This is a genomic window from Cupriavidus pampae (assembly GCF_914271485.1).
In the GTDB taxonomy this organism is placed as follows: domain Bacteria; phylum Pseudomonadota; class Gammaproteobacteria; order Burkholderiales; family Burkholderiaceae; genus Cupriavidus; species Cupriavidus pampae.
The window spans coordinates 227,724-458,409 of the sequence record NZ_CAJZAG010000003.1; the positions used below are offsets into that span (position 1 = coordinate 227,724).

The window sequence follows — 230,686 nt, forward strand, 5'->3', positions numbered from 1 at the left end:
GCACAACGTTACGATGCCGCCGTGATTCTGGAAGCCTGGCAATCGGTTCTGGCCAGGTGACTCGCGTACAATCTCCGCTTATCAAGATTCGTAAGTGAATAGTCCGCATGACTGATATTGCCACCACGCCCCCAAACAAAGGACAGGTTTCACCGTGGGGGTTATTGAGAAGATCCTCCAAGTTAATACTGGCCTTAGCCGTCGCTGGCGGGCTGCTGGGCGTTGCGGCGTCTCAGGTCATCAAACCAAAGTGGGTCGCCAAGACAACGGTGCAAATCGGCCAATTGGCCAGCTCCAGTTCGCAAGGAATCTCAGTTCGCCTGATTGAAAATCAGTTGACCGCTGCGGACCGCTACAACCTTCCCGCCGCGAGACTTGAGGTGATTCAGGCGATGGGCCTGCCCAGCCCCGATTCGAATCGCGATGCGAAAATCGTTTTCGATACCTTGCGTGCGGCCGCCGGCAAAAGCCCGGACGTGATCAATCTGCAGGTTTCCGGGTATTCACGCGAGTCCGCGCTTGCAGCCATCGAAGCATCGTATGTCACGCTCTCGAACGCCCATCGTCGCCTGTTCGAGCCTTCGTACGATCGGATGAAGCAGGAGCTTGCCGCGATCAATGCAAAGCTGGCCGAGGCGGATCGCGAATACAACACCGCGCTGCAGTCCCTCAAAGGAACCGTCGCGAAGGGTGGCTCCAATTCCGGTCAAGACGTCCTGGTGACCAATCTGACGATGGTGATCAACGAACGTGTGCTGAGTCTGAGAGACCGGGAGAGACAGCTTCAGGAAGCATTGGAAGTGGTTCGTACCTACCCGACTCGCCTGCTCGGTCAGCACTACGTGCCCGAGGAGCCGAGCACGCCAGGCCTGTTGCTGCTGGTGGTCGCCGGCGCAGCGCTCGGCCTTGTCATCGGCGCTCTCGTGGCATTCGTGCGACGACCGGCTGATCAAGAAGCGAACCAGTAGCAGGCGCAGGGGCGGCATGCCCCGCGCCACCTTCTGTCACGACATCGTCGGCATTGGCAAGGTCTCGGCATCGTTCATGGGTTGGCCATATCCGTGAACGTGCTGCGTCAGAATGCTACCGATGGACTCGCGGTCGTTCGCCTCCGCGGCTTGCCTTAGGGCCAGCAAGTCCGCAACCAACGCCTCCCAGGGCACAAAGTCTTCCCGTGCCTTCATGATGCGACGGTGTGCCGTAGTCTCTGGGTTGTCGCCGATGAGCAATTCCTCGTAGAGCTTCTCGCCAGGACGCAGACCGGTAATCTGAATCTCGATGTCACCGGCGGGATGGTTCTCATCACGCACCGACAGGCCCGACAGTTGAACCATGCGCCGGGCCAAATCGACGATCTTCACCGACTGCCCCATGTCCAGCACGAATACCTCGCCGCCGTGTGCCATGGCGCCGGCTTGCAAGACAAGCTGCGCTGCCTCGGGAATTGTCATGAAGTAGCGGGTCACTTCCTCATGCGTGACCGTCAACGGACCGCCACCGGCCAATTGCCGCCGGAACAGTGGCACAACGCTGCCACTACTGCCCAGCACATTGCCAAATCGAACCATTGCGAACACGGTCCGATTAGGCGTCGCCACGCGCGCGCCGCTACCGTCAAGCATCGAGAAGTCGAGCGCGGTTTTCGCGGCCATGGCCTGCAGCGCCAGTTCGGCCATGCGTTTCGATGCGCCCATCACGTTGGTGGGCCGCACAGCCTTGTCCGTCGACACGAGCACAAAGTATTCGACGCCGGACTCCATGGCCGCACGGGCCATGTTGAGCGTGCCAAAGACGTTGTTCATGACTCCTTCCGCCGGATTGCACTCGACCAGCGGCACGTGCTTGTAGGCGGCGGCATGGTAGACGGTCTCAGGACGGTAGAGCTCGCAGATCTCGCGCAGGCGCCTCAGGTTCGCCACGCTCGCGAGCAGAGGAACAACCTCCGTCTGCGAGTGACGCTCGTCCAGCAGACGCTCCAGCTCGTGATGAATCGAGTACAGGCCAAACTCGTTGTGTTCGACCAGAATCAACCGCTTCGGATTCTCGAGCACGATCTGGCGGCATAGTTCGCTGCCGATACTGCCACCCGCACCGGTGACCAATACGGACTTGCCGGCGAGGTTGCGCGCGAGTAACGCGGCATCCGGGGGAACCGGTGCGCGCCCCAGCAAATCCTCGATGTCCAACTCCTGGAAATCCCGGATCGTCACGCGTCCGGAGGCCAGATCGACCATGCCGGGCAGCGTGCGCACATGCACTGGCAGTTCGCGCAGTTTGTCAATGACAGCGTTGCGCTGCGCCCGCGCCATCGACGGGATCGCCAGCAGGATGTCGCTTACACCCATGCGCTCGACCGCATCCGGCACATCGTCCGGGCTCATGATGTCGAGCCCGTTGATCGTGCTGCCGATCTTCGCCGAATCGTCGTCGATAAAGCCCATCAGCCGGTACTGTCGGGTCACGGCCAGTGCGGAAGCGGTCTGCACACCCGCCTCGCCCGCCCCATAGATCAGCAGGCGCCCTTCATGAGCACGCAGCTTTCCCGCAGTGCCCGCCAGCCAGAAGCGCGCCAGCGCCCGGCTCGCCCCAACCATGAGGAGAAACAGCATCGGCTGAATCAGGCCCACGCTGCGCGGGACCCCTTCCAGCTTCAGCACGATCAATGCCGAGAAGAACACGATGCCGTAGAGCGCCACCGCTTTCGCCGTGCTGGCCAGCGCGGCCATTCCGGTGTAACGAAAGATGGCCCGATACAGTCCCAATCGCACGAAGATGGGAAACGCAAACAGCGGCGCCAGCAGATAGACGTAACCCTGCTGAAGGACCGGCAGTCCGGTTTGATCAATGCGCAGGTAGAACGCCACCCAGACCGACACTAGCGCGAGGCAAAAATCCAGCGCGACCACGACCATGCGCTTGGCCGCGCGCGGCAGAGCCAGAAGCGGAACGGAAAGGTTCTTCACAGACTGGCTCGGCCCAGAACGTCAGAAAGCACGCTGCACGTTTTTGCGATTTCCGCATCGGTCAGCGTAGGGTGGACAAGGAACATCACGCTGGTTTCGCCCAATGCGCGCGCAACGGGCAAGCGCTCGGCCGGCTGCCAGCCGGTTCCGTCGAACGCCTTTTCGAGGTAGACCTCGGAACACGACCCTTGATAGCAAGGGACGCCAGCATCCACGATGGTCTGCACGATCCTGTCGCGCGTCCATCCGGGTGCCAGCTTCTCGGGCTGCACGTAGACGTAGCACTTGTAGTTCGCGTGCACGCTATCTGTTTTAGGAGCCGGCGCGCGCACTGCCGGGAACGAGCGGGCAGCGCTGAGGATCGCCTCCGCATGCGCGGCGCGGCGAGCGGCCCAATCCGGCATGCGGCGCAGTTGAATACGACCGATGACGGCCTGCATCTCGAGCATGCGCCAATTGGTGCCAAAGCTTTCGTGCAACCAGCGGAAGCCCGGGGCATGCTCTCGCTCGTAGACCGCCTCGAAGCTCTTGCCATGGTCCTTGTAGGCCCACATGGCGCGCCAGACCGCCTCGTCGTTCGTCGTCACCATGCCGCCCTCGCCACCGGTGGTCATGATCTTGTCCTGGCAGAAGCTCCATGCGCCAACATGCCCGATCGATCCGACACTGCGTCCCTTGTAGCGGGCGCCGTGCGCCTGGGCACAGTCCTCGATGACCTTGAAGCCATGGCGGTCGGCGAGCGCCATGATGGGATCCATATCGCATGGCCACCCGGCAAGATGCACCAGCACCACGGCCTTGGTGCGGGGCGTCAGCACACGCGCGATAGTTTCGGCGGAGAGATTGCCGCTGTCGGCTTCCACCTCTGCAAAGACCGGCGTCGCTCCGGCATTGATCACGCTGGACGCACTGGCGATGAAGGTCCGCGGCGTGACCACTACCTCGTCTCCGGGACCGATGCCCAGGCACTTGAGTGCGACGTCGAGCGCCAGCGTGCCATTTGCCAACGCGACCGCATGACGCGTGCCGACCCACGCCGCGAACTCTCGCTCGAATTCGCGGCACTCGTTGCCTGTCCAGTAATTGACCTTGTTCGACAACAACGTCTGCTGTACGGCATCGGCCTCTTCTTTGGTGAAGCTTGGCCAAGGGGAGAATGGTGTATTCAGCATAGTCTTATCAGATCTTCAGAGTTGCCCCACCGACCCGGTATTTTCTTATTGCCAACCTGTTGCAATACACGGGCCTACTTAATTTGTTCTCGCGCCGGATTCCCGATCATCGTCGCGCCATCGGTCACAGGTTTCACGACGACCGCGCCGGCGCCTACCATGACACCGGCGCCGATCGCGATGCCCTGGCGCACTGCCGCGCCGACGCCGATCCATGACAAGGCGCCGATCTGGACGTTTCCGCTCAGATTGGCACCTGGACTGATATGCACACCGTGCTCGAGCGCACAGTCATGGTCCACGGTTGCCCCTGTGTTGATGATGCAGGCATCCCCAACGGAAGCATCCGCATTGATGACCGCACCCGCCATCACGACGGTGCCGGCGCCCAGCGTGGCAAACCGGCTCACCTGTGCATGCGGGTGGACGACGGTGGCCAACCTCACGCCGGCAGCCACCAGCACGCACTGCTTTTCCCATCGCGCCTGGCCATTGCCGATCGACACCAGCGCCGCATCGAATTCAGCAGCCTGCGCCAACATTGCCGCCAGATCGCCTGCCACCGGCCAGTGCCGGTTATCCTGCCGCCCCGGCCAGGCGTCGTCATAAAAAACGACGTCCTCCCAACCGGCCAGCAGCGCCGCATCGGCGACCACCTTGCCGTGGCCGCTGGCCCCGAACAGTGCGAGCCGCTTGCGCGTCATGGCTTCTTGCCCGTGAACTTCGGCATGGTGGCCTCACCCGATGCGCTGATGCCCTCGCGTACCAGCACCTTCCGCACCGTAAGCCACAGGATACGAATGTCGAGCCATAGGCTTCGATGGTCGACGTACCAGACGTCGAGCGCAAACTTCTCGTCCCAGCTCAGCGCATTTCGACCGTTGACCTGAGCCCACCCGGTGACGCCCGGCCGGACCTCGTGCCGGCGTGCCTGCTCCGGCGAATACAGTGGCAAATATTCCATTAATAATGGGCGCGGGCCTACCAGACTCATGTCGCCCTTGACGACGTTCCAAAGCTCTGGCAACTCGTCCAGGCTCGAAGAGCGCAGGAAGCGGCCGAACGCCGTCAGGCGTTCGGCATCCGGCAACAGTTCGCCGGTCGGGCCCCGTGCATCCGTCATGGTCCGGAACTTCACCATCACAAAGGGCTTGCCATCGCGTCCCGGACGCGTCTGGCGAAAGAACACGGGACTACCGAGCTTGCGCCGCACCATCCAGACAAGAACGAGCAATGGTAGTCCCAGTACGACCAGGGCCATGCACGAAAGAATCAGGTCGAAAAGACGCTTCATCGAATTTCCATCTCACTCAGCATGACGGCGTTCACCTTGTTGACGTCATACTTGTCCTCGGCAATTTCGCGTGCCCGCCGCCCCATCCGTGTGGCAAGGTCGGGGTCGTCAAGGAAGCGGCGCATGGCCACTTCGAGCGCGTCCACGGACTTGACTGGCACCAGAAAGCCGTTATCGCCATCCACGACCGTCTCGCGACAGCCGGGCGCATCCGTGGTGATCACCGCACGGCCCATGGCCATGGCCTCGAGCACCGTGCGCGGCGTGCCCTCTCGATAGGAGGGCAGCACGTATACGGTGCTCTCCGCAATCGCGGGACGCACGTCGCTCAGCTTGCCAAGGTACTCCACGACGCCATCCCTCACCCATGTATCTAGCTCGTCCTGCGCGATCGCGTTGGGGTTCGTGTCGATCCATCCCACCAGCACGAACGTCGCATCCGATCGCTCTGCCCGAACGCGCCGCGCCGCCTCGACAAATTCGCGCACGCCCTTGTCGCCGAGCAAGCGCGCAATCAACAGAAAGCGAGTCGTCTTCCCCGGCAGCGGCGCCACCGAAAAGGCCGAGACATCGACCCCGGAACCGTTGACCACGCAGGACGGTGTGTCCGCCGCGAGAATGCCACGCTCGAGGAACAGGTCGCGATCGTCCGGGTTCTGGAAGAACACCTTTCTCACGCGCTGCAGCGCAGCAGCGTACATACGCTGCACGAGCTCGCGCATGCCGCCGCCCTCCTGCTGGAATGCGTAACCAAGGCCGGTAATCAGCGCGAAACGTCGCGGTACACGCGCCAGCCAGGCTGCCAGCGTGCCGTAAATAACGGGCTTGATAGTGTAGCCCATCACACAATCTGGCCGAATACGCCTCATCAACCGGTACAGCTGTATCGTCGTACCGAGATCCACAAGCGGGTTGGTGCCGACGCGCTGCATTCTGACGTCATGCACAGTCAAACCCTGCGCCTCGAGGCGTGCCCGCACCGGATCTCCGGCCGGCAGCCCCGGAGCCGCAACATGCACGTCAAGTCCGCTCGCCTGCAGGGCAGCAATGAGCGGACCACGAAAGCCAATCAGCGACTCCGCGAAGCTCGCGATCATCAGGAATCTCACGCGACACGCTCCACCAGCCCCGCTGCCGCCGACTCCTGTTCGAGCCAGGCCTGGAACATCAGCACACACCAGAGCGGATGCTGCCAGTTGCGCTGACCGCTGAGGTGCTCTTCCCACTTACGACGGATCGGCCCAGGGTTCAGGAATCCCTCCCGATGCAGCCGAGCGGGGTCGAGCAGTGCTTCCGCCCAATCGCGTAGCGGGCCACGCAGCCAGGTGTCGATCGGCACGCCGAAGCCCATCTTGGGCCGCTCGATAAGTGCCTTGGGCACATGTCGATACAGCACCTGGCGGAGTGCCCACTTCGTCGTGTACCCCGCCTCTTCCTGCCGCAGCTTGTAGGCGAGTGGCAAACGCCATGCGAACTCGACCACACGGTGATCGAGAAACGGGACGCGAGACTCCAGGCTGCGTCCCATCGAGGCGCGATCGACCTTGGTGAGAATGTCGTCTGGCAGATAGGTCAGCATGTCGAGCGCCATCATGCGCTCCACGTCGCCCAGTTCGCCAAATGCGGACGGTGCGGTATCGAGCAACGTCGCCGGTTCGCGTCCGCCGATGACCACCGCACCCGGATCCTGCCATTGCGACACCATGCCGCGATACAACGCCTCGGCCGACTTCGCCGCCATCACACCTGCACCCTTGTGAATCTTCTCGCCGACGTTGGTCCACCGGGCTGCCCCCGGAATACCATTGGCAAGGCTGTTCAGCCGTTGCGGCGAAGGACGCGTCAGTAGCCATGCAACGGCCGAGCGCAATCCGGTTGGCACCGACGACAAGCGATTCCACATGGTCGCCGTGATCTGATACCGGTTATATCCGGAGAACAGTTCGTCGCCGGCGTCGCCCGACAGGGACACTGTCACATGCTCGCGCGCGAGCGCGCTGACCAGATACGTCGGAATCTGCGACGAATCCGCGAACGGCTCGTCATAGAGCGTGGGCAACCTCGGAATGACGTCCAGTGCCTCGTCGGGCGTGACGTAGAGCGCGGTATGTTCGGTGCCGAGGTGCGCGGCGACGGCCTTGGCATGCTCCGCCTCGTTGTACACACCTTCGTGAAAGCCGATGGTGAACGTCTTGACCGGACGCGACGACTCCGCCTGCATCAGCGCGACCACGGTCGAAGAGTCGATCCCCCCCGACAGGAACGCGCCAAGCGGAACATCCGCCATCATCTGCCCGCGAATGGACTTGCGCAGCAGTGCCTCGAGGGCGTCCACGGCCTCCGTGGGACTGCCTGTGAACGGGTCGCGCACGCCTTGCAACGCCACGTCCAGGCCGGACCAGTAGGCGCGTGGCGTGGGCTCACGTTGCGTCAGCGAGATTTCCAGCAGATGACCCGGCGCGAGCTTGCGAATGCCTTGAAAAATCGCGTGCTCGCCCGGTACGTTGTTGTGCCGCATGAACAGGCACAACGCATTGCGGTCGACGTTGCGTTCGAAGGCCGGATGCGCATGCAACGCCTTCAGTTCGGAAGCGAAAAGGAAGGTACGCGCGGCACCTGTGCCCTGCCAGCCGTAATAAAGCGGTTTCTCGCCAAGACGGTCGCGCGCGAGCGTCAGAACCCGCTGCTGACGGTCCCACAGCGCAATGGCGAACATCCCGACGGCTCGCTTCAGCGTGGCTTCGATGCCCCACGCATCAAAGCCAGCGAGCAAAGTTTCCGTATCGGAATGACCACGCCATGCCGGCGCCATGCCCGCGGTCTCCAGCGCCGCCCGCAGGTCCATATGGTTGTAGATCTCGCCGTTGTAGGCGATGACATAACGGCCGCTCGCCGCCGCCATGGGTTGATGGCCGGCCGGCGACAAGTCCACGATCGCAAGCCGCCGATGGCCGAACCCGACCGGCGCGTCGGCGTCGGTCCATGCGCCCCCATCGTCCGGGCCGCGATGTCGAATGCGGTCCGCCATCGCTTCCAGCAACGCCGTTCTCTGCGGTATGCCGGTGACATTGCCACCGAAGAATCCTGTCAATCCACACATATCAACGTGCTCCCACTTGCTTGAGTAAGTGCGCCACTCTCGGCGCAACCTGCTGCACGCAATAGTCCTGCTCCACGCGGCGGCGACCTGCCTGGCCCATTGCCAGGCGCAGCGGCTCATCGCGCAGTAACTCGTCCAGCGATGCCTCCCAGGCCGTCGCTTCGTCGGCGAGGTATCCGTTGACGCCACTTTGGACGATCTGCTGATTGACCCCGACTGGCGAGGCCACGACCGGCAACCCACAGGCCATGTACTGAATGAGCTTGTAGCCACACTTGCCGCGTTCCCACGGCGAATCTCGCAGCGGCATGATGCCAATATCGCAATCGGCGATCGATGCCACTTCGGTCTCCTCGGTCCACGGCACGCATTCCACATCGACGCCGGGTAACGACACCTCCGCGCCGATCACACGCAGGCGAAAGGCGTGTCGTTGTGACAGCCGGCGCAACGGCTCGGCCAGCGCGTCGAGATACGCAGCCGTCGTCGGCGAACCAATCCAGACGATGCGGCGCGTTTCATCGCCCTCCCGTGCCGCGCGCCCCGTTTGGGTGAAATCGGGTTCGGGGTAGCGCTCGAGGTCGATCACGGTCGGCACGATTTCCACCCATTTCGCGCCCGCGTCGCGCGCGCGCTGCGCGAGATACTCGTTGCCTGCCATCACCAGCGCCGCTCCGGCCATCAGATGGTCGATGCGTCGTCCCAGCACGCGCCGGATCAACGGCAATCGATGCAGATCATAATTGTGAAACAGTGCGTCGTCATAATCGAGTACATAGGGAACCCCCCGCAGCATGATGCGCTCGACCGCGGCCGGAAACCACGGCAGCGCTTCTTTCTCGATCCATACCACGCTGACATGCCGGCGCCGTATCAACGAGCGGAGCCGCGCGCCATAGGCGGCGATCATTGCGCCGCGCTGATAGCGCCCGGCGCGGTACTTTCCCGCCAGCATCGCGTCGCCGAGCAGCGCCTGCGACTCGCCCTCCAGCCCGGCCGCGCGCAGCCATGGCAGGAACTGCAGCATCCGCAGACGCGAAGACGCGCCCAGGCGTCCGTAGCGGGTCAATAGCAAGGCCTTCATCGCTTGGACGCCCTCAGGATCTGCGGCAACGATCGGGCCAGCATGCCAAAGCCCCGTAAGGTGTTGCGGATATCCTGCATGCCCCCGCGCGCAGCCGAGAATGCCGTGCGCGACAGTGGCTCCACCACCATGGTCACCGCGACCAACGCCCATGCGCTCGGCAATGAGTAGTGCTTGAAGCCATAAAGAAGCCTGCTACGCAGCGAGTAGAACAGGCGCGTGGCCTTGATCTGACGAGACGTGCCACCCCCGGCGTGAAACGCCTGGGCATCCGCCAGGAACACGATGCGCCCGCCCGCGCGTCGCACGCGTAACGACAGATCGAGATCTTCCAGGTAGACAAAGAACCGCTCGTCGAAGCCTTCGAGCGCTTCGAAAACGTTGCGACGAATCAGGTAGAAAGCACCGATGACGTGATCGACTTCGCGTGTAGTCGTATGGTCCCAATCCGTCATGTGATGCCGGCAATCACGCATCCAGGGCAAACGATCCAGCCCCACGGCGGCAGCTGCGAACATCCCGAGCGTAGGAAAACGCGCGCAGGCTCGCTGAATATGATCGCTTTCGTCGATCAGCTGGATGCCCGTCACCGACACGTTGGCATTCTCCGGACGCTGCATGTAGGCAAGCGGCGTCGCCAGAGACTGCGGATATGCCAGCGTGTCGGGATTCAGGAAAAGAATGAACTCCGCCTGCCCAGTACGTGCACCTTGATTGCAGGCAGCCCCAAAGCCCCGATTCTCCTTGTTTCGTACAAAATGGATCGGGAAATTCCAGTCACTACGTTCCGCGACCAGCTCCAGCGAATTGTCGATGGACGCGTTGTCCACGATGGCAACGGACGCGATCTCCCCGCCCGCGTGCTGCTGCAGACTTTGCATCGCCTCCAGCAACTGCGTGCCGGACGACCAGTTCACGATGACAATATCAATACTTTTCATCCGATTAGTAACGGATCGTAGACCGTCATGGCATAAAGGTTCAGCAGGCCGCTTCCCACGGCAAACACAAGCGCCAGCAATTGAATGACTCTCGACTCGGAAGTGAAAGCCTTGAGGATATAAATCAGAACGAATACGGACAGCAACTCGCGGAACCTGGCTGCCACGATTGGGAATTCCAGCATCGAGAAGTGGATGGCAACACTGAGCAGCATCCCGATCACGGCATATTGCATCGTCACATCGTTCTGCCGCCACAAATAAAGCGCGGCGACCATCAGCGCGATGTCCAACATAAATGGCAACGGCACGATGGTCGAAGACGTCGCCACATCGAGGTAAGTTCCCATCACAGGGAATATCGTCTGAAACGTCGAAAACAGCATCTGTCGAAGCAGCAATCCCGCAACAAAGATGCTGACGATCAATAGCACAGCCACCTTGAAATTCAGGCGTCCCAGCACGTACACCGCCAACAGCACGACGGCGGAATAATGGAAGGTGACCGCCAGACAGAGCAGCAGAAATTCCCACATCTTGAAGCGACGCTCATCCTTCCTCCAGAACACGAAGAAAGCGATCGCGAACGCAATCGAAGCGCGCAGTACGGTCAGCTCGAACAGAATGAAATATCGGCTGATATAGAAAAACACCAGCACCGCGATCAATCCAAGCGTCATCTGCGAAGTCCGTACCGCGGCGCCCTTGATCAGGATACAGAGCGCGCAAATCGTACCGTAGATCGCAATATTCCCCAAACCCAGGCTTGCCAGCGAATAGACCAGCGTGGTGAAACCAAACTCGAAGCGCGTGTCCACGCCGAACAGCCCCTCGCTCGAGCGAACCAGTTCGAAGAATTCGAGATAGTTAGGGTAATCGCGGCTGATGCCCAGGAATTGATGTCCGGCGACAATCCCAAGGATGATGGCCAGCACGCAGAGAAATGCCACCCCGGCCGCGAGCCTGACGTCCTGGTAGGGTTTCTGATTCATCTTGCCTGCCTCGCCAACATCTTCATGCCGATCGCATCGAAGGACATCCGCAAAGACCACGCAACGGCAGCGCCGCTGACACCGAAGGCCTTGGTCAGTCCGACCAGCGCGGCGATATACAGCGGTACTTCCAACAGATGCAACATCGCCGTCGCGCGCGTGCGGCCCTTGGCATGCAGCAGTGCAAAGTACATCGACCCGATCGCATTCGCCAGTACGCCAACGCAGAGGATTCTCCCTACGGCTACCGATGCCGGATCAGCCGGATGCCCGAGCCACAGCGTCAGCAGCTCCGGCAAGATCGCTGCAAGGAGCAGCAGGCCTGCCAGCATGGCGCCGATTACACGCACGAACCAGAGTCGGAACAGGCGTGTTGCACCAGCGGGATCGTCGACCAGCAGCCGACTGATGGCGGGAAATGCCACAGTGGTGACAGCGCTCGACAGTATAAGCGTCTGCACCGTGACCTCGTAAGGAATCACGTAGGTCGTCACGGCCGCAGCACTGATGATCGCGGCGATGAGAAACCGGTCCGCCTGCGTCAGCAAGGGGCTCAGTACGCTGCTGATCGTGAACCATCCGCCAAACTGAAACAGTTGCCTGGCCACCCCGCGCGAATAGGTGCCGTGCCGGCCGTCGGCGGGCAAGCACTGCAACGCAAAAACCCGGTAGAACCACAACGCCAGTGCGCGCGAAATGACAAGACTCGCAATGAGGATGTCAACGCGCGTGGTGAATAGCGAGATCAGATATGGGAGTCCGAAGTTCGCCGCGCCCAGCAGGATGCGCAGCACGCTGATATTCCGAAAGCTCAGATAGGCTTCGTTGACGCCACGATAGGTCGCACTGACGGCCTGCATGGGCAATGCAAGCCCCAGCAACAGGATCGCCGAGCGGACTTCGGACTGCGGCACCTCATTCGCGTGCACCAGATTGCCGACGCCAAGCATGGCAGCCAACAGAATGAGTACCATGCCGATACCACCGGTGACGAGCGTCAGGCGCGTCGCGGTGGTCAGTACATCCGCGATGGACGCTTCGTCGTGCCCATTACGCAGCGCCGCGACGCGCTGCGTCGTGGCGCGACCGATGCCAAGATCCAGTGCGCTCGCATAACCGATCAACCCCCACGCGAGCGCCAGCAAGCCAAAGCGCTGACCACCTAGGCCGGCCAGCAGATGCGGCACGGTCAACGCGGCGATCAGCAACGGCAGGCCAAGCCCAAACAGATTCCAGGAGATGTGTGACGCGCGCATCTAGTGTGTTGTGTGGTGGATCGATCCCCCGAGACGAAACCGCGCTGTGAATATTCGCGATGGCGTGAGCGAGGGCCCGGGGGTTACCCCCCAGAGACGCAGGCCCGAGCGTCAGTCGGCCGTCTGCCTGCGTTGGCGACTCACATACCAACCCATTGCTTCTTCCAGACCATCGCTGATCCGGTGCGTCGGCGCATAGCCGAGCAGCGTGACAGCCTTGCTCACGTCGGCCTGGCTGTGGCGCACGTCGCCGGCACGAAAATCGCGATAGTTCGGCTGCACCGTAGCACTCACCCCATATGGCGCGAGATTGCGGCGCAAGGCATCGAAGAGATCGTTGAGCGTGGTCCGATCGCCCACGGCGACGTTATAGACTTGATTGGTCGCCGCGGTATCGGTTGCGGTGGCGGCAAGCAGGTTCGCCTGCACTGCGTTCGCCACGTAGCAGAAGTCGCGGCTCGTCTCGCCATCGCCGTTGATATGAACGGTCTCGCCGGTCAGCAGCGATGCGGTCCACTTGGGGATCACCGCCGCATAAGCACCCTCCGGATCCTGACGCGGCCCAAAAACATTGAAATAGCGCAGGCCGATGGTCTGGAAGTCGTAGCAACGTGCAAACACGTCCGCGTAGAGCTCGTTGACGTACTTGGTCACGGCGTAGGGACTCAGGGGCTTGCCAATGCGATCCTCGACCTTGGGCAGTCCCGGATGGTCACCGTACGTGCTGCTGCTCGCGGCATAGGTGAAACGCTTCACCTTGGCATCGCGCGCCGCAACCAGCATATTGAGGAAGCCCGTGATATTCGACTCGTTGGTCGCGATCGGATCCTGCAGACTGCGCGGCACCGAACCGAGCGCCGCCTGGTGCAGCACGTAATTCACCGCGTGCTCAGCACCGTCACGCCGGAACACGCACGCGCGCCGGCAGTCTTCGAGGTTGCGAATATCGCCTTCGATGAGCTGGAAATTCGCCCACTGCGTGGGCGCCACCAGACCGCGCACCTCTTCGAGATTGGCCCGGTGGCCGGTGGCGAAGTTGTCGAGCCCGACCACGCGCTGGTCGAGCTTGAGCAGGGTTTCGAGCAGATTACTGCCAATGAATCCCGCGACGCCCGTCACCAGCCACGTTTTCGGCGCGGCAGCGAGCTCCCGCTTCAGTTGTGCGTAGGCATGGGGTTGTGTGGAACTCACCATCTTCATCTTTCCTTGGCCAATGATTTACAGCCGTCCGTCGGCGGCGCCGAGCGGAAGCACACCCTTGACGTCGAACAGCACGGCGCCAGAATGTCCGAGCGCCTTGATTCCCGCCTCGCCCAATGCCACGAACTGGTGGTGACCCACTGCCAGCACCACGGCCGCGTACTGGCCGGGCGGGGGCATTTCGGTCAGGCATTGCAGGCCATACTCATGCTCGGCATCGGCAACGTCGATCCACGGGTCGAACACATCGACCTGCGCGTTATAAGACCGCAGGGCCGCGATGATATCCACCACTTTGGTATTGCGGACGTCCGGGCAGTTTTCCTTGAACGTCAGACCCAACACCAGAATCCGGCTGCCGAGCACGTTCACGCCCTTGCGCAGCATCAGCTTGACGGTCTCGTCGGCGACGTGCTGCGCCATGTTGTCGTTGATGCGACGACCCGCGAGGATCACCTCCGGGTGATAGCCCACTTCCTGCGCCTTGTGCGTCAGATAATAAGGGTCCACACCGATGCAATGCCCCCCCACCAAACCGGGACGGAACGGGAGGAAGTTCCACTTGGTTCCCGCAGCCTCGAGCACCTCGAGCGTATCGATGCCAAGCCTGTGGAAGATCAGGCTGAGCTCGTTCATCAGTGCGATGTTCACGTCGCGCTGCGTGTTCTCGATCACCTTGGCCGCCTCGGCGACCTTGATACTGCTGGCCTTGTGCGTGCCGGCGGTAATGATTTCCGCGTACAGCTGATCCACGGCCACGGCCACATCCTCGGTACTGCCGCTGGTCACCTTGCGGATCGTCGGCAGGCGATGTTGCTTGTCGCCGGGATTGATGCGCTCCGGGCTATAGCCGCAGAAGAAGTCCACGTTGAACGACTTTCCGCTCATCCGTTCGAGCACGGGAACACAGACCTCTTCCGTGGCGCCGGGATAGACGGTCGATTCATAGATCACCACCGCGCCCTGCGGCATGACACGACCGACGGTCTCGCTGGCCTTGACCAGCGGTGTCATGTCCGGGCGATTGGCCTTGTCCACTGGCGTCGGCACCGTCACGATGAACACCGCACAGTCCCGCAGATCGTCGACATTGCAGGTGTATTCGAGTTGCGCGGCTTCCGCCAGTTCGTCCTGGTCGACTTCCAGCGTGCCGTCGCGCCCGGACTTGAGTTCGGCGATGCGCGTCGGGTTGATGTCAAAACCGACAACCGGGCGCCGCTTGCCGAATTCCACTGCCAGCGGCAGTCCGACGTAGCCAAGGCCGATGACCGCGATTTTTGCTTGGTTCAGGTTCATGCGCAAAGAGAAATCAAACGTTAACGGATGGGATCGTCACCAATCCGATCGGTATCACTCAAACAGTTCCGCTGCCGCAAGACTGGCGCCGGTCTGGTCCTTGGACGACAACAGCGGCGCCACATCTATCCGCGGCCAGTCGATACCGATCTCCGGGTCGTTCCATGCAATCGTGCGCTCGAACTGCGGCGCATAGTAGTCGGTGGTCTTGTAGAGGAAATCCGCAGATTCCGACAGTACGACAAAGCCGTGCGCAAACCCCGGTGGCACCCAGAACTGACGATGGTTATCTTCGCTCAACTCCGCGCCGACCCATTTGCCAAAGGTCATGGATTGCTTGCGGATATCGACGGCAACGTCGAACACCCGTCCGCGCACCACGCGCACTAGCTTGCCCTGCGGTTGCTGGATCTGGTAATGCAGACCACGCAGGACACCCTTGCCGCTGCGGCTATGGTTGTCCTGCACGAACTCCAGATTGAGGCCGGTCGCCTCGGCGAACGCCTTCTGGTTGAAGCTCTCGAGGAAGAACCCACGCGCGTCGCCAAAGACCTTCGGCTCGATGATCATGACATCGGGAATGGCCGTCCGAATGACGTTCATGCTCATTTGATGGATTCCGAAATGATGTGCTGCAGATACTGACCGTAGCCGTTCTTGAGCAGCGGTTTCGCCAGCCGCTCGACCTGCTCCGCCGTAATCCATTTGCTACGGTAGGCGATCTCTTCCGGACAAGCCACCATCAGACCCTGGCGGTTCTGCAGCGTGGCGATGAAGCTTGCGGCTTCGAGCAGCGAATCGTGCGTACCGGTGTCGAGCCATGCATAGCCCCGACCCATGATCTCGACGTCGAGCTGCCCCAGCTCGAGGTACCGCTTGTTGACATCCGTGATCTCGAGCTCGCCGCGCGCGGACGGCTTGACGTCCGCCGCGATGTCGCAGATCTGATTGTCGTAGAAATACAGCCCCGTCACCGCGTAGTGCGAGCGCGGCTTCACCGGCTTCTCCTCCAGGGACAGCGCGCGGAAATTGTCGTCGAACTCGACGACGCCATACCGTTCCGGATCGTGCACGTGATAGGCGAAGACCGTCGCGCCCTGTTCCTTTTCGGAAGCGCGCTCGAGCTGGCCGGCAAGGTCGTGGCCGAAGAAGATGTTGTCACCGAGGATCAGCGTCGACGGGTCATTGCCGACGAAATCGCGCCCGATGATGAAAGCCTGCGCCAGCCCGTCCGGAGATGGCTGCACTGCGTACGACAGATTCAGGCCCCACGCGCTGCCGTCACCAAGCATCTCGGCGAAGCGAGGCGTGTCCTCCGGCGTCGAAATGATGAGGATGTCCCGAATACCCGCCAGCATCAGCGTGGACAGCGGGTAGTAGATCATCGGCTTGTCGTACACCGGCAGCAGTTGCTTGGAGACAGACCGCGTGATCGGATAGAGTCGCGTGCCGGAACCGCCGGCCAGGATGATGCCTTTGCGCATGGTACGAATGTCAGGAAAGAATCTGGTCCAGCAGGAGGTCGATGCCCTCCTTCCAGTCAGGAAGATGGATATCGAACGTGTCCCGCAACTTGGTCGTATCGAGGCGCGAGTTCGTGGGCCTCGGGGCGGGTAGCGGATAGGCGGTAGCCGGAATCGGCTCGATGCTTGCCACAGCCGCCTTCAGCGTGGCACCTCGCGCGGCGGCACCGGCTACCACGTGCGTTGCATAGCCATGCCACGTGGTCTCGCCCGCCGCGGCGAGGTGGTAGATCCCCGTCGGAAATGCTTCGGGCCGGCCATGCAGCCAGTACCTCGCGACGATCTGGGCCGTGACATCCGCGATCAAGGCGGCGGTCGTCGGTGCGCCGAACTGATCGTGGATCACGCGCAGGCTGTCACGCTCGCGCGCCAGGCGCAGCATGGTCTTCGCAAAGTTGTTGCCGTGGGCGCCCGCCACCCAGCAGGTACGCAGAATCAGCGCGGCGGCACCGCTGTCGGTCACCGCCTGCTCGCCTGCCAGCTTGCTCTTGCCATAAACCGATTGCGGATTCACCGCATCGGTTTCGCGGTACCAGCCCTGACCGGCGCCGTCGCGTCCGGTACCGTCAAACACGTAATCGGTTGAATAATGCACCAACAGGCTTCCGACCTCGCGTGCAGCCGACGCCAACACCCCGGGCGCCACGCCATTGACCGCGAATGCCGTCTCGGCATCGGACTCCGCTTTATCCACCGCCGTGTAGGCCGCCGGGTTCAGGATCACATCGGGCTTGATCTCGCGCACCAGCGCGCGCAGCGCGTCAGGCTGCGTAAGATCGCCGTGGCTGCGGTCCACCGCCACCACACGACCCAGCGGCGCAAGACTGCGTCGCAGTTCGAAGCCGACCTGCCCCTTGCTTCCTGTTACAAGAAATGTGGGCGTCTTGCGCGTATCAGGCCGCATATTGCTTGGCCACCCAGTTACGATATTCGCCCGACATGACGTCCTGCACCCACGCCTGATTGTCCAGATACCACTGGACCGTCTTGCGCAGACCGGTCTCGAACGTCTCCGCCGGCTTCCAGCCCAGCTCGCGTTCGAGCTTGCGGGCGTCGATGGCATAGCGCCGGTCGTGGCCGGGCCGGTCCTTCACGAATGTGATCTGATCGCGATAGGATCCTGCTGCCTTGGGCTTGAGCACGTCCAGCAGATCGCACAGCGTATGAACGACCTCTAGATTGGTTTTTTCGTTCCAGCCGCCTACGTTGTAGGTCTCGCCCACCCGGCCACGCGCCAGCACCTCGCGAATCGCCGCGCAGTGATCGCCCACATACAGCCAATCCCGGACATTCTGTCCATCGCCATAGACCGGAAGTGGCTTACCCCCGAGCGCATTCGCGATCATGAGCGGAATCAGCTTCTCGGGAAAATGATATGGGCCGTAGTTATTGGAGCAGTTCGTCGTAAGAACCGGCAGCCCATAGGTGTGGTGATAGGCGCGGACCAGATGATCGGATGCCGCCTTGGATGCGGAGTACGGGCTATTCGGCTGATAGGCCGTCGTCTCGGAGAACTGAGCATCCTCAGGTCCGAGCGAGCCGAAGACCTCGTCCGTCGATACGTGCAGGAAACGGAAATCGGCGCGGGCAGCCTCATCCAGCCCGCTCCAGTACGCGCGCACCGCCTCGAGCAGCGTGAAGGTGCCGACGATATTGGTCTCGATAAATTCGCCGGGCCCGTGGATCGAGCGATCGACGTGGCTTTCCGCCGCAAAATGGACCACAGCGCGCGGGCGATGCGCGGCCAGCAGCGCGTCGAGCCCTGCGCGGTCGCAGATATCCGTCCTGGAGAAGACATGCCGCTCATCGCCGTCCAGCGGGGCGAGCGTCTTCAAATTCCCTGCATAGGTCAGCTTGTCGACGTTGACAATGCCCGGGGCATTGGGAGCGTTCAGCCAATCCAATACAAAATTCGCGCCGATGAATCCGGCGCCGCCAGTGACCAAGATATGCGACAAACTAGTACTCCCTGCTATCGATATATTTCGAGAACCCGGCACACGCCGGGCACCCCTCTTCGTCCGTGAGGAGGACGGAGGGACATTACTGTCCGTGGAAGTGGCGGTATTCTATCCGACTCGCCCTCGGCCCCATCCCATGGGAGTCATCTTTTTGTAGCGTGTTGTAACCGATATCCGAACAGCACGCGCTCCCCTTGCCAAGGCAGGCAACCTTGTATGTGACAATCTATGCATCTGAAAAGAGAGGATTCTCCTTCACTCTACGCCATCGGCGACCTGCAGGGCTGCCGCGATTCGGCGCAGCGACTCATAGAACGCCTGCCACCAGAAGCAGGCCTGCGTTTCCTGGGTGACCTCATAAACCGCGGGCCGGACTCTCTCGGAACGCTGTATGCCGTCCGCAACCTTGGCACGCGCGCAAAAGCACTACTGGGCAACCATGACATTCACCTCTTGGCGGTCGCTGCAGGCGTACGGAAAAAGAGTCGTTCCGACACAATAGACGACGTTCTCAGCGCGAACGATGCCGATGCGTTGTTGACATGGCTGCGTCATCGGCCACTAGCCATTCGGGAAGGCGGTTTTCTGCTTGTGCACGCCGGGGTGCTGCCGCAATGGACCGCGACGCAGGTGATGGAACTGGCCGCCGAGGTCGAAGAGCAATTGCGCGGTCGGAATTGGGAGGAATTTCTTGCCGAGATTTTCGGCAATACGGCCGATCGCTGGCATGACGGGCTGCGCGGCATCGATCGCCACCGGGTTGTCATCAATGCTCTGACCCGACTCCGATTCTGCACACCAGAAGGCGTGATGGACCTGAAATCCAAGGAAGGCCCGGGCGGCGCCGCGCAGGGCTACATGCCATGGTTCGACGTGCCGGGACGCCGAACCGCCGATGTGACGATGGTTGCCGGGCACTGGTCCACACTGGGCTTGCTGACGCGCCCCAACTTGATGCTGCTGGATACGGGATGTGTTTGGGGCGGGCATCTGACGGCCGCGCGACTGGACCCTGATCCCCAGCACCGCGACCTGGTACAGATCAAGTGTCCGCAGTATCGAGACCCACTGAACTGAGTGCTGGTCGGATCCGACTACCAGTACAATGCCGTCCCGGCCCTCCCGTCTAAGCGGCATATGCCGTCAGCCAGCGGGCACCTCAAACGCCGCGACTTCTTGATGAACCAGATCGTACTTCCCCACCAACCGGGCACGCGCGCCATGCGTGACGCCATTCTGCTTCTGCTGGCGGGCTTTGTCACGCTTGGCATGTTCCTCTGGCAGGGCGACAAAGGCCTGAATCTGCCAGACGAAGGGTTCTTCTGGTACGGGGTGCAGCGCGTGCTATCGGGCGAGGTGCCAATCCGTGATTTCATGGCCTACGACCCGGGTCGGTACTACTGGTCCGCGGCTATACTGCGACTGCTCGGTACAGAAAGTCTGCTCGCGCTGCGCGCCACTGCGGCGATCTTTCAGATGCTCGGCGTCTATATTGCGCTGCGGCTGCTCGATCGGGAAGCCGACACCGCAAGGCCTGTCGTCATGATCGCGGCGGCTGTTGTCCTCAACGCCTGGTTCTATCCGTGGTTCAAGGTCTTCGATATGGTGCCGTCAATCGCGCTTGTCGCCGGCCTGGCATTCGCCATCGAACGACCGTCGCCGCGTCGTCTTTTTATCGTTGGATTGATCGTAGGCCTCGCTGCGATATTTGGACGCAATCACGGTGTATACGGGCTCGCCGGGAGCGTCGGCATCATGCTTTTCCTTACCATCCGGCGCGATCATCGACTGAGGCCCGTCGCCGCACTGACCTCGTGGGCTGCGGGAATCGCCGTTGGCTTTCTTCCCATCCCTGTCATGGCACTCGCGATTCCGGGCTTTGGCGAGGCATTCTGGCAAAGCATAGTTTTTCTCGTGACGGGGGTGAAAGGCACGAATATTCCTTTGCCGGTACCTTGGCCGTGGTTGGTGCCGACTGAAAAAATGCTGCCCATCGATGCAGCGGCCGCACTAGCGCAAGGCGCGTTCTTCGTCTTACTGATCACGTTTGGGATACTGACCCCGCTTTGGGCACTGGTTCAGCGATGGCGAGGCAAGCTCGTGTCGCCGGCACTGGTGGCGTCGGGTATGCTCGCCTTGCCCTACGCCCATTACGCATTCTCGCGGGCCGACATCGTTCACCTGGCGCAAGGTATCTTTCCGATGATGATCGGTAGCTTTGCACTGCTCCTGAACCGCCCTGCGTGGGTTCAGGGGCTTGCCGCCATCATGCTTGGCGCGGGCAGCTTGCTGGCGGTGCTCCCCGTCGACCCCGGCTGGCAATGCCACCAAGCGGCAGACTGCGTGAAAATCGAAGCCGGTGGAAGCGATGTACTCGTCAGTCCTCGCATCGCTCAGGATGTGACCCTGATTGAAAAGCTGGGCCGCGCCGCTGGCGAGCATTCCAATATTCTGGTGTTGCCTTTCTGGCCAGGCGCCTACGCGCTGCTTCAACGCAGATCACCCACTTGGGAAACTTACGCACTTTTTCCACGTTCGGCGGCATTCGAGCAAACCGAACTAGCACGGATCAGGGCAGCGACGCCCACCTTGGTGATGATCAATGACGCACCGCTCGATGAGCGTGAAGAACTCCGATTCCATAATACGCATCCGCTGATCTATCAGTACGTGATGGATAACTATGAGCTGGTGAAGGATTTTTCGGGCGATCCGTGGAATCAAGTCTACAAACTCAGGCAGACCGAAGAGAAAGCGTCCCATGCGAACTTTTGAGAGCCAGAGTATTGGCATCTTGCCGTTGACGAGTGCGAGCAAGCATCTTGCGTGGGCGGTCTGCGTTTCTGTCGCCTTCGTGAGCCTGCTTTCGCTATGCTTTACGCCGATTTGGGAGACCAATGATGACGTCGGCATGTCCATGATTGCCCATGGATACGGATTCGTCGCGCAAAGCTCACCCAATCTCATTTTTTCCAATGTGCTCTGGGGCCATATCATCCAGGCAATGCCGCAATTCGGCCATGCATTTGGGTACACAGTAGCGACTACACTGACCATCACGGTGTCATGTGCCGCAACGCTCTACTTCATCCTACGCATCGGCGTTGCGCGGCTGCATGCAACGATTGCCGTTGGCATGGTGTTTATCTGGCCAGTGCTTTTTCCTCAGTTCACGTTGAACTCCGGCCTGCTTGCCGTCGCCTCTATCCTGGGCTGGCGTGTTTATGCGGAAACGCGAAGCACTGCCGATCTTATCCTCGCAAGCAGCCTCGCTTTTTTTTCATTTCTGATCCGCGATCAACAATTTTGGCTTGTGCTGGCGGTGAGCCTTCCCTTATATCCCTGGAAATTCCTGGCACGAGACCGCAAATTGCAAGTTGCGATCGTGTTGCTCGCGATGTCGATCGCCGGCTCAGTGTTACTGAATCAAGCCGCTTACGATACTTCCGCGTGGAAACAGTTTGCCGAATTTAATCAGGCACGCGCTCCCTACACTGACTTCCGTGCGGGCGATGAAGTGCGGAATCGGCCTGACGTGTTAGCCAGACACGGATACTCGCCGAACGACATCGATCTGATCAGCGAATGGTTTTTCGTGGATCCGCAACTGACGAATGCTGTCAAGCTGAACGCCATGCTGACGGATGTCGGCCTTCGACGCTGGGTACAGCGCGGCTTCGGTATGGGCGTGGAGTCGCTGCGAATGATGTTTGTGGACCGACTGTGGCCAATGTTGGCCTGCGCGCTCTTGATTGCGCTGATCAGCCCCTCGCGCTCGGTGTTCATACTGATCGTCATGACGGCGGCGGCGGTGTTCGCACTTGGCGCAATAGGCCGGCCCGGCGTGACCAGAGTCCAATACCCGCTATGCGCGTTGTTACTGCTGGTTGCGCTAAGCGGCCTGAGTACCCGCCCGCGAAGGATCCACGGCGTTGCCGCCCTGATGCTCGTAGCGGCGAGCGCAGCGACCGTCTACGCCGTGTGGCCCTATGAGGCAGTGGCATCGTCTCGCGTCCGCGAAGCTCAGAAGCAGATGCAGGAACTCCCGAAGGGCACGTTGGCGGTCTGGGGTGGAGCCTTCCCCTATGAGGCCGCGTTTCCCCCTTTCGGTGAGCCCGCTCGTGCTCACTCTGTGCAGCTGTATCCGATGGGGGTTACGACTTTTGCTCCGTTCTCCATCGCCATACACGAGGAAGCGGCTGGGCGAGGCTTCCTGACGCGTCTGACCAGTGCCGCCGGGCTGAACCTCAGCGTCGGCCCACCGCAAGCGGAACTACTACGCGGCTACTGCAAGGAGCATTTTCGCTCACAGCTAGCCGACCGGGTCATCTACGAATACGACAACCTCGTCATCCACAACATGCGCTGCATCGGTCCCCAGCCGTAACTTATTGATCGCCCGCTTGTTTTCTGACAAGAATCGTGAATTCGTAGAGCCCGTAGTCGTGCAAGAGCGCAACGTTACGGGAATAGCGTCGCTTGCAGTGATCAAATAGCACGCACGGGTCAGCGTAAAAAAGCGTTTCGCGCATCTTGTCAGCGTCAGAGTACGAGGTGAGGCAGTTGAACGCAAAACCGAGACGGCTGGTTCGATCCATGACGTCCAGCACGCCCTTGATATACGTCAACCATTCGCTGTCGCCACGATCCATCCGAACATTGAAGATACCGCTGGCGATGCCATAGTCGGCAACGGTATCCGGCTCACTGCCGACCAGGAAACGAGTCGAGGCCTCGGCGCCGTGCTGCTGTTGAGCTGCCTGAATCATTTCAGCGGCAACGTCGATTCCCGTGTAGGCAAAAGTGGGATATGACTTCCCGAGGTAATCCCTGAGCGCCCCATAGCCACAACCAAGGTCGTTCACGCTGAACGCCTCATTGGGCTGATCGATGACCTTCGACAACTGACTGAACCGGAGGAACTGACTTTCCTCTCCGTTCCAATCGACGCCTTTCGCCGTCTCACCGTGCTCAGCAAGTCTGGCCGCGTAATATCCGGCTACCTCGTCCAGCAGATCTGCTTGTTTCTTCACCATCTTTGAGGTTTCCCAATCACCTGCTGTGTGCGGTCTTGATGACCCGTGCCATCAACTGCGCAATCTGCTCGGGCTGCTCGTTCCCCATGCCGATCCAAAGTGGCAGGCGAATCAGGCGTTCGGACTGACGAACTGTCACATCGAGCGTGCCATGTGTCTTGCCGTAGCGCTTGCCACCCGGTGAGGTATGCAGCGGTACGTAATGAAAGACCGAAGACACGCCGCCTGCCTTAAGGCCAGCCAGCACGCTATCGCGATCGATACCATCCGCCAGGAGAACGTAGTACATGTGAGCGTTGTGTTCGCAATGCTCCGGAATGATCGGCCGGCGCAACAGACCTTCGACCTCCAGTTCGGCAAAGGCCTCGTGGTAGCGATCCCAACTTGCGATGCGATCGGCGGTAAGCGCTTCGGCATGCTCAAGTTGTGCGCGCAGGAATGCCGCGATCAGCTCACTGGGCAAGAACGAAGAACCGACTTCCTGCCATGTGTACTTGTCGATCTCGCCGCGGAAGAATCGACTACGATCGGTGCCCTTCTCGCGAATGATCTCAGCGCGGGTGATCAAGGCATCGTCATTGACGAGGAGTGCCCCACCCTCGCCAGAAATCACGTTTTTGGTCTCGTGAAAGCTGAACGCACCCAGATCCCCAATCGCGCCGAGCGCGCGCCCGCGATAGCGGGCCATGGCGCCCTGTGCGGCGTCCTCAACGACTTTCAAGCCGTGGCGCCGGGCAATTGCGCCGATCGCGTCCATTTCGCAGGCGACTCCTGCGTAGTGCACCGGGACGATCGCGCGCGTACGCGGCGTGATCGCTGCCTCGATCAGACGCTCGTCCAGATTCAGCGTGTCCTCTCGGATATCCACGAACACCGGCACGCCACCACGCAGCACAAAGGCATTCGCAGTCGACACAAAGGTGTACGACGGCATGATGACTTCGTCGCCGGGCTGAACGTCCAACAACAGTGCGGCCATCTCAAGTGCCGCAGTGCACGAATGCGTCAATAACGCACGGGCGCACCCCGTCTTGCGTTCAATCCAGTCGCTGCACCATTTGGTGAACTGCCCATCCCCGGCAAGCTTCCGCGTATTAGCGAGTTCAGCCACATAGGCGAATTCATCGCCGGTCAGATGAGGTATGTTGAATGGGATGTGCTTGTCTTTCATCGAATCTATCCTCGCGCTGCGACAACGGTGCCCAGCATGATAAATGCTACGCCGATCAGCTTCGAGCCCGAAAGCGGCTCGCCGAGCAACCAGATACTCAGGCACAACACGATGGCGAAATTGAGGCTCATGAACGGATATGCCTGACTCAGATCGAACTTCGTCATTGCGGCCATCCACGCGAGCGAGGCAAGAAACGCGGCGAAGAATCCCGAAAAAATCAGTGGATCGAGTAACAGGAACAATAGGAAGCGCAACTTCTCCAGCGGAGCCTGGGGCATTGCACCAAATTTTCCAATGCGCCACTTCAGAATCAGCTGACCATAGGTGGTGAGCAGGATCGTGGCGAGGATATATACGTAATCGAAGGCGCGAGTCATTTTTTCAATCCAGCACAGCGAGTCCGAAGCCGGTCGCGCCGTACCCATTACCGTTGTAAAGCATGTAACGCCGCCCCGCGTGGTCGAAGACGAACGGGTACTCGATCATGTCAGCATCCCAGCCTTCATCGGAGACACCGATACCACTCTCTTCGTCGCGACGCACCCATCGAATGCCGTCGTCCGATTCAGCGTAGCCAATTCGATACTTGTGTGTTCTGTAGGAGTACCACATGCGCCATTTGTCCGCATCGCGGATAACGGACGGGCGGGAGATCGCGACCTCCGCGTCGCTCGCGTAGTCGATGGCCACGGTGCCGTCGCGCCGCCAGTGAATGCCATCATCCGACGTTGCGTACTTGAGGTGGTAGCGATGCTCGGGTCTTCCCGGAGTGACGCGCCACTCCGTGCAGGAGAGATACCACATTCGCCATTGCTGCCCATCGCGTAACACGCAGCAACTTGCGCAGAAGTGCGGCTCGGTTGCAGTCCGATCAACAATGGGACCACGAGCATAGCGCTCGAACGAGTTGGATGCGCCGGATACTGCCAGACCGATGGCATTGCGGAACGGGACGGTAACCCCGAGATTCCATCCGATGTAGTACAAGCGATCGCCGTCAGGTGCGGGCGTCAGCCACGTTGCCATCGCCCCGCTGTCATCGAACGCCCCCAACTCACCTGGGGCAAGGATCGGCTCGCGCCCGCACGCTAATATCGTGTCCGGCTGCATGAGATCGATGTCGACATACCCAGTGTGGCTGCGTCCGATCGCATCGCGCGCGCTGAAGTAGATGCGGAACAAGTCGCCACCGAGCGATTGGGCGATCGGAACCGCGGCATGGCTCTGCATCCAAGGCAATGAACCATCCGGACAGAAGATACGACCCAGCTTGCGCCAGCGCCCGTGCGTGTTCATATCTTTCGTAGCCTCGAGCTCGGCACGGCCGATCGCTGCGTCGGCTGGCCGACATAGACGCCCTCGCTCTCGGCGTCTGCGAGAACCAATGCACCGGCACCGATTACACAGCGCTCGCCCAGCGTAATGTGGTCGCGCAACGTGGCATTGACGCCGACAAAACACTGTTGCCCTATTTGAACGCCGCCCGACACGACGACGTGCGATGCCAGGAAACAGTGATCCGCGATTGTCGAATGATGGCCGATATGATTACCGCTCCACAGCGTAACGTTGTTGCCGATGACGACGAACGGCTGAACGACGTTGTTCTCCAGAATGAAGCAATTGTCGCCAACCTGGCCGTCATTCAACACGGTGGCCCGAGAGCTCACGTAGCTGGCCAACCGATACCCCTTAGCGCGTGCCGCTTCGTACTTGTCCTTGCGAACAGCATTGAGCTTTGAGTAGCTGAGCGCCACGAAAAACGCATTGCGGTCGGCCGGGTAATGTTCAGTCACGCGTTCGAACGCGACAACTGGAAGCCCACAGAAGTGGTCCTGAGTCAGATATGCCTCATCCACGCAAAACGCCACGACCTCGTATGCAGAATCGTGGCTGAAATAGTAGTGGGCAAGCTGCGCGATATCTCCCGCGCCAAAAATCACCAAGGGGGTCTTCATAGCCATCTCCTGGGTCACACGTTACTGAGTTCACGGCTGAACATGCTTCATATAGCGGCGTGCTTCCGCGCCGCAATTGAATAGCAGATCAAGAATGGTGACCCCATGAATAAAGTCCCCCCATAACTGCGTATATTCGGCGTAACCCGCATAGTCGAACCACGAGAGCTGGATATTCCGAGCCTCGAAGACCGATTCATCGACATAGTCCCGTGCCGACGGACCCGATACGTATTCCGTGCCGCCAGCTTGCGCGCATAGATCCGCCAGTCGCTCGGTCTTCCCATCCACGAGCACGTAATCCCACGAGTTCGAAATTTTGGTGCGGATACCCAGATAGGCGCAGATTGCCTCGATAAACGCCCGGTTCAACTGCGACAAGAGCTGGTACTGGTTGTCGCAGTAAAGTGGGGCAACCCATGCCGCAACCTCGTCGAAATGGGCCGCGCGTCGATAGTTCTGTTCGAGCGTACGCCAGTGAGTACGTGCCCAATCCGCGTCGCCGTCGATTTCCGTGTCTCGGATCTTCTGGTCATAGCGTCCTTTGACCTGCACTGGCACCGTCAGCCACTGAACACCCTGCGGCGTCTTGATCTGATTTCGGTTACGCCAATCGCGGCGTGTGTACTGCATGTCATCGTAGAGTATGAACTCGTCAACGCTGGCGATCAGGTCGAAATAGCCCTTCCACGGGATGTAGTTTGACTGCACGATGGCTACGGATTTCATGTCGTCGGCACTCCGGGCCAGATTGCTCGCAAGGCAAACCACATAGTGTAACCGAACCCCGCTCCTCAAATCCCGAAAGCGGGCCGCGTGGCAGGCTGTGGCATCATACGCCCCTCTCATTTTCAGAGCCTGCGGTAAGCATGCCAATCTATTCGCCCTGGCTGGTGCTGTTGATATTCGGCACCGCGCTGCTGTTCCTGACGCCGCAACGAATCTGGGCATTTGTTGACACACCGGCGGCCGGTTCGCACACCCGCTACGTTTCGCTCGACGGCCTGCGTGGATTTCTTGCGCTAGCCGTGGTCATTCACCACACCGCGGTCACCTACGGCTACCTCCGGACCGGGCAATGGGTGGTACCCCCATCGGATTTCTATACGATGCTCGGTCAGGCTGGCGTCGCGGTCTTCTTCATGATCACGGCGTTCCTGTTCTGGGGACGCTTGCTCGATAGCCATTCGCGCATCGAATGGCTCGGGCTGTATTGCAATCGATTCTTCCGCATCACGCCGCTGTACCTCGTAGCGATTCTCTTCATGTTCGCAGTGGTCGCGTATCGCACCGACTTTGAACTCCGGGTCCCCATCCGCGATCTGGTGTCGCAACTTTTTCGCTGGCTGCTACCCGCTCTGGTCAAGGCCGATTACGCGCCGCCGATCAATGGCGTCGAAAAGCCGTGGATCGCGATCGCGGGCGTGACATGGACGCTCTACTACGAGTGGATGTTCTATTTCTGCCTGCCGCTACTGATGATCGGTGCGCGCTTTCGCAAACCCTGGGCCTTTCTGCCAGCGCTTGCATTGATCTACTTCTTCGCGCCTTCAATGTTCTCCGGCGTGGAGAAATTCTTTCTTGCGCTGTTCGTGTTCGGCATGATTGCCGCCAGTCTGGTCCGACGTTATCCCCAGATGCTTGGCGACAATCCATGGAAATCGTTGCTCGCCATCGCGCTTCTGGCCGTCCTGCTCTCGACCAGTCATACCGCTTACCGATGGGGACCGGTTCTGCTTCTGTTCGGCATCTTCCTGCTCGTCAGTAGCGGCGCATCGCTGTTCGGGCTCTTGCATCTGCGCGGAGCGATCCGCATGGGCACCATCAGCTACGGCATCTATATCCTGCAAGGGCCCGTGCTGACGGTATTGTTCGCTCCAGGCGTGCTCGGCGAGCAAGTCATGCGCTCGCAACCCGTCTACTGGCTCGCGGCCGTAGGAAATGGGCTTGCGTTGATTGTGGTGGCGGCCATCGCGCATCGGCTGATCGAGCAACCCGGCATTGAACTCGGCAAGCGCATCACGGCACGTCTGCAAGCTATGACGCGTCAGATGTCAGCGACGCAGGCGACGTAGACGTAGACGTAGACGTAGGCGTAGGCGACGGCGACGGCGACGGCGACTCGAGCGAAGATATCCTGCCCGGGTGCTGCGCCGACGCGGCCCCACCCCGCAACCCCACCACCACGTCCCGCGCCGACTCCGCCAGCTCCCGTCGCCCCAACCCCTCGGGCTGCAGCACCGGACCGATCGTCAGCCTGGCCTTGATCCGCGGTGCGCGCAGAATCGAATCCATGCATTCCAGCAGCGTAATGTCGTCGATATACGCCGGTGCCAGCGCCAGTTCGCCCGTGGCCGCATCGACGTAGCTGAGTCCCACCGGTTGCACCGGGATATTGCCGGAGATCGATGCCTGCAGCAGGTTCGCGTGAAACGGCAGCACCTTCGAGCCATCGGTCGTGGTGCCCTCGGGGAACACGCCGACCAGGTCGCCCTTCTTCATCTCGTCGGCAATGCGATGCAGCACGCGATGGGCATCACGCTTGTTGGCGCGTTCGATAAAGATCGTGCCGGTCTTGTCGCACAGCCAGCCGATCACGGGCCAACCGCGGATTTCGGACTTGGCGACGAAGCGCGTCGGCTCCCAGCAATGGATCACGTAGATATCGAGCCACGAGATATGGTTCGACACCAGCATCGCACCCTCCTGCGGTGCGTGGCCGGTGCGACGATCCTCCACCTCGAGTTCGACGCCGCAGATCGCCAGCATCCTGAGCGACCATTTCCGGATGCGCTGGCGTCGCGCCTCCTTGCCGATCCACGGAAACACCGTGGCACAGATCAGCATGCCTTGCAGGATATGCAGGAACAGGACGAGCTTGCGCAGCACGATCATGGCCTGGCTCCGCTCAGCGCGCCTCGTACACCAGTTGGCCACCGACCAGCGTCATGCGCACGCGGCCTTCCATCTCGTAGCCAAGCCACGGCGAATTCTTGCCCTGGCTCTTCAGCGACTTGCGCTCGACCTTCCACACGTGCTTCGGATCGAAGATGCAGATATCGGCGGCGTTGCCGGTCAGCAGCGAGCCGGCGTCGAGGCCAATCACGCGGGCCGGTTCGCTCGTGATACGCGCCAACGCCTTGACCAGCGGCACCTTGTGCTCCGAGGCCCAGCGCAGCGTCAGCGGCAGCAGCAGTTCCAGACCGGTCGCACCGGGCGTGGCCTCGGCGAACGGCAGCAGCTTCTCGTCGTCGTCCACCGGCGTGTGGTCAGAGGTCAGCGCGTCGATGGTGCCGTCGGCCAGCGCGGCGATGATGGCATCGCGATCGCGCGCGCCACGCAGCGGCGGGGTGAAGCGCATCTGGCTGTTGAAGTAGCCGATGTCCATGTCCGTCAGCGACACGTGGTGGATATTCACGTCGCACGAGACCGGCAGCCCTTCCTTGCGCGCCTGGCGCACAAGCTCGAGGCCTTGTGCCGACGACAGCCGGCACAGGTGCACGCGCGCGCCGGTGGTGCGCATCAGTTCGAAGATCGTATGCAGCCGCACGGTCTCGGCAATCACCGACACGCCCGACAGGCCCAGTCGCGATGCCACCGCGCCGCTGGCGGCCACGCCGCCGCCGAGAAACGGATCCTCGGGGCGCAGCCACAGCGTAAAGCCGAAGGTCTGCGCGTATTGCATCGCGCGCTGCAGCACCTTGGTGTCCCGGATCGGCTCTTCGGCCTGGCTGAAGCCGACGCAACCGGCTTCGGTCAACTGCCCCATCTCGGTCAGCGCCTCACCCTTGAGGCCCACGGTCAGCGCACCCAGCGGATATACGTGCGTCTGGTTCAGCGTGCGCGCGCGGAACTTGAGCATCTCCACGAGGCCCGGTTCGTCGAGCACGGGATCGGTATCAGGCGGGCACACCAGACTCGTCACGCCACCCGCGGTCGCGGCCGCGACCTCGGACTCGAGCGTGGCCTTGTATTCGTAGCCCGGCTCACGCAGCCGCGCCGACAGTTCGACCAGACCCGGGCACACGATCAGCCCCTTGGCGTCGAGCGTCTTGTTGGCATGGAAATCGGCCGGCGCCTTGCCCACACCGACGACCTTGCCGGCGGCAATGTACAAGTCCTGCTCGGCGTCGATATTTGCGGCCGGATCGATCAGGCGGCCACCCTGGATATGAATTTTCATTGTCTCAATCGGGGAAAGCTTCAGGGAGGCGCTTAGTCGTTATTTCCGGCGACTATACCCATGACTGCCATACGGACCGCGATGCCGAACGTCACCTGATTCAGGATCACGGACTGCTTGCCATCGGCCACGGCGGAGTCGATCTCCACGCCGCGGTTCATCGGGCCCGGGTGCATCACGATCGCATCGGGTTTCGCCAGCGCCATGCGCTCGGGCGTGAGGCCGTAGGCCTTGAAGTATTCCTGCGCGGAAGGCAGCAGCGCGCCGCTCATGCGCTCGTTCTGCAGCCGCAGCATGATCACCACGTCCACACCCTTGAGGCCCTCTTCCATGTTGTGGAACACGCGCACGCCCATCTGCTCGAGACCGGACGGCAGCAGCGTGCGCGGTCCGATCGCGCGCACTTCGGGCACGCCCAGCGTGGTCAACGCATGGATATCGGAACGCGCCACGCGCGAGTGCAGGATGTCGCCGACGATCGCTACCGTCAGGTTCGTGAAGTCCTTCTTGAAATGCCGGATCGTGTACATGTCCAGCAGGCCCTGCGTCGGGTGCGCATGGCGCCCGTCGCCGGCGTTGATCACGTGGACGTGCGGCGCCACGTGCTCGGCAATCAGGTACGGCGCACCGGAGCTGGCATGGCGCACCACGAACATGTCGGCGGACATTGCCGACAGGTTGTTGATGGTGTCGAGCAGCGACTCGCCCTTGCTGGTCGAGGACGCGTTGATGTTCAGGTTCAGCACGTCGGCCGACAGCCGCTTGGCGGCGATCTCGAACGTCGTGCGCGTACGCGTGGAGTTCTCGAAGAACAGGTTGAACACGCTTTTGCCGCGCAGCAGCGGCACCTTCTTGACGTCGCGGTCGGAGTCCGACAGCGACACGAACTGGCTGGCGGTGTCGAGGATGTGCGTGATCATGTCACGCGACAGCCCTTCGATCGACAGCAGGTGCTTGAGCTCACCGTTCTTGGTCAGCTGCGGGTTGCGGAACATCTTGGTCATGGCAGGTCAGGCGCGGGCGGGGTCGGGTTCCGGGTCGGGAAAAACTAAGCGGGTTCAGGCACGTGCCTCGGTGGCGAACGTAAAGCGCGCGGCCGCGCCCTCGCCCGCTCGCGACAGCACCAGCGTGCTGTGCGCCGGCACGTCGACGGTGGCGGAGGCGAAGTCGGCGGCCACCGGCAGCTCGCGGCCACCGCGGTCGGCCAGCACCGCCAGCGCGATGCGCGCGGGGCGGCCATAGTCGAACAGTTCGTTGACGGCGGCACGAATCGTGCGGCCCGTGGCCAGCACGTCGTCGATCAGCAGAATATTGCGGTCCTGCACCGCGAACGGCAGCGCGGTCGGCTCAGCCTGGCTGTGCAAACCCTTCTTGGCGTAGTCGTCGCGATGGAACGCCACGTTGATCACGCCGTGTTCGCCGAGCTTCAGGTCGGCGGCCAACCGTTCGGCAATCCAGGCGCCGCCGGAATAAATGCCGGCGATCGACCAGGCTGCGCGGTCCGCGGATGGCATCAGCGCCTGGGCCTGGTCGCGCAGCGCGTGGTAAAGCGCCTCGGCGTCGGGGGTAGAGGTCTGCGTCATAGGGGAAGCTCGTCGAAAAACTGTTGCAGGATGATGCGGGCGGCCTCGGCGTCAAGCGCGCCGCGCCGCGCGCCGCCCATGGCGGCCATGCGTGAGGAGTAGCGCTCGTCGACCCAGGTCACCGGCAGGCCGTAGCGGCCGTTGAGCTGGTTGCCGAAGCGGCGGGCCAGCCGCATCGACGGCTGTTCCGGCTCGTCCGGCGCGGCCTCGGGATTGACCGGCAGGCCAACCACGAGCTGCACGGGCGCCCATTCCCGGATCAGTTCGGACACCGCGTCGAAGCGGGCCTCGACGGTCGTATTGGGGACAATATGTAGTGCGCGGGCTTGTCGGGTCACGAAATTGCCCAAAGCCACGCCAATTTTCTTTTCGCCGTAATCAAAAGCGAGAACCGTGCCGTCACGCGGGACTTCGGGCACCGCCGGCTCAGGCATGCCCGGCTTCTCCGGACAGCATCGTGACGTCGATGCCCAGCAGGCGCACCGCAGCCGCGAAGCGCTCCTCGGGCGGCACACTGAAGATGATCTCGGGATCGGCCTGGACTGTCAGCCAGCCGTTGCGGCTCAGTTCTTCCTCGAGCTGGCCGGCGCCCCACCCGGCATAGCCGAGCGTGAGCAGGAAGCGATGCGGGCCGCTGCCATTGGCCACAGCCTCGAGCACGTCCTTGGAGGTGGTCATCTCGAGCCCGCCTGGCACCGCCAGCGACGACACGTAGACACCCACCGGGTCATGCAGCACAAAGCCCCGTTCGGTCTGAACGGGGCCGCCGAAGTAGACCGGCTGGTGCGCCACCGGCTGGATCTCGAGCTTGAGGTCGATCTTGTCGAACAGCGTGGCCATATCGATATCGATCGGCCGGTTGATCACCAGGCCGAGCGCGCCGCGCTCATTGTGCTCGCAAAGGTAGACAACGGAACCCGAAAAGGTCGGATCGGCCATGCCGGGCATGGCAATCAGGAACTGATTGGTGAGATTGATCGAGGTGACTTCGGGCTTCGCCATGATTTCCATTTTATCAAATCGCCGCCGCTGCTTCGGAAAACTTGTTGCGAAACATCACATCGCCGCCGGGGCCACATTTATTCCGGGAGCAGGGCCGCGAGGTCTTCCGCGGTCAGCCAGCGCCATTCGCCCGGCGCCAGCGTCGGCTCCAGCACCAGCCGGCCGATCGCGCTGCGGTGCAGTGCCTCGACATGATTGCCGGCCGCCGCGACCATGCGCTTGACCTGATGGTACTTGCCCTGCAACAACGTGAGGCGCAGGCTCCGCTCGCCGGTGGCCTCGCAACCCTCGGCCGCCAGCGGCGCCGGTTCGTCGTCGAGTTTCACCCCGGTACGCAACGCCTCGACCTGCGCCTCGGTAACCGGCTCGGCCGTCGTCACCTCGTAGACCTTGGGCACCTTGCGCTTGGGCGAGGTCTGGGCATGGATGAACTGGCCATCGTCGGTCAGCAGCAGCAGCCCCGTGGTGTCGTGATCGAGCCGGCCGACCGCCTGGACTTCCCGCAGCCGCAACGGAACTGGCAGGAGCGTGTACACACTTGGATGATGGCGCGGCCGCTGCGAGCACTCATAGCCGGTGGGCTTGTTGAGCATCAGGTAGGCCTTGGTACAGGCGAGCCATTCTTCGCCATCGACGGTCAGCCGGAGGCCGTCCACCTCGAAGTTCGCGCGCGGATCGTCGCACAGTTCGCCGTTGACCTCGACCAGCCCGGCGGCGATCAGGTCGCCACAGTAGCGGCGTGTGCCAAAGCCCTGGGATTGAAGAATGCGATCGAGAGTCATGTGCTGCGGATATCCTGCAAAAACGGGCTAGTTGCTATGGTAGGTTACGACGATGCCCAATTCTCGTACCCCTCTGCTTCCCGCGGCCCGCCTGCCTTACCGGATCGAGCGCCGGTTTGCGCGTGGCCTGGTCTGGTTCCGGCGCGACCTGCGCGCCGACGACCATGCGGCGTTGCATTATGCCCTCATGCACTGCCAGCAGGTATGGTGCGTGTTCGTGTTCGACCGCGAGATCCTCGACCCGCTGTGCGCGCGTGGCCTGCGCGCGGACCGCCGCATCGACTTCCTGCTGCAATCGCTGGCGCCGCTCCGGGCGACGCTCGAGCAGGCCGGTGGCGGCCTGATCGTGCTCCATGACACCGCACGCGACGCGCTGCCGAAGCTGGCGCGCGGGCTCGAAGTGGAAGCCGTGTTCACGAACCACGATTACGAGCCCGCAGCCAATGCGCGCGATGCCGCGGTGCGCGAAGCGCTGGCCGCCGACTCGCGCGACTTTCTCACCTTCAAGGATCAGGTCGTCTTCGAGGCCAGCGAGATCCTGACCGGTCAGGGCGGCCCGTTCTCGGTGTTTACTCCATACAAGAACGCATGGCTGCGCACGGTGCAGCCGTTCGACCTGCGGCCCTACCCGATCGAGCCGTATCTCGGCGCGCTGGCACCGGTGCCACGCCAGTGGCAACACGCATTACCGTCGCGGCACGACCTCGGCTTTGCCGAGAGCAACCTTGCCGAGGTGGCCATGCCGACCGGCAGCGACGGCGCGCATGCGCTGTTCGACGAGTTTCTCGACCGCATCGGCGACTACGGCAAGCTGCGCGATTTTCCGGCGACGCGCGGACCCAGCTATCTGTCCGTGCACCTGCGCTTCGGCACGATCTCCATCCGCACGCTCGCGCGTGCGGCGCACGAGGCCGTGCTGCGTGGCGGGGCGGACGCGCCCGGTGCGGCGGTGTGGCTGTCGGAGCTGATCTGGCGCGATTTTTACTTCATGATCCTGCATCACCACCCGCGCGTGGCCGCGGGCAAGTCGTTCCATCCTGAATACGACCAGTTGCGCTGGATCGACCACGCCACCGGCGAGCGCTACTTCGAAGCGTGGTGCGCGGCGCAAACCGGCTATCCGCTGGTCGATGCGGCGATGTTGCAGATCGCGCAGAGTGGCTACATGCACAACCGGCTACGTATGGTCGCGGCAAGCTTTCTGATCAAGGATCTCGGGGTCGATTGGCGGCGCGGCGAGCAGTATTTTGCCGATCAGCTCAACGATTTCGATTTCTCGGCGAATAATGGGGGCTGGCAGTGGGCAGCATCGACCGGCTGCGATGCGCAACCCTACTTCCGCATCTTCAATCCGGTCACGCAATCGGAGAAGTTTGATCCCGAGGGCCGCTTTATTCGCAAGTACCTGCCGGTGCTGGCAAAGCTGCCGCCCAAGTACATCCACGCACCATGGACCGCCCCCGCGCACGTGCTGGCCGAGGCCGGCGTGCGATTGGGCGACCAGCCGGGAGACAACTACCCGCGCCCACTCGTGCAGCACGATGTGGCGCGCGGGGAAACGTTGTTGCGTTATGGCGCGGTGAAAGGGAAATAGCCGCTTGAAGAACTACGCGGCCAGCATCGCGCTTTCGCGGTAGTGGCGCTGGGCGTCCTCGGGGCGCTCGGTGTCTTCGAACAGGCGCGCGAGCGCGAGGTGCGCGCGCACACGCAGGCGGCGCTGCGCTTCGGGTTCCGCGTACTTGAGCGCGCGTTCGAAGCTCGACTGCGCCTTGCCCCACAGCTGCTGGCCAAGGCACAGCACGCCGAGCGTGTAGTACAGATCTGCGTCGTTCGGATGCTGCGCGAGCCATTGCTCTGCCTGCTGAATCTGCGGCAGCGCGCGTCCGGGTTCGGCACAATCGGCGTAGCGCTGCACCAGCCGGCTGTCCCAGTTGACCTTGAGCGCGTCTTCGACGATGCGGCGTGCTTCGTTCTGATGACCGAGCGCCGAAAAGTAGCGGGCCGCCGATTCCGCGATACGCACCGCGCGGCGTTCGTCCGTGGACAGCGACTTCCAGAAATACAGCAGCGCGTCGGCATCGTGGCGGCGCTCTTCGAGCATCGCTTCTACGGCCATCTGCTTCAGGCGCAAGGCCAGCACCGGATGCAGAGCATTGCGCTTCTCGAGCGAGCGCGCCAGACGCAGCACCTCGGACCAGTTCTTCAGATGCTGGTGCGCGCGCAAGGCAATGCGCTGCACGTGGATCTGCCGTCCGCCCTGCGCCTGCAATTGCGCGATGGTCTCGAGCGCGCCTTCGGCATCGCGTGCGTCGACGAGCAATTCCGCCATCGACACGAGGCGAGCCTGTTCGCGCTCGGGATCGGTCACCTGCGCCATCCACACGTCTCGGCGATCCGATTCCTGCATGCGGTGCGCCGCGCGCGCGCCGATCAGCGCCGCGGTCTGCGCCTGCTCGGGCCACGCCTGCGCGTCGCGCGCCGCGCGTTCCGCACGCGCAAAGCGCCCCGCGAACAAATTCTCGATGGCTTCGCGCAGCGCGGCCTGTGCCTTGCTCATGCGACTGCGCTCGCGATAGGACGCGGCACGGCGCGGCATCTCGGAAATATGGCGAATCGTCGACAGCACGGTCCATGCGACGAAGAACGCCAGCAGCAGCAACGCGAGCGCGAGGTTCAGCGACAGTTCGACCCGATACGGCGGATAGAACAGCACCACGTTGCTGTGATTGAACTGCGTGAACAGCGCAAGGCCGACCGCGCCGCCAAACAGGACCGCTACCCAGAACAGTAGCCGCATGCGCTACTCCTTCTTGAGCGCGCGCAGCGCGCCCAGGCTCTCGGCCATGGTCGGCAGCGTCACGGTAACGGCGTTGGCCTGAGCCTGGCGCAGCAGCGTAAGCACGCCCTGGACCCGACGCGAGCGCGTATCGAAATAGCGCGTGATCATCGCCTGCGCGGCCGCGAGGTCGTTGCGGAACACCGGTTCATTGCGCGACAGCAGCGCAAGCCGCGCATTGAGCAGGCGCAGCTTGACGTTCTCGCGCAGGAACCAGCCCTGGTCACCCGACAGCAGCAACGCGTTGGCGTCATCGACCTTGCGGATGCGAATCACCTGCGCGAGTTCCTCGAGCACGTAATCCCATAGGCGTACGGCGTAGTTGCCCGAGCCAGCGGCGGCGGCGGCAGGAGCCGACGCGCCACGCGCCGCTGACACGGCAGGCGTGGCGGGTGCGGTGGCGACGCCCGAGGCGGCAGGAACGCCCTCGGCCGGCCGGCGGTCGATCATGCGCTCGCTCGAGATCAGCGGCAGCGCGTCGATCTGGTTGATCGATTCGTCGAGCTTGATCGCGGCGCCGGTCAGATCGGTATCGGGCACGGCTTTCATACGCGCGATATCGCGCGCGATCGCGCGGCGCAGCAGGTTGTATTGCGGCTTGTCGGTGCGCGCCAGGCGACCATCGGCGGATTGCAGCGCCGCCAGTGCCACCTGCACGTTGCCGGTCAGTTGCAGCTGCTGGCCCGCGTTGGTCAGCAGTTGCTGGATCTCGGCAATCTCCCAGTCATCGCGATTGCGCATCAGGTCCTGGTAGACCTGCTCGAGCGCGGCCTGCTTATCGCGCGTCTCGCCGACCTGATCGTCGAGCGCGCCGACCTTGGCCTGCAATTCCTTGACCGTGTCCTGCGCGTTGCGCGACAGCACGCGCGTCTCCTGCACCAGCGTGTCGTTGCTCTGCTGGCGCCGCGCGAGTTCCTCGGTGAGATGTTCGACGCGCCGCTGCAGCCACCAGAAGCCGGCCACCATGACGATCAGCAGCACGACGGCGACTGGCCACCATGGATTGAAACGGCGCGCGGCGGCCGCGGGGGAAGCCGCGGCGGGGGGAGCGGACGGGGGAGCGGAATAAGTGGTCTGGTTATCTGTCGTCACGCGATCGACCTTCGTTGACGTTGTAGGCGGCTCATGTTGGGGCGCATCGTTCGATATCTTGCGCGCGGGCTGCGCGGTTGCGCCAGCCGGTGCCGGCGCTGGCACCGATGCTGACACCGAGGTTGGCACCGCTAACGGTACCACCGGCGATGCCTGCGCCGGTGACGACCCCGCTGACGCTAAAGACGGCGCCGGACCTGCGTGCGCGTCCGCCCATTGGCGGCACGCAATCAGCAGTCCCGCATCGCCGGGTGCGGCGGGCATGACGTGCGCGAAACCCAGCGCCTCGGCCTGCCCGGCAATTCTCGCATGGGGCGTGATGCACTGCACCTGAAGCAGACGCGACAGCTCCTGCGGCGACAGATGCAGCCGCGCCAGCGCGTCGAGGTTCCGCACGGCCTCTGAACTCGTCAGCAGCCATGCCTGTGGCGGTGCATCGGGGCGCAGCCCATCGCGCACGGCCTGCCATTGCATACCGCTCGGCTCGGGCAGTGTGCGGCGATAGGCCTCGACGGCTTCGACCGTAGCGCCCGCTTCGCGCAGGCGCGTAGCCAGCCAGTCCCGGCCGCCATTGCCACGGATGATCAGGACACGCTTGCCGGCGTAGTCGCCGATCGCCGGCAGGCTGTCGAGGCGCGACCATAACGCTTCCGAGTCGAAGCGCGCGGTGTCGCCCGCACCGTTGGCGTCGCCGCTGGTGTCACCCTCGTCGCCATATCCATTGACGGGCAGACCGCCATCGGCACCGGGCGGCGCGATCACGACATGGGTGGGCGGCGCGATGCCCCGCTCGGCCAGCGCCATCACCGAGGACGGACCGACCACAGCTACCGGCACCTCGGCCGGCCACTGCGCCACGGCGGTGTTCTGCACCTGCGCGAGGGCATCGAGGGCGTACGCGATGGCGTTAGGGCTGACGAAAACGACGAGCGCGTAATCGGACAGACGAGCGAGTGCCGCGCGCAGCGGGCCGTCGTCGTCACTCGGGCCGATCGCCAGCAGCGGAAAGCCGAGCACGTCGAGGCCGTGCGTGTGCAGGGCCTCGGTCAGTTGCCGGGACTGCCCGGCAGGTCGCGTAACGACAACGGTCGGACGCGGCATGCGTGGCCTCAGGCCGGGGCGGGGTCACTGCCCCCGCCGTGATCAGTTCCATGAGCGGACGCGGCCGCGGCTTCCAGCTCGGCGAGGATCTCGCCCGCGCCCTGGCCGAGCAGATCGCCCGCCACCGCGCTGCCAAGCTGTTCGGCCTGCTCGACGCTGGCGACGCGTGCCATGGCATGCGCGCGCACGTTGCGGCTGCCGTCGGGCATCGCCACGAACGCATCGATCTGCAGATCGTCGCCGTGCCAGCGCGCATGCGCGCCGAGCGGAACCTGACACGAACCGCCGAGGCGGCGCGACACCGCGCGTTCGGCCAGTACGGCCAGCGCACTCGGCGTATCGTTGAGCGGCGCCAGCCACGCGGCCAGTTCGGGACGGTCGGCACGAATCTCGATGCCGAGCGCGCCCTGCCCGGCCGCCGGCAGCGAGGCCTCCGGACCGATCAACGCGCGGATGCGATCGCCGAGGCCGAGGCGCTTGAGCCCCGCCGCGGCGAGGATGATCGCGCCATAGTCGCCACGATCGAGCTTGCCGAGGCGCGTGTCGAGGTTGCCGCGCAGCGGCTTGATCACGAGGTGCGGATAGCGGCTGCGCAACGCGGCTTCGCGGCGCAGGCTCGAGGTGCCGACCACGGTGCCGGGCGGCATCTCGTCGAGCGAGGCGAACTGCGCGGACACCAGCGCATCGCGCGCGTCCTCGCGCGTCATGACGGCCGTCAGCGTGAAGCCGTCAGGCAGCTCCATCGGCACATCCTTTAGAGAATGCACGGCGAGGTCCGCGCGGCCTTCGGCCATCGCGACTTCCAGCTCCTTGACGAACAGACCTTTGCCGCCGACCTTGGAAAGCGTCCTGTCGAGAATCTGATCACCCCTTGTCGTCATGCCGAGAATGGACACATCGCAGGCGGGATAGTATTGTTGCAACGCAGCACGCACATGCTCGGCCTGCCACAACGCGAGACGACTCTCGCGGGAGGCGATGACGAGCTTTTGCGGTGCGTTCCGCTGTATAGAAGAGGCAGGTGCTTGCATGCGCGCATGGTAGCACGCACGTCCCAGGCACCTACGCGTCAACCCGGCGCATCAGACCTATAAGACGAGAGGAGATTGCATGACGCAGCCCGCTGCGCGCCCTACCGGTCGGACCCGTTCCGCCGGCAGCAAGACCAGTGTCACAAAACTGGCAGCAAGCGCCCCAAAAGACACTTTAAAGACCAAGAACAAGGCGACGACCACCGATGGCGTGGACGTCAAGGCAGAGGCCACGGCGCCCGCCACCCGCCGCGCGATCGCCGACAAGGATCTGCCGCTGCGTGAGGACATCCGCTTCCTCGGCCGCCTGCTCGGCGACTGCGTACGCGAGCAGGAAGGCGAAGCCGCCTTCGACCTCGTCGAGACGATCCGCCAGACCGCCGTGCGCTTCCGCCGCGAGAACGACCGCGCCGCGGGTGCCGAGCTCGACCGCCTGCTCAAGCGGCTGTCGCGCGACCAGACCAACTCGGTGGTGCGGGCCTTCAGCTATTTCTCGCACCTGGCCAATATCGCCGAGGACCAGCACCACAATCGCCGCCGCCGCGTGCATGCGCTGGCGGGCTCGCCGCCGCAGCCGGGCAGCATCGCGCGCGCGCTCGAAGCCATCGACGCCGCCGGCGTCACCGGCAAGCAGCTGCGCGCGTTCCTCGACGCGGCGCTGATCGTGCCAGTGCTGACCGCGCATCCGACCGAGGTGCAGCGCAAGAGCATTCTCGATGCCGAGCGCGAGATCGCGCGGCTGCTGGCCGAACGCGACCTGCCGATGACCGCGCGCGAGCGCGAGCACAACACCGCGCAACTGCGCGCGCGCGTGACCACGCTGTGGCAGACCCGCATGCTGCGCAATACGCGGCTGATGGTCGTGGACGAGATCGAGAACGCGCTCTCCTATTACCGCACCACGTTCCTGCATGGCATTCCGCGCCTGATGTGCGAGATCGAGGAAGACATCGCCGCGGTGTTTCCCGCCACGCGTAAAAGTAAAGGTACGGCGGGTCCGACAGGTGCGAACAACGGCGGCGGCGGCGCGCCCCAGCCGCTGGCGCCGTTCCTGCAGATGGGCTCATGGATCGGCGGTGACCGCGATGGCAACCCCAACGTCACGGCCGAGACGCTCGAACATGCGGCCAGCGAACAGGCGCGGATGATTCTCGAGTGGTACCTCGAGGAACTGCACGCGCTCGGCGCCGAGCTGTCGATGTCCTCGCTGATGGTCGACGCGAGCCCCGAGCTGATGGCGCTGGCGGAAGCCTCGCCCGATCACTCCGAGCATCGCGCCGACGAGCCGTACCGCCGCGCGCTGATCGGCGTGTACGCGCGCCTGGCCGCAACCGCGCACGCGTTGACCGGCCACACCACGATGCGGCATCCGGTGGCCGACGTCGAGCCGTACGCCAATGCGGAAGCGCTCGCGGCGGACGTACACATCGTCGTGGAATCGTTGCGCGCGCATCATGGCGAGGCGCTCGCACGGTCTCGCGTCGATGCGCTCGCGCGCGCGATCGCGGTGTTCGGCTTCCACACGGCGTCGATCGACATGCGCCAGGTGTCGGACGTGCACGAGGCCGTCATCGCCGAACTGCTGGCGGCCGCCGGTGTGGAGGCCGACTATGCCGCGCTGCCCGAAGCCCGCAAGCTCGAAGTCTTGCTCGACGAATTGCGCCAGCCGCGCCCGCTCACGCTGCCGTGGCACCAATACTCGGAACAGACGCGCGGCGAACTCGCGATTTTCGCGCGAGCCCGCGAGCTGCGCGCGCGCTTTGGCAACCGCGTGGCGCGCAACTACATCATCTCCCATACCGAGACGCTGTCGGATCTGGTCGAGGTGATGCTGTTGCAGAAGGAGTCCGGCATGCTGCGCGGCACGTTCGGCAGCAAGACCGATCCGGCGCGCATGGAACTGATGGTGATTCCGCTGTTCGAGACCATCGAAGACTTGCGCAACGCGGCCGGCATCATGCAGTCGCTGCTCGATCTGCCGGGTTTCGCCTCGGTGATCGCGCATCACGGTGGCGAGCAGGAAGTCATGCTCGGCTACTCCGACTCGAACAAGGATGGCGGCTTCCTGACGTCGAACTGGGAGCTCTACAAGGCCGAGCTCGCGCTCGTGCAACTGTTCGATGCGCGCCGCGTCAAGCTGCGGCTGTTCCACGGCCGCGGTGGCACCGTCGGCCGCGGCGGCGGCCCGACCTATCAGGCCATCCTGTCGCAGCCGCCGGGCACCGTGAACGGCCAGATCCGCCTGACCGAACAGGGCGAAATCATCAACAGCAAGTTCGCCAACGCGGAGATTGGCCGCCGCAATCTGGAAACGGTGATCGCGGCCACGCTCGAGGCATCGTTGCTGCCGACGCAGAACGCGCCGAAGGAACTGGTCGCGTACGAGGCCATGATGCAGCAGTTGTCGGATCACGCGTTCCACGCGTACCGTGAACTGGTCTACGAAACGCCGGGCTTCAAGGACTACTTCTTCGCCACCACGCCGATCACCGAGATCGCGGATCTGAACCTCGGTTCGCGGCCCGCCTCGCGCAAGCTGATGGACAAGAAACACCGCCGCATCGAGGATCTGCGCGCGATTCCGTGGGGCTTCTCGTGGGGTCAGTGCCGGCTGCTGCTGCCGGGCTGGTTTGGCTTTGGCAGCGCGGTCAAGGCGGTGCTCGACGACGCCGGCAAGGACGAGAAGGCGCGTAAGGCAGCCGAGGCCACCCTGCGCCGCATGGTGAAGAACTGGCCGTTCTTCTCGACACTGCTGTCGAACATGGACATGGTGCTGGCCAAGACCGACCTTGCCGTGGCCTCGCGTTACGCGGCGCTGTGCGAGGACAAGGCGTTGCGCAAGACCGTGTTCGCGCGCATCAGCGCCGAATGGCATCTGACGTGCGAGATGCTCGCGTTGATTACGGGCCGGCAGGAACGGCTCGCCGACAACCCGCTGCTCGCGCGTTCCATCAAGAACCGCTTTGCCTACCTCGACCCGCTGAACCACTTGCAGGTGGAACTGCTCAAGCGATACCGTGCGGGCAAGGACAATGACGACGTGCGCGTCCGGCGCGGCATTCACCTGACCATCAATGGGGTGGCGGCCGGGCTGCGCAATAGCGGGTGACGATCGGCGGTTGATGGCTGCCGCGCGTCTCCGTAACGGAGGCGCGCGGCACCTCCCAATCGTCACTGTTTGGCCCAGTAAGCTCCCCCGCCCGATGGTTTGAACATGGTCATCGTCTGGCCGCGCGAGTTGGTGGCCGCAAAGACATTCGAGTTCGGGTTGTAGTAGCTGCTGCCACCCGTTCCATTCGGTTTGGTCTGGGTCCCCGACGGCGGATTCGATGTGAATTTCTGCGCGCCGGCCGCGTACTCGAACCAGCGGTTGTATTGCGGAAACTCCTGTTTATGCTTTTGCCAGTGGTCCTGCGCGTTCTGTGTCGACGACTTCCATCCCGACGATGCCCATGACTCTCCTGGCTTGCCGAGCGCCTCTTTATCCGTGAGCTGGGACTTGACCTTGCGGCCGTCGTCGCCGACCCTGATCGGGCCTTGTTGCCCGCTCACCGACGGCTGCAACGCCGCCGCGGAGAGTTGAGCCGCAACATCGTCGCGCATGCACGCCGTATTGCAGCCCACAAGGCTGAGCTTTTTCAGGTTGTCTGCGCCGCCCGCGGCAAGCGTCGCAAGCGCGGCCACCTCGGCCGCCGTCTTGCCCCCGAGCCGCCCGCCCCCCGCATTGTCGCCATGTCCCACGACCGACACCTTGACGCTGCCTACCGGTTGGGCGAATGACCCCGCGCCTTCCAGCGAGCCTTGCGGGCCTACCTTGAGCAGTTCGGTCCCGTAGTACTTGTCCGCGAGTGCCTGGGCCGCCTTGGCCGTCACCGGATCGTTACCGGCCTGCACGACCACGCGACGCTTGTAGTCGGGTGCCCCCGTGAAGATGTTTTTGTCCGGTGGTCCGGAGGGCTCGGCGCGTCGTGTGTTCTCGCTCAGCAGTACGTAGGTCGTGTTCCCCTCCTTCTTGAACGTCTGCACGTCGAAGCGCGTACCGGGCTGAAACAGGACTTCCGATTCGTTGAGGCCCATCCCCGCAATGTTCTTGCCTGTCTGCCCGAGAATGCGAAACACCGACTGGTGGCCGGGATTGCCGGCGCTCGAGAAGTCTTTGGCGACGTTCAGCGACATCGAGGTGGACGTGAAGGGGGTAGACACCACGACGTCGCCGGGCTGGATTTTCGTTCCCCAGATCTGCTTCGGCGTGATGACGCCGCGATAGGTAACCTCGGTAGTATTCGGCAGCTTGGCGAGCGCACTGTTCAATTCCGTCACCCGTGAAGGATCGACCGGAGATTCCGACCCTTGGGCCTGCTTTGGCATGAAGGGCGCATTGAATGGCTTGGGCGACCTGACGTACTGCTTGATGACGCGGCGGTCACCGTCGGTCAGCATGGGCGCGCCCGGCGTTTTCTGCGCGGCTTCTATCCCACGTTGCATGAGCTCCGCCGCGTTGCGGTTCGCCTCCCTGTTCGCGGCTTGCCTGGCCTGCGGCGTGACCGGTGGTTGATGCAACGCCATCGCGCCGATGATGCGGCGGTGTTCTGCCGTTTCGGCAGACGGGCGCCCCCCGTCGGTGAGGTTGACGCCGGATCTGTCTCCAGCGCCTTGTGTAGTGCCTGCGGATGTCCTCAAACCTTGGAACAGCAACCCATTGGCGACCTGCGAAGATACCGTGCCTTCCGGCTTGCCGAGCGCGTCGGCATCTCCAGCCGTCGTCTTGATCTTGCTGCCGTTCGCCCCTATCTTGATCGCGCCCTGCGTTCCGCTCACCACCGGTTGCGAGCCCCCGCTGGCTTTTCCAGGCGCACGCGTCGAAGCGCCGGCCCCCGAATCCGCCCTGCTGGTGTTCGCGCCGCCGCGCATCCCTCGTGGCTTGCCGCCACTCCCTGCCGCAGGCAGCGCCAGCATCCTGAAATCCGTCTCGCTCGACGTACTTACCGCCTCTTTCTCCGTCAGGGTGCCACCGGCCGCTATCGTAACGACGCCATTTGCGTCACGCCGCGTGCCCTCCAGCAGCAAGTTGCCGCCCGCCGTGAGCTTGATGTTGTCACCGCTCTTGATGCTTGCGGCGGACGCCGTGTCGCTTTGCGAGCTTTGGTTGCCGCCACCCGCGCGCGCGCTGCCCAAGCCTTGGCTCGACAGGACGGTGGCGCCGGCGTCCACCGTGACGGTCTGGCTCGTGCGCTTGTCGCGCGCCGCGTTGAACGTGAGATTGCCGCCGGCATCGACGGCAACCTCGCCTCCGCTCGACAAAGCAGTGCCCGTGAACGTCGCATCGCCGCCGCTCCTGATCGTCAATGGTCCCTTGCCACCGCCGATACTGCCCGCCACTTCGGTATCGCGGCTTTCCGACGTGGTGCTCACGGTGACGGACACGTTGCCGCCGGGCTTGACGCCATACGTCGACACACCTGCGTTGACGTCGACGCCCTGACTGCTCGAACTGCTGGTGTTCCTGGCCGCATCGAACGTGAGCTTGCCACCGCTGGTGAGGCTCGCTCCTTCGCCCGCGGCGAGGTTGGTGCCTTCGAAGCGCGCGTCGCTCTTGACGTTGACCGACAGCTTGCCACCGGCGTTGATGCCGCCCGCGACCGCGGTGCTGCTGCTGTCGCTGGACTTGTCGCCCCGGTAGTCGATCGCGGCCGCGCCGCCGATATTGACAAGATTGATATCGAGCTTGCCATTCGCGTACGTCCCGTCGCTGGTGTTGCTGGCCGTACTGGCCGCCGCGCGATAGTCGAGCGATCCGGCGTTCAGTGTGACGTTCTTGCCCGCATCGATCTTCGTGCCTTCCAGCGTCGTGGCGTTCACCGATGTGCTCGTGACGCTGCCGCCGACCTTGATGTTCGATACCACCACATCGCTGGTGTTCGATGTTTTCGATGCGTCATTGCGCTGATAGCTGGCCGTGATACCGCCCGCGATCTCCGCCACCGGAGGCGGCGGCGGTGTGACTGCGCCCGGCCCTGCAGCCGCGTTGGCCGTCACCCCCGCCGTCGCTTCCGCATACACGCCGAGCCTGGCGGTATGCGTAGTGCTGCGCGACGAGCTATACGTCGTGTTGGCGGTCGCCTCGCTCGTGATGGTCTGCGCCGATTGCGTCAGGCCGCCACCGGCGCTGATCTGCGTGCCCACGTCTTTGATGCTGTTCGTCGCCGTGCGCTTGATATTCCCGCCCGCCGAGATCCCCGACGTCACCGCGGTGGTCGAGCCATCGACATTGCTGGTGCGCGTGTTCGACCCATACAGGCCAGCGTCGGCGCGCGCGGTGGCCTCAGCCGACGCCGAGAGCTGGGCACCCAGGCCCACAGCCGCGTCCGCCGTGGCGGACGCGGTGGCATTGCCCTTCAGGTATAAGCCGGCCGTGGTTGTGCTGCCGCTCGAGCGCGTTTCGTGGACGTCGTTGACGGCCTTGAAGTGCATGTCCCTGGCGTCGAGTTTCATATTGCCGCCGGAGGCCAGCTGCGAGCCCTCAAGCGTCAGGCCATTGGTGGCCTTGACGTTGAGATCGCCGCCCGCGCTGATTGCCGAACCGTGATGCCTGGTATCGAGCGACGACGTAGTGGTCGTACTGTGCCGCACGAGGGCGACGCGATTCTCCGAGTCGGCCGATGCGACGGCCGACGCTTTCGCGGTTCCATGGGCATTGCCGTTGCCCGCATACCCATCGGCACCGGCCTTCGCATAGACGCCGGCCTTGTTGTTGCTGCTGGCCATCAGGCCGACTTTGGTGGTGGTGCTGGTCGTGTTCGAGGTCTTCTTGTCCTCGGTCGCGAGCAGGTTCACGTTCCGCGCGTTGACGATGGCGTTGCCACCGGCCTTGATCTTCGAGCCCTGCAGATTGACGTCCTGCGAAGCATTGATCGTTACGTCGCCGCCAAAGTTCACGTTCGAGCGCACATGCCGCAGGTCGGTCGTATCGGTCTGCGTCCTGGTGGTGCTGCCGAACACCAGGTCCGCCGAGCCGTTGCCCTTGACCTCGGCCGACGCCCCTGCCGCTGCCGCTCCTCTGGCGCGGCCTGATGTGGACGATGCCGATGCGTCCGCGCTCGCCGAGGTGTCGCCGCCCGCGCTGACCTGCAGAATGCCGCTGCGCTCGGTCGTGGTTCGCGTCTCGTCGTAATTGCGCCCGGCCAGCACGTTCACGTTGGTCGCGTTGATCGTGCCCTTGCCCTTGACGACGACGTCCGAGCCCTGGACCGTGACATCGTTCTTCGCGGTGACGTTGGCATTGCCGCCCACCTGCAGATCGCTGCCAACGTTGCGCACCGAGGTCGAATCGGAGGTCACCTTGGTCGAACCGTACACCGAGTTGTTCTGGCCGAAGCCGCTCGAGATGTTGGTCGTATGCGTGGTCGTGGTGTTCTCACGCGCCACGATACTGACGTTGTTACCGGCGTTCAAGTCGGCGTTGCGGCCCACCTTCGCATCGGTACCGGCCAGCGTAATGTCGTTGCCGGCCTGCGCGGACAGATTGCCGCCCACGGTCAGCCCCGACTTCACCTGTTCCACGGTGGTCGTCGTGGTCGTCGTGGTGCCCTTTCCGCGGTTGGTGCCCGTCGTCGAGGTGTTCTTGTTCTCGATGGTGTCGAACGTGATGTTGTTGCCGGCCTTCAGCGACGCATCGGTGCCGGCCGTCATGGTGGCGCCGAGGTTCGTGATGTCCTTCTTCGCGTCGAGCGCCAGCGTGCCGGTGGACTGGATCGAGCCAGTCTGGCCGACCGTGGTCTGCTGGAACAGGTCGGTGGTGCCGTTGCTGGTGCTGAAGGTCTTGTTGACGATGCTGCCTGCGGTCGACTTCAGGCTGACGTTACCGCCCTTGATCACGCCGGACGTGTTGGCGATATCGCCAGCAGATCTCGCCACCAGGGACTTGCCGCCGACGATGGTGCCGCCCATGTTGGTCAGCGACGTCAGGTTCAGGTTGGCATCCTGCGCGGAAATCACCGCTCCCAAGCTGACGGCCGCCTTGGTGCTCTGCGACAGGTACACCACCGGTGCGAGCACAGTCCTGCCGTCGACGACGGTCTGCACCATCCACACGATGTCCTGCTTCAGGTTGGCCTGCTGCTCGGGCGTGAGTGCCTTGCCGAGTTCGAGGCCGAGGCTCTTGGTCTGCGCCGACGCGTTGTCGAACAGGCCCTGCATCTGCGCATCGGCGTTGCGGTACCTCCCCAGCATCACGTTACCGGTCTGGGCGATCAGCTGTTGCTTGACCAGGTAGTTCTCGTAGCTGGCATCGCCAAGGCGCAGACTGATCTCGTCGGCGCTGTAGCCAAGCATCTTCGTGAGGTAGTCCGACCCGTAGGTGGCGGTGCCATCCATATAGAGCGGATTGGTCTCCACGAGGTACTTCGCGGCCGGGTCGCGGGCGACTACGAAAAGGCCGCTGGGACTGATTGGCAACGGCATACTGATGCCGCCGAACGACGTACCGTTGACGCCATGGGCCGCGTTGCCGGTTGTCGCGCCATTGAGCGACGTGCTACCAACGCGCACCGTGTTGCTGTCGAGCACGGTTCCGATGGTGTTCGGTCTGGTTGTGCCTTCCTTCACCGAATTGACATCGGTGGTCACGGCGCCTTTGTTGGACAGCGCAATGCCGCTGGCCGTCAGAGTCTGAGTGTGGATACCTGCGTTGAGCTGCTTGTGCTCGCGATAGACGTACGAGTCGTTGTAGCCCTTGCGGTAGCCGCACATGGCATCGTCGAACCTTCCTTTGCACAGTTTGTCCGTGTAAAACTTTGCCGGGCCGAGCGCAATGTACTTGGTGTGGAGCGTGTAGTAGCGCGTGTAATCCCGGGCCTGCAGTGCAAGGCTATCGTTGGCAAACGTTGCATCGCCACCGAGCCTGAAGCCGTTGCCCGCATCGTCGCGGATGCCGAAGTCGCGCAACGCATTCGCGTGCTGCGTACTATCGAACGAGAAGCCCTGTAGCGCGACGCTGTTGCCACCGTAGATCGTGCCACCGAGATTGCTGCCGGTGTGGAATGTCAGCCTGAGGTTCGTCGTAGCGAGAATCTGCGGCGAATATCTGGGCGCGACGTCGTCCTTGTATCGCTGATACTCGGTCCACGTCGACTTATAGTCCTTGAAGACTTCCAGATTGCCATCGGCACCGCCGTCGTTGTACTCGCGCTGCTTGACCGTGGTGGTGTCGCCCTTGGTCCAGTAACGCGTGTCGCCACCGGCCACTTCGTTGCGGATCGTGTTGGCGACGATATCGATGCTGCCATCGCTGACGATATCGCGGTTATTGACCGCGGTGTTCGCGCGCAGCGTCATGGCGCCGACCGCGTTGATCGTGCTGGAGTTGGTCAGCGTGCCGTTGGCCGTGACCGACAGGTTGCGGCCCGCATAGATCGCGCCGTTGTTAACGAGGTTGCCCGCGCCCGCGCTGGGGCCGCTGGCCAGCGTCAGCGTGCCCGCGTTTGCCTTCACCGTGACGTCGCCGAGCGCTGCAATGCCGCCCGTGCCGCTGATCGTGATGTTCGGTGCGGTGACGTTAAGCGCGTCGCGCGAGTACAGCAGGCCATCGTTGGTCAGGTCGTTGCGCACCGTGATATTGCCTGTGCCGCCGCCGCCCATCACGTCTATCGCGGCCATCACGCGCGCGGTGCTGGTGTTATCACCGCCGAGGGTCAGCGTAGCCGCGTCGAGGTCGAGATTGCCGGCCGACGACAGCACCGCGTCCTTGTTCAGCGTGACCGTGTTCATATCGATATCGACGGTGCCACCGCTGACGGTCTTGCCCGACCCGATCGACAGCGTCGAATTGCCGGTGCCCTGCTGTACCGACAGCTTGCCAACCGCCTGTACGATGCCGTTCAGCGCCGCCGTGTAGTTGTTGGCTCCGCGCGCACCGATATTGAGGGCACCATTGCTGAGCAGGCTGCCGGTGGTGTTGAGCCCGCCCGCGCCAGCTGCCAGCGACAGATTGCCAACCGATTGCAGCGTGCCCTTGTTGATGATCTGATTGGCGGTGACCGTGCCGCCGCCACCCGATGTGGCGGCCAGCGTGGTCACGCCACCTGTGTCGTTGAGGAAGGTGCCGGTCAGCGTAATGATGCCGTTGGCGTTCGCTTGCCGCGACAGCAGCATCGCGCCGGCGTTGTCGAGGCTGCTGGCATCGATCCTGCTGCCAGCGTCGGCCTGCACCCGGCCCGTCGTCGTATTGCGGATGGCCGCGGCCTTGAGCGCGAGGTCGCGCTCGGCCAGCAGGTTGCCGCTATTGATCAAGGCCTGTGTCCCGGTGCCATTGCGATCGGCGATATCGAGCGTGGTGGCGGCGTGCACCGTGCCGCTATTGTCGATGGCGCCATCGACGCGCAGCGTCGCGGCGCCCTTGCCAGCGGTGATGGAGCCAGCGTTGTCGAGTCCCCGCGCGGCGGTCAGCACGACATTGCCGCCGAGGCTTGCAATCCCTTGCGCTGCATCATTCGCCACTGCGAGCTTGCCAACGGTCGTCAGCAGCAAATCCCCGCTGGCCAACAGTGCCGCCGAGCCGAGATTCATGTCGCCCGAGGTCGTGCTGGCTTCGAGCCTGCCCGACGACTGGAAACGCGTGCCAGCCCCGGTCGCGATCGCACCGAACCGTCCCCGCCAGTTGCCTGCCGCCAAGATGACACTGGCATTCAGCCCGGCACCACCCGTCGCGGTCAGCGACGTGTCGCGGCCTGACGACAGCGAGGCATTGCTCAGCGCCAGCGCCGTGGCTTCGTTGCTGGTGCTGGCCACCAGCACATCGCGCTGCGCGGAGATGCGATTCTGCAGTTCGATGCGGCCCGCAGCCGACAGCGTGAAGTCATCGGCGGAGGCCGCGGCATCGCCGAGCATGCGCACGCCGACACCGGCTTCAGTGGCGGTCAGACGAATGCGGTTGGCGTACATGCCGCCCAGCGCGGTACTGTCGATCGCATACGCAGGTGTGGTGCCGGCACCGGGCACGGCACCGGTGACCGAACGGCTGACGTAGTCATAGCGATTGGCGCCGGCCGTGATCGACAGATCCTGCGCGTTGATCGTGCCGTCGAGCTTCACGGTGCGCGCCACCAGATCGAGCATCTGCTGCGCGGTGGCATTGAGGCCGCTGCCATTGATCAGGATATCGCCCTGATTGACGGTAAAGCCGCCGAGAGAGCCGTTCGCGTTCAGATACGGCACACCGGTCGTCAGCGTGACGCGATCGGTATTGATAAAGCCGCAGCCCGAACACGTGATGCCATACGGGTTGGCCAGAATCACGTCGGCGCGGCCGCCGAGCACTTCGGTAAAGCCGGCCAGCGTACTGCGGTTGTTCGACACCACTTCATTGAGAATCACCCTGGCGGCGTTCGTCATATTGAAGTTCGCGGTGACCTGCCCCGCCAGTTGCGACTGGTAGGCGATCTGCGCGGACGTGGTGTTGTTCAGCACCAGGCCCTTGTCGTTGACGTTGTAGCTGTTGTACCGGTTGTGCGAGAGCCCCGCCGCGTTGGCGGTATCGATATTGACGACGGTGGTGCCGTTGGGCGCCACGTAGGTGTTGGTCTTGCCGCTGGCGACCGCGACCGATTGGGCGAGTACGGTCTGCGGTATCGCCATGGCCGCGCCGCCCAGCAGGCCGCCTGCCAAGGATGCACGAAACAGCGCTCGCGCATACCGACGCTTGCCGTCACGCGTGCTCTTGGCCTTGCCGTGGCCGCGCGCCGTTTCCGCAACTGCCGTCCACGTGGCCGTGGCCGCGTTCCAGATGACTCGATAGAAATGGTTCATGGCGGGTGACCTCAGATCGATGCGGACAGTCGCAGGCTGAACAGCGTGCCTTCGCGAAATTGAGAAGACGGTGCGCGGATGGCGCGCGCGGCAAAGGCGTCGATGGCCACGGTCTTCCAGAACAGGCCGATGCCGAGCGTGGCGCCCGACAGCGAACCCGACGGCACACCGGCCGCGCGGTTGGTGACATTGCCCCAGTCGAAACCTGCGTAGACGCGTCCGGCCAGCGTGCCCGCCGGGTTACCAAACATCGCCGTGGAGACCTGCCATGGCAGGCCCAGCTCGTTGCGCACGAAGTAGCCGTTGTCGCCGGCCAGCGTGTAGCTCTGGAAGCCGCGCACGGACGACGGGCCGCCAATCAGGATCTGCTGCGTGCCGTACAGCGTGTCGTTGGCGGCCTGCCCGCTCAACTGCGTGGAGAAGGTCAGCGGTGTGCCCGCGAGCTCGAAGCGACGGTTGTAGCCGAGGTCCAGCGTGAACTTGTTGAACTGCGCGTGCGGCAGGTCGCGCGGCAGATCGGAGGGATCGTGCAGCGAACCGAGCAGGTTCAGGCCCTGCACCATCGCCAGACGGCCGTTGAAGATGCCGCCGTAGACCTGCGTGAACGCGTTGACGCCCACATCGAGGAACGTCAGCGTGCGGCTGCTGACCTGCAGGAGTTCACCGCCGAGCCAGTTCTTGCTCTGCTGCGTGGTCAGCCGCGCGGAGAACGCGACGCGGCTGGTCTGGTTGCGGAACACCACGCGATCGGCGCCCAGGCTCCACGTATCCATCTTGCCGGTGGCCTTGAGCGCAAGACCGCTCGGCAGACCCAGCGTGTTCGTGTAGTTGCTCTGGCTGTAGTCGACCGTAAAGGTGTTGTAGCCGAATGGCAGCTGGGCGTGCACGGCCGTGGAGTCGGACTTGTGGCCGCCATTGGCCGGGAACACCGACTGCCGGCGTGTCACCGCGAACAGTTCGTTCAGGCCCAGCAGGCTGTCCAGCGTGACCGTGGCCGACGCGGCGTTGCGGCCGGTGGCATCGGTGCCAAGGTTGTCGTACGAACCGAACAGATGCACCGGGAACGATGCGTCGTTCTGCACCGCCACGACGCTCTGGCCCGGCGTACTGCCCGGGCGCAGGTCCAGCCGGGCGTTGTTGGAGCTCAGCAGATTGAGCTGATCGATGCCCTGCTCCAGATCGCGCAGATTCAGCGCGTCGCCAGGATTGCCGGGGAACGCGCCACTCGGCCAGATCGAGCCCTTCTTGCCGCCAGCCGGTCCGCTTTCGATCTCGTACCGTTCGATGCGGCCTTCCACTACGGTAATCACGAGCTTGCCGGTGCGCAGGTCCTGCGCTGGCAAATAGGCACGCGTGGTGATATAGCCGCGATCGATAAAGCTTTTGGTCAGCTGCGCGAGGATGGCTTCGATATCGGTGGCGGCGAGGCAGCGGCCAGCGAAATCGCGCGTGATATCGGCGCGCAGGAAGTCGGGCACGCGCTGCGTGTCGCCAGTGATCTCGATCGTGCGGATATCGCGACAAGCCACGCCGATATCGGGCACCTGCACCTGCGGCTTGACGGTATTGAGGTCCGTGCCACCTGGGGGCGGCAACGCGCGCAGCGCGCGCTCCTGATCCTCGCGCAGGCGGTCACGCTGCTGGCTCTCGACGTTCTGGTTCTGGCGCTCGAACACGGCGCCCGGCGTGGTTCGTGCCAGTGCACTGGCATGGCAAAGCGCGAGTGCGGCGATCCACAACCGCGGACGGCAATATCGAGTCATACGCGAGCTCCAGGCGCCGGATTGGCGATGAGCTCACGATATGCCTCTGCATCTTCTGCTTACCCGTTGCTTTATTAATCTTGATTCAATCAATACTCCTTTTAATTGGAAACAATAATCGCAGTCATAAAGCAAAGCTAATGCGCTTATTTCAGGCTGCGCAGATAAAGAAATAGCGCATCGAGGTCGGTGTCGTTCATGTGCGCGAACGAGGCGAACGGCATCACGCGGCTCACGTCCGTGCCGTCGGGTCGCTTTCCGGTGCGCATCATCGTGACGAAACGCGCGGCGTCGTCGTACGGTTGCATCGCGCGCGAGTCCGCGTGCAGGTCGGCCGCGTTCGGCCAGTCGGGCGGGGCGCCCGGAATCTTGCCGCCCTTCAGACTGGCGCCGTGGCAGCCTATGCAGGCGTTGGCCACATAGGCGCCGTACGTGACGGTCGGGGCCACGACGACGGCAGGCGCCGGCGGCAGTGACTGGTCGATCTTCTCGGCGGCGTCCTTGATCACGCCAGCGCCGTACAGACCGCGTATGAACCACGGCATCGACACCTCGCCAGACTGCGCGCCGCCGGGGGTGGGCGGCAGGCTGCGCAGATAGGCGACCAGTGCCGCGAAGTCTTCGTTGGACAGGCGGTTGTAGTCCTCGCTCGGCATGACCAGCAGCGGACGGCCTGTCGATGCCACACCGTGGCGGATGGCCAGATCCCAGTTCTCCGGCCGGTAGGCCGCGATCACTGGGTTGGCGGAAGTCAGGTCCGGAGAGCGCACGCGGAACCCATTGGGCTCGTCGAACACGACCTTGCCGGCACCGTTGGCGCCGTGGCACTCCATGCAACCGCGCGACAGGTAGAGATACTTGCCGTGCGCGATCGAGGCCGCATCGTCGAGGTACCCAACAGGCTGCAGATCCGGCACCTTGACCGTGCGCTGCATTTTCTGGCCGCCCCAGTACCAGGTACCCCCGACCGACACCACGACGACCAGAACGAACGTGGCAAGTGCGGCGGACGCAATGCGGAAGAAGCGCGCGATATCCATGGGGAGCCCTTTCTTTTTCTTGGTGTGCCGCCGATTCCAACGGGACGTGCACTTGCGATCTGTGCGCGATGGTACAGACTTCGCGGCGCACGCAGCCCGCGCTTTTTTCGGGTCCGCACGCTTTGCGGCGCGTGCGCCCTACCAAAATTCCGCTAAAGACGCCAGCCCCAACAGGGGACGCTCGACCCGCCTATCTCCGGCCTCAAACAGGCGTTGGCACCCTTACAGTGCGGTCTAGCCTCGGAAACGTGTGACCGTACCCAGCCCGGCGATGCTCAACCTCGCCGCCGGTCGCCCCCGTCCGGCGGCAGACCAGAACGAACAGAACCGCATGACGCCAGATTCGGCCGCCAACTCGACAACTGGGCACACTCCTGCGCCTACTCCCGCCTCGGCCCTGCCCTGGCGTCCCCTGCTGCTGGCCAGCGTGGGGGCGTTCGTGCTGGCCGCGGCCGGCATCTGGCTGTCCCGCCTGCCCGGCAACGCCGCGGCACTGTGGCTGGCCAACGCATTCGGCCTCGGCATGCTGTTGCAGCGGCCGCGCTATGAGGCACGTTGGCTGCTCGCCGTGATGTTCATAGGATATGCACTGGCCAACTGGGTCGGGGGCGACACCGTGCTGGTGTCGGCACTGTTGTCTGGTGCTAACCTGCTTGAGATTATTTGTTCGGTGACGTTGCTGCGGTTGATGAGTTCGCATATGAGCAACGTGCGCTCGGGACCGCTCGCCAGCTTTGCGCTGACGCTGGGCGTGGCGGCGACGGTGGGGCCGGCCGTGGGCGCTCTGGCGGGCGCGGCGGCGCTGACCCAGGCGTATGGCACGCCGTTCACGCGCGTGTGGTGGACGTGGTGGAATGCGAGCGCGCTCGGCATGGTCATGCTGCTGCCGCTGATGGTGTCGGTCACGCGCGCGCGCGTCAGCGCCACGCTCAAACGCGGTCTGCTGGTCCGCCTGTGCATCCTGCTGACGATCTCGATCGCCATCGGTGCCGTCGCGGTCATGCAGGCGCACGATCCATTCGTCGCGATGTCGCTGCCGCTCGTGGTGGTGGCGCTGCTGAGCAACCCGTTCGCCACCGCGGTACTCACGCTGACCTCGACGCTTGCGGCGGAAGTGTTCGCGCTGGCCTCCGGCATCCCCGAGGTGGCGATGCAGAAGCTGCCGCTCTCGGCCGCGGTGATCATGGTGTTCCCGGTGTGTATCGCGCTGATGACGGAACAGAATCGCGCCGGCCGCGCCAACCTGCGCAGCAGCGAACGGCGCTTCCGCCAGGCCATGGAACACTCGGCCATCGGCATGGCGCTGGTCGGCCTCGATGGCCGCTGGCAGATGGTCAATCGCGCGCTGACGGATCTGCTCGGCTATGACCCCGACGAATTCCGCGACCGGCCGTTCCAGCTCATGACGCACCCGGACGACCTCGCCGAGGACCTGCGTCAGGTGGAGCGGCTGCTGGCCGGCGAGATCGACTCGTACCGCATGGAGAAGCGCTACCGTCACAAGGACGGGCACTACCTGTGGGCACTGCTTGCGGTCTCGCTGGTGCGGGACGAAGTGACCGGCGAGCCCGATCACTTTATCTCGCAGGTAGAAGACATCCATACGCGCCGGCTCGCGCAGGAACAGCTGGAGCAGCTCTCGCGCCGCACGCAGCTCGCGGTGGAAGCCGGCGGCGTCGGCATCTGGGAATGGGACTTCACGAACGCGGCCATCATGTGGGATGCGCGCATGCATGCGTTGCACGGCACCGCGCCGGAGCTGGGCACGCCCACACTCGCCGAGTGGATCGCGATGCTGCATCCCGAGGACGTGAGCCGTGTCAGCAGCGAAATGCGCCAGGCCATTCGTGGCCTGCAGCGCTTCGATACCGAATATCGCATCGTGCGACCGACCGGCGAGGTCCGCCATGTGCGCGCGATGGCCATGGTGTCGCGCCAGGAAGATGCCCGCGCGATGGAACGAGAGGGCCGTGATCCGCGTGACGGCGGCATGACGCGCGCGCTGGTCGGCACCAACTGGGACATCACCGAACAGCGGCGCCTGACCTCGGCACTGTTCGAGGAAAAGGAGCGGCTCCACATCACGCTGCGCTCGATCGGCGACGCGGTGATCTGTACCGACGGCGCGATGCGCGTGACCTTCCTCAATCCGATCGCCGAGCAACTGACCGGCTGGAGCATGGATGCCGCGATGGGGCAGCCGCTCGAGCAGGTATTCCGCATCGTCGATGAACTGACCGGCGACGTGATTCCAAGCCCGGTCGAACAATGCCTGCAATCGCTGCGACCCGCCTATCTGCAGGAAGGCGCGGTACTGCAGAGCCTGACCGGCGAGCGCCACGACGTGCAGGACTCCGCCGCGCCGGTGCTGACCGGCAACGGCGACGTGCTCGGTGCGGTGCTGGTGTTCCAGGACATCACGAGCTCGCGCGCGCTGCAGCGCGAGCTGGCGCACTCGGCCACGCACGATGCGCTGACCGGCCTGCCCAATCGCGCATGGTTCGAAAAGAAGTTGCGCGAGGCCTGCGAGGCCGCGCGCCAGCATGGCCATCGCAGCGCGCTCTGCTTCATCGACCTCGATCGCTTCAAGATCGTCAACGACACCGCGGGCCATGGCGCCGGCGACGTGCTGCTACGCGAGCTCGGCTACGTGATCCGCCACCATGTGCGCCCCGACGATCTGCTCGCGCGCCTCGGTGGCGACGAGTTTGCGCTGCTGCTCAAGGACTGCACCATCGATCAGGCCGATCATGTGTGCCAGAAGGTCATCGACGCGATTCGCGGCCGCCGCTTCCCGTGGGATGGTCGCGTGTACGACGTGGGCGCCAGCATCGGTATTGCGGCCATCGACGGCGAGGTGCCGCCCGTCGGCGAGCTGATGAGCCGCGCCGACGTGGCCTGCTACGCCGCCAAGGCCGCTGGCCGCAATCGCGTATCGGTCTACCGTCGCGACGAAAGCGATGCGCGCCGCCATCACCGCGAACTCGAAGTGGCCGCGGGCATCCACTCCGCGCTCGAAGCCAATCGCTTCCGGCTGTATGCGCAGGAGATCCGCGCGCTGCGGCCCGAGGACGATAACGCAAGCCATATCGAAATCCTCGTGCGCATGGTCGACGAGAGCGGCACGCTGGTGATGCCGGGCGCGTTTATCCCGGCGGCCGAGCGTTATGACCTGATGGGCCATATCGACCGCTGGGTCATCCGTAACGTGCTTCACGACTTCGGTCCGCGGCTCGCGGCGATTCCCGGCCTCTCGGTGTCCATCAACCTGTCGGCGAACTCGCTGGGCGAACCATTCCTGCTGCCGTTCCTGCACGCGGCGCTCGACGAATCGGTGCTGCCGGCGCGGCGCATCCGGCTGGAGATCACCGAGACCGCGCTGATCAACAACATGTCGGCCGCCAATCGCCTTGTGGCCGAGGCGCGTCGCGCGGGCTGCACGGTCGCGCTCGACGACTTCGGTGCGGGCCTGTCGTCGTTCTCGTACCTCAAGCAGTTCCCGGTCGACTACCTCAAGATCGACGGCAGCTTTATCCGCAACCTGACCGACAGCGTGGTCGACCGCGAGATCGTCAGCTCGATCAACGACATCGGCCATCGCCTCGGTGTGAAGACAGTGGCGGAGTCGGTCGAGGACGAGCAGACGCTTCACACGCTGCGCGCGATCGGCGTGGACTACGCCCAGGGCTATGTGATCGGCCGCCCGGTGCCGCTCGAGACCTATATCGCTGGCGCCACGCATCAGGCGGCGGAAACGCCGCCCTCCAACTGAACGCCGCCGCCTGAACCCTCCGGGCGCGTTCGGATTTCCGAACACTGCAACGTCACCGCCGTTCGGAGATCCGGACGGCGCGTTCGGAATTCCTCTGTTTTCCTTTTGTTTTCATGGCCTTACGCAAGGTCTAAGGCGTTCGTGCGCTGGCACGGCTCGTGCAATTTCACGCGCTGCGTTTCCAGAACGAGAACCCTAAGGAAGACAACCCTCCACGATGAAACTCAATCGACTGCCCACCCTGATCTTCATCGCGATGCTGCTTGGCATACTGGCCGGCACCGCGGCGCACCACCTGGCACCGGATGCGGCGGCCGCGAAATCGATCGCCGACTACCTGTCCATCCTCACCGACGTATTCCTGCGGATGATCAAGATGATCATCGGCCCACTCGTGTTCGCCACGCTGGTCTCGGGTATCGCCAGCATGGGCGACGGCCGCGCCGTGGGCCGCATCGGCCTCAAGGCAATGGTGTGGTTCGTCGCCGCGTCGATCATGTCGCTGCTGCTGGGCCTGATCATGGCCAACGTACTTGCACCGGGACACGGCATGAACCTGCCGCTGCCGCCTGCGGATGCGGTCTCGAACGTCAAGACGGCCGGGCTGAACCTGCGTGATTTCGTCGCGCACATGTTCCCGAAGAGCTTCGTGGAGGCGATGGCCACCAACGAGATCCTGCAGATCGTGGTGTTCTCGCTGTTCTTCGGCTTTGCGCTCGGCACGATCAAGGACGGCGTCGGCAAGCCCGTGCTCGCCGGCATCGAGGGCCTCGCGCAGGTCATGCTCAAGGTGACCAACTATGTGATGACCGTGGCGCCGATCGGCGTGTTCGGTGCCGTCGCGGCGGTGATCACCGTGCAGGGTCTCGGCGTGCTGGTGGTGTATGCCAAGCTGCTCGGCAGCTTCTACCTCGGGTTGCTGCTGCTGTGGGCCGTGCTGATCGCCGGTGGTGCGTTCTTCCTCGGCCGCCGCGTGTTCTCGCTGCTGCGCCTGCTGCGCGCGCCGCTGATGATCGGCTTTGCCACCGCCAGCAGCGAGTCGGCCTACCCCAAGGTGATCGAGCAACTGACGCGCTTCGGCGTCAACCCGCGCATCACCAACTTCGTGCTGCCGCTCGGCTACTCGTTCAACCTCGACGGCTCGATGATGTACACGTCGTTCGCGGCGCTGTTCGTGGCGCAGGTCTATGGCATTCACCTTTCGCTCACGCAGCAGATCACCATGCTGCTGGTGCTGCTGGTGACCAGCAAGGGCATCGCTGGTGTACCGCGCGCGGCGCTGGTGGTGGTGGCTGCGGTGCTGCCGATGTTCGGCCTGCCCGAAGCCGGCATCCTGCTCGTGCTCGGCATCGAGCACGTGCTCGACATGGGTCGCACCGTGACCAATGTGCTTGGCAACGCGATCGCGACCACCGTGGTGGCACGCAGCGAGAACGCGATCGGCGCGCCCGATCTCTCCGAAGAGGACCTGGAAAGCACGGACCTCTCCACGCACGGTGCAAGCCTGGGCACAAGCCAGGTTCTGGCGCGCAAGTAAGACTGCCGCCAGCGCGTGCGAGGGCCCTGCCGCCGACCCGGTGGCAGGGCCCTTTTTGTTGCAACGTACGATGCTTGTACAGTCAATATTTGCGCGGGTCGAATTCTCTCAGGCTTTGTTCTGATGTGGTAAAAGAGCTGCCATGCAGCACGAAGACCCCGTCATTTCATCCGCCTCCGCCGCTTCAGCCACATCCGCAAGACCCCGCGTCGCGCTCTCCCTGTTGGCCCTGCTGGTGCTTGCCGCGCTGATCGCCGCGGCAAGCTGGTTTGGCTATCGCTATACCTATGACGCCGCGCTCGCGCGTCAGGCCGAACGCGGCCAGGTGCAGCTGCGCCTCTATTCGCAGGCGCTCGACAGCGAGCTCGCGCGCTATGACTACGTACCCAGCCTGCTGTCGCTCGATGCGCGTATCGATGCGCTGCTGCATCACCCCACCGACCCCACACGCGTAGCCGATGCCAACGTCTACCTGGCCGCGCTCAATGCGCGCGCCGGCACCCGCGTGGTGTACGTGCTCGACGCGCAGGGCCACGTCATCGCCACCAGCAACTACCAGCGCCCGGACAGCTACCTTGGCGAGGACCTGAGCTTCCGTCCGTACTTCCATACCGCGATCGAGGGTCAGCTGGGCCGCTTCTACGGCGTGGGCACCACACGCAGCGAATCGGGCTACTACCTGTCCGCACCGCTCGGCGATCGCGACCATCCGTCGGGTGTGGCGGTGGTGAAGATCGGACTGGAGCCGCTCGAGAATCGCTGGCAGGGTGCGGACAGCCAGATGCTGCTGGCCGACGAGAACGGCGTGGTGATCCTCGCCTCCGACCCATCGTGGAAGCTGGCCGCCATACGTGAGATCCCGCCCGATCTGCGCGCGCGGCTCGACCAGACGCTGCAGTACAACCGCGCGCCGCTGCCCACACTCGCGCTCTCCACCGTACGCACCTTCGGCACCGGTCCGGGGCCTGGTGGCGATGCGCTCGTCATGCTGCGTCAGGGGCCGCCGATGCTCGCCCAGCACGCGTCGCTGCCGGGCACCGACTGGGATCTCACGCTGCTGACCAACACCTCGCAGGCCCGCGTGGCCGCGCTCAACAGCGCCGCGCTGGCTGGCGTGCTCACCGCGTTCGTACTGCTGCTGGCCGCGGCCTGGAATGTACGCCGCCGCATCGTCAGCGAGCGCCTGGCCGCGCGCCATGCGCTGGAAGCCGCCAACAACGAACTCGAACGCAAGGTGGCGGAGCGAACCTCCGACTTGTCCACCGCCAACCACCAACTGCATGCCGAGGTGGCCGAGCGAATCCGCACCGAATCGTTCCTGCGGCAGGCGCAGGACGGCCTGATGCAGGCCGGCAAGCTCGCCGCCGTGGGCCAGATGTCGGCCGGTGTCGCGCACGAACTGAACCAGCCGCTGGCCGCGCTGCGCACGCTCTCCGGCAATGCCTGCAAGTTCCTCGAACGCGGCGACACCGCCACCACGCGCGACAACCTCGAGAAGATCATCGCGCTGGTCGAGCGCATGGGGCGCATTACCGGCGCGCTCAAGTCCTTCGCGCGCGATCCGGCCAGTGGTCCGCGCCGCTGCGCCAGGCTCGCGGACGCGGTGGACAACGCGCTGTTCCTGATGGAGACGCGGGTCTTGGCCAACGCACCTCGGATCGATCGCGATATCGACGCGCATCTGACCGTCGCCTGCGACCCGAACCGCCTCGAGCAGGTGCTCGTGAACCTGATTGGCAACGCGCTCGATGCGACCGCACGCCAATCGGAGCCCAAGCTCTGGCTGCATGCCTACGAGAGCGGCGGCCTCGTGCATCTGACCGTGCGCGACAACGGGCCCGGCCTGTCGGAAGAAGCGTTTGCGCGGCTGTTCGAGCCGTTCTTCACGACCAAACCCGCAGGTGAAGGGCTCGGCCTCGGCCTGACCTTGTCGGCAGGCATTCTCAACGACAGTGGTGGCACGCTTACGGCGATCAATCATCCCGACGGCGGCGCGTGTTTCACGCTCGCCTTGCCACGCGCGATCGGCAACGTCGCGCGTGAGACCGCGCATGGCAACTGAATCGTATGTCCAATGATCTGACCGTGACGATCGTCGAGGACGATCCCGATGTGCGGCTCGGCTGTGAGCAGGCACTACGGCTTGAAGGCATGGCCACACGCACGGCCGCGAGCGCCGAGGCCGCGTTGCGCGAGCTTCGGGCACAGGCCGATGGTGGCGTGCCCCCGGGCATCGTCGTCACGGATGTGCGCCTGCCCGGACGCGATGGCATGTCGCTGCTTGCCGCGTTACGCGCGCAGGACCCGACGCTGCCCGTCATCGTGATCACCGGTCATGGCGACGTGAGCCTGGCCGTGCAGGCCATGAAGCAAGGCGCGTACGACTTCCTCGAAAAGCCGTTCTCGCCCGAGCGCCTGGTCGATGCGTGTCGCCGCGCGCTGGAGCAACGGCGGCTCACACTCGAGGTGGCCGGCCTGCGCGCGCAACTGGCCGCGCGTACCTCGGTGGCCAGCCGGCTGATCGGCAACTCGCCCGCCATCGAACGGCTGCGCGCGCGCATCGCCGACGTGGCGGACACCGGCGCCAACGTGCTGATCCACGGCGAGACCGGCACCGGCAAGGAACTGGTCGCGCGCTGCCTGCACGAAGCCAGCAACCGCCATGCGCGCCATTTCGTGGCGATCAATTGCGGCGGCCTGCCCGAACAGTTGTTTGAATCCGAGATCTTCGGCCATGAGGCGGGCTCGTTCACGGGCGCCACGCGACGACGCATCGGCAAGATCGAGCATGCGGCCGGCGGCACGCTGTTCCTCGACGAGATCGAGAGCATGCCGATGCCGATGCAGATCAAGCTGCTGCGCGTGCTGCAGGAGCGCACGGTCGAGCGGCTGGGCTCCAACCAGCCCGTGCCCGTCGATGCGCGCGTGGTGGCCGCGACCAAGGCCGACCTGCGCGCGCAGTCCGAGGCCGGCACGTTTCGCGCGGACCTCTACTTTCGGCTCAACGTCATCACGCTTGCGCTGCCGCCGCTGCGCGAGCGGCGCGAGGATGTGCCGCAGCTGTTCGAGCATTTCGTGGCGCAGGCCGCCCTGCGCTTCGACCGCGAGCCGCTGCCCGCGACGCCCGCGGAGATGTCCGCGCTCATCGCTTATCCGTGGCCAGGCAATGTGCGCGAATTGCGCAATCTGGCAGAGCGCCACGTGCTCGGTCTCGGTTGCCAGCCTGGCGATATGCATGAAGATGACGACCGACCTTCGGCACTTTCCCTCGCGCACGCCGTCGAACAATTCGAGCGCGCGCTGATTGCGGACGCGCTGCGCCGGCACGACGGCAACCTGTCGCGCGCGAGCGAAGCGCTCGGCGTGGCCAAGACCACCTTGTTCGACAAAGTACGCAAGTATGGTCTTTGAGATGCCCAGTGATAGTTTGAGGCACGGGCGCGAACCGTTATCATCTGCATCTGCGCACCGATGTGTGTTCCGCGTGCGCTCGCGTTCATCGTTTGAGGCACTGATCCATAAGGACTAGGGCGAACGACGGGCGCGATGGCCGTTTTTCATTCGTTTTCAGGCCTGGTTTTTCATCGCGTCAGTCCACCAGAGACTACCGATGTACGTTAAACAACAAAAGTGCGACGCCAGTCATCGATAACCCTCTGTCATGCGTGCCCCATGCGAGGAATACTATGAATGGTGTGCGGTACGGTTCGCCGTGCCGGGCAGGTGGCAAAGACCACCGCCGCCAAGCAGTACGACCGGCGGGGAGCGGGTCGAGCAGCAGGGTCAGTAGATATACGGCAGCCCGGTAATCACCGGCGTGGCGCGCCCGAAGGCGCCACGCGACGCGACTTCCGCGTTGCGCTGACGATCGACAACGGGTGAGTGGATGAAACTGGATCCAGAACTGGCTGACAAGCCGTACTACAGCACGCGAACTGCAGCAAAACTTCTCAACGTATCGCTGGGCACAGTCCAGAAGATGGTCGAACGGGGCGAGCTCGGCGCCTGGAAAACCAACGGCGGACATCGGCGCATTCACAAGGAAACGGTGCACCGGCTGCTGGCCTCGCGCGCCGCGCCCGATCTGCAGGCGCCGCATGACCTCGACCTCGTGGTGTTTCATCCGAATCACCAGGAGGCGCAGCGCATCAGCGCACAGCTGGGCAAGTGGTCGCTTCCGCTGAAGACGCAGGTGCTCGAGGACGTCGTGGATACCGTGATCACGTCGATCGACGCACGGCCGCGCGTGGTGCTCTATTACGTCGAGGAACTCAACGATGCCGAGTCGGCCATCATTGAGAAGCTGCAGAATTTCTTCGCGCGGCAACGCGTGATCTTCGCGGTGATCACCAACCGCCAGGCCTACGATGGCGTGGCCGACGCACTGCAGCACTGGGGCATCATGGTGTTCCTGAAGACGCCATCGCTGGAAGAGGTAAAGGGCTTCCTGCGCGCGCAGCTGATGATGGGCCGCACTGCGGGCTGAGCGCGAGACAGCTCTTAACTTTCTTAAGTAAGAGCCTCCTTCAAACTTTCGGGGACTAACACCTCGTCCCGCATCATCCAGCCATAGAGGTCGCGCGGGTCGCGAGGTGTTGCAACAAAGCCTAAAATCCGACCCGCGTCCTTCGCGAGCGCCACATTGTGGAGCCATCGTAAAGCGGAAAAATCCTCGAGCGCGAAGCCTACGGAATCGAAGATCGTGACGGCTTCGCGCGTCTGCCGGCCCGGCGTTTTCTGCGCCAACACTTCCCACAATTCGACGACCGGGGCATCGGGCGGCAGTTGCTGAATCTCGCCCTCGATGCGCGTCTGCGGCGCGTACTCGACGACGATCCGCGCCCGTCGCAGGATCTCCACGTGCAGCTCGGTCTTGCCTGGGCAGTCGCCACCCACGGCATTCAGATGCATCCCGGGCGTGACCATCTCCGGCGTGAGAATCGTCGCGCGGGTTTTGTCCGCGGTCACGGTCGAGACCACGTCGGCGCCCTGCACCGCCGCCGCAATCGATGGCGCCGGCACGATGCGCAGATCCTGTATGTGGGCGAGATTGCGCGCGAGGCGATCGGTCGCGCGCCGGTCCAGATCGAACGCGCGGATCTCGCGGATGCCGAGCAACGCGTGGAACGCCAGCGCCTGAAACTCGGCCTGCGCACCGTTGCCGATCAGTGCCATGTTCCTGGCATCGTCACGCGCGAGCACCTGCGCCGCCAGCGCCGAGGTGGCCGCAGTACGCAGCGCGGTGGCCAGCGTGAGATCTGCCAGCAGCAGCGGAAAGCCAGTAGCCACTTCGGCGAGAGCGCCATAGGCCATCACAGTGGGCAGGCCGTGTCGCGCATTGCGTGGATGACCGTTGACGTATTTGAACGCATGCAGCTGGCCATCGCTGACCGGCATCAATTCGATCACGCCGACGTCCGAATGACTCGCGGCGCGCGCCGACTTGTCGAACGCGTGCCAGCGCAGAAAGTCCTCGCGCAGATACTCGGCGAGCTGCACCAGCGATTGCCGTACGCCGATGGAGCGCACAAGGGCCGCCACGTCGCGCGCATCGAGGCAACGCGTGCCACGGGTGTGGAGTGAGCCGTGCGGTGTAGAAGTCATGATGCGCGTTTCCTGTTCAGTTGGTCCGATGCCGCGTGCCCTGCAGGTCGCGCTTTATGCGGCCCGCCCTGCCGCTGCATTGCGTGTGGCCAGCCCTGCCGCGCTGTCGCGATCGAGCCGCAGCGTCATGCAATACGCGCCACCGCCCGACAACATGAATGGCGACAGATCGACCTCGCGCAGCCGATAGCCGCGCCGCGCGAATTCCGTGCGCAGATGCGGCGTGGTGCGCGTCATCACCACCTGATCGTCGAGGTTGACCGCGTTGACGCTGAAGTGCCGCAGGTCGTCCTCGGTCGCTTCGATACGCAGACTCGCGGGCACGCGCGCGTGGATCTCGCGCAGCGCCGACGCGCTGAACGCGGGTGGGTAGTACAGGAGCTCGCCCCCCGCCAGCGGGCAGAAGCAGACGTCGAGGTGATAGCTGTGCGCGGTGGCCAGTTCGAGCGCCACGACCTCGCGCCCGAAGTGTCGGGACATCGCGTCCGCTGCCTCGCGCGACGAGCGCGGACCGAACCCCGCCCAGAAATGACCGCGCGAGGCATCCCAGATGCAATCGCCGGCGCCCTCCTGGTAACAGCCCTCGGGCAACGTCGTCACGCTGTCGATCAGTCCGCGCGCCTGCAGCGAGGCGAAGATCGCCGCAAACGGTGTCTCCTCGCCCTGCCGCTGCGGGTAGCGAAAGCGTGCGAGCACCGCCTTGCCATCGAGCACGACCGCGGCGTTGGCAGGGAACACCATATCCGGCAGGCCGGGCGCGCCCGGTGCTACCTCCACCGCGAAGCCCGACGCATCGAGCGCCTCGCGTAGCGCGTCGAAGGCCTGCATGGCGTGGCGATGCATGCCGCGCGGATCGCGGGCCCACGCCTGCGGGTCCATCCACGGATTGATGCTGTAGGAAACGTCGTAATGGGTCGGAGCGACAACGAGAATAGTCGGGCGAGTGATCACGGCAGTTCCTCTCAAAGGGTTGGGACTGCGTGCATTGTCGGGCGCTCGCGCGTTAGCCAGAAGCGCACATATTGGACAAATTGCGCCACTGGGATAACAATTCGCTAGTCGTCACTCGCAAATTGTCAGGCCGCCATGGACGCCACCGATCAGCAGTTGCTCGCGTTGCTACGCGATAACGCCCGCACCCCTGTGACCACGCTCGCGAAGGTGCTGCGCATCTCGCGCGCGACCGTGCAGAACCGCATCGACAAGCTCGAGCGCGACGGTCTGATCGTCGGCTACACCGTGCGGCTCAAGCCCGAAGCGGAGCCGCATCGCATCCGCGCGTGGATGACGGTGGCGGTCGAGGGCAACAAGGCGCGGCAGGTGCTGCAGGCCCTGCGCGGCGAGCCCAACGTGCAGACGCTGCATACCACCAACGGCCGCTGGGACATCATCGCGGAGCTGCGCGCCGATACGCTCGAAGCGTTCGACCGCACGCTCGACCGCATCCGGCTGATCGACGGCATCTCCGCGACGGAGACCAGCATTCTGCTATCGACTTACAAGCTCTGAGGCTGTCATCCACGCGATGCGACCAGCGGACGCTCGCGTTTGGTCTCTTCGTCGAGCACCCGGCCGCTTGGCGCGACGAGATCGCGCAGCGACACGATGCCGACCAGACGCATCGTGCCGAGGTCATCGACCACCGGCAGACGCGCGACGCTGAGTGCGGCCATGGTGCCCGCCGCGGCGCGCCCGGTGTGCGAGGGCAGCAGCGCGGATGCGGTGCCGGCCGGTAGCAGGTCGCGACAAGTCAGTGCGGCATGGTCTTGGCTGGCGGACAGCGCGCGCACGGCCGCATCGATCGCGGCGCGATTGAGCATGCCGAGCACGCGCCCTTCGCCAACCACCGGATACGCGCGGTGCGCCGCATGCGGGCCAAAGTACTGCGCCATCGCCGCTTCCACGCTGAGGTTGCCATCGATCGCCACAACCTCGCGCGTCATCACGTCGGCCACATACGCATGCTCGAGCGGATCGACGCCATACTCGCGCCAGATATGCAGGCCGCGCCGGGCGATCTTCTCGGTCATGATCGAACGCTTCATCGTCAGCACCGAGAAGCCATACGCCACCGCGGTGGTCAGCAATAGCGGCAGCAGCGCCTCGCTGTCATGCGTGAGGCCGAACGCGAACACGATCGCGGTCAGCGGCGCGCCCAGCACGCTGCCGAGCACGCCGGCCATGCAGACCAGCGCCCACAGCGCGGGCGAGCCGCCCGGCAACCATGGCGCCAGCACCATGCCAAGCCCGGCACCAAGCATCAGCAGCGGGGCCAGCACACCGCCCGATGTACCCGAACCCAGCGCGGCAACCCAGATCACCGCCTTGACCGCGAGCAGTGCCACGGCAACCTCGATGGCAATGCGGTTGTTGAGCAGATCGCCAATCACGTCGTAGCCCACGCCGAGCGCGCGCGGTTCGAAGTAACCGCCGATACCGACCACGAGCCCACCGATCGCGGGCCACCACATCCAGTGCAGGCGCAGACGGCCAAAGACGTCCTCCGTGCGATAGAGCGCCAGCGTCAGCCCGGCCCCGAGCACGCCGCACAGCAGCCCAGCCACCGCGCACGAGACCAGCGCCGTCACCGAGACCGGCGCGGTATGCAACGGAAACAGCGGCCCGGTATCGAACACGAAGCCGCGCAGAAATCCCGCCACCGCGCAGGCGAGCGCCACCGGCAGCAAGCTCCGCGGCCGCAGTTCGAACAGCAGCAGTTCGATCGCCAGCAGCACCGCCGCGACCGGCGTGCCGAAGATCGCGGTCATGCCCGCGCACGCGCCCGCGACCAAGAGCGTCTTGCGCTCGGCCGCGCTCAGATGCAGCAGTTGCGCAAGCAGCGACGCGATCGAGCCGCCCGTCATGATGATCGGTCCCTCGGCCCCGAATGGCCCGCCGCTACCGATCACGATGCCCGAGGACAACGGCTTGAGCACCGCGACCTTCGGCGACATGCGGCTGCGGCCGAACAGCACGGCCTCCATCGCCTCGGGAATGCCGTGGCCGCGGATCTTGTCGCTGCCGTAGCGCGCCATCAGGCCGACGATCAGCCCGCCGATCACGGGCAAAGCGATCACCCACAAACCCAGCGTGTTATGCGCGGGCGAGCTCTCGGCGAACGACAGCGTTTGATAGAAGAACAGGTTGGTAAAGAAGCGGATCAGATTGACCAGCACCCATGCGGCCACTGTGCTGACGCCGCCCAATACGAGCGCGATGGCGGCCAGCATCGGCAGCCGCCGATCGACGGCGTAGTCGCGCTTTTCGAAATGCCGCATTTCGACATCATTAGCTTTGTCACTCATGCTGCACTTTCCTATCCGAACCCAAGGCCACGCAATATATCACGGCATGATATATTGGCGCTTTTTGTCCGCTTTGGTACGTTACATACCTACCGTCCGGCCCCGACAACTACTCCAACGCCGCCATGCCGCCTGACTCCGCCAAGCCGTCTGACGCCGATCTGGCTGCCGCCAGCGCGCCCTCCGCCCGCCAGGCCGTGGCCTGGCTGCGCACCTTCGTGCCGACGCCGATCACCGGCGGCCGCTACGAGCGCTACAAGAGCTGCCTGGGGGCGTTGCTCGGCCTGTTTGTTACCGAGTGGATCAGTCGTCACCTGATGGGTGGGTTCAACCCGTGGTTTATCGCGCCGATGGGCGCGTCGGCGGTGCTGCTGTTCGCGGTGCCCTCGAGCCCGCTCGCGCAGCCGTGGTCGATCATCGGCGGCAACCTCGTGGCGGCTACCGTGGGTGTGACGTGCGCCATGCTGATTCCGTCGCAGGGCCTCGCGGCCGGCGTGGCGGTGGCGGTGGCGATCGGCCTGATGTTCCCGCTGCGCTGCATCCACCCGCCCAGCGGTGCGGTGGCACTGACCGCCGTGCTGGGCGGACCGGCCGTGAAGGCGCTCGGCTTTGGCTTTATCGTGATGCCGGTGGCGGTCAACTCGATGGTGCTGGTGCTGATGGCGCTGGCCTTCAACAACGCCTTGCGGCGCCGCTACCCGCACCGGCCGGCCGAGACCGTACCGAGCCATCTCACACGCGACGTGCCCCCCAGCCAACGCGTGGGCTTTACCCGCGCGGATCTCGACGCCGTGCTCGCGGCGCGCGGGGAATTCCTGGACATCGAAGAAGACGACCTCGAGGCCATCCTCGTGGCGGCCGAGCTGCGCGCGTTCCGGCGCCGCTTTGGCGATGTGCGCTGCGTGGACATCATGTCGCACGATGTGGTCACCGCCGCGCCTGACATGCCCGCCGCCGATGCGGCCGCATTGCTGGTCCGCCATCACGTCAAGGCGCTGCCTGTGGTGGACGATCAGAGGCGTCTGCTTGGCATCATCACGCAGACCGACTTTTTCGACGCCCAGCGCACCGGCTCGCGCCGCACGGCCGGCAACGTGCGCGATCTCATGACGCGCGCGGTCACCGTGGCGCAGATCGACCAGCCGATGGTCGATCTGGCGCGCGCTTTCTCCGACGGCGGCCTGCATCATGTGCCCGTGCTCGACCACGACCGGCGCGTGGTCGGCATGGTCACGCAATCCGACCTCGTGGCCGCGCTGGTGCGCAGCCGCACGGGGACACCGGCAGAGCCGGACGCACGTGTGTCCGCTGCCGGCGAGTTCGGTGGTCTATAACTCTCATCAGGCAGTCTTCATCGCGTGACGCAATATCACGCGGTGCGTAAAACGATTTCCGCTATGCTTACGGCGTTTCCGTCACACGGCCGCCGAGGAGATCTGCCCGATGAGTTCCGGACAATTGATTGAGAAGCTCGCCGCCGTCTTTGCGCTGATCCTGCTGATCGGCGGCTCGCTGGTAGTGCTTGCACCGTTTGCCACCGCGCTGCTGTGGGGCGCGATTCTGGCCTTCAGCTCCTGGTATCCGTACTCCGTACTGTCGCGCTGGCTCGGCAATCGCCGGGGCATTGCCGCGCTGCTGTGCGTGTTGCTGGCCTCGGTGATCGTGCTCGGCCCGTTCGTCTACGCGGGCGCAAGCTTCTCCGCACACCTCGACGACCTGACCGCGCTGGTCGACCGCTACAAGGAGCGCGGTTTCCCGCAGCTACCCGAGTGGCTGGCCAGCCTGCCCTATGTCGGCAGCTATCTGCAGAACACGTGGAACCAGGTCGTCAATGCCGATTCGGAGATGCTCGCGAACCTGCGCAAGCTCGTGGCGCCGGTCGGCCACGTGTTGCTTGGCGCGGGCCTGTCGATCGGCGCGGGGCTCGGCCAGCTGGCGCTCTCGATCGTGCTGGCGTTCTTCTTCTATACCGGCGGCGAGCTGGCGGTGGATTGGCTGCGCGGCGGCATGCGCCGCATCGCGGGCGATCGCGCCGACCATCTGCTCGCACTGGCCGGCAGCACGGTCAAAGGCGTGGTCTACGGCGTGCTCGGTACCGCGTTCGTGCAGGCGGTGTTGACCGGCGTCGGCCTGTGGATTGCCGGCGTGCCGGGGGCCGCGATTCTCGGCTTCATTACGTTCTTCCTGTCGGTGATTCCGGTCGGCCCGCCGCTGATCTGGATTCCGGCCGCGCTGTGGCTTTATCACTCGGGTGCCACGGGCTGGGCGATCTTCATGGTCGTGTGGGGCATCGCCGTGGTCGGCATGGCCGACAACATCATCAAGCCGCTGCTGATCAGCAAGGGCACGGGCCTGCCGCTCATCTGGATCATGATGGGCGTGCTGGGTGGCGCGCTCGCGTTCGGTTTCCTCGGTGTGTTCATCGGCCCCACCGTGCTCGCGGTGGCCTACGCGCTGTTGCGCGACTGGACGATTGGCACGCAGATGGCGGCTCCCGTCACGGCGGTCACAGCTGCACCGCCGACGCGGCTGACTCCGGACGCATGACCCCCAACGCCGACCATAGCGCCAACCGCGGCGCCAACCCTAGCGCGGACCATAGCGCGGACCATAGCGCGGACAATAGCGCCAACGCACCGGTGCCCCGGCGGGCACCGGACGATCTCAGCAGCCTGATCGCCTGTGAGTACTGTGACGCCGTGTACGCGCGCACCACGCTCGCGCCGGGCGAACGCGCGCAATGCCTGCGCTGCGGCGGCGCGCTCTATCGCGAGAGCCGGCGCGGCTACCGACGCCTGCTGCCGCTGGTGATCACCGCGCTGATCCTGTTCGTGGTCTCCAATTCGTATCCGATCGTCGAGATGGATCTGCAGGGTGTGCGCACGCAGACCACGCTGCTGGGTGCCGTGGAAGCGCTGCATGCCGATGGCATGGACCTTGTGGCCGCGCTGGTGCTGGCCACCACGATCGTGTTTCCGCTCACCGAGATGCTCATGATGTGCTATCTGCTGGTGCCGATGGCCCAGCACCGCATGCCGCCCGGTTTCGATCGCATCGTGCGCGGCATCCGGCAAACCCGGCCATGGGGCATGATCGAAGTGTTCATGATCGGCGTGCTGGTGACCGTGGTGAAGCTGTCGACGATGGCGCAGGTACTGCCCGGCATTGCACTGTGGTCCTTTGGCGCGCTGGTGGTGGTGCTGGCGGCGATGCTGTCGTTCGACCCGCGCGCGTTGTGGGACTACCTCGAGCAGCCCACGCCCGACGACGAGCCTGCACAGGAAGTGGTGCGATGAAGCAGCCCCTCGCGCGCTCTCGCCGCCTGGCCACCGAAGTCGTGGCGGAATTGATCGACGACGACGAACGCACGCCGCTCGCGCAAGTGCCCACGGCCACCTCGCTTGGCCTCGTGTCATGCCACGCGTGCGACCAACTGAGCCCGCGCGCGCTCGAAGGCGAGCCGTGCCCGCGCTGCGGCGCCGCGCTCCATCATCGCAAGCCGGCCAGCGTGTCGCGCACCTGGGCGTTCCTGCTGTCCGCGATGATTCTCTACATCCCCGCCAACCTGCTGCCGGTGATGGTCACGCAGTCGCTGCTCGGCACGCAGCAGGACACCATCTTCTCGGGCGTGATGTACCTGTGGCTGTCCGGCTCGCATCTGCTGGCCGGCGTGGTGCTGATCGCCAGCATCGTGGTGCCGTTGCTCAAGATGATGATCCTGACGCTGCTGCTGGTCTCGGTGCGGTTTCGCTCCACCTGGCGGATTCGCCAGCAGACACGGCTGTATGGACTCGTCGAATTGATCGGCCGCTGGTCGATGCTCGATATTTTCGTGGTGGCATTGCTTGCCTCGCTCGTGCGCGCGGGCGCGCTGGCCACCATCGTGCCAGGCGCCGGCGCACTCGCGTTTGGCGCCGTAGTCGTACTGACCATGCTCGCATCGCTGAGCTTCGACCCGCGCTTGCTGTGGGATTCGCTGGAACCGACGGAACACGCCGATGCCCGACAACACTGAACTACCTCCGCCGCCGCCCGCCCCGCCCACACCACCGTCAGCCTCGCCCGCAGTGGGACCTTCAGGCCTGCCATATCCGGCGCGGCGCCGGCGTGCGCGCTGGCTGCCGTCGCTGGTGTGGCTGATTCCGATCGTCGCCGCGATCGTCGGCATTTCGCTGCTGGTCAACACCATCCTGTCGCGCGGGCCCGAGATCGATGTCACGTTCCGCACGGCCGAAGGCCTGACGCCGGGCAAGACGCCGGTGCGCTACAAGGACGTGGAGATCGGATTGGTCAAGTCCGTGCGGCTGGCCGAAGACCGTTCGCACGTGATCGCGCGCATCGACCTGACCAAGGATGCCAGCAGCTTTGCGGTGGCCGATACGCGCTTCTGGGTAGTGCGGCCGCGGCTGGCGGTCAGTGGCGTGTCGGGCCTGGAGACGTTGCTTTCCGGCGCCTATATCGGCGTGGATATCGGCAAGTCCGCCGAACGCAAGGTCGCGTTCACGGGCCTTGAGGTGCCGCCCGTGGTGACCACCGACGCGTCGGGCAAACAGTTCGTGCTGCGCGCGCAGGACCTCGGTTCGCTCGATATCGGCTCGCCGGTCTACTATCGCCGCGTGCGTGTGGGTCAGGTGGTGGCGTTTCAGCTCGAGCCCAATGGTCGCGATATCACGCTACGGGTGTTCGTCGACAAGCCCTACGACAAACTGGTCACGGCCAATACGCGCTTCTGGCATGCGAGCGGCGTCGATCTCAAGCTCGATGCCACGGGCCTGAAGCTGCAGACGCAGTCGCTGGTAACGGTACTGCTTGGTGGCGTCGCCTTTCAGGCGCCCGAGCATTCGGGCGGTGCGCCGGCGGCGGCGGAGAACACGCAGTTCCTGCTCGCCGGCGATCAGGGCGAGGCGATGAAGGAGCCCGAGGAGCTTGCGCCAACGCTGGCGGTACTGAACTTCGATCAGTCCGTGCGCGGATTGTCGCCGGGTGCACCGGTGGACTTCCGGGGCGTGGTGGTGGGGCAGGTGCGGTCGATCGGCATCGAATACGTGCGCGACAAGAAGGCCTTCCGCATGCCGGTGGTGGTCGAGTTGTATCCATCGCGCATGGGCTTTCGCGAACGTGACGTCGCTGAGGAAGCGCAGAAGCGCACGATCGTGGAGACGCTGATTCGTCGCGGCTTGCGCGCGCAATTGCGCACCGGCAATCTTCTGACCGGGCAGCTCTATGTGGCGCTCGACTTCTTCCCGAAGGCCGGGCCGGCCGCGGTCAATCTCGATGCGTCGATGCCTGAGCTGCCGACCACGCCGGGGACGTTCGACGAGTTGCAGGCCAAGCTTGGCGACATCGTCAACAAGATCGACAAGGTGCCGTTCGAGCAGATCGGACAGGACGTGCGCACGACGCTGGCGTCGCTGAATCGCATGCTCGACAACGCCGACAAGCTGGTGGCGCAATTGCAGGGCGATGTGGCACCGCAGGTGTTGTCCGCGATTCAGGATGCGCGCAAAACGCTCAACACGGCCAATGGCACGCTCGCGTCGGATGCACCGTTGCAGCAGGACACGCGACGCATGCTGCAGGAACTCACGCGCACGGCGGCATCGCTGCGTGCATTGACCGATTACCTCGAGCGCCATCCCGAGGCGCTGCTACGCGGCAAGGCGGAGAAGCAATGATGACTACACGTTCGCTCATGGCGGTGTTTGCGCTGCTGCTTGCGGCCTGTGCCTCGCCCGATCCGCGCTACTACTCGCTGGCGGCGGCGTCCGGTGCCGCCTCCGGGCCCGCCGCGCAGCCGGCGCGCGCGGAGCCATTATGGATCGAGGTCGCGCCGGTGCGGGTGCCCGAGCGGCTCAATCGCGCGCAGCTGGTGGTGGGCGATGGCGCGGATGGGCAATTGAAGTTGCTCGACCTCTCGCGCTGGTCGTCGCCGCTGCCCGACGAGATGCGCGATGCGCTGTCGCAGCAGTTGCAGGCGCGTGTGGGCGCCGTGGATATCTATCAGCAGGGGCTGGCGGATGTGACCCCGGTGTATCGCATCACGACCGAGGTCGTGCGGCTCGATGGCGAGGTCGGACAGCGGGCCAGCGCGACGATTGCGTGGACCGTGCGGCGGTTGCCCGATGGCAAGGTGACCGGTGGCCGGACGGTGGTGGATGTGCCGGCACCCGGGCAGGTGGACGGGTTGGTTTCGGCTTACCGACAGATTGTTGGCACCACGGCGGATGATATAGCGGCTGCGATGGGCGGGCTCAGGCCTTGAGACGTGAGTGCCCTCACCCCCGGCCCCTCTCCCCGCCGGGGAGAGGGGAGCGAACCGTTGGTATGCGAGGCGAGCGTCAGCGCGCTGACGCCTTCGCGGCCGCCATCGCCGTCAGACAGTCCTCTGCTGTGCCTTGCACCAGCCTGACGCTGCAGGCGAGCATCAGGTTTTTCGGCAGGCCGAAGTCCTCGACCACATAGCCGCGCGCGTCGATCGCGTCGCCGTCGGCGTCGATCGATGCGGTCACGCGCTCCCGTAGCGTGGACGACTCGCTGGCGTATCCCCACACCGGCTTGCCCAGCGCGATCGCGTAGCCCACCTCGAACGCCGTGCCCGAATCCGGCTCGCCAGGGCCGCGGAAGTCGTCGAGGTTGGCCATCACCACGTCCGCGCGGTGCAGCAGCGCGATATTGGCCTCGTAGATCCACCGCGCGGTGTCGGGACCAGACAGCCCCTCCGGCGCGGCCTGATCGAGCGGATACAGGCCGGTGAACCCGTAATCGGCGCACAGCGCCTGGAGCCGCTTGCCGTATTCGATGGCGTCCTTGCGAAACACGTCAAAACCGGCAAGGTAGATGGAAGTCATGGGGTACAGCGTCGAGGGAAGATGACGCAGCATAGCGCAACGCCCCGCCCCGCCTCACCTCACCTCACAGCACCTCACCTCCACGCCCGATACCAAAGTCGGATTGACCAGCGTTATATACCGCCTTATATTGCGCATGTGCCGCGCTGCCGCGCCGACGTCATTTTTCCCGACCCTACGCCTCTGACTATGCCTTCCACGCCTCGCCTCCTGCGCCGGACGATCGGCGCCGCCGCGCTCGTCGCGCTTAGCCTGACTTCCTCGTCTGTCTTTGCCGCCGACCTGATCGTCTCGGCCGCCGCGAGCCTGACCAATGCGTTCAAGACGCTCGCCGAGCAATACGAGAAGAGCCACCCCGACACCAAGGTCGTGCTCAACTTCGGCGCTTCCGACGTGCTGATGCAGCAGATCGTCAAAGGCGCGCCCGCCGACGTGTTCGCGTCCGCCGATCAGGACGCCATGAACAAGGCCGAGAGCGAAAAGGTCGTGCAGCCCGCCTCGCGCAAGGATTTTGCCGCCAACCAGATCGTGCTGATCGTGCCGCACGACAGCAAGCTCGGCATCGCCTCGCTCAAGGACCTGACCCACGCCGACGTCAAGCGCATCGCCTACGGCAACCCGTCGTCGGTGCCCGTGGGCCGCTATACCAAGAGCGCGCTCGAGGCCGACAACCTGTGGGACGCGGTGTCCGCCAAGGGCGTGCCCGCACAGAACGTGCGCCAGAGCCTGGACTACGTGGCGCGCGGCGAAGTCGATGCGGGCTTCGTGTTCGCCACCGACGCTACCGTGATGCCCGACAAGGTCAAGGTGGCCGTGCGCGTGCCCAATCGCACGCCGGTGACTTACCCGATCGCGATCACCGCGCAGACGAAGCAGGCGGCAGCGGCAACCTCATTCGTGAACTACGTCCTGTCGCCCGACGGCCAGGCCGTGCTCGCGCGCTACGGCTTCCTGAAGCCCTGAGCGACCGCGTAACGACCGCATAACGATTGATTGCGAGCGCAATATGGATGCCGTCTGGGTACCGCTACTGCTGTCGCTGAAAGTGGCGGGCTGGGCCACGCTGCTCAACAGCGTGCTCGGTGTGGCCGTGGCCTACGCGCTCGCGCGCTGGCGTTCGTCCGCACGTGACGTGGTGGATGCGATCCTCACGCTGCCGCTCGTGCTGCCGCCCACGGTGCTCGGCTACTACCTGCTCGTGCTCGTGGGCCGGCGCGGTGTGTTCGGCGCCTGGTTATCGTCGATGGGCATCGAGCTCGTCTTTACGTGGCAAGGCGCGGTGCTCGCTTCGACGGTGGTAGCGTTTCCGCTCGTGCTCAAGTCCGCGCGCGCGGCGTTCGAGGGCGTCGATCATCAGCTCGAGAACGCGGCGCGCGTGCTGGGCGTCACGGAAGTCGGCATCTTCTTTCGCGTGACGCTGCCGCTGGCCGCGCGCGGCATTATCGCGGGCGTGCTGCTGGCGTTTGCGCGCGCGCTCGGCGAATTCGGCGCCACGCTGATGATCGCCGGCAACCTGCCCGGCCGCACGCAGACGCTGTCCGTTGCCATCTACGAGGCCGTACAGGCCGGCGACGACAACACCGCGAACCTGCTCGTGCTGGTGACTTCCGTCACCTGCGTAGTGCTACTGGTGGCGGCCGGCCGTCTGGTGCCGCCAGTCGCGCGCGGCACCGCTGACGTTTATGAACCCCGCCGCTTTCGCAACCGCGCACGCAAGGCCGTGACACCTGCGGCCACCAAGTGAGACGCCCATGAGCATGCACGTCGCACTGCGCAAACAGATGACCTCGCGCGAACGGCAGTTCGCGCTCGATATCGAGTTTGAATCGACGAGCCGGCGCATCGCGCTGTTCGGCCCTTCCGGCGCGGGCAAGAGCCTGACCTTGCGCGCGATCGCGGGCCTGCTCGCACCCGACAGCGGACGCATCGTGCTCAATGGCCGCGCGCTGTTCGATAGCGAAGCCGGCATCGACATACGCCCGCAGGAGCGGCGCGTCGCTTACCTGTTCCAGGACTACGCACTGTTTCCGCATCTGACCGTCGCGCAGAACATCGCGTTCGGCATCAGCAAAGGTTGGCGTAACCCCGGCCGGCGCGCGCCTCATCCCGATGCCGAGCGCTGGATCGATGCGTTCGGCCTGCGCGAGATCGTGGGCCAGTATCCATCGGAGATCTCGGGCGGACAGAAGCAGCGTGTGGCGCTGGCACGCGCGCTGGTCGCAAAGCCGGACATCGTGCTGCTCGACGAACCATTCTCGGCGCTCGACCCCGACCTGCGCACGCGCATGCGCAACGAGCTGCGCACGCTGCAAAGCAGCCTCGACGTGCCGATGGTGGTGATCTCACATGATCCCGAGGACGTCGAGATCCTGGCCGACCATGTGCTCGAAGTGCGCGAAGGCCGCATCTTTGGCGGTGGCTACGGCCACCAGCATCCGCCGGTGTATGCGCCGGCAGATCTCCAGCTGACCTCGTAGCACACGGCCCGCGCGCCGCGCGCGCAACGAGTCGCGTGCAGCTTCCGGCGCGTAGCTTCAGGGGAAAGTGTCCTCGGGCAAACCCGTTCCCAAGCCGCTCCTGAAATTAGGCCTTGGCCGATGTCTCCGCCTTCGGGCGGTCGATAGCGTTCGCATATTCCAATCCATTTCACGGATTCGTGCGAGCGTCATGCGAACGACAACCTGCCCCCCTACACCCTCCCCGGCGCGCACCGCCGCCCTGTTGATTCACGGCCTTGGCGGCACCCGACATGACTTCGGCGTGGTCTACAGGCAGATCGGGCAAACCGGCATCGATACGCATGCCATTACGCTGCCGGGCCACGGTACGACGCCCGACGATCTCTCCGACACGCGTGCGGAGGAATGGCTGGACGCGGTCACCACCGTCTACCGCAAGCTTCTCGCGCAATACGACACCGTTCACGTTGCCGGCATGTGCATGGGCGCACTGCTCGCCATCCTGCTATGCGCACGCGAGCAGCACAGCGTCGGACGGCTCGTCGCATTGTCGCCGCCGCTTCGTCTCGACGGCTGGAGCCTGCCTTGGTACCAACGGCTGCGCCATCTGCTATACGTGGTGCCAACGTTGGCAGCACGCATCAAGGTGGAAGAAAAAGCGCCCTACGGGATCAAGAACACACAGGTTCGGCGGATCGTCGAAAGCAGGTTTGCACGCGGCGACAACTCGCATTACTCGTGGGTACCGCTCGCATGCGTGCGCGAAGTCGATCGCCTGCGCCGGTGGACCCGGCGTGAAGCCGCACGAATCGCGTGCCCGACGCTGATTGTTCACGCTCGTGAAGACGAACTGACGAGCCTGGAATCGGCAAACCAGTTACAACGCCGCATTCCACATGCGGAGGTGTCAGTCCTCGAGAACAGCTACCACATGATCGGCATGGACAACGATCGCAAACAGGTCGCCAGCCAGGTCAACGATTTCCTGCTCGATCATCCATCGTCAGGCTGCCGAAGCATGCCGATGGCTCAACGCGTCAGCAGGTCCACGTAAGCGCCATCGATCAGGCGCGCGCGCTCCACGCCAAGCGCGTCCATCAACGCATGGGCTTCCGCCACGCCGGCCTCGGCGGGCTCGTCATCCGCCAGCACCACTTCGAGTTCGAGAAAATCGCCGAGCCCCTCGACGCGATCGAGGTGCACGCGCGTGCGGCCCACCAGAAACAGCGTACGCACTTTCCTCACACGGCCGCCCTCGCCATGCGCGGCACTCAGTGCGGCACGCAGCGTGTCGGGCGACGCGGTCGGCGACAGAATGTAGAAGCTCTCCTTAGGCCCGGTCTGGTCCGGCCGCGCATAGAAGATCAACTCGCCGCGCGACGCGTCGAACGCGCGTAGCTTCAGCCGGCCCTGCGCACACGGAAAAAACGTATCGTCCTGCTCGATGCGCTCGGGGGCATGCTGCGCCAGCGCGGCCGCGCGCGGTGCCACCACCTCGACGCTGTCGATGCGGGCCTTGATTTCGATGTTGCGTGCCATGCGTGAATCTCCAGCGGCGACAGGAAGCCGCGCATTCTACAGCGTGCCGACGATCACGCTCGAGGCTTTGAAGATGGCCAGCGCACGCATGCCTTCCGCCAATGCGAGTTCGCTGACGGCCGCGGCGGGTACGATCGCCGCGACGGTGCCCCCACCATCCAGCGCGAGAACGACTTCCGCGTTGACCGCGCCCGGCACGATGCGCGACACGGCGCCCGGCAGCTGATTGCGCGCCGACAGCTGCCCCTCGAAGTGCAGGCCGTCGGCGCCGGGCACGGCGATCAGCACAGACGACGCCTTGATCAACGCGAACGCCTCGACGCCCGCGGCCAGCCCGAGCGTCTCGGTACTCTCGCGCGTGATGGTTGCCACGATGGGCTGACCGCCCGGCAGCCGTAACGTGATCTCGTCGTTGACCGCGCCGGTCAGTACCGACTCCACATACCCGAACAACTTGTTGCGCGCGCTCGTGCGCACCGTGAAGCGTCGCATCAGCGCGAGATCACGGTCCGGATCGGCGCCCGGACCCGAGCTGGCCTCGCTGGCGAGCGCACCCGCATCGGCCTGCGCGCCGAGCCATGCGACAAAGCGGCGATGCTCGGCCTCGAGCGTACGATAGGTGCGAATGAGCTGTTCGGCTCGTTCGGTGAGCTGCGTGCCGCCACCGCCCTTGCCGCCGGCCGCGCGCGCCACGAGCGGCTCGCCGGCGCTGTTGTTCATCGCGTCGATGGCGTCCCAGGCGGCTTTGTAGCTGAGGCCGACCGCGCGTGCGGCGGCGGTGATCGAGCCATGGTCGCCGATCGCGGCCAGCAGGGCGATGCGATCCTTGCCGCCCCACTCGCGGGCCCCGGCCCGGAACCAGATCGCGCCTTCGAGTTCTAGCATGATGTGTGTTGTTGTCTGATGCGTGATGACGGCGATAGTAGCGCGGGTCAATGGCACAATGTGGCCTATGCAACGTCTCTGGTCCGTTTTCGTCAAGTTCGTGCTGCTCGCCATCGTTGGCGGGGCGCTGCTGCTCGCGTTCGCCGTGATCATGGCCAATCGCCAGTTGCCGTCGCTCGACGCGCTCACCGCGTTTCGTGCGTCGCCGGGGTATGTGCCGCTCAAGCAGTTCCCGCACACGCTTCCGGAGGCCGTCGTGGCGATCGAGGACGATCGCTTCTATATCCACGATGGCATCGACTACGTGGGCGTGATGCGCGCGGGCATCGCCAACCTGTCCGACGACCTGTCGCAGGGCGCATCCACCATCACCATGCAGGTGGCGCGCAATTTCTTCCTGTCGCGGCAGAAGACGTACACGCGCAAGCTCTACGAGGCGCTGCTCGCGTATCGCATCGAGAACGCCCTGAGCAAGGACGAGATTCTCGAGCTCTACCTCAACAAGATCTACCTTGGCCAGGGTGCCTATGGCTTCGGAGAAGCTGCCGAGACCTACTTCGGCAAACCCGTGGCGGAGCTGACGCTAGCCGAGTGCGCGATGCTCGCCGGGCTGCCCAAAGCGCCGTCGGCCAACAACCCCGTGGTCAATCCGCGCCGCGCGCGTCAGCGCCAGAGCTACATCCTGCTGCGCATGCTCGAACTGGGCCGCATCACGCGCCCGCAGTACGACGCCGCACTGCTGGAACCGCTCAGACTGCGCTGAGCCGCGGCGCGCCGTGTCAGCCGGCGCCCGACTGCGCGATGCCGGCGCGGCATGCTAGCGTCTGACATCGCAACCGCGGAGAGCGGTCATGGAAAGCATGTGGGGGGATATCTACAGCACGATCCGGGCCGAGTTCGCCGACGTCCCGAACGTCAAGGAACTGACGCGCCTGCTGCTGCGGCTGACGCTTGCGGTCGTGCTCGGTGGCGTGATTGGCTGGGAGCGCGAGTCCGCAGGCAAGGCCGCGGGGTTGCGCACGCACATGATGGTCGCGCTGGGCTCGGCGCTGTTCGTGCTGGTACCGCTTCAGGCAGGCGTGCCGCTGGCCGATATGAGCCGCGTGCTGCAGGGCCTGACGGCGGGCATCGGGTTCCTCGGCGCCGGCGCGATCATCAAGCAGGCGAAAGAAGACGACATCCGCGGCCTGACCACCGCCGCAAGCATCTGGACCGTCGCGGCGATCGGCGTGGCGTGTGGCCTCGGCCGCGAAATGACGGCCGTCGTCGCGACGGTGTTCAGTCTCGTGATCCTGCAGCTTCTCTACGTCTTCAAGAAGTAGCGGACACCGAGGCCGACGGCAGCGGCGCCGCGGGCGGCGGCTCCAGACTCACCCGATTCTCGGCGATGGACTCGCGCACGATCGGGTCGAGCCCTTCGCCATCCGTGGCATCGACGTGCGCCAGCAGCGCGCGCCGCATGCGCGGCTCCCAGAAGCGCTTGATATGGCTGGAGATATCGGCCAGCGCCTCCTGGCGATCGGGCATCGCCTCGAAGAAGCCGCCAATCTGGTTGGCCATCTTGATCAGGTTCTCGATATGCATGGCCGTTACTCCGCCGACGCCGGATTCACCGGCTCGGTCGCCGCGCGCAGGAACGCCAGCTGCTGGTCGTTGAAGTCCTGATAGCTGCGCTGCCACGTGGATGGCTGCGCCACCGGCATCACCTGCACCGCCGTCACCTTGTACTCCGGACAGTTAGTCGCCCAGTCCGAATTGTCGGTGGTAATCACGTTGGCGCCCGATTCGGGGAAGTGGAACGTGGTGTAGACCACGCCCGGCTGCATGCGCTCGCTGACGATCGCGCGCAGCACGGTCTCGCCCGCGCGGCTCTGCACACCTACCCAGTCACCATCCTTGATGCCGCGCTCCTCGGCATCGTGCGGATGGAGCTCGAGCCGATCCTCGTCGTGCCAGTGCACGTTCTCCGTGCGGCGCGTCTGCGCGCCCACGTTGTACTGCGACAGGATACGGCCCGTGGTCAGAATCAGCGGGAATTTGCGATTGACCTTCTCGTCCGTCGCCACATACTTGGTGATGATGAACTTGCCCTTGCCACGCACGAAGCCATCGACGTGCATGATCGGCGTGCCCTGCGGTGCCTCGGCGTTGCACGGCCACTGGATGCTGCCGAGTTCGTCGAGCCGCTTGTAGCTCACGCCCGAGAACGTCGGCGTCAGCGCCGCGATCTCGTCCATGATCTCCGACGGGTTGTTGTAGTGCATCGGATAGCCAAGCGCGTTCGACAGCAGGATCGTGGCTTCCCAGTCCGCATAGCGGCCCTTAGGCGGCATCACCTTGCGCACGCGCGAGATGCGGCGTTCCGCATTGGTGAAGGTGCCATCCTTCTCGAGGAACGTCGAACCCGGCAGGAACACGTGCGCGTACTTGGCGGTTTCGTTGAGGAAGATGTCCTGCACCACGATGCATTCCATCGACGACAGTGCCTCGGACACGTGCTGCGTGTTCGGGTCCGACTGCACGATGTCCTCGCCCTGGCAGTACAGGCCCATGAAGGTGCCCGTCAGCGCGGCTTCGAACATGTTCGGAATGCGCAGACCAGGCTCCGGATTGATCGTCACACCCCATGCGCTCTCGAACAGCGCGCGCGTGGTGGAGTCCGACACATGGCGATAGCCCGGCAGTTCATGCGGGAACGAGCCCATGTCGCACGAACCCTGCACGTTGTTCTGCCCGCGCAGCGGGTTCACGCCCACGCCATCGCGGCCGATATTGCCGGTGGCCATCGCGAGGTTGGCGATGCCCATCACCGTGGTCGAACCCTGCGCGTGCTCGGTCACGCCGAGGCCGTAATAGATCGCGGCATTGCCACCGGTCGCATACAGACGCGCGGCGCCGCGGATCTGATCCGCCGGCACACCGGTCACCGCTTCCATCGCCTCGGGCGAGTTCTCGGGCAGCGCCACGAAATCGCGCCATTGCTGGAAGGCAAGGTCTTCGCAGCGCTCGGCGATAAACTGCTCGGCGAGCAGGCCTTCGGTCACGATCACGTGCGCCAGCGACGTGACCAACGCCACGTTGGTGCCCGGACGCAGTTGCAGGTGATAGTCGGCGCGAATGTGCGGCGAGTCGACCAGGTCGATGCGGCGCGGATCGACGACGATCAGCTTCGCACCGGCACGCAGGCGACGCTTCATGCGCGAGGCAAACACCGGGTGACCATCGGTCGGATTGGCCCCGATCACCATGATCACGTCGGCCTTGGCCACCGAGCGGAACGTCTGCGTGCCCGCCGATTCGCCGAGCGTGGTCTTGAGACCGTATCCGGTCGGCGAATGGCACACCCGTGCGCACGTATCGACGTTGTTGTTGCCGAACGCGGCGCGCACCAGCTTTTGCACGAGGTAGTCTTCCTCGTTGGTGCAGCGCGACGACACGATACCGCCGATCGAATCGACGCCATGCTTGGCCTGAATCCGCTTGAACTCGGAAGCCGCGTAGGCAATCGCTTCTTCCCACGACACTTCGCGCCACGGATCGGTGATCTTCGCGCGGATCATCGGCTTGAGAATGCGGTCCTGATGGGTGGCATAGCCCCACGCGAAACGACCCTTCACGCACGCGTGGCCTTCATTGGCCTGGCCGTCCTTGTACGGCACCATGCGCACGACCTCGTTGCCCTTCATCTCGGCCTTGAACGAGCAGCCCACGCCGCAGTACGCGCACGTGGTCACCTTGTCGTGCGAAGGCTGGCCCAGCTTGATCACGGACGTCTCGGTCAGCGTCGCGGTCGGGCAGGCCTGCACGCACGCACCGCATGACACGCAATCGGACTCCATGAACGACTGGCTCGTGCCCGCCGACACGCGCGACTCGAAGCCGCGGCCGGTAATCGTCAGCGCGAACGTGCCCTGGGTTTCCTCGCACGCGCGCACGCAGCGATTGCACACGATGCACTTGGACGGGTCGTACGTGAAGTACGGATTCGACTCGTCCTTCTTCAGGTGCGTATGCGTGGCGATGGCCGGCGTGTTGGTATGCCCGTCGGCGTAGCGCACCTCGCGCAGGCCGACCGCGCCGGCCATGTCCTGCAGTTCGCAGTTGCCGTTGGTCGGGCAGGTCAGGCAGTCGAGCGGGTGATCGGAGATATAGAGCTCCATCACGCCACGGCGCAGGTCGCCGAGCTTGTCGCTTTGCGTGCGCACCTTCATGCCCGCTTCCACCGGCGTCGTGCACGAGGCCGGATAGCCGCGACGGCCTTCGATCTCCACCAGGCACAGACGGCACGAGCCGAACGACTTGAGCGAGTCCGTCGCGCACAGCTTCGGCACGGCGATGCCCGCTTCCATGGAAGCGCGCATGACCGACGTGCCCGCTGGCACCGTCACGTCCACGCCATCGATCTCCAGCGTGACCTGTACTTCCGACTCGCTGGCCGGGGTACCGTAATCGAGTTCGTTTCGAGCGTTCAAGGGATGTCTCCCGATCTTATGTTTTGTGGGATGGGGGGCGATATCGATATCGCTACGCCGCGCGTGCCGGCTTCGGTGCAAGACCGAAGTCTTCGGGAAATTCGTTCAGCGCGGACAGCACCGGGTACGGCGTCATGCCGCCCATCGCACAGAGCGAGCCATTCAACATCGTGTCGCACAGGTCGCGCACGAGCGCCACATGCTTCACGGGCTGATCGCCCGTCAGGATGCGGTCCATCACCTCGACGCCACGCGTCGAACCGATTCGGCACGGCGTGCATTTGCCGCAAGACTCGATGGCGCAGAACTCCATCGCGTAGCGCGCCTGCTTCGCCATATCGACGGTCTCGTCGAACACGACGATGCCACCATGGCCCACCACCGCGCCGAACGCCGCGTAGGCCTCGTAGTCCAGCGGCACGTCGAAGCGCGACTCGGGCAGGTACGCGCCCAGCGGGCCGCCCACCTGTACCGCGCGAATCGAACGGCCCGAGCGTGTGCCACCGCCGTAGTCGACCAGCAACTCGCGCAGCGTGATACCAAACGCTTTCTCGACCAGTCCACCTTGCAGAATATTGCCGGCCAGCTGGAACGGCAGCGTGCCGCGCGAGCGGCCCATGCCGAAGTCCTTGTAGAACGTGGCACCTCGAGCCAGGATGATCGGTACCGTGGCCAGCGAGATCACGTTGTTGATCACGGTCGGCTGACCGAACAACCCTTCGATCGCAGGCAGCGGCGGCTTCGCGCGCACCACGCCGCGCTTGCCTTCGAGGCTTTCGAGCAGCGCGGTTTCTTCACCGCACACATACGCACCGGCGCCCTTGCGCACTTCCAGATGGAAGCGGTGGCCACTGCCGCGGATATCGTCACCGAGCCAGCCCGCCGCGGTGGCGATGCGAATCGCTTCCTCGGTGGCGGCAATCGCGTGGGGGTATTCCGAGCGCGTGTAGATGTAGCCGTGCTCCGCGCCCACCGCGAGGCCCGCGATGGTCATGCCTTCGATCAGCATGAACGGATCGTCTTCCATGACCATGCGGTCGGAGAACGTGCCCGAGTCGCCTTCGTCGGCATTACAGACGATGTACTTGACCGGCGATTGCGCGGCCAGCACCGTCTTCCACTTGATGCCGGTCGGGAACGCCGCGCCGCCACGGCCGCGCAGGCCGGAGTCCAGCACCTCTTGCACGATCTGTGCGGGCGCGAGGGCCAGCGCGCGCGTCAGGCCGGCATAGCCTTCATGCGCGATGTAGTCATCGAGCGACACTGGGTCGGTGATGCCGAGGCGCGCGAAGGTCAGGCGCTCCTGCTTCTTCAGGAACGGATGCTCGTCGACCACGCCGATCGACAGCGCATGCGTCCTGCCCTCAGGCAAACCCGCATCGAACAGCGCCGGCACGTCGTCGGCGGAGACCGGTCCGTAGCCGATGCGGCCGGCTTCGGTCTTCACCTCGACCAGCGGCTCCAGCCAGAACATGCCGCGCGAGCCGTTGCGCACGAGGTGGATATCGATGCCGCGCTTGGCGGCTTCGCGTGCGATCGCTTGTGCCACTTCATCGGCGCCAAGCGCAAGCGCGGTGGAATCGCGCGGTACGAAGATCGTGATGCTCATACGCTCGCCTCCACTGCGTTCTTGTTGTTCTGCTCCGCGCGCATGGCATCGCGCAGGCCTTCGATCAGCCGCGTGAATCGCGCGGCATCGACGCGACCGTGCAGTCGATCATCGATCATCACCGCCGGGCCGATCGCGCATTGCCCGAGGCAGAACACCGGCTCGAGTGTGAACGCGCCGTCGGCCGTGGTGTCGTGCATCGAGCAACCGAGCGTGCGTTCGGCGTGCTTGACCAGCGCATCGGCACCGACCGACTGGCACGCCTCGGCGCGGCAGACCTGCACGACGTGCCGGCCCGCGGGATGTTCGCGGAAGTGGTGATAGAACGTGATCACGCCATGAACTTCGGCACGCGACAGATTCAACGCTTGCGCGATGACCGGCACCGATTCGGCCGGCACGTAACCGTGCACGTCCTGGAGTTCATGAAGAATCGGCAGCAATGCACCGGGCATGTCGCGGCTCGCGGCTACGATCTGTGCGATGGCATCAAGGCGACGCGCGGCGCTTACCGTGCTGCTTGCGGCTGCTAGATTGCTTGTGGGGGTGACGGTTTCTGGCATGGCGTCTCCGTGCTCTTGTGTCGTCAGGGCCTGGAACGCGTGGCTTGTCTCCTGCGTTCCTACGCAACCGCCGACTGACCATCATTGGGTCCATCGTGCGGCCTGCATATAGGCTCTTTTTTTCATATTACGGGACCGCTTTTTAGCGATCTGTCCCGTTTGTGCGACTATAGGCCTGTGTTTTCACCCCATCAATATGCTATTTTTCGCATATGCTACGCATCTCGATCCTCCCCCGTCTGCAGATCCGCGACGACGCGGCGACTGCCCCGGCGCCAGCACTGGACGTCTCGCGTCTGGTGGCGCTTCTCGGCCATATCGAGGCCACCGGCAACATCGCGCAGTCGGCCGAAGCTATCGCGTTGTCATACCGCTACGCGTGGGGCATTTTGCGCGACGCCGAGACGCTGTTCGGCGGCGCGTTGATCGCCAAGACGCGCGGACGTGGGTCCACACTCACGCCGATGGCGCAGCAACTCGTATGGGCGAGCAAGCGGATTGCCGCGCGGCTGTCGCCGACGCTGGACAGCCTCGCCTCCGAGCTCGAGATCGAGCTGAAGAAGCTGATGGTCGCCTCGGATCCGGCGGTGCGCCTGCATGCCAGCCACGGTTTTGCGGTGGCGGCGCTGCGCGACTTCCTCGTCGAGCACAAGGTGCGTCACGACCTCAAGTACTGCGGCAGTCTCGAGGCCGTGGCCGCGCTTGCGGAACACGCGTGCGATATCGCCGGCTTTCATGTGCCGATCGGCGATCTCGAAGACGATATGGTGCGGCGCATCACGAGCTGGTTGCGCCCAGAAACACACTGCCTGATCCACCTCGCGGTGCGCACGCAGGGATTGTTCGTGCGACCCGGAAACCCGCTTGGCGTGCGCTCGCTCGAAGATCTGGTGCGATCCGACGTGCGCTTCGTCAATCGACAGCAGGGGTCGGGGACGCGGCTGTTGCTGGACCTGATGCTGGCGCGGCGCAACATCGATCCGAATCGCATCGAAGGTTTCAACAACGGCGAGTTCACGCACGCGGCGGTGGCCGCGTACATCGGCAGCGGCATGGCGGATGTGGGCTTCGGCGTGGAGACCGCGGCGCGCCGCTTCGGGCTGGAATTCGTGCCGGTGCTCAAGGAGCGTTACTTCTTCGCGATCGAGCAGAAGATGCTGCAGAGTCCGGCGCTGGCCGAGGCGGTGGCCGCGCTCAAGAGCCGCTCGTTCCGCGAGCGTGTCGACGCGCTGCCGGGCTACGACGGCGCGCTGACGGGCGTGGTGCAGACGATGGAGCAGGCGTTTCCGAATCTTCCGGAACTTGCCCCCCTCTCACCCCGGGAAAGGGGGCGGATGTAAGCGAAGCGGTGTCTCAGTAGATTTCCGGCACGATCAGTTCGTTCGGCACCGGCTGCCGCACGTAGTCGGCGTGCCGTTCGCGCTTGGGCAGCACGATCGATGTCTGTTGCGGCTCCACGTACGGCATCTGCTGCAGCAGATGGTGGATGCAGTTGAGGCGCGCGCGCTTCTTGTCCACAGCCTGCACGACCCACCACGGGGCTTCGGCGATATGCGTGCGCTCGAGCATGACTTCCTTGGCGCGCGTGTAGTCTTCCCAGCGGCGGCGCGACTCGAGGTCCATCGGGCTCAGCTTCCACTGCTTGAGCGGATCGTGGATGCGGCTCAGAAAGCGCATATGCTGCTCGTCGTCCGAGATCGAGAACCAGTACTTGATCACCTGGATGCCCGAACGCACGAGCATGCGTTCGAACTCGGGCACCGAGCGGAAGAACTCTTCATATTGCTCGTCCGTGCAGAAGCCCATCACGCGCTCGACGCCCGCGCGGTTGTACCAGCTGCGGTCGAACAGCACCATCTCGCCGGCGGCCGGCAGATGCGATACGTAGCGCTGGAAATACCACTGCGTGCGCTCGCGATCGTTCGGCGCGGGCAATGCCGCCACGCGGCAGACGCGCGGATTCAGACGCTGCGTGATGCGCTTGATCACGCCGCCCTTGCCTGCGGCATCGCGTCCTTCAAACAGGATCACCACCTTGTGGCCTGTCGCAACCACCCAGCTCTGCAGCTTCACGAGTTCGCCCTGCAGGCGGAACAGTTCGCGGAAGTACATCTGACGTTCCGCGCGCTCTTCCTCATCGCTGGCGAGGCCGCCATTCTCGGCGCCGCCACCGGCCAGGATGGCCTGCACCACGGCCGGGTCACGATCCTCGAGTTCGAGTTCGAGCTCTTCGTCGTAGTAATCCGCCACTTCGCGGTGAATGCGCCGGATCAGGGCTTCGTCGTTAGCTGCGTCGTTGGAATTCATGTCGCTGCGCTCCGGGGTGTCTGTTCGGGCAGGGTGGTGGTCAAACAGTTTACGCCCGCCGCATGGCAGTTGCGTGAAATGACGAAGTTGTCATGCGCTAACCGCCCGCCTGCTGCTTGCGAAAGGCCCAGCGTCCCGCCAGCGCGGTAAAACTCGCCACGATCGCCACCAGCACCCAGAAGCCGTGCGGATGTTCGGCCAGTGGAATGCCACCCACGTTCATGCCGAAAAAGCCCGCGACGATATTGATCGGCAGCGCGAGCACGGTCACCAGCGTCAGTGTGAACAGCGTGCGGTTGGTCTGCTCGTTCAGCTTGGCCGCGATCTCCTCCTGCAGCAGCTTGATGCGCTCGACCAGCGCGGCGAGGTCGCTCAGCACCAGCGAGAATTCCTCGGTGGACTCGCGCAGTTCGCGCAGATCGCCGTCCTGCAGCCACGCGGGCGGCCGGTTGAGCAGCCGAAACAATGCACCAGGTTCGGGCGCGAGCAGCCGCTGCAACCGTACCAGCCCACGGCGCATGGCGCCGAGTTCCGAACGATTGCCGTGCAGGCGCTGCGACAGCAATTGATCCTCGATGCGATCCACGCCGATGCCGGTTTCTCGCACGATCTGCACGAGCACATCGGCCTGATCGCGCAGCAGATGCACCACGAGGTCGAGCGGCGAGCGGAACGGCTCGCCATTGCGCACCGCCGCGCGCAGCCGATCCACCGAACGCAGCGGACGCAGACGCGCGGTCACCAGCACGCGCCGATCCACGCTGGCCCATAACGTCGAGATATCCGTCGACGACACGCCAAAGTTGTAGATCACGTCGTTGACCACCGCGAGCAACGCATCGTCCTGCCGCTCGATGCGCGTCGAATGCGAGCCCTGCCGCAATGAGGCAAAGAAATCTTCCGACAGTCCGAGCTGGCTTTTCATCCAGCGCTCACACGCACTGTTGGACAGGTTGAAGTGCAACCACAGAAAGCCCGCGGTCGCCCCCGCGGTCGACGCTTCGGCCGCTTCACGCAACCACGCGATCGCACGATGCGAATCGATCTCGCGCACCGGTTCGTCCGGCACGAACAAAAAGCCACTGACCAGCCCGACCGGATCGGAACCATAGCCGGATTCGACGATGGCGGATTGCATGAGGACGCTCCGGAAAAAACGCGAAACCAAGACGGTAACACGGCGGTGTGACGTTGCAGGTGTTGGCGCGCGCGCCTCAGCGCTGGTCGCGAATCAACGCGGATGGAACAACCCTGGGCTGCGGCACGACGGGAGGCCGTGCAATGCCAAGCGCTGGCGGTTCCAGCGCTGATTGCGCTGGCGGAAAGGGATAGGGGTTTGGCTGAATGTTAGCCAACGCTCCCGGTGTATCCGGATCCAGTACTTCGTGGAGGCCAGTCCGCCCATTCCCCAGTTTGGCGAAGTACGGATCAATGAAAGCCCAGCCGCGATCGTCTCCTGCCTCGTAACGGCGATAGATCCAATAGCACACCGTATCGGCAAGCTGGATGAGCCGTGATGCCTTCGAGTCGATGAACAAAGGCACCTCAGCAAAGTTGCGCAACCTGCCATTGGCGTGTCCCACATGCTTGAACGTCTGATGCAACGCCTGCATGTTCGCCTCGTCACTCTGCTTACGATCGAAAACGAAAATCCCGCGTGCGGCTTCCTTTTGCCCGAGCGCATCGCGCCAGCGTGAAGCTCGAGGCCAAAAGGGAACGGGCCGCATCAGCGGCCCGTTCGGGTATTGGTAAGTCAGGTGGAACAATCGTCCAACGCGCTGCATGAAGGTCAGCACTCCCGACTCGGTTGACATCGTACCCTCCACAGTTGAGCGACGCAATCGCAGAAAGTCGACTTTTGCGTGAGTGCCCTGCGATACAAGAGATGGCCACGCCAAAACAAAAAAGCCCGCACGAAGCGGGCTTTTTTGTGGAGTACCGAGACTTAAGCGAAGTTCTTCGCGGCGAAGTCCCAGTTGGCGACGTTCCAGAATGCCTCGACGTACTTCGGGCGGGCATTGCGGTAGTCGATGTAGTACGCGTGTTCCCACACGTCGCAGGTCAGCAGCGCCTTGGCGTCGGTGGTCAGCGGCGTGGCGGCGTTCGAGGTGGACACCAGGTCCAGCGAGCCGTCGGCCTTCTTGACCAGCCAGGCCCAGCCCGAACCGAAGGTGCCTACGGCGACCTTCGTGAACTCTTCCTTGAACTTGTCGAACGAACCCCACTTGGCGTTGATCGCGTCGGCCAGGGCACCGGTCGGTGCGCCGCCGCCGTTCGGCTTGAGCGAGTCCCAGTAGAAGGTGTGGTTCCAGACCTGGGCCGCGTTGTTGAAGATGCCGCCCGAGGACTTCTTGACGATGTTTTCCAGCGACTCGTTCTCGAACTCGGTGCCCTTGATCAGGTTGTTCAGGTTCGTGACGTAGGTCTGGTGATGCTTGTCATGGTGGAACTCCAGCGTCTCCTTGGAGATATGCGGAGCGAGGGCATCATGCGCGTACGGAAGCGGAGGAAGTGCGTGTTCCATTGTTCGGTCTCTGCGGGTTGTTTATAGGTGGGGACTGACGATTGTAGGTGACTTGCCAGACCCGCGCAAACGCGGCCGGAAAGTCCCCTGGACTCATGTTAGTTTGTATCGGCTCGGTCAGAAGCCGCCGAGCTTGGCCTGCACACCGGCAATTTCGACATCGGCCACGCCCTCCGCCAGATGCGCCTCGACGATGCTGCCGGCGCGCAGTTCCTGCGGTGACCGCAGCGCATGTCCGCGCTGGTCGATCAGCACCGCATAGCCGCGTTCGAGCGTGCGCTGCGGCGCCAGCAAATCCAGCGCGCCCGCGGTGCGCGCCAGTCGTGCACTGGCGCGTTCATGCTGACGATTGGCCGCGGTCGCGAGCCGCGCGGACAGACGGCCGACATCGGTGCGCGCGCGGGCCACGTCGGGCATGCACGCGCGCCAGCGCATCGCCAGCACCTGTTGCCGATGACGCTGCACGGTCATGGTGTCGCGCAATGCCGCACGCAAGTGTCGGGCCAGATTGTCAACACGCGCGCGACGCTCCTGCAGTTGCGCCTGTGGGCTGCGCAGCCGGCGCGCCAGCCAGTCAAGATGCTGCGCGCGGCGATCGAACTGGCGCTCCATCGACTGACGCAATGCGTCCTGCGCGCGCCGCGCGAGCTGCAGCAGATGCGCGCGATCAGGACTCACGAGCTCGGCCGCACCGGTCGGCGTGGGCGCACGTACGTCCGCGACGAAATCGGCAATCGTGAAATCGGTCTCATGGCCCACGCCGGACACCACCGGCACCGCGCTGCGCGCGATCGCATGCGCCACTACTTCCTCGTTGAACGACCACAGGTCCTCGATGCTGCCACCCCCGCGGCACAGGATCAGCACATCGCACTCGCGCCGCGCGTTGGCGGTATCGAGCATCGCGGCAATCCGCTCGGCGGCGCCAATGCCCTGCACCGGCACCGGATAAACGATCACCGGCACGTGCGGCGCGCGCCGCCGCAGTGTGGTCAGCACGTCGCGCATCGCAGCCGCCTGCAGCGAGGTGACCACGCCGATCGCACGCGGATGTGTGGGGATCGGACGTTTCCGTTCAGTGGCGAACAGCCCGGCCTGTGCAAGTTTTTCCTTCAGACGCAGAAACGCCTCGTAGAGATTGCCGAGCCCGGCGCGACGCATCGCCTCCACTCCGAGCTGCAGCTCGCCGCGTGCCTCATACATCGTGACCAGCGCGCGCACCTCCACCGCCTCACCTTCACGCGGCGCAAAGTCCACATGCTGGTTGCGCCCACGAAACATCACACAGCGGATCTGCGCGCGCGCGTCCTTGAGCGAGAAATACCAGTGCCCACTCGCCGCACGCGTGAAATTGGAGATTTCGCCACGCACCCAGGCCAGCGGGAAGTTCCGCTCGAGCATCGACGAAATCGCATGATTGAGCTCGCTGACCGCGATCACTTCTCGGCCGCCAGCCGGCGCATTCGGCGAGATTGGGCGGGGAACGTTCGGAAAGTCGGGCATGGTCCACTACCGCGCGGGCGGCGTGCAATTGACATGTCCACAGCATAACTGCTCTGTCAAGAGGTACACAGGGGGCCACCCGTTTGAGGCGGTAACCCGCCTACCTTGGCACAACCCTTTGATTCTTATGCCTTTTCCGCGCAAGGCAAAAATTAGGCAATGTAAGAGAAACGCTTACGCGTCAACGACTTACGGCGCGCGCCCCCGCCTTGTTCACAAAGTTATCCACAGAAGCTCTGGATAAACGAGAAGGCGGTGTGCGGCGGTGTGGATAATCGCGCTTTTCGGACACGGCGGCTTGCTCCGGCAACGACGCGGTTGGATTGCGTCACTTACGCTCGAAACCACCGTCTGTGACGTATCGATGACCGATTTGCCTAATTTTTAAGCGCCGCATAATTCACCCTTTAAAAACAACGAGTTGGACAGGCTGTCCCGTATTTGTCCACAACCCGTCCACAATCCTGTCCCGCATGACTGTGGAAAGTCGACACGGTTTCGACACAGTTCCGGCGACCCATTGCGCGGCATTGCTGCCCAACATTTAAGCAGCACAGACTTCCCCCTTTCAAATCAGGGACTTGGCCTAGTTCTCAGCATCCTGTCCACAACCCGTCCACAATCCTGTCCCGTCCGCGTGTGGATACCTGCCTGCCCATTTTTCAAGCAGCGGCGGCAACTCCCTTTGCGATCAACGAGTTAGGACACGTATCCGGTGGGTATCCACAAGTGCTCCACAGTCCTGTCCTGCGCGGCTGTGGACAGCCGGTGCGGGGCCGGCACAACGCTCGGTGACAGGTGTGATGCAGGTGGCTTGCCGCGCGCGAACGCGCGCGGTAGAGTGGCGCCTGATTTTTTCGAGCATTGCCGCTGCGCGCTATCGGGCCGGAAATTTCCGAGAGAGTTGTACGAGAGTCGTACGAGAGCGCGCATCAAAGGCTGCCAAGGTCTGCAGTTTCGTTCGTTTCGGGTCTGTCTTCGTAGTCGAATCGGGGGTCCACGTGTTTTCCATCATTCAAGCGGCCGGCTGGCCGATCTGGCCGCTGCTGCTCGCCTCGGTCATCGCGCTGGCGTTGATCGTCGAACGTTTCCTCTCCCTCAAGCGCAGCAAGGTGCTGCCGCCGAAGTTATACGAGGAAGCGCTGTCCGCCGCGCAACAGCGCCGCGCCACGCCCGAGGTCGTCAACACCCTCGAGAAGAATTCCCCGCTGGGCCGCATCCTGGCCGCTGGCCTGCGCCACGTCGTGCTGCAGCCGCATACCTCGCGCGATGCCGCCAAGGATGTGGTCGAGGAAGCGGGCCGCGCAGTGGCGCATGACCTCGAGCGCTACCTGAACGCGCTCGGCACCATCGCCTCCGTCGCGCCGCTGATGGGCCTGCTCGGCACCGTGATCGGCATGATCGAGATCTTCGGTCACCAGAACGGCACCGGCGCCAATCCGGAACAGCTCGCGCACGGCATTTCGGTCGCGCTCTACAACACCGCGTTCGGTCTGATCGTGGCGATTCCCGCGCTGATCTTCTGGCGCTATTTCCGCCGCCGCGTGGACGACTACGTGGCCGAGCTGGAATTCCGCGCGACCACGTTCCTCGACGCCATCCTGCCGCAACGGCGCTCGTAAGCGCGCGGGAGCACGCCATGCACTTCCGTTCCCGCCAGCGGCGCGAGGAGCCGGAGATCAACCTGATCCCGCTCATCGACGTACTGCTCGTGATCCTGATCTTCCTGATGATCACGACCACTTATTCGCGCTTCACCGAGCTGCAGATCCAGTTGCCGACCGCGGACGCCGAGCGCGCCCAGCAGCGGCCGGCCGAGATCGTCGTCTCGGTGTCCTCGCGCGGCGTTTATTCCATCAACAAGCAGGTGCTCGAGCAGAAGGACGTGACGAGCCTGGCCGATCAGCTGCGTAACGCGGCCGGTCCCGCCGGCAACGGGCCGCCGCCCGTTGTCATCGTCAACGCCGATGCCCAGGCCACGCACCAGGCGGTGATCAACGTGATGGAGGCCGCGCGTGTGGCCGGGCTGTCGCGGCTGACCTTCGCCACGCAGAGCGCGCAACCGCGCTGATTGGCTTTGCTCCCCTCTCCCTGTGGGAGAGGGAAACATCGCGGGTCGTTGTACCATTCGGGCATCGTCGATCTTTGACCGCGCCGCCCGCCCCTCCGACCCACCCCTGATGCCCGCTCCCCGACACGCCCTCGCCGCCTTCGTCACCGACCAGTGGCAACGCCGCAGCTGGTTCGCCTGGCTGATGCTGCCGTTCTCGCTGCTGTTCGGCGTGATCGCGCGCGTGCGCCGGCATGGCTATCTGCACGGCTGGTTCCGCTCGACGCGGCTGCCGATGCCGGTGGTCGTGGTCGGCAACGTGACCGTGGGTGGCACCGGCAAGACGCCGGCCGTGATCGCGCTCGCGCAGGCGCTCACCGAAGCCGGCCTGCGCCCCGGCGTGGTGTCGCGCGGCTACGGCGTCAAGCTCACGCATCCGCGACGCGTCAAACCCAGCTCGTGCGCGGCCGACGTCGGCGACGAGCCATTGCTGATCGCGCGCGCCACCGAGGTCCCGGTGTGGGTGTTTCCCGACCGCGCGCTATGCGCGCAGACCATGCTGGTCTCGCACCCCGGCGTCAACGTGCTGCTGCTCGACGACGGCCTGCAGCACTATCGCCTGCAGCGCGATTTCGAGATCGTGATGTTCGATGGCCGCATGGGCGGCAACGGCCTGCTGTTGCCGGCGGGCCCGCTGCGCGAACCGCTGTCGCGGCCGCGTGACGCCACGCTGATCAACGATCCACATTTCCGCGCCACGCCTGACAAGCCCGACGTCTACGGCATGCGGCTGGAGCTCGACGTGGCCTGGCAGCTCTCCGATCCGACCATGACGCGACCGGTCTCGGCTTTCGCGGGCCGGCGCGTACTCGCGGCCGCCGGCATCGGCAACCCGGAACGGTTCTTTGCCAGCCTGCGCCAGGCCGGCCTGACCCCGTCCACGCTGCCGCTGCCCGACCACTATGACTTTGCCGAGGACCCGTTCGCCACGCATCCGGCCGCCATCGACGCGGAGGTGATCCTGATCACCGAGAAGGATGCCGTAAAATGCGAGCGCTCCGAGTACCATGGCGACCCGCGCATCTGGGTCGTCGCTACCACGCCCGTGATCGACGCGGGCCTCATCGATAAAATCCGCCGCGCCGTACTGGCGCGCGCGCCGGCCGTTGCCACGCCCGTGACTACCGGGCAGGCCGGCCTAGACAAGGAACACCAGGATGGACAACCGGCTGCTTGAGATCCTCGTTTGCCCGCTGTGCAAGAGCAAACTGGAATACAACCGCGCTGCCCAGGAGCTGATCTGCCACGTGGACAAGCTCGCATATCCGATCCGTGACGGCATTCCCGTCATGCTCGCCGACGAGGCGCGCCAGACCGTGCCCGGCCGCGTGATCGAATCCACCACGCCGAACGCGGGGAGCGACAGCAGCAACGCGTAAGCGCGTTCGCCTGCCGAGCTGCCCGTCCGCTGCCGCGCCGCGCGCCGCGCCCGTCATTCAGTCGTCGCCATTTCAGCCATGACCATTCCCGACTTTACCGTCGTCATTCCGGCGCGCATGGCCTCCACGCGCCTGCCGGACAAGCCACTGGCCGATATCGGCGGCCATCCGATGATCGTGCGCGTGGCCGAACGCGCGCATGCCTCGTCCGCGCGCCGCACGGTCGTCGCCACCGATGCGCCGGCTGTGGCCGAAGCCTGCGCCGCGCGCGGCGTCGAGGCCGTGCTCACGCGCGCCGATCATCCGTCCGGCACCGACCGCCTGGCCGAAGTGGCCACGCTGCTCGGCCTGCCCGATGACGCGATCGTGGTCAACGTGCAGGGCGACGAACCGCTGATCGACCCGTTGCTGATCGACGAAGTGGCGCTGCACCTGGCCGCGCACCCCGACTGCGCGATCGCCACAGCCGCGCATCCGCTCGACGATATCGCCGACGTGTTCAACCCGAACGTGGTCAAGGTGGTGTGCGACGCGGCGGGCCGCGCGCTGTATTTTTCGCGCGCACCCATCCCGTGGTCGCGCGATGCCTGGTCGGCCGTGCCGACGCAGCCGGCCGCTGGCGCCCAGGTGGCGCTGCCCGCGATGCCCGTGCTCCGACATATCGGCCTGTATGCGTATCGCGCGGGCTTTCTGCGCCGCTTTCCCACGCTGGCCGCCGCGCCGCTGGAGCAGACCGAAGCGCTCGAGCAGTTGCGCGCGATGTGGCACGGCGAGCGGATCGGCGTACTGGTCACGGCTTCCGCACCGGCACCCGGTGTCGATACGCCCGCCGATCTGGAACGCGTGCGCGCGCTCTGGGCAACCGGCGCGGCGCAGGAAGGCCCCTGACTCGATTCCTCCGCTCAAGTTCACACTGCTGCAACCGAAGCGAGGGCCGAATCCGCGCGGCCCATGGCATAATGCCTGCCGAAACAGAGCCTGCGCCGCGCGCTAGCGCGCATCGCACAAGGCTCGGTGGGGAGATAGAACGAGCCGGTCCGGCAGATGCCATCGTTGGGACATGATTGCGCCATGGGTGCGCCATGGGTGCTTTAGGGTTGCAACATGACTACGTCATGGGGTTTTCCATGAGATGCGCCTGCCGTAAGTCCCGCGTCAAGCTGCGGCGGTACCCTCCTTCGAAGTCTCCCGCTTTACCAGATTCCAAAAACTTCTGAGGACCCGTAAATGCGTTTGATCCTGTTGGGCGCGCCCGGCGCCGGCAAAGGCACGCAAGCCAAATTCATCTGCGAAAAATTTGGCATTCCGCAAATCTCGACGGGCGACATGCTGCGCGCCGCCGTCAAGGCCGGCACGCCGCTCGGCCTGGAAGCCAAGAAGGTGATGGACGCGGGCGGTCTGGTGTCCGACGACATCATCATCGGTCTGGTCAAGGATCGCCTGAAGGAATGCGACTGCGATCAGGGCTACCTGTTCGACGGCTTCCCGCGCACGATTCCGCAGGCTGAAGCGATGAAGGAAGCCGGCGTCGCCATCGACTACGTGCTGGAGATCGACGTGCCGTTCGACGCGATCATCGAACGCATGAGCGGCCGCCGCGTACATGCCGCTTCCGGCCGCACCTACCACGTCAAGTACAACCCGCCCAAGACCGAGAACGTGGACGACGTCACGGGCGAGCCGCTGATCCAGCGCGACGACGACAAGGAAGAAACCGTGCGCAAGCGCCTGGACGTGTATGCCAAGCAGACGCGCCCGCTGGTCGACTACTACTCGAACTGGGCCACCAACGGCGACGCCTCGGCCAAGGTTGCCGCGCCAAAGTATCGCAAGATCTCGGGCCTCGGCGACGTGGACAAGATCACCGCCAGCGTGTTCGACGCGCTCAAGTAATCTCCGCCGCGCCAGAGAAAAAGCGATCCGTCCGGGTCGCTTTTTTTTCGTCCGCGCGCGCGTTCCACCTTTCGGCCACACCGAAGCCGCCGTAGAATTCCTCTTGATTGACGTATACGTAAATCAAACGTAACCGGCGCAACGATAACAAGAGGAAGACACGGTATGGACATTCAGGGCAACGTATTCATCGTCACGGGCGGCGCGTCCGGACTCGGCGCGGGCGCCGCGCGCATGTTCGCGGAGAACGGCGGCAAGGTCGTGATCGCGGATCTCAACGACACCGCGGGTCTGGCACTGGCCAAGGAGCTCGATGGCGCGTTCGTGCGCTGCGATGTCACGTCCGAGGCCAACGGTCAGGCCGTGGTCACCGCGGCGCAGGCGATGGGCCGGCTGGGCGGGCTCGTGAACTGCGCGGGCATCGCCACGGCCGCCAAGACGGTCGGCAAGAACGGCCCGCATCCGCTCGACCAGTTCGAGAAGACCATCCGCATCAACCTGATCGGCACCTTCAACATGATCCGGCTGGCCGCCGCGGCGATGGTGCAGAACACGCCGGACGCGGAAGGCGAGCGCGGCGTGATTGTGAACACCGCGTCGGTGGCTGCCTACGACGGCCAGATCGGCCAGGCCGCGTATGCGGCCTCGAAAGGCGGCGTGGTGTCGATGACGCTGGCGATCGCACGCGATCTGGCGCGCGACGGCGTGCGCTGCATGACCGTTGCGCCGGGCATTTTCGAGACGCCGATGCTGCTGGGCATGCCGCAGGAAGTCCAGGATGCACTGGGCCGCATGGTGCCGTTCCCTTCGCGTCTGGGCCGGCCTGTCGAGTACGCGCGGCTCGTGCGTGCAATTGTGGGCAACACCATGCTCAACGGCGAGGTGATCCGCCTCGACGGCGCGATCCGGATGCAGCCGAAATAGTCGACTCCCAATAATCGACTCCCCCCGCGTCACCGACTCGGTCATCGACTCGGTCATCGACTCGATTACCGCGCGGGCAGCAGCATCACGAGCATCGTGCCGGGCGCTGCCGGCGGGATGAAGGTCAACTGCTCGAAGTAGACGACCGTGGGTTCGCCGCTCGGCGCGCGCAAGTGGAATCCCCGCTTGCCGCCCTGCCGCTCTTCAACGTCCTGCGAGTCCCAGGCATCGCGAAACGCGGGACTCGCCGCCTGCAGTCCCGCCACGAGCGCCCGGGTCGGCGCGTCCCCCGCATGGCGCAGGCTATGCGCGCGAAACTCCGCCACGAGGCGCGCCGCGCGATGCGGCCAGTCCTCGACGCGCGCCTGCAGACGCGGCGACAGGAACATCGCGCGTAGCAGGTTGCGATCGTCGCTCCCCGTATCGAGCCACCCCACGAACAGATCGGCGGCCGCCGCGTTCCACGTTAGCGCCGTCCATTGGCGGTCGAGCAGATACGCGGGGCCCGCGATCGCCTGCACGCTCTCGAGGAGCGCGGCCGGCACGGACGGATCGGCCGCGGCGCGCGGCTCCGCCTTGCCCGCGAGCGCGAACAGATAGGCGCGCTCGGCCCGCGAGAGCCGCAATGCCTGCGCGAGCCCGTCGAGCGCGCGCGCGGACATCGCCACGGGCCGGCCCTGCTCGAGCCACGTGACCCATGTGGCGCTGAGTCCCGCGAGCTGGGCGACTTCTTCGCGGCGCAGCCCCGGTGTCCGGCGGCGCCGACCCGGCGGCAGGCCGACGTCGGCCGGCGTCAGCCGCTCGCGATGGTTGCGGAGGAACGTGCCGAGCGCGCTGTCTTTTGACGAAAACTCGGACGAAAACTCGGACGAAAACTCGGATGAAAGCGCGACGGAAGGGGCTTCGGGATCCATTGGGTGGTGCGATTTATACCAGGATAAAGCAGTGAGTTGTACCGGGACAATTGGGCATCTACAGTACGTGAAGGCTGCCGCTCCGGCAACTGCCGCCACCCTTCCCACAAGAACAAGGTCGATCGTCATGCAACAACAGGAACTCGTCGCCGCCCAGTTCGGCGCCACCGCCAATGCCTACCTCACGAGCGCGGTCCACGCCCAGGGCGCGGATCTGACGCAACTGAAGGAGACGCTCGGCAAGCTGGAGGCGGTACGCGCCGGTCGTGTGCTCGATCTGGGCTGCGGGGCCGGCCATGCGAGCTTTGCCGCCGCCGCAGTGGCCGGCGAGGTCGTCGCCTACGACCTGTCCTCGGAAATGCTCGACGTGGTCGCCGGCGCCGCGCGCGATCGCGGCCTTGCGAATGTCCGCACGCAACAGGGCGCGGCCGAGACGCTGCCGTTCGCCGACGCGAGCTTCGATGCCGTGGTCTCGCGCATGAGCGCGCATCACTGGCGCGACGTGCCGGCCGCGCTGCGCGAGATGCGGCGCGTATTGAAGCCGGGCGGCACGGTCATGATGATCGATATCGCCGGCGCGGAAGATCCACTCTGCGATACGTGGCTGCAATCGGTCGAACTGCTGCGCGACCCGTCGCATATCCGCGACTACTCGCCCACGGTGTGGCAGCAGATGTTCGAGGCGGCCGGGTTCGGCGTCGCGGTGGCGCCGCTCTGGCATATCGACCTCGAGTTCGACACCTGGGTCGCGCGCATGCGCACGCCCGACGTCGCCATCGCGGCCATTCGCCACCTGTGGACCAAGGCGCCCGGCGAGGTCGTCGAGCGCTATCGCGTCAAGCCCGACGGCAGTTTCTCGCTCGAAACGATGATGCTGACCGCCAAGGCGCCCTGATCAGGCCGCCATCGCCTCGGCCGGGATCGGCAGGTTCTGGATCATGTTCCAGACCGCCGCGGCCGCGGGCGACAGCGAGCGATCCTCGCGACGGACCATCACGATGCTGCGCTCCTCGCGCGGCACCAGCGGCCGCGATACCAGCGGCGACGCAGCCGGCAACGGCAGCGAGAACGATGGCAGCACCGACGCGCCAATGCCAGCCTCGACCATGCCGAACACGCTGGCCGAGTGGCCAAGCTCCTGCACCACGTGCGGCGTCACGCCATGCCGCGCCAGAATGCGGTCGATCAGCGGCCGGCTACCCGAAGCGAAATCGAGCAACGCGAGCCGCTCGCCGTGGAGCGCGCTCCATGGCACGGTTTCCGCGCCCGCGAGCGGATGATCGCGCCGGCAGACGAAGCAGAACGGATCAGTGGCCAGGTCTGCGATCGTCAGCCCGTCACGCGCCATCGGATCGATCAGCACGCCGAAATCCACAGCGCCCGCCCGAATCTGCTCGAGCCCGTCGGCCTGGACGTTGTCGCGAATAAACAACCGAATCTCGGGATATTCATGCGCGCAGGCGGCCACGTACATCGGCATGAGCCGCGCCGAAATGGTTGGCGCGCTTGCGATGACCACCCGTCCGCGATAGCGCTCGCCCAGTTGCCGCGTCTCCTCGAGCGTGTCATCGAGCTGCCCAAGCAGGCGTTCGAGCGCCGGCACCAGTGCCATTCCCGCATCGGTTAGCACCACTTCACGCGTCGTACGGTCGAGTAACCGCACTCCAAGTGCTTCTTCAAGCTCTTGCACCCCGCGACTAACGGCGGGCTGGGTCAGGCCCACCGCATCGGCGGCCCGGCTGAAACTCCCATGCGCCGCGACGGCCAGGAAGACCCGCAACTGCCGAAGCGTGTAATTCATGCGAACGTTAGATTAATGAATGAAATAAATGAATTTGCATTCTAGACAGCTCTGTCGTCCAATACTAGGCGGAAACCCTTAAGCAATATCCCTAGTCAATGACCACCGCCATCCTCGCGCCTTTCAAAAAGACCTACGACCTGATCGACGGCTTTGTCCTGATCATGTTGTCCGCGATTGCCATCGCGCTGCTCGCCCCCGAAATCGGCACCGGCGACGGCCCGCTGCATCTCGGCATTGTTACCAATATCGGTGTCGCGCTCGTGTTCTTCCTGCACGGCGCCGCGCTCTCTCGCGAGAAGCTCGTCGCGGGGGCGAAGCACTGGCGCCTGCACGCGTTCGTGCAATCGTTCACGTACGTCGTGTTTCCGGTCGTCGGCGTGATCCTGATGCTCACGCTGCGCCAGACCCTGCCCAACGACCTGTTGCTGGGCGTGTTCTATCTTTGCGTGCTGCCGTCCACGGTGTCCTCGTCGGTGGCGATGACCTCGATGGCGCGCGGCAACGTGCCCGGCGCGATCTTCAATGCGACCATCTCTGGCCTGATCGGCATGGCGCTGACGCCGCTGCTGATGGGTCTGGTCATCAGCGCGAGCGGTGCCTCGATGCCGCTGGGCAAAGCGCTCATGGGCGTCGCGCTGCAACTGCTGCTGCCGTTCGCGCTCGGCCAGGCCGCGCGTCCGTTGATCGGCAACTGGCTCGCGAAGAAGAAGCAGATCACCAACAAGATCGACCGTGGCGTGATCGTGCTGATCGTGTATTCCTCGTTCTGCGATGCCACTGCCGCCGGCCTGTGGCACCAGTACCAGTGGCAGACCATTGCCGCCGTGATGGGCCTGGCCGCCGTGCTGCTGCTGGTCGTGCTGGGCGCGACCACGTTCACCGCGCGCCGCCTGAAGTTCCCGATCGAGGACGAGATCACCGCGGTGTTCTGCGGCTCGAAGAAGAGCCTGGCCAACGGTATTCCGATGGCCAAGATCCTGTTTGCCGGTCATCCCGCGCTGGGTCTGCTGGTGCTGCCGCTGATGGTGTATCACCAGCTGCAGTTGATCGTTTGCTCGGTGATCGCGGCCCGCTACGCGAACCGCGAGGACGAGGTGGTGCGCAACCGGTCGACGGTGCGCGCCTGATCGCCTTGCCTTAAACCGAAGGAGCCTTCGCCAGCGGAGGATTCTTCGCGAAGTAGGCCTTGATGCCGCGCAGGATCGCGTTGGCGAGCTGCTCCTGATGGGCATCGTCGTTGAGCTTGCGCTCCTCTTCGGGATTGCTGATGAACGCGGTCTCGACGAGGATCGACGGAATGTCGGGCGCCTTGAGCACCGCGAACGAAGCCTGCTCCACGCTGCCCTTGTGCAGGCGGTTGATACCGCCGATCTCCTTGAGCACCGCGTTGCCGACCTGCAGGCTGTCGTTGATCTGCGCGGTCGTGGAAAGATCCAGCAGCACGCGCGCAACCTGCGCATCCTTGTTGCCCATATTGGCGCCGCCGATCAGATCCGCGGCGTTTTCCTTGTTGGCGAGCCAGCGCGCGGCCGAGCTCGACGCACCGCGCTCCGACAGCGCGAACACCGAGGCGCCCTTCGCTTCGGGCGACAGGAACGCATCGGCGTGGATCGACACGAACAGATCGGCCTGCACGCGGCGCGCCTTCTGCACGCGTACGTTCAGCGGCACGAAAAAATCGGCGTCGCGCGTCATCATCGCGCGCATGTTCGGCTGCGCGTCGATCTTCGCGCGCAGGCGGTGCGCGATCTGCAGCACCACGTTCTTCTCATGCGAACCGGCAGCACCCGTGGCACCGGGGTCCTCGCCCCCGTGACCGGGGTCGATCGCCACCGTCAGCAGACGGCGCAACTTGAACTGGCTGGGCGGCGGCACATTGGTCTGCGCCATCGGCGGCGGCACCGGTACCGCCGGGGCGGCGGACGGTGACGAAGGCGATGGTGTGGGGGGCTTCGGCTTGACCGCTGCCACCGCCGGCGGCAGTGCCGTGGTACCGGTCGGAATCTGATCCTTGTCCTCGAGCTTGCGCACAATCGCGCCGATCGCGTCTTCTTCCGCACCGGCCGGCGCGCCGGACACCCCCTCGTTGCCCGGCGGCGGCGCGCTCGAGGCAAAACGACGCTGTTTGTCCTCGGTATCGCGCACGAGCTTCCATAACGGATCGGGCGCATTCACCGGATACAGGTCGAACACCAGACGGTTGCGATAGTCGCCCACCGGCGCCAGCGTGAACACCTGCGGCGAGACGTCTTCCTTGAGGTCGAACACGAGCCGCACCACGCGCGGCCGGTTCTGGCCGACGCGCACGCTCTGGATATAGGGATCGTTGGAGGCAATCTTGGCGACGATCTCGCGCAACGTCGGCGAGAGGTCGAGCCCGTCGATATCGACCACGAGCCGGTCGGGTCCACGCACCATCTGATGGGTGGCAGCAAGCGCGCTGTCAGACTCGATGGTCACGCGTGTGTAATCTTCGGCGGGCCACACGCGCACCGCGACGATATTGGCGCCAAACGCGATCTGCGGTCCGGCCAGTGTCAGGACGACGGAGCCAGCGCCCAACTTGAGGCACTGCGCCATCCACTTGCGGCGCGCCGTCAGCACACCGTTGGAAGCATTCGGTGCGGTCGAGATATCAGGTCGGTCAGTGGCGATTCGCTTGATCAGCATGCGGTCAGCAAGGTAAGTCCAGTGGGAGTATAGGCCCGCAGGGTGGCCATGCGGGCATCGGCGCCCTCGCCGGCACCGTCCGGCACCGCAATCTGACCGCGGTTGTCCGATTGGAGCAACACATGCAGGTCAGGTTCCCCAAGCAGGCGTCCCGCCTTCTCGGGCCATTCCACCAGATTGAACGCAGGCTCCGCGAAGCAGTCGCGAAAGCCCGCATCGATCCATTCTTCCGGATCGGCAAAACGGTAGAGGTCGAAGTGATAGACCGTGAATGGCGAGCCATCGGCACGTGCCACCTCATACGGTTCGCACAACGTGTAGGTGGGGCTGCGGACCTTGCCGGCATGGCCGAGCGCGCGCAGCACCGCGCGCGAGAGCGTGGTCTTGCCCGCGCCGAGGTCGCCGGAGAGCTGGACGTGGATCGTGCGCGGCGGCAGCGTGCGGGCCGCGCCGGCCAGCGCCGCGCCGAACCGTTCGGTGGCGGCTTCGTCGGGCAGCGCGAGGATGCGTTCTTGGAGCAGGGGCATTGCGTACAATTCGGGGATGACCGAGCAAGCCGTACCCGCGCCAGCCACATCGCCAGCGCCTCAGGGATCCGATACCCGCTGCAGTACCAGCGAAACCGCAACCGCGAGCGCGAGTGCGGACGGGCTGCAGACGCTCGTCGCGTCGATCCGGAGCTGGGGCGCCGAACTCGGTTTCGATGCGGTGCGTATTGCGGATGTCGATCTGAGCCATGCCGAAGCGGGATTGCTGGCATGGATCGCGGCCGGTCATCACGGCGACATGGATTATATGGCGAACCATGGCACGCGTCGCGCGCGGCCAGCCGAACTCGTGCCCGGTACTGTGCGCGCGATCGTCGCGCGCATGCCGTATCTGCCGGCGACCGTCCCGGAAGGTCTCGACACCGGCTGGCGCGCGCACGAACTCGCGCGGCTCGACGACCCAGCCACAGCCGTGATCTCGGTCTACGCGCGGGGTCGCGACTATCACAAGGTCTTGCGCAGCCGCCTGCAGCAGCTGGCAACCCGCATCGAGCAGGAACTCGGCGCGTTCGGCTATCGCGTATTCACTGATTCCGCACCCGTGATGGAGGTCGCGCTCGCGACGCAGGGTGGGCTCGGCTGGCGCGGCAAGCACACGCTGCTGCTCGATCGCGAAGGCGGCTCGATGTTCTTTCTCGGCGAGATCCTCGTCGATATCCCGTTGCCCGCGGACCCGCCCGAGACGCCGCATTGCGGCCAGTGCACGCGCTGCATCGATATCTGTCCGACGCAGGCGATCGTCGCGCCGTACCGCATCGATGCGCGACGCTGCATCTCGTACCTGACCATCGAGCACAAGGGTGCGATTCCCGACGAGCTCCGCGCGCCGATGGGCAATCGCGTCTACGGCTGCGACGATTGCCAGCTCGCGTGCCCGTGGAACAAGTTCGCGCACCGCGCCACGCTGCCGGACTTCGACGTGCGCAACGGTTTCGACGCGCCCGACATGGTCGCGCTGTTCCTGTGGACCGAAGCGGAGTTCAACCAGCGGCTCGAAGGCAGCCCGATCCGGCGCATCGGCCATGAACGGTGGCTGCGCAACCTTGCGGTGGGACTCGGCAACAGCCTGCGCGCGGCATCATCCGGCGGCGATGATGCCGAGGACGCCGATGACGCATTGGCCGCGCGCATCCGCGCCGCGCTGCACGCGCGGCAGCACGAGGCCAGCGAACTGGTGCGCGAGCACGTGGATTGGGCACTGGCGCAGGACGTGGCCGCGCCCTCGTCCGCTAGCTGACCAGCGCCAGCCAGAGCGGCGTGGTGATGATGGCCGCAATGGTCATCACCGAGATCGTCGCGGCGACCAGCGGCCCATTGCCACCCATGCGCACTGCCAGGATGTATGCGCTCGAGGCCGTCGGCAGCGAAGCGTAGAGCACCACGATCTGATACTGCAGCGTGGTCAGCGGCAGATAGCGGCCGACGAACCATGCGAAGCACGGCATCGCCAGCAGCTTCACGCCACTCCACCATGCCATCGGCCCCGCGGTGGCCGATGCCCCCGTCATCTGCAGGCCGGCGCCCACGGTCATCAAACCGAGCGCGGTCGACGCCGAGCCTAGGCGGCCGAGGATCATGCCGACCACCTCGGGCGGATGCAGCCCCAGCACGTTGGTCAGCAGGCCACCCGCGGTGGCGAGGATCAGCGGATTGCGCGCGAGCTCGCGCCACAGCCGCGACTCGCCATGCCGCGCGAGCGCCCAGACCGCCACGACGTTGCAGATCGGCACCGAGCAGCCGACGATGATGGCCATCAGCGCGAGGCCTTCGTTGCCGCCCAGACGCGCCGCAATCGCGAGCGCGATATACGAGTTGAAGCGGAATGCGGTCTGCAATCCGGACGCGAAGTCGATCGCATCGGGCCGCAGCACCCATTTGACGAGGTAGCCGCCGACCATGCCGAACGCGGTCGTGGCAAGCGCCAGGCCCAGCATGGCCGAGGTCGACGAGAAATCGAATTTCGCGCTGTTGGTGGACTGCAGCAGCAGCGCCGGGAACAACACGAAGTAGACGAGGCGTTCGATGCCCGCCCAGAATGCGCGGTCGAACGGCGAGTACCGCACCAGCAGCCAGCCGATCAGGATCAGGCTGAAATCTGGAATCAACAGCAAGGCGGATGACATGGGTCTCCGGATGTCGTGTTTTCGTTATATGCCGTGTCGTCTGTAGCGCACGTTTTCTGTTGCACTGCGCCAAAATGCCAAAAGTGCGGCTTAGGGCAGATACGGATGGGTATTGTTCCAGAGATCGGGCAACATGGCATGCCGAATTTTGTTTTCGGATGTCCGATCAACCATACATTTGTGCGTAGATCGGCACATCCGCTGTACCGTGGTAGCCATGTTGTCTGCGTTCCGTTTCTCGTCTCGCGTCCTGCCTCGTGCCGCCTTGCTCGGCGCGGCGGTGGCGTTCGCCGCGTGCGTGCTGCCCGCCAGCGCGGGCGAGATCGAGGGCGTGCGCTTCGACGACGCGACGCGGCTCGGCGGCAAGGAGTTGCCGCTCAACGGTGCGGGCCTGCGCTCGATGTTCGTGATCAAGGGTTACGTCGCCGCGCTGTATCTGCCCGAACGCGCGCGCAACGCGACGCTGGCGCTCGGCACGCAGGGGCCCAAGCGGCTACAGATCCGGCCGCTGCGCGAAGTGGATGCCGACACGTTCATCAAGGCGTTCAGCGAAGGCATACGCGAAAACCACAGCGAACTGCAGTTCCGGATGCTGTCGGACCGGCTGACCCAGTTCGCGCAGACCATGAACCAGGTGGGCACCGCGCGCCGCGGCGACATCATCAATTTCGACTTCACCCCGGACACCGGGACCGTCGTGGCCATGAATGGCATTCCACGCGGCCGGCCGATTCCGGGCGAGGATTTCTACCAGGCGGTGCTGCGCATCTACCTGGGCGAGCATCCGGTGGACCGCGACCTCAAGCGCGGACTGCTGGGCGACTGAACACGCATTCAACCGGAGACACCCTCTCATGCAAGCTGGCAAAACCGCTTTGTTCCTGGCCCTCGCGGCCTCGGCTACCCTGCCGACCATTGCGCAGGCACAGTCCTACCCGACCAAGCCGATCCGCCTGATTATCCCGTTCGCGCCCGGTGGCACGACGGATATCGTGGGCCGCGGCGTGGCCGACCAGATGAGCAAGATCCTCGGTCAGCCGGTGGTGGTGGAGAACCGCGCCGGTGGCGGTGGCTCGATTGGCGCCGACGCGATCGCGAAGGCCCCGCCCGATGGTTACACCATCGGCATCTCGACGGTGTCGACGATGGCGGTGAACCCGGCCTGCAATCCCAAGCTGTCGTACGACCCGATCAAGGACCTGAAGCCGATCGCCAACGTCGCCAACGTGGCCAACGTGATCGCCGTGAACCCGAACTTCCCGGCCAAGGACTACAAGGAATTCATCGCGGTGCTCAAGGCCAACCCGGGCAAGTACTCGTACGCGTCGTCGGGTACCTGCGGCTTCGGTCACATGCTCGGCGAGCAGTTCAAGGTCTCGACCAAGACTTTCATCGTCCATATCCCGTATCGCGGCGCGGGCCCCGCGCTGAACGACGTGCTGGCGGGCCAGGTGCCCATCATGGTGGACAACCTGCCGTCGTCGATGCCGTACATCAAGGCCGGCAAGCTGCGCCCGCTGGTCGTGGCATGGAACAAGCGCATCGAGGGCCTGCCCGACGTGCCGACCTTTGGCGAACTGGGTCTGAAGGAGCCGAACGATCCGGCCTGGTACGGTCTGGTGGCACCGGCCAACACGCCTGACGACATCATCAACAAGCTCAATGCCGCAGTCGTGAAGGCGCTGCAGGACAAGGGCTTCGCGGACCGCCTGCATGCGGCCGGCGCCGAACCGTCGGGCAACACGCCGGCGCAGCACGCGGCCGAGATCAAGAAGGAATTCGAGAAGATGAAGAACCTGGTCAAGGTGCAGAACATCAAGCTCGAGCAGTAACGCCGTATTGGTTTTCGGCAGGCAGGATCAAAAGGCATAGAATCCGTTCTGTGCCTTTTTTTACGCCCTTTTTGCCCTGACGCATGCCTGCCCAGTTCGATGCCATCCTCCCCGCCCCGTTCGGCAAGGTCGGCGTACGTACCGACGGTGATGCCGTTGCCGAGCTGGTCTATCTGCCGGATTCGTACGACGCCATCGCGCCCGCCAGCACGCTGCTGCGCGAAGTGGCCGCGCAGCTCGACGCGTACTACGCCGATCCCAATACCGTCTTCGATCTGCCGCTCGCCGCACGCGGCACCGACTTTCAGCGTCGCGTCTGGGACCAGATCTGTGCCGTGCCACGCGGGGGCCTGACCACCTACGGCACCATCGCCAAGACCCTGCGCAGCGTGCCGCGCGCAGTGGGTCAGGCGTGTGGACAGAACTGGTTTCCGGTGGTGATCCCGTGCCATCGCGTGGTCAGCGCGAGCGGGCTCGGCGGCTTCGCCCATCATGGCGAGGAAGGGTTCCACCTCGGTGTCAAACGCTGGTTGCTGCGCCACGAAGGCGCGATGCTGTTGTGAGCGCGGCCCAGGTAGCCGTGCAGGTAGACGAGGCGGCGCTGGCCGCGGACCTCACGCTCGTCGATCGCTTCTGCGATGCGCTGTGGCTCGAGGACGGCCTGTCGCGCAACACGATCGACGCGTATCGCCGTGACCTGTCGATGCTCGCGCGGTGGCTGCACGAGAACGACCACGGTGCGCTGCTTGGCGTCAACGACACCTCGCTGTCGGCCTACTTCGCCGCGCGCCATGCGGAGACGCGCGCCTCGTCGGCCAACCGCCGTCTGACCGTGTTCCGCCGCTTCTTCCAGTGGGCGCTGCGCGAGCATCTGATAACGGCCGACCCGTGCCTGCTGCTGCGGCCGGCCAAGCAAGCGCCGCGTTTCCCGAAGACGCTGTCCGAGGCTCAGGTAGAGGCGCTGATCGACGCGCCCGACACCGAAGCGCCGCTCGGCCTGCGCGACCGCACCATGATCGAGCTGATGTATGCGAGCGGGCTGCGCGTATCCGAACTCACGCAGATGAAGACCGTCGAAGTGGGCCTCAACGAAGGCGTGGCGCGCGTGGTTGGCGGCAAGGGCAACAAGGAGCGACTGGTGCCGTTCGGCGCGCAGGCTGGCGACTGGTTGCGCCGCTATCTGGCCGAGTCGCGCCCGGCGCTACTCGCGGGCCGCGCGTGCGACGCGCTGTTCGTCACGCAGCGCGGCGAGGGCATGACGCGTCAGGCGTTCTGGCATCTGATCAAGAAGCATGCGCGCGAAGCGGGCATCCATGCCCCGCTGTCGCCGCATACGTTACGACACGCGTTTGCCACGCATTTGCTGAATCACGGCGCCGACCTGCGCGTGGTGCAGCTGCTGCTGGGGCACGCCGATATCTCCACCACGCAGATCTATACGCACGTGGCGCGCGAGCGCCTGCGCGAACTGCACCAGCAACATCATCCGCGCGGCTAGCTTCGATCAGGTGGCGCCGAGACGATCGCGCGTACGGCGGGCCACGTTTTTGGTCCACGGGAATGCGGACCAATAGCGGTCGGCAAACTGCTCGATATCGGTCTTGTGCTTGAGCGAAAGACCGATCATGTCGAGCCCCTCGATAAACATCTGACGGTGCCGCTCGGACAACTGGAACGTGTGCTCCCCGACCGGCGTCTGCACACGCATGGTCCCGAGATCGATCGAGATCGCATTGCCGCTGTCCGCATCCACTGCGTTCATCAGCGATTCGATCACGTCGCGCGGCAGCATGACGAGCAGCAGCCGGTTGTTCATCGCATTGGAGTAGAAGATCTCTCCGTAGCTGGGCGCGATCACGGCGCGGATACCGAACTGCTGCAATCCCCAGACGGCATGCTCGCGGCTCGATCCACAGCCGAAATTGGCGCCGCCAACCAGAACACTGGTGCCCGCGTACTCGGGCCGGTTCAGCACGAACTCCGGACGCAACGCGCCGCTGGCGTCGAAGCGATGGTCGTACAGGATCCCCTTGTCGAGCCCGGCCTTGTCGATGCCGCGCAGGAACTGTTTCGGGATGATCTGATCGGTATCGAGATTCTCGAAGCGGATCGCGGCCGCTTTGCCGATGATGTGGGCGTGCTCAGACATGGGCGAGCTCCAGCTTGCGGACGTCGGTAATTTTTCCCGTAATGGCCGCTGCGGCCGCCATTGCCGGACTCATCAGATGGGTGATGGCGCCCCGCCCCTGCCGGCCTTCGAAATTCCGGTTGGTGGTGGAAGCACAGCGAACGCCGTCGGCCAGCACATCGTCGTTCATCGCGAGACACATGGAACACCCCGGCTGCCGCCACTCGAAGCCCGCTGCCGTCAGGATCTCCGCAATACCTTCGCGCTCGGCCTGCGCCTTGACGGCCCCCGACCCCGGCACGACCATGGCTCGCACTCCACTGGCCACCTTGCGGCCGCGCACGATGCCCGCCACCGCGCGCAGATCTTCGATGCGGCCGTTGGTACACGAACCGATAAAGACGTGCTGAATCGGCGTGCCCTCGAGCGCGCTGCCCGGAGTGAGGTGCGTGTACGACAGCGCGCGCTCGACCGAGCGTTGATCCGCCTCGTCCATCTGGTCTTCGGCGAACGGAATGCGTCCGGAGACCGGCACCACCTGGTCCGGACTCGTGCCCCACGTCACGTAGGGTTCGATGTCGCTGGCATCGAAAACGAAATCAAGGTCGAACGATGCCTCGGGGTCGCTCTTCAGCGTACCCCAGTACGCGAGCGCGGCGGTGCGCTGGGCGTCGTCCATATCGTGCGCGCGGCGCAGGACGTAGTCGGTTGACGTCGCGTCCGGCGCAATCAGCGCGCCGCGTGCCGCCGCTTCCACCGTCATATTGCAAAGCGTAAATCGGGCTTCGACGCTGAGGTCACGGATGGCCGAGCCGCAGTATTCGACGACGTAGCCGCGCGCGCCCTGCGCACCAATCCTGCCGATGATCATCAGGATCAGGTCCTTCGCCGTCGTGCCCGCGGGCAGCTTGCCATCGACACGGATCCGCATGGTCCTGGCCATACGGTAGACCAGTGTCTGCGTTGCCAGCACGTGTTCGACTTCCGACGTACCGATGCCAAAGCCCAATGCCCCCAACGCGCCGTAGGTGGTCGTATGGCTGTCGCCGCAGATCACCACCATGCCCGGACGGATCATGCCGTGCTCGGGCGCGATCACGTGTTCGATCCCCTGCAGCGTGTCGTTGGTATCGAACAATGGAATCGCATGCCGCACGCAGTTGTCGCGCAGATTCGTCGCCTGCAGCGATGACGCCGCATCCGCAATCACGCGGATCCTGGTCGGATGCGTCGGGATGATGTGGCTCACGACCGAGACGTTCTGTCCCGGCACCAGCACTTCCCGGCCCTGCTCGTGCAAACCGGCGAACGCCTGCGGACTCGTGTACTCGTTCATCAAGTGCAGGTCGCAGAACAGCAGGACGTTGTCGTCGTCGATACGCGTGACCGTGTGCGAGTCGACCAGCTTGTTGTAAAGGGTTCGTTGAGACATGGAAACTACCTGGTTCGCAATCACTCGGCGGTAATGCCGCGTTGTTTGATCAATTGGGCCCACATCGGCAACTCTTTCTCCAGCCGCTTGCGCGCCGCCTCCGGTGTGGAAGGCATCGGCTCGAAGCCTTCCTTGATCATCCGGTCTTTCGTCGCCTCCGCCGTCAGTGTGGCGTTGAGCGTCGTGTTCAGTTTGTCGATAACGGCCTTGGGCGTGCCGGCCGGCGCAAACACCATGAACCACGTCTCGAAGTTGTAGCCGGGCAAGCCCGCTTCGGCGGCCGTCGGCACGTTCGGCAGCAGCGGCGAACGGGTTGACCCCGTGACCGCGAGGGCCGTGAGCTTGCCGGCCAGCACGTGCTGCTGCGCCGCCGAGATCACGGGGAAGCTCATATCTACCTGTCCGGCAATCGTGTCGACGAGCGCGGGGCCGCCGCCGCGATACGGCACGTGAACGATCGACACGTTGGCCACCGACTTGAACAGTTCGGCCGACATATGGAACGTGCTGCCGTTACCCGCCGAGCCGTAGGTCAGCTTGTCGGGCTTCGCCTTCGCCAGCGCAATCAGCTCCTGCAGGTTCTTGGCGGGAATCTTGTTGTTGACCACCAGCACGTGCTGGGAGCCCGCCACCATGCCGATCGGCGCCAGATCCTTCAGCGTGTCGTACGGCATGCGAGGGAACAGGCCCGGGTTGATCGCAAGGGATACCGTTTGCAGACCGATGGTGTATCCGTCCGGGGCAGACTTGGCCACGGCGTCCACGCCGATATTGCCGCCCGCGCCCGCGCGGTTGTCCACGACGATGGTGCCGCCCAGGTTTTTCGACCACGCGTCTGTCACCAGGCGCGCGGCGATATCGGCGCTGCCGCCCGGGGCGTATGGCACGATCAGGCGGATCGGACGCTGCGGAAAGGACTGCGCCGAGGCGCTGCCCATTACGACGGCACAGGCAAAGGATGTGGCAACGAACGCGGCAAGGTGAATGCGCTTCATGGGGGGTTGTCTCCGTCTAGGTCTGTGTTTTTATGAACTGGTTTTTTATGGGAGAGATGCTAGCACTTGCCTACAGAAACATAATTTAGGCAGAATCACTTCTTTCTTGCCTACCATTCAGCAATGGACAGTTTTTCGGACGTGGCTTTCTTTGCGGCGATCAACAAGCTCGGCAGCCTTGCGGCGGCGGCCCAGGAACTTGGCGTCACGCCATCCGCGGTCAGCAAGCGGCTGCATGCGCTGGAGTCACGACTTGGGGTTCGGCTGTTGAACCGTACGACCCGGCGCATCAGCCTGACGCCGGAGGGCGAGAGCTACCTGGTCGAGGGCGCGCGTATCCTCGCGGAACTGGAAACGCTGGAACGCACGGTGGGCGGCAATAGCAGTTCGCCGCATGGCCTGCTGAAGATCGGTGCCACGCTGGGTTTTGGACGGCGGCATATCGCCCCTGCCCTCGCCGCGTTTTCCCGCCAGTTCCCGAAGATCGAGATTCAGCTGTATTTGAGCGAGCGGCCGATGAACCTGACCGAGCTCGGGCTGGATGCAGTGGTCCACTTCGGCGATTTGCCTGACGTGCGACTTACCGCGCGGCTGCTGGCGAACAATCGCCGCCTGCTCGTCGCCGCCCCGACTTATCTCGCGCGCGCCGGTTTGCCCGGCAGTCCGCGAGATCTGGCGCGGCATAGCTGCATCTTTATCCGCGAAGCGGATGAGACCTTCGGTACCTGGCATTTCCGTCATGGCGCTCAGCAGGAGACCGTCAAAGTGCGGGGCACGATGAGTACCAACGATGGCGAGTCCGCCGTCGTCTGGGCCCTTGAAGGTCAAGGACTGGTCGTCAGATCCGAATGGGATATTGCCGAGCCGCTACGCCATGGCACACTTTGCCAGGTCCTGCCTCAGTGGCAACTCGCGCCGGCCGATATCCACCTGGTCTACAGCGGTGGCAAAACCCGCTCGGACAAGCTGCGGGTACTGGTCGATTTTCTGCTGGAGCGATTTGCCGATCACCGCCAGCAAAAGGCGGGGGGCGCCGGTGGGCCCGCCGGTAAGGGACAATGGTGACGTCTCACAGAACCTGTCAGTCATGAGTAAAGCGAAACACATCTCTGAAACGCCGGCCACGCAGTTCCTGCGCCAGCATGGCGTTGCCTTTGGCGAGCACCCCTACGACTACGTCGATCACGGCGGCACCGGTGAATCGGCGCGGCAGCTCGGCGTGCCCGAGCACGACGTGATCAAGACGCTGGTGATGGAGGACGAGCGCGCGCAGCCGCTGATCGTGCTGATGCACGGGGACTGCTCGGTGTCCACCAAGAACCTCGCGCGCCAGATCGGCTGCAAGAGCGTGCAGCCCTGCAAGCCCGAGGTCGCGCAGCGCCACAGCGGATTCATGGTCGGTGGCACCTCGCCGTTCGGCACGCGCAAGAAGCTGCCGGTCTATGTGGAAGCGTCGGCGCTGGCATTGGAGCGGATCTACATCAACGGCGGCCGCCGCGGTTACCTCGTCAGCATCGCGCCGCAGGTACTGACCGATCTGCTCGGCGCGAAGCCGGTCGAATGCGCACTACCCGATTGATTCCTGACGGAGCGCACCGCCGGCCGCGCTACAATCGCGCCAGCCTAAAATTACGACAACACCCCAGATAACTCCCTGCAATGGTCAATCTGATCTTCGCCGCTATCGCCTACCTGATCGGCTCGGTATCCTTCGCCGTCGTGGTCAGCAAGCTCATGGGTCTGCCCGATCCGCACAGCTATGGCTCGGGCAACCCCGGCGCCACCAACGTGCTGCGCACCGGCAACAAGAAGGCCGCGATCCTGACGCTGATCGGTGATGGCGCCAAAGGCTGGTTCGCAGTCTGGCTCGCGCATCGCTTCGGCCCCGCGTATGGCGTCAACGAAGCCGGCATCGCGCTGGTGGCAGTGGCGGTTTTCCTCGGCCACCTGTTCCCGGTGTACCACCGCTTCGCGGGTGGCAAGGGTGTTGCCACCGCAGCCGGCATCCTGCTCGCGCTCGACCCGATCCTCGGCCTCGCGACGCTCGCCACGTGGCTGATCATCGCGTTCTTCTTCCGCTATTCGTCGCTCGCGGCACTGGTATCGGCGATCTTCGCGCCGTTCTTCTACGTGCTGATGTCCGGCGTGGATATCATCACCGGCGCGATCTTCGTGATCAGCGTCTTGCTGGTGATGCGACATCGCCAGAACATCGCGAAGCTGCTGGCCGGCAAGGAAAGCCGGATCGGGGACAAGAAGAAGCCGGGCTGAAGCCGCCGTTATTGCCTGGCTGTCACTGACGACTGTGATTCGCTCGCGATGTCGGCCCCTTCCGCATGCCACCCGCCGCCAAGCGCGGTAATCAGGATCACCGACGTGGTGTACTGACGGCTCGTGATCGACAGCGCGGTGCGCTCCGCGGTGTAGGCCACGGTCTGCGCGGTGAGCACGTCGAGCAGCGCGGCGGTACCCGCCTTGTAGCGATTGTTCACGAGCGCGAGCGCATCGCGCGCGGAGCGCAGCGCGTCGTTCTGCACTACCGATTCCTGCTCCAGCAGACGCGCGGCCGCGAGGTTGTCCTCGACTTCCTGGAATGCGTTGAGCACGGTCTGGCGATAGGTCGCCACGCTCTGATCGTAGGCCGCCACCGCCTGCGCCTTGTTCGCGCTGCGCAGCCCGCCATCGAAGATCGCACCCGCCAGCGCCGGGCCGAACGACCAGATGCGATCGGGCAGCGAGAGCCAGCGCGCGAGTGTGGCCGCCGTAAGGCCGCCGGTCGCCGACAGCGACAGCGTGGGGTAGTAAGCGGCCTGCGCCACGCCAATCTCGGCGTTGGCGGAAGCCATGCGGCGCTCGGCCGCGCCGATGTCGGGCCGCCGTTCGAGCAGTTGCGAGGGCACCGCCACGGGCACGCGCGGCAGCGTGGTGTTGAAGTCGGCCGCATGCATCGTGAGTTCCGACGGCGACTTGCCGATCAGCACCGCAATCGCATGTTCGAGTTGCGCGCGCGTGATCTGGATATCGATCTGCTGCGCCTGCGCGGACTTCAGTTGCGTCTCCGATTGCAGCACATCCGAACGCTGCGCGGTACCCACCGCGTATTGGTTGCGCACGAGCTGCAGCGAGCGTTCGTAATCGCTGACCGTACGATCGAGCAACTCGCGTTGGGCATCGGCAATGCGCAGCAGGAAGTAGCTCTGCGCGAGCGTCGATTGCGTCGACAGCAGCGTGGAGGCGAGGTCAGCCGCGCTGGCTTCCGCGCCGGCCTGATTGCTTTCCACCTGACGCCGCACACGCCCCCACACGTCGAGCTCCCACGCCGCGGACAGCGTGGCGCTCTGTCCGTTGCGGATATTGCCGGCCTGGCTGGTGGTACTGCTACCCGAGCGCGAAGCGCTAGCCGTGCCGTTGAGCGTCGGGAAGAAGCCCGCACGAGCCGCCTGCAACGCGCCCGCGGCCTGACGGTACTGCGCTTCCGCGGCCTTGATGTTCTGGTTCGAGATCTGTACCTGCGCCATCAGCATATCGAGGTCCGGATCGTTGAACACGCGCCACCATTCCGCGCGCGCCACCTGATCCTGCGGCTCCGCGGTCTTCCAGTCGCCGGTCCATGCAGGCATGTCGGCACTGGCTTCCTTGAACGCGGCGGACGACGGCGCATCGGGTCGCTTGTAGTCGGGACCAACCGCGCAGCCGGCCAGCAGCAGCGCGCTGGCCAGCGCAACTACATGAAGGAGGGGGGAGCGGTGCATCGGCATCATGGCTCGCATCAATCGCTTTGTTTGCTTCAATGTCTTCAATCGCATCAAGGTAGGCGCGGCGCGGCGTCAGGTTCAGTACGCCGATGACGCGCGCGCCAGGCATTGACCTTCAGGCGCCAGCGGTCGAGCGTCAGGTAGACCACCGGCGTCGTGTAGAGCGTCAGCAGCTGGCTGACCACCAGCCCGCCGACAATGGAAATCCCGAGCGGCGCGCGCAATTCGGCACCGTCGCCGCGGCCGATCGCCAGCGGCACCGCACCGAGCAACGCCGCCATGGTGGTCATCATGATCGGACGGAAGCGCAGCAGGCACGCGCGATGAATCGCCTCGCGCGGGGACAGGCCTTCGCGGCGCTCGGCATCGATCGCGAAGTCGATCATCATGATCGCGTTCTTCTTGACGATGCCGATCAGCAGGATCACGCCGATCAGCGCGATGATGCTGAAATCGGTCTTCGACGCGAGCAGCGCGAGCAACGCGCCCACGCCGGCCGACGGCAGCGTCGACAGGATCGTGAGCGGATGCACGTAGCTTTCGTACAGGATGCCGAGCACGATATAGATCGTGATCAGCGCGGCGAGGATCAGGTACGGCTGACTCTTGAGCGAGTCCTGGAATGCCTTGGCACCACCCTGAAAGTTGGCTTGCAGGGTCTCGGGCGCGCCGATGCGCGCCAGCGCATCGCGAATCGCATCCGTCGCCTCCGACAGCGAGAAACCCTCGGCCAGATTGAACGAAATCGTCGAGGCCGCGAACTGACCCTGATGATTGACGCCGAGCGGCGTGCTGGTCGGCGTGACGCGCGCGAACGCGGACAGCGGCACGCGGTTGCCGCCGCCAGTGACCACATAGATGTCCTGCAGCGCATGCGGGCCCTGCAGATATTCCTGACTCAGCTCCATCACCACGCGATACTGGTTCAGCGGGTGATAGATCGTGGAGACCAGCCGCTGCCCGAACGCATCGTTGAGCACCGCGTCGACCTGCTGCGCGGTCACGCCTAGCTTCGACGCGGTATCGCGATCGATGATCACCGAGGTCTGCAGGCCCTTGTCGTTGGTATCGGTGTCGACGTCCTCGATACCCTTGATATTCGAGATCGCGGCACGCACCTTCGGCTCCCACGCGCGCAGCACTTCGAGATCGTCGGACTGCAGCGTGAACTGATACTGCGAGCTGCTCTGCCGGCCACCGATGCGAATATCCTGCACCGGTGTCAGGAACAGGCTCGCGCCGGGCTCCTTGGCCAGCTTGACCCGCAGCCGCGCGATGATCGCATCGGCCGTTTCCTTGCGCTCGGAGAGCGGCTTCAGCGTGACGAACATCTGCCCCGTGTTGCGCTGCGACCCACCGGTGAAGCCGGTCACATTGACCACAGCAGGGTCGGTGCGCACGATCGTGATGAAGTTGTCGAGCTTCTTGGTCATGGCCTGGAACGATGTGGCCTGATCCGCGCGGATAAAGCCAATCAGCCGCCCCGTATCCTGCTGCGGGAAAAAGCCCTTCGGCACGATGACGTACAGCCACACGTTGAGGCCAACGGTCGCAATCAGCACCAGCCAGACCAGCGTGCTGTGCCGCAGCGCCACGCCGAGCGTGCGCGCGTATTGATCATGCATCCAGTTGAAGACGCGTTCGCTCGTGTGATAGAAGCGGCCACGCTTCTCTTCCGCCACCGGGCGCAGCAGCTTGGCGCACATCATCGGCGTGGTGGTCAGCGAGACCACCAGCGAGACCAGGATCGCCACCGACAGCGTGATCGCGAACTCCTGAAACAGCCGGCCGACGATGCCGCCCATCAGCAGCAGCGGGATAAACACCGCGATCAGCGAGAGGCTCATCGAGATCACCGTGAAGCCCACCTCGCGCGCGCCGCGCAACGCGGCCTGGAGCGGCTTCATGCCGTTCTCCATATGCCGCGAGATATTCTCGAGCACCACGATCGCATCATCGACGACGAAGCCCGTGGCAATGGTCAGCGCCATTAGCGAGAGGTTGTTCAGCGAGAAGCCGCACAGATACATCACCGCGAACGTACCGACCAGCGACACCGGCACGGCGACACTCGGGATAAGCGTCGCGCGCACGTTGCGCAGGAACAGGAACACCACCATGATCACCAGCGCGACCGAGATCATCAGCGTGTGTTCCACCTCGCGCAGCGACGCGCGAATGGTCGGCGTGCGGTCGAGCATCACGTCCATCGAGATCGCGGCCGGAATCATCTTGCGTAGTTGCGGCAGGATCTCGTTGACGCGATCGACGGTCTCGATGATGTTGGCGCCCGGCGAACGGTTAAGCACCAGAAGCACCGATGGCTTGCCGTTGGCCGAGCCCGCGTTGCGGATGTCCTGCACAGAGTCCGTCACGTTGGCCACGTCCGACAGCCGCACCGGTACCTGCACCGAGTTCGGGCCCGTATTGCCGGTGCCGCCACCGGTGGCGCCGGTCGTGATCGTGGTGGTGCCGCTGCTCGTGGTCAGCGTGGTAGTGGTGACGCCGTTGACGGTCTTGGTGCTGACGTTGCCGCCGGCGGTGGCGTTGGCGGTGCTCGCGATCAGTGCGCCCGCCGACGCCGACGAGTAGGTTCCCGGCGTGGCGTAGCGGACGATCAGCGGCATATAGTCCTTGGCCGCCATGGCCTGGTCGTTCGCGTAGACCTGCCAGTTATTGTTGTTGTTCTCGAGCACGCCAAGCGGACGATTGGCGTTGGTCGCGCTGATCGTATTGCGCACGTCCTCGAGCGAGATACCGTAGTTGTTGAGCGCGGTCGGGTTGAGCTCGACGCGCACGGCCGGCAGCGAGGAGCCACCGATCGTCACCTGACCCACACCTTCCACCTGCGACAGCTTCTGCGCGAGGATGGTCGAGGCCGCATCGTACAGCTGGCCGCGCGTCATGGTCGGCGAGGTCAGCGCGATGATCATGATCGGCGCGTCGGCCGGGTTGACCTTGCGATAGGTCGGATTGTTCGGCAGGCTCGTCGGCAGCGTGGCGCGCGAGGCATTGATGGCGGCCTGCACATCGCGCGCGGCCCCGTCGATATCGCGCGACAGGTCGAACTGCAGCGTCACACGCGTGGAGCCGAGCGAGCTCGACGAGGTGATTTCGTTGACGCCGGCAATGGTGCCCAGCGCGCGCTCGAGCGGCGTGGCCACGGTGGCGGCCATGGTCTCGGGGCTCGCGCCCGGCAGCGAAGCGGACACCGAGATCGTCGGAAAGTCCACCTGCGGCAGCGGCGAGATCGGCAGCAGTCGCAGCGCCGCAATGCCCGCCAGCAGAATGCCGATGGTGAGCAGCGCGGTGGCAACCGGGCGATGGATAAAGGCGGCCGAGAGGTTCATCAGGCGTTAGGCTCCTGCGGACGCGGGGCATTGCGCGCGGTACCGCCATCGTCGTCACCCCCGTCGTCACCTCCGTCGTCACCCCCGTCGCCACCAGCACGACCATCGCTTTCCGGATCGCCAAACTTGCGACGGCGCCAGTCGTTCAGACGATACGCCAGCCGGTCGAACGCAAGGTAGATCACCGGCGTGGTGAACAGCGTCAGCACCTGGCTGACCAGCAGGCCACCGACCATCGTCACGCCGAGCGGGCGGCGCAGTTCGGAGCCGATGCCGGTGCCCAGCATCAGCGGCAACGCCGCGAGCAAGGCCGCCATCGTCGTCATCAGGATCGGACGGAAGCGCAGCAGGCACGCCTGGAAGATGGCGTCGCGCGGCGCCATCCCGCCCTCGCGTTCGGCCTCGAGCGCGAAGTCGATCATCATGATCGCGTTCTTTTTGACGATACCGATCAGCAGGATGATGCCGATGATCGCGATGATGCCGAGGTCCTGCTGCGCGACCAGCAGCGCCAGCAGTGCGCCGACGCCCGCGGAGGGCAACGTGGACAGGATCGTCACCGGATGAATGGTGCTCTCGTACAGCACGCCCAGCACGATATACATCGTGATCACCGCGGCAAGGATCAGCCACAACGTATTGGACAGCGATGCGCTGAAGGCCAGCGCGGCACCCTGGAACTCGGTGGCCATCGAGATCGGCAGGCCCATTTCCTTTTCCACACGCGTGATCTTCTCCACCGCGGCGCCGAGCGACTCGCCCGGTGCAAGGTTGAACGAAATCGTCGCGGCCGGGAATTGGCCCTGATGGTTGATCACGAGCGGACCGGTGCGTTCGCTGACGCGCGCGATCGAGCCGAGCGGCACCTGACCGCCCGACGATGATGGCAGCCGCAGCTCGGACAGCGACTGCGGGCTCGTGCGGAACTGCGGCATGGTCTCGAGCACCACGCGGTACTGATTGGCCTGCGTGAAGATCGTCGACACCAGACGCTGGCCGAACGCGCTGTACAGCGCGCTGTCGATCACCGCCGTGGTGATGCCGAAACGCGCGGCGGCATCGCGATCGATCTCCACATAGGCGCGCAGGCCGTTGTTCTGCTGATCGCTGGTCACGTCGCGTAGCTCGCGTTCCTGGCGCAGGCGCTCGACGAGCTTCGGTACCCATTCGGCGAGCACCTTCGGATCGGGGTCTTCCACCGTGAACTGATACTGCGTGCGCGACACGCGATCTTCGATGGTCAGATCCTGCACTGGCTGCAGATACAGCGATACGCCGCCAAGCTTCTGCGTCGCGGCCTGCAGGCGGTCCATCACCACATCCATGCTCTCGCGCTCGCCCTTGGGCTTGAGGTTGATCAGCATGCGCCCGGCGTTGAGCGTGGTGTTGGTGCCGTCGACACCGATGAACGATGACACGCTTGCCACCGCCGGGTCTTCGAGGATGGTCTTCTGTACCGCTTCCTGCTTGCGCCCCATGGCCGAGAACGAGGTGGTCTGCGCGGCCTCGGTGATGGCCTGCAGCACGCCGGTGTCCTGCACCGGGAAGAAGCCCTTGGGCACCACGAGGTAAAGCAGGCCGGTCAGCAGCAGCGTGCCCACGGCCACCACGAGCGTGGCGGTCTGGCGCGCGAGCACCCATTCGAGCGCGCGACCGTAGCGTTCCACCACGTTGTCGAAGAAGCGGCCCGTCGCGCGATGAAAGCCCGACAACTCCTCTTCGGGCACATGGCGCAGCAGACGCGCGCACATCATCGGCGTGAGCGTCAGCGAGACCACGGCCGAGATCAGGATCGATACCGCCAGCGTGATGGCGAACTCGCGGAACAGCCGACCCACCACGTCCCCCATGAACAGCAGTGGGATGAGCACGGCCACCAGCGAGAACGTCAGCGAGATGATCGTGAAGCCAATCTGCTTCGATCCCTTGAGCGCCGCCGCCATCGGCGTGTCGCCCTTCTCGATGTACCGCATGATGTTCTCGATCATCACGATCGCATCGTCCACGACGAAGCCGGTCGCGATGGTCAGCGCCATCAGCGTGAGGTTGTTGATCGAGAATCCCGCGAGGTACATCACGCCGAACGTGCCGACCAGCGAGAGCGGCACCGCAACGCCCGGGATGATCGTCGCGGGCACATTGCGGAGGAACACGAAGATCACCATCACGACCAGCGCGATGGCCAGCAGCAGTTCGAACTCGACGTCCTTTACCGACGCGCGGATGGTGGTGGTGCGGTCCGTCAGCTGCTGCACGTGCACCGAGGCCGGCAGCGCGTTCTGCAACTGCGGCAGCAGCGACTTGATGCGGTCCACCACCTCGATCACGTTGGCGCCGGGCTGGCGCTGGATATTCAGCACGATCGCGGGCTTGCCGTTGGCCCACGCGGCCAGCCGCGTGTTCTCGGGGCCGTCGACGATATCGGCCACGTCGGTAATGCGGATCGGCGCGCCGTTCTGGTAGCCGATGATGATCTGGCGGTACTCGTCGGCCGATCGCAACTGGTCGTTGGCATCGATCGTCGACGCGCGCTGCGGGCCATCGAAGCTGCCCTTGGCGCCATTCACGTTGGCGCTGCCGATCGCGGTGCGCAGGTCGTCGATCGACATGCCAAGCGCGGCCAGCGCGGTGGGATTGGCCTGAATGCGCACGGCGGGACGCTGGCCGCCGCTGATCGTGACGAGACCCACACCCTGGATCTGCGAGATCCGCGCGGCCACGCGCGTGTCCACCATGTCCTGCAACTGCGGCAGCGGCAACGTGTCCGACGTCATCGACAGCGTCATGATCGGCGCGTCGGCCGGATTGACCTTGCTGTAGACCGGTGGCATCGGCAGGTCCGCGGGCAGTAGATTGCCACCCGCATTGATCGCGGCCTGCACTTCCTGCTCGGCCACGTCGAGCGACAGCGACAGTTCGAACTGCAACGTGATCACCGAGGCGCCGCCCGACGAGGATGACGACATCTGCTTGAGGCCCGGCATCTGGCCGAACTGGCGTTCGAGTGGCGCAGTCACTGACGACGTCATCACGTCGGGGCTCGCGCCCGGATACAGCGTGGTGACCTGGATGGTCGGGTAGTCAACCTCCGGCAGCGCGGATAGCGGCAGCAGGCGGAATGCCACCAGCCCGGACAACAGGATGGCGACCATCAGCAGCGCCGTGGCAACTGGCCGCTCGATAAAGATGCGTGACGGATTCATGCCGCTCCTCGATTCCTTCGCCGCTTACTGCTGCGGGCGCTGGCCGACATTGCCGGCGGCGGGGTTAGCGGAGCCTGCGGGGGTATTGCGGGTCGGGTCGGGCACGGCATCCGCGTCGCGCTGGCGGCGCGGTTCGCCCGCCGGCGCGCTCGCACCACTGGCATCATCGCCCCGATGTGCATGCGCGCCACTGGCACCATTCGCACCTCCCGCACCCGCGCCGCTCGCACCGCCCCAGTTGCTGCCCTCGCGATGGCGTCCGCGCCCACGCGGCTGGCTTGCGGGCACGAGCTGTGCCGCGCGCGCGGCCGGGTCCACGGCCTCCACGGTCATGCCTTCCTTGAGGCGATCGGCACCATCGATCACCACGCGCTGGCCGGGCTGCACGCCCTTGGTCACCGCGGTACGCGTGCCATCGCTGGCGCCGAGCGTGACCGCGGCCACGTGCACGGTGCTTGCGTCATCGACCACGTACACAAACGTGCCCTGCTGGCCGCGCTGGATGGCCGCGACCGGAATCACGGTGGCGTCCTCGAGCGTGTCAATGCGCGTGCGCACGTTGACGAACTGGTTCGGGAACAGCATGCCGTCCTTGTTCTCGAACTGCGCCTTGAGCTTGACCGTGCCGGTGGTCACGTCGATCTGATTGTCGGTGGTAAGCAGCGTGCCGTCAGCCAGTTGCGTGCGCATCTGGCGGTCCCACGCCTGCACCGGCAGCTTCTTGCCGGCATTGAGCTGCTTGAGCACCTGCGGCAGGTTGTCCTCGGGAATCGTGTACAGCACGGTAATCGGCTGGATCTGCGTGATCAGCGCGACGCCGTTGGTATCGCCGGTATTGACGATATTGCCCGCGTCCACCTGCCGCAGGCCGATGCGGCCAGACACCGGTGCCACAATGCGCGTATAGCCCAGCTGGATGCGCGCATTGTCGACATTACCCTGATCGGTCTTGACCGTGCCCTCGTACTGGCGCACCAGTGCGTCCTGCGTGTCCACCTGCTGACTCGAGATCGAGTCCTGCTGCAACAGCGTCTTATAGCGTTTCTGGTCCAGACGCGCGTTCTGCAGCAGCGCCTGGTCGCGCGCGAGCTGCCCCACGGCCTGGTCGAGCGTGGCCTGGAACGGGCGCGGATCGATCTCGGCCAGCACATCGCCGGCCTTGACCATCTGACCTTCCTTGAACAGCACGCGCAGCAGCGGCCCGGATACCTGCGCACGCACGGTCACGTTGGCCAGCGGCGTGACGTTGCCAAGGCCGTTGAGCACCACATCCATATCGCGGCGCGCAACCGTGGAGACGACCACCGGCGAACGCGGCATATTGGCGCCCGGACCACCGGGGCCTCCGAAGCCACCGGCCCCGCGTGCCTGCCGGCCACCGGCCGCCGCACTGCTCGCCCCGGCCTGCCCGGCGACGCTATCGGCCGCCGCGCGGTGGCTATGCCACCAGTACCAGCCGGCACCAGCCAGCACCACGACGACCGCGAGCGCGATCCAGGTGCGGCCCGCTGACGTGCCGCGCTTTGGCGCGGGACCCCGCGGTGGGGAGGGTGGCGAGGAGGGTTGACCGTGTTCGGGTTGGGACATTTCCGGAATCCTGGGAGCGACGCGCCCGGAACGGGGCGCGCCAACGATATTCGCGCGGCGGCCAAGACCGGCCGGCGGGCGAAAATGCAAAGTATGCCAAATCGCGCTACCGGAAAGACCATTGACCCTGGCCACCGGTAGAGGGGCTCGCGTTGCGGACGCGAACGTGCAGTGCACCTGGCGATGGTGAAAACTGCCGCGTTGATGGGACAAAGCATAATGTGCCGGGATGACCGCGCCTGTTTCGCGGACTCGCCCTTTTATTACAGCGGGTTACCAACGCGCCGGGTGTAACCTCCGGAAACAAAACCGTCGAAGCAATTCGCATTCCCACGCCGCAAGCCTGTCTATCATTTGCCTATGCGAACGAACCAGCCTACCCAGATCCTCGTCGTCGACGACGATCCCGAACTGCGCGACCTGTTGCGCGAGTACCTCACCTCGCAGGGCTTTGCCGTGTCCGTGATGCACGACGGCGACGGCCTGCAGGCGCGGCTCGAGCGCGAACGGCCCGCGCTCATCGTGCTGGACCTGATGATGCCGAAGGTCGACGGCCTGACCGCGCTGCGCAACCTGCGCGCGAAGAACGACGATATTCCGGTGATTCTGCTGACCGCGCGCAGCGATGAGATCGACCGCATCGTCGGCCTCGAGATCGGCGCTGACGATTACCTCGGCAAGCCATTCTCGCCGCGTGAATTGCTGGCGCGGATCAACGCGGTGCTGCGCCGCAAGCTGGCCCGCCCCGCGGCCGCGCCCGAAGATCGCGAGTCGATCGCGTTCGGGCCGTTCCGCGTGAATTTCCGCCAGCGCTCGCTGTTGCGCGCGGGACAAGGCGTGTCGATCAGCGACACCGAATTCGCGCTGCTCAAGCTGCTGCTGATGCATCCGCTGGAAGTGCTGTCGCGCGAGCGCATCGTCGAACTGATGTACGGCACCGCGAGCGGTATCAGCGATCGCGGCATCGACGTGCAGATCTGGCGGCTGCGTCGCCTGCTCGATGAGGACGCGCAGCGTCCGCGCTATATCCAGACCGTGCGTGGGCGCGGCTATACCTTCGTGCCTGACGAAGCGGAAGAGATTCCGCAGTAAAAAGCGTTGAACGATGAAGCTTAGGATCGACACCCTGTTCGGACGGATGGCACTGCTGATCGCCGCAGTGCTCGTGATCAGCCATTTCTCGTGGCTGACCATCCTGCGTATGGATCGCCGTCAGCAGCAGGTCGACTATTCGGTCGAGCAGATGCTGTTCCAGCTGCAGAGTATCGAGCACGCGCTCGACGCGCGGCCGCCGTTGCCGCTGCCGAGCCTGGTCGAGATTGGCAGCAATGCGCGCGCCGAGGAGATCGCGACGGTGCCGCAGGGCGGCCGGCCGCGCCGGTTGATCGAACAGTTCGCGGGGCGACTGCCGAAGGGCAGCGAGTTCCGCGTCGAGGACGAAGCGACGCCACGGCTGTGGATCAAGCTGCCGACGCGCACGAACTGGATCGCGATGCCGATCCTGTGGGTGCACAACCCCCCTCCCGATAACCGGTTGGTACCCGGCGTGATTCTCGTGGTGGGCGTCGCCATTGTGTTTGCGCTGCTGATCGCATGGCAGATCCAGCGGCCCGTGCGCGATATGGCCGAGGCCGCTGCGCGATTGTCGCGACAGGAGAGCGTGGCGCCGCTGCGCGAACGCGGGCCCCACGAGTTGCGGCAGCTGATCGAGCGTTTCAATCGCATGGTGGCGGACCTCGTGCGTACCGATCAGGAGCGCAATACGATGCTGGCCGGCATCGCGCACGACCTCAAGACACCGCTCGCGCGGCTACGGCTGCGCGCGGAGATGCTGTCCGACCCGAAGGCCTCGGCTGGCGTGACGCGCGATGTGGAGTCGATGTCCGCGATCGTCGAGCAGTTCCTGACGTTCGCGCAGAGTAGCGAGCCGACCGCGCGGCCGGTGCCCGTGGAGAAGCGGATTTCAGAGCTCGCGGATTCGCTTGCCGAGCAAGATCGCTTTGTCGAGCTCGACCTCGCGGCCGGCGACGGTTTCCGCATGATCGCGACGCAGCTCGATCGCATCGTCGGCAATCTCGTCGATAACGCCTATGCGTATGGCGCGCCGCCGGTCCATGTCTCCACCGCGCGCACCAACGAAGGCTGGCGCCTGACGGTGGAGGACCATGGCACGGGCATTCCCGACGATGCGATGGACCGCGTAACGCTACCGTTCGTACGACTCGATCCCGCACGCGGCGGCAACGCGCACTCGGGCCTCGGCCTGGCAATCGTCGATCGCCTAGTGCGGCAGGGCGGCGGCAAGCTCAACCTCGTCAATCGAGAGGAAGGCGGCCTGCGCGTGGAGATGGTGTTCCCGTTTGCGCCGCTGGCGCAGGCGGCTTGAGACGCATGGATTGACTTGCCTTGCCGCAGAGCCGCCATCAGCGCCCCGGCACCGGCAACGGTTCCCGCTTCACGCGCTCGCGTAGCCATGTCGCGGCCTTGCCCAGTGGCCGCTGCTTGTGCCACACCAGTTCCATCGCGACCGGCCAGTCCTTTTCCTGAAACGCGAGCTTCGGCGAGACCAGCCCCGCCGCTGCCGGCGAGTTCGCGGCCACGTGCCATGGCACGAAGCCCCAGCCGAGGTTGCGCTTGATCAGTTCCACGATCACCCACTGGCTTTCGACCCACCATACGTCCGCCGCCACGCGCAGACGCTTCTTTTCTTCGCTGTCGCTGCGCGTTGCCACCATGAGCTGGCGATAGCGCTTGAGCTCTTCCCAGTCGACACGCGGCTGATGTGCGAGCGGATGGTCCGGGGCGCAGAGAATCGGCATTGGCACCCAGCCCAATGCATGGAACGCCAACTCGGCCGGCAGAATTTCCTGCCGCCACATGATGCCGAGATCCGCGCCCTGGCTCATGACGAGGCGGCTCACGTCCTCCATCAGAGGGAACAGCAGTTCGAGCTCGACCGCCGGAAACTGGCGCGAGAACTCTTCGAGCATCACGCCGAGGATCTCTTCCGGATAGAGCTCGTCCACCGCCAGCACGAGCCGCGTCTCAACCCCTTCGCCGAGGCTCTTGGCCACGCCCCGAAAATGCTCGCAGCGTTCGAGGATCACGCGCGCCTCGGCCAGCAGCCGCTCGCCCGCAGGCGTCAGTACCGGATAGCGCGCGCTGCGGTCGAACAGCGCATTGCCGAGGTCGATCTCGAGGTTGGCCACGGCGGCGCTGACCACGGACTGCGCCTTGCCCAGCCGGCGCGCGGCAGCCGAGAACGAGCCGGTTTCCGCCGCCGCGACGAAGGCCTGCAGTTGGTCGAGTGACAAGCTCATGTCGATCCTTCCTCTCATCTATCGGCATCTATCGGAAAAGCCGATGGTATCTAACTTGGCAATATCAATTTAGCAGATAGACTGTGCCCATTGTCGTTTTGCTGGAGAGCATCATGCGCACTACCGGAGACCGGATCCGACACGCTATCGGTTTCGAGTTGATCGGCCTGCTGGCCTTTGCCCCGCTCGCGAGCTGGGTATTTGGCTATGCGCTGCACGAGATGGGCCTGATTGGCGCGGTCGCGTCGCTGATCGCGGCCGGATGGAATTACGTCTACAACCTGATGTTCGACAAGGCCATGGTTCGGCTCAAGGGCGATGTCCACAAGACGCCGGCCGTGCGCGTCCTGCATGCGATCCTGTTCGAGGGCGGCCTGCTGATCGTGTTCCTGCCGTCGGTGGCGTGGTACCTCGATATCAGCCTGTTCGACGCGTTCATCATGGACATCGCCGTGGCAGGTTTCTACATGGTCTACGCACTGATCTACAACTGGGCCTACGACATCGTGTTCCCGATTCCGAAGGCCGCCGCGTCGGTGAGCGACGCGCGGCCGACTTCGATCGCGAATTGACACGGTAACCGACCGTTCCACGTCATCCGAATCACCGTGGGCATGCGTTAACATCTTCGCCATGCCCATGTCCAATGCCCTGCCCCGCATCGTCCCGGCCGCCGCGCTGTTAGCGTGTCTTGCCGCCGGGTTCACGACCACCCCCACTTACGCCAAGCCGGCGAAGGCCAAGGCGGCAGCCGCGGCCACCGCTGCGGCCGCCGTCGCGACCTCTGCCGCGCATGCGAAGCGCCCCGCCGCGGAAGCGGTCGATCCTGCCGCGCTGCGTGCCGGACTGCCCGCGACGGTGGTCAGCGCGCTGCGTCGCGCCAACGTGCCGCTGTCGGCGGCCAGCTTCTACGTGGTCAAGGTTGGCGCGCCCATGGCCCGCGCGAGCTGGAATGCCGAGCAACCGATGAATCCGGCCTCGACCATGAAGGTCGTGACGACGTTTGCGGGACTGCAGTTGCTGGGGCCGGACTTCCGCTGGCAGACGTCGCTGTACGCCGACGCGCAGCCGGAGGTCGATGGCTCGGTCAACGGCAATATCTATCTGCGCGGTCGTGGCGATCCCAAGCTTGTGCCGGAGGAGATGGCCAAGCTGGTGTCGACGGCGCGCCGCGCGGGCGCGAGCAAGATCAATGGCGACATTGTGCTCGATCGCAGTTTCTTCGCGGATGGATTCGATGCCAACGGCACCATCGATGGGGAAAGCACGCGCGCTTACAACGTGAATCCGGACGCGCTGCTGTATTCGTTCAAGACGCTGTCGTTCACGATCAGTCCCGATCCGGCGAGCCGCTCGGTGGCGGTGTCGGTGACCCCCGCGCTCGCGCAACTGCGCGTGGACAACCGGCTGGCGCTGACCAACGGCCGCTGCGGCGACTGGCGCACGCGCGCCACGCCGGCGATCACGCCGCAGCCGGACGGCACCGTGCTGGCCGCGTTCGATGGCAACTATGCGGCCGATTGCGGCGAACACGTGGTCAACCTCGCCACGTTGTCGCACAGCGATTTCATCTCGGGAGGCTTCGTCGCGGAGTGGCAGCTTGCGGGCGGCACGTTCGCGCATACGCCCGGCGTGCGCAGCGGCCCGGTACCGCGCAACGCGGTCTTGCTGGCGCGCCACTACGGCGAACCGCTCGGCGATATCGTGCGCGATATCAACAAGTTCTCGAACAACGTGATGGCGCGCCAGCTGTTCCTGACCATCGGCGCGGAAATCGACCGCGGCGGCCCGGCCAGCACCGCGCGCTCGTCCACCGTCATCCATAAATGGCTGCAGAAGCAGGGCCTGGACCTGCGTAGCCTGGTGCTCGATAACGGCTCAGGGCTCTCGCGCGATGAACGCATCAGTGCGTATGACATGGCCCGGCTGCTGCAACAGGCTCTGGCGAGCAACGTCGGGCCCGCGCTGATCGACTCGCTGCCGATCCTCGGCGTGGACGGCACCCTGCGCAACCGCCTGACCCGCGCCAACGCGGCGGGCAATGCGTATCTGAAGACGGGCACGCTACAGGATGTGCGCGCACTCGCGGGCTATGTGGACGCGCTGAATGGGGAGCGCTATGTGGTGGTGGCCTATATCAACCACCCGAACGCGTCGGCCGCGCAGGAAGCGCACGACGCACTGATGCAGTGGGTGTACCGCGGCGCGCCGTGATTGCGCGCCTTCGGCTTTGCTCCCCTCTCGCTCGGGAGAGAGCCTATGTGCCACAGGTTTGCGCCGCTATCGCTCAGAGAGGGCTGACATGCCGCCGGTGCAGGGCTGTGCCATGCCGCCGGTTTGCTCCCCTCTCCCTCAGGGAGAGGGGTCGGGGGAGAGGGTGAAAGGTAAATTCACCCATTGTTTTCTCCCCTCTCCCTCGGGGAGAGGGGCCGGGGGAGAGGGTCCACGCCCTATTCAAATGCCGCCGCAGCGCGCCCTAACCGATCCCGCACGCCATCCCACTCGTGCCCGACCGGCACCGGCTCGAACACCAGCCGCGCAAAGCCTTCCTTGTCGAGCCGCCGCAGCAACCGATACAACTCGCGCGCATAGGCTTCAGGTGTGGCAGGCGCTGCCACGAACGCGCAGCGCGTATCGGCGCCAGCCGGTGCCACGCGCCCGACGAACGCCAGGCGCCCATCGGTGGGCAGTGACGCCACATATGCGGGCAGTGCGGAGGCATCCGCCAACACCAACGCCGTCCGCGGCGCGTAATGCGCGCGCAACGTCCCCGAAGCCCGCGGTGCGGCCTCATCCGGCAACGACAGTGCGACACCCAGCACCGCCTCCATCATCGCCGGCGTAATCGCGCCGGGCCGCAACAACACCGGCCCAACGCCCTGCTCCAGCCGCGACAGATCGACGATCGTTGACTCGATGCCAACATCGACCCCATCGCCCTCGACCACATACACCGCATCGCCAAACTCATCCCGCACGTGCTGCGCGGTAGTCGGACTCACCTGCCCGAACTTGTTGGCCGACGGCGCCGCAATCCCACCGCGGCCGCGACGAAACCGCGACAACAGCGCCTGCGCCACCGGATGCGAGGGACAACGCAAACCCAGACTGTCCTGCCCGCCCGCCACCGCCGCGGGAATATGCGCGGCGCGCTTGAGAATCAGCGTCAACGGCCCCGGCCAGAACGCATCAATCAGCTTCTGCGCGGCCTCGGGCACGGTATCGGCCCAGTAGCCGACATCGCCCCCATCGACCACATGCACGATCACCGGATGATTCGACGGACGACCCTTGGCTGCAAAGATGCGCGCAACAGCCTCCGGATTTTCAGCATCGGCACCGAGGCCATAAACGGTCTCGGTCGGAAACGCGACGAGCTGACCCGCTTCGAGCAGGCGAACCGCCTCGTCGAGCTCAGCGGCCGTGGGCATGCGTGAGGACATAAACGACTCAGAGCGGAATATGCAGCGCCTCGGCTGCGGCGACGAACGCCGCGTCGGCGGCACCCGCAGCATCGCCGATGCAGTTCACATGGCCCATCTTGCGCGCGGGCCGCGCATCGCTCTTGCCGTAGAGATGCAGCTTGGCACCCGGCTGGGCCATGACTTCATCCCACGCCGGCGTACGCTCGAGCCCAAACTCGAACCACGCATCGCCCAGCAGATTCAGCATCTTGCCGGCCGAATGCTGACGCGTGTTGCCCAGCGGCATACGCGCCATCGCGCGCACCTGTTGTTCGAACTGGCTGGTCTCGCACGCATCCATCGTGATGTGCCCCGAGTTGTGCGGGCGCGGTGCCATTTCATTGGCCACCAGCGACCCATCGGTCAGCACGAAGAACTCGATGCACAGCACGCCAACGTAGCCCATCTCGGTCGCCACGATCGCTGCCGCGGCACGCGCGCGATTGGCGATATCGTCGGACACGCTCGACGACGGCATCGTGGTCGAAAACAAAATGCCATCGCGATGCACGTTCTCGGCCAGCGGCCACGTCGCGGTGCTGCCATCCGCGGCACGCGCTGCCAGCACCGACACTTCGTATGCCAGCGGCAACATCTGCTCAAGCACGCACGGCACATGCTGCATCGCACGCCACGCGGCACGCACATCCTCGCGCGTCTTCACGCGCGCCTGGCCCTTGCCGTCATAGCCCATGCGCGCGGTCTTCAGAATGCCCGGCAGCAGCAGCTCAGGCAGCTGATCCACATCGGCATCGTGCTGAATGACCCAGTGCGGCGCGGTGGGCACGCCCGTGCGCTCGGCACATGCGGCAAAGAACTTCTTCTCGCCAATGCGGTTCTGCGCGATCGACACGCAATAGCCGCGCGGCGCCACGAACGAGCCCAGCTGCTCGAGCCGATCCAGCGACATCGACGGCACGTTCTCGAACTCGGTGCTCACGGCCTGGCACAGCCTGGCCATCTCGGCCAAAGCGGCCTCGTCGGTGTACTGCGCGCAGATATGCCGATCGGCCACGGTGCCTGCGGGGCTGTCCTGATCAGGATCGAGCACGCAGACGCGATATCCCATCGACTGCGCCGCGTGCGTGAACATGCGGCCCAGTTGCCCGCCGCCGAGCATGCCAAGCCAGGCGCCCGGCAGGATCGGCGCGCCGGGATTGTCGACGCCGAACTCGGCGCGCGACTCGGGCGTGTGGGCTTCGGACAGAAAGGGATGGATATCGGTCGGCATGCGTGAAACGTGAAAGAGCAAAAAGGGAAAAACAGTGAGGCGGTAAAGAGAAACACCGCATCGAGATGTCACACTCGGCGGCGTCTCAGGCTCCTCAGACCGGCAACTTCATCGCGCGCGCCGCTTCGGTCTGCTTCGCGCGGAACGCCTCGAGCGCGTCGGCCAGCGCCGCATCCGTGGTCGCGAGCGTGGCAATCGCATGCAGCGCCGCATTGGCCGCGCCGGCTTCGCCGATCGCGAAAGTTGCCACAGGCACGCCCTTCGGCATCTGCACGATCGACAGCAGCGAATCCTCGCCGCGCAAATACTTCGACGGCACCGGCACGCCAAACACCGGCACGATCGTCTTGGCCGCGATCATGCCCGGCAGATGCGCGGCACCGCCGGCACCGGCGATGATCGCGCGAAGGCCGCGCGCGCGCGCGGTCTCGGCATATTCGAACATGTCATCGGCCATGCGGTGCGCCGAGACGACCCGTGCCTCGAACGGCACGCCAAAATCCTTGAGCATGGCCACGGCATGCTGCATCACGTCCCAGTCGGAACTGCTGCCCATGACTACACCTACGACCGCACCGCCCACAGCCTTGTTTGCTTCGTTGCTCATCTTGCGATCCGTCGTCGATTACAGCAGCGCTTCGCCGGTCAGGCGCGTCAACGCCTCCTTGTACTTGTCGGCGGTCTTCTGCACGACGTCGTCTGGCAGCTTCGGCGCCGGCGCGGTCTTCGGCCACGGCTTGCCATCGATGCGCACGGCCTCCAGCCAGTCGCGCACGAACTGCTTGTCGAACGACGGCGGGTTGGTGCCTACCTGATACGAATCGGCTGGCCAGAAGCGCGACGAATCGGCGGTCAGCACCTCGTCCATCAGCGTCAGCGTGCCGTCCTCGTCCAGACCGAATTCGAACTTGGTGTCGGCGATGATGATGCCACGCGTGGCCGCGAACTCGGCCGCTTCCTTGTACAGGCGAATCGAAATGTCACGCATCTTCGCGGCCAGCTCCTTGCCGACACGTTGCTCGCATTCCTCGAACGAGATGTTCTCGTCGTGCTCGCCCATCTCGGCCTTGGCCGCGGGCGTGAAGATCGGCTCGGGCAGCTTCTGCGCGTTCTGCAGGCCGGCCGGCAATGCGATACCGCACACCTTGCCAGTGGCCTGGTAATCCTTCCAGCCGCTGCCGGCGAGGTAGCCGCGCACCACCGCCTCGACGAGGATCGGCTTCAGACGCTTGACCACCACCGCGCGGCCTTGCACCTGCGCCACTTCATTGGGTGCCACCACGCTCTCGGCGGTCACGCCGGTCTCGTGATTCGGCACGATATGCGCCAGGCGCTTGAACCAGAAGTTGGCCATCTGGTTCAGCACGCGGCCCTTGGCCGGAATCGGCTCTCCCATGATCACATCGAACGCGGACAGGCGGTCCGTGGTGACGATGAGCAGCTTGTCGTCGCCGACGGCATAGTTGTCGCGAACCTTGCCGCGGCCAAGCAGCGGCAGGGATTGGATGGAGGAATCGTAGAGAGCGTCGGACATGGTGGGCAGGACTAAAAACGGTACTGGAATCCCCCTCCCCTGAGGGAGAGGGAGCAACGACAGGTTATTGCACGACTTGCGCGAGCTTGCCGGACTTGTACTGCTGGGCGATGTCGGTCAGCGACACGGCCTTGATCTTGCTGGCCTGGCCTTCGCAGCCAAACGCGATGTAACGCGCCTTGCAAACCAGCTTGGCGGCTTCGCGCGCGGGCTTCAGGTACTCACGCGGGTCGAACTTGCTCGGGTTCTCGGCAAAGAAGCGACGGATCGCGCCGGTCATCGCCAGACGGATATCGGTATCGATATTGATCTTGCGCACACCGTACTTGATGGCTTCCTGGATCTCTTCCACCGGCACGCCGTACGTTTCCTTCATGTCGCCACCGAACTTGCGGATTTCCTCGAGCAGTTCCTGCGGCACCGACGACGAACCGTGCATCACCAGGTGGGTGTTCGGAATGCGCGCGTGGATTTCCTTGATGCGGCTGATCGCGAGGATGTCGCCGGTCGGCTTGCGCGTGAACTTGTACGCGCCGTGCGAGGTACCGATCGCGATGGCCAGCGCGTCCAGTTGCGTGGCCTTGACGAAATCGGCGGCCTGCTCGGGATCGGTCAGCAGCATCGAATGATCGAGCTTGCCTTCGGCGCCGATACCGTCTTCCTCGCCCGCTTCACCGGTTTCCAGCGAGCCCAGGCAGCCCAGTTCGCCTTCGACGGTCACGCCAACAGCGTGGGCCAGTTGCACGACCTTGCGCGTCACGTCGACGTTGTACTCGTAGTCGGCCGGCGTCTTGCCGTCTTCGCGCAGCGAGCCATCCATCATCACGGACGAGAAATCGCTGTCGATCGCAGCCTGGCAGATTGCCGGCGACTGGCCGTGATCCTGGTGCATCACCACGGGGATATGCGGATACGCTTCCACCGCGGCTTCGATCAGGTGGCGCAGGAAGTGCTCGCCCGCATATTTGCGCGCGCCAGCCGATGCCTGCATGATCACCGGAGCGTTGACCTCGTCGGCGGCCTGCATGATGGCCTGAACCTGCTCGAGGTTATTGACGTTGAACGCGGGCAGACCGTAGCCGTTCTCGGCGGCGTGGTCCAGCAGCTGGCGCATGGAAACGAGTGGCATCTCAAACTCCTGAATAAAAAGACTGTTTCTGTATTCTGTCCGGCGCGGCTCACGCGCGCTGTCGGTCAACTGCCTACGCGCACGATTTTCAAAGTATTGGTACCGCCCGGCTGGCCCATCGGCTCGCCCACCGTCAGCACGATGAAGTCGCCCCGCTGCACCACGCCCTGCGCCAGCAACAGCGCTTCAGCCTGTTCCAGCGCGACATCGCGGTCCGTGCTCGCCTCCAGCGGCAGCGGCACCACGTTGCGGTACAGCTGCATCTTGCGCTGCGAGGCCAGGTTCGGCGTCATCGCGTAGATCGGCACGTGAATGCGGTGGCGGCTCATCCACAGCGCGGTGGCACCGGAATCGGTCAGCGCGGCAATGGCCTTCACTCCAAGATGATAGGCGGTGAACAGCGCACCCATGGCAATCGACTGATCGATGCGAGAGAACGTCTGGTTCAGGAAGTCGGTATCCAGCTGGACCACCTCTGACTTCTCGGCCTCCAGGCAGATCGCGGCCATCGCTTCGACGGTCTCCACCGGGTAGCGACCGGCGGCGGTTTCCGCCGACGTCATCACCGCGTCGGTGCCGTCCAGCACCGCATTGGCCACGTCCGACACCTCGGCCCGCGTCGGCACCGGATTGACGATCATGCTTTCCATCATCTGCGTAGCCGTGATGGTCAGCTTGTTGGCCTCGCGCGCGAGCCGGATCATGCGCTTCTGCAGCGCCGGCACCGCGGCATTGCCCACTTCCACGGCCAGGTCGCCACGCGCGACCATGATGCCGTCGGACGCCTGCAGGATTTCTTCCAGCACGCCCGGTCGAATCGCTTCCGCACGCTCGATCTTGGCGATCATGCGCGTCTTGTGGCCGTGCGGCTGGCCGGCCACGGCCGCCAGCTGGCGCGCCATTTCCATGTCGGTGGCGTTCTTCGGAAAGCTCACCGCAACATAATCCGCGCCGAGCGCCATGGCGGTCTTGATGTCCTCCATGTCCTTCGCGGTCAGCGCCGGCGCCGACAGCCCGCCACCCTGACGGTTGATGCCCTTGTTGTTCGACAGGTCGCCACCGATGCGCACGGTGGTGAAGATCTCCGTACCGATCACGCGATCGACCACCAGCACGATCAGGCCGTCGTTGAGCAGCAGCACGTCGCCGGGACCGACGTCGCGCGGCAGGTCACGGTAGTCCAGCCCCACGCGCTCCTGATTGCCGATCTCGCACGTCGCGTCGAGGACAAAGGGGTCGCCCGGCTTCAGCGTGACCTTGCCGTGCTCGAACTTGCCGACCCGAATCTTCGGGCCCTGCAGGTCGCACATGATGGCCACTTCGCGCGAGCACGCCCGCGCGGCCTCGCGCACGAGCGCGGCGCGGTCGATATGATCCTGCGCGGTGCCATGCGAAAAATTCAGGCGTACCACGTCGACGCCGGCGGCGATCATGCGTGTCAGCATCTCGAGCGTGCTCGAGGCCGGGCCGATCGTGGCGACGATCTTGGTCATGCGGGTCATGCGGGCGACTCCTTCTCTGGGGGCGTTGGGTTATGTCGCAGCGAGTGTCGCAGTGGATCAGCCGTTCGCGCGTTGCTCCAGCACTTCGAACGCCGGCAGCTTCTTGCCCTCGAGGAACTCGAGGAACGCGCCGCCACCGGTGGAGATGTAGCCGACGCGGTCGGCAATGCCGTACTTGGCGATCGCGGCCAGCGTGTCGCCGCCGCCCGCGATCGAGAATCCCTTCGAATCGGCGATCGCGTGTGCGAGCACCTTGGTGCCGTTGCCGAACTGATCGAACTCGAACACACCGACCGGACCGTTCCAGACGATCGTGCCGGCAGCCTTGAGCTGGTCCGCCAGTTGCGCGGCGGTCTTCGGCCCGATGTCGAGGATCATGTCGTCATCGGCCACGTCCTTGACGTCCTTGACCGTGGCGGTGGCCGTAGCGCTGAATTCCTTCGCGCAGACCACGTCGACCGGAATCGGCACCGAGGCGCCACGCGCGGCCATCATGTCGATGATGGCTTTCGCATCGCCCACGAGGTCGGCCTCGGCCAGCGACTTGCCGATCTTGTGGCCGGCGGCCAGCAGGAACGTGTTGGCGATACCGCCGCCGACGATCAGCTGGTCGACCTTGTCGGCCAGCGTCTTGAGGATGGTCAGCTTGGTGGAAACCTTGGAGCCGGCGACGATGGCCACCAGCGGACGGGCCGGCTGGCCCAGCGCGCGGCCCAGCGCGCGGCCCAGCGCGTCGATCTCGGCCGCCAGCAGCGGGCCCGCGCATGCCACCGGCGCGAACTTCGCGATGCCGTGCGTGGTGGCCTCGGCGCGGTGCGCGGTGCCGAATGCATCGTTCACATAGACGTCGCACAGGCGCGCCATCTTCTGCGCCAGCTCGTCGCTGTTCTTCTTCTCGCCCTTGTTGACGCGGCAGTTCTCCAGCAGCACCACCTGGCCCGGCGCCACCTGCACGCCATCGACCCAGTTCTGCACCAGCGGCACGGGCTTGCCCAGCAACTCGGACAGGCGCGTGGCAATCGGCGCGAGGGAATCCGCGGGCTTGAACTCGCCTTCGGTCGGACGGCCCAGATGGGACGTGACCATCACCGCGGCACCGGCCGCGAGGCAGGCCTCGATTGCCGGCACGGACGCGCGAATGCGGGTGTCCTCGGTGATATGGCCTGCGTCATCCTGCGGCACATTCAGGTCGGCGCGGATAAACACCCGTTTGCCGGACAGTTTGCCTTGGGAAATGAGATCGGAAAGACGCAGGACAGAGGTCATGGCGATATACGTAGATAAGAGCGAGCGACGGCAAAGACGATGGCGTCGCGGGACAAGTCGGGGAAACCGGCATTTTACCTGATCGCCGTTGCGGAATTGCGCGTTTGCCGGGTGGGCCACCGAACGGTCAAGCAGAAACGACCATGAGCAACAGCAGCTACAGATTCGTCAGTTCGTGGCATTTCTGCGATATCCCCACCGAAGCGGGGTGCAGGCCAGTGCCCTATTCCGGCGCAGTTCTAGTACTGTAGCGAGAAATGTATTCATAACGTCTGCAATGTCAGACAACCGGGATGCTATTCGGTAAATAAAGCGTGCGCGCTCACGAGGCGCCACCGAAAAAAGCAACTACAACAAATACCGCAGGGACCCATACCGCTGCGGTAATGGTCGCGAATGCTGGGGATGAATGATGACTGCACTGCCTCGAAACGGGTACCCACGTCGTACCCGCATTTGTCTTGGCCCTCTCCCTTTTTCCATACGCCTGCTGGGTCGTAGCGGGCATTGATCATGTCCGCCGATCGGGGCCGTCCCGTGGCCATCCGGCCTGGGACGGCGCGTAAGCATTCGTGCAGCAAACGGTACCGGGGAGATGGTCATGCATGAGACGATTCGTGGTCTCTATGAGGGGATGCTCGACCGCGCCGCATGGCGCCGCAGCCTGGCCTCGCTCTGCGAAAAGAGCGGCAGTGTGCAGGCCTCGATCTATGTCATCGAGCTTGGCGACGGGCCCGCGCGCGTGGAAGAGATTGCGCACACCACCAGCATCGGCACCGAGCGCGCCGGCCTGGCGCGCGATCCACGCGCGGTACTCGCCGGCCCGCTGGTGGTCGGCCAGTGGCAGGTGACTCTGCGACGCGTGGCCGGCATCGCCGACGGCTTTGGCAACCTGCCGCCGCTGCCGACCATGACCTGCCTCGTCGACCGCAGTCCGCGCCGCGAGATCTACCTGACCCTGCAGCGAAGACCCGATCAGATACCGTATGACAACACCGATGCACAGGCACTCGACTGGGTCGTGCCGCATTTGCGTCAGGCCATGGCGTTATGCCAGCGCGCGCAGGCGGAGGCCCTCGCGCTACGGGCTTCCATCGATGTGATCGCGCGTCTGCAGTACGCGGTGCTGGTGGCACGCGCCAATGGCACGCTGATCGTGGCCAACACCGCCGGCGAAGCCTGGGCGCGGCGGCTGCTGCCGCAGGAACCCAACGGCCTGTTTGTGAACGGCCTCGGCACGCAGTTGTCGCAAGGGTGGCGGCTGTCGCGATCCCTGCCGGAAGTGCTGCGGCTGGTCTGCGATACCAACGCGCCGCCGCAGGCGATTCACGCGCGCGGTAGCGAGGGGCGGACCGCGCAAATCGTGATCGTGCCAATGCGGCCAGGCGGCGAAACGACCGCGGCGCTGGTGGCCATCCATGAGAATCGCGGCGCGCCGCTGACGATGAACACGATCTTGCGCGATCTCTACGCGCTGACGCCAGCGGAGTCCCGGCTGGCCTCGCTGATGATGACGGGCATCGGCTTGCCCGAGGCGTGCACGCAGCTCGGCGTCAAGCGCGAGACCAGCCGCACGCAACTCAAGTCGATCTTCACGAAGACCGGCACGGGCACACAGGCCCAGCTGGCGCACCTGCTCACGCGTATCGGCAGCGTGCTGTCGGGACCGCCGGGGTCTGCCTGATGGGAGCTTTCGCGGCGACCAGCGTCAGCCGATAAACCGCAGCGCCGTGTACACGGCCATGCCCACCAGGATCATCCCAACCATGCGGCGCGTGGCCAGGTAGAACAGCGTGGCGGCAATGCCGGCCATCATGCGGTCGTTGAGCGGCGAGACCGTGAAGTGTCCCTCGAATGTGAGGAAGTCCGGCAGGATGATCGCCGCGAGCGCGGCCGCGGGCGCATAGCGCAGCGCGCGCTGGATGCGGTCCGGCAGCGTCACGCGTTCGCCGGCCATCAGGAACAGCGCGCGCGTGACGATCGTCACCACGGCCATGCCGGCCAGCGCGATCCAGATCTCGGTGTGCGAGAGCGGGGTTGCTTGCAGCAGGCTCATCGCGACTCTCCCGATTTGCCGACGCCACCGACACCGCCCTTGCTCACCCGATTGCGGGCCCGGATCGCGCGGAGCGTGGCACGGTTCGCGAGTTCGTCGCTGGCCATGCCCGCGGCAATCGCGCCGACCACGGCCACCACGAGACTGAGCCGGTACGGCAGGTCGAAGAACAGGAGCGCGAGCACCGAGGACACCACCACCGCCAGCATCGTCGAGCGCGACGTGATGGTCGCGATCATCACCGGAATCAGCGCCATGGTGCCGGCGAGGCCGAGCCCCCAGCTATCGGGGAACAGGCTCGCGAGCAGGATGCCGACGATCGACGACACCTGCCACATCGTGAAGTTGGTCAGCGCCATGCCCCAGAAGAAGCCTTCCTTGCCCGGCGTGTAACCGATCTGGTTGCCATAGCGCTGCATGAAGTAGACAAAGTGCAGGTCCCCGTTGAACGATCCCATGATCGTGCGGCGGAACAGCGGCATGTAGCTGAAGTGCGGCTGCAGCGCCGCGCTGAAGATCACGAAGCGCAGGTTCACCACCGCCGCGGTCAGCCACACGGTCCAGATCGGCAGACCCGCCGCGAACAGCGGCAGCGCGGCCAGTTGCGCGGAGCCCGCATAGACCAGCAGCGACATGCCGATGGCCTCGGGCACTGTCAGCACCGACTTGCTCATGGCCACGCCGGTCACGAGCCCCCATGAGAACACTGCGGGGAGCGACGGCGCGAAATAGCGCGCGCCTTCGAGGAAGCCCGTGCGTTCAGCCTCGGCAAAGCGATGCCAGAGGCGCAGCCACATGGACCACACGGGGGACGACAGTCGGGGCGTCATGTCAGGGGTATGGAAGAAAAGCCGGGGCGGTCTGGGACATGCCCGCCTGCGGGCGCCGGCACCGCGTCTTGCCGCGCGGTGTCTGGCTCAATGGTCAGGAAAGCCCCATTATAGGGTCGCCGCCACGCTGGTAAGCACGCGCTTAACAACTATTTGGCGACTGTTGTAGCGCGGCTGCGTGAGCGCTCTACTGCCGTAGCAGACCCACGAGTTCGTCGATATCTGGCAAGGCAGCGTCGAGGCCGGTTGCTTCGCCCGCGCTGGCATCGAGCACGCTGTCGGCCAGCGCGCGCTTGCCCTGATGCAATTCGACAATGCGCTCTTCGATCGTGCCCGCGGCGATCAAGCGGTAGACCGTGACCGGGCGCTGCTGGCCGATGCGATGCGCGCGGCCCATGGCCTGATCCTCGGCAGCCGGGTTCCACCATGGGTCGGCGATCACCACGTAATCGGCCGCGGTCAGGTTCAGGCCGAAGCCGCCGGCCTTGAGGCTGATCAGGAAGGCGTCGCCCTCGCCCGTCTGGAATGCCGCCACACGCCGCGTACGCTCCGCGGCAGGGGTGCTGCCGTCGAGGGTCAGGCTCGTGAGCCCGGCTTCGTCAAGCGCGCGGCCGAGCACGCCGAGGAAGTCGACGAACTGGCTGAACACGAGCGTGCGATGGCCGTTGGCGGCCAGCGTCACCATCAGTTCGGCAAACGCGCGGACTTTGGCACCCGGCTGCGCCACCTCGGGCGTGGCGAGGCGCGGGTCGCAGGCCGCGCGGCGCAGCCGCATGAGCTGCGCCAGTACATGGATGCGGGCTTCCGCCTCGGTGGCCGGGCGCGCGGCCGGAATGCCCTTCTTGCTCTTTTTGCTCACGGCCGGGCGCAACAAGGCGCGTTCAGCTTCAGACAGTGCCTGCCGGCGCAACGCTTCGTAGTGCGCGGCCTCCACCGGCTCCGGCTCCACGCGGATCACGAGCTCGGTGCGCGGTGGCAGTTCGTCGAGCACCTGCGCCTTGGTCCGGCGCAGCACGAACGGCGCGATCATGCGCCGCAGGCGCACGCGCGGCTCGCGCGCGCCGCCGCGCTCGATCGGGTTGGCGAAATGCTCGTTGAAGCGCGCCATCGAGCCGAGCAGCCCCGGCACGCAGAAGCGCATCACGGCCCAGAGTTCGGAGAGGCGGTTCTCGACCGGCGTGCCGGACAGCGCAAGGCGCAGGTCGGCCACCAGCGCGAACATGGCGCGCGCGCGATGCGACGACGGGTTCTTGAACGACTGCGCCTCGTCGGCCACCACCGTGTGCCATGGGCGCGCGGCGAAGGCCTGCCGTGCCTGCGTGAGCAGCGTGTACGAGACGATCACGAGGTCGTGCGCGCCTGCCTGTTGCAGCACGGCTTCGCGGTCCTCCTCGGCATAGACCCGCACGCGCAGTGACGGCGCAAAGCGCCGCGCCTCGGCGGCCCAGTTGCCGCACACCGAGGTGGGCGCCACCACCAGCGCCGCGCCGCCGGACGCGCGGGCGCACAGCACCGCGAGCGCCTGCAGCGTCTTGCCGAGGCCCATGTCGTCGGCCAGGCACGCGCCAAAGCCCGCCTCGGCCAGCGACATCATCCAGCGGAAGCCGGCTTCCTGATACGGGCGCAGTTCCGCCGCGAGCGTCGGCGGCAGCGGTGCCACCTGCTCGCGCGCCGCGCGCAGCCGGCGCACGCGCGAGCGGAAATGATCGTCGGGATCGATGCCGACACCGGCCAGCACATCGTCGAGCCACGGCGCGGCCACCTGCGGCACGCGCACGCCATCGCGCACGTTTTCGGCCACGCCCGCGAGGTCGCGCAGCCGTCCGCGCAACTGGCGGGTGAGCGCGACGTAGACATCCTGCCCCATCGGCAGGAAGCGCCCCGCGTTGGCGCCGGTCCACGTGAGCAGCTTGCCGAGCTGGAGCACGAGCCCCTCGGCAACGCGCAGCTCGCCGACCAGCTTGAACCACTCGGACTGGCTTTCCACGCTGACGGCCAGCTGCGCGAGATCCGCCGGCAGCAGCCGGATTTCGCGGCCGCGCGGCCATTCGAGGTCGAGCACGCCAGGCAGGCCTGGCAGGGTCTCGATCACGGTCAGCGCGTCCTCGGCGTCGTCGAGCATCCACGTGTACTCGCCACCGGCGGGCGACTGCTGCACCAGCAACGGCAGCGCGGCGAAGACTTCCGCCACATGCGCCAGTTCGGCGTCGAGGTCGCGCTCGGTGACCAGCACTTCGCCGCCGATCCAGACACCCGGTCCGCCGGCGGCGTTGGTACCCTGCGCGCCGCCTGCCCGGCCATCCGCGGCACCGCGCCCCGCACCGGAAGCGGCGCTACCGGAAGCGCCGCCAATTGTCGCCATCAGTCGCGCGCGGCCCGCGCCGGGGGCCATGCGTGGGCCGGCCGCGCCGAGTGGTGTCACCACGAGCCGCAGGCTGATGCCACGGCCGACCGGCGCCACCTCGGCGCGCAGCCGCGACTCCGCCGCCAGCTCGCGGGCGTCGCCGGTGGCGTCGGCGTGGACCTCGAAGCGGCCGGCGAGGCCGCGCAGTGCGGCATCGAGCCGCCCGCGCTGGGCGGCGGGCACCGCGAGTCCATCCGAGATCCAGCGCGCGGCCTCCTGCTGCTCCGGCGAGAAGCGGATCACACGCAAGCGGCGCGGGCCATCCTGCACCACGGTGATCTGGCGCAGCGCCTCGGCCTGCCGGCGCGCGGCGGGTGCCAGCAACTCCTCCATCGCGGGCGCCGCACGCAGGGGCGGGGTCATGCGCAGGACAAAGCGGTCGCCCTCGCGCACGGCCTCGAGCGTCGGCACCGCCTCCACCACCTCGAGCGCCTGCGTCGGCGCGTGCGCGAACACCACACCGGGGTGTCCGACCAGCGCCATCACGGCCTCCGCCCGATCGATCACGCAGGCCGCACGCGGCCCCGCACGCCGAATCGCGGCAGCCACCCGCAGGTCCCAAGTCGGCAGCGCGTCGGCGGCCGGCTCGCTCTGGCCGGTCTGGCCGGTCTGACCTCCTTGGCCTCCTTGGCCTCCTTGGCCTCCTTGGCCTCCTTGGCCTCCTTGGCCTCCTTGGCCTCCTTGGCCTCCTTGGCGAGCAATAGTCCCACCCGGCTGACTGTGCGCGCTCCGCGCGCCAGGCCCGCGCGCGGGACCCCGCGGTGGCTCCCCCTCCGCCCGCGCGAGCACCGCCGACAGCGGCACCGGCCGTGGCCGGCCCCAGCCGCGTGTGCCCTGCACCTGCTCGAGCGGCTCGACCGTGCCCACGGCACCGTCGGCATCCACCGTCAGCGCCCAGAGCAGGCGCCGGGCCCCGCGCTCGTCGGCGGCGGGCGCAGCGCCGGCCAGCGCCTCGAGCGCGCCCAGCGCGTCGCGCCAGCGGACGTCAGCGGACGGCGCGGCGCTAGCGGTGGCGGGCGCGTCCGCCCGAGATGTATCGTCAGGCACAGGAGCGGACGCGGAAGCAGACGAAAAAGCTGCGGGCATCTGGTAATCGGGAAGGGATCGGCAAAAAGTTCGGCAGGCGGAACCTGCGATTCTAGACCGCCCACCCCCGGGACGCGTTGGCACCACCCCGCGCGCGGCTTACAATGGCGATCTTTGTGATTTATATCGGTGCTCAGGAGATAACCATGTCGATGGCGGATCGCGACGGCAAAATCTGGATGGACGGCAAGCTGATCGAGTGGCGCGATGCCAAGATCCACGTGCTCACGCACACGCTGCACTACGGTATGGGCGTTTTCGAGGGCGTACGCGCCTACAAGACGCCGGACGGTACCGCGATCTTCCGCCTGAAGGAGCACACGCGCCGCCTGTTCAATTCGGCCAAGATCTTCCAGATGGAGATGCCGTTCGACCAGCCGACGCTGGAGGCCGCGCAACGCGAAGTCGTGCGCGCCAACAATCTGGAATCCTGCTACATCCGCCCGCTGGTCTGGATCGGCTCCGAGAAGCTGGGCGTCTCCGCCCGCGGCAACACCATCCACGTGGCCATCGCCGCGTGGCCGTGGGGCGCCTACCTCGGCGAAGAAGGCCTGGAGCGCGGCATCCGCGTGAAGACCTCGTCGTTCACGCGCCACCACGTCAACGTGTCGCTGGTGCGCGCCAAGGCGAGCGGCTACTACATCAACTCGATCCTGGCCAATCAGGAAGCCACCGGCCTGGGCTACGACGAAGCGCTGCTGCTCGACACCGACGGCTACGTCAGCGAAGGCTCGGGCGAAAACGTGTTCATCGTGCGCAACGGCGTGATCTACACCCCGGACCTGGCGTCGTGCCTGGACGGCATCACGCGCGACGCCACGCTGACCATCGCGCGCGACCTCGGCATCGAGGTGCGCGAAAAGCGCATTACGCGCGACGAGATGTACTGCGCCGACGAAGCGTTCTTCACCGGCACCGCCGCCGAAGTCACGCCGATCCGCGAACTCGATGACCGCGTCATCGGCGAAGGCCGCCGCGGCCCGATCACGCAGCGCATCCAGGAAACGTTCTTCAAGGCCGTCAGCGGTACCGACGAAAAATACAAGAAGTGGCTGACGCTGGTCTGACCCCAGCCTCCGCACATCTCAAACTCACCCCTGCAACTGGCAACACCATGACCCAAACCGCCACCGTCGTCGAAATCGGCGCGGAAGACATTCCGCTGCACTGCCCCACCGGCAATACGCCCGCCTGGAACTACCACCCGCGTGTGTTCCTCGACGTGGCCGACACCGGCGAAGTCAAGTGCCCGTATTGCGGTACCGTGTACAAGCTCAAGCCCGGTACCGTGCTGAAGGGTCACCACTGATCCGCGGCCTCGTTCCGCGCCTTGCGTTTCTGGCTGGCAACCGGCATGTCCGGTTCGCCAGCTGTCGTCATTGGCGCTGCCGTCATTCATGAAGAAAGCTCTCGTCATCGCCCCCAACTGGATCGGCGACGCGTTGATGGCTCAGCCGCTGTTCTCGCTGATCAAGGCCCGTCATCCGCGTCTCGAGATCGACGCGCTCGCGCCCAAATGGGTAGCGCCGGTCCTCACGCGCATGCCCGAGATCAGCCGTGTGTTCCCGAGCGACCTCACGCACGGCAAGCTGCAGCTGTCCGCCCGCCTGATGTTCGCGCAGCAGCTGAAGAACGAAGGCTACGACATCGCCTACGTGCTGCCGAACTCGCTGAAGTCGGCGCTCATCCCGTGGCTTGCCGGCATTCCGTTGCGCATCGGCTATCGCGGCGAAGCGCGCTTCGGCATGCTCAACGTGCGGCACGCGAATCCCAAGCGCGATCAGCGCCCGCCGATGGTCGAGCACTATGCGCGACTGGCACTCAAGCCCGGCGCGCGTCTGCCCGAGGATCTGCCCGAGCCGCGTCTGCGCACCGATCCGGCGCGCATCGCCGCGACGGCCGCCCGCTTCGACATCGCGCCGCAAACCCGCGTGATCGCGTTCTGCCCGGGCGCCGAATTCGGCCCGGCCAAGCGCTGGCCCGCCGCGCATTTCGCCGAACTCGCACAAATGCTGCGCCGCTCGTTCCCGTACGCGCAGATCATCACGCTGGGTTCGGGCAAGGATGCCGAGATCGCCGCAGAGATCGTCGCGGGCGCGCCGTTCGTGCGTAATCTGTGCGGGCACACCTCGCTCGACGACGCCGTGGACCTGCTGGCGCTGTCGGAAGCCGCGGTCTGCAACGATTCGGGCCTGATGCATGTGACCGCCGCGCTGAATCGCCCGCAGGTGGCGGTGTACGGCTCGAGCGATCCCCGCCATACCCCCCCGCTGTCACAGGCAGCGAGTATCATGTGGCTTCAGCTCGAATGCAGTCCGTGCTTCAAGCGCGAGTGTCCGTTAGGACACCTGAAATGCCTGAAGGACATCGGACCCGAAATGGTGTTCGTCGAGCTCCGCCAGTTGCTAAGTCGGTCCTTACGCCCGTGAAGCCGGTCCTTACGTCCGTGGCGGTCCTGACGGCCGCGCCTTGAACCCCTGACACGCCACCATGCCACGTTTCGCCCGCCTGTTCGATTCCGCCGAAGACATCGTCGAAGCCTTTCGTGAAGCCATGAAGTTGCGCGATGCCGACGGTGCGTTGCGGCTCTGGCTCGACGAGGATTCGGTGACCTGCGTGCTGCCAGACGGCCAGCGACTGATCGGGCACGAGCATCTGCGCCAGGCCTTCACCACGCTGCTCGATTCGCAGCCAGTGCTGATCGACGCGATCGAAACCAGCAGCCATGCCTCGCTCGGCGTCTCGATCTTCGACGTGACCGAGGCGCTGCGCTTCGGCGCGGACCGCGTGGAGGCAGACCTCTACGTGCACACCACCTACGTGCTGATGCAGAACCACGAAGGCTGGCGCCTCGCCCATATCCATTGCAGCCCCGCCAACGCGGTGCAGGTGGCCACCGTCGCAGCCGCACCGGGACAGGCGCTGCACTGACGCGTCTGCCCGCCATGTCCGTTCCGCCGCTGGCCGCCACGTCGCAGGACTCCACGCAAGACACCACGCCCTCGGTCGCGCAATCGGTCGCGCAATCCGTCGCGAAACCGTCGGCGCCACTCCCCACGCAGGTCATGACACCGACCGGCCCATCGTTTGGCGATGACTTCCACACGCCGTGGTGGCTGCGCGGCGGTCATGCACAGACGATTCTCGCGGCGCGCTTCACGCGCCATGCCCGCCTGGCCTATCGGCGCGAACGCTGGGATACGCCGGACGGCGACTTTATCGATCTCGACTGGACCACGCACGCCACGCAGCCGGACGCGCCGCTCGTCGTCATGTTCCATGGCCTCGAAGGGGCTTCCGACAGCCACTACGCGCAGACGCTGATGGACGCGTTGCGCGCGCGCGGCTGGGCTGGCGTGATCCCGCATTTCCGCGGCTGCTCGGGCGAACTCAACCTCGCCCCGCGCTTCTATCATTCCGGCGATGCGGCCGAGATCCGCTGGGTGCTGCAGCGCCTGCACGCGATGGATCCCGCACGGCGTTTGCTGGCGGTGGGCATCTCGCTGGGCGGCAATGCGCTGCTGCGGTATCTAGGCGAGGATGGCTCCGCGGCCAGCTTCATAGCGGCCGCCGCGTCGGTCTCGGCGCCGCTCGACCTCGCCGCCGGTGGCGCGGCGCTCTCGCGCGGCTTCAACCTCGTCTACACGCGAATGTTCCTGCAGACGCTCAAGCGCAAGTCGCTCGCCAAGCTCGACCAGTATCCGGGCCTGTTCGACCGCGCAACAATGCTCGCGAGCCGGGACCTCTACGCATTCGACAACGTGGTCACCGCGCCGCTGCACGGCTACCGCGACACCAACGACTACTGGCAGCGCGCGGCCAGCAAGCCGATTCTTGGCGAGATCCGCGTGCCCGCGCTCGTGCTCAACGCGCGCAACGATCCATTCCTGCCCGGGCATCATCTGCCGGGTCCGGCCGACGTCAGCGGGCACGTGTTGCTCGATCAGCCCGAACAGGGCGGACACGTTGGCTTTATGACGCCACGCGCTGGCGTGCTGGGGCAGTTACCGCTGCTGCCCATCGCAGGGCATCTAGACTGGATGCCCGCACGCATTCTGCAGTTCTTCGACAGCGCGGCATAACAACAGGAGACGACGATGGATGAAATCGTCAAGCAGGCCATGGCTCGCTGGCCGAACGTGCCGAACTGCTACGGCTGGCTCGCGCTCGATCGGCGTGGCCAATGGCGCATGCGCAACGAGTACGCGCAGCAGCACGGGTTGTCGGGCGATCCGATCCGGCACGAGGCGCTGATCGCCTTTATCGAACGCAACTACCAGCGCGACAGCGAGGGCAGCTGGTTTTTCCAGAACGGACCGCAACGCGTGTTTGTTTCGCTGGGCTATACGCCGTGGGTCGTGCGACTGCACAACGGTGCGCTGCGTACCACCACCGATGTGGCGTTCGTACCGGCCGCATGCTTCGCGGACGAGCATGGCAACGTGCTGCTGACGGGTCAGGTGGATGGCGTGGCCGGCGGGCAGATCGCACTGCTGCACGACCATGACCTCGATGCGTTCGCGAGTACGAGCACGTGGCACGGCGAAGCGTGCGGCGCCGCGCTCGGCGTGTTCCATTTCGGTGGCCACGATTTCGACATCGCGCCGATCGTGGAGGAAGAGGTGGCGAAGCGGTTTGGCTTCCGTGCCACGCCAACCCCGGCATCGTGAACCAAGGCTAGTTCGGCATGCCCTTGTTGTCCTGCTTTTCCTCACGGAACTGACGCTCGAGCTGGTGCAGCCGCGCATCGACTTCCGACAGCGTGTAGAAGTCGCCATCGCCGGCCTTGCGGGCGATCTGCAACTGCTCGATCGCGGCCTGATAGGAGCCATCCATCGCGTACTTCTCCGCCAGCGCCTGATGCTGCTGCAGGCGCTTGCCCTGCGCGGCATATGCACGCGCCAGCAGATCCCACCATTCGCTGCGTGACGATTCCTCGCGCGTGCGCGAGCGGATGAACTTCACCGCGTCATCGAGCCGGCCGGCCGCCATCAGCGTGTCGGCATAATTCAACGCCACGGCATGCGCCAGCGGATAAGCGCGCAGTGACGCGGTGGCCTGGTTCAGCGCATCCTGCGGGCGCTTCTGCTGCAACGCGAGCTGGATCGCCATCACGTCGAGCATCGGGCTGCCCGAAGCCGCGCCGGGAATATTGCCGTACAGCCGCCGCGCTTCCATCAGCGCTTCTTCGGCCTTGTCGAAGCGCTGCAGCCGCTGCTCGACGAATGCCACGCCGTAATAGAGCGCGGGCAACCGAACCGGCGAGGCGCTGGCCATCTGGTTCTGGAACGCCGAGCGCGAGGCCACGAGGTCCGCGCGGTCCTTGTCCTGAATCACACGCGAGCGGACGCGCGCGAATTCATACTCGGGCGTATTGCCGACCTTGCGCGCGGTCACGTGACGCACGCGGTCCTGCATGTCGGCCAGCCGCTCCGAGGTCAGCGGGTGAGTCCGCACGTAGCTGGGGACCGAACTCTCGGCGACACCCATCACGCGCTGGAGCCGCGCGAAGAAATCGGGCATGCCCTGCGGATCGAAGCCAGCAGCGTTCATGATCTGGAAGCCCACGCGATCGGCTTCGCGCTCCGCGCCGCGCGAGAACGACAACTGGTTGGCAACGGCAGCGCCCTGCCCGCCCATCGCCAGCGCGGCAGCCGCGTCACCACTCTTGGTCGCGGCCAGGCCGGCCAGCACCATCGATGCCAGCGCGATCCACATCGACTGATCCTGGCTCGTGATGCCGCGCGCGATATGCCGCTGCAGCACGTGGCCGATTTCGTGGCCGAGCACCGAGGCGAGTTCCGACTCGGTCTCCGACTGCACCAGCAGGCCGGTATGCACGCCGATATAGCCGCCCGGCAAGGCAAACGCGTTGATCGTGCGATCGCGCACGCCGAACAGCTCGAAACCGGTGGCGAACGTGCCCGCGCCAGAGGAACCGGAGATGTTCTGGCGGCGCGCGGCCTGCACCAGTCGGTAGCCCAACGCGTTGAGGTAATCGGACAGCAGCGGATCGCTGATGTAGTCGGGGTCGCGCCGGATATCGCGCATGATGCGATCGCCGAGCCGCTTTTCCATGTCCGGCGAAAGCGACGCGCTGGACGGGTCGCCCATATCCGGCAGCTGAATACCACCGCTCTCCACGACCGGATTATTGGTGCGTAACCCGAAGTCGGACTTCTGGCCGGCGCGCACGCTACGGCTCAGATTGTCGAAGACCTGATCGCTGGCATCGCCGTCCAGCGACGACGAGCCAAAGGAAGACGTGGGGCCGATCGAGGCGGTGGTGCCACCGCCCATGCTGCCGCCGGCACCGGCCGCAGTCGCCAGCGACGGGAGCGGCGCCGGCCGAGCGGCTTGCGGGGCCGTTTGCGGCGTGGTCTGCTGGCCATTCTGCTGCCCGCTTTGTCGTCCGGACTGCTGAGTCGTCTGCGCCCAACCCGGCGCCGCCATCGTCACCGCAAGCGCCGCCGCCAGCACGCGAACGCGCAGACGCACTCCTCTGCCGTTTGTAGGCACAGGAGAACGGGCAGCGACAGCATCGGTGGCAACCGAAGCCGCGCCAGAGGCAGGAAGACCGGGGCGGGATGTGGCCCGCCGGGGCCATGGAAAATCGGGCATGTTGCTATGATAGCGGCCTGCGCTGCCCGTTCCCATCGGGCAAGCCCTTCCCGCGTTCTTCATACCGCATTTCCCTACCCACTCCCGTCATGAGCGACCTCACACACTTCGACAAAGCCGGCCAGGCGCACATGGTCGATGTCGGCAGCAAGGCCAGCACGCACCGCGTCGCGGTGGCCACCGGCACCATCACGATGGAGCCCGAAACCTTCGCGCTGGTACGCGACGGCAACGCGCGCAAGGGCGACGTACTCGGCATCGCCCGCATCGCCGCGATCATGGCCACCAAGCGCACGTCAGACCTGATCCCGCTCTGCCACCCGATCGGCCTGACCAAAGTCGCCGTGGACTTCGCCCTCGACCCACCCAGCTCAACCATCGCCTGCATCGTCCGCACCGAAACCCACGGCCAGACCGGCGTGGAAATGGAGGCCCTGACCGGCGTTCAAGTCGCCCTGCTGACGATCTACGACATGTGCAAGGCGGTGGACCGCGGCATGGTGATGGGCAATGTGCGCCTGCTGGAAAAGCACGGCGGCAAGTCGGGCGATTGGGTGGCTAACCCATCTTCTTAACTCTGCGGCGAGACCCGCTGTTTGCTCTTCTGTCACGTCTTCCCTCCCAAGCCGTGATGTGCGCTTGTCGCAACCCGCTGAATATGTTGCAGAGATTCGCGCCAGCGAGTGTCTTATCCGCGTGACGGTCACGGTACAAGGCAACAACTGCCATTGTCTGCCCCGTAATAAAGGTAACGTCACATTTCTAAAGCGGCTTGCGGTCAGCCGGCTGAGGCAAATTGGCGTTAAATACCAGACAGCGTTACCAGTTTTTCAGCAACAGTTCTTCGCGGCAGCGGCCCGGTAGTGGCCGCGCCGGCAGGCACGACACCTTGGGGTATTGATCATGAACGGGCGCAAGCTTGGCCTTATCGTTGTGGCAGTGATGGCAGCGGCGGCGACTTTCGCGAGTGGCACCGCGGAGGCGCACGGGCGCGCGCGCGTTGGCGTGGGCGTCTATGTCGGCCCCGGCTGGGGTCCCGGATGGGGCGGCTGGGGACCGGGCTGGGGTTATCCGGCCTATGGCCCGTACTACTACCCTGGCTACTATCCGCCGCCGGCCGTGGTTGCCGTGCCGACGCAACCGCCGCAATACATCGAGCAAGGTGCGGACGGTAACCCGATCGATGCACCGGCGGATCCGGACGCTGGTAGTGGTTATGGAGGGTCGGCTGGCGGTGCCGCGCCGGTTTCCGGACAGAATCAGAACCCGAATCAGTTCTGGTACCACTGCACGCGGCCAGAAGGCTACTACCCGTATGTGAAGACCTGCCCAGGCGGCTGGGAGCAGGTGCCCGCGCATCCTCCGGCCGGATCCTGAGACAGGGAGGACACGATCATGAATACGCGTTCCATTGTTTTGCTGCTGACCTCCACGCTCGCGCTTGGCGCCTGCGCGGTGCTGCCTTCGGGCCCGAGCGTGATGGCACTGCCGGGCACCGGCAAGAATTTTGATCAGTTCCGAAGCGACGACTACAACTGCCGTCAGTATGCGTTCGGGCAGGTGGGAGGTACCACGGCGCAGGACAACGCCAACGCCAGTGCGGTCGGCAGTGCGGCAATCGGTACCGCGCTGGGCGCCGCCGCCGGTGCGGCATTCGGTGGCGGCTCTGGTGCAGCGGTCGGCGCCGGTGTCGGCCTGCTGACGGGTGCCGCGGTCGGTGCGGGCAACTCGTACCAGTCGGGCTACGGCACGCAACAGCGCTACGACTCGGCGTACACGCAGTGCATGTACGCGAGCGGCAATCGCGTGCCGGTGTACGGCACCATGGCGTCGCAGATGGCTCCGCGCCGCGCGGCCGCCGTGCCGCCGCCGAACTACCAGCCGTACTACCCGCCGCCTCCGCCGCCCGGATATATGCGCTGAGGTATAAGCGCTGAGGTATAAGCGCTGAAATTCGGCCAGGTTGTTGGGAAGCGCGCCACGGCGCGCTTTTTCTTTGACGCTAGCCGCCGGACCACTGCCGCGACTTCGCGCGTATCCACGAGCAGAACTCGCGCGGCTCCGCCTCGGCTTCGCTGCCCCCATTCATCTCTTTGCAGGCACGCGCGAGCGCCGCGAACTGGGCGCGCTCGTCGCCCTGATAGTAGAAGCGCAGTCGGTCCATCCATAACCGCGCCCGATCCTGTTCGCCCGTCAGCGCGAACAGCCATGCGGTGCGCGCGATGGTCGCGGGCATCGGCAGCAGATGCAGCGAGGCAATATGCGCGGGCAACAGCGCGCGCGCATTGTCCGCGGTGATGATCGCGTCTTCGGCGGCCTGTGCGCGCGCATAGGCATCGAACCAGAATGCAGGCCTCGGCAGCGTGTCGCGCACGCCCTCCGCCGCGTACTCGCGCGTTTCCACGCGACGATAGTCCTGCCATGTGGTGACCAGCACCACGGCGCCAGCGACGCCAACCACGAGCGCGAGCGGCTTCGCCAGCCGGCCATCGCCGACGCCTGCGGTCTCGAGCCAGCCCAACATGAAGCAGACTGGCAGCAGAAAGTAGAGATAGTGCAGCGGGTACTCGAGCATCGAATGCACGGCGAACATCGCGAGCCACATCAGCAGCATCACGGTCTGCGCGCGATCATCGGCATCGCCGCGCAGCAGCCGGTTCCGCACCACGCGCCACAACCATGCCGCGATGGCCAGCAGCGCGCCAGTGGTGCCCACCACGCCGGTCTTGGCGAGCATATCGAGCACGGCGTTATGCGCGTGCAGTGCCATCTCGGGCCGTGCGCCGACCTGTGCCATCTGCTGGAACTCGGCCCAGCCGAACTCGCCATAGCCGATACCGATCCACGGATGCGCGCGGAACATCGCCAGCGCATGGGTCCATAGCGCGCTGCGGCCGGTGAGCTGACCTTCGCCTTTGATCAACGCGATCGTGTCAAACAACTGCCAGTCGAACATCTGCCCAGCGGCGCGAATCAGCGGTTGCAGGATGATGAGTAGCGCCACCATCACGATCGCCGCGACGACAAGCGCCGCGGGGCGCTGCATCACGTTGGCCTTGCCGGCGCTATATGGACGATGCCGCGCCATCGCTGCGGCAATCAACGCGTAGATCGCCGCGATACCCACGTGGACCACGCCGGTGCGCGAGCCTGACAACACGATGCCGGTCTCTAGCAGCAGCACTGCGATCAACCACGCGGGAAAGCGCAGGCCTCCGCGCGCGGCCAGCCATACCGATGCCACGAGCGCGAGACCTTGCACGGTCGCCTGGTGATTCGGCTGATTCAGGTTGCCCCACAGGCGGCGGTTGGTGGGATGGAAGTACTCGGACACCAACCCAAGCATGTCGCGTTCGAGGTGGAAGACTTGGATCCACTGGGTCAGAGTGCCGAGCAGCCCTGCCACCAGAAACGCGACCGCCAGCGCATCGACAATCGTCGCGCGTTGCACGGCGCTTTTCCCCTGCCCGGTCCACCACGCAGCGGCGATCATGACCGCCGCGAGCGCAAGCATGACCTGGGTCATGAAACGCGTGCCGGTTACGTCGGCCATGCCGCTCGCGGCCTGCAGTAGCGTGGTGGCGATCAACCACAACGGGGCCACTGCGATCCATGGGAGGAATCTGATTTTGTGTGCAACGTTGTGCGAGGCACGTTCGGAGGCTGCGGCGAACGTCAGCACGATGATCAGCGCTACGCCGAGCAGGCCTGCGGCCCATTCGCCGTAGAACGTCGCGAGGGGGAGCGTGTGCCGGGAGACCAGCAGGGGGAACGAGAAAGCAACGACGAGCGCCGCTGCGGGAAGCATGGCCCTGGATGGCGGCATAGCGCGGGCAGTGGAGGGAAAGGCGCCATGATAGCGTGGCGCCAAAAAGAAAAAGCGCCCGAAGGCGCTTTTTCTCAGCTTAGGCGAGGGAAAGGCTCGCTGTGGGCGTTATTTTAGGCTTAGGTGCCAGCAGCAGCGCCAACCGGGCAGCTCGAGGGAGCGTACGAGTCGTTCCAGCCGCCGTTTGCACCCTTCGTCACGCCGCAGGTCCACGTACCCGTCCCAGCATCACGGGTCCACGTGATCGTCGCACCTTGCACGGCGTTGGCAGCGCTGCCGCCGAGCGTAGCAATGATCGTTGCATTGCCCGCGAGGACAACTGCGGGAACCTTGTTAGCGCCATCGATAAGGCTCGAAGCAGTACAGCCCAGATTACAGTCGCCATTGGCATTCGACTCGGGATATGCCAAAAACGCAACGGGGCGCTTGAATACATTTAAAGCGCCCCGAGCATCACTTAACCATAATCGATCAACGGACACCGCCGTCTCCCGTCGACGTGCAGACGCGCGGCAGATACTTCGACGCGGCCGACGAGCGGCACTCCCACTTCACCGAGCCCTTGTCGGCATCGAGCATCGTCAGCGTGATGTCCTTGCCCGCCAAGCCAGACGACACGCCCGAGTCCTTGAACGCCGCGACGATCGTGCAGCCGCCCGAAGCCCCGGCGGTGCCACCGACCTTCACGCTCTTGATGTAGTTGCCCGTGATATCCGTGTGCAGCGGAATTCCATCCATCGCCGCCACCGAGTTATCGGGACAACTGCCCCCGGACGAGTACGCCTCGGTCACGCCGACCTTCTGGCCTGACGCAAGGCTCATGCCCTCGGCGAACTGGGAGCGTGCGATGTAGTTCTGGTACTGAGGAATCGCGATACCCGCCAGGATCGCGATGATGGCGACGACGATCATCAGTTCAATCAGCGTGAAGCCGTGTTGGATGCGAAGGTTGCGTTGCATGGTTTGACCCTTTCAGATGTGTTGTTGGCAATGACGTCCCACACGGCATCGGTCGCAAAAAAGCCGCAAACCTCGCCCCGTGAAACGTGACACATCATCCCAATCGGACCCATCCGACCCGTTTGATCCAGCGCAAGCGCTATGAAACGGTCACACTCTGTCGCACTCCGCTGCATTTCCGCCGCATTTCCACTGAGGCACAACGCAAAAAGGGCGACCCCTAGGGTCGCCCTTCATGTTTTCGCAGCCAATGCAATGCGACGAATCTGATTCCTTACCAAGCTCCTTGGCGGACCGCTTCAGACTCCCGTTGACGCGCTCAGACTCGCCACAACAACAATCAACCTTAGGCCGTCTGCCGCTGGTTGCGCTTCTGCAGCAACTTGCCCAGCAATACCACGAACGCCGCGCCGGCAATGCCGAACACCAGATGCGCGTGCGGCACATTGGCTTCGAACCACAGGTGATCCACCGGATCGCTCACGAGCATTTCACCAGCCAGGTAGCCCAGCAGCGCCGCACCCAGCACGATGATGATCGGGAAGCGCTCCATCACCTTCAGCAGGATGGTGCTGCCGAACACGATCAGCGGAATCGACAGGCCCAGACCCACGATCAGCAGCATCAGCTGGCTGCCTTCGGGACCCTTCTGCGCGGCGGCGGCCACGGCCACCACGTTGTCCAGCGACATCACGAGGTCGGCGATCAGGATCGTGCGGATCGCGGCCCAGATGTTGTCCTTGCCCTCGTGACCATCTTCATCGTCTTCGCCAGTCAGCAGTTGCACGCCGATGTAGACCAGCAGCAGCGCACCGACGATCTTCAGGTACGGCAGGGTCAGCAGCTTGACGGCTGCGACGGTCAGCACCACCCGCATGATGATGGCGGCAGCGCTACCCCAGAAAATGGCCTTCTTCTGCTGCGCGGGCGGCAGGTTACGCGAGGCGAGCGCGATCACGACGGCGTTGTCGCCCGACAGGACGATATTGGTCAGGATGATCGAACCCAACGCGATCCAAAACGCACTGCTGGACAACAATTCCACGGCAAAGCTCCTCGATATTCTTTGTGCTGCTTAGTGATGAACTCATCGCCCGCTTCATGGCTGACTGCGGGCTTTCGGATGTCTGAATCTACAGACATGCAGGTTTATCGCACCAACCTTTCGATAAGGTTTCAAACCTGTAATGTTGGCCTCAGGAGATACCCTGAGATGCGGCGCACCAAAATGAACATTGCCCCCGGCATCCGCGCGGGGGCAATGGTTGCTACATGTACCACGTCTGCGGCGATCTTGCCGATCGCCGCGATGGCGCGGGAAATTACAGAATCGACTTCAGCAGGCGGCCCATTTCGGACGGGTTCTTCGTGACCTTGATGCCGCAGGCTTCCATGATTTCCAGCTTGGCTTGCGCGGTATCCGCACCGCCCGAGATCAGCGCGCCAGCATGGCCCATGCGCTTGCCCGGAGGCGCCGTCACACCAGCGATAAAGCCAACCACCGGCTTCTTCATGTTTTCCTTGATCCAGTAGGCGGCGTTCGCCTCGTCCGGACCACCGATTTCACCGATCATCACCACGGCGTCCGTATCCGGATCGTCGTTGAACATCTGCATCACGTCGATGTGCTTCAGACCGTTGATCGGATCGCCACCGATACCGACGGCCGACGACTGGCCCAGGCCCAGCGCGGTCAGCTGGCCCACGGCTTCGTACGTCAGCGTGCCCGAGCGCGACACCACGCCGATGCGGCCCTTGCGGTGGATGTGACCCGGCATGATGCCGATCTTGATTTCGTCCGGCGTGATCAGGCCCGGGCAGTTCGGTCCCAGCAGCAGGGTCTTCTTGCCTTGCTTGCGCATCTTGTCCTTGACTTCCATCATGTCGCGGACAGGAATGCCTTCGGTGATGCAGACCACGAGGTCCAGATCGGCGTCAACGGCTTCCCAGATTGCGGCGGCAGCGCCTGCGGGCGGCACGTAGATCACCGACACGGTGGCGCCGGTTTGGGCCTTCGCATCCTTCACGCTGGCGTAGATAGGAATGCCTTCGAAGTCTTCGCCGGCCTTCTTCGGGTTCACGCCAGCAACAAACGCGTTCTTGCCGTTCGCGTAGTCGCGGCAGCCACGGGTGTGGAACTGACCGGTCTTGCCGGTAATGCCCTGCGTGATGACCTTGGTATCTTTATTGATCAGAATCGACATGCTGTAATCCTTTGCGTAGTTGGGCGGACCGGCTTACTTGCCAGCGGCGGCGGCCACGACCTTCTGCGCGGCATCTTCCATCGCGTCGGCCGAGATGATGGGCAGACCCGAATCGGCCAGCAGCTTCTTGCCGATTTCTTCGTTGGTACCCTTCATGCGGACCACCAGCGGCACGGACAGCGACACAGCCTTCGAGGCCGCGATCACGCCTTCGGCGATCACGTCGCAACGCATGATGCCGCCGAAGATGTTGACCAGGATGGCCTTCAGGTTCGGGTTCTTCAGCATCAGCTTGAACGCTTCGGTCACCTTCTCGGTGGTGGCACCGCCGCCCACGTCGAGGAAGTTGGCCGGCTCGCCGCCGAACAGCTTGATGGTGTCCATGGTCGCCATGGCCAGACCAGCGCCGTTCACCAGGCAGCCGATGTTGCCGTCCAGCGAGATGTAGGCCAGATCGAACTTCGAAGCCTCGATTTCAGCAGCGTCTTCTTCATCCAGATCGCGGTAAGCCACGATTTCCGGATGACGGAACAGTGCGTTCGAGTCGAAGTTGAACTTGGCGTCCAGTGCGATCACCTTGCCGTCGCCGGTCAGGATCAGCGGGTTGATTTCAGCCAGCGAAGCGTCGGTGTCCCAGAACGCCTTGTACAGACCTTGCAGGGCCTGGCGCGCTTGCGCAACGCTCGCGTCGGGCACGCCGATCTTGCGGGCGATGTCGTCAGCGTCGGCATCCTTCAGGCCTTCGGCCGGATCGACGATCAGCGTGTGGATCTTCTCGGGGCTGTGGGCAGCCACTTCCTCGATGTCCATGCCGCCTTCGCTCGAGGCCATCAGCGCAACCTTCTGCGACACGCGGTCCACGACCAGGCTGACGTAGACTTCCTTCTTGATGTCGGCGCCTTCTTCGATCAGCAGGCGGTTGACCTTCTTGCCTTCCGGGCCGGTCTGGTGCGTGACCAGTTGCATGCCGAGAATGTTGCTGGCGTAGGTCTTGACGTCGTCAATGCTCTTGGCCACTTTCACGCCACCGCCCTTGCCGCGGCCACCAGCGTGGATCTGCGCCTTGACGACCCATACCGGGCCGCCGAGCTGCTCAGCAGCCTTCAGCGCTTCGTCAACCGAGAACGCGGGAATGCCGCGCGGGACCGGCACGTTGTATTTGCGCAGGAGTTCCTTGCCTTGATACTCATGGATATTCATGCGTGTTTCCTTTCGGGTAGGCGTAAAAGGGGGAAGAAGGAGAAATTCGTGGGAGACGAACAGCTCTCGCCTGTCGGCCGACCGTGACGGTCAGCCTGAGGTTCTGGGTTTCGGCTGGTAACCAAACCAGCGCGGGTAAAACTGCCGAACCACCTCGCCCTCGAAATGCAGCGCGTGGCAACCATGAAGCTGGTAAGGAGGTTCGGGATTCGAATCGTTGGCGCCGTCGTCGCGCGTGTTGAACACGTCGCCGGCAAAAGCTTGAATAGCAGTGGTCGGCAGCACACCGGCCAGTTCGGTCAGATGGGTGCAACCCTCCACGCTGCCGAGGCGCTCGCGCACCGCCTTGCGGAAGCCGCGCATCAGGTTCAGCCCGATGAGTTTGCGGTAGGCCGGGCCGATCGTGTCGCAGTGGGTCGGATATGGCACCCAGTCGGAAGAGGCCTCGGCGTCCACGATGTTCATGCGCAGGTCGATCGTCACGCGCAGCCACAGGTCGTGCAGCGGTTCGCCCTGGGCCCGCACCCCGCCACCCGCCAGCGGAATGTCGCGCGGCTTGGTGTCGGTGATCCGGGCCTCGATGTCCCACAGGCCGTCATCGCGCAGATACGCCTCGGCCGTGATGGCTCGACGGTGACGTAAGGCGCGATTGGCGGGCGGGGAGAGGGGCATGCTGCGAACGAATGCAGGGCGTTACGACTTTATTGGCTCGGTACGGCTATGGGCTGGCTACAACGGGGCGACGGCGCTGGCGGCCTGAAGCCGCGCGGCCGCCGAAGGCCGAAAAAACCCAAGGAGTTTAACATGCCGCGACGCTCCCACCGGGAACATCCTGCCAGACACACTGTCCGGCGCGAATTGTTGCGCGGTCATCGTCGTGAAACCCAATTGTGACAACGGTTTGCGGGCGACGGGTGTTTTTGGCGTTGCAGTGCGCCACGAAATAAATTCGGGCAAATACACCTGCTGTGCGCGCAGGTATACAACGGCAGCATGCGCGTTGTGGGCAGCATGTCAGACATCAGTCATCTAGGCGCGGCGGGGTGCCAGCGCACGAGTCGCCGCCTGCTATTCGAAGTCTTCCCCGTCTTCGGCACCACGAATCACCTTGCCGATCACCGCGCGTGAAAAGCCGCGCGCCATCATGAAGCGGATCTGCTTCGCACGCGCCTCCGCCGAGTCCGGCGCTTCGCCAAAACGCTTGCGCCACACTTCGCGCGCACGCTCGACCTCGGTCTCGCGCAGACGCTCCTGCAAATCCTGAATCTGCTCGCTGCCGAGCTTGTGGGTTTTCGCTTCCTGCAGTACGCGGGCCGCGCCGTAGCGGCTGGCGCGCCGATGCACGAGGCTATCGACGAAGCGCGTATTGGAGAGCCAGTTGTCGCGCTCGAGCGCGTCGAGCAGCGCGTCCACTTCCTCGGCGGATTCGGCATGTGGCGCCAGCTTGCGCGCCAGCTCCACACGGCTGTGCTCGCGCCGCGACAGATAGCCGATGGCGCGCGCCTTGAGGGAAAGCGGGGGACGGGTAATCATGGGGAACCCTCTCCCGCAGGGAGAGGGCAAAGCTAACCCTTAGTCAGCGATCTCGGCCGGTGCGGCCGGCTTGACGCCAGGGTTGGTCGCCACCACGCCAAGCGCGGCACGAACCTTGTTTTCGATTTCCTCGGCGATGTCGGGGTTCTCGCGCAGATATTCGCGCGCGTTGTCCTTGCCCTGACCGATCTTCTCGCCGTTGTAGCTGTACCACGCGCCCGACTTCTCGACGATCTTCGCGTCCACGCCGAGGTCGATGATCTCGCCCTGACGCGAAATGCCCTGACCGTAGAGGATGTCGAAGAACGCTTCGCGGAACGGCGGCGCCACCTTGTTCTTGACGACCTTGACCTTGGTCTCGTTGCCAATCACGTCGTCGCCCTTCTTGATCGAGCCGATCCGGCGAATGTCGAGGCGCACCGAGGCGTAGAACTTGAGCGCGTTACCGCCGGTGGTCGTTTCCGGCGAGCCGAACATCACACCGATCTTCATGCGGATCTGGTTGATGAAGATCACCAGGCAGTTGGTCCGCTTGATCGTGCCGGTCAGCTTGCGCAGCGCCTGGCTCATCAGACGAGCCTGCAGGCCCGGCAGCGAATCGCCCATCTCGCCCTCGATTTCGGCCTTCGGTACGAGTGCCGCGACCGAGTCGATCACGATCATGTCGATCGAGCCCGAGCGCACCAGCGCGTCGGCGATTTCCAGCGCCTGCTCGCCGGTGTCCGGCTGCGAAATCAGCAGGCTGCCGATGTCCACGCCGAGCTTGCTGGCGTAGCTGACGTCAAGCGCATGCTCCGCGTCGATAAACGCGCAGGTGCCGCCCAGCTTCTGCATTTCGGCCAGGGCCTGCAGCGTCAGCGTGGTCTTGCCCGACGATTCCGGGCCGTAGATCTCCACCACGCGGCCGCGCGGCAGGCCGCCGACGCCAAGCGCGATGTCCAGACCCAGCGAGCCCGTCGAGACGACCTGGATGTCCTGTTCGACATCGCCATCGCCGAGCCGCATGATCGAGCCCTTGCCGAACTGCTTCTCGATCTGCGACAGCGCGGCGGCAAGCGCCTTCTGCTTCTCCGCGCTCACGCCGGCGCCGGCCTTCTTGTCGTCCATGGTCGTCCTTCAGTCAATGGTGTATAAATAGGCCGCATGCGGCGCCGCACCCGATTTCTCCATGTTTTTGCACGGAAATCACGAGTTTGGCTGATTTTTTTGCCCGGGTATCACCCGGGCGCCGCCTCATGCGCCGCCTCAGTATCGGGCACCTGCGCAATGCCCTAGTGGCAGTGCGCGCGGAATGTCGGATACTGTATAAAAAAACAGTATGCTTGGCAAGCCCCAGCGAAGCCGGCAACAAGGGTGGAGACAAAACATGCGCATTCTGATCGCCGAAGATGACGACGTTCTGGCAGACGGGCTGACCCGCTCGCTGCGGCAGTCCGGCTATGCCGTCGATCATGTCAGTCATGGCGTGGAGGCCGATTCCGCGCTGTCCACCCAGCAATTCGACCTGTTGATCCTCGACCTCGGCCTGCCCCGCATGTCCGGCCTGGAGGTGCTCAAGCGCCTGCGCGCGCGCGGCGCGATGGTGCCGGTGCTGATCTTGACTGCCGCAGACAGCGTCGATGAGCGCGTCAAGGGCCTCGACCTCGGCGCCGACGACTACATGGCCAAGCCGTTCGCGCTCTCCGAACTGGAGGCGCGCGTGCGCGCGCTGGTACGCCGCGGCGCCGGCGGCGGTGCCACGCTCATGCGCCATGGCCCGCTCGCGTTCGACCAGGTCGGCCGCATCGCCTACCTCAACGAGCAACTGCTGGACCTGTCCGCGCGCGAGATCGGCCTGCTCGAGATCCTGCTCACGCGTAGCGGCCGGCTGGTCTCCAAAGAGCAGCTCGTCGACCATCTGTGCGAATGGGGTGAGGAAGTCAGCAATAACGCGATCGAGGTCTACGTGCACCGACTGCGCAAGAAGATCGAGGTGGGCGGCATCCGCATCGCCACGGTGCGCGGCCTCGGCTACTGCCTCGAGAAGTTCCAGCCGGCCATGGCCGCGCACGGCTGAGCCTGCGGCACCTACCCTTCGGAGACCGGTCGCGATGAGTCTGTTGTGGTTGCCGTTGCGACGTCTGGCCCGTCTGCACCCCTTTTCGCGTGGCTCACGTGCATCGCCGCGCGCGTCGGCCGCGGGCGCGGGCAGCGACCCCGCCGATCCCGCCGATCTCGCTCAAGCTGCCGAAGCCAGCGTCACCGACGAAGCGCTCGCTGAAGCGCTGCCCCACCTCGAAGAGAACACCGCGCATCCCGCGCCGCGCTCGCTGTTCGGGGAGATCCTCGACTGGATGCTCGCACCGCTGCTGCTGCTCTGGCCGATGAGCATCGCGGTGACGTACCTCGTGGCCAAGTCGATTGCGAATGGCCCGTTCGATCGCTCGCTCGAAGCCAGCGCGATCGTGCTGTCGCAGCAGGTGCGCGAGGTCAACGGCCGCGTTACGCTGCAACTGCCACTGTCGGCGCGCGAGATCCTGCGCGCCGACGAGACCGACAATATCTATTACCAGGTGGTGGGCAAGCGCGGCGAGTACGTGGCCGGCGATCACGACCTGCCGCTGCCATCCGAGGACGACCAGGCGCACGCGGGACTCGTCTCGCTGCGTGACGATCATGTCGGCGGCAACGACGTGCGCGTGGCGTATACCTACGTCGAACTCAAGAACGCGAGCGGCACGCAGCCCGTGCTCGTGCAGGTAGCGGAGACGCTGGACAAGCGCGCGCGACTGGCCAACGAAATCATCAAGGGCGTGATCCTGCCGCAGTTCGTGATCCTGCCGCTCGCGGTGGTGCTCGTATGGTTCGGCCTCACGCGCGGCCTGGCGCCGCTCACCGCGATTCAGCAGCGCATTCGCGCACGCAATCCTGGCGACACGAGTCCGATCGACGAGAGCGCGGCGCCGCAGGAAATCACGCCGCTCGTCGCGTCGTTCAACGATCTGCTCGCGCGGCTCGACCAGTCGGTGCAGACGCAGAAACGCTTTATCGCCGATGCCGCGCATCAGATGAAGACGCCGCTCGCGGGACTGCGCATGCAGGCCGAGCTCGCGCAGCGCGAGCAGTCGCCCGAGGAGTTACGTCGCTCGCTCGCACAGATCGCCGGCAGCTCGGAACGTACCGCGCATCTGGTCACGCAATTGCTGTCGCTCGCGCGCATGGAGAACCTCGCTGGCGTCGGCGGCATGGCGCCGCTCGATCTGGCCTCGCTGGTGCGCGATGTGGTCAAGGACTGGCTGCCACAGGCGTGGGCGCGACGCATCGACCTCGGTCTCGAACTGGGCATGGAGGGCGACGACCACGCGATAACGATCATCGGCAATCGCCTGATGCTGACCGAGATGCTCAACAACCTGCTCGACAACGCCATCCGCTACACGCCTGCCGAAGGACATGCCACCGTGCGCCTGAGCGTCGATGCGTTCGAGCCGTTCGTCTACCTCGACGTGGAGGACACCGGTCCCGGCATTCCGCCCACCGAGCGCGAGCGCGTGATGGAACGCTTCTACCGCGTGCTCGGCACCAATACCGAGGGCAGTGGGCTCGGCCTGGCCATCGTGCGCGAGATCGTGCAACAGCACGGCGGCGAGGTGTCGATCGGCGACCACGTGTGGCAGACCGAGCCGCGCCGCGCGGGCGCGCGCTTCCGCATTACGCTGCGCCGACCGGTCAGCGACGACGCCAGCGGCGGCGTGTTCGGCAGCGCTGGGGACGGTGGCGCATGAAACGCGCGTTTCCACCGGCCAACGCCGCCGAACACCGCGCGTGGCGGCGCAACGTACGCTGGATCGCGAGCCTGCTGGTGCTCTGGTTTTTGGTGACATTCGTCGTCAGCTGGTACGCGCGCGAACTGCGTTTCCCATTCTTCGGCTGGCCGTTCTCGTTCTGGGTTGGCGCGCAGGGCGCATTGATCGTCTACGTGTTGATGGCTGCGTTATACGCCTGGCGCATGAACCGCGCGGATCGGGCTGGAGACGACGACGGTGCCGCCGAAGCCAATCCGGTGGCCCCCGACGCTGGCCGGCAGGATTCACCGAGGCGCGATGCTGCATAGCATGATGCGCGCCACGCCATACCGCGCGCGGCAAGGCGTGTCGCCGGCCCGGCAGCGCAGCATGACGATTGGCGCGCCACCATGGCGCCGCACCCCGCGTGGGGCGCGCGAGAGCGCCTTCACCCGCTAGCGTATACCCCGACGGTTCCCGTCTATCCCTGTCAGAACTCAGTAAGTTTCGCCTCCCACAATCGTTTGCAACTTCGGTGCGGGAGTCCGCGCGCGCGCGCAGCGTGCCGTGCGAGGGGACCGGAGATCCCAACGTAGAGGAGACAAGAAAATGGCTAACGGGCAGAATGTAGCGGTGCCGGGGGGCGGCGCCAGCAGCGCGCCGATGACGCGCGAGGAGAGAAAGGTCATTCTGGCCTCCTCGCTCGGCACGGTATTCGAGTGGTACGACTTTTATCTATACGGTTCGCTGGCGGCGGTCATCGCCAAGCAGTTCTTCGCGGGCCTCGATCCGACTTCCGCATTCATCTTCGCGCTGCTCGCGTTCGCCGCCGGCTTTATCGTGCGACCGTTCGGCGCGCTGGTGTTCGGCCGCCTCGGCGACATGATCGGCCGCAAGTACACGTTCCTGGTGACCATCCTCATCATGGGCGTGTCGACATTCATTGTGGGTCTGTTGCCAAGCTACGCGACCATCGGCTGGGCCGCTCCGATCATCCTGATTCTGCTGCGCATGCTGCAGGGCCTCGCGCTCGGCGGCGAGTACGGTGGTGCCGCCACATATGTGGCCGAGCACGCGCCGCACGGCAAGCGCGGCGCGTACACCGCGTGGATCCAGACCACCGCGACGCTGGGTCTGTTCCTGTCGCTGATCGTGATTCTGCTGTGCCGCGAACTCACCGGCCCGAACTTCGAAGTCTGGGGCTGGCGTATCCCGTTCCTGCTCTCGATCCTGCTGCTGGCCATGTCCGTGTACATCCGCCTGTCGATGAGCGAATCGCCGGCGTTCCAGCGCATGAAGGCCGAAGGCAAAACCTCCAAGGCACCGCTGACCGAGTCGTTCGCCCAATGGCGCAACCTGAAGATCGTGATCCTGGCGCTGATTGGCCTGACCGCCGGGCAGGCCGTGGTCTGGTACTCGGGTCAGTTCTACTCGCTGTTCTTCCTCACGCAGGTGCTGAAGGTCGATGCGAAGACCGCCAACCTGCTGATCGCGGGCGCGCTCGTCATCGGCACGCCGTTCTTCATCTTCTTCGGCTCGCTGTCGGACAAGATCGGCCGCAAGTGGATCATCATGGCGGGCTGCGCGCTGGCCGTGCTGACGTACTTCCCGATCTTCAAGGGTCTGACGCACTACGCCAACCCGGCGCTCGAGCGCGCGCAGCAGACCGCGCAGATCGTGGTGTCGGCCGACCCGAAGACCTGCTCGTTCCAGGGCAGCCCGATCGCCCGCGAGATCGACTTCCGCAGCTCGTGCGACATCGTCAAGCGTACGCTGGCACAAGCCTCGGCCAGCTATGAGGTGGTGCAAGCCCCGCCGGGCACGATCGCTACGGTGAAGATCGGTGACAAGGAGATCAAGTCGCTGGACGCGACCGTGGTCGGTGGTCACAGCTTCGACGACGCCAGCAAGAAGCAGATCGCGGCGTTCAAGAAGGACGTGTCCGAGTCGATGGCCGCCGCCGGCTACCCGCTCAAGGCCGATCCCGCGCAGATGAACACCATCATGGTGCTCGTGCTGCTGGTGATCCTGGTGATCTACGTGACGATGGTGTACGGCCCGATCGCGGCGATGCTGGTGGAAATGTTCCCGACCCGCATCCGCTATACGTCGATGTCGCTGCCCTACCATATCGGTAACGGCTGGTTCGGTGGCCTGCTGCCAACGATCTCGTTCGCGCTGGTGGCACAGAACGGCAACATCTACTACGGCCTCTGGTACCCGATCATCATCGCCGCCATGACGTTCGTGATCGGCGCGCTGTTTATCCGCGAAACCAAGGACGTGGACATCTACGCCAACGATTGATGGAAAGATAGCGAAGGGGTGTTGACAGACCGCAATCCGTAGGTATAATTGCGGTCTTCGTTGGCGAATTAGCTCAGTTGGTTAGAGCGACGGAATCATAATCCGCAGGTCCGGGGTTCGAGTCCCTGATTCGCCACCACTTCTTCAAGTCTTTGTCCCCGCTGCAGCAAGGTGGGATCGGCAAGGATGCAGTACATTAATGCCCTGTCGAGATCGATGCTCGACGGGGCATTATTCTTTTCTGGGCACCGTCACTGTTTGCGCCCCAACCAGCCATGCAAGCATCAGTCCCGAATCGCTCAGCATGCGCAGATCCGCCGCATTCGCGTCGTATTCCCCGTTCACCCGCGCAATCTGGTTGTTGTAGTAGTCGCTCTCCGCGATCAGCACGTCCAGCAGCGTACGCTTGCCCAGGTGGTACCACTGATCGAAGAATGCCCGGCGCACCCGGTCGGTCTCGACGATCAGCGCCGCATACTGCGTCGCGCGCGTCTGGGCGGCGTCCCGCTGCTCGGCGCTGGTCCGCAGGCGCGACTCCAGGTCGCGCTGGACGCTCTGAGCGCGCTGCTCGCCGGCCCGCGCACGCTCCCGCGCCGCCTGCTCGGCGGCACGCGCCGAGCCGCCCTGGAACGCGTTCCACTGCACGCCCACGCTCGTCATCCAAGGCAGCGTCCGACCCAGACTGTCGGGCTGGCTCGACTTGGAGACGAGCCAGTTGATCTGCGGCCACCGGCTCGCGCGCACGGAGTCCGCCTGAAAGCCCGCCGCGCTGGCCTCGGCCCGGCTCTGCAGCAGCGCTGGATGCGACTGCGCGGCGTCCAGCGCGGCCGCCAGCGCGATGTCCTCCGATTGCCATCGGAGCTTCGCGGGCAATTCCACTTCCTCGCCCACCAGCTTGTACAGGGCCACCTCGGCCTCCCGCGTCCGGGCAATGACCTGGTCGCGGCTGCTCAACGCCTGCAGCAGCCGCGCGCGCGCCTGCGTCAGCTCGCTGCGGCGCCCCGCATCGGCCAACACGATCTGGCTGAGCATGGTCACGAGGCTGGCCATCTGTTTGACGTAGCCTTGGGTGTGGCCGAGCGCGGCGCGGTTTCGCAGCAGCTCCAGCACCGCGAGACTCGTGTCGAACGAGATCTTCTGCCTCGATTGCTCGAGTTCCTGGAAGGCGGCCTTGGACGTTTCGCTCCGGCTGTCCACGGTGCGCGCGATACGACCCCAGTCGATCAGCGGCGTGGTGACCTGCACCGTGCCATAACCCCTGTTGGAGACGTCGGTGCGGTTGCCGCCGCCGAACTGGGCGGATGGCGAGTTGGCCCCGAGTTGCACCTGCGGCCATCGCTGCCCTTTCGCCTGCCCGATGTCGAACTCCGCGGCCTGCCATTTGGCCATGGCCTCCCGTACCTCCGGGCTCAGCATGAGCGCCTTGTCGACCATCTCGGCCAGGTAAGGACGGAAGGCCGTCGCGGCGGCATCCGGCACGGCGACGATGATGCGCGATGCGGGCACCGCCATGTCGATGGCCTGCGTCGCGACGTCGGCCGACGGCTGCGCGCGGACCGGCGGCACGGCCATGAACAGCGTCATGGCATCGATCACGACGAACGGGCACACAAGCTTGCTGGCGATTGCAGTCATGGCGTGGCTTCCTGTCAGCGCTCCCGGAACGCTTCCCGGGACTTGAGCACCGGCTTGAGCAGGAAGCTGAGAATCGTCTTCTCGCCCGTGCGGATCTCCACCGTCGCCGTCATGCCGGGAATGATCGGGAACGTCTTGCCGCCCGCGCTCAGATACGCCTTGTCGGTGCGCACCAGCACGCGGTAGTAGGACGATTCCGCCTGCCCGATGCGGGAACGTTCTTCGTCCTTGATCGTGTCGGGGCTGATATGTTCGACGGTCCCCCGCAAGCCGCCGTAGATGGAGAAGTCGTAGGCCGAGATCTTTACCGTCGCGGCCAGTCCGGGCCGCACGAATGCGACGTCCGCGGGCTTGATCCGTGCCTCGACGAGCAGCTGGTCGTTCAGCGGGACGATCTCCATGATGTCGCCGCCCTGCTGGATCACGCCGCCGATCGTCGTGACGCGGATGTTCTTGACGGTGCCCTTGACGGGCGCGCGGAGCGTGGTTCGGCGCATCACATCCTCGCGCGCGCCCGCGTTCTCCCGGGCCTGCGCCAGCTCACCCTCCACGCGCGTCAGGTCCGCATTGGCGTCCGCGCGAAACTTGTTCTGCCGCTCCGCCATCTGCAGGCGGAACTCGTTGGCCTGGCGCTTCATGCGCAGGATCTCCACCTCCGAGACGAGGCCGCGCGCGGACAGCGGTTCCGACAGCGCGATCTCCCGCTCGGCCAGGCTCAGGCTGCGCTGCAGCGCGGTCACGCTCTCCTGCAGGGCCTGCCGGCGCGCGTTGTAGGCCTGCGTTTCGTCGCGCACGATCGACGCCACCGACTGCACGTCCTCGGAGAACACCAGCGGCGCCTGATATGCCTCCGCGCGCAGCCGCGCGGCGGCGGCCTTCAGTGCCAGCACCTTCGACATCCCCTCCCGGTACGCGGCGCCCGCGCGCGTCGGATCGATCTCCAGCAGCACCTGCCCGCGCTGGACGATATCGCCCTCGCGCACCGACAGCGACTCCAGGATTCCGCCCTCGAGGCTCTGGATGATCTGCTCGCGGCTGGCGGGAATGACCTTGCCCTCCCCCGTGGTGATCTCCTCCACATCGGAGACCGCCGCCCAGCCCAACCCCGCGAGCAGGACCGCGCCGATCAGGAACAGCACCAGCAGGCTGCCTTCCGGCCGCTGGACGAGCATCGCCTCCCGCAGCTCGCGCATGTAGGCGAGGTCTTCACCGCGGACCACACCGGTCGGCCCCGGACGGCGCGCGTCCTTTGGGCGGCCTGAGTCGGATCTGACGGGGTCCATGTCGTGCCTCGCCCGCGGATGCGCCTACGCCGCGCCCCGCGCGGGCGGCGCCGGTGCATGGCCTTGAACGGGCAGCGCGACGATGCCGAGCTCTCTCAGCACGGCGTCCTTGGGGCCGTCCAGATGCACGCGTCCTTCGTTCAGGACAACGACACGCTCCACCAGATTGAGCACGGACAGCCGATGCGTGGCCACTACCAGCGTCTGACCCTTCGATGCCGCCGATAGCCGATGCAGGAAATGCAGCTCCGTCTGCAGATCCATCGAGCTCGTGGGTTCATCCATCAGCAGGATGCGCGGCTCGAGCAACAGGCAGCGTGCCAGCGCCACGAGTTGACGCTGTCCGCCCGACAGCCCTTCGCCCATCTCGCCGACAGGCATGTCGAAGCCGCGGGGATGATGCGCGGCAATCTGATCGACGCCCGTCAGCCGCGCGACCTCGAGGAACCGCTCGGTGCCGCAGGACGGATTGCCGATCATGACGTTGTCGCGCAGCGTGCCGTGGAAGAGCCGTGCGTCCTGTGAGAGCAGCCCCACCGCCGCCCGCACATCGGCGGGATCGATCTGCCCGGCGTCGATGTCGTCGAACAGCAGCTGGCCGTCCTGCGCCCGGAAGAGGGCCGCCATGACGCGCAAGAGCGTGGATTTTCCGCTGCCGATATTGCCGAGCACGGCCACGCGTTCCCCCGCGCCGATGTGCAGCGAGATATCCTGCAGCACGCGCGGCGCGGTCTGCCCCGGCGGCACCGGATAGGCGAATCCGATCCCCTTCAGTTCGATGTCGCCCGTAAAATGCTGCCGCGCCAGATACCGCCGGCCCGGTACGCGATCCACCGGCAGCGCCACCAGCCGGTTCAGCGACCGGAGCGCGGCGCGCGCCTGCTGGAACCGCACGGCGAGGCCCACGACCGCCGCGAGCGGCGATACCGCGCGGCTGGCGAGGATGACCGAGCCGATCAGCGCGCCCGTGCTCAGTGCGCCATCGTGGATCAGGTACACCCCCCACACCACGATGATCACCGTCTGCATCTGCTGCATCCACGTCACGAAGTTGATGGCCAGGCTCGACATCGCCCGCGACTTCATCGCGCTCGCGGCCGTCAGCGCGCTGAAGTTCTCCCACTTCATCTGCATGACGCCCTCGCCGTGCACGGCCTTCAGCGATTCCATGCCCTCCACGACCTCGATCAGCAACCCCTGCTTGAGCGAGGCTTCGCGCAGGTTCTCCTGCATCGTTCGTGCAAGCGGCCCCTGGATGGCAATGCTCACGATGATGATGATCGGGATCGATGCCACCAGCACGAGCGACAGCGGGCCACCGATCACGGCGATGATGGCCACGAAGGCGATGCAGAAGGGCAGGTCGGAAATCGTGGTCAGCGTGGCGGAACTGACGAAGTCACGCACCGATTCGAACTCGCGCAGCTGGTTCGCGAACGCGCCGGCCGATGGGGGCCGGTACTCCATGCATGTGGCCATGACCTTGCGGAACAACAGTGTCCCCAGCACGAGATCGGCCTTCTTGCCCGCCACATCGACGAGATGCGCGCGCACATGCCGGGCGACGAATTCGAACAGCATGGCGAGCATGACGCCGATCGCGAGCGACCACAGCGTGACGTAGGCCTGGTTCGGAATCACGCGGTCATACGCGTTCATCGTGAAGAACGTACTGGCCAGCGTCAGCACGTTGATCAGGATCGCGCCCAGCGCGGCGCTCGTGTAATAGCGCCGATAGTGCCAGACCGTCCCGAACAGCCAGTGTCCGTCCTGCTCGGGCAGCGGCTCGCCGGCGCGGTCGTCCAGCTGCGGCCGCGGCTTGATCAGCAGCGCATAGCCCGAGTACATGTCCGCGAGTTCTTTCGCGGTGAGCACCGTGACGCGCCCGACGAGTTCCATGAACACGACTTCGTAAAGGGCTGCCGGCCCTTCGCCGCGCCGTATCGTCACCACGCAGACGCGGCCGTTCCGGCACTGCAGGACCACGGGAAACAGATATGACGAGAGTTCGGCCAGATCGCGATGCGCCCACGCGGAACTGATGCCCACCTGCTCGAGAATACGAACGGCCAGCGGCGGGGACAGCCACGCGCCGCGCGGCAGCCCCGTCCGCAGTGCGGCCTCGCTGACGTTGAGTCCGTAGTACACGCAGACCCAGCGCACTGCCTCGAGGAGCGTGTCACAGGGTGCGTCCGCCGGCCCCGGGGTCATCACGGGGTCCTGCCTCGCATGCATGGTCATGATCGGCGCCCAGTCATCGCGCGCTCAGTCCGATCCGGCGATACGCACCTCGACGCGTCGGTTGGGCGTATTGCAGTCGATGCGCGACGACGACGGACCGCTCCCTGGGCACTTCACCGATGGCTCCGAGCTGCCCGCCGCAGTGATCGTGATCAGCCTCGCCGACAGACCGGCGGATATCAGCATCTGACGCACCGTCCGCGCGCGCGCGGCGGAGAGCGATCGATTGACCGCCTCGGTGCCGATCCTGTCGGCGTGACCCCTTACCAGAACCTGTCCGACGCCGGAAGAATCGTCGGCCAGCCGCGCGACCAGGTCGCGCAATGCCGCCTGCCCCGCCGAATCGATGGCCGCCGCATCCGATCGCGCGAAGCCGAAATGCACCTCGACACCGACGACGGGCGGCAGCGACGCCACGACGATACCCGCTTCGCAAGGTACCACCGCGCTCGCGCGGCTGATGACGCGGCGCTGCGCGAGAGTACCCTCGAGCCGTGCCTCGGCCTCCGCGCGCGAGTACGCCCGCGCATGCCCGCCCTCGCCTTCCTGCACGCCGGCAAAGTACGTCTGCCCGCCCCGCAGATCCACGTGCGCGCCTGGCTGCGACTTGCCCGAGTAAGTCGGTGCATCGTCGAGGATCGACTCGATGGTGTGCCGGCCCGGCGCGACGCAGAATCGCGTGAAGCCGTTGGGCATCAGCGCGGCATGAAACTTGCCGTCGATATAGATATGGGCGGGTTCGGTCCTGGTGATGGCGGAGGTGGATGGCGGGCGGAAGATGACGATCTGGGCCTGGGTGGTGATGGGGGGTGGCGCCGAGGCATACAGCCCATCGCCGGCATCTGGAGCGACGCTCGCCTGTGCCCACGCGGGCGCGGGAACCATGAGACGACAGGCTAGCAGCAGCCCCACAACCTCAGGCAATGACCGAGTGAGCGTCACCATGAGCCATGACATCTGTTTCTCCTTGCTCGTCGTCGCCGCGCTACACGATGCTGACGTTGAGCCTGTCATCGAGAAAGATTTCACCCGTGCCGACCGTGTAGATGCGATAGGACACGCCCTCCACCGTCTGTCGTCCGGCATCGCTCCAGAACAACCCGGCGGGATTACGCAGGACGACCTTGTCCGTGTTGTCCCCGAGCACGGCGAACTGTGTCTTTCCATCGTCGATCAGCATGTTCATGTCGCCAAGGCGCTGCACGTCGCCATAGCCGAGCGAGAGCGTGTTGTTGCCTCGCGCCGACAGATCTATTTTCTCGATCCCCGTGAGCTTCGACTTCATTACGTTCAGGTCGAGGTTCAGATTCTGTGCGTCGAGAACGAGCGTGTCCTTGCCCATGCCGCCATCTATCGCCTTGAAACTGAGTGCGGTCACCTTGATGATGTCGTTGCCGGCTCCGCCGTTCGCGTAATCGCTTGCACCGACGCCATTGAACGTGTCATCGCCGCCGCCGCCGAAAAGACGATCGAATCCGGCAGCCCCGCCATTGAGATTCGCCGTCAGCACGTCATCGCCGGACGTATAGGGCTGCGAGAAATCGACGGCGGAGTAATAGACGTAGAACGCGCCGGAATCGTTGCCATTCTGATCCGCCCCCGGAGATCCCGCGGCGATATCCATCAGGCCGTCGCCATTCCAGTCTCCTACTGCGACCGACGTCCCCAACTGCTCGCCGGCCTTGTTGCCGTAGATGACATAGCCCTTGCTCGGATCCGCTATGACGTCCTTGATTGCCACGATGGGCGACGCGAGGTTGCTTCCCGTTCCATACACGACATACACCGCGCCGGTCTGCGTACCCGCGGGGCCATTGGTGAACGGAGCGCCGATCACGAAATCGGCAATGCCGTCGGCGTTCAGGTCTCCTCCGCCACGTACCGAGAGACCGAACCGTTCGGCGGAGTTGGCGATGCTCTGCGTTGACGACTGCGCATTCAGGATGACAAAGCCGTCCGCGGCGCTGAACCTCTGCACGTGATTCGGATCCCTGGGGAAGTAGTCTCGCCCCGGCGGAGGGGCCGCATCCAGATACATGTCCGTGGTGCCGAATCCCCCCAACTTGCCATAAACGACCCAGACCCTGGAAAGGTTGTATGGCGACCCGATTGCGAAATCGTCGATCCCATCGCCATTCACGTCGCCAATGCCCGAGGAAACGACATGGCAATCGTTGCCCCAGGGCGTGCCGAGCCTGTCGTCGAACATCGAATGGATACGGAGGCCATCCGTTCCGTTCTTGAACGTGGTGAGATCGACCTGCTGCGCCAGGCCACCCGCTTTCCCGAAGACGACATAGGCGGTCGCACCATTAGTCGTCAGAGGATTGATCTGCGTTCTTGCGAACACCGATGCATCGATCAGAAGGAAATCATCGATACCGTCGCCGTTGACATCTCCGATAGCAGACATGGTGTTGCCGATGTCGACGTTCTTGACACCGTCCTTCTGGGATGACGTGTCGCCGCCGACGACCGCGGTGTATTTCACGTTCTCTCGCGGCGTCAGTATTCCCCACGACTGGCCGGCGGGCCTCTGAACAGAAATGTTCTGCCATCCGGTCGTCGTGGCGTTCATGTTCTTGCCGCCATAGAAGACCAGCGCCTGTCCTTCGTTACTCGATGCCGTTCGGCCAGGCAGCGGATCGGACGCGAGCAGATCCACGTAGCCATCGCCATTGATATCGGCCCCCGCCACGCCAAAGCCGAAGCCAGAGTCCGCGGTAATCGGTCCAATCATGACCGCGAAACCGTGGGAATTGTCGAAAGGCCCGGTCCCGCTGTCGCCACCATCGATCGTGGACAGTTGCAGAACGCCATTGGTGAAGCTCCCGCTCGGCGCTCCAAAAATCACATACACCTTGTCGTTCGTATGGCTCGCGAAAGCGACATCGGCATAGCCGTCGCGATTGAAGTCACCGATCTTGTTCAAGACGAGACCCATCGTGTCCGATGCGCCCTTGGCGGGATAGGTGTGCCCCCGAATCACCAGACCCTTTGCCGCCGACAACGATGTGAGAGTCGAGATTTCTGGAAGTCCGCCGGTCGAACCATAGAGGATGTAGCAGATTCCGGAGTCGGCCTTGTTCGTGTCCGCGAAAGGCGCCGATAGCAGCAGATCGCTGATCCCATCGCCGTTGAAATCTCCGACATCGGTCATATCCCACCCGACCTGGTCGCCTGCCGCCCCACCGCTTACCGAAACGCGGCCGCCGCTTTCGATGACCAGCGGCGATTGCGGCGTGCCGGTCGGGCCGAGCAGGCTGCCCGACACCGTCGTCTTCACGTTTCCGGATTCATCGACCAGAAGCGCGCGGAGGGCGTAGGTGTCGGGCTTCATGCTCGGCAGGGTGATTTCCCACTTTCCATCCGCCGCTACCGCAATCTTCTGCGCCAGCGTCCTGTCCCCCGCATCCAGCACCCCATTGCCATTGACGTCCGCGAACAGCGTGACGGTGAGCTTGTTCAAGATTTCGCCTGGCGCCGTCACGACGCCCTGAAAGGTGGGGGTCGAGTCGTTCGTGATGTTGTCGTTGTTGGCGGCGCCCGTGTCGCTGTCTGTCGTGAGATCCACCGTCGTTGCCGCAGTCGCCGCCGGCGGTGTGGTGTCCACGGTGATGGTCCATGCCGCGGTGGTGTCGCTTGTCACACCAAGCGGGTTCCGCGCGTTGGCGGAGAAGCTGTGCGGACCTTCCGCCAGCGCGCTCGACGGTGTGAAGGTCCAGTTTCCGCCGGAATCCGCAGTGGTCGTCCCCAGCAGATTCGCGCCATCGAACACCGAGACCAGACTCCCGGCTTCCGTTGTGCCGGCGATGGTGGGCATCGTATCGTCCGTCGCACCGTTGTTCTGCACCGGTGCCGTGTAGATACCGACGTCATCGCGTATCTCCTTGATCACGATGGACGGCTTGGCGGTCACCACGGTGATCGTGTATGCCGCGCTCGGATTCGTCTCGTTACCGGCGGCATCCTGCTCCACGGCGGTAATCGCGTTGCTGCCCGAGCGCAGATCCGTTGCGGGCGTAAACGACCAGCTGCCATCGGCCGCGACGGTCGTGCGGCCAAGCTCCACCTTGCCGGACAGATCGGTAGTGGACACGACGATGGTGTCGCCGGCTGTACCGGTCCCCCGGATCGATGGGCGGGCATCGTCGGTTGCGCCGTCCTTGGCCACGTTACCGGTCACGGCCCCGACATCGTCGAACATGCTGGTCACCGCGAGGCGGCCGCTATCGGGCGGCGTGGTATCCACGATGATGCGCCATGCGCCCGAGGCATCGCTCACCTGACCGACGGCGTTGACCGACTTGGCCGTGATGTCATGCGTGCCTTCCGCCAGATCGCGGGCCACCGCCAGCGACCATGCGCCGTTGGCATCCACGGTAGCCAGGCCCAGTTGCTCCGCGCCGGCGTACACGGCGACCATGCTGGCCGCGACCGCCGTGCCGATGACCAGAGGACGCCGGTCGTCGGTGACGCTCCCCTTCGCGATGGTCCCGGTCGTTACGCCAACATCGTCGGTGATGCCTGTGATGACCGGGGGCGCGGGACGCGTCAGATCGAGCGTGATCACATATTCCGCCGATGGCGCGGTCTGGTTACCCGACACATCCATTTCGACCGCGGTCAGTTTGTTCTGGCCCGCAAGCAGTGCCGCGGCTGGCGTAACGGACCACGTGCCGTTTGACGCGACCGTCGCCCGTCCGATCTCCCGCGTCCCGGTGGCGTCTGTCGTCGAAACGATGACCGTATTGCCTGCGGTGGCGGTACCCTGCACGGCCGGATTGGCATCATCCGTGGTGCCGTTCTTCACAACGTTGCCGGTCACGGCACCCACATCGTCGAGCACCCCGGTAATGGCCAGCTTCGTGATGTCCGGCGGCGTGTAGTCCGTGGTGATCGTGAGGGCCGCCGATTTGCTGCTCGTATTGCCCGCCACGTCCGTCGCGGTCAGCGTCATCGCGTGATTGCCCTCGGAAAGCGGAGAGGTGGGGGTAAAGCTCCAGTTTCCACTACTGTCGGCGGTGACTGTGCCCACCTTTGCATCGTTATCGTAGAGGGTCACCAGGCTGCCGGCTTCGGCGGTCCCCGATAGCGTTGGCTGCGAGTCATCGGTTGGCGTACCCGTCTGGACGTCACCCTGTTTGGCGCCCACGTCATCCACGATCTTCGTGATTGACGGCGGCGCGGGCGCGACGGTGTCTACGGTGAAGACAAACGGCGGTGTTGGAGCACTCGTGTTGCCGGACAAGTCGCGCGCGGTCACCGTCACGCTGTGCGATCCCTGCCCCAGCGAGCCCGGAGGCGTGAAGACCCAATGCCCCGTACCGTCGACGGTGGTCGTCCCCAATACCGAAGCGCCGTCGGAAACCGTGATGGTGCTGCCGCTTTTCCCCTTGCCCTCGAACTGCGGCCGCGTGTCGTCCGTGACGGCGCTCGCCGAAATCGCACCCTGAATACTGCCGAAATCGTCCTTCACGGAATCGACACTCACTACCACCGCCGTGGTATCGAGCGTGATGCGGAAGGGCGTGGTGGCAACGCTCGCGTTCCCGGCGGCGTCGATAGCGACCATGGTGAACGAATGACTGCCATCCGCCAGCGATGTCGCAGGAGTGAAGCTCCAGTTGCCATTGCCGTCCGCCGTCGCCTCACCGATCTTGACGCCACCGTCCGAGATCTCCACCTTGCCGCCCACCTCGACACGGCCGCTGAATACGGGACGGCTGTCGTCGGTGATCGCGCCGTCGGAAAGCGCGCCGGTCTGGGCACCGGCGTTATCCCGCACGACAATCGAGGCTGGCGCGAATGGCGCGGTCGAATCGATCACGAAGTTCCAGCCACCGGTCGGATTACTGCTCTGGCCAATCGCATTGGTCGCCGTGACGGTGATATTGTGCGAGCCATCGGCCATCGGCAATGCTGGCGTGAATGTCCAGTTGCCACTCGCATCGGCTCTCGTCTCTCCGAGTTGTGTGGCACCGTCGTAGAGCGTGATCTTGCTGTCCGCGTCGGCGGTCCCGATGATCGTCGGCATCGCATCGTTCGTCTGCCCGCCCTTCTGAAGCATCCCGGTCTGACGCTCGACATCATCTTCGACGTTCTCGATCGTCGGTGCCGGGGGACGGCTGAAATCCAGCACGATGGTGTAGCTCGGCGTCGGCGCGGACTGGTTGCCTGCCGGGGTCATTTCCACCGCAGTGATCGCGTTGCCGCCAGACAAAAGCGGCGCCAACGGCTCCATCGACCACGTTCCCCCCGCTGCAACCAGCGTCCTGCCGATCTCGCGTGTCCCGGTGCTATCCGTCACGGAAACGATGATCGTGTTGCCCGCAGTCCCCGTCCCCTGGATCAGGGGACTGCTGTCGTCGCTCGTGGCCCCCTTCGCCACGTTGCCGCGCACCGCGCCGACATCGTCCACCACGCCCGTGATGGCAAGCTTCGATGCATCGGGCACCGTGTAGTCGGTGCCGATCGTGAACGTGCCCGATTTCGGGCTGACGTTGCCCGCGGCATCGGTTGCCGTCACCTCGAACACATGCTGCCCCGCGGGCAATGCCGTGGTCGGCGTAAAGCTCCAGTTGCCGGACGCGTCGGCCTGCTCCGTACCCAGTACCTTGCCGTTGTCGTAGATCGTGATGGTGCTGCGCGCCTCCGCGGTACCCGCGAGCGTCGGCAGCGGATCGTCCGTCAGACCGCCCGACGCCACCGCGCCCTTGACGGCGCCCACGTCGTCGGTCACGCCGGTGATGGACGACGCCAGCGGCGCGGACGTATCGATCGTGAAGGCGAAGGCCGGCGTCGGCGCGCTGACATTGCCCGCAAGATCCCTCGCGGTCGCCGTGATGCTGTGGCTGCCCTGGCCGAGTTCGCCGCTCGGCGTAAAGGTCCATTTACCCGACCCGTCGACGGTGGTCGTGCCGAGCGAGGTGCTGCCGTCGAACACCGTGATCGTGCTACCGCTCTTGCCGGTTCCCTGGAACTCCGGCCGGGTATCGTCCGTGACGGCATTCGGCGCGAGCGTGCCGCGTACTGCGCCGATATCGTCGTTCACGACACCGATCTGCACGACCACGGCGGTCGTGTCGACCGTCACCCGCAACGGCGCGGTGGCCAGGCTCGCGTTACCGGCGAGATCACGGACGACGGTCGTGAAGGTATGGCTGCCATCGGCAAGCGGCGACGCCGGAGAGAAGCTCCAGCTCCCGCCGCTATCGACGATCGCCTCGCCGATCTGCACGTTGTTGTCGCTGATCTCCACCGTGCTGCCCGCTTCGGCGCGCCCGCTGAACGTCGGCCGGCTATCGTCCGTCGTCGCGTTGTTCGCGAGCACGCCGGTCTGTGTGCCCTCGTCGTCGACCACGGTCAGGTTGGTCGCCGCGCCGGGCACCGTGGTATCGATCGAGAAATTCCAGTTGCCCGTGGGGACGCTGGTCTGGCCCACCACGTTCGTGGCCGTGACCGTGACGTTGTGCAGCCCGTCGGCCAGCGCGGTCGCGGGAGTGAAGGACCAGTTGCCGCTCGTATCGGCGCTGGCCGTCCCGAGCAGGGTGGCGCCATCGAACACGCGTATCGTGTCGCCGGCGCGCGCGGTGCCGAGGATGGTGGGCAGGTTGTCGTCGGTGACGCCGCCCTTCTGCAGCAGCCCGGTCAAAGGGCCGGCATCGTCCTGCACGTTGCTGATGATGGGCACGCCGGGCCGCGCCGTGTCGACAACGATGGCGTAAGGCGCGGTAGCCGGCGTCTGATTCCCCGCGCGATCCATTTCCACGGCGGTGATGACATTGGTGCCGCTCAACAGCGGACTCGCCGGCGTCAGTGTCCATGTGCCCGCACCGGACACCGTGACGCGGCCGAGCTCGCGCGTGCCGGCGCTATCCGTGGTCGAGACGATGACGGTGTCGCCCGCCGTGCCGGTGCCCGAGATATCGGGCCGGCTGTCATCGGTCGTGGCGCCTGCCGCCACGTTACCGGTCACGCTCCCGACGTCGTCCGCCATGCCGGTGATGGCCAGCGCGGCCGGGTTCGGCGCGGCGGTATCGAGGGTCATCGAGAACGGCGAGGACTTGCCGCTTTCGTTGCCCGCCGCATCGGTGGCCGTGGCCTCGAACTGGTGGTCGCCATCGATCAGAGGCGTCGTCGGGGTGAATGTCCAGCTTCCGGTCGCACTGGCGACGACGGTGCCGATGACGGCGTCGTTGTCATAGATCGTGACGGTGCTGCCTGCCTCCGCCCGCCCGCTGAGCGCGGGCTGCGCATCGTCGGTCATGCCACCGCTGGCGATCGCGCCCTGGTGGATGCCGACATCGTCGGTAATGCCCAGGATCGTGGTCGAGGCCGGCGCCACGGTATCGACGCGAAACGTGAACGCGGGCGTGGGCGGGCTGGTATTCCCCGCCGGATCGCGTGCCGTCGCCGTGATGCTGTGCTGTCCCTGGCCAAGATCCGAGGTCGGCGTAAACGTCCAGCGGGAGGACGCGTCGGCAATTGCCGTACCGAGCACGGTGGCCCCGTCGCGCACGGTGATCGTGCTGCCGGCCTTTGCCTCCCCCTGAATCTCTGGCCGCGTGTCGTCAGTCACGCCAGCCGAGGCGATATTGCCCATCACGTTGCCGGCATCGTCCGCGATCGCCGTGATCTGCAACGGCACCACGGCGGTATCTAGGGTCACATTCAATGCCTGGCTGGCCGCGCCGCGATTGCCGGCGACGTCGGTCACGACGGTGGTGAAGGCGTGAGCGCCGTCCTGCAGTGCCGCCGCCGGCTCGAACATCCATGCGCGCGTGGCGGCCACCGTCGTCGTGCCGAGCGAGACACCGTTGTCGAACACCTCCACCGTGCTGCCGGCTTCCGCCGTGCCGCTGAACGTGGGCCGGCTGTCGTCGGTGACCGCGCCGTCGGCGAGCGGTCCGGTCTGTCCCCCTTCGTCGTCGCGTACCACGAGGTCGTTCACCGCCGCGGGTGGAACCGTATCCACGGTGAATGTCCACACCGTCCCGAGGTCGCTGGTCTGGCCGATCGCCGTGGTCGCGGTCGCGCCGACGTTGTGCAGCCCCTCGGTCATCACGGCCATCACGCCCACGTCGGCCAGCGACGCCGCTGCCAGCGTGCCGGTGAGCGAGACGGACGGCGTGAAGCTCCATGCGCCGGATGCATCCGCCACGGCACTCCCCAGCAGAGTCGTGCCATCGTACAGACGGACCGTCGTACCGGGCTGGGCGGTACCGCTGAACGTCGGGGTACTGTCATCCGTCACCGCATTCGGCTGCAGGAGCCCTATCGTCGTACCGACATTGTCCTGCACGGATACGATCGTGGGCGCGGGCGGTCGCGAGGTATCCACCACGATCGAGTAGGGTGCCGTCGGCGCGGTCTGATTGCCTGCCGCATCGATCTCCAGCACAGTCAATGCGTTGTTGCCGTTGACGAGCGGCTGGGCCAGTTGAACCGTCCACAAGCCGCCAACGGAGACCGTCGTCTGCCCCACCACATGACTGCCATTGCTGTCGGTCGTCGACACGACGACCCGATCGCCCGCCGTGCCGGTCCCGGAGATCGAGGGCCGATCGTCGTCGGTGGTCTGGCCCGCCGCCACGTTGCCGGTGATCGCGCCCGCGTTGTCCGCAACGCCGGTCAGCGCGAGGCGCGAGGCATCCGGTGGCGTGACGTCGATCGTCAGCGAAGTCGGCGCCGACTTGCCGCTCGTATTGCCGGCGGCATCCGTCGTCGTGATCGTGAACGCGTGCTGCCCTTCAGGAAGCGGCGTGGTCGGCGTGTACGTCCACTTGCCCGTGGCATCCGCCGTCGTCGTGCCGATCAGCTTGTCGTTGTCGTATACGCCGATGGTGCCGCCTGCCTCGCCCGTGCCACTCAGGGTGGGCTGAGGACTGTCGGTGACACCGCCATCGGAGATCCTGCCGCGTATCGGGCCCACCTCGTCCTGAACCGAAGGCGCTGGCGGAACGGCGGGCGGCGCGGTATCGATACGGAACACGAATGCCGGTGTGGGCGCGCTTGTGTTGCCGGCCGCGTCCCGGGCAACCGCCGTCAGGCTGTGCTGCCCCTGGCCCAGCTCTCCCGGCGGTATGAACGTCCACCGCCCGGTGGCGTCGGTCGTCGTGGTGCCCAGCGTCGTCGGGCCGTCGAGCACCGAGATCGTGCTCCCTGCCTGCGCCACGCCACGAATCTCCGGACGCGTGTCGTCCGTCGCGCTCCCCGGTGCGATGGCACCTGTCACATTGCCGACGTCGTCGGTCAGCGAGACGATCTGCACCGGCACCGTCGAGGTATCGATGGTGACGTTGAACGGCGGGCTTGCCGCGCCCGCAACGCCGGCGGCGTTCGTGACCACGGTCGTGAACGCGTGACCGCCGTCGGGAAGTGCGAGCGCCGGCGTGAACGTCCAGTTGCCTCCCGCATCCGCACGTGTCTCGCCGAGCCGGACGCCATTGTCGAGGACGGCGACCGTGCTGCCCGCCTCGGCCCGGCCCGAGAAGGCCGGACGGCTGTCGTCGGTCGTGTCGCCATCCGCCAGTACGCCGCGTTGCGCGCCTTCATCGTCTCGCACCACCAGATTCGATACGGCGGCCGGTGCCGCCGTATCGACGGTGAACGTACGCGCCCCGGTCGGCGCACTGGTCACGCCGCCAGACGTCGCGGTGGCCGTGACGCTGTGCGTGCCTTCCGCCAGCGGCGTGGACGGCGTGAACGTCCAGTTGCCCGATGCGTCGGCGGTGGTCGTGCCTAGCGTCGTGGTGCCGTCCGATACGGTCACCGTGCTGCCGGCGAGCGCGGTGCCGACGATGGTCGGCAACGTGTCGTCCGTGAGTTCGCCCATCTGCAGCATGCCGGTCTTGCCGCCGACGTCATCGCGGATGTTGACGATCGTGGGCAGCTCGGGCTGGGCGGTCTGGAGCAGGAACACATAGGGCGCGCTCGGGGCGGTCTGATTGCCCACCGCATCCTGCTCCACGACGGTCAGCGAATTGCTGCCCGCGATCAACGGCAGTGCCGGCTCCAGCGTCCATGTCCCCTGCGCGCCAACTGTCGTCCGGCCGATCTCGCGGCGGCCCGTGATGTCCTCGGTGAACACGATGATCGTATCGTCGGCCGTGCCGGTACCCGCGATCACTGGCCGGCTGTCGTCGCTGCTGGCGCCCGAGGCCACGTTGCCGGTGACCGCGCCCACATCGTCGGTCAGGCTGGTAATCGCCAGCTTCGACGCGTCCGGCAGCGTGACGTCCAGCGTGAACCTCACGGGGTCTGACGGCGGGCTCTCGTTACCCGCCGCATCCGTTTCGGTCACGGTGATGCTGTGCTGGTCGCCGGCGAGATCCGCGCCCGGCGTCATCGTCCAATGACGACTGGCCGCGATCACGGCTGTTCCGATGGCCACGCCGTTGTCGTAGACGGTGATCACGTTGCCGGGCGTGCCGACACCGCCGAACGTGGGCCTCGCGTCGTCGGTCGCTCCGTCTGGCGCGATCGGGCCGCGTATCGGTCCGACGTCGTCGACGATATCGCTGAGTCCGACATTCGCCGCGGGCTTTGGCGGCACGATCGTATCGACGGTCAGCGCGAACTGCGCCGCCGCGCTCGTATTGCCTGCCGCATCCTTCCCCGTCACGGTCACGGCGTGATTGCCCTCGGACAGCGGCTGAGCGGGCGTGAAGCCCCACGCGCCTGTCGCGTCCGCGACCGCGGACCCGATCGTCACGCCGTTGTCCGCAATCGTGATCGTAATACCGGGCTCCGCGGTGCCGGTGAACGTCGGCATCGTGTCGTTGGTCGCCCCACCGTTGGCGACCGGACCGACGACGGGCGCGACATGGTCGGTAACCGTGCCGATCTGCACGACCGGCGGCACGGTGTCGATCACGAGCGGAACCGTGACCTCCGTCAGGTTGCCGGCGTTATCCTCGGCGATCACCCGCACCTTCTGCTCGCCCTCGGGCAAAGCGCCATCGGGCGGCGTGACCGACCACGTGCCGTCGGGATTCACGACCGTGGTCCGTTCCTCGCCGTTCGGGAATATCACGCGCACGGTATTCCCGGGTTCACCGGTACCGCTGATTGCCGGGTGCGCGTTGTTGGTCGCCGGTCCCGTATTGCCGTCGACCAGCACCGTGGGCGCCGCCGGCGGGGTCCCATCGACATTCAGATCCGTCACGAGCATGGGCGGGCTCGGCGCCATGCCGGGCCCCTGTTGCGTGACCTCGATCCGATGCGGACCGTCGGCAAGCGGCTCCGTCGGCTGGAACGACCATGTGCCGTCCTGACCGACGGTCGTGGTCCCGATCGGCACTCCATTGTCGTAGACCGTGATCACATATCCGGGCGTGCCGCTGCCGCTGATGATCGGCCGCCGGTCGTCCGTGTAGGCGCCTTCCTTCAACTGCCCACGGATCAACCCAGTGCCATCGGTCGCCGACGCTCCGAATGGCTGGTTCGACGTCTGCCCGCCGTCTCCGCCGGAAGCGGCGGCGTTGCTCCCGTTGGAAGATGTCGCCACGGCAACGCCGAAGATGGCCCCCATGCCCGCGAGGGACGCGAGCAGGCCTGTCACGGGCGTCTCGCCGACGCCGGGCACCGCGGCAGGCGGCACACCCACGCCGACGGGGCTCTCGCCCAGCGCCGCGGGCATCAGCGCGCCATCGCGAAGCGCCTGGATACTCTGGCTGCCATCCGTTGGCACGAACGAATACAGCTGCCCATCTTCCGCCACGCCGTAGAGGCCGATGGGTTCGCTGACCGAAAAAGCACCCTCGATAACCAGGACCGGGTCGGAGGCGCCTTCGGGAATGACCTGAAGGTCGTCCCCCTGACGGCGTAGCGTGATATTTTCCGGAGCGACGTTCCCGCCTTCCTGCTGGATGACGTACTTCGCACCGGGTACCGCCTTGAGTCTCCGCGGGGCTTTGCCACGCAGGCGAGACAGGCTGTCGATCGTCGGCTGGCCAGTTGGCCTGACGGGGACTTCTGCCAAAATTGAGGCCATGATTTCCTCATCGGCGGCATTTGATAGGTCGAAATCTTTCTATTTTTTCTAATTAGTTTTAGAAGAAATTCGACACGGTTTTTTCAAATAATAGGCATGCCCCGGATAAATACAATCATGCAGTTTCCGACAGCCTTTACAAAATCAGTCACTCTGGCGTAACCGAATCGGACGGCATTGACGAGTCAGCCCGGAAACTCTCGCGCGAACACGTCCGCGATAAAGTCCATCACCGCGCGGATCGCGGTCTGCCGTCGCATATCGGCGTGCACGACCAGATAGAAGTCGCGCGCGAGCGTCCGCACCTCGCCCGGCACGACGGCCACGCCGTCTCCCGCATCGACGCCCGCCGTCATCCCCGCCAGATAGCGCGGTAATGCCGCCACGCCCATGCCACCCCTTGCCGCCGCAAGCTGACTCATCAGGTCGTTGCTGCGAAACCCGATGCGCCGGCCCGCGGCCATTTCGTAGATCCATTTCTGCTCGGGCATATGGTCGAACGACACGTCGTAGGCGATGAACTGCCACTGGTCCGCCGGCAGCGCCGTATAACCGGGTGCCGCATACAGGCCGTAGGAAATCTGGCCGATGCGGCGGGCCACATAGTCGAGCTCCGTCGGCCGGCCAATGCGAATGGCGATATCGGCTTCCTGCCGGTGCAGCGAAGCCAGCGCCTGCGTGCCATGCAGCGTGAGGTCGATCTCGGGGTGCCGCGCGCCGAATACCGCGAGGCGCGGTGCGAGGAAGATGCTCGCGAACGCGGGCGGTGCGCTGACGGTGACGCGAGCGGAACGTCCCTGCCGGCGCGCGAGTACCGCGCGCTCGAGCGCATGGGCCTGCGTCTGCATGCCCTCGGCCACGCTTGCGATGTCTCGGCCGGCCTCGGTCAGGTGCCAGCGGCGCGCGGACCGATTGACGAGCACGATGCCGAGGGCATGCTCCAGCGCGGCCACGCGCCGGGCCACGGTGGCATGTTCCACCTCCATGCGGCGCGCCGCGCCCGACAACGTCCCCGCCTCGGCAAGCGCGATGAAGTGCCGCATGTCATTCCAGTCAAACATTGGTGCGCATTGGTGCAGATTCTCACAAGCGATGTGAAGTCCGGCGGAATTCCCGGCGCGGACCGGTGATGCTATTTTTCATGACGATCGACATCTTAATACGCAACGCCCGGCTCTGCTGGCGCGGGCGCGAACATCTCTTTTCAAAAGCGTCATGAAAGCCATCCAGTACCACCGCTTCGGCGGCCCCGAAGTGCTCGAGTACGTCGAGCTGCCTGATCCCGAGCCCGGCCCCGACGAAGTGTTGATCGAGACCACGGCCATCGGCGTGAACTTTCCCGATATCCGTGAGCGACTCGGCGTCTACAACCGTGCCGACACGCGCGTGGGTGGTGTCACGCTGCCGCAGGTCGGCGGTCTGCAGGTGGTCGGCCATGTCGTGCGTAGCGGCAGCGCGGCGCATGACTATCTGCTGGGGCGCAAAGTCATGGCGCTGATGGCAAACGGCGCGTATGCGCAGCGCGCGGTAGCGCGCGCTGACATGCTGGTGGAACTTGCGGACGATGCCGACGACGTGGCCATGGCCAGCGTGGCGTGTCAGGGCGTAACCGCCTATCTGGCCTTGCGCGTCTGCACGACCCTGCGGCGGGGGGAAAGCGTGCTGGTGCATGGCGCGGCCGGGGGCGTCGGCAGCCTTGCGGTGCAGATCGCACGCATGCTCGGTGCGGGCATGATCATCGGCACCGCGAGCAGCGATGACAAGCGCGCATTCGCGCTCAGCCTCGGCGCCGATCATGCGATTGGCTACGACTACCCGCGCTGGCCCGAGACCGTGCTGCACTACACCGAGGGCAAGGGCGTCGACGTGATTCTCGAAACGATCGGCGGCGAGGTGTTCGATCAGAACTTCACCTGCCTCGGCATGCTGGGACGCTGCATCGTCATCGGCTCGACGCAAGGGCCTGGTGAAGCGCTGGCGCCGCGCCGGCTGATGGCCAAGGCGCAGACGCTGACCGGCGTCTACCTGCCCGCGTTCTTCCAGCGCCCGGATATGATTCAGCGCGCGCTCCACTTCCTGCGGGATGGTATCGCGCAAGGCATGATCCGTCCGACCGTGGCGGCGCGGCTACCGCTCTCGCGCACCGCCGATGCACACGCGATGCTCGAGCGGCGCGAGGCACGCGGAGTGATCGTCCTGGATCCGCGTGCCTGACGCCATGTCGTGAAGCAATTTTCTGAAGCAACATCAGTTCGGCCCGATGATCTGATGCTTGCGCGCGAACTCGGCGATATCGATCAGCGAATGGAGTTTGAGCTTGCCCATGACGCTGGTCTTGTGCGAGCTCACGGTCTTGTTGCTGATGCGCAGCGCCTCCGCGATCGCCTTGTTCGAGTGCCCCGCGGCAAGGAAGCGCAGCACGGTCACTTCGCGACGGCTCAGGCCGGCGGTAGGACTCTTGGGGCCATCGGCCATGCGCCGCAGCGCGTCGAGCACCGACACCGGAAATACGGCGTAACCCAACATCATCACGCGCAGCACCTCGACCAGTTCGTCCAGGCCGGAAACCTTGGCTACGTGGCCGTGCGCGCCGGCACGGACTGCACGTACCCCCGCGCCGTTCACCGCTGACAGCACGATGAGCCGCGCCTTGGGACAGAGTTTCTCCACGGCCTCCACGACCGCATCGCCAGGCAGCGATGGCATGTCGAGATCGACGATCAGGAGGTCGGGCTTGAGCTCCTCCATCAATTTGATCGCATCGGCGGCGTTGTGCGCCTCGTGGATCTCGAAGCCGAGGTGCGCCGTCAGATGGGCGGAGACGGCAAGGCGAACGGCGGGATGGTCATCAACGATCAATGCTACGGACATGGCATGCGCTCCTCATGGACAGACAATGCGGAGAGCATAGGCCGCCTGGTGCGCCGCGAAATACAGAAAGGTCTAACGATCCAGAGCGAATCTTCTGAAGAAAGTCGCGGAGATTTCCTTGCCCGGCTACGACCCGGATTTGGGAATCGACATGTTATCCATCGCACCACTCGCGGACGTAAAGCGTGGTGCCGGCATGGCCTGTATCACCTCGCGCGCGCCGTGATGATAGACGCGGTACACCTCTCGCTCGACGTTGTGCGGATGGCGCGCGGCCTCTTCGATCGTGAGCACGGGCGCGAAGCATGCGTCGGTACCCTCGAAGCGTTCGCGCCAGTACGCCAGTGGTTGCGCCGCGATGGTATCGGCCACACGCGCCTTCAACGCGGGCCAATGCGCGCGGTCATACTGCGCGGCGGGATCGATGTCGTCGAACCCGAGCAGCGCGAGCCATTGCCGATAGAACGCGGGCTCGAGCGCGGCGAACGTCAGGTCTCGCCCGTCGGCACAACGGTAGACATCATAGAACGGTGAGTCGTGGAACGGGCTCGGCAGCGGGCCATCGACCGAGCCCGCGGCGCGCGCCACGTTCAGCAGTCCGCCAAGCATCGCGACGATGTCGGTGATGGCCGCATCGACCACGCACCCCTGCCCGCTCGCGCGCGCATGCAGGATCGCGCTCGTGATGCCGAATGCGAGCCCGAGCGCGCCGGTGGCATCGCCCATGACCATGGGTGGCGTCTTCGGCAGCGCGCCTTCATACGTGCCCTCATGCGTGCCCTCATGCGTGCCCTCATGCGTGCTCCTACGAGCGGCCGCATGCAGCAGCCCTGACAGCGCGAGGTAGTTGAGATCGTGTCCCGCGCTCTGTGCGAGCGGACCGGTCTGGCCCCAGCCCGTCATGCGTCCGTACACGAGCCGCGCATTGCGCGCGTGGCATGCCGCGGGACCGAGTCCGAGGCGTTCCATCGCGCCGGGACGCAGGCCTTCGATCAATGCATCGGCATCGGCCACGAGGTCGAGCGCGGCCGCACGCCCCGCTTCGGTCTTGAGATCGAGCGATATGACATTCTTGTCATGGTCGAGCGCAACCTCGGGTGGCATGTCACCATCGAGCAACAGCCGCCGCGCATCGGGTGCGGTCGGACGCGTGACCAACGTGACAGTGGCCCCAAAGGCTGCCAGCATCGCACCGCACAACGGCCCGGGACCAATGCCTTCGAACTCGACTACGCGTACCCCTCGCAACGGCAGCAGGCGATCTTGCATGAGCAATGTCTCCTCTCAAGGAACGAACATCGAATGTATTTGATCCAAATCGTGACATCGTAATTTAACGACTGTCATGATGCACATGGGCATTGGTCCCAATCCTCAACCAGGAGATTCCAGTCATGACCCAGATCGTGCTTGCCACCGATGGCTCCCCGTTCAGCGATGCGGCCGCGCGTTTCCTGACCCGCGGCGACCTGCTGCAGCCAGGCTACACCGTACACGTATTGCATGTTGCGCCCGATGTCACCGGACAGGTGCGCGCCTTCGTCAGCAAGGAAGCTGTTGACGACTGGCACCGCGAGGAAAGCGAAAAATCCATGCAGTCGGTCTGCGACATCCTCGCCGCCGCCAACATTGCGTTCGAGCGTCATCCGCTGCATGGCTTTGCGCCCGAGAAGATTCTCGGTTATGCGAAGTCGGTGAATGCCGGTGCGATCGTGATGGGCACGCATGGACGCGGCACCTTCTTCGATGCCGTGCTCGGCTCGGTGGCCGGCCGCGTGCTCGCCCAGGCAACGTGCCCGGTGATCATGATCAAGGCGGAAAAAACCAGATAAGTCGGGTTCAGCCCCAGAGCGGGGGTTCGTCCATCAACGCGATCTGCTCGCGCAATTCGAGGATGCGATCCTGCCAGTAGCGTGCCGTGCCAAACCACGGGAACGCGGCCGGAAAGGCGGGATCGCGCCAGCGACTGGCCAGCCAGGCGCTGTAATGGATCAGGCGCAGTGTGCGCAGCGCCTCGACGAGCCATAGCTCGCGCGTTTCGAACTCGGCAAAGTCCTCGTAGCCCGCGACGATGTCGGCAAGCTGGTCCTGCATCGCGGCGCGATCGCCTTCGAGCAGCATCCAGAGATCCTGCACTGCGGGGCCCATGCGGCTGTCGTCGAAGTCGACGAAGTGGGGGCCGGGGTCTCCACGCCCACGCGCATCGTCTGCATCGATCCACAGCACATTACCGCGATGGCAGTCGCCATGCAGGCGCAGATGGCGCACGTCACCGGCACGTTCGTAGCAGCGGCGCACACCATCGAGTGCGAGATCCACGGCCGCGCGCCACGGCGCGAGCAGATCGGCCGGCACGCAGTCGTGCGCGAGCAACCAGTTGCGCGGTGCCACGCCAAACGTCTCCAGATCGAGCGCGGGCCGCGCCGCGAAAGGCGTGCGCGCGCCCACCGCGTGAATACGGCCGATAAACCGGCCGAGCCACACGCGCGTCTCGGCCACATCGAGCGCCGGTTCACGGCCACCGCAGCGCGGGAATACCGCAAAGCGGAAACCGTCGTGCACATGCAGCGTGGTGGCCGTGTCGTTACCCGTCGACGGCAATGCGAGCGCGGGAACCGCCGGAATCTCCGCGTCGGCGAGTTCGCGCACGAACGCGTGTTCCTCGACGAGTGCGGCATCGGTCCAGCGGCCCGGGCGATAGAACTTGGCAATGACCGGCGCGGCATCCTCGATACCGATCTGCCAGACGCGGTTCTCGTAGCTGTTGAGCGCGAGCAGGCGCCCGTCGGGACGCAGCCCCGCGGACTCGAGCGCATCGAGGATCCGCTCGGGCGTCAGGCCGGCATACGGAATGTCGCTGTCGGCAATCGGCGCGAGCGGGTCGGTCATGGCGCGCCTGACGGTCAGGCCTTGCGGCCGCCGAGCAATGCGGCCTGCGGCGCCGGGCGGCGCTTCTGCTGACCTTGCGGCTGGGATTGAGGCTGCGACTGCGGTTGCGACCGACGCTCGCCGCCTTCCGGCTGCGAACGCTGGGGCTGTGCCGGACGCGGCGATCCTTGCGGCTGCGCGCCGCGCGGTTGCGAGCCCCGGGGCTGCTGCGCGCCACGCGGCTGTTGCGCGCCGGCGGGTTGTGCGCCGCCGCGTGCAGGTTGGGCTCCGGCGCGGGCACCGGGTTGCGCGGGCTGCTGACCACGCGGCTTGGCCGGCGCGGCCTTCTGCCCCTGCGACTGCCCCTGCGACTGACGCGGTGCGGCCGGTGCCTGCGTGCCCGACGCGCGCGGCGCCTCCTTCCGCTGACCCTGCCCGCGCTGTCCGCCGCCCTGACCACCCTGGCGACCCTGTCCACCACCACCGCCACGGCCCTGACGGCTCTTCTGGATCGGCTCGGCCGCGATGGACGGATCCACCTCGAAGCCCGGCAGTACGGTCTGCTCGATCTGACGCTTGATCAGGCGCTCGATATCGCGCAGCAGTCCATGCTCGTCCACGCAGACCAGCGAGATCGCCTCGCCTTCGGCGCCCGCGCGGCCAGTCCGGCCGATGCGGTGCACATAGTCCTCGGGCACGTTCGGCAGGTCGAAGTTGACCACATGCGGCAGCTGGTCGATATCGATGCCGCGCGCGGCGATATCGGTCGCCACCAGCAGCCGCAGCGTGCCGGCCTTGAACTCGGACAGCGCGCGCGTGCGCGCCGACTGGCTCTTGTTGCCGTGAATCGCCAGTGCGGACAGACCATCCTTTTCCAGCTGTTCGGCCAGACGATTGGCGCCGTGCTTGGTGCGCGTGAACACGAGCACCTGATGCCAGTCGTGCTCGCGCACCAGATGCGCCAATAGTTCGCGCTTACGCTCGCGATCGACCGGGTAGACGCGTTGATCGACGGTCTCGGCCGTGGTGTTGCGGCGCGCGACCTCGATCGAAGCCGGGTTGTTCAGCAGACGATCCGCGAGCGCGCGGATGTCGTCCGAGAACGTGGCCGAGAACAGCAGGTTCTGACGCTTGGCCGGCAGAATGTTGAGAATCTTGCGGATGTCATGGATAAAGCCCATGTCGAGCATCCGGTCGGCCTCGTCGAGCACCAGCAGCTCCACCTGCGACAGGTCGATCGTGCGCTGCGAGACGTGGTCGAGCAGACGTCCCGGCGTGGCCACGACGATATCCACGCCGCGCTTGAGCGCGTCGATCTGCGGATTGATACCGACGCCGCCGAACATCACCATCGAACGGAGGCGCAGGAACTTGCCGTAGTTGCGCACGCTCTCTTCCACCTGCGCCGCGAGTTCGCGCGTCGGCGTCAGCACAAGCGCGCGCACTGGGCTACGCTGGCCACGCGGTACGGGATTGCGCTCGATCGATTCGTGCAGCAGTTGCAGCATCGGCAGCGTGAAACCCGCGGTTTTGCCGGTGCCGGTCTGGGCGCCGGCGAGCAGGTCGCCACCCTTGAGAATTGCAGGAATGGCCTGCGCCTGAATCGGGGTCGGCGTGGTGTAGCCCTGTTCGGCCACGGCACGCACAAGCTTGTCGGACAAGCCTAGTTCGGAGAAAGACATGAATTGACGCTTGAGCCGCTCGCCACGCATCAGATGCGCCAATCGTGGAGCGGCATGACTCAGGATGCCCGGCGCTCCCGGCCGCTGCGACACGCTGCGGTCCCCAGGAGCCGGCCTGACGGGTCGATTGCAACCGTCTGCGGAGCAGGAAAGGCCCGTAGTGTACCAGTCCCCCGCGAAGTGCCGCGTGTGACGGCTTTACCCATGCGGGGCGCAAGGTGGCGTGCGCTCGCGCGGCCGCGTTCTGGCTGTCACCCGGTTGTCATGATTGCCGCCGCCCTCACGGACCGTGTTCCGCGCACGCCACAACCCCGCGTGGAATGCCCGCTCAGACCCCCGCCCCGCTCGCGCGGCGACCGGTCGAGCGGGTAGAATCGCGGGTTACCCTGCCACGTCGGAGCCTGCCATGCTGGTTGCTTTTGGTATCTGGAAGCGTATCTCTCGTCACGTCGCACCACGTTTCGTTGCACAACGTTTCGTAGCACAACATCTGCCGCGCGTGGCATTGGCCGCACTGCTGGTGCCCGCCGCATCGGTCGCGCTGGCGCAGCAAGCCACGATCATGACGGATACGCCCACTATCACGGGTGGGCCGGCCAACAATCCGTCCGGTGCGGGCGCACCCGTGCGCGCGATTCCTGACGACGCGGGGCAGGCGCGGCTGACCATGGCGGCACCAAACGCGTCCGGCCCGCAGAGCGCGAAGCTCGGCAGCAAGACCGTGACCATGGCGCCCGGCCTACGCGTCTTCAATACGGATATGCAGCTGACCCCGGTCGCCAATCTGGTCGGCCAGAAGCTCGAGGTGCGTTACCGACTGGACGTGTACGGCCAGTTGCTGACCGCCTGGATCATGACCGAGGTCGAATACAAGGCATGGAAGGCAGCGCACTGAGCGGCGCACTGAGCGGCGCACTTAGCCGCGCGCTGAGCGAAACCTGAAGTACGGACGTACCCACGCAGCAAACCCGCAGTACCGTGGTCCCCACCGCGGTTGATTTCGATGTCACCCGTTGCAAAAGCGGATGCCCCCAGGTAAACCACTGAGACCGGCACCATGAAGAAAGTATTTGTCAAAACGTACGGCTGCCAGATGAACGAGTATGACTCGGACAAGATGGTGGACGTGCTCAACGCGACCCAGGGCCTCGAGCCCACCGATAACGTCGAGGACGCCGACGTCATCCTGTTCAACACCTGCTCCGTGCGCGAGAAGGCCCAGGAGAAAGTATTCTCCGAGCTCGGCCGCATGAAGGCGCTCAAGGCCCTCAAGCCCGACCTCGTGATCGGCGTGGGCGGCTGCGTCGCCAGCCAGGAAGGCGCGGCCATTGTGACGCGCGCACCGTATGTCGATGTCGTGTTCGGCCCGCAGACGCTGCATCGCCTGCCGGACCTCATCTCGCGCCGTCGCCAGACCGGCCTGTCGCAGGTGGACATCTCGTTCCCCGAGATCGAAAAGTTCGACCATCTGCCGCCCGCCCGCGTGGACGGCCCGAGCGCGTTCGTCTCGATCATGGAAGGTTGCTCGAAGTACTGCAGCTACTGCGTGGTGCCTTACACGCGCGGCGAGGAAGTATCGCGACCGTTCGAGGACGTGCTGGCCGAAGTCGCGGGTCTCGCCGACCAAGGCGTGCGCGAGATCACGCTGCTGGGCCAGAACGTGAACGCATATCGTGGCGCGATGGGCGGCACCAGCGAGATCGCCGATTTCGCGCTGCTGATCGAGTACGTCGCGGAGATTCCGGGCATCGAGCGCATTCGCTACACCACCAGCCATCCGAAGGAGTTCACGTCGCGGCTGGTCGAGCTGTACGGTCGTTGCGACAAGCTCGTCAATCATCTTCACCTGCCCGTGCAGCATGCCTCGGACCGCATTCTGATGGCGATGAAGCGTGGCTACAGCGTGCTCGAGTACAAGAGCATCATTCGCAAGCTGCGCGTGTTGCGGCCCGAGATGTCGATGTCGTCGGACTTCATCATCGGCTTCCCCGGCGAGACCGATGCCGACTTCGACAAGCTCATGGCGATGGTCGAGGAAGTGGGCTACGACACGTCGTTCTCGTTCATCTTCAGCCCGCGCCCCGGCACGCCCGCCGCGAACCTGCACGACGACACGCCGCACGACGTCAAGTTGCGCCGGCTGCAGCGACTGCAGGCGACCATCGAAGAGAACGTGCAGCGCATCAGCCGCGGCATGGTGGGCTCCGTGCAGCGCATCCTCGTGGAAGGCCCCGCGCGCAAGGACCCGACCGAGTTGCACGGCCGCACCGAGAACAACCGCGTGGTCAACTTCGCGCTGCCCGGTGTGCCGCAAACCCAGCGCGATCGCATGATCGGCCAGATGGTCGATGTCAGCATCACCGAGGCGTTCCCGCATTCGCTGCGCGGCGAGATCGTGGTGCGACAGTAAGCCCCCGCATACGCTACCGATGAAAAAACCCAACGCAGCGCAAACCGCGGAGTTCGTGGCTCCGCGCGACGACAACACCCGGCTGCAGAACCTGTGCGGCCCGCTCGACGAGAACCTGCGTCAGATCGAGCAGGCGCTCGATGTAACGATCCAGCGCCGCGGCCATCGCATGACCGTGCGCGGCAAGCTGGCGCAGGACGCCGCGCTCACGCTCGAGCGCTTCTACAACGAGTCGTCGCGGAACCCGCTGTCCATCGACGACCTGCAACTGGGCCTCGTGGAATCGCGCCAGATCTCCGCGCATGGCGGTTATCTGCCCGACGATGGCGGCATCGATGGTGAGGGCGGCACGCCCGGTGATGAATCGCCGGTGCTGCACACGCGTCGCGCCGGCCTGCAGGGCCGCACGGCCAAGCAGCGCGAATACCTGCGCCATATCCTGTCGCACGACCTCACGCTGGGCATCGGCCCGGCAGGCACCGGCAAGACCTACCTCGCGGTGGCCTGCGCGGTGGACGCGCTCGAGCGCGATGCGGTCAAGCGCATCGTGCTCACGCGGCCCGCGGTGGAAGCCGGCGAACGCCTCGGTTTCCTGCCCGGCGACCTCGCGCAAAAGGTGGATCCGTATCTGCGCCCGCTCTATGACGCGCTGTACGACCTGCTTGGCTTCGATCGCACGCAGAAGATGTTCGAGCGACAGATGATCGAGATCGCGCCACTGGCCTACATGCGTGGCCGTACGCTGAACCATGCGTTCATCATCCTCGACGAGGCGCAGAACACCACGCCCGAGCAGATGAAGATGTTCCTGACGCGGATCGGCTTCGGCTCGAAGGCGGTGATCACCGGCGACACCACGCAGATCGATTTGCCGCGCGGCCAGAAGAGCGGCCTTGTGGAGGCGCAGCACGTGCTGCGCGATGTGCGCGGCCTGGCGTTCACGCGCTTTACGACCGTCGACGTGGTTCGCCATCCGCTCGTCGCCCGCATCGTCGATGCGTACGACGAGTATCACGCCCAGCACAATGACGCCTGAGCCGCCTGAATTGCACAAGAAAGGACGCCGCAAATTGAAGAAGACTTCCCCCACTACCGTCACGCTGTTTGACGCCGATGGCCGCGCCCGCAAGACCGCCGCGCACGCGCTGCGCGTGCAACTGCCCGATGGCCGCAGCGTGACGATCGATCTGTCGCAGGCCGCCGACGGCGTGGTCGCGCTGCTCGCCGAGCATACCGACACCGCGCAGCAGGCCGGCCTGCTGGTCCGCCCCGACAACCATGACGCGCTGTCGGTCGCGGTGACCTCCACGCCACTGACGACGACCACCGGCACGCCGGCGACCCCGCCCGCGCTCGAACTGGACCTGCAATATGGTGAGGGCATCCGCAAGGGCGACGAGGGCCTGCCGCGCCGCAAGCAGGCCGAGACCTGGGTCCGGTCCGCGCTATATGCCGATGCCGCGCTGACGGTACGCTTTGTCGGCGAAGAGGAAGGCCGCACGCTGAACCGCACGTATCGCGGGAAGGACTACGCGACCAACGTGCTGACATTCGCCTACGCGGAGAACGCCGACGACCCGATCACCGGCGATATCGTGCTGTGCTGCCCAGTTGTCGAATCGGAGGCGCGCGAGCAGCACAAGCCGTTGCAGGCACACTATGCGCACCTGATCGTGCACGGCGTGCTCCATGCGCAGGGCTACGAGCACGAGGAAGATGGCGAAGCGGAAGAGATGGAAGCGATCGAAACCGAGACCTTGCAGGCCCTCGGCTTCGACGATCCGTACCTCCCGGTGCGCGAACACTAAAGCGTCTTTGCAGGCACCGTAGTGCGGCGGCGCACGTGGGATGCCTCCCATTTGCGCCGCATCCGGCACCCCCGCAGGGGCGTGGAGGCGGGTCGTAAAGCTTTTAGTGTATGCTTCAGACGATCTCCACCACGCGCTCGCCGCGACATGAACGACCCCTATCCCAGTTCGAAATCTGCCAATTTCAAGCAGTCGGATCGGCCACGATCCCTTCTCGAACGCCTTTCGGATTTCATTTCCCCCGAGCCGGACACTCGCACGGAATTGCTCGAAGTGCTGCAGGACGCGCACGGACGCAATCTGATCGACGCTGATTCGCTCTCGATGATCGAGGGCGTGTTCCAGGTTTCCGAGCTCACCGCGCGCGACATCATGGTGCCCCGCGCCCAGATGGACGCGGTCAATATCGCCGACGCGCCCGAGACCTTCATCCCGTACATGCAGCAGACCGCGCACTCGCGGTTTCCGGTGTACGAGGGCAGCCGTGACAACATCATCGGCATCCTGATGGCGAAGGATCTGCTGCGCTACTACACCGATGACACCTTCGACCTGCGCGAGACGCTGCGGCCGGCGGTGTTCATTCCGGAGTCGAAGCGGCTGAACATCCTGCTGCGCGAGTTCCGCATCAACCGCAATCACATCGCGATCGTTGTCGATGAATACGGCGGCGTGGCGGGCCTGGTCACGATCGAGGACGTGCTCGAGCAGATCGTCGGCGACATCGAGGACGAGTTCGACCTCGACGAAGATCAGGACAAGATCCTGCCGACCGCCGATGGCGCCTGGCGCGTGCACGGCCTGACCGAGATCGAGCAGTTCAACGAAGCGTTTGGCACCGGCTTCTCCGACCATGACGTCGATACGGTGGGCGGCCTGCTGATCAACCACCTCGGCCATGTGCCGCATCGTGGCGAGATCATCACGTTGCCGCCGATGCGCTTCGAGGTCCTGCGCGCCGATGCGCGCCAGGTGCACCTGCTGCAGGTGCGCCGGGAAGCTACCAACGACGCGCTGGCCGTGGCCGATGCATGAAGCGTTCCGCCGCCAGCGCGGTGGATGCGCGCCGTGCTGACGGCCATGCCGGCCAGTCCAGCCACGGCGGCAATCACTCCGACAAGACTTTTTCACCGATGAACTCTGCTTCGGCTGCTTCGCGCGATCTTTCGCGCGCGACCGCGCTTGGCCCACGTCTGCGTCTGCTGCTGGCGGCCATGCTCGGCATTGCGCACACCCAGGCCTTCGCGCCCCACGACTGGTGGTGGCTGCAACTGCTCGCTCTCGCGGGGCTGGTGGCGCTGATGGCCGATGCCGGTCGCGCGCGCATGGCTGCCGCCACTGGCTATGCCTTCGGCATGGGCTGGTTTCTGTCGGGCATCTGGTGGCTTTACATCAGCATGCACGTGTACGGCGAGATGCCGGCCTGGATGGCCGCGCCCGCCGTGGTGCTGTTTGCAGCCTACCTGTCGCTGTGGCCGGCTTTGGCTGGCGCCGTCTGGTACTGGCTGACGCGTTCGCGACCGGCCGCATCCGCCACGGCGCTGGCTGGCGTGTTCGGCGCCATCCTGTTTGGCGCCGCCTGGGGCCTGTCGGAGTGGTTGCGCGGCGTCGTGTTCACGGGCTTTCCGTGGCTCGGCAGCGGCTACCCGCATACCGCGGGCCCGTTGGCCGGTTACGCCCCGCTGTTCGGCGTGTATGGCATTGCCACGCTGGCCGCGACGCTGGCGGCCCTGCTCGTGGTCGCAGTGCGCGCGGCTGGCCTGCGCCGGCGCGGCACGATGGTCACGGCGATCGTCAGCGGCGCCGCGATCGTGATCGTGGGCGCGGTGCTGCGCCCGGTGGCGTGGACCCAGCCCATTGGCGAGCCGATCTCGGTGCGTCTGCTGCAGGGCAATGTCGCGCAGGACATCAAGTTCGAGCCAGTCGGCATCCAGCGCTCGCTGGAACTGTATCGCGACCTGATCACGGCCAAACCGGCCGACCTCGTGATCACGCCGGAGACCGGCTTCCCGGTGATCCTGCAGGAGCTGCCGCTCGATATCGCTCAGGACGTGCGGCGTTTCATGGAGAACACCGGCAGCACGATCCTCTTCGGTGCGGTGGGCGCGGACTCACCGGTGGACTTCACCAACAGTGCATTCGCAATCGGTCCCGAACATCCGACGCTGTATCGCTATAACAAGCACCATCTGGTGCCGTTTGGCGAGTTCATTCCGTTCGGCTTCCACTGGTTCGTCAATATGATGAAGATGCCGCTCGGCGACTTCATGCGCGGCGGGCTGGACCAGCAGGCGGTGCCGGTGCGCGGCATTCGCGTGGCGCCCAATATCTGCTACGAGGATTTGTTCGGCGAGGAGATCGCGCATACGCTGCGCCATCAACCGGAGCCCGCAAACATGATGGCGAACATGACCAACCTGGCATGGTTCGGTGACACCATCGCGCTGGATCAGCATCTGCAGATCTCGCGCATGCGCGCGCTGGAGATGCGCCGCCCGATGCTGCGCGCCACCAATACCGGCATGACCGCGGTGGTCAAGCCGGACGGCTCCACCGAGCGGCTGCCGACGTTCGAGGTCGGCACGCTGGCTGCGACGGTTCAGGGCATGCAGGGATTTACGCCGTTCATCCGCTGGGGGAACGTGCCGTTCCTGGCGTTGAGCGGGCTGGTGCTGGCGGCCGCGGCACTGGCGCGCGTACGCCGGCGCGGCTCAGTGACGTAGGATGAGCGGCGCAGGGCTAGCGCAATACCACCGAAACGGCGGCAGCGACAGCCATCACGGCGATGGCGACAAGATAAGGCTTACGAGGCAACAACGACATGACCGATCCCCTTATTAAGGTTGAATGCAGCTCTGAATGACTGCGTAATCTGCACTGTATACAAAATTGGTATCGGCACACATCGTCCTTCTCTGAATATCGTGTCGGTATTTTCCCGACCCGTTGCCGGAATCTGACACTGCGGCAACGGGCCAAAAGTCGGCCAGCGCATGCAAACACCCCCCTCCTTCGGCGGTCGTCGCGCAAAAAACCGATAGAATTCAGGGTTTGGCAATCCGACCGCCCGAATTCGACTGCCCGAAGCCGGCCACCCGAATTGCCGCCGCATTCATCTCCGTCCTTCCTATGCTGACCTTCCAACAAATGATTCTGACCCTGCAGGCCTACTGGGACCGGCAGGGTTGCGCGTTGCTGCAACCGATCGATCTGGAGGTCGGCGCGGGCACGTCGCACGTGCACACGTTCCTGCGCGCGATCGGACCCGAGCCATGGCGCGCCGCGTATGTGCAGCCGTCGCGCCGGCCCAAGGACGGCCGCTATGGCGAGAACCCGAACCGCCTGCAGCACTACTACCAATACCAGGTGGTCCTGAAGCCCGCGCCCGAAAACATCCTCGAGCTGTACCTCGGCTCGCTCGAGGCGCTCGGACTCGACCTGAAGCAGAACGACATCCGCTTCGTCGAGGACGACTGGGAGAATCCGACGCTCGGCGCGTGGGGCCTGGGCTGGGAAGTCTGGCTCAACGGCATGGAAGTCACGCAGTTCACGTACTTCCAGCAGGTGGGCGGCATCGATTGCAAGCCCATCACGGGCGAGATCACGTACGGCATCGAACGTCTGGCGATGTACCTGCAGAAGGTCGAGAACGTGTACGACCTGGTCTGGACCGAGTGGGTCGAGAACGGCGAAACGCGTCGCCTGACCTACGGCGACGTGTATCACCAGAACGAGGTGGAGCAGTCCACCTACAACTTCGAGCACAGCAACACCGAAATCCTGTTCCGGCATTTCTCGGAACACGAAGGTGAAGCCAAGCGCCTGATGGGAGAGGTCAAGGAGGGCGAGACCGCCACCGGCACGCGCCTGGCCCTGCCCGCCTACGAACAGGTTCTCAAGGCCGCCCACACGTTCAACCTGCTGGACGCGCGCGGCGCGATCTCGGTGACCGAGCGCGCGGCTTATATCGGCCGCATCCGCAATCTGTCGCGGATGGTGGCGCAGGCCTACTACGATTCGCGGGAGGCCCTCGGCTTTCCGATGTGTGGCAAGAGGACCGACGCATGACGTCCCCCCTGCGCGGCCCGGTCCCGTTGCGGCTGGTCCTGGCCGCCGTACTGACCGCGGCCGGTATCGCCACGATCGCACCGGGCAGCGCGCTGGCGAAGAGCACGACCGCCCCCACGCCGCAGGTGCTGTACCTGCCGGAGAACCTCGCCAATGTGTGCGAGGCCGACCAGCAGCAGCTGCAACAGGCCATCGCGCGCCACTGGCGGCCGGGGCTCAATGCCGTGGACCAGTGGACGCAGCTCGTACGGACGTTCTCGTGCGACCTGTCGGGCTCGCGCGATCTGGGCTGGCACCGTGTGCCGCTGCGCGCTTACGAAAGCGCGATCCGCTACCCGCTGACGTGGGTCGAGTGGGAAGAGCGCAATGGCAAGGCCAGGCGCGCGGTCAAGATGTATCGCTCGGCCGCGCAGCTGCCGCAGAAGATCGATTTCTGGGTGGGCGGCCGCATCGACGAGATTCGCTACGATCGCCGCCTGCAGCGCATCGATGCACGTTTTCCCGCCGCGGGTAGCCGCGGCGCTTCCGGCGTGGCCGCGCAATGCGCGTACACCACGCTGCAGTTCCGGCAACAGAACGGCCTGTGGCTGCTGTCCGGCGTAGAACCCAATCCCGCACCGCGCTGCTGAGCGCGGTGCCTGCCTCATACCCGTTGGATACGATTCATGTCGCAACTGATGACCGATTCGCTGCTGATCGAACTGTTCACCGAAGAGCTGCCGCCCAAGGCGCTGGCCCGGCTCGGTGACGCGTTTGCGCAAGGCCTGTTCGCGGGCCTGCGCGAGCGCGACCTGCTCGAAACCGGCGCCACCGTGACGCCGTTCGCCACGCCTCGCCGCCTGGCCGCGCTGGTCACCGGCGTGCGTAGCGCCGCGCCAGACCGCGAGCAACGCGAGAAGGTACTCCCGCTGACCGTGGCACTGGATGCCGCGGGCGCGCCGACCGCCCCGCTCGCCAAGAAACTCGCGGCGCTGGCCAAGTCGATCGGCGTCGACTCGATCGACTGGCAGACCCTCGAGCGCGCGTCCGACGGCAAGGCCGATGCATTCTTCCATCGTTACACCGCGCGCGGTGCCACGCTGGCTGGCGGCCTGCAGGCGGCGCTCGACGAGACGCTCACGAAGCTGCCGATTCCGAAGCTGATGAGCTATCAGCGTCCCGATGGCAGCACCGTGCATTTCGTGCGTCCCGCGCATAGCCTGATCGCGTTGTTCGGCGCCGAGATCGTGCCGGTATCGGTGCTGGGCCTCGACGCCAGCAATATCACGCAGGGCCACCGCTTCCTCTCGCACGGCATGATCGAGATTCCGCATGCGAACGAGTACGCGGCGCTGCTCGAGTCGAAGGGCCGCGTGGTGGCGAGCTATGCCGACCGCCGCGAGCGTATTCGCTCGACGCTGCTGGCCGAGGCTGGCGCGGATCAGGTGGTCATGCCCGACGCACTGCTCGACGAAGTGAACTCGCTTGTCGAATGGCCGGTGGTGTACGCCTGCCACTTCGAGGAGACGTTCCTCTCGGTGCCGCAGGAATGCCTGATCCTGACGATGCAGACCAACCAGAAGTACTTTGCGCTGACCGATGCCAACGGGCATCTGCGTCATCGTTTCCTGATCGTATCGAACCTGGCGACGGAAACGCCGCAGTCGATCATCACGGGCAACGAACGCGTGGTACGCCCGCGCCTGGCCGACGCCAAGTTCTTCTTCGACCAGGATCGCAAGAAGACGCTGGCCTCGCGCGTGCCGCAGCTGGCCAACGTGGTCTATCACAACAAGATCGGTACGCAGCTCGATCGCGTCCAACGCCTGCAGCAGATCGCGGGCCATATCGCCGAGACCATGAACGGTACCGGCGCGCCGGTCGATCAGGCTGCGGCCATGCGCGGCGCCGAGCTCGCCAAGGCGGATCTGCTGACCGACATGGTTGGCGAGTTCCCCGAGCTGCAGGGCACCATGGGCACGTACTACGCGCGCCACGACCACGAGGATCATGACGTGGCGCTGGCCTGCTCCGAACATTACCGTCCGCGCTTTGCCGGCGACGCGCTGCCGGCCGGCAACGTCAGCACGGCCGTGGCGCTGGCCGACAAGCTCGAGACGCTGGTCGGCATCTGGGGTATCGGCCTGCAGCCGACAGGCGAGAAGGATCCGTTCGCCCTGCGCCGCCACGCGCTCGGCATTCTGCGCATGCTGATCGAGAAGCCGCTCGCGGTGAAGCTCGACACGCTGCTCGCGCTGACCGAGCAGTCGTTTGCCGGCATCGCCGCGGTGAAGCCCGCGCGCGAGGCCATTCTCGACTTCCTGTACGACCGCGTGCGCGGCTACCTGAAGGACAAGGGCTACACGACCAATGAAGTGGAAGCCGTGGTGAGCCTGCGCCCGCATGCGCTGCACGACATCATGGGCCGCATGGAAGCGGTGCGCACGTTCGCGGCGCTGCCGGAGGCGGAAGCGCTTGCGGCCGCCAACAAGCGCATCACGAACATCCTGCGCAAGACCGACGAGGCCATCGGCACGGTGGACGCCGCGCTGTTCCAGGAAGCGGCCGAACGCACGCTGCACGCGGCCATCGAGCGCGTGCGCCCGGGCGTTGAAGCGGCATTTGCCGGTGGCGATTTCACGGCCGCGCTGCGCGACCTCGCGCAACTGCGCGAGGCGGTGGACCAGTTCTTCAACGACGTGATGGTGATGGCCGACGACGCGCGCCTGCGCGCGAACCGGCTCGCGCTGCTGGCGTCGCTGCACGTGCTGGCCAACCGCGTGGCCGATATCTCCAAGCTGGCGGCCTGATCGCCGCTCTCCGACCGAAACAGGCTGCCCTACCGACGCAACGCAAGATGCCACAGAATCCGCCCCGCTTCGTCATCCTCGATCGCGATGGCGTCGTCAATCTCGACAGCGATCAGTTCATCAAGACGCCCGATGAATGGGTGCCGATTGCCGGCAGCCTCGAGGCGATCGCCGCGCTGAACCAGGCCGGCTTTCGCGTAGTGATCGCGAGCAACCAGTCGGGCATTGGTCGCGGTCTGTTCGAGATGAGCGCGCTCAACGCGATGCACGAGAAGATGTACAAGGCGCTGGCCAATCTCGGCGGTCGCGTCGAGGCCGTCTTCTTCTGCCCGCACACGGCCGCCGACGGCTGTGATTGCCGCAAGCCCAAGCCCGGCATGTTCGAGCAGATCGGCGAACGCTTTGGCATCGAACTGCGCGCGGTACCCGTGGTCGGCGATTCCCTGCGAGACCTCGAAGCTGGCGTGGCGGTTGGCTGCGTGCCGCACCTCGTGCTGACTGGCAAAGGCCAGAAGACGCGAGACAAGGGTGGCTTGCCCGCCGGCACGCGCATCCACGACGATCTGGCCGCCTTCGCGCGCTGGCAAGTCACCGGCGACGGTGCCCTGCCCACGCACAAGTCCCCTGCCGCCCCCTCACAAGATCTGCCCCGCGCTCACCCCAGATGATCTTCATTCGTTCCCTGCTGTTTACGCTCTATCTGATCGTCCTGACGCCGCCCTACGCGTGCGCCTGCTTTATCGTCTTTCCGTTTATGAACGCCGCCAACCGCTTCCGCTTCGTGCGGGGCTGGACGCGGCTCGTGATCTGGGCCGCACGCGGCATCTGCGGCATCCAGTACCGCATCGAGGGCATGGACCGCATGCAGGCGATGCTGGACAAGCCCGTGGTGCTGCTGTCGAAGCACCAGTCCGCGTGGGAGACCGTGGCCTATATGGCCCTGATGCCCAAGCCGCTGTGCTTCGTGTTCAAACGCGAACTGCTGTTCGTGCCGTTCTTCGGTTGGGCGCTCGGCATGCTCAAGATGGTGCATATCAACCGCAAGGAAGGCTCGCGCGCGTTTGCGCAGGCGGTCGACCAGGGACGTGAGCGTCTGGCCGAGGGCGCGTGGATCATCATGTTCCCCGAGGGCACGCGCACGCCATCGGGCATGGCGCGTCCGCGCTACAAGAGCGGCGGCGCACGCCTTGCGGCCGAAACCGGGGCGTGGATCCTGCCGATTGCGGTCAACTCCGGCCGCGTGTGGCCGCGTAACTCGTTCCTCAAGTATCCGGGCACCGTGACGATTTCGGTCGGACCGGCGATCAACTCGGCCAACCGCACGGCCGATCAGCTCAACACCGAGGTGCAGATCTGGGTCGAGGCCGAGATGCGGCGCATCGATGCGGACAGCTACCGCGAAACGCAGGACGGGGCGCCTGCATGAAGTTGTTGCGGCCTACCCCCGATACCACTGACGCGCAGCTCGAGCTATCGTTCGAGGCAGCGCTGGCGGCTGGGCCCGCGTCGCCCACGTCAGTTTCGCCGCTTGGGCCGCTTGGGCCGCTTGGGCCGATCGCGCCACTGGTGGCCGATCCTCCCGCATGGCCGCCGCTGCAACCGAACTCTCGGGTATTGCATATCGGCGAACGCCCGCTGCATTACACGCTCAAGCGCTCGGCACGCCGGACCATCGGCTTCACCATCGACGATCGCGGTCTGTCCATCACGGCGCCGCGCTGGGTGACGCTTGTCGACGTCGAGTCGGCCATCCTCGAAAAGCAGCGCTGGATCTTCACCAAGCTCGGCGAGTGGCGCCACCGCGAGGCGCGCCGCGTGTTGCCGACCGTGCAGTGGCGCGAGGGCGCGAGCCTGCCGCTGCTTGGCAAGCCGATTACGCTGCGGCTCGATTCACCGACGGGCGCACTGCAGTTCGACGCGGAGACGCGCGTACTGCATCTCGCGTTACCGACGCATGCCGACGAGCAGCAGATCAAGGATCGCGTGCAGGGCTGGCTGCAACATCAGGCACGGCGCCTGCTGGCCGAACGGCTCGAGATCTATGCGGAGAAGCTCGGCGTGCGCCATACGGGCTTTGCGCTGACTTCCGCGGCGACGCGCTGGGGCAGTTGCACCGCCGACGGCAAGATCCGGCTGAACTGGCGCCTCATGCATTTCCCGATGTCGATGATCGACTATGTGGCCGCGCACGAGCTCGCGCATCTCAAAGAGATGAACCACGGCCCGCGCTTCTGGGAAACGGTCGAGTCGATCTTTCCCGAGTTCCGCGATGCCCGCGCGCAGTTGCGCGCGCATCCGCCCGAGCTGTTACCGACGTTCTAGAATACGGTTGCTGCCACGGCAGACACCAAACCTACAGAAGGCCCCCACATGCGACTCCTCCATACGATGCTCCGCGTTGGCGACTACCAGCGCTCGATCGATTTCTACACGCGCGTGCTCGGCATGCAGCTGCTGCGCGAGAGCGACAACCCCGAATACAAGTACCGGCTGGCCTTCGTTGGCTACGGTCCCGAGAGCGAAGGCGCGGTGATCGAGCTGACCTACAACTACGGCGTCGATCAGTACGACCTGGGCAATGCTTACGGTCATATCGCGCTGGAAACCGACAATGCGGCGGCCGCGTGCGACCGCATTCGCGTAGCCGGTGGCAAGGTCACGCGCGAGGCCGGCCCGGTCAAGGGCGGCACCACCGTGATCGCCTTCGTGGAAGATCCGGACGGCTACAAGATCGAACTGATCGAGCGTCATTCGACGCGCGACGCCGCGCGTCCGTAAGCTGCCGCCGCCGCATGAGCACCGCCATCCAGGCTCTCGACCGTCGTCCGCTCGACGGCCTTGCCATCGGGCTCATGCTGCTGCTGTGCGCGGCGTGGGGGCTGCAGCAGGTCGTGATCAAGGTCACCGCGCCGCTGATGGGTGCGGTGATGCAGGCTGGCGTACGCTCGGCCATTGCGGCGCTGCTGGTCTATGGTTTCACGCTGTGGCGCCGCCAGCCGCTCTGGCAGCGTGACGGCACGTTGCCGGCCGGACTGCTGGCGGGTCTGCTGTTCGGCGGCGAATTCCTGTGTGTGTTCGTCGGCCTTGGTCACACCACGGCCTCGCGCATGGCGGTGTTTCTCTATACCGCGCCGGTCTTCACCGCGCTCGGTCTCCATTTCACGGTACCGGGCGAGCGGCTGCGCCCCGCGCAATGGCTCGGTGTCATCGCCGCCTTCGCGGGCATCGTGATTGCGTTTGCCGACGGCATGGTGTCGCCCGCCAGGTTATCTCAATCAGGCAGCTCGACACTATTGGGCGATGGGCTCGGCGTGCTGGCCGGCGCCCTGTGGGCCGCCACCACGCTGGTGGTGCGCGCCAGCCGGCTGGCCAGCGCACCGGCCAGCAAGACGCTGCTGTACCAGCTTGCGGTATCCGCCGTGGTGCTGCTCGCGCTGGCGCTGATGGCCGGCCAGCACCTCGACGTGCAATTCAACGGCCTGGTGCTCGCGAGTCTGTTCTACCAGTCGGTGCTGGTGGCTTTCGCGAGCTATCTGGCGTGGTTCTGGCTGCTGCGCCAGTATCTGACCTCACGCCTCGCGGTATTCTCGTTCCTCACCCCGTTGTTCGGCGTGACGTTCGGCGTGGTGCTGATGCACGATGTCGTCGGCATACGCTTTGCCGTGTCGGCGCTGCTGGTGCTCGGCGGCATCGTGCTGGTGAACCGAAAAGCCTAGAACGAGAACATCCCCAGCGCGCCGCGCACTTCGTCCAGCGTCTGCTGAGTCAGTTCACGCGCCTCGGCGGTACCCTTCTTGAGGATATCGAACACGTAGCCGGGGTCCTTGGCGAGTTGCTCGCGACGCTCGCGGATCGGACGCAGCATCTCCTGCAGGATGCCCTCGATCCGGCGCTTGAGCACCATGTCGCCCAGACCGCCCTGACGGTAGTGTTCCTTGAGCGCTTCCACTTCCGCGACGTTCGGATCGAAGGCGTCGAGGTAGGTGAACACCACGTTGCCCTCCACCTGACCCGGATCGGACACCTTGAGGTGGTTCGGATCAGTGTACATGCGGTGCACGGCTTCCTTGATCTGCTCCGGCGACGCGCCGAGCGGAATCGCGTTGCCTTGCGACTTGCTCATCTTCGCCTTGCCATCGACGCCCGGCAGGCGGCCATGCTTCGGGATCAGCGCCGCGGCTTCCGGCAACACCTCTCGGCCCACCTGATGGTTGATACGGCGCACGATTTCGTTGGTCTGCTCGATCAGCGGTGCCTGATCTTCGCCAACGGGTACCAGCACGGCCTTGAAGCCGGTGATGTCCGCGGCCTGCGACGCGGGATAGCACAGGAAGCCAGCCGGGATATCACGACCGAAACCGCGCGCCTGGATCTCTTCCTTGATCGTCGGGTTGCGCTCGAGGCGCGATACCGTGACGAAGTTCAGGTACATCAGCGTCAGCTCGGCCAGCGCCGGCAGATGCGACTGCACGGTGATCGTGGTCTTGGCGGGGTCGATACCAACCGCGAGGTAGTCCAGCGCGACCTCGAGCACGTTGCGGCGCACCTTCTCCGGGTCATGCGCGTTGTCCGTCATGGCCTGCGTGTCGGCCAGCAACAGATACTGCTTGTGCGAGTCCTGCAGCGACACGCGGCTCTGGAGCGAGCCGACATAGTGGCCGAGGTGCAGCGGGCCGGTGGGACGGTCGCCGGTCAGGATGACGGGACGCGGATCTTTAATCGTTTGGGCTGTCATGGCGTCACAGATGAATCAAGACAAATACGGTAGAAATCAGGAGGCCTCGCGGCTATCGTCGCGCGCGTCGGTGGCTTTGGCAGCGTTGGCAGCATTGGAGGCAGCGGTGCCGGCAGCGACCAGGCGCGCCAGCTCGACGTACTCGGCAACTGGCACTTCCTCGGCGCGGCGGCCGAGATCGAAGCCGAGCGCGTCGAAGTCGACCTGATCGCGCAGGAACGACAGCGTGTTGCGCAGGACCTTGCGGCGCTGCGAGAACGCCGCGGCCACCACGTCGCCGAGCACGTCCACATTGCACGCGGCATACGGCGACTGCAGCTCGCCGCTGGCGAGTCGTGGCCAGGGAATCATGCGCACCACGGCGGAATCGACCTTCGGCGGCGGATTGAACGAGGCCGGCGGCACGTCCAGCACATGCTCCATGTGATAGCGCACCTGCAGCATGATGGACAGCCGGCCAAACGCCTTGCTGCCGGGCTCGGCGATCATGCGTTCGACCACTTCTTTCTGCAGCATGAAATGCTGGTCGCGCACACACTCCGCAAACCCCATCAGATGAAACAGCAGCGGACTGGAGATGTTGTAGGGCAGATTGCCGACGATACGCAGTGAGCGCCCCGCTTCCTGCAGCCGCGAGAAATCGAACGCCAGCGCATCGCCGGCATGGACGTCGAGCTTCGTGCCGTAGCGGCGGTTGAGCCGTTCCACGAGGTCGCGGTCGAGCTCGACCACGTGCATGCGCGGCAGGCGCTCGAGCAGCGGATTGGTCAGCGCGCCGAGGCCTGGGCCGATCTCGACGACCACGTCGTTCGGCTGCGGATCGATGGCATTGATGATGCCGTGGATGACACCGTCGTCCACGAGGAAGTTCTGACCGAATCGCTTGCGGGCCACATGGCCCTGATGAACGTTTGAACGCATGATATGTGGGGCTTCCCGTCAGTGTGGCGGTCGCCCGTTCGTGTGGTGGCCATTCGCATGACCCGTCATCGCCACGGCGCAGCGGATCGCCTCGATCATGCTGCCGTGTTCGGCGCGGCCGCTGCCGGCCAGGTCCAGTGCGGTGCCGTGATCCACCGAAGTACGAATGAATGGCAGACCGAGCGTGACATTGATGCCATGCCCGAACGTGCCGTATTTGAGGGGCGCGAGCCCCTGGTCGTGATACATCGCCAGCACGCAGTCCGCGCCGGCCAGATGACGCGGCTGGAACAGCGTGTCGGCCGGGTACGGTCCGCGCGCGTCGATGCCCGCGTCCTGCGCCAGTGCAAGCGCCGGCGCGATGATGTCGATTTCCTCGCGGCCCATATGTCCACTCTCGCCCGCATGCGGGTTCAGCCCGGTGACGAGGATGCGCGGACGGGCGATGCCGAAGCGGCGTCGCAGGTCGGCGTCGATGATCGTCAGCGTCTCCATCAGCAGCGGCACCGACAGCGCATCCGGCACCGCGCGCAGCGGCAGATGCGTAGTCGCCAGCGCCACGCGCAGCATCGCATTGTCGTGCGCGGGCTGCGGGCCCGCTAGCATCATCACCACGCGCGGCACGCCGGCGCGTTCGGCCAGATACTCGGTGTGGCCCGTGAAGGGCACGCCCGCATCGTTGATCGTGCTTTTCTGCACGGGAGCGGTGACCATCGCCGCGAATCGTGTGGCCGCGCCTGCGGGCAGCAGGCCATCGATGGCGGCGTCGAGCAGCGACAGCACATAGCGGCCGTTGCGCGCGTCGAGCTGTCCCGGCACGCAGCCCACGCCCAGCGCGATGTCTTCCACCACCACATCGCCGTCGGCAAGCCGGCGCGCCCAGGCCTTGCCCACGCCCAGTGCCTCGGCGCGCGCGGAGAGCATGCGCGCATCGCCCAGCACGTGGAAGCGCATGGCGCCGTGCATGTCCCCCTTGTCACCCACATGCGGCCCCGCGATCTGCAGCAGTGCGCGGATCGTGATGTCGGGGCCGATGCCGGCGGGTTCGCCGGTGGAGATGGCTAGCGCAAGAGGTTCAGGCATGTCGGCGAGGGCCGCGCGTCAGCGCTGGCGGTTGATCCGGTACTCGACGTAGGCCGCGCTGCGCAGCTGGCGCGCCCAGTCGTCGTACGCCGTGCGCAGCTTCTGCTCGCGCACCTCGGCGCGTGCGAAGTCGCGCTGTTTCTCGGGCGATACCTCGGTCTCGCGACGGTTTATCACCTGGATCAGGTGCACACCGAACTGCGTGACCACCGGCTCGGAAATCTCGCCGGGACGCAGGCGGTTCATCGCCTGCTCGAACTCGGGCACGAGCTCGCCGGGCGACACCCAGCCGAGATCGCCACCGTTCGCGGCCGATCCATCCTGCGAATAGCGCTTGGCCACGTCGGCGAAGTCGCTGCCATGCGTCAGGCGGTCGCGCAGGCCTTGCAGCTGGCGCGAGGCCTCGGCCTGCGGCATGTTCGGGCCGGTACGGATCAGGATATGGCGCACCTGCGTCTGCTGGATCTTGTCGGCGGCCTGCGGCGACGACGCGCTTGGCGCGGTGCGCTTGGCGGTCAGCTTGATTACGTGGAAGCCATTGGCGCTCTCCACCACCTGCGGCGCCATCGTGCCGGGCTGGAGGTCCACCACCGCATTGGCGAACAGCGCGGGCAGCCGGCCGATCTCGCGGAAACCGAGCGAGCCGCCCTGGGCGGCCTCGGGCGCTTCCGAATTGGCCTTGGCGAGTTCGGCAAAGTCGGCGCCATCCGTCGCCTGCTTGAGCAAGGCTTCGGCCTTCTTCTTCAGCTCGGCCTTCTGCGCTTCCGACGCGTCCTCGGGCACGCGCACGAGGATCTGCGCGACGTTGAACTCTACCGGACCGCTGCCGGCCGTCGGCTGGCCGCTGCGCGCGGCAAGGTAGTTGTCGATCTCGCCATCGTAGACCTGCACCTTCGAGTCGACCTCACGTTCGCGCAGGCGAATCACCTGGACCTGCTTGCGCAGTTCGTCGCGGTACTTGGTCCAGGTCATGCCGCTCGCTTCCACGCGGCTGCGCAGGTCGGTGGCGCTCATGCGGTTCTGCTGCGCCACCGACTCGATGGCGCGATCCACTTCCTGGTCCGTCACGCGAATGCCGGCGTCCTGCGCGGCCTGCGTCTGCACGCGATCCATCACCAGACGCTCGAGCACCTCGCCGAGCAGGTCGGCGCGCGGCGGCACTTCACGCTGGGAGGCACGCAGCTGGCTTTCGATCTCGTCGGCGCGGTCGAGCAGTTCACGGCGCGTGATCACGCTGTTGTTGACGATGGCAACCACTTCGTCCACGAGCTGCGAGCGCCGGGCGCCCGACTGCGGCTGCGGAATGCCCATTTGCGGCTGGCTCGGCGGCGCGGCCGTCTCCTGACCTGACTGCGGCAGGAAGATGCCCGTCGCGCGTGACGACGAACCCGGTGCGCGCAATTGTGCGGCAGCCGGCAGCGCCAGCGACCCCATCACCGCGGAGAGCAGCACACGCTGCCAGACGATGCGCTGACTGGCATTGAACAGGGAAAACACGGAAAAAACTCGACGTTTCATCTTGGTCCGTCATTCATAGTGATCGTACTGGGATGTCGGCACCGGCCTCGAGGTAACGGGCTCGTAGCCCGGCACGTTCAGGCGCAGGATATCCAGCGGATTGGAGCCGATCTTCGACAGCCCACGGAACTCCACCTGCAGGAAGAACCGTCCGGTGTAGCCATCCGAGGTATTGCGGAAACGCTGGTAGACCACCCGGCCCACCCAGCAATCCGCAGCGTACTCGATACCCGCAAGGGCATCGACGAGCTGATTCGCCGCCTTGTCGAACGCCACCCGGCCAATGCCGTAGGTGCGACGCGTCAGCGGCCATTGGCTCGACAACTCGATCTGGTCGATCGCGGTGTTGTCCGTTATCGACGTCGGGCGGCGGTAGCGATAGCCCAGGTTGATCACCTTGCGCGACTCCGGGCGCCACGAAAACGCCACGTTGGAATAGTTTACGCGATCGTCTTCCGGGCTGTACTGGATGCCAGCGTCGATATAGTAGCCCCGGAACAGCTGGATCGTCGTCGCCGCGAGCAGGTCCGAGTAGCTGGGCTTGGTGTCGGTCGAGGTGCCCGTCAACTGCACGCGCTGGCCGGTGAAGTCGAAGCGCTGCGCGATCGTGCCGCGGAAGCGCTCGATCCCGGTTTCCGATTCGATCAGGCGCGTGGTCACGCCGGCCGTCAGCTTGTTATTGTCGGCGATCCGGTCGTAACCGGTGAACGAGTTCTCGGTAAAGATCTGTCCATAGCCAAAGTCCGACTGGGCCGTATCGAACAGCGGGAACTGACTCTGGTCGCGGAACGGCGTGTAGACATAGAACAGGCGCGGTTCCAGCGTCTGCGTGAACTTGGTGCCGAAGATGCGGCTCATGGTCGGCGCCTCGCGGTCGAACGCCATGCCCGAATCGAAGCTGAAGGTCGGCACCGTGCGGTTCAACGTATTGGGCGCGCCCACGGTGTTCGTGCCCGCGTCCATGTTGTACTGCGCCGCGTTGAACAACACCTTTGGCGTCGCGTACCAGCCGGCGCGCACGATCGGATAGCTGATCGACGGCTGCAGGTAGAGGCGATCGCCCTCAGGCTGCTGAAACCTGGTGGTCGTCAGCGGAATCTTGAAGCGCGAGTAGTCGCCTTCGACCTGAATGTCGAAGCCGCCAAGGTTGTACTTGGTATAGCGCGCATTGATCTGCGGTTCACGCTCGTAGGACGGCTCGCTCGGTGACAGCGTCTGAAACTTCTGCACCCGCGCGAGCACCGTGAAGTCTTGCCAGTTGTAGACGACCCCGCCTTCCTGCGTGTACTGGCGCAGGGTCGACTGCGCAATCGTGCGCGTCAGATCATCCGGATACTGGTCGTCCGAGACCTTGCTGACGTTGGCATAGGCCGTCAGCCCCGGTGCCAGGCGCTGACTATGCTGGATCGAGTACGCCCAGCGATTGCGGTCGGCCTTCTTGTCATCCGGCAGGAAGTCGGCACGGATGCGGCCGCTGTAGCCGTCGCCCAGATATCGAAAGTCTCCGCCCAACTGTACGCCGCGCGACGAAAGGATACGCGGGTACAACGTCAGATCCCGGTTAGGCGCGAGGTTGAAATAGTACGGCGCGGTCAGGTCGAGACCCGAACGCGAGCTAAAACCGAATACCGGTGGCAGGAAACCGCTGCGCCGCTCCTCGTTGAGCGGGAACGTGAATGCGGGCGCCGCCGCGATCGGCACGCCGAAAAAGCGCAGCACGCCGCCATACGCGGTGCCCACCTCGCGGTCGTTGTCGATATCGATCTTGTTCGCGCTGAAATACCAGTCCGCGTTGTCGGGTGAGCACGTCGTGTAGGTAGCGTGCTTGATCGTGCTGCGATCGGGATCGAGAAAGTCGATCCGCTCGGCCGTGCCACCGCCACCGGTCTGCTGGAAGTAATAGTCCGGCGAGAGCATGTAGCCCTCGTTGGCCTCGATGCGCATCTTGGCCTCGGGCCCCACGGCCACCGTGCCGTTCTTCGACAGGCGCGCATTGCCCTGTACGTGGGCCTCGTCGGTGTCCTGATCGTAAGTCAGCGTGTCGCCCTTGACCACAGAGCCATCGCGGCGCAACTCGGCATTGCCCTCGAGCGTGACGCCCTTCTCGTTGTAGCCGGTCATGCGATCGCCCGAGACGAACGACGGCGCGTTCGGGTTGGGCGGCACCTTGGCCTGCGGCGTGAGCGAGAGACTGTTCGACTTTGGCGCAGTCGTACTCGCCGCCGGCTCCGACAGGCGCGGCACCAGTTCACCGGCCTGCGTCGGCGGTGGCGGCGGCTCCGGGGTCTGCGTCACGGTTTCCACCGGCAGCACGTCGGGAATCGTCGAGGCAGTGCCATATTGGGCATGCACGTTCACCGACAGTCCGGCCATGGCCAGGACGAGCGGGCGCAACGCGCTGGCGGGCAGGGCTTTACGCATCAGCCTTGGCTCGCCGGCTAGGCGCGGGCGCGTTCGAGTGGCCGTCTGGTTCGGTGATCGTCGTTGTTCGGTCATGCGAGCGGTGGTCGTTCACCCGGCGGCGAGCAGCACTGCGATCCGCCGGAAGCCCGGAGAGGCGGACACAATGCCCGCCAACCCTTGCCGGATCGGGCTGCCGGGCAAAGGTGGCCCCTCCCCCGAGGCCACCCGGCACCCGGGTTTGGTCGGGTATTATACGGGCCAACCTATTCACCCTTTCCGGCATGGCAGCACTTTCTCACGAGCCGGGCCACGATCCGCGCCTCACCCAACTGAAAACCTGGGTAGCCGGACTCGGCGCCGCCTGGCAGATCGACCCCGATTCCTGCGCGCCCGCGTCAGCTGACGCCAGCTTCCGGCGCTATTTCCGCGTGCGCACGGTCCACCCGAACCACCCGACCGCGATCGTCATGGACGCGCCGCCCACGCACGAGGACTGCCGGCCGTTCATCCACGTGGCCAAGCTGTTCGGCGATGCGGGCGTGACCGTGCCGACCGTGCTGGCGCAGGACCTCGAACAGGGGTTCCTGCTGCTGGCCGACCTCGGCAACCAGACCTATCTGTCGAAGCTCGACGAAACCACCGCGCGCGGCCTGTATGGCGATGCCGCGGCCGCGCTGGTCAGGATCCAGGCCGCCACGCGGCCCGGCGAGTTGCCAGTTTACGACCGCGCGCTGCTGCAGCGCGAACTCGACCTGTTTCCCGAGTGGTACGTGGCACGCCACCTCGGCGTGACGCTGACCGACGCGCAACAGTCGGATCTGCGCGAGGTCATGGACGCGATTCTGGCCAACAACCTCGCCCAGGCGCAGGTGTACGTGCATCGCGACTATCACTCGCGCAACCTGATGGTGATGCCCGATGGCGCCAATCCGGGCATTCTGGACTTCCAGGACGCCGTGATCGGCCCGATCACCTACGACGCGGTGTCGCTCTGGCGCGACGCCTATATCGAGTGGGAAGAGGAACAGCAGCTCGACTGGCTGATCCGCTACTGGGAACGCGCCCGCGCGGCCGGATTGGCGGTCAATGCCGATTTCGGCGAGTTCTACCGCGACTACGAATGGATGGGCCTGCAGCGTCATCTGAAGGTGCTCGGCATCTTCGCGCGGCTCTACCATCGCGATGGCAAGGATGGCTACCTCGCCAACCTGCCGCTGGTACTCAAGTACACGCGCAGCGTGGCGGGCCGTTATACGGAACTGCGCAAGCTGATGCGGCTGCTGGACGCGCTCGAGGGCACGAACCGCCCGACGGGCTTCACGTTCTGAGCGTCGTGCCCTCTTCGCGCCCAGACCCTCAGGTCGCCGCCAATGACGACGGCGGCACCGCCATCGCCACCACGCCAGCCGCCGAATGGTGGGCTGGCGTGCGCGCGCTGCTGCCGATGTTGCTCGGCGTGGCGCCGTTCGGCCTGATCTACGGAGTACTGGCAGTGAACGCGGGCATGCCCGCGTGGCTGGCTTGCGCGATGAGCGCCACCGTGTTCGGCGGCGCTTCGCAGATGATCCTCACGCAGTTGTGGTCGGCCGGCACGCCCGCACTGATCGTAGTCTTCACCGTGGCGATGGTGAACCTGCGCCATGCGCTCTATTCCGCGACGATGGCACCGGCGCTCGCGCATCTGCCGCGACGCTGGAAGGCGCTGATCGCGTACCTCCTCACCGATGAGGCCTTCGCGGCGATGACGCGCCGCCTGACCGATACCGGCGAGCGGCTGCGCCATCGTCACTGGTTCTTCTTCGGCGCGGGCATTTCGCTGTGGACCTGCTGGCAACTGTCGACGCTGGCCGGCGTGCTGGTGGGCGCGCAGGTGCCACGCGACTGGCCGCTCGATTTCTTCCTGCCGCTGACGTTTATCGCGATCATCGTGCCGAACCTGAAGCACCGCGCGCAACTGGCGGCGGCGCTCGTGGCCAGCGGGCTCGCGGTGGCGTGCTACGGCATGCCGCACAAGCTCGGCATCATGGTGGCCGCACTGGGCGGCATCGCGGCGGGCATGATCCTGCTGCAGCGCGCGCGCCATGCGCGGCCGGAGACCACCGCATGAGCCCCGCCACGTTGCTTGCGGTGTTCGTGGCGGCGGGCGTGGCCACCTTCCTGATCCGGCTGTCCTTTATCGCGGTCGAGGGCCGCGTGCGGTTGCCCGCGTGGTTCCGCGGCGCGCTGCAGTTCGTGCCGGCCGCGATGTTGTCCGCGCTGATCGCGCCAGACCTGTTGATGCAAGATGGCGCGCTGTATCTGAGCCCGCATAACTCGCGGCTGCTCGCGGGCATCGTGGCCGTGTTCGTGGCCGCGCGCACGCGCAGCGTCGGCTGGACCATCGTGATCGGCATGGCGGCGCTGATCGGGCTGCAAATGCTGCAATAACGGATTCAATGATGAAAGCCATGATTTTCGCCGCCGGCCGCGGAGACCGTATGCGGCCGCTGACCGATACCTGCCCCAAGCCCCTGCTCCCAGTGGGCGGCAAGGCGCTGATCGTCTGGCAGATCGAAGCGCTTGCGCGCGCCGGCGTGACGGAGATCGTGATCAACCACGCCTGGCTCGGCGCGCAGATCGAGGCCGCGCTCGGCGACGGTGCGCGCTACGGCGTGCGGCTCGCGTACTCGGCCGAAGGCGTGGCGCTCGAGACGGCCGGCGGCATTGCGCGCGCACTGCCGTTGCTCGTGGAGGCGGGACAGGATGGTGTGTTCCTTGCCGTGTCTGGCGATATCTTCTGCGACTACGACTACCGCGCGCTATTGCCTCGCGCGCAGGACATGAACCGTGCCGCGCAACCGCGCATGCATCTGGTCATGGTGCCAAACCCACCGTTCCATCCGCGCGGCGACTTCGTGCTGGCGTCGGACGGTCAACTGCGACTTCCGGGTGAAGCTGTCGCGGCCAATGACGCGCAGGCGCTCACGTTCGGCAACATCGGCCTGTACGACACGCGCCTGTTTCGCCAGATCGAAGTGGGGCAGAAGGTGGCGATGACGCCGTACTATCGCGCCGCGATCGCGGCAGGCACCGCCACCGGCGAGCGCTTCGACGGCCGCTGGGAGAACGTCGGCACGCCCGCGCAACTGGCCGCACTCGACGACGCATTGCGCGCCTGAAGCGCCGCCGCACGACACCTGACCACTGCGGAAATACCGCCCGCGCGGGTCCCCGCCTGAGCGGAAACCGGCCCCAATCCACCCTGTGACGCCGTGCGATGCGCGCATCGCGTGCCCGACGGCGTTAGAATCCGGAGGATTCGATTACAGCGCGCCCACAGCGCCGACCGCCCATGTCCGCTCCCGATTCCGCCCTTCTCGACGCCTGCCGCGGCCGCCGCGAGCGCGTGCTGCAACAACTGCGCGCAGGCGGCGGTGGCGTTGCCATCGTGCCCACGGCCCCCGAGGCCATGCGCAACCGCGACAGCGACTATCCGTACCGCCACGACAGCTATTTCTATTATCTGACCGGTTTCACCGAGCCCGAAGCGGTGCTCGTGCTGGTGGCCGACGCCGATGGCAGCGGCCGCAGCATCCTGTTCTGCCGCCCGAAACACGAAGAGCGCGAGATCTGGGACGGTTTCCGTTTCGGCCCCGAGGGCGCGCGCGCGACATTCGGCTTCGACGAAGCGCATTCGGTCGAGGAAATCGATGCGAAGCTGCCACCGCTGCTGGCCAATCGCGCCCAGATCGCCTATCCGCTCGCGGCCTCCACGCGTACCGACATGCAGGTGCGGCGCTGGCTCGATGGCGTGCGCGCGCAGGGCCGCGCGGGCGTGTCGTCGCCATCGGTCGCGCTCGACGTGCGGACCTGGCTCGACGAGATGCGCCTGTTCAAGGATGCGAGCGAGATCGCGGTCATGCGCCGCGCCAGCGAGATCTCCGCGCAGGCCCATGTGCGCGCGATGCAGACCTCGCGCGAAGGGCTGCGCGAATATCACCTGGAAGCGGAACTGCTCTACGAGTTCCGCCGTCATGGCGCGCAGAGCGTCGCCTACAATTCGATCGTCGCGACCGGCGCCAACGCCTGCGTGCTGCACTATCGCGCGGGCCCCACCGTACTGCGCGACGGCGACCTGTGCCTGATCGACGCGGGCTGCGAGCTTGACGGCTACGCATCCGATATCACGCGCACGTTCCCGGTGTCGGGCCGTTTCACGCCCGCGCAGCGCGAGCTCTATGACCTCGTGCTGGCCGCGCAGAATGCCGCGATCGCGGAAACGCGCGCCGGCGTGCCCTACAACGTGCCGCACGACGCCGCTGTGCGCGTGCTCGCGCAGGGCATGCTCGATACCGGCCTGCTCGACCGCAACAAGGAAGGCACGCTCGACGACGTGCTGGCCAGCGGCAGCTATCGCCGCTTCTACATGCACCGCACCGGCCACTGGCTCGGCATGGACGTGCACGACGTGGGCGAGTACCGCGTGCCAGGCGCGTCCACCACGCCAGGTCCCGACGGCGCGCCCGGCGAACGACCATGGCGCCCGCTGGAACCGGGCATGGTGGTGACTGTCGAACCAGGCATCTACGTGCGGCCCGCCGAGGATGTGCCCGAGCGCTATTGGCATATCGGCATCCGGATCGAGGACGACGCCGTGGTGACCGATGGCGCCTGTGAACTATTGACGCGCGGCGTGCCTGTCGACGCGGATGAAATCGAAGCGATCATGCGTGCTGGCGCGCGGGATGGCGTACAACATGTGGGAGATACACGATGATCGGCTGGCTACGCAAACTGATACCTTCGAGCGACACCAACAGGAACGGCAACAGCAGCGGCAACCTCAGCGGCACCAGCCGTGCGGCCAGCGCCGCCACGCCCCGCCGTGTCGACGCCGGCGAGCCGTTCGTGATCAACCTCTATGACGACCGCGTGGTCGTGCACCGGCCCGATGGCCAGCGCGAGGAACTGGCGTGGGATGTGCTGGAACGCGTGATCGTGCGGGTCTCGAATCGCGCGCCGTGGGCCGGTACCGCATGGCTGATTCTGGTCGGCGACGGCGACAGCAAGCAGGGCTGCGTGGTACCGCTCGATGCGGCCAACCACGCCGCACTGCTCGCTCATCTGCGCACGCTGCCGGGCTTCAGCGAACAGAAACTCGACAACGCGCTGCGCGACGCCGAAGCGGGCCGCGCGCGCACGGACGCCAATCTCTGGAAGCGTGGCGATGTGCCCCCCGCCCCAGCGGAGAAAGCGCAAGAAGCGGGAGATAGCCATGACCCTGCCAGCCACTCCTGATACCGCAGACTCGGCGCACACACCAGGCGCGCCAGACGCGGAGCAGACGCCGCGCGACATCGCCATTGTCGGCTGCGGCCCCGTCGGCCTGACGCTAGCGGCCCGGCTGCTGCGTACGACGGCGTGGCGGTTGACGCTGATCGACGCGGCCACGCCCGCGCGCGCGGCACGCGATCCCCGCGCGATCGCGCTCTCGCACGGCAGCCGCCAGTTGCTCGAGCAGATCGGCGCGTGGCCCGTGCCGATGCAGACCATCGAGCATATCCATATCTCGCAGCGCGGCCGCTTCGGTCACGTCAAGCTGCATCACGACGACTACGACGTGCCCGCGCTCGGCTACGTGGTCCGCTATGGCGACCTGTGCCAGGCACTCGAGCGCGCGCTCGCGCGCGCCGCGGAGGCCGCGCCGGGCCGGCTCGTGCGCGTGTTCGAAACCCGTATCGACGAGATTGCCGAACAGAAAGATGGCGCCGATGGCGCGGCCGTGCGCCTGACCGGCACCTCGCACGCCGATCACGATGGCCTGCCGGTCGCATTCGAGGCGCGTCTCGCGGTGCAGGCCGAAGGCGGGCTGTTCCACCAGCAGATGCGAAAGCACGGAACCGGCGGCCACGGCGATGCCCGTATTGGCCAAAGCAGCGGCCAGGGCACCGGCCGGCGCCGCGACTACGGCCAGACCGCGATCATCGGACACGTGACGGCCTCACGCCCGATGCCCGGCTGGGCCTGGGAACGTTTCACCGAGGAAGGACCGCTCGCACTGCTGCCACACGAGGATCACGGCACGCCCGGCTATGCGCTGGTGTGGTGCTGCGCGCCCGATACGGCCACGCGCCGGCTCGCGCTGAGCGAAACCGAATTTGCCCGCGAGCTCGGCGAAGCCTTCGGCACGCGGCTTGGCACCTTCACGCTGCACGGCAAGCGCCATGCGTTCCCGCTCGGCCTCAATGCCGCACCGGTGACCGTCGATGGCCGTGTGGTGGCGGTCGGCAACGCGGCGCAAACGCTGCACCCGGTCGCCGGCCAGGGGCTCAACCTGGGCCTGCGCGATGCGTTCGCGCTGGCCGACTCGTTGCGCGCAAGCTGTACGCCGCAGGCGCTGGAGGCCTTTGCGACCCGTCATCGCGTGGATCGCGCCGTTACGATCGGCGTCACCGACCTGCTCCCGCGCGTGTTCGGCGTCGGCGGCCCGCTGGCCGCTCATGCCCGTGGTGCGGCGCTGGCGGCACTGTCGTGCGTCGCCCCGCTCAAGCATGCGGTAGCGCGTCAGATGATGTACGGCGTACGGCGGTAGCCCCGCCAACGCAACGATCTAATGTCCCGGGCGGTGATTATTACCGCCCGCGAGACCGCAACGAGGATATTTGCTCAATTCTTGAGCACCTCCCGCCGTTTGGCGGTAAAATCCCGCCCTCGCACACGAACCGGGTTGAACCCAACACGCTCGCTGGATCCTGCCCATGCAAGATCCGGCGCGAAACACGTTCGTTCATCGCTGTCGTTCGTCTATCACACGCTTATCACTCGTTTATCGCTTTTTACGCCCTCTCATCGTGCAGATCGGTCCACATCGCCTCCGTAACAACCTGTTCGTCGCGCCCATGGCTGGCGTGACCGACCGGCCGTTCCGCCAGTTGTGCAAGCAACTCGGCGCGGGCTATGCGGTGTCCGAAATGGTGGCGTCCAACGCGCAGCTCTGGAAGAGCGAGAAGACCATGCGCCGCGCGAATCATGCCGGCGAGGTCGAGCCGATCTCGGTGCAGATTGCCGGGGCCGAACCCGCCATGATGGCCGAGGCCGCGCGGTACAACGTCGATCGTGGCGCGCAGATCATCGACATCAATATGGGCTGCCCGGCGAAGAAGGTCTGCAACGTGGCCGCGGGTTCCGCGCTGCTGCAGAACGAACCGCTGGTCGCGCGCATCGTCGAGGCTGTGGTGGGTGCGGTGGGTGACCGCGTGCCCGTCACGCTCAAGATCCGCACGGGCTGGGACCGCGAGCATCGCAACGCGTTGCGCGTGGCACATATCGCCGAGAGCGCAGGCATCAGCATGCTGACGGTGCACGGCCGCACGCGCGCGGACCTGTATCACGGCGACGCCGAGTACGAAACGATTGCCGCGGTCAAGGCGTCGGTGCGCATCCCGGTGGTCGCCAATGGCGACATCACGTCGCCGGAGAAGGCCCGGCATGTGCTGGCGGTAACCGGTGCAGATGCCATCATGATTGGCCGCGCCGCGCAGGGCCGCCCATGGCTGTTCCGCGAGATCGAACACTTCCTCGCGACTGGCGAACTGCTGCCATCGCCCGAAGTGGCCGAGATCCGCGCGATCATGAATCACCATCTGGCCGATCACTACGCGTTCTATGGCGAATTCACGGGCGTGCGCACCGCGCGCAAGCACATCGCCTGGTACACGCGTGGCCTCAAGGGCGCGAATCTGTTCCGTCACCGCATGAACACGCTCGAGTCCACCGACGCGCAGCTGCAGGCGGTCAATGCGTTCTTCGACGAGCAGGCCGCGATTTCCGATCGGCTGGTGTACGAAGCCGATGGTGCCGACAGCAACGAATCAGACAGCAACAACAACGACGGTGGCCCCGATGCCGCCGACAACAACAAGAAACGGGAACTGCTTGCCGCATGAGCCGCAATGCCATCGACCAATGCATCCGGGACAGCCTGGATACCTACTTTCGCGATCTCGACGGCGAAGAGCCGTCGAACATGTACAACATGGTGCTCGAAGCCGTCGAGCGCCCACTGCTCGAGGCCGTGATGGCACGCACGGAGCGCAATCAGTCGCTCGCGGCCGCCTATCTCGGCATCAATCGCAACACGCTGCGCAAGAAGCTGCAGCAGCACGGTTTACTCTGAATTAAAGCCTCCCCCAAAGCCATGATCAAGCAAGCCCTCCTCTCCGTTTCAGACAAGACCGGCATCGTCGATTTCGCGCGCGAACTGAACGCGCTCGGCGTGGTGCTGCTTTCCACCGGCGGCACCGCCAAGCTGCTGGCCGACGCCGGCCTGCCCGTGACCGAGGTGGCCGACTACACCGGCTTCCCCGAAATGCTCGACGGCCGCGTCAAGACGCTGCACCCGAAGGTGCATGGCGGCATCCTCGCGCGCCGCGACCTGCCCGAGCATATGGCCGCGCTGGCCAAGCACGATATTCCGACCATCGACCTGCTCGTGGTCAACCTCTATCCGTTTCAGCAGACCGTGGCCAAGGACGACTGCACGCTGCCCGACGCGATCGAGAACATCGACATCGGTGGCCCGACCATGCTGCGTTCGGCCGCCAAGAACCATCGCGACGTGACCGTGATCGTCGATCCGGCCGACTACGCGCCGGTGCTCGAAGAGATGCGCGCGAACGCCAACGCGGTGGGCTATGACACCAACTTCCGCCTGGCCACCAAGGTCTTCGCGCACACCGCGCAATACGACGGCGCGATCACCAACTACCTGACCGCGCTTGGCGCCGACAAGGCTCACCAGACGCGCAGCGCGTATCCGCAGACGCTGAACCTCGCCTTCGAGAAGGTGCAGGAAATGCGTTACGGCGAGAACCCGCACCAGTCGGCGGCGTTCTATCGCGACCTGAAGGCCGTGGATGGCGCGCTGGCCAACTACGTGCAGCTGCAGGGCAAGGAACTGTCGTACAACAACATCGCCGACGCGGACGCCGCGTGGGAATGCGTGAAGTCGTTCGACGCCGCCGCGGGCGCCGCGTGCGTGATCATCAAGCACGCCAACCCGTGTGGCGTGGCGGTGGGTGTCAACGCGCTCGAGGCCTACGACAAGGCGTTCAAGACCGACTCGACCTCGGCCTTCGGCGGCATCATCGCGTTCAACGTCGAGCTCGACGAAGCGGCCGCGCAAGCCGTGGCGAAGCAGTTTGTCGAAGTGCTGATCGCCCCGTCGTTCAGCACCGCGGCGCGCAACGTGTTCGCGGCCAAGCAGAACGTGCGCCTGCTCGAGATTCCGCTCGGCAAGGGTGTCAATCAGTATGACCTCAAGCGCGTGGGCGGCGGCCTGCTGGTGCAGGGCCCGGATGCACGCAACGTGCAGCAGTCCGAACTGCGCGTGGTGACGCGCCGCCAGCCGACGCCGAAGGAACTGGACGATCTGATGTTCGCGTGGCGCGTGGCGAAGTTCGTGAAGTCGAACGCCATCGTGTTCTGCGGCGGTGGCATGACGCTGGGCGTGGGCGCGGGCCAGATGAGCCGTGTGGATTCCGCGCGCATCGCGAGCATCAAGGCGCAGAACGCCGGTCTGACGCTGGCGGGTTCGGCAGTGGCGTCGGATGCGTTCTTCCCGTTCCGCGACGGCCTCGACGTGGTGGTGGACGCGGGCGCAACCTGCGTGATCCAGCCGGGCGGCTCGATGCGCGACGATGAAGTCATCGCCGCGGCCGACGAACGCAATATCGCCATGGTGTTGACCGGCACGCGACACTTCCGGCATTAAGCCCACCGGGAGCGGGGGCAGCGTTACACTACGCGCTATTCCACCCGCTCCCAACTCCTTCATGCGCATCCTGGGCATCGATCCCGGCCTCCGGACCACCGGCTTCGGCGTCGTCGAGAAGCAAGGCAACCGGCTTGCCTACGTCGCCTCGGGAACCATCAAGAGCAACGGCGACGAAAGCCTACCCCAACGGCTCAAGACGTTATACGACGGCATCAGCGAGGTCACGCGCGTGTACGCGCCCGACTGCGCGGCCATCGAGAAGGTTTTCGTCAACGTCAATCCCCAATCCACGCTGCTGCTCGGTCAGGCCCGTGGCGCCGCCATCTGCGGGCTGGTCGGCCATGGCCTGCCGGTGTTCGAATACACCGCGCTGCAACTCAAGGTGGCCGTCGTCGGTTACGGCCGCGCCAACAAGGAGCAGGTGCAGGAAATGGTGATGCGGCTGTTATCGCTGTCGGGCCGTCCCGGCTCCGATGCGGCCGATGCGCTCGGCGTGGCGATCTGCCATGCCAACGGCGGCGATACGCTGCAAACCCTGTCCGGCCTCGCGCCCGAACTCGTGCGCAAAGGCATGCGCGTGCGCCGCGGCCGTTTGGTGGGATAGCCCCCACAAGCCCCTCATGATCCCCACCCGTTTTTCGATCCTCGCCGTGGCCATCGCCACCGCCTTGCTGGCCGCCTGCGTGTCGGCACCGCCCGCGCAGGCGCCCGCGCCCACCACGCCGGAAGCGCCGAAGGTCAGGCCGCTCGTGATCGGCCACCGCGGCGCCAGCGCGCTGCGACCCGAACATACGCTCGCGTCGTATGCGAAGGCGATCGAGGACGGTGCCGACTTTATCGAGCCCGACCTCGTCTCGACGAAGGACGGCATGCTCGTCGCGCGTCACGAGAATGACATCACGGGCACCACCAACGTCGCCACGCTGCCGCAGTTCGCCGACCGCAAGCGCATCAAGGTGATCGACGGCGAACGGCTGACGGGCTGGTTCACCGAGGACTTCACGCTCACGGAACTGAAGACGCTGCGCGCGCGTGAACGTATTCCGAAGCTGCGCCCCGCCAACGCGCGCTACGACGACCAGTTCGAGATCCCAACGCTTGTGGAGATCGTGAAGCTCGCCAGCGAGGCGGCGCAGAAGCGTGGGCGGCCGGTCGGCATCTATCCCGAACTCAAGCATCCGAGCTATTTCCGCGGCATCGGCCTGCCGCTCGAGGAGAAGCTTGCGCCAGCGCTGCAGGCCAGCACGTATTTGCGGACCGCACCGATCTACGTACAGTCGTTCGAATCCGGCGCGTTGCGCAACATGCGCCGCCTGCTCGGTACCTCGATGCCGAACGTGCGCTTCACGCAGCTGATTGGTGGCGCGGGCACGCGTCCGGCCGACTGGCGCCTGGCCGGCGACACGCGCACCTATGGGGCGATGCTTACACCGCTGGGCCTGCGCGAAGTCGCCACGTACGCCAACGGCATCGGCCCCGAGAAAAGCCTGGTCATCGCGCGCGACAGCACCACGCCCACCGCGCTCGTGCGCGACTCGCATGCGGCCGGCCTCGTGGTGCATCCGTACACGTTCCGCCCCGAGAACAATTTCCTGCCGAAGGCGCTGCAGATCGCCGGCGATCCGGCCACGCGCAATCCCAATGGCATGGTGCGCGAGCTCGATGCATTCATCGCCGCGGGCGTGGACGGTTTCTTTACTGACGACCCCGCAATCGGCCGCCGCGCGGTCGATGCGCCCGCACCCTGACCCGTAAACCAAAGCAAACATGATCGGACGAATTGCCGGCACGCTCCTCGAGAAGAATCCCCCGCACCTGCTGGTCGACTGCCACGGCGTCGGCTACGAGGTCGATGTGCCAATGAGCACGTTCTACAACCTGCCGCAGGTCGGACAGCCGATCACGCTGCTGACCCAGCAGATCGTGCGCGAGGACGCCCATCTGCTGTTCGGCTTCGGTACGGCGGCGGAGCGCAACACGTTTCGCGAACTCATCAAGATCACCGGCGTGGGTGCGCGCATGGCCCTCGCGGTGCTGTCTGGCCTGTCCGTGAGCGAACTCGCGCAGGCCATCACGCTGCAGGAAGCGGGCCGCCTCACGCGTATTCCCGGCATCGGCAAGAAGACCGCCGAGCGGCTGCTGCTGGAACTCAAGGGCAAGCTCGGCGCCGAACTGGGTCATGCACCCGGCGGCACGCCGGTGGCGGACTCCGCGGTGGACATCCTCAACGCGCTGCTGGCACTCGGTTATTCGGAAAAGGAAGCCGCGCAGGCCAGCAAGCAGGTGCCGGCGGGCACGGGCGTCTCCGATGGCATCAAGCTCGCACTCAAGGCGCTGTCGAAGGGCTGACGAGTAGAATAGCGGCATGATCGAAACCGACCAACTCACCGGCGCCGAGCGTTCCCCCGAACGCGTGATTGCGGCCACGCCCGCTTCCAGGCAGGAAGAAGCGTTTGAACGCGCGCTGCGCCCGAAGCTGCTGGACGAGTACGTCGGCCAGGAAAAGGTCCGCAATCAGCTGGACATCTTCATGCACGCCGCGCGCAACCGCCGCGAGGCGCTCGACCACGTGCTGCTGTTCGGCCCGCCCGGCCTCGGCAAGACCACGCTGGCCCACATCATCGCGCGCGAGATGGGCGTCAATCTGCGCCAGACCTCGGGCCCGGTGCTCGAGCGGCCCGGCGATCTCGCCGCGCTGCTGACCAACCTCGAAGCCAACGACGTCTTGTTTATCGACGAGATCCACCGGCTCTCGCCGGTCGTCGAGGAAATCCTGTACCCGGCGCTCGAGGACTACCAGATCGACATCATGATCGGCGAAGGGCCGGCGGCGCGTTCGGTCAAGCTCGATCTGCAACCGTTCACGCTGGTTGGCGCCACCACGCGCGCGGGCATGCTGACCAATCCGCTGCGCGATCGCTTCGGCATCGTGGCGCGGCTCGAGTTCTATACCGCCGAGGAACTGTCGCGCATCGTCACGCGCTCGTCGCAACTGCTCAACGCGCGCATCGATGCGCACGGCGCGCTCGAGATCGCACGCCGCGCGCGCGGCACGCCACGGATCGCCAATCGTTTGCTGCGGCGCGTGCGCGACTACGCCGAGGTCAAGGGCGACGGCACGATCACGCGCGAGATCGCCGATGCGGCGCTCGCGATGCTCGATGTGGACAGCGTCGGCTTCGACCTGATGGACCGCAAGCTGCTCGAAGCCGTGCTGCACAAATTCGGCGGCGGCCCGGTAGGCGTCGACAACCTCGCCGCCGCGATCGGCGAAGAGCGCGACACCATCGAGGATGTCCTGGAGCCGTTCCTGATCCAGCAGGGCTACCTGCAGCGCACACCGCGCGGCCGTGTGGCTACCGCATCCGCCTATCGTCACTTCGGGCTGGCCTCGCCGCAAAGCGGCGGAGAACTGCTCGACGCCCCCTGAGCGCCCCCGAGCGGCCCCTGAGTTAAACGATTTAGCATTCGCCGCAAATTTTTTCGAAGTGGATTGCCGGCCCCTGAGCCGTTGTCCACAATGGCTGCATCGTCTTTCAATGACACGCACCTGATGCGTCAAGCAGCCATGACTCCTTCGTTCCGCCTTGCCCGCCATCTCTCGCTGATTGCCGCACTGGCCACGCTTGTCGTTGCCGGTGGCGCGCAGGCCCAGCAGAAAGCGCCACCTTCGGTCGGCATCGCGGAAGAAGCCGTGATCAGCGGCAAGGTCATCGATATCAACGCCGACACCAAGGCGGTGCTCGTGCAGGGTCCGCGCGGCAACGTGGTCGAACTCGTCGCCGGCGACGAAGCGCGCAACTTCGGCAATATCCGCAAAGGCGATATCGTCACGCTCACGCGCGGCGCGGCCGTCGTCGCGCAGCTGGAGCCGGTCGGCAGCAAGGACGTAGCGATGGCGGAACAGGTCGATCGCACCTCCCGCGCGGCCGAAGGCGGCAAACCCGGCCTGACGCGCGAAGTCACGACGACCGTCACGGGTCAGATTACCAGCGTCGACGCCAAGGCACGCACCGTGACCTTCCGCGGTCCGCGCGAAAACCTGCGCACGGTCAAGGTTCAGGATCCCGCCATCGATCTGGCCGCCATCAAAGTCGGCCAGATGGTCAAGATCGTGCTACGTGAAGTCATCGCGATCAACGTCAAGTCGCCGTCCGCGGGCTAAACCGCGCCGGGTCACCGGAGGAGAGCCATCATGAATCGACGTCAGTTTGTCACGCGCGTTACCCATGTCACGACATCGGGCCTGGTCGTGGCCACCGCGTTCGCGGCCGGTTGCACGACCACCGGGCCAGATTCGCCATCCGATAACGCCGCCAAACGCCAGGAGATCGATGCCGGCGTCGACGGCGCGCTCAATCGGCTCTATGGCTCCGCGGACGGGGCACGCGAACTCGGTGCCAAGGCACAGGGCATTCTCGTGTTTCCGCGCGTGCTGTCGGCCGGGCTTGGCATTGGGGGGTCTTATGGTGATGGCTCGCTACGTGCCAAGGGCGCCACGGTGGGCTACTACCGCACGATCGCGGCATCGGTGGGCCTGACGGCGGGCGGCCAGTCCAAGGCCGTCATCATCATGTTCATGACGCCCGAGGCCTACAACAAGTTCGTCCAGAGCAGCGGCTGGACCGTCGGTGCCGACGCGAG

Annotated in this window: 193 protein-coding genes and 1 tRNA gene (2 of these 194 only partly in view); 96 read left to right on the forward strand and 98 right to left on the reverse strand. The window is 65.2% G+C overall.

Features of this window, described 5'->3' with window-relative positions; all coding sequences use genetic code 11:
• Positions 1-60, forward strand: partial view of a glycosyltransferase family 4 protein gene (locus LDO41_RS08775; RefSeq protein ID WP_223984961.1) — the 3' portion only. The gene continues 1,020 nt to the left of window position 1, outside the view; 60 of the gene's 1,080 nt are visible here — the last part of the coding sequence; the start codon falls outside the window, past its left edge; its stop codon occupies positions 58-60.
• A 47-nt stretch (positions 61-107) separates the two neighbouring features.
• Positions 108-968 carry a Wzz/FepE/Etk N-terminal domain-containing protein gene (locus tag LDO41_RS08780; protein WP_223984963.1) on the forward strand — a complete coding sequence of 287 codons (861 nt, stop codon included), beginning with the start codon at positions 108-110 and terminating at the stop codon, positions 966-968.
• A 36-nt stretch (positions 969-1,004) separates the two neighbouring features.
• Here the strand turns inward: LDO41_RS08780 and LDO41_RS08785 are convergent, their stop codons facing one another.
• The 16 genes from LDO41_RS08785 to rfbB all read right to left on the reverse strand — a co-directional run bounded on the left by LDO41_RS08785 (position 1,005) and on the right by rfbB (position 18,779).
• Positions 1,005-2,912 carry a polysaccharide biosynthesis protein gene (locus tag LDO41_RS08785; protein WP_223986955.1) on the reverse strand — a complete coding sequence of 636 codons (1,908 nt, stop codon included), beginning with the start codon at positions 2,910-2,912 and terminating at the stop codon, positions 1,005-1,007.
• A 47-nt stretch (positions 2,913-2,959) separates the two neighbouring features.
• Entirely contained in the window at positions 2,960-4,135 is a 1,176-nt protein-coding gene (locus LDO41_RS08790) for a DegT/DnrJ/EryC1/StrS family aminotransferase (RefSeq protein ID WP_223984967.1), read from the reverse strand.
• 74 nt (positions 4,136-4,209) lie between these two features.
• Positions 4,210-4,839 (reverse strand): acetyltransferase, encoded by a 630-nt coding sequence (locus LDO41_RS08795; protein WP_223984970.1) that lies wholly within the window; start codon positions 4,837-4,839, stop codon positions 4,210-4,212.
• Complete coding sequence (locus LDO41_RS08800) at positions 4,836-5,429, reverse strand: sugar transferase (RefSeq protein WP_223984973.1); 594 nt, start codon at positions 5,427-5,429, stop codon at positions 4,836-4,838. Before LDO41_RS08800 ends, LDO41_RS08795 begins: the two co-directional genes overlap by 4 nt.
• On the reverse strand, positions 5,426-6,538 hold the full coding sequence (locus tag LDO41_RS08805) for a glycosyltransferase family 4 protein (RefSeq protein WP_223984976.1): 1,113 nt from the start codon (positions 6,536-6,538) through the stop codon (positions 5,426-5,428). The genes LDO41_RS08800 and LDO41_RS08805 overlap by 4 nt, the downstream gene beginning before the upstream one ends.
• Positions 6,535-8,529, reverse strand: coding sequence for an asparagine synthase (glutamine-hydrolyzing) (gene asnB / locus LDO41_RS08810; protein WP_223984978.1), 1,995 nt, complete (start codon positions 8,527-8,529; stop codon positions 6,535-6,537). The genes LDO41_RS08805 and asnB overlap by 4 nt, the downstream gene beginning before the upstream one ends.
• A 1-nt stretch (position 8,530) precedes the next feature.
• Positions 8,531-9,556: a glycosyltransferase family 4 protein gene (locus tag LDO41_RS08815; protein ID WP_223984980.1), complete on the reverse strand. Its 1,026-nt coding sequence runs from the start codon at positions 9,554-9,556 to the stop codon at positions 8,531-8,533.
• 53 nt (positions 9,557-9,609) lie between these two features.
• Positions 9,610-10,530, reverse strand: coding sequence for a glycosyltransferase family 2 protein (locus LDO41_RS08820; protein ID WP_253074779.1), 921 nt, complete (start codon positions 10,528-10,530; stop codon positions 9,610-9,612).
• Between the two features lie 20 nt (positions 10,531-10,550).
• The gene (locus LDO41_RS08825) at positions 10,551-11,546 is read right to left on the reverse strand and encodes an EpsG family protein (protein ID WP_223984984.1); all 996 of its coding nucleotides are present in this window, start codon (positions 11,544-11,546) and stop codon (positions 10,551-10,553) included.
• Complete coding sequence (locus tag LDO41_RS08830) at positions 11,543-12,802, reverse strand: oligosaccharide flippase family protein (RefSeq protein WP_223984986.1); 1,260 nt, start codon at positions 12,800-12,802, stop codon at positions 11,543-11,545. Before LDO41_RS08830 ends, LDO41_RS08825 begins: the two co-directional genes overlap by 4 nt.
• Before the next feature lie 111 nt (positions 12,803-12,913).
• Positions 12,914-13,996, reverse strand: a complete 1,083-nt coding sequence (locus LDO41_RS08835; RefSeq protein WP_223984988.1) for an NAD-dependent epimerase/dehydratase family protein — start codon at positions 13,994-13,996, stop codon at positions 12,914-12,916.
• Between the two features lie 24 nt (positions 13,997-14,020).
• Positions 14,021-15,298 carry a Vi polysaccharide biosynthesis UDP-N-acetylglucosamine C-6 dehydrogenase TviB gene (tviB, locus tag LDO41_RS08840; RefSeq protein WP_223984991.1) on the reverse strand — a complete coding sequence of 426 codons (1,278 nt, stop codon included), beginning with the start codon at positions 15,296-15,298 and terminating at the stop codon, positions 14,021-14,023.
• A 54-nt stretch (positions 15,299-15,352) separates the two neighbouring features.
• A complete protein-coding gene (gene rfbC / locus LDO41_RS08845; RefSeq protein ID WP_223986959.1) occupies positions 15,353-15,901 on the reverse strand; it encodes a dTDP-4-dehydrorhamnose 3,5-epimerase in 549 nt (182 codons plus the stop codon).
• A 2-nt stretch (positions 15,902-15,903) separates the two neighbouring features.
• Positions 15,904-16,782: a glucose-1-phosphate thymidylyltransferase RfbA gene (gene rfbA, locus LDO41_RS08850; RefSeq protein WP_223985001.1), complete on the reverse strand. Its 879-nt coding sequence runs from the start codon at positions 16,780-16,782 to the stop codon at positions 15,904-15,906.
• 10 nt (positions 16,783-16,792) lie between these two features.
• Positions 16,793-17,725, reverse strand: a complete 933-nt coding sequence (rfbD, locus tag LDO41_RS08855; RefSeq protein ID WP_223985003.1) for a dTDP-4-dehydrorhamnose reductase — start codon at positions 17,723-17,725, stop codon at positions 16,793-16,795.
• Positions 17,715-18,779 carry a dTDP-glucose 4,6-dehydratase gene (rfbB, locus tag LDO41_RS08860; protein ID WP_223985006.1) on the reverse strand — a complete coding sequence of 355 codons (1,065 nt, stop codon included), beginning with the start codon at positions 18,777-18,779 and terminating at the stop codon, positions 17,715-17,717. Before rfbB ends, rfbD begins: the two co-directional genes overlap by 11 nt.
• Before the next feature lie 231 nt (positions 18,780-19,010).
• Here rfbB and LDO41_RS08865 point away from each other — a divergent pair, with 231 nt between their 5' ends.
• The 3 genes from LDO41_RS08865 to LDO41_RS08875 all read left to right on the forward strand — a co-directional run bounded on the left by LDO41_RS08865 (position 19,011) and on the right by LDO41_RS08875 (position 23,169).
• Positions 19,011-19,859 (forward strand): symmetrical bis(5'-nucleosyl)-tetraphosphatase, encoded by an 849-nt coding sequence (locus tag LDO41_RS08865; protein ID WP_223985009.1) that lies wholly within the window; start codon positions 19,011-19,013, stop codon positions 19,857-19,859.
• 102 nt (positions 19,860-19,961) lie between these two features.
• Positions 19,962-21,557 carry a hypothetical protein gene (locus tag LDO41_RS08870; RefSeq protein ID WP_223985012.1) on the forward strand — a complete coding sequence of 532 codons (1,596 nt, stop codon included), beginning with the start codon at positions 19,962-19,964 and terminating at the stop codon, positions 21,555-21,557.
• Positions 21,544-23,169: a hypothetical protein gene (locus LDO41_RS08875; protein WP_223985015.1), complete on the forward strand. Its 1,626-nt coding sequence runs from the start codon at positions 21,544-21,546 to the stop codon at positions 23,167-23,169. Before LDO41_RS08870 ends, LDO41_RS08875 begins: the two co-directional genes overlap by 14 nt.
• A 1-nt stretch (position 23,170) precedes the next feature.
• On the opposite strand, the gene LDO41_RS08880 is transcribed toward LDO41_RS08875, so the two are convergent.
• Genes LDO41_RS08880 through LDO41_RS08905 form a run of 6 tightly spaced genes read right to left on the reverse strand, consistent with a single transcriptional unit; the run spans position 23,171 to position 27,679 of the window.
• Complete coding sequence (locus LDO41_RS08880; protein ID WP_223985020.1) at positions 23,171-23,818, reverse strand: class I SAM-dependent methyltransferase; 648 nt, start codon at positions 23,816-23,818, stop codon at positions 23,171-23,173.
• Between the two features lie 16 nt (positions 23,819-23,834).
• Positions 23,835-24,989: a dTDP-4-amino-4,6-dideoxygalactose transaminase gene (gene rffA / locus LDO41_RS08885; RefSeq protein ID WP_223985023.1), complete on the reverse strand. Its 1,155-nt coding sequence runs from the start codon at positions 24,987-24,989 to the stop codon at positions 23,835-23,837.
• A 5-nt stretch (positions 24,990-24,994) separates the two neighbouring features.
• A complete protein-coding gene (locus LDO41_RS08890; RefSeq protein WP_223985026.1) occupies positions 24,995-25,369 on the reverse strand; it encodes an EamA family transporter in 375 nt (124 codons plus the stop codon).
• 4 nt (positions 25,370-25,373) lie between these two features.
• On the reverse strand, positions 25,374-26,288 hold the full coding sequence (locus tag LDO41_RS08895) for a glycoside hydrolase family protein (RefSeq protein ID WP_223985029.1): 915 nt from the start codon (positions 26,286-26,288) through the stop codon (positions 25,374-25,376).
• A complete protein-coding gene (locus tag LDO41_RS08900; protein WP_223985031.1) occupies positions 26,285-26,950 on the reverse strand; it encodes an acetyltransferase in 666 nt (221 codons plus the stop codon). The genes LDO41_RS08895 and LDO41_RS08900 overlap by 4 nt, the downstream gene beginning before the upstream one ends.
• Before the next feature lie 30 nt (positions 26,951-26,980).
• Positions 26,981-27,679 (reverse strand): WbqC family protein, encoded by a 699-nt coding sequence (locus LDO41_RS08905; protein WP_223985034.1) that lies wholly within the window; start codon positions 27,677-27,679, stop codon positions 26,981-26,983.
• Positions 27,680-27,819: 140 nt separating this feature from the next.
• Between LDO41_RS08905 and LDO41_RS08910 the strand changes: the two genes are divergently transcribed.
• Positions 27,820-29,025, forward strand: a complete 1,206-nt coding sequence (locus LDO41_RS08910; RefSeq protein WP_223985037.1) for an acyltransferase family protein — start codon at positions 27,820-27,822, stop codon at positions 29,023-29,025.
• On the opposite strand, the gene LDO41_RS08915 is transcribed toward LDO41_RS08910, so the two are convergent.
• From LDO41_RS08915 to LDO41_RS08945, 7 genes are all read right to left on the reverse strand, one after another.
• Positions 28,988-29,845: a lysophospholipid acyltransferase family protein gene (locus tag LDO41_RS08915; protein WP_223985039.1), complete on the reverse strand. Its 858-nt coding sequence runs from the start codon at positions 29,843-29,845 to the stop codon at positions 28,988-28,990. The genes LDO41_RS08910 and LDO41_RS08915 overlap by 38 nt on opposite strands.
• A 13-nt stretch (positions 29,846-29,858) precedes the next feature.
• Positions 29,859-31,133 carry a dihydroorotase gene (locus LDO41_RS08920; protein WP_223985042.1) on the reverse strand — a complete coding sequence of 425 codons (1,275 nt, stop codon included), beginning with the start codon at positions 31,131-31,133 and terminating at the stop codon, positions 29,859-29,861.
• Positions 31,134-31,165: 32 nt separating this feature from the next.
• On the reverse strand, positions 31,166-32,137 hold the full coding sequence (locus LDO41_RS08925) for an aspartate carbamoyltransferase catalytic subunit (RefSeq protein WP_223985045.1): 972 nt from the start codon (positions 32,135-32,137) through the stop codon (positions 31,166-31,168).
• Positions 32,138-32,191: 54 nt separating this feature from the next.
• Positions 32,192-32,716 carry a bifunctional pyr operon transcriptional regulator/uracil phosphoribosyltransferase PyrR gene (pyrR, locus tag LDO41_RS08930; RefSeq protein ID WP_223985049.1) on the reverse strand — a complete coding sequence of 175 codons (525 nt, stop codon included), beginning with the start codon at positions 32,714-32,716 and terminating at the stop codon, positions 32,192-32,194.
• Positions 32,713-33,150, reverse strand: coding sequence for a Holliday junction resolvase RuvX (ruvX, locus tag LDO41_RS08935; protein WP_223985061.1), 438 nt, complete (start codon positions 33,148-33,150; stop codon positions 32,713-32,715). The genes pyrR and ruvX overlap by 4 nt, the downstream gene beginning before the upstream one ends.
• Positions 33,143-33,727 carry a YqgE/AlgH family protein gene (locus tag LDO41_RS08940; protein ID WP_373561907.1) on the reverse strand — a complete coding sequence of 195 codons (585 nt, stop codon included), beginning with the start codon at positions 33,725-33,727 and terminating at the stop codon, positions 33,143-33,145. Before LDO41_RS08940 ends, ruvX begins: the two co-directional genes overlap by 8 nt.
• A gap of 68 nt (positions 33,728-33,795) precedes the next feature.
• A complete protein-coding gene (locus tag LDO41_RS08945) occupies positions 33,796-34,500 on the reverse strand; it encodes a pseudouridine synthase (RefSeq protein ID WP_223985071.1) in 705 nt (234 codons plus the stop codon).
• A gap of 52 nt (positions 34,501-34,552) precedes the next feature.
• Here LDO41_RS08945 and LDO41_RS08950 point away from each other — a divergent pair, with 52 nt between their 5' ends.
• The gene (locus tag LDO41_RS08950; protein ID WP_223985081.1) at positions 34,553-36,094 is read left to right on the forward strand and encodes a cryptochrome/photolyase family protein; all 1,542 of its coding nucleotides are present in this window, start codon (positions 34,553-34,555) and stop codon (positions 36,092-36,094) included.
• A gap of 12 nt (positions 36,095-36,106) precedes the next feature.
• Here LDO41_RS08950 and LDO41_RS08955 read toward each other — a convergent pair whose 3' ends face one another.
• From LDO41_RS08955 to hemC, 3 genes are read right to left on the reverse strand one after another with little or no spacing between them, the layout of a single operon-like run.
• Positions 36,107-37,297 carry a heme biosynthesis protein HemY gene (locus LDO41_RS08955; protein ID WP_223985084.1) on the reverse strand — a complete coding sequence of 397 codons (1,191 nt, stop codon included), beginning with the start codon at positions 37,295-37,297 and terminating at the stop codon, positions 36,107-36,109.
• Positions 37,298-37,300: 3 nt separating this feature from the next.
• Entirely contained in the window at positions 37,301-39,529 is a 2,229-nt protein-coding gene (gene hemDX, locus LDO41_RS08960) for a fused uroporphyrinogen-III synthase HemD/membrane protein HemX (RefSeq protein ID WP_223985086.1), read from the reverse strand.
• Between the two features lie 8 nt (positions 39,530-39,537).
• A complete protein-coding gene (gene hemC / locus LDO41_RS08965; protein ID WP_223985088.1) occupies positions 39,538-40,560 on the reverse strand; it encodes a hydroxymethylbilane synthase in 1,023 nt (340 codons plus the stop codon).
• A gap of 79 nt (positions 40,561-40,639) precedes the next feature.
• Between hemC and ppc the strand changes: the two genes are divergently transcribed.
• Positions 40,640-43,669 carry a phosphoenolpyruvate carboxylase gene (gene ppc / locus LDO41_RS08970; protein ID WP_223985090.1) on the forward strand — a complete coding sequence of 1,010 codons (3,030 nt, stop codon included), beginning with the start codon at positions 40,640-40,642 and terminating at the stop codon, positions 43,667-43,669.
• Positions 43,670-43,731: 62 nt separating this feature from the next.
• On the opposite strand, the gene LDO41_RS08975 is transcribed toward ppc, so the two are convergent.
• The 3 genes from LDO41_RS08975 to LDO41_RS08985 all read right to left on the reverse strand — a co-directional run bounded on the left by LDO41_RS08975 (position 43,732) and on the right by LDO41_RS08985 (position 55,165).
• On the reverse strand, positions 43,732-52,362 hold the full coding sequence (locus LDO41_RS08975) for a hemagglutinin repeat-containing protein (protein WP_223985092.1): 8,631 nt from the start codon (positions 52,360-52,362) through the stop codon (positions 43,732-43,734).
• An 11-nt stretch (positions 52,363-52,373) separates the two neighbouring features.
• Positions 52,374-54,125, reverse strand: coding sequence for a ShlB/FhaC/HecB family hemolysin secretion/activation protein (locus LDO41_RS08980; RefSeq protein WP_223985094.1), 1,752 nt, complete (start codon positions 54,123-54,125; stop codon positions 52,374-52,376).
• A 146-nt stretch (positions 54,126-54,271) separates the two neighbouring features.
• Positions 54,272-55,165 (reverse strand): c-type cytochrome, encoded by an 894-nt coding sequence (locus LDO41_RS08985; RefSeq protein WP_223985095.1) that lies wholly within the window; start codon positions 55,163-55,165, stop codon positions 54,272-54,274.
• 331 nt (positions 55,166-55,496) lie between these two features.
• Here LDO41_RS08985 and LDO41_RS08990 point away from each other — a divergent pair, with 331 nt between their 5' ends.
• From LDO41_RS08990 to LDO41_RS09010, 5 genes are all read left to right on the forward strand, one after another.
• Positions 55,497-58,937: a diguanylate cyclase gene (locus LDO41_RS08990; protein WP_223986962.1), complete on the forward strand. Its 3,441-nt coding sequence runs from the start codon at positions 55,497-55,499 to the stop codon at positions 58,935-58,937.
• A gap of 217 nt (positions 58,938-59,154) precedes the next feature.
• Positions 59,155-60,474 (forward strand): dicarboxylate/amino acid:cation symporter, encoded by a 1,320-nt coding sequence (locus tag LDO41_RS08995; RefSeq protein WP_223985097.1) that lies wholly within the window; start codon positions 59,155-59,157, stop codon positions 60,472-60,474.
• A 142-nt stretch (positions 60,475-60,616) separates the two neighbouring features.
• Positions 60,617-62,536 carry a sensor histidine kinase gene (locus LDO41_RS09000; RefSeq protein ID WP_223985100.1) on the forward strand — a complete coding sequence of 640 codons (1,920 nt, stop codon included), beginning with the start codon at positions 60,617-60,619 and terminating at the stop codon, positions 62,534-62,536.
• A 5-nt stretch (positions 62,537-62,541) separates the two neighbouring features.
• Complete coding sequence (locus tag LDO41_RS09005; protein WP_223985103.1) at positions 62,542-63,885, forward strand: sigma-54-dependent transcriptional regulator; 1,344 nt, start codon at positions 62,542-62,544, stop codon at positions 63,883-63,885.
• 475 nt (positions 63,886-64,360) lie between these two features.
• Positions 64,361-64,960 (forward strand): helix-turn-helix domain-containing protein, encoded by a 600-nt coding sequence (locus tag LDO41_RS09010; RefSeq protein WP_223985108.1) that lies wholly within the window; start codon positions 64,361-64,363, stop codon positions 64,958-64,960.
• 23 nt (positions 64,961-64,983) lie between these two features.
• On the opposite strand, the gene LDO41_RS09015 is transcribed toward LDO41_RS09010, so the two are convergent.
• Together LDO41_RS09015 and LDO41_RS09020 are read right to left on the reverse strand one after the other, a co-directional pair.
• Positions 64,984-66,078, reverse strand: a complete 1,095-nt coding sequence (locus tag LDO41_RS09015) for an ornithine cyclodeaminase (protein ID WP_223985111.1) — start codon at positions 66,076-66,078, stop codon at positions 64,984-64,986.
• Between the two features lie 54 nt (positions 66,079-66,132).
• Positions 66,133-67,029, reverse strand: a complete 897-nt coding sequence (locus LDO41_RS09020) for a dimethylarginine dimethylaminohydrolase family protein (RefSeq protein ID WP_223985114.1) — start codon at positions 67,027-67,029, stop codon at positions 66,133-66,135.
• Between the two features lie 135 nt (positions 67,030-67,164).
• Between LDO41_RS09020 and LDO41_RS09025 the strand changes: the two genes are divergently transcribed.
• Positions 67,165-67,587 (forward strand): Lrp/AsnC family transcriptional regulator, encoded by a 423-nt coding sequence (locus LDO41_RS09025; RefSeq protein WP_223985116.1) that lies wholly within the window; start codon positions 67,165-67,167, stop codon positions 67,585-67,587.
• Positions 67,588-67,592: 5 nt separating this feature from the next.
• Here the strand turns inward: LDO41_RS09025 and LDO41_RS09030 are convergent, their stop codons facing one another.
• Complete coding sequence (locus LDO41_RS09030; protein WP_223985126.1) at positions 67,593-69,383, reverse strand: chloride channel protein; 1,791 nt, start codon at positions 69,381-69,383, stop codon at positions 67,593-67,595.
• Between the two features lie 125 nt (positions 69,384-69,508).
• On the opposite strand from LDO41_RS09030, the gene LDO41_RS09035 reads away from it, so the two are divergent.
• From LDO41_RS09035 to LDO41_RS09060, 6 genes are all read left to right on the forward strand, one after another.
• Positions 69,509-70,717 (forward strand): HPP family protein, encoded by a 1,209-nt coding sequence (locus tag LDO41_RS09035; RefSeq protein ID WP_223985129.1) that lies wholly within the window; start codon positions 69,509-69,511, stop codon positions 70,715-70,717.
• A gap of 109 nt (positions 70,718-70,826) precedes the next feature.
• Positions 70,827-71,930 carry an AI-2E family transporter gene (locus tag LDO41_RS09040; RefSeq protein ID WP_223985132.1) on the forward strand — a complete coding sequence of 368 codons (1,104 nt, stop codon included), beginning with the start codon at positions 70,827-70,829 and terminating at the stop codon, positions 71,928-71,930.
• Complete coding sequence (locus tag LDO41_RS09045) at positions 71,927-72,679, forward strand: paraquat-inducible protein A (RefSeq protein WP_223985147.1); 753 nt, start codon at positions 71,927-71,929, stop codon at positions 72,677-72,679. Before LDO41_RS09040 ends, LDO41_RS09045 begins: the two co-directional genes overlap by 4 nt.
• Positions 72,676-73,398 (forward strand): paraquat-inducible protein A, encoded by a 723-nt coding sequence (locus LDO41_RS09050; RefSeq protein ID WP_223985150.1) that lies wholly within the window; start codon positions 72,676-72,678, stop codon positions 73,396-73,398. Before LDO41_RS09045 ends, LDO41_RS09050 begins: the two co-directional genes overlap by 4 nt.
• The gene (locus tag LDO41_RS09055) at positions 73,382-75,058 is read left to right on the forward strand and encodes a PqiB family protein (RefSeq protein ID WP_223985162.1); all 1,677 of its coding nucleotides are present in this window, start codon (positions 73,382-73,384) and stop codon (positions 75,056-75,058) included. The genes LDO41_RS09050 and LDO41_RS09055 overlap by 17 nt, the downstream gene beginning before the upstream one ends.
• Complete coding sequence (locus LDO41_RS09060) at positions 75,058-75,645, forward strand: PqiC family protein (RefSeq protein WP_377742215.1); 588 nt, start codon at positions 75,058-75,060, stop codon at positions 75,643-75,645. The genes LDO41_RS09055 and LDO41_RS09060 overlap by 1 nt, the downstream gene beginning before the upstream one ends.
• Positions 75,646-75,721: 76 nt before the next feature.
• On the opposite strand, the gene LDO41_RS09065 is transcribed toward LDO41_RS09060, so the two are convergent.
• Positions 75,722-76,231: a nucleoside 2-deoxyribosyltransferase gene (locus LDO41_RS09065; protein WP_223985167.1), complete on the reverse strand. Its 510-nt coding sequence runs from the start codon at positions 76,229-76,231 to the stop codon at positions 75,722-75,724.
• Positions 76,232-76,420: 189 nt separating this feature from the next.
• Between LDO41_RS09065 and modA the strand changes: the two genes are divergently transcribed.
• The 4 genes from modA (at position 76,421) to LDO41_RS09085 (ending at position 79,744) form a co-directional block, all read left to right on the forward strand.
• Positions 76,421-77,194: a molybdate ABC transporter substrate-binding protein gene (gene modA / locus LDO41_RS09070; RefSeq protein ID WP_223985170.1), complete on the forward strand. Its 774-nt coding sequence runs from the start codon at positions 76,421-76,423 to the stop codon at positions 77,192-77,194.
• Positions 77,195-77,237: 43 nt separating this feature from the next.
• On the forward strand, positions 77,238-77,975 hold the full coding sequence (modB, locus tag LDO41_RS09075; RefSeq protein WP_223985192.1) for a molybdate ABC transporter permease subunit: 738 nt from the start codon (positions 77,238-77,240) through the stop codon (positions 77,973-77,975).
• A 7-nt stretch (positions 77,976-77,982) separates the two neighbouring features.
• On the forward strand, positions 77,983-78,708 hold the full coding sequence (locus LDO41_RS09080) for a sulfate/molybdate ABC transporter ATP-binding protein (RefSeq protein ID WP_223985195.1): 726 nt from the start codon (positions 77,983-77,985) through the stop codon (positions 78,706-78,708).
• A gap of 190 nt (positions 78,709-78,898) precedes the next feature.
• Positions 78,899-79,744 (forward strand): alpha/beta hydrolase, encoded by an 846-nt coding sequence (locus LDO41_RS09085; RefSeq protein ID WP_223985198.1) that lies wholly within the window; start codon positions 78,899-78,901, stop codon positions 79,742-79,744.
• Here the strand turns inward: LDO41_RS09085 and LDO41_RS09090 are convergent.
• Complete coding sequence (locus LDO41_RS09090) at positions 79,720-80,229, reverse strand: class IV adenylate cyclase (protein ID WP_223985212.1); 510 nt, start codon at positions 80,227-80,229, stop codon at positions 79,720-79,722. The genes LDO41_RS09085 and LDO41_RS09090 overlap by 25 nt on opposite strands.
• A 36-nt stretch (positions 80,230-80,265) precedes the next feature.
• Positions 80,266-81,114 carry a TOBE domain-containing protein gene (locus LDO41_RS09095; RefSeq protein WP_223985214.1) on the reverse strand — a complete coding sequence of 283 codons (849 nt, stop codon included), beginning with the start codon at positions 81,112-81,114 and terminating at the stop codon, positions 80,266-80,268.
• Between the two features lie 67 nt (positions 81,115-81,181).
• Here LDO41_RS09095 and LDO41_RS09100 point away from each other — a divergent pair, with 67 nt between their 5' ends.
• Entirely contained in the window at positions 81,182-81,877 is a 696-nt protein-coding gene (locus LDO41_RS09100; protein WP_223985216.1) for a transglycosylase domain-containing protein, read from the forward strand.
• Between the two features lie 88 nt (positions 81,878-81,965).
• A complete protein-coding gene (locus LDO41_RS09105) occupies positions 81,966-82,436 on the forward strand; it encodes an MgtC/SapB family protein (RefSeq protein ID WP_223985218.1) in 471 nt (156 codons plus the stop codon).
• On the opposite strand, the gene LDO41_RS09110 is transcribed toward LDO41_RS09105, so the two are convergent.
• The 4 genes from LDO41_RS09110 to LDO41_RS09125 are packed head-to-tail and all read right to left on the reverse strand — an operon-like array spanning position 82,426 to position 87,758.
• Entirely contained in the window at positions 82,426-82,698 is a 273-nt protein-coding gene (locus tag LDO41_RS09110) for a formate dehydrogenase subunit delta (RefSeq protein ID WP_223985220.1), read from the reverse strand. The two genes, LDO41_RS09105 and LDO41_RS09110, sit on opposite strands and share 11 nt — an antisense overlap.
• Positions 82,699-82,703: 5 nt before the next feature.
• A complete protein-coding gene (fdhF, locus tag LDO41_RS09115) occupies positions 82,704-85,586 on the reverse strand; it encodes a formate dehydrogenase subunit alpha (RefSeq protein ID WP_223985222.1) in 2,883 nt (960 codons plus the stop codon).
• Positions 85,587-85,638: 52 nt separating this feature from the next.
• Positions 85,639-87,195, reverse strand: coding sequence for a formate dehydrogenase beta subunit (locus LDO41_RS09120; RefSeq protein WP_223985224.1), 1,557 nt, complete (start codon positions 87,193-87,195; stop codon positions 85,639-85,641).
• Positions 87,192-87,758, reverse strand: a complete 567-nt coding sequence (locus LDO41_RS09125; protein ID WP_223985225.1) for a formate dehydrogenase subunit gamma — start codon at positions 87,756-87,758, stop codon at positions 87,192-87,194. Before LDO41_RS09125 ends, LDO41_RS09120 begins: the two co-directional genes overlap by 4 nt.
• 212 nt (positions 87,759-87,970) lie before the next feature.
• Here LDO41_RS09125 and LDO41_RS09130 point away from each other — a divergent pair, with 212 nt between their 5' ends.
• Positions 87,971-89,098: a helix-turn-helix transcriptional regulator gene (locus LDO41_RS09130; RefSeq protein ID WP_223985228.1), complete on the forward strand. Its 1,128-nt coding sequence runs from the start codon at positions 87,971-87,973 to the stop codon at positions 89,096-89,098.
• A gap of 13 nt (positions 89,099-89,111) precedes the next feature.
• On the opposite strand, the gene ppk2 is transcribed toward LDO41_RS09130, so the two are convergent.
• The 5 genes from ppk2 to xseA form a co-directional block, all read right to left on the reverse strand.
• Positions 89,112-90,065, reverse strand: a complete 954-nt coding sequence (gene ppk2 / locus LDO41_RS09135) for a polyphosphate kinase 2 (RefSeq protein WP_223985231.1) — start codon at positions 90,063-90,065, stop codon at positions 89,112-89,114.
• Positions 90,066-90,162: 97 nt separating this feature from the next.
• Positions 90,163-91,203 (reverse strand): transporter, encoded by a 1,041-nt coding sequence (locus tag LDO41_RS09140; RefSeq protein ID WP_223985233.1) that lies wholly within the window; start codon positions 91,201-91,203, stop codon positions 90,163-90,165.
• Between the two features lie 76 nt (positions 91,204-91,279).
• Positions 91,280-91,879, reverse strand: a complete 600-nt coding sequence (locus LDO41_RS09145) for a DUF3800 domain-containing protein (protein ID WP_223985235.1) — start codon at positions 91,877-91,879, stop codon at positions 91,280-91,282.
• A gap of 131 nt (positions 91,880-92,010) precedes the next feature.
• Complete coding sequence (gene sodB / locus LDO41_RS09150; protein WP_223985237.1) at positions 92,011-92,589, reverse strand: superoxide dismutase; 579 nt, start codon at positions 92,587-92,589, stop codon at positions 92,011-92,013.
• A gap of 117 nt (positions 92,590-92,706) precedes the next feature.
• Positions 92,707-94,092 (reverse strand): exodeoxyribonuclease VII large subunit, encoded by a 1,386-nt coding sequence (gene xseA / locus LDO41_RS09155; RefSeq protein WP_223985238.1) that lies wholly within the window; start codon positions 94,090-94,092, stop codon positions 92,707-92,709.
• 1,001 nt (positions 94,093-95,093) lie between these two features.
• Between xseA and LDO41_RS09160 the strand changes: the two genes are divergently transcribed.
• The 7 genes from LDO41_RS09160 to LDO41_RS09190 all read left to right on the forward strand — a co-directional run bounded on the left by LDO41_RS09160 (position 95,094) and on the right by LDO41_RS09190 (position 100,398).
• Complete coding sequence (locus tag LDO41_RS09160; RefSeq protein WP_223985240.1) at positions 95,094-95,714, forward strand: MotA/TolQ/ExbB proton channel family protein; 621 nt, start codon at positions 95,094-95,096, stop codon at positions 95,712-95,714.
• A 17-nt stretch (positions 95,715-95,731) separates the two neighbouring features.
• On the forward strand, positions 95,732-96,163 hold the full coding sequence (locus tag LDO41_RS09165; protein ID WP_223985242.1) for an ExbD/TolR family protein: 432 nt from the start codon (positions 95,732-95,734) through the stop codon (positions 96,161-96,163).
• Positions 96,164-96,272: 109 nt separating this feature from the next.
• A complete protein-coding gene (gene lpxK / locus LDO41_RS09170; protein WP_223985244.1) occupies positions 96,273-97,379 on the forward strand; it encodes a tetraacyldisaccharide 4'-kinase in 1,107 nt (368 codons plus the stop codon).
• Positions 97,360-97,581 carry a Trm112 family protein gene (locus LDO41_RS09175; RefSeq protein ID WP_223985247.1) on the forward strand — a complete coding sequence of 74 codons (222 nt, stop codon included), beginning with the start codon at positions 97,360-97,362 and terminating at the stop codon, positions 97,579-97,581. Before lpxK ends, LDO41_RS09175 begins: the two co-directional genes overlap by 20 nt.
• 78 nt (positions 97,582-97,659) lie before the next feature.
• The gene (gene kdsB, locus LDO41_RS09180) at positions 97,660-98,469 is read left to right on the forward strand and encodes a 3-deoxy-manno-octulosonate cytidylyltransferase (RefSeq protein ID WP_223985250.1); all 810 of its coding nucleotides are present in this window, start codon (positions 97,660-97,662) and stop codon (positions 98,467-98,469) included.
• Between the two features lie 339 nt (positions 98,470-98,808).
• Positions 98,809-99,474, forward strand: coding sequence for an adenylate kinase (adk, locus tag LDO41_RS09185; RefSeq protein WP_223985267.1), 666 nt, complete (start codon positions 98,809-98,811; stop codon positions 99,472-99,474).
• Between the two features lie 165 nt (positions 99,475-99,639).
• Positions 99,640-100,398, forward strand: a complete 759-nt coding sequence (locus LDO41_RS09190) for an SDR family NAD(P)-dependent oxidoreductase (protein ID WP_223985268.1) — start codon at positions 99,640-99,642, stop codon at positions 100,396-100,398.
• Between the two features lie 65 nt (positions 100,399-100,463).
• On the opposite strand, the gene LDO41_RS09195 is transcribed toward LDO41_RS09190, so the two are convergent.
• Positions 100,464-101,312 (reverse strand): helix-turn-helix transcriptional regulator, encoded by an 849-nt coding sequence (locus LDO41_RS09195; protein ID WP_223985270.1) that lies wholly within the window; start codon positions 101,310-101,312, stop codon positions 100,464-100,466.
• A gap of 127 nt (positions 101,313-101,439) precedes the next feature.
• Between LDO41_RS09195 and LDO41_RS09200 the strand changes: the two genes are divergently transcribed.
• Positions 101,440-102,207 carry a class I SAM-dependent methyltransferase gene (locus LDO41_RS09200; protein WP_223985272.1) on the forward strand — a complete coding sequence of 256 codons (768 nt, stop codon included), beginning with the start codon at positions 101,440-101,442 and terminating at the stop codon, positions 102,205-102,207.
• Here the strand turns inward: LDO41_RS09200 and LDO41_RS09205 are convergent, their stop codons facing one another.
• On the reverse strand, positions 102,208-103,113 hold the full coding sequence (locus tag LDO41_RS09205) for a LysR family transcriptional regulator (protein WP_223985274.1): 906 nt from the start codon (positions 103,111-103,113) through the stop codon (positions 102,208-102,210).
• A gap of 98 nt (positions 103,114-103,211) precedes the next feature.
• Here LDO41_RS09205 and LDO41_RS09210 point away from each other — a divergent pair, with 98 nt between their 5' ends.
• Positions 103,212-104,243: a bile acid:sodium symporter family protein gene (locus LDO41_RS09210; RefSeq protein ID WP_223985277.1), complete on the forward strand. Its 1,032-nt coding sequence runs from the start codon at positions 103,212-103,214 to the stop codon at positions 104,241-104,243.
• Between the two features lie 10 nt (positions 104,244-104,253).
• Here LDO41_RS09210 and LDO41_RS09215 read toward each other — a convergent pair whose 3' ends face one another.
• Both LDO41_RS09215 and tsaE read right to left on the reverse strand, forming a co-directional pair.
• On the reverse strand, positions 104,254-105,786 hold the full coding sequence (locus tag LDO41_RS09215; protein ID WP_223985280.1) for an N-acetylmuramoyl-L-alanine amidase: 1,533 nt from the start codon (positions 105,784-105,786) through the stop codon (positions 104,254-104,256).
• Positions 105,780-106,313 carry a tRNA (adenosine(37)-N6)-threonylcarbamoyltransferase complex ATPase subunit type 1 TsaE gene (tsaE, locus tag LDO41_RS09220; RefSeq protein ID WP_223985285.1) on the reverse strand — a complete coding sequence of 178 codons (534 nt, stop codon included), beginning with the start codon at positions 106,311-106,313 and terminating at the stop codon, positions 105,780-105,782. Before tsaE ends, LDO41_RS09215 begins: the two co-directional genes overlap by 7 nt.
• Before the next feature lie 16 nt (positions 106,314-106,329).
• Here tsaE and queG point away from each other — a divergent pair, with 16 nt between their 5' ends.
• Positions 106,330-107,571, forward strand: coding sequence for a tRNA epoxyqueuosine(34) reductase QueG (gene queG / locus LDO41_RS09225; protein WP_223985293.1), 1,242 nt, complete (start codon positions 106,330-106,332; stop codon positions 107,569-107,571).
• Here the strand turns inward: queG and LDO41_RS09230 are convergent.
• Entirely contained in the window at positions 107,564-108,457 is an 894-nt protein-coding gene (locus LDO41_RS09230; RefSeq protein WP_223985296.1) for an AEC family transporter, read from the reverse strand. The genes queG and LDO41_RS09230 overlap by 8 nt on opposite strands.
• Positions 108,458-108,674: 217 nt before the next feature.
• Here LDO41_RS09230 and LDO41_RS09235 point away from each other — a divergent pair, with 217 nt between their 5' ends.
• The 4 genes from LDO41_RS09235 to xerD all read left to right on the forward strand — a co-directional run bounded on the left by LDO41_RS09235 (position 108,675) and on the right by xerD (position 111,787).
• Positions 108,675-109,283: a chalcone isomerase family protein gene (locus LDO41_RS09235; RefSeq protein WP_223985299.1), complete on the forward strand. Its 609-nt coding sequence runs from the start codon at positions 108,675-108,677 to the stop codon at positions 109,281-109,283.
• A gap of 28 nt (positions 109,284-109,311) precedes the next feature.
• Positions 109,312-110,289 (forward strand): tripartite tricarboxylate transporter substrate binding protein BugE, encoded by a 978-nt coding sequence (locus LDO41_RS09240; RefSeq protein WP_223985302.1) that lies wholly within the window; start codon positions 109,312-109,314, stop codon positions 110,287-110,289.
• 83 nt (positions 110,290-110,372) lie between these two features.
• A complete protein-coding gene (locus tag LDO41_RS09245) occupies positions 110,373-110,852 on the forward strand; it encodes a methylated-DNA--[protein]-cysteine S-methyltransferase (RefSeq protein WP_223985304.1) in 480 nt (159 codons plus the stop codon).
• A gap of 17 nt (positions 110,853-110,869) precedes the next feature.
• Complete coding sequence (gene xerD / locus LDO41_RS09250) at positions 110,870-111,787, forward strand: site-specific tyrosine recombinase XerD (RefSeq protein WP_377742211.1); 918 nt, start codon at positions 110,870-110,872, stop codon at positions 111,785-111,787.
• 6 nt (positions 111,788-111,793) lie between these two features.
• On the opposite strand, the gene leuD is transcribed toward xerD, so the two are convergent.
• The 3 genes from leuD to LDO41_RS09265 are packed head-to-tail and all read right to left on the reverse strand — an operon-like array spanning position 111,794 to position 114,844.
• A complete protein-coding gene (gene leuD, locus LDO41_RS09255) occupies positions 111,794-112,438 on the reverse strand; it encodes a 3-isopropylmalate dehydratase small subunit (RefSeq protein WP_223985310.1) in 645 nt (214 codons plus the stop codon).
• The gene (leuC, locus tag LDO41_RS09260) at positions 112,431-113,849 is read right to left on the reverse strand and encodes a 3-isopropylmalate dehydratase large subunit (RefSeq protein ID WP_223985312.1); all 1,419 of its coding nucleotides are present in this window, start codon (positions 113,847-113,849) and stop codon (positions 112,431-112,433) included. The genes leuD and leuC overlap by 8 nt, the downstream gene beginning before the upstream one ends.
• A 20-nt stretch (positions 113,850-113,869) precedes the next feature.
• On the reverse strand, positions 113,870-114,844 hold the full coding sequence (locus tag LDO41_RS09265) for a tripartite tricarboxylate transporter substrate binding protein (protein WP_377742105.1): 975 nt from the start codon (positions 114,842-114,844) through the stop codon (positions 113,870-113,872).
• A gap of 123 nt (positions 114,845-114,967) precedes the next feature.
• Between LDO41_RS09265 and LDO41_RS09270 the strand changes: the two genes are divergently transcribed.
• The 3 genes from LDO41_RS09270 to plsY all read left to right on the forward strand — a co-directional run bounded on the left by LDO41_RS09270 (position 114,968) and on the right by plsY (position 117,115).
• On the forward strand, positions 114,968-115,909 hold the full coding sequence (locus tag LDO41_RS09270) for a LysR family transcriptional regulator (protein ID WP_223985315.1): 942 nt from the start codon (positions 114,968-114,970) through the stop codon (positions 115,907-115,909).
• A 22-nt stretch (positions 115,910-115,931) separates the two neighbouring features.
• Positions 115,932-116,423 carry an aminoacyl-tRNA deacylase gene (locus LDO41_RS09275; RefSeq protein WP_223985318.1) on the forward strand — a complete coding sequence of 164 codons (492 nt, stop codon included), beginning with the start codon at positions 115,932-115,934 and terminating at the stop codon, positions 116,421-116,423.
• Between the two features lie 80 nt (positions 116,424-116,503).
• On the forward strand, positions 116,504-117,115 hold the full coding sequence (gene plsY / locus LDO41_RS09280; protein ID WP_223985322.1) for a glycerol-3-phosphate 1-O-acyltransferase PlsY: 612 nt from the start codon (positions 116,504-116,506) through the stop codon (positions 117,113-117,115).
• An 8-nt stretch (positions 117,116-117,123) separates the two neighbouring features.
• Here the strand turns inward: plsY and LDO41_RS09285 are convergent, their stop codons facing one another.
• The 4 genes from LDO41_RS09285 to LDO41_RS09300 are packed head-to-tail and all read right to left on the reverse strand — an operon-like array spanning position 117,124 to position 126,739.
• The gene (locus tag LDO41_RS09285) at positions 117,124-118,596 is read right to left on the reverse strand and encodes an efflux transporter outer membrane subunit (RefSeq protein ID WP_223985330.1); all 1,473 of its coding nucleotides are present in this window, start codon (positions 118,594-118,596) and stop codon (positions 117,124-117,126) included.
• Between the two features lie 53 nt (positions 118,597-118,649).
• The gene (locus tag LDO41_RS09290; protein ID WP_223985333.1) at positions 118,650-121,949 is read right to left on the reverse strand and encodes an efflux RND transporter permease subunit; all 3,300 of its coding nucleotides are present in this window, start codon (positions 121,947-121,949) and stop codon (positions 118,650-118,652) included.
• The gene (locus tag LDO41_RS09295) at positions 121,949-125,152 is read right to left on the reverse strand and encodes an MdtB/MuxB family multidrug efflux RND transporter permease subunit (RefSeq protein WP_223985336.1); all 3,204 of its coding nucleotides are present in this window, start codon (positions 125,150-125,152) and stop codon (positions 121,949-121,951) included. The genes LDO41_RS09290 and LDO41_RS09295 overlap by 1 nt, the downstream gene beginning before the upstream one ends.
• Positions 125,153-125,176: 24 nt before the next feature.
• Positions 125,177-126,739, reverse strand: coding sequence for an MdtA/MuxA family multidrug efflux RND transporter periplasmic adaptor subunit (locus LDO41_RS09300; protein WP_223985337.1), 1,563 nt, complete (start codon positions 126,737-126,739; stop codon positions 125,177-125,179).
• A 360-nt stretch (positions 126,740-127,099) separates the two neighbouring features.
• Here LDO41_RS09300 and LDO41_RS09305 point away from each other — a divergent pair, with 360 nt between their 5' ends.
• A complete protein-coding gene (locus tag LDO41_RS09305) occupies positions 127,100-127,831 on the forward strand; it encodes a response regulator (protein WP_223985339.1) in 732 nt (243 codons plus the stop codon).
• Positions 127,832-127,844: 13 nt separating this feature from the next.
• The gene (locus tag LDO41_RS09310; RefSeq protein WP_223985348.1) at positions 127,845-129,125 is read left to right on the forward strand and encodes an ATP-binding protein; all 1,281 of its coding nucleotides are present in this window, start codon (positions 127,845-127,847) and stop codon (positions 129,123-129,125) included.
• Positions 129,126-129,162: 37 nt separating this feature from the next.
• On the opposite strand, the gene LDO41_RS09315 is transcribed toward LDO41_RS09310, so the two are convergent.
• Entirely contained in the window at positions 129,163-130,059 is an 897-nt protein-coding gene (locus LDO41_RS09315; protein ID WP_223985350.1) for a LysR family transcriptional regulator, read from the reverse strand.
• Positions 130,060-130,172: 113 nt separating this feature from the next.
• On the opposite strand from LDO41_RS09315, the gene LDO41_RS09320 reads away from it, so the two are divergent.
• Positions 130,173-130,631, forward strand: a complete 459-nt coding sequence (locus tag LDO41_RS09320) for a PACE efflux transporter (protein WP_223985365.1) — start codon at positions 130,173-130,175, stop codon at positions 130,629-130,631.
• Between the two features lie 67 nt (positions 130,632-130,698).
• Positions 130,699-132,273 (forward strand): D-alanyl-D-alanine carboxypeptidase/D-alanyl-D-alanine endopeptidase, encoded by a 1,575-nt coding sequence (gene dacB / locus LDO41_RS09325; protein WP_223985374.1) that lies wholly within the window; start codon positions 130,699-130,701, stop codon positions 132,271-132,273.
• A gap of 236 nt (positions 132,274-132,509) precedes the next feature.
• Here the strand turns inward: dacB and LDO41_RS09330 are convergent, their stop codons facing one another.
• From LDO41_RS09330 to LDO41_RS09360, 7 genes are all read right to left on the reverse strand, one after another.
• Entirely contained in the window at positions 132,510-133,502 is a 993-nt protein-coding gene (locus tag LDO41_RS09330; protein WP_223985387.1) for an L-threonylcarbamoyladenylate synthase, read from the reverse strand.
• A gap of 7 nt (positions 133,503-133,509) precedes the next feature.
• Positions 133,510-134,754 (reverse strand): 5-(carboxyamino)imidazole ribonucleotide synthase, encoded by a 1,245-nt coding sequence (locus LDO41_RS09335; RefSeq protein ID WP_223985389.1) that lies wholly within the window; start codon positions 134,752-134,754, stop codon positions 133,510-133,512.
• A gap of 94 nt (positions 134,755-134,848) precedes the next feature.
• Positions 134,849-135,361, reverse strand: a complete 513-nt coding sequence (purE, locus tag LDO41_RS09340) for a 5-(carboxyamino)imidazole ribonucleotide mutase (protein ID WP_223985393.1) — start codon at positions 135,359-135,361, stop codon at positions 134,849-134,851.
• A gap of 18 nt (positions 135,362-135,379) precedes the next feature.
• Entirely contained in the window at positions 135,380-136,288 is a 909-nt protein-coding gene (locus LDO41_RS09345; RefSeq protein WP_223985396.1) for a phosphoribosylaminoimidazolesuccinocarboxamide synthase, read from the reverse strand.
• A 64-nt stretch (positions 136,289-136,352) separates the two neighbouring features.
• Positions 136,353-137,417, reverse strand: a complete 1,065-nt coding sequence (fba, locus tag LDO41_RS09350; RefSeq protein ID WP_223985399.1) for a class II fructose-bisphosphate aldolase — start codon at positions 137,415-137,417, stop codon at positions 136,353-136,355.
• Between the two features lie 65 nt (positions 137,418-137,482).
• Positions 137,483-138,919, reverse strand: coding sequence for a pyruvate kinase (pyk, locus tag LDO41_RS09355; RefSeq protein WP_223985402.1), 1,437 nt, complete (start codon positions 138,917-138,919; stop codon positions 137,483-137,485).
• Between the two features lie 57 nt (positions 138,920-138,976).
• Complete coding sequence (locus LDO41_RS09360) at positions 138,977-140,185, reverse strand: phosphoglycerate kinase (protein ID WP_223985404.1); 1,209 nt, start codon at positions 140,183-140,185, stop codon at positions 138,977-138,979.
• Positions 140,186-140,786: 601 nt separating this feature from the next.
• Between LDO41_RS09360 and LDO41_RS09365 the strand changes: the two genes are divergently transcribed.
• Positions 140,787-141,869: a helix-turn-helix transcriptional regulator gene (locus LDO41_RS09365; RefSeq protein WP_223985406.1), complete on the forward strand. Its 1,083-nt coding sequence runs from the start codon at positions 140,787-140,789 to the stop codon at positions 141,867-141,869.
• Positions 141,870-141,893: 24 nt separating this feature from the next.
• Here the strand turns inward: LDO41_RS09365 and LDO41_RS09370 are convergent, their stop codons facing one another.
• The 3 genes from LDO41_RS09370 to LDO41_RS09380 form a co-directional block, all read right to left on the reverse strand.
• Complete coding sequence (locus LDO41_RS09370) at positions 141,894-142,241, reverse strand: AzlD domain-containing protein (RefSeq protein WP_223985411.1); 348 nt, start codon at positions 142,239-142,241, stop codon at positions 141,894-141,896.
• On the reverse strand, positions 142,238-143,038 hold the full coding sequence (locus LDO41_RS09375) for an AzlC family ABC transporter permease (RefSeq protein ID WP_223985413.1): 801 nt from the start codon (positions 143,036-143,038) through the stop codon (positions 142,238-142,240). Before LDO41_RS09375 ends, LDO41_RS09370 begins: the two co-directional genes overlap by 4 nt.
• Before the next feature lie 220 nt (positions 143,039-143,258).
• Positions 143,259-146,561 carry a DEAD/DEAH box helicase gene (locus LDO41_RS09380; RefSeq protein WP_223985416.1) on the reverse strand — a complete coding sequence of 1,101 codons (3,303 nt, stop codon included), beginning with the start codon at positions 146,559-146,561 and terminating at the stop codon, positions 143,259-143,261.
• 146 nt (positions 146,562-146,707) lie between these two features.
• Here LDO41_RS09380 and LDO41_RS09385 point away from each other — a divergent pair, with 146 nt between their 5' ends.
• The 6 genes from LDO41_RS09385 (at position 146,708) to LDO41_RS09410 (ending at position 151,231) form a co-directional block, all read left to right on the forward strand.
• Positions 146,708-147,628 (forward strand): branched-chain amino acid transaminase, encoded by a 921-nt coding sequence (locus tag LDO41_RS09385; protein ID WP_223985418.1) that lies wholly within the window; start codon positions 146,708-146,710, stop codon positions 147,626-147,628.
• Between the two features lie 47 nt (positions 147,629-147,675).
• Positions 147,676-147,870 carry a zinc-finger domain-containing protein gene (locus LDO41_RS09390; RefSeq protein WP_061954896.1) on the forward strand — a complete coding sequence of 65 codons (195 nt, stop codon included), beginning with the start codon at positions 147,676-147,678 and terminating at the stop codon, positions 147,868-147,870.
• 88 nt (positions 147,871-147,958) lie between these two features.
• The gene (gene waaF / locus LDO41_RS09395) at positions 147,959-148,990 is read left to right on the forward strand and encodes a lipopolysaccharide heptosyltransferase II (protein WP_223985420.1); all 1,032 of its coding nucleotides are present in this window, start codon (positions 147,959-147,961) and stop codon (positions 148,988-148,990) included.
• A gap of 61 nt (positions 148,991-149,051) precedes the next feature.
• On the forward strand, positions 149,052-149,492 hold the full coding sequence (locus LDO41_RS09400; protein ID WP_150372732.1) for a YybH family protein: 441 nt from the start codon (positions 149,052-149,054) through the stop codon (positions 149,490-149,492).
• 134 nt (positions 149,493-149,626) lie between these two features.
• Entirely contained in the window at positions 149,627-150,643 is a 1,017-nt protein-coding gene (locus LDO41_RS09405; RefSeq protein WP_223986969.1) for a YheT family hydrolase, read from the forward strand.
• Positions 150,644-150,658: 15 nt separating this feature from the next.
• A complete protein-coding gene (locus LDO41_RS09410; RefSeq protein WP_223985422.1) occupies positions 150,659-151,231 on the forward strand; it encodes a DUF2946 family protein in 573 nt (190 codons plus the stop codon).
• Positions 151,232-151,238: 7 nt separating this feature from the next.
• On the opposite strand, the gene LDO41_RS09415 is transcribed toward LDO41_RS09410, so the two are convergent.
• Positions 151,239-153,014, reverse strand: a complete 1,776-nt coding sequence (locus LDO41_RS09415; protein WP_377742207.1) for a beta-barrel assembly-enhancing protease — start codon at positions 153,012-153,014, stop codon at positions 151,239-151,241.
• A gap of 257 nt (positions 153,015-153,271) precedes the next feature.
• Here LDO41_RS09415 and moaC point away from each other — a divergent pair, with 257 nt between their 5' ends.
• The 3 genes from moaC to LDO41_RS09430 all read left to right on the forward strand — a co-directional run bounded on the left by moaC (position 153,272) and on the right by LDO41_RS09430 (position 155,105).
• Positions 153,272-153,757 (forward strand): cyclic pyranopterin monophosphate synthase MoaC, encoded by a 486-nt coding sequence (moaC, locus tag LDO41_RS09420; protein ID WP_223985425.1) that lies wholly within the window; start codon positions 153,272-153,274, stop codon positions 153,755-153,757.
• A gap of 328 nt (positions 153,758-154,085) precedes the next feature.
• Entirely contained in the window at positions 154,086-154,559 is a 474-nt protein-coding gene (locus LDO41_RS09425; protein WP_223985441.1) for a hypothetical protein, read from the forward strand.
• A gap of 18 nt (positions 154,560-154,577) precedes the next feature.
• Positions 154,578-155,105, forward strand: a complete 528-nt coding sequence (locus tag LDO41_RS09430; protein ID WP_223985443.1) for a YMGG-like glycine zipper-containing protein — start codon at positions 154,578-154,580, stop codon at positions 155,103-155,105.
• Between the two features lie 79 nt (positions 155,106-155,184).
• On the opposite strand, the gene LDO41_RS09435 is transcribed toward LDO41_RS09430, so the two are convergent.
• The 9 genes from LDO41_RS09435 to recA form a co-directional block, all read right to left on the reverse strand.
• Entirely contained in the window at positions 155,185-157,008 is a 1,824-nt protein-coding gene (locus LDO41_RS09435; protein WP_223985445.1) for a Wzy polymerase domain-containing protein, read from the reverse strand.
• Between the two features lie 119 nt (positions 157,009-157,127).
• Positions 157,128-157,490 (reverse strand): pilin, encoded by a 363-nt coding sequence (locus tag LDO41_RS34340; protein WP_223985454.1) that lies wholly within the window; start codon positions 157,488-157,490, stop codon positions 157,128-157,130.
• Positions 157,480-157,968 (reverse strand): pilin, encoded by a 489-nt coding sequence (locus LDO41_RS09445; RefSeq protein WP_223985456.1) that lies wholly within the window; start codon positions 157,966-157,968, stop codon positions 157,480-157,482. The genes LDO41_RS34340 and LDO41_RS09445 overlap by 11 nt, the downstream gene beginning before the upstream one ends.
• 346 nt (positions 157,969-158,314) lie before the next feature.
• Positions 158,315-159,013: a TerC family protein gene (locus LDO41_RS09450; protein WP_223985458.1), complete on the reverse strand. Its 699-nt coding sequence runs from the start codon at positions 159,011-159,013 to the stop codon at positions 158,315-158,317.
• Positions 159,014-159,290: 277 nt separating this feature from the next.
• Positions 159,291-160,172, reverse strand: coding sequence for a succinate--CoA ligase subunit alpha (gene sucD, locus LDO41_RS09455; RefSeq protein ID WP_223985460.1), 882 nt, complete (start codon positions 160,170-160,172; stop codon positions 159,291-159,293).
• A gap of 33 nt (positions 160,173-160,205) precedes the next feature.
• Positions 160,206-161,372 carry an ADP-forming succinate--CoA ligase subunit beta gene (gene sucC / locus LDO41_RS09460; protein WP_223985462.1) on the reverse strand — a complete coding sequence of 389 codons (1,167 nt, stop codon included), beginning with the start codon at positions 161,370-161,372 and terminating at the stop codon, positions 160,206-160,208.
• Positions 161,373-161,462: 90 nt separating this feature from the next.
• Positions 161,463-162,044: a DUF2889 domain-containing protein gene (locus tag LDO41_RS09465; protein ID WP_223985464.1), complete on the reverse strand. Its 582-nt coding sequence runs from the start codon at positions 162,042-162,044 to the stop codon at positions 161,463-161,465.
• Positions 162,045-162,440: 396 nt separating this feature from the next.
• Positions 162,441-162,905 (reverse strand): recombination regulator RecX, encoded by a 465-nt coding sequence (gene recX / locus LDO41_RS09470; protein WP_223985473.1) that lies wholly within the window; start codon positions 162,903-162,905, stop codon positions 162,441-162,443.
• Between the two features lie 39 nt (positions 162,906-162,944).
• Positions 162,945-164,012 carry a recombinase RecA gene (recA, locus tag LDO41_RS09475; protein WP_223985476.1) on the reverse strand — a complete coding sequence of 356 codons (1,068 nt, stop codon included), beginning with the start codon at positions 164,010-164,012 and terminating at the stop codon, positions 162,945-162,947.
• Between the two features lie 259 nt (positions 164,013-164,271).
• Between recA and LDO41_RS09480 the strand changes: the two genes are divergently transcribed.
• The 6 genes from LDO41_RS09480 to LDO41_RS09505 all read left to right on the forward strand — a co-directional run bounded on the left by LDO41_RS09480 (position 164,272) and on the right by LDO41_RS09505 (position 169,115).
• Positions 164,272-164,961: a response regulator gene (locus LDO41_RS09480; RefSeq protein WP_223985480.1), complete on the forward strand. Its 690-nt coding sequence runs from the start codon at positions 164,272-164,274 to the stop codon at positions 164,959-164,961.
• 34 nt (positions 164,962-164,995) lie between these two features.
• Positions 164,996-166,669, forward strand: a complete 1,674-nt coding sequence (locus LDO41_RS09485; protein WP_223985481.1) for a sensor histidine kinase — start codon at positions 164,996-164,998, stop codon at positions 166,667-166,669.
• Positions 166,666-166,998: a DUF4212 domain-containing protein gene (locus tag LDO41_RS09490; protein WP_223985482.1), complete on the forward strand. Its 333-nt coding sequence runs from the start codon at positions 166,666-166,668 to the stop codon at positions 166,996-166,998. Before LDO41_RS09485 ends, LDO41_RS09490 begins: the two co-directional genes overlap by 4 nt.
• A complete protein-coding gene (locus LDO41_RS09495) occupies positions 166,988-167,128 on the forward strand; it encodes a hypothetical protein (RefSeq protein ID WP_223985483.1) in 141 nt (46 codons plus the stop codon). The genes LDO41_RS09490 and LDO41_RS09495 overlap by 11 nt, the downstream gene beginning before the upstream one ends.
• Before the next feature lie 150 nt (positions 167,129-167,278).
• A complete protein-coding gene (locus tag LDO41_RS09500) occupies positions 167,279-168,976 on the forward strand; it encodes an MFS transporter (RefSeq protein WP_223985484.1) in 1,698 nt (565 codons plus the stop codon).
• A 62-nt stretch (positions 168,977-169,038) separates the two neighbouring features.
• A tRNA-Met gene (locus tag LDO41_RS09505) sits at positions 169,039-169,115 on the forward strand.
• A 92-nt stretch (positions 169,116-169,207) separates the two neighbouring features.
• On the opposite strand, the gene LDO41_RS09510 is transcribed toward LDO41_RS09505, so the two are convergent.
• From LDO41_RS09510 to LDO41_RS09535, 6 genes are all read right to left on the reverse strand, one after another.
• Positions 169,208-170,611 carry a TolC family protein gene (locus LDO41_RS09510; protein WP_223985485.1) on the reverse strand — a complete coding sequence of 468 codons (1,404 nt, stop codon included), beginning with the start codon at positions 170,609-170,611 and terminating at the stop codon, positions 169,208-169,210.
• Positions 170,612-170,625: 14 nt separating this feature from the next.
• Positions 170,626-171,894, reverse strand: coding sequence for an HlyD family type I secretion periplasmic adaptor subunit (locus LDO41_RS09515; RefSeq protein ID WP_223985486.1), 1,269 nt, complete (start codon positions 171,892-171,894; stop codon positions 170,626-170,628).
• Between the two features lie 24 nt (positions 171,895-171,918).
• The gene (locus LDO41_RS09520; protein ID WP_223985489.1) at positions 171,919-174,135 is read right to left on the reverse strand and encodes a type I secretion system permease/ATPase; all 2,217 of its coding nucleotides are present in this window, start codon (positions 174,133-174,135) and stop codon (positions 171,919-171,921) included.
• A gap of 24 nt (positions 174,136-174,159) precedes the next feature.
• Positions 174,160-175,092, reverse strand: coding sequence for an OmpA family protein (locus LDO41_RS09525; protein WP_223985504.1), 933 nt, complete (start codon positions 175,090-175,092; stop codon positions 174,160-174,162).
• Between the two features lie 28 nt (positions 175,093-175,120).
• On the reverse strand, positions 175,121-187,132 hold the full coding sequence (locus LDO41_RS09530; RefSeq protein WP_223985507.1) for an Ig-like domain-containing protein: 12,012 nt from the start codon (positions 187,130-187,132) through the stop codon (positions 175,121-175,123).
• Between the two features lie 185 nt (positions 187,133-187,317).
• Complete coding sequence (locus LDO41_RS09535) at positions 187,318-188,193, reverse strand: LysR family transcriptional regulator (protein WP_223985510.1); 876 nt, start codon at positions 188,191-188,193, stop codon at positions 187,318-187,320.
• A 154-nt stretch (positions 188,194-188,347) separates the two neighbouring features.
• Here LDO41_RS09535 and LDO41_RS09540 point away from each other — a divergent pair, with 154 nt between their 5' ends.
• Positions 188,348-189,346, forward strand: a complete 999-nt coding sequence (locus LDO41_RS09540) for a quinone oxidoreductase family protein (RefSeq protein ID WP_223985513.1) — start codon at positions 188,348-188,350, stop codon at positions 189,344-189,346.
• A 33-nt stretch (positions 189,347-189,379) separates the two neighbouring features.
• Here the strand turns inward: LDO41_RS09540 and LDO41_RS09545 are convergent, their stop codons facing one another.
• Both LDO41_RS09545 and LDO41_RS09550 read right to left on the reverse strand, forming a co-directional pair.
• Complete coding sequence (locus LDO41_RS09545) at positions 189,380-190,003, reverse strand: response regulator transcription factor (protein ID WP_223985516.1); 624 nt, start codon at positions 190,001-190,003, stop codon at positions 189,380-189,382.
• Between the two features lie 126 nt (positions 190,004-190,129).
• A complete protein-coding gene (locus LDO41_RS09550; protein ID WP_223985519.1) occupies positions 190,130-191,272 on the reverse strand; it encodes a CaiB/BaiF CoA transferase family protein in 1,143 nt (380 codons plus the stop codon).
• A gap of 125 nt (positions 191,273-191,397) precedes the next feature.
• Here LDO41_RS09550 and LDO41_RS09555 point away from each other — a divergent pair, with 125 nt between their 5' ends.
• Positions 191,398-191,835, forward strand: a complete 438-nt coding sequence (locus tag LDO41_RS09555; RefSeq protein ID WP_223985522.1) for a universal stress protein — start codon at positions 191,398-191,400, stop codon at positions 191,833-191,835.
• A gap of 7 nt (positions 191,836-191,842) precedes the next feature.
• On the opposite strand, the gene LDO41_RS09560 is transcribed toward LDO41_RS09555, so the two are convergent.
• Both LDO41_RS09560 and LDO41_RS09565 read right to left on the reverse strand, forming a co-directional pair.
• Complete coding sequence (locus LDO41_RS09560) at positions 191,843-192,892, reverse strand: serine/threonine protein kinase (protein WP_223985525.1); 1,050 nt, start codon at positions 192,890-192,892, stop codon at positions 191,843-191,845.
• A 14-nt stretch (positions 192,893-192,906) separates the two neighbouring features.
• Entirely contained in the window at positions 192,907-194,553 is a 1,647-nt protein-coding gene (locus LDO41_RS09565) for a DEAD/DEAH box helicase (protein WP_223985543.1), read from the reverse strand.
• 406 nt (positions 194,554-194,959) lie between these two features.
• Here LDO41_RS09565 and LDO41_RS09570 point away from each other — a divergent pair, with 406 nt between their 5' ends.
• The 14 genes from LDO41_RS09570 (at position 194,960) to LDO41_RS09635 (ending at position 209,344) form a co-directional block, all read left to right on the forward strand.
• Complete coding sequence (locus LDO41_RS09570; protein WP_223985546.1) at positions 194,960-195,448, forward strand: hypothetical protein; 489 nt, start codon at positions 194,960-194,962, stop codon at positions 195,446-195,448.
• 162 nt (positions 195,449-195,610) lie between these two features.
• Positions 195,611-196,963, forward strand: coding sequence for a tRNA (N6-isopentenyl adenosine(37)-C2)-methylthiotransferase MiaB (gene miaB, locus LDO41_RS09575; protein WP_223985549.1), 1,353 nt, complete (start codon positions 195,611-195,613; stop codon positions 196,961-196,963).
• A gap of 19 nt (positions 196,964-196,982) precedes the next feature.
• Positions 196,983-197,999 (forward strand): PhoH family protein, encoded by a 1,017-nt coding sequence (locus LDO41_RS09580; protein ID WP_223985552.1) that lies wholly within the window; start codon positions 196,983-196,985, stop codon positions 197,997-197,999.
• Complete coding sequence (ybeY, locus tag LDO41_RS09585; RefSeq protein WP_223985554.1) at positions 197,989-198,771, forward strand: rRNA maturation RNase YbeY; 783 nt, start codon at positions 197,989-197,991, stop codon at positions 198,769-198,771. Before LDO41_RS09580 ends, ybeY begins: the two co-directional genes overlap by 11 nt.
• A gap of 147 nt (positions 198,772-198,918) precedes the next feature.
• The gene (locus tag LDO41_RS09590; RefSeq protein WP_223985572.1) at positions 198,919-199,806 is read left to right on the forward strand and encodes an HlyC/CorC family transporter; all 888 of its coding nucleotides are present in this window, start codon (positions 198,919-198,921) and stop codon (positions 199,804-199,806) included.
• A gap of 98 nt (positions 199,807-199,904) precedes the next feature.
• Positions 199,905-201,494, forward strand: a complete 1,590-nt coding sequence (lnt, locus tag LDO41_RS09595; protein WP_377742203.1) for an apolipoprotein N-acyltransferase — start codon at positions 199,905-199,907, stop codon at positions 201,492-201,494.
• Positions 201,495-201,900: 406 nt separating this feature from the next.
• Positions 201,901-202,839 (forward strand): glycine--tRNA ligase subunit alpha, encoded by a 939-nt coding sequence (gene glyQ, locus LDO41_RS09600; protein ID WP_223985574.1) that lies wholly within the window; start codon positions 201,901-201,903, stop codon positions 202,837-202,839.
• Positions 202,836-203,468, forward strand: a complete 633-nt coding sequence (locus LDO41_RS09605) for a hypothetical protein (protein WP_223985577.1) — start codon at positions 202,836-202,838, stop codon at positions 203,466-203,468. The genes glyQ and LDO41_RS09605 overlap by 4 nt, the downstream gene beginning before the upstream one ends.
• Positions 203,469-203,504: 36 nt before the next feature.
• Positions 203,505-205,628 carry a glycine--tRNA ligase subunit beta gene (gene glyS / locus LDO41_RS09610; RefSeq protein WP_223985579.1) on the forward strand — a complete coding sequence of 708 codons (2,124 nt, stop codon included), beginning with the start codon at positions 203,505-203,507 and terminating at the stop codon, positions 205,626-205,628.
• Between the two features lie 47 nt (positions 205,629-205,675).
• Positions 205,676-206,296 carry a D-glycero-beta-D-manno-heptose 1,7-bisphosphate 7-phosphatase gene (gmhB, locus tag LDO41_RS09615; RefSeq protein WP_223985582.1) on the forward strand — a complete coding sequence of 207 codons (621 nt, stop codon included), beginning with the start codon at positions 205,676-205,678 and terminating at the stop codon, positions 206,294-206,296.
• Complete coding sequence (locus LDO41_RS09620; protein WP_223985585.1) at positions 206,293-207,054, forward strand: lysophospholipid acyltransferase family protein; 762 nt, start codon at positions 206,293-206,295, stop codon at positions 207,052-207,054. Before gmhB ends, LDO41_RS09620 begins: the two co-directional genes overlap by 4 nt.
• Positions 207,051-207,950, forward strand: a complete 900-nt coding sequence (locus LDO41_RS09625) for a M48 family metallopeptidase (RefSeq protein WP_223985588.1) — start codon at positions 207,051-207,053, stop codon at positions 207,948-207,950. The genes LDO41_RS09620 and LDO41_RS09625 overlap by 4 nt, the downstream gene beginning before the upstream one ends.
• A gap of 48 nt (positions 207,951-207,998) precedes the next feature.
• The gene (gene gloA / locus LDO41_RS09630) at positions 207,999-208,406 is read left to right on the forward strand and encodes a lactoylglutathione lyase (RefSeq protein ID WP_223985590.1); all 408 of its coding nucleotides are present in this window, start codon (positions 207,999-208,001) and stop codon (positions 208,404-208,406) included.
• Positions 208,407-208,420: 14 nt separating this feature from the next.
• Complete coding sequence (locus LDO41_RS09635) at positions 208,421-209,344, forward strand: DMT family transporter (protein WP_223985606.1); 924 nt, start codon at positions 208,421-208,423, stop codon at positions 209,342-209,344.
• Here the strand turns inward: LDO41_RS09635 and trpS are convergent.
• From trpS to LDO41_RS09660, 5 genes are read right to left on the reverse strand one after another with little or no spacing between them, the layout of a single operon-like run.
• Positions 209,341-210,363, reverse strand: coding sequence for a tryptophan--tRNA ligase (gene trpS, locus LDO41_RS09640; RefSeq protein ID WP_223985609.1), 1,023 nt, complete (start codon positions 210,361-210,363; stop codon positions 209,341-209,343). The two genes, LDO41_RS09635 and trpS, sit on opposite strands and share 4 nt — an antisense overlap.
• 36 nt (positions 210,364-210,399) lie before the next feature.
• On the reverse strand, positions 210,400-211,284 hold the full coding sequence (rsmA, locus tag LDO41_RS09645; protein ID WP_223985612.1) for a 16S rRNA (adenine(1518)-N(6)/adenine(1519)-N(6))-dimethyltransferase RsmA: 885 nt from the start codon (positions 211,282-211,284) through the stop codon (positions 210,400-210,402).
• Between the two features lie 18 nt (positions 211,285-211,302).
• On the reverse strand, positions 211,303-212,367 hold the full coding sequence (pdxA, locus tag LDO41_RS09650) for a 4-hydroxythreonine-4-phosphate dehydrogenase PdxA (RefSeq protein ID WP_223985616.1): 1,065 nt from the start codon (positions 212,365-212,367) through the stop codon (positions 211,303-211,305).
• Between the two features lie 18 nt (positions 212,368-212,385).
• Positions 212,386-213,885 (reverse strand): peptidylprolyl isomerase, encoded by a 1,500-nt coding sequence (locus tag LDO41_RS09655; protein ID WP_223985619.1) that lies wholly within the window; start codon positions 213,883-213,885, stop codon positions 212,386-212,388.
• Positions 213,886-213,894: 9 nt separating this feature from the next.
• Positions 213,895-216,381, reverse strand: a complete 2,487-nt coding sequence (locus LDO41_RS09660; RefSeq protein WP_223985622.1) for an LPS-assembly protein LptD — start codon at positions 216,379-216,381, stop codon at positions 213,895-213,897.
• 188 nt (positions 216,382-216,569) lie between these two features.
• Between LDO41_RS09660 and LDO41_RS09665 the strand changes: the two genes are divergently transcribed.
• The 16 genes from LDO41_RS09665 to LDO41_RS09740 form a co-directional block, all read left to right on the forward strand.
• Positions 216,570-217,616 (forward strand): aminoglycoside phosphotransferase family protein, encoded by a 1,047-nt coding sequence (locus LDO41_RS09665; RefSeq protein WP_223985625.1) that lies wholly within the window; start codon positions 216,570-216,572, stop codon positions 217,614-217,616.
• Positions 217,617-217,732: 116 nt separating this feature from the next.
• The gene (locus tag LDO41_RS09670) at positions 217,733-218,395 is read left to right on the forward strand and encodes an AzlC family ABC transporter permease (protein WP_318036283.1); all 663 of its coding nucleotides are present in this window, start codon (positions 217,733-217,735) and stop codon (positions 218,393-218,395) included.
• Entirely contained in the window at positions 218,392-218,715 is a 324-nt protein-coding gene (locus LDO41_RS09675; protein WP_223985628.1) for an AzlD domain-containing protein, read from the forward strand. The genes LDO41_RS09670 and LDO41_RS09675 overlap by 4 nt, the downstream gene beginning before the upstream one ends.
• A gap of 11 nt (positions 218,716-218,726) precedes the next feature.
• Positions 218,727-219,446, forward strand: coding sequence for an N-acetylmuramate alpha-1-phosphate uridylyltransferase MurU (murU, locus tag LDO41_RS09680; protein WP_223985644.1), 720 nt, complete (start codon positions 218,727-218,729; stop codon positions 219,444-219,446).
• Between the two features lie 173 nt (positions 219,447-219,619).
• Positions 219,620-221,044, forward strand: a complete 1,425-nt coding sequence (locus LDO41_RS09685; protein WP_223985662.1) for an aminopeptidase P N-terminal domain-containing protein — start codon at positions 219,620-219,622, stop codon at positions 221,042-221,044.
• A complete protein-coding gene (locus tag LDO41_RS09690; protein ID WP_223985665.1) occupies positions 221,041-221,565 on the forward strand; it encodes a hypothetical protein in 525 nt (174 codons plus the stop codon). The genes LDO41_RS09685 and LDO41_RS09690 overlap by 4 nt, the downstream gene beginning before the upstream one ends.
• The gene (locus tag LDO41_RS09695; protein WP_223985668.1) at positions 221,543-222,859 is read left to right on the forward strand and encodes a UbiH/UbiF/VisC/COQ6 family ubiquinone biosynthesis hydroxylase; all 1,317 of its coding nucleotides are present in this window, start codon (positions 221,543-221,545) and stop codon (positions 222,857-222,859) included. Before LDO41_RS09690 ends, LDO41_RS09695 begins: the two co-directional genes overlap by 23 nt.
• A 259-nt stretch (positions 222,860-223,118) precedes the next feature.
• A complete protein-coding gene (dusB, locus tag LDO41_RS09700) occupies positions 223,119-224,213 on the forward strand; it encodes a tRNA dihydrouridine synthase DusB (RefSeq protein ID WP_223985671.1) in 1,095 nt (364 codons plus the stop codon).
• On the forward strand, positions 224,210-224,443 hold the full coding sequence (locus LDO41_RS09705; protein ID WP_109582064.1) for a Fis family transcriptional regulator: 234 nt from the start codon (positions 224,210-224,212) through the stop codon (positions 224,441-224,443). The genes dusB and LDO41_RS09705 overlap by 4 nt, the downstream gene beginning before the upstream one ends.
• Positions 224,444-224,464: 21 nt before the next feature.
• Positions 224,465-226,039: a bifunctional phosphoribosylaminoimidazolecarboxamide formyltransferase/IMP cyclohydrolase gene (gene purH, locus LDO41_RS09710; RefSeq protein ID WP_223985674.1), complete on the forward strand. Its 1,575-nt coding sequence runs from the start codon at positions 224,465-224,467 to the stop codon at positions 226,037-226,039.
• A gap of 61 nt (positions 226,040-226,100) precedes the next feature.
• A complete protein-coding gene (ruvC, locus tag LDO41_RS09715) occupies positions 226,101-226,646 on the forward strand; it encodes a crossover junction endodeoxyribonuclease RuvC (protein WP_223985677.1) in 546 nt (181 codons plus the stop codon).
• 16 nt (positions 226,647-226,662) lie between these two features.
• A complete protein-coding gene (locus LDO41_RS09720) occupies positions 226,663-227,790 on the forward strand; it encodes a glycerophosphodiester phosphodiesterase (RefSeq protein ID WP_223985680.1) in 1,128 nt (375 codons plus the stop codon).
• 19 nt (positions 227,791-227,809) lie between these two features.
• Positions 227,810-228,391, forward strand: a complete 582-nt coding sequence (gene ruvA / locus LDO41_RS09725) for a Holliday junction branch migration protein RuvA (RefSeq protein ID WP_223985683.1) — start codon at positions 227,810-227,812, stop codon at positions 228,389-228,391.
• Positions 228,392-228,407: 16 nt separating this feature from the next.
• Positions 228,408-229,472 carry a Holliday junction branch migration DNA helicase RuvB gene (ruvB, locus tag LDO41_RS09730; protein WP_223985697.1) on the forward strand — a complete coding sequence of 355 codons (1,065 nt, stop codon included), beginning with the start codon at positions 228,408-228,410 and terminating at the stop codon, positions 229,470-229,472.
• A 138-nt stretch (positions 229,473-229,610) separates the two neighbouring features.
• Positions 229,611-230,207, forward strand: coding sequence for a copper-binding protein (locus LDO41_RS09735; RefSeq protein ID WP_223985700.1), 597 nt, complete (start codon positions 229,611-229,613; stop codon positions 230,205-230,207).
• A 30-nt stretch (positions 230,208-230,237) separates the two neighbouring features.
• A protein-coding gene (locus LDO41_RS09740) for a BPSL1445 family SYLF domain-containing lipoprotein (RefSeq protein WP_223985703.1) crosses the window boundary here: on the forward strand, positions 230,238-230,686 show its 5' portion. 145 nt of this gene lie beyond the right edge of the window; 449 of the gene's 594 nt are visible here — the first part of the coding sequence; it begins with the start codon at positions 230,238-230,240; its stop codon lies beyond the right edge, outside the window.

What these genes read in the sequence shown, in the direction of transcription:
- LDO41_RS09080 (WP_223985195.1), top strand. Translation starts at nt 77,983, where the DNA reads ATGAGCATGCACGTCGCACTGCGCAAACAGATGACCTCGCGCGAACGG.
- LDO41_RS09295 (WP_223985336.1), bottom strand. Translation starts at nt 125,152, where the DNA reads ATGAATCCGTCACGCATCTTTATCGAGCGGCCAGTTGCCACGGCGCTG.
- ruvB (WP_223985697.1), top strand. Translation starts at nt 228,408, where the DNA reads ATGATCGAAACCGACCAACTCACCGGCGCCGAGCGTTCCCCCGAACGC.
- LDO41_RS09665 (WP_223985625.1), top strand. Translation starts at nt 216,570, where the DNA reads ATGGCAGCACTTTCTCACGAGCCGGGCCACGATCCGCGCCTCACCCAA.
- LDO41_RS09675 (WP_223985628.1), top strand. Translation starts at nt 218,392, where the DNA reads ATGAGCCCCGCCACGTTGCTTGCGGTGTTCGTGGCGGCGGGCGTGGCC.
- LDO41_RS09390 (WP_061954896.1), top strand. Translation starts at nt 147,676, where the DNA reads ATGACCCAAACCGCCACCGTCGTCGAAATCGGCGCGGAAGACATTCCG.
- ppc (WP_223985090.1), top strand. Translation starts at nt 40,640, where the DNA reads ATGACGCAGCCCGCTGCGCGCCCTACCGGTCGGACCCGTTCCGCCGGC.
- LDO41_RS09430 (WP_223985443.1), top strand. Translation starts at nt 154,578, where the DNA reads ATGAATACGCGTTCCATTGTTTTGCTGCTGACCTCCACGCTCGCGCTT.
- LDO41_RS09515 (WP_223985486.1), bottom strand. Translation starts at nt 171,894, where the DNA reads ATGGACCCCGTCAGATCCGACTCAGGCCGCCCAAAGGACGCGCGCCGT.
- glyQ (WP_223985574.1), top strand. Translation starts at nt 201,901, where the DNA reads ATGCTGACCTTCCAACAAATGATTCTGACCCTGCAGGCCTACTGGGAC.
- LDO41_RS09525 (WP_223985504.1), bottom strand. Translation starts at nt 175,092, where the DNA reads ATGTCATGGCTCATGGTGACGCTCACTCGGTCATTGCCTGAGGTTGTG.
- LDO41_RS09485 (WP_223985481.1), top strand. Translation starts at nt 164,996, where the DNA reads ATGAGTCTGTTGTGGTTGCCGTTGCGACGTCTGGCCCGTCTGCACCCC.
- LDO41_RS08835 (WP_223984988.1), bottom strand. Translation starts at nt 13,996, where the DNA reads ATGGTGAGTTCCACACAACCCCATGCCTACGCACAACTGAAGCGGGAG.
- LDO41_RS09695 (WP_223985668.1), top strand. Translation starts at nt 221,543, where the DNA reads ATGACCCTGCCAGCCACTCCTGATACCGCAGACTCGGCGCACACACCA.
- gloA (WP_223985590.1), top strand. Translation starts at nt 207,999, where the DNA reads ATGCGACTCCTCCATACGATGCTCCGCGTTGGCGACTACCAGCGCTCG.
- LDO41_RS08895 (WP_223985029.1), bottom strand. Translation starts at nt 26,288, where the DNA reads ATGAACACGCACGGGCGCTGGCGCAAGCTGGGTCGTATCTTCTGTCCG.
- LDO41_RS08905 (WP_223985034.1), bottom strand. Translation starts at nt 27,679, where the DNA reads ATGAAATCCGTAGCCATCGTGCAGTCAAACTACATCCCGTGGAAGGGC.
- LDO41_RS09145 (WP_223985235.1), bottom strand. Translation starts at nt 91,879, where the DNA reads ATGTCAACCGAGTCGGGAGTGCTGACCTTCATGCAGCGCGTTGGACGA.
- LDO41_RS08800 (WP_223984973.1), bottom strand. Translation starts at nt 5,429, where the DNA reads ATGAAGCGTCTTTTCGACCTGATTCTTTCGTGCATGGCCCTGGTCGTA.
- LDO41_RS08940 (WP_373561907.1), bottom strand. Translation starts at nt 33,727, where the DNA reads ATGGAAATCATGGCGAAGCCCGAAGTCACCTCGATCAATCTCACCAAT.
- LDO41_RS09495 (WP_223985483.1), top strand. Translation starts at nt 166,988, where the DNA reads ATGCTGCATAGCATGATGCGCGCCACGCCATACCGCGCGCGGCAAGGC.
- gmhB (WP_223985582.1), top strand. Translation starts at nt 205,676, where the DNA reads ATGCCACAGAATCCGCCCCGCTTCGTCATCCTCGATCGCGATGGCGTC.
- LDO41_RS09375 (WP_223985413.1), bottom strand. Translation starts at nt 143,038, where the DNA reads ATGTGGCTGCGCCTCTGGCATCGCTTTGCCGAGGCTGAACGCACGGGC.
- LDO41_RS08945 (WP_223985071.1), bottom strand. Translation starts at nt 34,500, where the DNA reads ATGACTCTCGATCGCATTCTTCAATCCCAGGGCTTTGGCACACGCCGC.
- ruvA (WP_223985683.1), top strand. Translation starts at nt 227,810, where the DNA reads ATGATCGGACGAATTGCCGGCACGCTCCTCGAGAAGAATCCCCCGCAC.
- tsaE (WP_223985285.1), bottom strand. Translation starts at nt 106,313, where the DNA reads ATGCCCCTGCTCCAAGAACGCATCCTCGCGCTGCCCGACGAAGCCGCC.
- LDO41_RS08815 (WP_223984980.1), bottom strand. Translation starts at nt 9,556, where the DNA reads ATGCTGCAGTTCCTGCCATGGCTGCGCGCGGCCGGGCTGGAGGGCGAG.
- LDO41_RS09215 (WP_223985280.1), bottom strand. Translation starts at nt 105,786, where the DNA reads ATGCTGATCAAGCGAATCGCCACTGACCGACCTGATATCTCGACCGCA.
- sucD (WP_223985460.1), bottom strand. Translation starts at nt 160,172, where the DNA reads ATGTCGATTCTGATCAATAAAGATACCAAGGTCATCACGCAGGGCATT.
- hemDX (WP_223985086.1), bottom strand. Translation starts at nt 39,529, where the DNA reads ATGCCGCGTCCGACCGTTGTCGTTACGCGACCTGCCGGGCAGTCCCGG.
- dacB (WP_223985374.1), top strand. Translation starts at nt 130,699, where the DNA reads ATGTCCAATGCCCTGCCCCGCATCGTCCCGGCCGCCGCGCTGTTAGCG.
- hemC (WP_223985088.1), bottom strand. Translation starts at nt 40,560, where the DNA reads ATGCAAGCACCTGCCTCTTCTATACAGCGGAACGCACCGCAAAAGCTC.
- fba (WP_223985399.1), bottom strand. Translation starts at nt 137,417, where the DNA reads ATGCCACTCGTTTCCATGCGCCAGCTGCTGGACCACGCCGCCGAGAAC.
- LDO41_RS09380 (WP_223985416.1), bottom strand. Translation starts at nt 146,561, where the DNA reads ATGCCCGCAGCTTTTTCGTCTGCTTCCGCGTCCGCTCCTGTGCCTGAC.
- LDO41_RS09620 (WP_223985585.1), top strand. Translation starts at nt 206,293, where the DNA reads ATGATCTTCATTCGTTCCCTGCTGTTTACGCTCTATCTGATCGTCCTG.
- LDO41_RS08780 (WP_223984963.1), top strand. Translation starts at nt 108, where the DNA reads ATGACTGATATTGCCACCACGCCCCCAAACAAAGGACAGGTTTCACCG.
- LDO41_RS09315 (WP_223985350.1), bottom strand. Translation starts at nt 130,059, where the DNA reads ATGAGCTTGTCACTCGACCAACTGCAGGCCTTCGTCGCGGCGGCGGAA.
- LDO41_RS09175 (WP_223985247.1), top strand. Translation starts at nt 97,360, where the DNA reads ATGGACAACCGGCTGCTTGAGATCCTCGTTTGCCCGCTGTGCAAGAGC.
- LDO41_RS09720 (WP_223985680.1), top strand. Translation starts at nt 226,663, where the DNA reads ATGATCCCCACCCGTTTTTCGATCCTCGCCGTGGCCATCGCCACCGCC.
- LDO41_RS09270 (WP_223985315.1), top strand. Translation starts at nt 114,968, where the DNA reads ATGGACAGTTTTTCGGACGTGGCTTTCTTTGCGGCGATCAACAAGCTC.
- LDO41_RS08920 (WP_223985042.1), bottom strand. Translation starts at nt 31,133, where the DNA reads ATGAAAATTCATATCCAGGGTGGCCGCCTGATCGATCCGGCCGCAAAT.
- LDO41_RS09365 (WP_223985406.1), top strand. Translation starts at nt 140,787, where the DNA reads ATGCATGAGACGATTCGTGGTCTCTATGAGGGGATGCTCGACCGCGCC.
- LDO41_RS09490 (WP_223985482.1), top strand. Translation starts at nt 166,666, where the DNA reads ATGAAACGCGCGTTTCCACCGGCCAACGCCGCCGAACACCGCGCGTGG.
- LDO41_RS09660 (WP_223985622.1), bottom strand. Translation starts at nt 216,381, where the DNA reads ATGACCGAACAACGACGATCACCGAACCAGACGGCCACTCGAACGCGC.
- tviB (WP_223984991.1), bottom strand. Translation starts at nt 15,298, where the DNA reads ATGAACCTGAACCAAGCAAAAATCGCGGTCATCGGCCTTGGCTACGTC.
- recA (WP_223985476.1), bottom strand. Translation starts at nt 164,012, where the DNA reads ATGGACGACAAGAAGGCCGGCGCCGGCGTGAGCGCGGAGAAGCAGAAG.
- LDO41_RS09670 (WP_318036283.1), top strand. Translation starts at nt 217,733, where the DNA reads ATGTTGCTCGGCGTGGCGCCGTTCGGCCTGATCTACGGAGTACTGGCA.
- LDO41_RS09330 (WP_223985387.1), bottom strand. Translation starts at nt 133,502, where the DNA reads ATGTCCTCACGCATGCCCACGGCCGCTGAGCTCGACGAGGCGGTTCGC.
- LDO41_RS09550 (WP_223985519.1), bottom strand. Translation starts at nt 191,272, where the DNA reads ATGCAAGATCGCCTGCTGCCGTTGCGAGGGGTACGCGTAGTCGAGTTC.
- LDO41_RS08870 (WP_223985012.1), top strand. Translation starts at nt 19,962, where the DNA reads ATGAACCAGATCGTACTTCCCCACCAACCGGGCACGCGCGCCATGCGT.
- LDO41_RS08950 (WP_223985081.1), top strand. Translation starts at nt 34,553, where the DNA reads ATGCCCAATTCTCGTACCCCTCTGCTTCCCGCGGCCCGCCTGCCTTAC.
- LDO41_RS08955 (WP_223985084.1), bottom strand. Translation starts at nt 37,297, where the DNA reads ATGCGGCTACTGTTCTGGGTAGCGGTCCTGTTTGGCGGCGCGGTCGGC.
- LDO41_RS09560 (WP_223985525.1), bottom strand. Translation starts at nt 192,892, where the DNA reads ATGACCGACCCGCTCGCGCCGATTGCCGACAGCGACATTCCGTATGCC.
- LDO41_RS09065 (WP_223985167.1), bottom strand. Translation starts at nt 76,231, where the DNA reads ATGACTTCCATCTACCTTGCCGGTTTTGACGTGTTTCGCAAGGACGCC.
- pdxA (WP_223985616.1), bottom strand. Translation starts at nt 212,367, where the DNA reads ATGCCTGAACCTCTTGCGCTAGCCATCTCCACCGGCGAACCCGCCGGC.
- LDO41_RS09200 (WP_223985272.1), top strand. Translation starts at nt 101,440, where the DNA reads ATGCAACAACAGGAACTCGTCGCCGCCCAGTTCGGCGCCACCGCCAAT.
- LDO41_RS09415 (WP_377742207.1), bottom strand. Translation starts at nt 153,014, where the DNA reads ATGGCGGCGCCGGGTTGGGCGCAGACGACTCAGCAGTCCGGACGACAA.
- leuC (WP_223985312.1), bottom strand. Translation starts at nt 113,849, where the DNA reads ATGTCTCAACGAACCCTTTACAACAAGCTGGTCGACTCGCACACGGTC.
- LDO41_RS09635 (WP_223985606.1), top strand. Translation starts at nt 208,421, where the DNA reads ATGAGCACCGCCATCCAGGCTCTCGACCGTCGTCCGCTCGACGGCCTT.
- LDO41_RS09010 (WP_223985108.1), top strand. Translation starts at nt 64,361, where the DNA reads ATGAAACTGGATCCAGAACTGGCTGACAAGCCGTACTACAGCACGCGA.
- moaC (WP_223985425.1), top strand. Translation starts at nt 153,272, where the DNA reads ATGAGCGACCTCACACACTTCGACAAAGCCGGCCAGGCGCACATGGTC.
- LDO41_RS08990 (WP_223986962.1), top strand. Translation starts at nt 55,497, where the DNA reads ATGACGCCAGATTCGGCCGCCAACTCGACAACTGGGCACACTCCTGCG.
- LDO41_RS09085 (WP_223985198.1), top strand. Translation starts at nt 78,899, where the DNA reads ATGCGAACGACAACCTGCCCCCCTACACCCTCCCCGGCGCGCACCGCC.
- lnt (WP_377742203.1), top strand. Translation starts at nt 199,905, where the DNA reads ATGAACTCTGCTTCGGCTGCTTCGCGCGATCTTTCGCGCGCGACCGCG.
- LDO41_RS09300 (WP_223985337.1), bottom strand. Translation starts at nt 126,739, where the DNA reads ATGTCCCAACCCGAACACGGTCAACCCTCCTCGCCACCCTCCCCACCG.
- LDO41_RS09240 (WP_223985302.1), top strand. Translation starts at nt 109,312, where the DNA reads ATGCAAGCTGGCAAAACCGCTTTGTTCCTGGCCCTCGCGGCCTCGGCT.
- LDO41_RS08975 (WP_223985092.1), bottom strand. Translation starts at nt 52,362, where the DNA reads ATGAACCATTTCTATCGAGTCATCTGGAACGCGGCCACGGCCACGTGG.
- LDO41_RS09140 (WP_223985233.1), bottom strand. Translation starts at nt 91,203, where the DNA reads ATGCAATCCGCCATCGTCGAATCCGGCTATGGTTCCGATCCGGTCGGG.
- LDO41_RS09705 (WP_109582064.1), top strand. Translation starts at nt 224,210, where the DNA reads ATGAGCCGCAATGCCATCGACCAATGCATCCGGGACAGCCTGGATACC.
- waaF (WP_223985420.1), top strand. Translation starts at nt 147,959, where the DNA reads ATGAAGAAAGCTCTCGTCATCGCCCCCAACTGGATCGGCGACGCGTTG.
- LDO41_RS09320 (WP_223985365.1), top strand. Translation starts at nt 130,173, where the DNA reads ATGCGCACTACCGGAGACCGGATCCGACACGCTATCGGTTTCGAGTTG.
- LDO41_RS08995 (WP_223985097.1), top strand. Translation starts at nt 59,155, where the DNA reads ATGAAACTCAATCGACTGCCCACCCTGATCTTCATCGCGATGCTGCTT.
- LDO41_RS09005 (WP_223985103.1), top strand. Translation starts at nt 62,542, where the DNA reads ATGTCCAATGATCTGACCGTGACGATCGTCGAGGACGATCCCGATGTG.
- LDO41_RS09540 (WP_223985513.1), top strand. Translation starts at nt 188,348, where the DNA reads ATGAAAGCCATCCAGTACCACCGCTTCGGCGGCCCCGAAGTGCTCGAG.
- modB (WP_223985192.1), top strand. Translation starts at nt 77,238, where the DNA reads ATGGATGCCGTCTGGGTACCGCTACTGCTGTCGCTGAAAGTGGCGGGC.
- LDO41_RS09045 (WP_223985147.1), top strand. Translation starts at nt 71,927, where the DNA reads ATGACCCCCAACGCCGACCATAGCGCCAACCGCGGCGCCAACCCTAGC.
- LDO41_RS09050 (WP_223985150.1), top strand. Translation starts at nt 72,676, where the DNA reads ATGAAGCAGCCCCTCGCGCGCTCTCGCCGCCTGGCCACCGAAGTCGTG.
- rffA (WP_223985023.1), bottom strand. Translation starts at nt 24,989, where the DNA reads ATGAAAGACAAGCACATCCCATTCAACATACCTCATCTGACCGGCGAT.
- LDO41_RS09685 (WP_223985662.1), top strand. Translation starts at nt 219,620, where the DNA reads ATGTCCGCTCCCGATTCCGCCCTTCTCGACGCCTGCCGCGGCCGCCGC.
- ruvX (WP_223985061.1), bottom strand. Translation starts at nt 33,150, where the DNA reads ATGCCTGAGCCGGCGGTGCCCGAAGTCCCGCGTGACGGCACGGTTCTC.
- LDO41_RS08910 (WP_223985037.1), top strand. Translation starts at nt 27,820, where the DNA reads ATGCCAATCTATTCGCCCTGGCTGGTGCTGTTGATATTCGGCACCGCG.
- LDO41_RS09190 (WP_223985268.1), top strand. Translation starts at nt 99,640, where the DNA reads ATGGACATTCAGGGCAACGTATTCATCGTCACGGGCGGCGCGTCCGGA.
- purH (WP_223985674.1), top strand. Translation starts at nt 224,465, where the DNA reads ATGATCAAGCAAGCCCTCCTCTCCGTTTCAGACAAGACCGGCATCGTC.
- LDO41_RS09265 (WP_377742105.1), bottom strand. Translation starts at nt 114,844, where the DNA reads ATGAAGCGCATTCACCTTGCCGCGTTCGTTGCCACATCCTTTGCCTGT.
- LDO41_RS09605 (WP_223985577.1), top strand. Translation starts at nt 202,836, where the DNA reads ATGACGTCCCCCCTGCGCGGCCCGGTCCCGTTGCGGCTGGTCCTGGCC.
- LDO41_RS08865 (WP_223985009.1), top strand. Translation starts at nt 19,011, where the DNA reads ATGCATCTGAAAAGAGAGGATTCTCCTTCACTCTACGCCATCGGCGAC.
- LDO41_RS09110 (WP_223985220.1), bottom strand. Translation starts at nt 82,698, where the DNA reads ATGCATATCGAGAACCTGATCAAGATGGCCAACCAGATTGGCGGCTTC.
- LDO41_RS09305 (WP_223985339.1), top strand. Translation starts at nt 127,100, where the DNA reads ATGCGAACGAACCAGCCTACCCAGATCCTCGTCGTCGACGACGATCCC.
- LDO41_RS09435 (WP_223985445.1), bottom strand. Translation starts at nt 157,008, where the DNA reads ATGCCGCCATCCAGGGCCATGCTTCCCGCAGCGGCGCTCGTCGTTGCT.
- LDO41_RS08900 (WP_223985031.1), bottom strand. Translation starts at nt 26,950, where the DNA reads ATGAAGACCCCCTTGGTGATTTTTGGCGCGGGAGATATCGCGCAGCTT.
- lpxK (WP_223985244.1), top strand. Translation starts at nt 96,273, where the DNA reads ATGCCCGCTCCCCGACACGCCCTCGCCGCCTTCGTCACCGACCAGTGG.
- LDO41_RS09370 (WP_223985411.1), bottom strand. Translation starts at nt 142,241, where the DNA reads ATGAGCCTGCTGCAAGCAACCCCGCTCTCGCACACCGAGATCTGGATC.
- LDO41_RS09500 (WP_223985484.1), top strand. Translation starts at nt 167,279, where the DNA reads ATGGCTAACGGGCAGAATGTAGCGGTGCCGGGGGGCGGCGCCAGCAGC.
- LDO41_RS09130 (WP_223985228.1), top strand. Translation starts at nt 87,971, where the DNA reads ATGCTACGCATCTCGATCCTCCCCCGTCTGCAGATCCGCGACGACGCG.
- LDO41_RS09205 (WP_223985274.1), bottom strand. Translation starts at nt 103,113, where the DNA reads ATGAATTACACGCTTCGGCAGTTGCGGGTCTTCCTGGCCGTCGCGGCG.
- sucC (WP_223985462.1), bottom strand. Translation starts at nt 161,372, where the DNA reads ATGAATATCCATGAGTATCAAGGCAAGGAACTCCTGCGCAAATACAAC.
- asnB (WP_223984978.1), bottom strand. Translation starts at nt 8,529, where the DNA reads ATGTGTGGATTGACAGGATTCTTCGGTGGCAATGTCACCGGCATACCG.
- LDO41_RS09360 (WP_223985404.1), bottom strand. Translation starts at nt 140,185, where the DNA reads ATGACCTCTGTCCTGCGTCTTTCCGATCTCATTTCCCAAGGCAAACTG.
- LDO41_RS09465 (WP_223985464.1), bottom strand. Translation starts at nt 162,044, where the DNA reads ATGCCCCTCTCCCCGCCCGCCAATCGCGCCTTACGTCACCGTCGAGCC.
- LDO41_RS09425 (WP_223985441.1), top strand. Translation starts at nt 154,086, where the DNA reads ATGAACGGGCGCAAGCTTGGCCTTATCGTTGTGGCAGTGATGGCAGCG.
- rfbD (WP_223985003.1), bottom strand. Translation starts at nt 17,725, where the DNA reads ATGCGGCCTGATACGCGCAAGACGCCCACATTTCTTGTAACAGGAAGC.
- LDO41_RS09480 (WP_223985480.1), top strand. Translation starts at nt 164,272, where the DNA reads ATGCGCATTCTGATCGCCGAAGATGACGACGTTCTGGCAGACGGGCTG.
- murU (WP_223985644.1), top strand. Translation starts at nt 218,727, where the DNA reads ATGAAAGCCATGATTTTCGCCGCCGGCCGCGGAGACCGTATGCGGCCG.
- ppk2 (WP_223985231.1), bottom strand. Translation starts at nt 90,065, where the DNA reads ATGAATTCCAACGACGCAGCTAACGACGAAGCCCTGATCCGGCGCATT.
- LDO41_RS08825 (WP_223984984.1), bottom strand. Translation starts at nt 11,546, where the DNA reads ATGAATCAGAAACCCTACCAGGACGTCAGGCTCGCGGCCGGGGTGGCA.
- LDO41_RS09310 (WP_223985348.1), top strand. Translation starts at nt 127,845, where the DNA reads ATGAAGCTTAGGATCGACACCCTGTTCGGACGGATGGCACTGCTGATC.
- LDO41_RS09120 (WP_223985224.1), bottom strand. Translation starts at nt 87,195, where the DNA reads ATGAGCATCACGATCTTCGTACCGCGCGATTCCACCGCGCTTGCGCTT.
- LDO41_RS09210 (WP_223985277.1), top strand. Translation starts at nt 103,212, where the DNA reads ATGACCACCGCCATCCTCGCGCCTTTCAAAAAGACCTACGACCTGATC.
- LDO41_RS09535 (WP_223985510.1), bottom strand. Translation starts at nt 188,193, where the DNA reads ATGTTTGACTGGAATGACATGCGGCACTTCATCGCGCTTGCCGAGGCG.
- LDO41_RS09055 (WP_223985162.1), top strand. Translation starts at nt 73,382, where the DNA reads ATGCCCGACAACACTGAACTACCTCCGCCGCCGCCCGCCCCGCCCACA.
- LDO41_RS09400 (WP_150372732.1), top strand. Translation starts at nt 149,052, where the DNA reads ATGCCACGTTTCGCCCGCCTGTTCGATTCCGCCGAAGACATCGTCGAA.
- LDO41_RS09285 (WP_223985330.1), bottom strand. Translation starts at nt 118,596, where the DNA reads ATGCACCGCTCCCCCCTCCTTCATGTAGTTGCGCTGGCCAGCGCGCTG.
- LDO41_RS09555 (WP_223985522.1), top strand. Translation starts at nt 191,398, where the DNA reads ATGACCCAGATCGTGCTTGCCACCGATGGCTCCCCGTTCAGCGATGCG.
- LDO41_RS09025 (WP_223985116.1), top strand. Translation starts at nt 67,165, where the DNA reads ATGGACGCCACCGATCAGCAGTTGCTCGCGTTGCTACGCGATAACGCC.
- LDO41_RS09095 (WP_223985214.1), bottom strand. Translation starts at nt 81,114, where the DNA reads ATGCTAGAACTCGAAGGCGCGATCTGGTTCCGGGCCGGGGCCCGCGAG.
- plsY (WP_223985322.1), top strand. Translation starts at nt 116,504, where the DNA reads ATGGTCAATCTGATCTTCGCCGCTATCGCCTACCTGATCGGCTCGGTA.
- LDO41_RS08875 (WP_223985015.1), top strand. Translation starts at nt 21,544, where the DNA reads ATGCGAACTTTTGAGAGCCAGAGTATTGGCATCTTGCCGTTGACGAGT.
- LDO41_RS09125 (WP_223985225.1), bottom strand. Translation starts at nt 87,758, where the DNA reads ATGCCAGAAACCGTCACCCCCACAAGCAATCTAGCAGCCGCAAGCAGC.
- LDO41_RS09570 (WP_223985546.1), top strand. Translation starts at nt 194,960, where the DNA reads ATGCTGGTTGCTTTTGGTATCTGGAAGCGTATCTCTCGTCACGTCGCA.
- LDO41_RS09165 (WP_223985242.1), top strand. Translation starts at nt 95,732, where the DNA reads ATGCACTTCCGTTCCCGCCAGCGGCGCGAGGAGCCGGAGATCAACCTG.
- xseA (WP_223985238.1), bottom strand. Translation starts at nt 94,092, where the DNA reads ATGCCCGACTTTCCGAACGTTCCCCGCCCAATCTCGCCGAATGCGCCG.
- LDO41_RS09385 (WP_223985418.1), top strand. Translation starts at nt 146,708, where the DNA reads ATGTCGATGGCGGATCGCGACGGCAAAATCTGGATGGACGGCAAGCTG.
- LDO41_RS09735 (WP_223985700.1), top strand. Translation starts at nt 229,611, where the DNA reads ATGACTCCTTCGTTCCGCCTTGCCCGCCATCTCTCGCTGATTGCCGCA.
- LDO41_RS09245 (WP_223985304.1), top strand. Translation starts at nt 110,373, where the DNA reads ATGCCTGCCCAGTTCGATGCCATCCTCCCCGCCCCGTTCGGCAAGGTC.
- ybeY (WP_223985554.1), top strand. Translation starts at nt 197,989, where the DNA reads ATGACGCCTGAGCCGCCTGAATTGCACAAGAAAGGACGCCGCAAATTG.
- pyrR (WP_223985049.1), bottom strand. Translation starts at nt 32,716, where the DNA reads ATGACGCAGACCTCTACCCCCGACGCCGAGGCGCTTTACCACGCGCTG.
- LDO41_RS09060 (WP_377742215.1), top strand. Translation starts at nt 75,058, where the DNA reads ATGACTACACGTTCGCTCATGGCGGTGTTTGCGCTGCTGCTTGCGGCC.
- modA (WP_223985170.1), top strand. Translation starts at nt 76,421, where the DNA reads ATGCCTTCCACGCCTCGCCTCCTGCGCCGGACGATCGGCGCCGCCGCG.
- LDO41_RS09445 (WP_223985456.1), bottom strand. Translation starts at nt 157,968, where the DNA reads ATGCAACGCAACCTTCGCATCCAACACGGCTTCACGCTGATTGAACTG.
- leuD (WP_223985310.1), bottom strand. Translation starts at nt 112,438, where the DNA reads ATGTCTGAGCACGCCCACATCATCGGCAAAGCGGCCGCGATCCGCTTC.
- kdsB (WP_223985250.1), top strand. Translation starts at nt 97,660, where the DNA reads ATGACCATTCCCGACTTTACCGTCGTCATTCCGGCGCGCATGGCCTCC.
- glyS (WP_223985579.1), top strand. Translation starts at nt 203,505, where the DNA reads ATGTCGCAACTGATGACCGATTCGCTGCTGATCGAACTGTTCACCGAA.
- LDO41_RS09545 (WP_223985516.1), bottom strand. Translation starts at nt 190,003, where the DNA reads ATGTCCGTAGCATTGATCGTTGATGACCATCCCGCCGTTCGCCTTGCC.
- LDO41_RS08795 (WP_223984970.1), bottom strand. Translation starts at nt 4,839, where the DNA reads ATGACGCGCAAGCGGCTCGCACTGTTCGGGGCCAGCGGCCACGGCAAG.
- rsmA (WP_223985612.1), bottom strand. Translation starts at nt 211,284, where the DNA reads ATGCGTTCAAACGTTCATCAGGGCCATGTGGCCCGCAAGCGATTCGGT.
- LDO41_RS09275 (WP_223985318.1), top strand. Translation starts at nt 115,932, where the DNA reads ATGAGTAAAGCGAAACACATCTCTGAAACGCCGGCCACGCAGTTCCTG.
- rfbA (WP_223985001.1), bottom strand. Translation starts at nt 16,782, where the DNA reads ATGCGCAAAGGCATCATCCTGGCCGGCGGTTCCGGCACGCGACTCTAT.
- LDO41_RS09040 (WP_223985132.1), top strand. Translation starts at nt 70,827, where the DNA reads ATGAGTTCCGGACAATTGATTGAGAAGCTCGCCGCCGTCTTTGCGCTG.
- adk (WP_223985267.1), top strand. Translation starts at nt 98,809, where the DNA reads ATGCGTTTGATCCTGTTGGGCGCGCCCGGCGCCGGCAAAGGCACGCAA.
- queG (WP_223985293.1), top strand. Translation starts at nt 106,330, where the DNA reads ATGACCGAGCAAGCCGTACCCGCGCCAGCCACATCGCCAGCGCCTCAG.
- LDO41_RS09290 (WP_223985333.1), bottom strand. Translation starts at nt 121,949, where the DNA reads ATGAACCTCTCGGCCGCCTTTATCCATCGCCCGGTTGCCACCGCGCTG.
- rfbC (WP_223986959.1), bottom strand. Translation starts at nt 15,901, where the DNA reads ATGAACGTCATTCGGACGGCCATTCCCGATGTCATGATCATCGAGCCG.
- LDO41_RS09405 (WP_223986969.1), top strand. Translation starts at nt 149,627, where the DNA reads ATGACACCGACCGGCCCATCGTTTGGCGATGACTTCCACACGCCGTGG.
- sodB (WP_223985237.1), bottom strand. Translation starts at nt 92,589, where the DNA reads ATGGAACACGCACTTCCTCCGCTTCCGTACGCGCATGATGCCCTCGCT.
- LDO41_RS08790 (WP_223984967.1), bottom strand. Translation starts at nt 4,135, where the DNA reads ATGCTGAATACACCATTCTCCCCTTGGCCAAGCTTCACCAAAGAAGAG.
- ruvC (WP_223985677.1), top strand. Translation starts at nt 226,101, where the DNA reads ATGCGCATCCTGGGCATCGATCCCGGCCTCCGGACCACCGGCTTCGGC.
- LDO41_RS08925 (WP_223985045.1), bottom strand. Translation starts at nt 32,137, where the DNA reads ATGACCAAGATGTTCCGCAACCCGCAGCTGACCAAGAACGGTGAGCTC.
- LDO41_RS09230 (WP_223985296.1), bottom strand. Translation starts at nt 108,457, where the DNA reads ATGTCATCCGCCTTGCTGTTGATTCCAGATTTCAGCCTGATCCTGATC.
- LDO41_RS08985 (WP_223985095.1), bottom strand. Translation starts at nt 55,165, where the DNA reads ATGGATATCGCGCGCTTCTTCCGCATTGCGTCCGCCGCACTTGCCACG.
- LDO41_RS09035 (WP_223985129.1), top strand. Translation starts at nt 69,509, where the DNA reads ATGCCGCCTGACTCCGCCAAGCCGTCTGACGCCGATCTGGCTGCCGCC.
- LDO41_RS09000 (WP_223985100.1), top strand. Translation starts at nt 60,617, where the DNA reads ATGCAGCACGAAGACCCCGTCATTTCATCCGCCTCCGCCGCTTCAGCC.
- recX (WP_223985473.1), bottom strand. Translation starts at nt 162,905, where the DNA reads ATGATTACCCGTCCCCCGCTTTCCCTCAAGGCGCGCGCCATCGGCTAT.
- LDO41_RS09520 (WP_223985489.1), bottom strand. Translation starts at nt 174,135, where the DNA reads ATGACCATGCATGCGAGGCAGGACCCCGTGATGACCCCGGGGCCGGCG.
- LDO41_RS08830 (WP_223984986.1), bottom strand. Translation starts at nt 12,802, where the DNA reads ATGCGCGCGTCACACATCTCCTGGAATCTGTTTGGGCTTGGCCTGCCG.
- trpS (WP_223985609.1), bottom strand. Translation starts at nt 210,363, where the DNA reads ATGACAGCCCAAACGATTAAAGATCCGCGTCCCGTCATCCTGACCGGC.
- LDO41_RS09100 (WP_223985216.1), top strand. Translation starts at nt 81,182, where the DNA reads ATGCAACGTCTCTGGTCCGTTTTCGTCAAGTTCGTGCTGCTCGCCATC.
- LDO41_RS09105 (WP_223985218.1), top strand. Translation starts at nt 81,966, where the DNA reads ATGGAAAGCATGTGGGGGGATATCTACAGCACGATCCGGGCCGAGTTC.
- LDO41_RS08915 (WP_223985039.1), bottom strand. Translation starts at nt 29,845, where the DNA reads ATGATCGTGCTGCGCAAGCTCGTCCTGTTCCTGCATATCCTGCAAGGC.
- purE (WP_223985393.1), bottom strand. Translation starts at nt 135,361, where the DNA reads ATGAGCAACGAAGCAAACAAGGCTGTGGGCGGTGCGGTCGTAGGTGTA.
- LDO41_RS09530 (WP_223985507.1), bottom strand. Translation starts at nt 187,132, where the DNA reads ATGGCCTCAATTTTGGCAGAAGTCCCCGTCAGGCCAACTGGCCAGCCG.
- LDO41_RS09015 (WP_223985111.1), bottom strand. Translation starts at nt 66,078, where the DNA reads ATGACTTCTACACCGCACGGCTCACTCCACACCCGTGGCACGCGTTGC.
- LDO41_RS08785 (WP_223986955.1), bottom strand. Translation starts at nt 2,912, where the DNA reads ATGGTCGTGGTCGCGCTGGATTTTTGCCTCGCGCTAGTGTCGGTCTGG.
- LDO41_RS09030 (WP_223985126.1), bottom strand. Translation starts at nt 69,383, where the DNA reads ATGAGTGACAAAGCTAATGATGTCGAAATGCGGCATTTCGAAAAGCGC.
- LDO41_RS09590 (WP_223985572.1), top strand. Translation starts at nt 198,919, where the DNA reads ATGAACGACCCCTATCCCAGTTCGAAATCTGCCAATTTCAAGCAGTCG.
- LDO41_RS09335 (WP_223985389.1), bottom strand. Translation starts at nt 134,754, where the DNA reads ATGCCGACCGATATCCATCCCTTTCTGTCCGAAGCCCACACGCCCGAG.
- LDO41_RS09345 (WP_223985396.1), bottom strand. Translation starts at nt 136,288, where the DNA reads ATGTCCGACGCTCTCTACGATTCCTCCATCCAATCCCTGCCGCTGCTT.
- LDO41_RS09625 (WP_223985588.1), top strand. Translation starts at nt 207,051, where the DNA reads ATGAAGTTGTTGCGGCCTACCCCCGATACCACTGACGCGCAGCTCGAG.
- LDO41_RS08980 (WP_223985094.1), bottom strand. Translation starts at nt 54,125, where the DNA reads ATGACTCGATATTGCCGTCCGCGGTTGTGGATCGCCGCACTCGCGCTT.
- LDO41_RS09580 (WP_223985552.1), top strand. Translation starts at nt 196,983, where the DNA reads ATGAAAAAACCCAACGCAGCGCAAACCGCGGAGTTCGTGGCTCCGCGC.
- LDO41_RS08890 (WP_223985026.1), bottom strand. Translation starts at nt 25,369, where the DNA reads ATGACTCGCGCCTTCGATTACGTATATATCCTCGCCACGATCCTGCTC.
- LDO41_RS08880 (WP_223985020.1), bottom strand. Translation starts at nt 23,818, where the DNA reads ATGGTGAAGAAACAAGCAGATCTGCTGGACGAGGTAGCCGGATATTAC.
- LDO41_RS09195 (WP_223985270.1), bottom strand. Translation starts at nt 101,312, where the DNA reads ATGGATCCCGAAGCCCCTTCCGTCGCGCTTTCATCCGAGTTTTCGTCC.
- pyk (WP_223985402.1), bottom strand. Translation starts at nt 138,919, where the DNA reads ATGACCCGCATGACCAAGATCGTCGCCACGATCGGCCCGGCCTCGAGC.
- LDO41_RS09410 (WP_223985422.1), top strand. Translation starts at nt 150,659, where the DNA reads ATGGATGAAATCGTCAAGCAGGCCATGGCTCGCTGGCCGAACGTGCCG.
- LDO41_RS09655 (WP_223985619.1), bottom strand. Translation starts at nt 213,885, where the DNA reads ATGAAACGTCGAGTTTTTTCCGTGTTTTCCCTGTTCAATGCCAGTCAG.
- LDO41_RS09565 (WP_223985543.1), bottom strand. Translation starts at nt 194,553, where the DNA reads ATGTCTTTCTCCGAACTAGGCTTGTCCGACAAGCTTGTGCGTGCCGTG.
- LDO41_RS09090 (WP_223985212.1), bottom strand. Translation starts at nt 80,229, where the DNA reads ATGGCACGCAACATCGAAATCAAGGCCCGCATCGACAGCGTCGAGGTG.
- LDO41_RS09690 (WP_223985665.1), top strand. Translation starts at nt 221,041, where the DNA reads ATGATCGGCTGGCTACGCAAACTGATACCTTCGAGCGACACCAACAGG.
- LDO41_RS09510 (WP_223985485.1), bottom strand. Translation starts at nt 170,611, where the DNA reads ATGACTGCAATCGCCAGCAAGCTTGTGTGCCCGTTCGTCGTGATCGAT.
- miaB (WP_223985549.1), top strand. Translation starts at nt 195,611, where the DNA reads ATGAAGAAAGTATTTGTCAAAACGTACGGCTGCCAGATGAACGAGTAT.
- LDO41_RS09235 (WP_223985299.1), top strand. Translation starts at nt 108,675, where the DNA reads ATGTTGTCTGCGTTCCGTTTCTCGTCTCGCGTCCTGCCTCGTGCCGCC.